Origin of the sequence: Ectothiorhodospira shaposhnikovii, assembly GCF_022227765.1 — a bacterium.
Classification (GTDB): domain Bacteria; phylum Pseudomonadota; class Gammaproteobacteria; order Ectothiorhodospirales; family Ectothiorhodospiraceae; genus Ectothiorhodospira.
Map to the genome: position 1 here is coordinate 112680 of NZ_JAJMLZ010000005.1, position 167768 is coordinate 280447.

Annotated in this window: 145 protein-coding genes (1 of these 145 only partly in view); 81 read left to right on the forward strand and 64 right to left on the reverse strand. The window is 63.6% G+C overall.

Annotated elements, in window-relative coordinates; all coding sequences use genetic code 11:
• Positions 1–276: the end of a sulfite exporter TauE/SafE family protein gene (locus LQD11_RS08300; RefSeq protein WP_008932895.1), read on the forward strand. The gene continues 483 nt to the left of window position 1, outside the view; the window shows 276 of its 759 coding nt (coding positions 484–759); its start codon lies off the left edge, out of view; its stop codon occupies positions 274–276.
• A gap of 57 nt (positions 277–333) precedes the next feature.
• On the opposite strand, the gene phaP is transcribed toward LQD11_RS08300, so the two are convergent.
• Together phaP and LQD11_RS08310 are read right to left on the reverse strand one after the other, a co-directional pair.
• On the reverse strand, positions 334–810 hold the full coding sequence (gene phaP, locus LQD11_RS08305; protein ID WP_238617128.1) for a TIGR01841 family phasin: 477 nt from the start codon (positions 808–810) through the stop codon (positions 334–336).
• Positions 811–1185: 375 nt separating this feature from the next.
• Positions 1186–1347, reverse strand: coding sequence for a hypothetical protein (locus tag LQD11_RS08310; RefSeq protein WP_238617129.1), 162 nt, complete (start codon positions 1345–1347; stop codon positions 1186–1188).
• 295 nt (positions 1348–1642) lie between these two features.
• Here LQD11_RS08310 and iscB point away from each other — a divergent pair, with 295 nt between their 5' ends.
• Entirely contained in the window at positions 1643–2974 is a 1332-nt protein-coding gene (gene iscB, locus LQD11_RS08315) for an RNA-guided endonuclease IscB (protein WP_238617130.1), read from the forward strand.
• Positions 2975–3208: 234 nt separating this feature from the next.
• Here the strand turns inward: iscB and LQD11_RS08320 are convergent, their stop codons facing one another.
• Positions 3209–3670 carry a tetratricopeptide repeat protein gene (locus LQD11_RS08320; protein ID WP_238617131.1) on the reverse strand — a complete coding sequence of 154 codons (462 nt, stop codon included), beginning with the start codon at positions 3668–3670 and terminating at the stop codon, positions 3209–3211.
• Positions 3671–3886: 216 nt separating this feature from the next.
• Between LQD11_RS08320 and LQD11_RS15580 the strand changes: the two genes are divergently transcribed.
• Both LQD11_RS15580 and LQD11_RS08335 read left to right on the forward strand, forming a co-directional pair.
• On the forward strand, positions 3887–4288 hold the full coding sequence (locus tag LQD11_RS15580; RefSeq protein ID WP_276315682.1) for a pilin: 402 nt from the start codon (positions 3887–3889) through the stop codon (positions 4286–4288).
• Between the two features lie 331 nt (positions 4289–4619).
• Entirely contained in the window at positions 4620–4760 is a 141-nt protein-coding gene (locus LQD11_RS08335) for a hypothetical protein (RefSeq protein ID WP_238617132.1), read from the forward strand.
• A gap of 61 nt (positions 4761–4821) precedes the next feature.
• Here LQD11_RS08335 and LQD11_RS08340 read toward each other — a convergent pair whose 3' ends face one another.
• Together LQD11_RS08340 and LQD11_RS08345 are read right to left on the reverse strand one after the other, a co-directional pair.
• Complete coding sequence (locus tag LQD11_RS08340) at positions 4822–5118, reverse strand: circadian clock KaiB family protein (RefSeq protein ID WP_008932114.1); 297 nt, start codon at positions 5116–5118, stop codon at positions 4822–4824.
• Between the two features lie 39 nt (positions 5119–5157).
• A complete protein-coding gene (locus LQD11_RS08345; protein ID WP_238617133.1) occupies positions 5158–5652 on the reverse strand; it encodes an acyl-CoA thioesterase in 495 nt (164 codons plus the stop codon).
• A 130-nt stretch (positions 5653–5782) separates the two neighbouring features.
• Here LQD11_RS08345 and LQD11_RS08350 point away from each other — a divergent pair, with 130 nt between their 5' ends.
• Positions 5783–6469 carry a class I SAM-dependent methyltransferase gene (locus tag LQD11_RS08350; protein ID WP_238617134.1) on the forward strand — a complete coding sequence of 229 codons (687 nt, stop codon included), beginning with the start codon at positions 5783–5785 and terminating at the stop codon, positions 6467–6469.
• On the opposite strand, the gene LQD11_RS08355 is transcribed toward LQD11_RS08350, so the two are convergent.
• From LQD11_RS08355 to rpmH, 6 genes are all read right to left on the reverse strand, one after another.
• A complete protein-coding gene (locus LQD11_RS08355) occupies positions 6448–7698 on the reverse strand; it encodes a GGDEF domain-containing protein (protein WP_238617135.1) in 1251 nt (416 codons plus the stop codon). The genes LQD11_RS08350 and LQD11_RS08355 overlap by 22 nt on opposite strands.
• A gap of 19 nt (positions 7699–7717) precedes the next feature.
• Complete coding sequence (gene mnmE / locus LQD11_RS08360; protein ID WP_238617136.1) at positions 7718–9058, reverse strand: tRNA uridine-5-carboxymethylaminomethyl(34) synthesis GTPase MnmE; 1341 nt, start codon at positions 9056–9058, stop codon at positions 7718–7720.
• Positions 9059–9188: 130 nt separating this feature from the next.
• On the reverse strand, positions 9189–10871 hold the full coding sequence (gene yidC / locus LQD11_RS08365; protein WP_008932109.1) for a membrane protein insertase YidC: 1683 nt from the start codon (positions 10869–10871) through the stop codon (positions 9189–9191).
• Positions 10864–11115: a membrane protein insertion efficiency factor YidD gene (yidD, locus tag LQD11_RS08370; RefSeq protein ID WP_008932108.1), complete on the reverse strand. Its 252-nt coding sequence runs from the start codon at positions 11113–11115 to the stop codon at positions 10864–10866. The genes yidC and yidD overlap by 8 nt, the downstream gene beginning before the upstream one ends.
• Positions 11091–11534 (reverse strand): ribonuclease P protein component, encoded by a 444-nt coding sequence (gene rnpA, locus LQD11_RS08375; RefSeq protein WP_238617137.1) that lies wholly within the window; start codon positions 11532–11534, stop codon positions 11091–11093. Before rnpA ends, yidD begins: the two co-directional genes overlap by 25 nt.
• The gene (gene rpmH / locus LQD11_RS08380; protein ID WP_083838800.1) at positions 11473–11607 is read right to left on the reverse strand and encodes a 50S ribosomal protein L34; all 135 of its coding nucleotides are present in this window, start codon (positions 11605–11607) and stop codon (positions 11473–11475) included. Before rpmH ends, rnpA begins: the two co-directional genes overlap by 62 nt.
• 202 nt (positions 11608–11809) lie before the next feature.
• On the opposite strand from rpmH, the gene dnaA reads away from it, so the two are divergent.
• The 13 genes from dnaA to LQD11_RS08445 all read left to right on the forward strand — a co-directional run bounded on the left by dnaA (position 11810) and on the right by LQD11_RS08445 (position 29799).
• Positions 11810–13198: a chromosomal replication initiator protein DnaA gene (gene dnaA / locus LQD11_RS08385; RefSeq protein ID WP_238617138.1), complete on the forward strand. Its 1389-nt coding sequence runs from the start codon at positions 11810–11812 to the stop codon at positions 13196–13198.
• A gap of 241 nt (positions 13199–13439) precedes the next feature.
• Entirely contained in the window at positions 13440–14540 is a 1101-nt protein-coding gene (gene dnaN, locus LQD11_RS08390; RefSeq protein ID WP_238617139.1) for a DNA polymerase III subunit beta, read from the forward strand.
• A 78-nt stretch (positions 14541–14618) separates the two neighbouring features.
• Positions 14619–15695, forward strand: a complete 1077-nt coding sequence (recF, locus tag LQD11_RS08395; protein WP_238617140.1) for a DNA replication/repair protein RecF — start codon at positions 14619–14621, stop codon at positions 15693–15695.
• Positions 15696–15942: 247 nt separating this feature from the next.
• Complete coding sequence (gene gyrB / locus LQD11_RS08400; protein ID WP_238617141.1) at positions 15943–18366, forward strand: DNA topoisomerase (ATP-hydrolyzing) subunit B; 2424 nt, start codon at positions 15943–15945, stop codon at positions 18364–18366.
• 118 nt (positions 18367–18484) lie between these two features.
• Positions 18485–19057, forward strand: a complete 573-nt coding sequence (locus LQD11_RS08405; RefSeq protein WP_238617142.1) for a LemA family protein — start codon at positions 18485–18487, stop codon at positions 19055–19057.
• A 25-nt stretch (positions 19058–19082) separates the two neighbouring features.
• On the forward strand, positions 19083–20003 hold the full coding sequence (locus tag LQD11_RS08410) for a GIDE domain-containing protein (RefSeq protein ID WP_238617143.1): 921 nt from the start codon (positions 19083–19085) through the stop codon (positions 20001–20003).
• 98 nt (positions 20004–20101) lie between these two features.
• Positions 20102–22150 carry an oligopeptidase A gene (prlC, locus tag LQD11_RS08415; protein WP_238617144.1) on the forward strand — a complete coding sequence of 683 codons (2049 nt, stop codon included), beginning with the start codon at positions 20102–20104 and terminating at the stop codon, positions 22148–22150.
• Positions 22147–22914, forward strand: coding sequence for an exodeoxyribonuclease III (xth, locus tag LQD11_RS08420; RefSeq protein WP_238617145.1), 768 nt, complete (start codon positions 22147–22149; stop codon positions 22912–22914). Before prlC ends, xth begins: the two co-directional genes overlap by 4 nt.
• A 55-nt stretch (positions 22915–22969) precedes the next feature.
• A complete protein-coding gene (gene ubiD, locus LQD11_RS08425; RefSeq protein WP_238617146.1) occupies positions 22970–24442 on the forward strand; it encodes a 4-hydroxy-3-polyprenylbenzoate decarboxylase in 1473 nt (490 codons plus the stop codon).
• A gap of 97 nt (positions 24443–24539) precedes the next feature.
• Positions 24540–26204 carry a methyl-accepting chemotaxis protein gene (locus LQD11_RS08430; protein WP_238617147.1) on the forward strand — a complete coding sequence of 555 codons (1665 nt, stop codon included), beginning with the start codon at positions 24540–24542 and terminating at the stop codon, positions 26202–26204.
• 65 nt (positions 26205–26269) lie between these two features.
• Positions 26270–27733 (forward strand): sensor histidine kinase, encoded by a 1464-nt coding sequence (locus LQD11_RS08435; protein WP_238617148.1) that lies wholly within the window; start codon positions 26270–26272, stop codon positions 27731–27733.
• Positions 27723–29153 (forward strand): sigma-54-dependent transcriptional regulator, encoded by a 1431-nt coding sequence (locus LQD11_RS08440; RefSeq protein ID WP_238617149.1) that lies wholly within the window; start codon positions 27723–27725, stop codon positions 29151–29153. The genes LQD11_RS08435 and LQD11_RS08440 overlap by 11 nt, the downstream gene beginning before the upstream one ends.
• A gap of 241 nt (positions 29154–29394) precedes the next feature.
• Positions 29395–29799, forward strand: a complete 405-nt coding sequence (locus LQD11_RS08445; protein ID WP_238617150.1) for a DUF4168 domain-containing protein — start codon at positions 29395–29397, stop codon at positions 29797–29799.
• A 57-nt stretch (positions 29800–29856) separates the two neighbouring features.
• Here LQD11_RS08445 and LQD11_RS08450 read toward each other — a convergent pair whose 3' ends face one another.
• The 9 genes from LQD11_RS08450 to LQD11_RS08490 all read right to left on the reverse strand — a co-directional run bounded on the left by LQD11_RS08450 (position 29857) and on the right by LQD11_RS08490 (position 39025).
• Positions 29857–30621, reverse strand: coding sequence for a sirohydrochlorin cobaltochelatase (locus LQD11_RS08450; protein WP_238617151.1), 765 nt, complete (start codon positions 30619–30621; stop codon positions 29857–29859).
• A gap of 14 nt (positions 30622–30635) precedes the next feature.
• Positions 30636–31196 carry a gamma carbonic anhydrase family protein gene (locus LQD11_RS08455; protein WP_238617152.1) on the reverse strand — a complete coding sequence of 187 codons (561 nt, stop codon included), beginning with the start codon at positions 31194–31196 and terminating at the stop codon, positions 30636–30638.
• Positions 31197–31269: 73 nt separating this feature from the next.
• Positions 31270–32208: an SDR family oxidoreductase gene (locus LQD11_RS08460; protein ID WP_008932089.1), complete on the reverse strand. Its 939-nt coding sequence runs from the start codon at positions 32206–32208 to the stop codon at positions 31270–31272.
• A gap of 197 nt (positions 32209–32405) precedes the next feature.
• Positions 32406–33698, reverse strand: coding sequence for a heme biosynthesis protein HemY (locus LQD11_RS08465; protein ID WP_238617153.1), 1293 nt, complete (start codon positions 33696–33698; stop codon positions 32406–32408).
• A 3-nt stretch (positions 33699–33701) separates the two neighbouring features.
• A complete protein-coding gene (locus LQD11_RS15510) occupies positions 33702–34940 on the reverse strand; it encodes a uroporphyrinogen-III C-methyltransferase (protein ID WP_238617154.1) in 1239 nt (412 codons plus the stop codon).
• Between the two features lie 379 nt (positions 34941–35319).
• Positions 35320–36150, reverse strand: a complete 831-nt coding sequence (locus tag LQD11_RS08475; protein ID WP_238617155.1) for a uroporphyrinogen-III synthase — start codon at positions 36148–36150, stop codon at positions 35320–35322.
• The gene (gene hemC / locus LQD11_RS08480; protein ID WP_238617156.1) at positions 36147–37115 is read right to left on the reverse strand and encodes a hydroxymethylbilane synthase; all 969 of its coding nucleotides are present in this window, start codon (positions 37113–37115) and stop codon (positions 36147–36149) included. The genes LQD11_RS08475 and hemC overlap by 4 nt, the downstream gene beginning before the upstream one ends.
• A 186-nt stretch (positions 37116–37301) precedes the next feature.
• Complete coding sequence (locus LQD11_RS08485; RefSeq protein ID WP_238617157.1) at positions 37302–38039, reverse strand: LytR/AlgR family response regulator transcription factor; 738 nt, start codon at positions 38037–38039, stop codon at positions 37302–37304.
• Positions 38036–39025, reverse strand: coding sequence for a sensor histidine kinase (locus LQD11_RS08490; RefSeq protein ID WP_238617158.1), 990 nt, complete (start codon positions 39023–39025; stop codon positions 38036–38038). The genes LQD11_RS08485 and LQD11_RS08490 overlap by 4 nt, the downstream gene beginning before the upstream one ends.
• 231 nt (positions 39026–39256) lie before the next feature.
• Between LQD11_RS08490 and argH the strand changes: the two genes are divergently transcribed.
• The 5 genes from argH (at position 39257) to LQD11_RS08515 (ending at position 46407) form a co-directional block, all read left to right on the forward strand.
• Complete coding sequence (argH, locus tag LQD11_RS08495; protein WP_238617159.1) at positions 39257–40654, forward strand: argininosuccinate lyase; 1398 nt, start codon at positions 39257–39259, stop codon at positions 40652–40654.
• Positions 40655–40831: 177 nt separating this feature from the next.
• Entirely contained in the window at positions 40832–41212 is a 381-nt protein-coding gene (locus LQD11_RS08500) for a response regulator transcription factor (protein ID WP_008932081.1), read from the forward strand.
• A gap of 11 nt (positions 41213–41223) precedes the next feature.
• Positions 41224–43365 carry an exonuclease domain-containing protein gene (locus LQD11_RS08505; RefSeq protein ID WP_238617160.1) on the forward strand — a complete coding sequence of 714 codons (2142 nt, stop codon included), beginning with the start codon at positions 41224–41226 and terminating at the stop codon, positions 43363–43365.
• A gap of 4 nt (positions 43366–43369) precedes the next feature.
• On the forward strand, positions 43370–43669 hold the full coding sequence (locus LQD11_RS08510; RefSeq protein ID WP_238617161.1) for a hypothetical protein: 300 nt from the start codon (positions 43370–43372) through the stop codon (positions 43667–43669).
• Between the two features lie 2 nt (positions 43670–43671).
• Complete coding sequence (locus LQD11_RS08515) at positions 43672–46407, forward strand: ATP-binding protein (protein WP_238617248.1); 2736 nt, start codon at positions 43672–43674, stop codon at positions 46405–46407.
• Positions 46408–46413: 6 nt separating this feature from the next.
• Here LQD11_RS08515 and LQD11_RS08520 read toward each other — a convergent pair whose 3' ends face one another.
• Positions 46414–47076, reverse strand: a complete 663-nt coding sequence (locus LQD11_RS08520) for an alpha/beta hydrolase (RefSeq protein ID WP_238617162.1) — start codon at positions 47074–47076, stop codon at positions 46414–46416.
• Positions 47077–47216: 140 nt separating this feature from the next.
• Between LQD11_RS08520 and hemB the strand changes: the two genes are divergently transcribed.
• The 3 genes from hemB to LQD11_RS08535 all read left to right on the forward strand — a co-directional run bounded on the left by hemB (position 47217) and on the right by LQD11_RS08535 (position 49816).
• Entirely contained in the window at positions 47217–48218 is a 1002-nt protein-coding gene (gene hemB, locus LQD11_RS08525) for a porphobilinogen synthase (RefSeq protein WP_008932076.1), read from the forward strand.
• 23 nt (positions 48219–48241) lie between these two features.
• Positions 48242–49057, forward strand: coding sequence for a shikimate dehydrogenase (aroE, locus tag LQD11_RS08530; RefSeq protein WP_238617163.1), 816 nt, complete (start codon positions 48242–48244; stop codon positions 49055–49057).
• 99 nt (positions 49058–49156) lie between these two features.
• On the forward strand, positions 49157–49816 hold the full coding sequence (locus LQD11_RS08535; protein WP_238617164.1) for a YiaD family glycine zipper/OmpA-like lipoprotein: 660 nt from the start codon (positions 49157–49159) through the stop codon (positions 49814–49816).
• 95 nt (positions 49817–49911) lie between these two features.
• On the opposite strand, the gene LQD11_RS08540 is transcribed toward LQD11_RS08535, so the two are convergent.
• Genes LQD11_RS08540 through LQD11_RS08550 form a run of 3 tightly spaced genes read right to left on the reverse strand, consistent with a single transcriptional unit; the run spans position 49912 to position 51885 of the window.
• A complete protein-coding gene (locus LQD11_RS08540) occupies positions 49912–50442 on the reverse strand; it encodes a gamma carbonic anhydrase family protein (RefSeq protein WP_238617165.1) in 531 nt (176 codons plus the stop codon).
• A gap of 5 nt (positions 50443–50447) precedes the next feature.
• A complete protein-coding gene (gene bioB / locus LQD11_RS08545; RefSeq protein ID WP_238617166.1) occupies positions 50448–51434 on the reverse strand; it encodes a biotin synthase BioB in 987 nt (328 codons plus the stop codon).
• The gene (locus LQD11_RS08550) at positions 51427–51885 is read right to left on the reverse strand and encodes a hypothetical protein (RefSeq protein ID WP_008932071.1); all 459 of its coding nucleotides are present in this window, start codon (positions 51883–51885) and stop codon (positions 51427–51429) included. Before LQD11_RS08550 ends, bioB begins: the two co-directional genes overlap by 8 nt.
• A gap of 123 nt (positions 51886–52008) precedes the next feature.
• Between LQD11_RS08550 and LQD11_RS08555 the strand changes: the two genes are divergently transcribed.
• Positions 52009–52716 (forward strand): ComF family protein, encoded by a 708-nt coding sequence (locus LQD11_RS08555; RefSeq protein WP_008932070.1) that lies wholly within the window; start codon positions 52009–52011, stop codon positions 52714–52716.
• On the opposite strand, the gene ubiA is transcribed toward LQD11_RS08555, so the two are convergent.
• Positions 52717–53619, reverse strand: a complete 903-nt coding sequence (gene ubiA / locus LQD11_RS08560; protein ID WP_238617167.1) for a 4-hydroxybenzoate octaprenyltransferase — start codon at positions 53617–53619, stop codon at positions 52717–52719.
• A 68-nt stretch (positions 53620–53687) separates the two neighbouring features.
• Here ubiA and gorA point away from each other — a divergent pair, with 68 nt between their 5' ends.
• The 7 genes from gorA (at position 53688) to LQD11_RS08595 (ending at position 61812) form a co-directional block, all read left to right on the forward strand.
• On the forward strand, positions 53688–55034 hold the full coding sequence (gorA, locus tag LQD11_RS08565; RefSeq protein WP_238617168.1) for a glutathione-disulfide reductase: 1347 nt from the start codon (positions 53688–53690) through the stop codon (positions 55032–55034).
• Positions 55035–55048: 14 nt separating this feature from the next.
• Positions 55049–56221 carry an 8-amino-7-oxononanoate synthase gene (gene bioF, locus LQD11_RS08570; RefSeq protein WP_238617169.1) on the forward strand — a complete coding sequence of 391 codons (1173 nt, stop codon included), beginning with the start codon at positions 55049–55051 and terminating at the stop codon, positions 56219–56221.
• A gap of 88 nt (positions 56222–56309) precedes the next feature.
• Positions 56310–57377, forward strand: a complete 1068-nt coding sequence (locus LQD11_RS08575) for an alkene reductase (RefSeq protein ID WP_238617170.1) — start codon at positions 56310–56312, stop codon at positions 57375–57377.
• A gap of 274 nt (positions 57378–57651) precedes the next feature.
• Positions 57652–58773: a DUF2726 domain-containing protein gene (locus tag LQD11_RS15585; RefSeq protein ID WP_276315684.1), complete on the forward strand. Its 1122-nt coding sequence runs from the start codon at positions 57652–57654 to the stop codon at positions 58771–58773.
• Positions 58774–59010: 237 nt separating this feature from the next.
• On the forward strand, positions 59011–60303 hold the full coding sequence (locus LQD11_RS08585; RefSeq protein WP_238617171.1) for an META domain-containing protein: 1293 nt from the start codon (positions 59011–59013) through the stop codon (positions 60301–60303).
• Between the two features lie 71 nt (positions 60304–60374).
• Positions 60375–61322 carry an SPFH domain-containing protein gene (locus LQD11_RS08590; RefSeq protein WP_040405439.1) on the forward strand — a complete coding sequence of 316 codons (948 nt, stop codon included), beginning with the start codon at positions 60375–60377 and terminating at the stop codon, positions 61320–61322.
• A gap of 13 nt (positions 61323–61335) precedes the next feature.
• Complete coding sequence (locus LQD11_RS08595) at positions 61336–61812, forward strand: NfeD family protein (protein WP_008932062.1); 477 nt, start codon at positions 61336–61338, stop codon at positions 61810–61812.
• Between the two features lie 31 nt (positions 61813–61843).
• On the opposite strand, the gene LQD11_RS08600 is transcribed toward LQD11_RS08595, so the two are convergent.
• The 3 genes from LQD11_RS08600 to LQD11_RS08610 form a co-directional block, all read right to left on the reverse strand.
• Complete coding sequence (locus LQD11_RS08600) at positions 61844–62785, reverse strand: sodium-dependent bicarbonate transport family permease (RefSeq protein WP_238617172.1); 942 nt, start codon at positions 62783–62785, stop codon at positions 61844–61846.
• 108 nt (positions 62786–62893) lie between these two features.
• On the reverse strand, positions 62894–63121 hold the full coding sequence (locus LQD11_RS08605; protein ID WP_238617173.1) for an SMR family transporter: 228 nt from the start codon (positions 63119–63121) through the stop codon (positions 62894–62896).
• A gap of 46 nt (positions 63122–63167) precedes the next feature.
• The gene (locus LQD11_RS08610) at positions 63168–63509 is read right to left on the reverse strand and encodes an SMR family transporter (RefSeq protein ID WP_040405425.1); all 342 of its coding nucleotides are present in this window, start codon (positions 63507–63509) and stop codon (positions 63168–63170) included.
• Between the two features lie 121 nt (positions 63510–63630).
• On the opposite strand from LQD11_RS08610, the gene LQD11_RS08615 reads away from it, so the two are divergent.
• Complete coding sequence (locus tag LQD11_RS08615; RefSeq protein WP_238617174.1) at positions 63631–64518, forward strand: LysR family transcriptional regulator; 888 nt, start codon at positions 63631–63633, stop codon at positions 64516–64518.
• 3 nt (positions 64519–64521) lie between these two features.
• On the opposite strand, the gene LQD11_RS08620 is transcribed toward LQD11_RS08615, so the two are convergent.
• A complete protein-coding gene (locus LQD11_RS08620) occupies positions 64522–65847 on the reverse strand; it encodes a serine hydrolase domain-containing protein (protein WP_238617175.1) in 1326 nt (441 codons plus the stop codon).
• 226 nt (positions 65848–66073) lie between these two features.
• Here LQD11_RS08620 and LQD11_RS08625 point away from each other — a divergent pair, with 226 nt between their 5' ends.
• A complete protein-coding gene (locus tag LQD11_RS08625) occupies positions 66074–66538 on the forward strand; it encodes a YbjN domain-containing protein (protein WP_238617176.1) in 465 nt (154 codons plus the stop codon).
• Between the two features lie 25 nt (positions 66539–66563).
• On the opposite strand, the gene LQD11_RS08630 is transcribed toward LQD11_RS08625, so the two are convergent.
• From LQD11_RS08630 to LQD11_RS08650, 5 genes are all read right to left on the reverse strand, one after another.
• On the reverse strand, positions 66564–67643 hold the full coding sequence (locus LQD11_RS08630; protein ID WP_238617177.1) for an NAD(P)-dependent alcohol dehydrogenase: 1080 nt from the start codon (positions 67641–67643) through the stop codon (positions 66564–66566).
• 72 nt (positions 67644–67715) lie between these two features.
• Complete coding sequence (locus tag LQD11_RS08635) at positions 67716–68642, reverse strand: AEC family transporter (protein WP_238617178.1); 927 nt, start codon at positions 68640–68642, stop codon at positions 67716–67718.
• A gap of 64 nt (positions 68643–68706) precedes the next feature.
• Positions 68707–70152, reverse strand: coding sequence for a dihydrolipoyl dehydrogenase (lpdA, locus tag LQD11_RS08640; RefSeq protein WP_238617179.1), 1446 nt, complete (start codon positions 70150–70152; stop codon positions 68707–68709).
• A gap of 86 nt (positions 70153–70238) precedes the next feature.
• Positions 70239–71540, reverse strand: a complete 1302-nt coding sequence (gene odhB / locus LQD11_RS08645) for a 2-oxoglutarate dehydrogenase complex dihydrolipoyllysine-residue succinyltransferase (RefSeq protein WP_238617180.1) — start codon at positions 71538–71540, stop codon at positions 70239–70241.
• Between the two features lie 93 nt (positions 71541–71633).
• Entirely contained in the window at positions 71634–74465 is a 2832-nt protein-coding gene (locus LQD11_RS08650; protein ID WP_238617181.1) for a 2-oxoglutarate dehydrogenase E1 component, read from the reverse strand.
• A 138-nt stretch (positions 74466–74603) separates the two neighbouring features.
• On the opposite strand from LQD11_RS08650, the gene uvrD reads away from it, so the two are divergent.
• The 7 genes from uvrD to LQD11_RS08685 all read left to right on the forward strand — a co-directional run bounded on the left by uvrD (position 74604) and on the right by LQD11_RS08685 (position 85946).
• Positions 74604–76790, forward strand: coding sequence for a DNA helicase II (gene uvrD / locus LQD11_RS08655; protein ID WP_238617182.1), 2187 nt, complete (start codon positions 74604–74606; stop codon positions 76788–76790).
• 28 nt (positions 76791–76818) lie between these two features.
• The gene (locus tag LQD11_RS08660) at positions 76819–77901 is read left to right on the forward strand and encodes a TRAP transporter substrate-binding protein (RefSeq protein ID WP_238617183.1); all 1083 of its coding nucleotides are present in this window, start codon (positions 76819–76821) and stop codon (positions 77899–77901) included.
• A complete protein-coding gene (locus LQD11_RS08665; RefSeq protein ID WP_238617184.1) occupies positions 77898–78128 on the forward strand; it encodes a hypothetical protein in 231 nt (76 codons plus the stop codon). Before LQD11_RS08660 ends, LQD11_RS08665 begins: the two co-directional genes overlap by 4 nt.
• 1 nt (position 78129) lies before the next feature.
• Complete coding sequence (locus tag LQD11_RS08670) at positions 78130–80208, forward strand: RecQ family ATP-dependent DNA helicase (protein ID WP_238617185.1); 2079 nt, start codon at positions 78130–78132, stop codon at positions 80206–80208.
• Positions 80205–81614 (forward strand): DNA-processing protein DprA, encoded by a 1410-nt coding sequence (locus LQD11_RS08675; protein WP_238617186.1) that lies wholly within the window; start codon positions 80205–80207, stop codon positions 81612–81614. Before LQD11_RS08670 ends, LQD11_RS08675 begins: the two co-directional genes overlap by 4 nt.
• A gap of 215 nt (positions 81615–81829) precedes the next feature.
• Positions 81830–84676, forward strand: a complete 2847-nt coding sequence (locus LQD11_RS08680) for a TrlF family AAA-like ATPase (RefSeq protein ID WP_238617187.1) — start codon at positions 81830–81832, stop codon at positions 84674–84676.
• A 1-nt stretch (position 84677) separates the two neighbouring features.
• Positions 84678–85946, forward strand: coding sequence for an ATP-binding protein (locus LQD11_RS08685; RefSeq protein WP_238617188.1), 1269 nt, complete (start codon positions 84678–84680; stop codon positions 85944–85946).
• Positions 85947–86096: 150 nt separating this feature from the next.
• Here LQD11_RS08685 and LQD11_RS08690 read toward each other — a convergent pair whose 3' ends face one another.
• The gene (locus LQD11_RS08690) at positions 86097–86447 is read right to left on the reverse strand and encodes a DUF2782 domain-containing protein (protein WP_238617189.1); all 351 of its coding nucleotides are present in this window, start codon (positions 86445–86447) and stop codon (positions 86097–86099) included.
• On the reverse strand, positions 86444–87169 hold the full coding sequence (locus LQD11_RS08695; protein ID WP_008932970.1) for an LOG family protein: 726 nt from the start codon (positions 87167–87169) through the stop codon (positions 86444–86446). Before LQD11_RS08695 ends, LQD11_RS08690 begins: the two co-directional genes overlap by 4 nt.
• A 135-nt stretch (positions 87170–87304) precedes the next feature.
• Here LQD11_RS08695 and polA point away from each other — a divergent pair, with 135 nt between their 5' ends.
• Entirely contained in the window at positions 87305–90007 is a 2703-nt protein-coding gene (polA, locus tag LQD11_RS08700; protein WP_238617190.1) for a DNA polymerase I, read from the forward strand.
• A 610-nt stretch (positions 90008–90617) separates the two neighbouring features.
• Here the strand turns inward: polA and yihA are convergent.
• Positions 90618–91247: a ribosome biogenesis GTP-binding protein YihA/YsxC gene (gene yihA / locus LQD11_RS08705; RefSeq protein WP_238617249.1), complete on the reverse strand. Its 630-nt coding sequence runs from the start codon at positions 91245–91247 to the stop codon at positions 90618–90620.
• Positions 91248–91419: 172 nt separating this feature from the next.
• Here yihA and LQD11_RS08710 point away from each other — a divergent pair, with 172 nt between their 5' ends.
• The 5 genes from LQD11_RS08710 to LQD11_RS08730 all read left to right on the forward strand — a co-directional run bounded on the left by LQD11_RS08710 (position 91420) and on the right by LQD11_RS08730 (position 97558).
• Positions 91420–92043 (forward strand): c-type cytochrome, encoded by a 624-nt coding sequence (locus LQD11_RS08710; RefSeq protein WP_238617191.1) that lies wholly within the window; start codon positions 91420–91422, stop codon positions 92041–92043.
• 193 nt (positions 92044–92236) lie between these two features.
• Positions 92237–94276 (forward strand): cytochrome c biogenesis protein ResB, encoded by a 2040-nt coding sequence (locus LQD11_RS08715; RefSeq protein ID WP_238617192.1) that lies wholly within the window; start codon positions 92237–92239, stop codon positions 94274–94276.
• Positions 94277–94297: 21 nt separating this feature from the next.
• Entirely contained in the window at positions 94298–95638 is a 1341-nt protein-coding gene (gene ccsB, locus LQD11_RS08720; protein WP_238617193.1) for a c-type cytochrome biogenesis protein CcsB, read from the forward strand.
• Positions 95639–95648: 10 nt separating this feature from the next.
• Positions 95649–96518, forward strand: coding sequence for an endonuclease/exonuclease/phosphatase family protein (locus LQD11_RS08725; protein WP_008932964.1), 870 nt, complete (start codon positions 95649–95651; stop codon positions 96516–96518).
• 170 nt (positions 96519–96688) lie between these two features.
• Entirely contained in the window at positions 96689–97558 is an 870-nt protein-coding gene (locus tag LQD11_RS08730; protein ID WP_238617194.1) for a carbohydrate kinase family protein, read from the forward strand.
• A 126-nt stretch (positions 97559–97684) separates the two neighbouring features.
• Here LQD11_RS08730 and LQD11_RS08735 read toward each other — a convergent pair whose 3' ends face one another.
• From LQD11_RS08735 to LQD11_RS08760, 6 genes are all read right to left on the reverse strand, one after another.
• On the reverse strand, positions 97685–98647 hold the full coding sequence (locus LQD11_RS08735) for a mechanosensitive ion channel family protein (RefSeq protein ID WP_238617195.1): 963 nt from the start codon (positions 98645–98647) through the stop codon (positions 97685–97687).
• A 194-nt stretch (positions 98648–98841) separates the two neighbouring features.
• The gene (gene asnB / locus LQD11_RS08740; protein ID WP_238617196.1) at positions 98842–100854 is read right to left on the reverse strand and encodes an asparagine synthase (glutamine-hydrolyzing); all 2013 of its coding nucleotides are present in this window, start codon (positions 100852–100854) and stop codon (positions 98842–98844) included.
• A gap of 106 nt (positions 100855–100960) precedes the next feature.
• A complete protein-coding gene (locus LQD11_RS08745; RefSeq protein ID WP_238617197.1) occupies positions 100961–102028 on the reverse strand; it encodes an aspartate/ornithine carbamoyltransferase family protein in 1068 nt (355 codons plus the stop codon).
• Between the two features lie 69 nt (positions 102029–102097).
• Positions 102098–102838, reverse strand: coding sequence for a cysteine hydrolase family protein (locus LQD11_RS08750; RefSeq protein ID WP_238617198.1), 741 nt, complete (start codon positions 102836–102838; stop codon positions 102098–102100).
• Positions 102835–104091 (reverse strand): Zn-dependent hydrolase, encoded by a 1257-nt coding sequence (locus LQD11_RS08755; protein ID WP_238617199.1) that lies wholly within the window; start codon positions 104089–104091, stop codon positions 102835–102837. The genes LQD11_RS08750 and LQD11_RS08755 overlap by 4 nt, the downstream gene beginning before the upstream one ends.
• 28 nt (positions 104092–104119) lie before the next feature.
• Entirely contained in the window at positions 104120–104626 is a 507-nt protein-coding gene (locus tag LQD11_RS08760; protein WP_008932958.1) for a MarR family winged helix-turn-helix transcriptional regulator, read from the reverse strand.
• An 83-nt stretch (positions 104627–104709) separates the two neighbouring features.
• Here LQD11_RS08760 and LQD11_RS08765 point away from each other — a divergent pair, with 83 nt between their 5' ends.
• Positions 104710–107094 (forward strand): sucrose synthase, encoded by a 2385-nt coding sequence (locus LQD11_RS08765; protein WP_238617200.1) that lies wholly within the window; start codon positions 104710–104712, stop codon positions 107092–107094.
• A gap of 9 nt (positions 107095–107103) precedes the next feature.
• On the opposite strand, the gene LQD11_RS08770 is transcribed toward LQD11_RS08765, so the two are convergent.
• From LQD11_RS08770 to LQD11_RS08790, 5 genes are all read right to left on the reverse strand, one after another.
• Complete coding sequence (locus tag LQD11_RS08770; protein WP_238617201.1) at positions 107104–107505, reverse strand: barstar family protein; 402 nt, start codon at positions 107503–107505, stop codon at positions 107104–107106.
• A complete protein-coding gene (locus LQD11_RS08775) occupies positions 107505–107927 on the reverse strand; it encodes a guanyl-specific ribonuclease (RefSeq protein WP_008932955.1) in 423 nt (140 codons plus the stop codon). The genes LQD11_RS08770 and LQD11_RS08775 overlap by 1 nt, the downstream gene beginning before the upstream one ends.
• A 145-nt stretch (positions 107928–108072) precedes the next feature.
• Entirely contained in the window at positions 108073–108372 is a 300-nt protein-coding gene (locus LQD11_RS08780; protein ID WP_238617202.1) for a DUF2845 domain-containing protein, read from the reverse strand.
• An 89-nt stretch (positions 108373–108461) separates the two neighbouring features.
• A complete protein-coding gene (locus tag LQD11_RS08785) occupies positions 108462–111893 on the reverse strand; it encodes a hypothetical protein (RefSeq protein WP_238617203.1) in 3432 nt (1143 codons plus the stop codon).
• A 156-nt stretch (positions 111894–112049) separates the two neighbouring features.
• A complete protein-coding gene (locus tag LQD11_RS08790) occupies positions 112050–112802 on the reverse strand; it encodes an MBL fold metallo-hydrolase (RefSeq protein ID WP_238617204.1) in 753 nt (250 codons plus the stop codon).
• Positions 112803–113009: 207 nt separating this feature from the next.
• Between LQD11_RS08790 and LQD11_RS08795 the strand changes: the two genes are divergently transcribed.
• The 3 genes from LQD11_RS08795 to LQD11_RS08805 are packed head-to-tail and all read left to right on the forward strand — an operon-like array spanning position 113010 to position 120516.
• Positions 113010–114824, forward strand: a complete 1815-nt coding sequence (locus LQD11_RS08795) for an NHL repeat-containing protein (RefSeq protein WP_238617205.1) — start codon at positions 113010–113012, stop codon at positions 114822–114824.
• Positions 114825–114838: 14 nt separating this feature from the next.
• Positions 114839–116149, forward strand: a complete 1311-nt coding sequence (locus LQD11_RS08800) for a hypothetical protein (protein ID WP_238617206.1) — start codon at positions 114839–114841, stop codon at positions 116147–116149.
• Between the two features lie 8 nt (positions 116150–116157).
• Entirely contained in the window at positions 116158–120516 is a 4359-nt protein-coding gene (locus LQD11_RS08805; protein WP_238617207.1) for a hypothetical protein, read from the forward strand.
• Between the two features lie 53 nt (positions 120517–120569).
• Here LQD11_RS08805 and LQD11_RS08810 read toward each other — a convergent pair whose 3' ends face one another.
• The 3 genes from LQD11_RS08810 to LQD11_RS08820 all read right to left on the reverse strand — a co-directional run bounded on the left by LQD11_RS08810 (position 120570) and on the right by LQD11_RS08820 (position 123384).
• Positions 120570–121886, reverse strand: a complete 1317-nt coding sequence (locus tag LQD11_RS08810; protein WP_238617208.1) for an MFS transporter — start codon at positions 121884–121886, stop codon at positions 120570–120572.
• Between the two features lie 234 nt (positions 121887–122120).
• Positions 122121–122771 carry a DUF938 domain-containing protein gene (locus LQD11_RS08815; protein ID WP_238617209.1) on the reverse strand — a complete coding sequence of 217 codons (651 nt, stop codon included), beginning with the start codon at positions 122769–122771 and terminating at the stop codon, positions 122121–122123.
• Positions 122772–122781: 10 nt separating this feature from the next.
• The gene (locus tag LQD11_RS08820) at positions 122782–123384 is read right to left on the reverse strand and encodes a TlpA family protein disulfide reductase (protein ID WP_238617210.1); all 603 of its coding nucleotides are present in this window, start codon (positions 123382–123384) and stop codon (positions 122782–122784) included.
• 151 nt (positions 123385–123535) lie between these two features.
• On the opposite strand from LQD11_RS08820, the gene coaBC reads away from it, so the two are divergent.
• The 4 genes from coaBC to argB all read left to right on the forward strand — a co-directional run bounded on the left by coaBC (position 123536) and on the right by argB (position 127723).
• The gene (coaBC, locus tag LQD11_RS08825) at positions 123536–124801 is read left to right on the forward strand and encodes a bifunctional phosphopantothenoylcysteine decarboxylase/phosphopantothenate--cysteine ligase CoaBC (protein ID WP_238617211.1); all 1266 of its coding nucleotides are present in this window, start codon (positions 123536–123538) and stop codon (positions 124799–124801) included.
• Positions 124773–125228: a dUTP diphosphatase gene (gene dut / locus LQD11_RS08830; RefSeq protein WP_008932326.1), complete on the forward strand. Its 456-nt coding sequence runs from the start codon at positions 124773–124775 to the stop codon at positions 125226–125228. The genes coaBC and dut overlap by 29 nt, the downstream gene beginning before the upstream one ends.
• A gap of 56 nt (positions 125229–125284) precedes the next feature.
• On the forward strand, positions 125285–126670 hold the full coding sequence (locus LQD11_RS08835) for a phosphomannomutase/phosphoglucomutase (protein ID WP_238617212.1): 1386 nt from the start codon (positions 125285–125287) through the stop codon (positions 126668–126670).
• Between the two features lie 147 nt (positions 126671–126817).
• Entirely contained in the window at positions 126818–127723 is a 906-nt protein-coding gene (argB, locus tag LQD11_RS08840) for an acetylglutamate kinase (RefSeq protein ID WP_238617213.1), read from the forward strand.
• A gap of 8 nt (positions 127724–127731) precedes the next feature.
• Here the strand turns inward: argB and LQD11_RS08845 are convergent, their stop codons facing one another.
• Entirely contained in the window at positions 127732–128385 is a 654-nt protein-coding gene (locus LQD11_RS08845) for a DUF4124 domain-containing protein (RefSeq protein WP_238617214.1), read from the reverse strand.
• Positions 128386–128441: 56 nt separating this feature from the next.
• Positions 128442–129083, reverse strand: coding sequence for an orotate phosphoribosyltransferase (pyrE, locus tag LQD11_RS08850; protein ID WP_238617215.1), 642 nt, complete (start codon positions 129081–129083; stop codon positions 128442–128444).
• 120 nt (positions 129084–129203) lie between these two features.
• On the opposite strand from pyrE, the gene LQD11_RS08855 reads away from it, so the two are divergent.
• The 22 genes from LQD11_RS08855 to glmS all read left to right on the forward strand — a co-directional run bounded on the left by LQD11_RS08855 (position 129204) and on the right by glmS (position 152477).
• Positions 129204–129980 (forward strand): exodeoxyribonuclease III, encoded by a 777-nt coding sequence (locus LQD11_RS08855; protein WP_238617216.1) that lies wholly within the window; start codon positions 129204–129206, stop codon positions 129978–129980.
• 220 nt (positions 129981–130200) lie between these two features.
• Complete coding sequence (locus tag LQD11_RS08860) at positions 130201–132189, forward strand: BCCT family transporter (protein WP_238617217.1); 1989 nt, start codon at positions 130201–130203, stop codon at positions 132187–132189.
• A gap of 190 nt (positions 132190–132379) precedes the next feature.
• The gene (locus tag LQD11_RS08865) at positions 132380–133558 is read left to right on the forward strand and encodes a quaternary amine ABC transporter ATP-binding protein (RefSeq protein WP_238617251.1); all 1179 of its coding nucleotides are present in this window, start codon (positions 132380–132382) and stop codon (positions 133556–133558) included.
• A complete protein-coding gene (locus LQD11_RS08870) occupies positions 133555–134403 on the forward strand; it encodes an ABC transporter permease (RefSeq protein ID WP_238617218.1) in 849 nt (282 codons plus the stop codon). Before LQD11_RS08865 ends, LQD11_RS08870 begins: the two co-directional genes overlap by 4 nt.
• A gap of 278 nt (positions 134404–134681) precedes the next feature.
• Positions 134682–135536: a glycine betaine ABC transporter substrate-binding protein gene (locus LQD11_RS08875; protein WP_238617219.1), complete on the forward strand. Its 855-nt coding sequence runs from the start codon at positions 134682–134684 to the stop codon at positions 135534–135536.
• A gap of 95 nt (positions 135537–135631) precedes the next feature.
• Positions 135632–136636, forward strand: coding sequence for a porin (locus LQD11_RS08880; protein ID WP_238617220.1), 1005 nt, complete (start codon positions 135632–135634; stop codon positions 136634–136636).
• Between the two features lie 147 nt (positions 136637–136783).
• Positions 136784–137677, forward strand: coding sequence for a PfkB family carbohydrate kinase (locus LQD11_RS08885; RefSeq protein ID WP_238617221.1), 894 nt, complete (start codon positions 136784–136786; stop codon positions 137675–137677).
• Between the two features lie 50 nt (positions 137678–137727).
• Positions 137728–139620 carry a tRNA uridine-5-carboxymethylaminomethyl(34) synthesis enzyme MnmG gene (gene mnmG / locus LQD11_RS08890; protein ID WP_238617222.1) on the forward strand — a complete coding sequence of 631 codons (1893 nt, stop codon included), beginning with the start codon at positions 137728–137730 and terminating at the stop codon, positions 139618–139620.
• 31 nt (positions 139621–139651) lie between these two features.
• A complete protein-coding gene (gene rsmG, locus LQD11_RS08895; RefSeq protein WP_420828260.1) occupies positions 139652–140275 on the forward strand; it encodes a 16S rRNA (guanine(527)-N(7))-methyltransferase RsmG in 624 nt (207 codons plus the stop codon).
• A gap of 5 nt (positions 140276–140280) precedes the next feature.
• Entirely contained in the window at positions 140281–141099 is an 819-nt protein-coding gene (locus LQD11_RS08900; RefSeq protein ID WP_238617224.1) for a ParA family protein, read from the forward strand.
• Between the two features lie 3 nt (positions 141100–141102).
• A complete protein-coding gene (locus LQD11_RS08905) occupies positions 141103–141981 on the forward strand; it encodes a ParB/RepB/Spo0J family partition protein (RefSeq protein WP_238617225.1) in 879 nt (292 codons plus the stop codon).
• A 209-nt stretch (positions 141982–142190) separates the two neighbouring features.
• Positions 142191–142523: an ATP synthase subunit I gene (locus LQD11_RS08910; protein ID WP_238617226.1), complete on the forward strand. Its 333-nt coding sequence runs from the start codon at positions 142191–142193 to the stop codon at positions 142521–142523.
• A gap of 15 nt (positions 142524–142538) precedes the next feature.
• Complete coding sequence (gene atpB, locus LQD11_RS08915) at positions 142539–143312, forward strand: F0F1 ATP synthase subunit A (protein ID WP_238617227.1); 774 nt, start codon at positions 142539–142541, stop codon at positions 143310–143312.
• Positions 143313–143408: 96 nt separating this feature from the next.
• Positions 143409–143684, forward strand: a complete 276-nt coding sequence (gene atpE, locus LQD11_RS08920; RefSeq protein ID WP_008932344.1) for a F0F1 ATP synthase subunit C — start codon at positions 143409–143411, stop codon at positions 143682–143684.
• 59 nt (positions 143685–143743) lie between these two features.
• Positions 143744–144214 carry a F0F1 ATP synthase subunit B gene (locus LQD11_RS08925; protein ID WP_238617228.1) on the forward strand — a complete coding sequence of 157 codons (471 nt, stop codon included), beginning with the start codon at positions 143744–143746 and terminating at the stop codon, positions 144212–144214.
• Positions 144215–144224: 10 nt separating this feature from the next.
• The gene (locus LQD11_RS08930) at positions 144225–144761 is read left to right on the forward strand and encodes a F0F1 ATP synthase subunit delta (protein WP_238617229.1); all 537 of its coding nucleotides are present in this window, start codon (positions 144225–144227) and stop codon (positions 144759–144761) included.
• A 13-nt stretch (positions 144762–144774) separates the two neighbouring features.
• Positions 144775–146316 carry a F0F1 ATP synthase subunit alpha gene (gene atpA / locus LQD11_RS08935; RefSeq protein ID WP_238617230.1) on the forward strand — a complete coding sequence of 514 codons (1542 nt, stop codon included), beginning with the start codon at positions 144775–144777 and terminating at the stop codon, positions 146314–146316.
• Positions 146317–146330: 14 nt separating this feature from the next.
• Positions 146331–147191 (forward strand): F0F1 ATP synthase subunit gamma, encoded by an 861-nt coding sequence (gene atpG / locus LQD11_RS08940; RefSeq protein ID WP_008932348.1) that lies wholly within the window; start codon positions 146331–146333, stop codon positions 147189–147191.
• A gap of 44 nt (positions 147192–147235) precedes the next feature.
• Complete coding sequence (gene atpD, locus LQD11_RS08945) at positions 147236–148618, forward strand: F0F1 ATP synthase subunit beta (RefSeq protein ID WP_200171727.1); 1383 nt, start codon at positions 147236–147238, stop codon at positions 148616–148618.
• 12 nt (positions 148619–148630) lie between these two features.
• The gene (locus LQD11_RS08950; protein ID WP_040405602.1) at positions 148631–149059 is read left to right on the forward strand and encodes a F0F1 ATP synthase subunit epsilon; all 429 of its coding nucleotides are present in this window, start codon (positions 148631–148633) and stop codon (positions 149057–149059) included.
• A gap of 87 nt (positions 149060–149146) precedes the next feature.
• Positions 149147–150511: a bifunctional UDP-N-acetylglucosamine diphosphorylase/glucosamine-1-phosphate N-acetyltransferase GlmU gene (gene glmU, locus LQD11_RS08955; protein WP_238617252.1), complete on the forward strand. Its 1365-nt coding sequence runs from the start codon at positions 149147–149149 to the stop codon at positions 150509–150511.
• A gap of 133 nt (positions 150512–150644) precedes the next feature.
• Positions 150645–152477: a glutamine--fructose-6-phosphate transaminase (isomerizing) gene (gene glmS, locus LQD11_RS08960; RefSeq protein ID WP_238617231.1), complete on the forward strand. Its 1833-nt coding sequence runs from the start codon at positions 150645–150647 to the stop codon at positions 152475–152477.
• Positions 152478–152537: 60 nt separating this feature from the next.
• Here glmS and LQD11_RS08965 read toward each other — a convergent pair whose 3' ends face one another.
• The 3 genes from LQD11_RS08965 to LQD11_RS08975 form a co-directional block, all read right to left on the reverse strand.
• Complete coding sequence (locus tag LQD11_RS08965; RefSeq protein ID WP_238617232.1) at positions 152538–153053, reverse strand: hypothetical protein; 516 nt, start codon at positions 153051–153053, stop codon at positions 152538–152540.
• A 13-nt stretch (positions 153054–153066) separates the two neighbouring features.
• Positions 153067–155208, reverse strand: coding sequence for a TonB-dependent receptor plug domain-containing protein (locus LQD11_RS08970; protein ID WP_238617233.1), 2142 nt, complete (start codon positions 155206–155208; stop codon positions 153067–153069).
• A 192-nt stretch (positions 155209–155400) separates the two neighbouring features.
• Positions 155401–156828: a carotenoid oxygenase family protein gene (locus LQD11_RS08975; protein WP_238617234.1), complete on the reverse strand. Its 1428-nt coding sequence runs from the start codon at positions 156826–156828 to the stop codon at positions 155401–155403.
• 188 nt (positions 156829–157016) lie between these two features.
• Between LQD11_RS08975 and LQD11_RS08980 the strand changes: the two genes are divergently transcribed.
• A complete protein-coding gene (locus tag LQD11_RS08980; protein ID WP_238617235.1) occupies positions 157017–157373 on the forward strand; it encodes a thiol-disulfide oxidoreductase DCC family protein in 357 nt (118 codons plus the stop codon).
• A gap of 27 nt (positions 157374–157400) precedes the next feature.
• Positions 157401–158114 carry a hypothetical protein gene (locus tag LQD11_RS08985; RefSeq protein ID WP_238617236.1) on the forward strand — a complete coding sequence of 238 codons (714 nt, stop codon included), beginning with the start codon at positions 157401–157403 and terminating at the stop codon, positions 158112–158114.
• A gap of 13 nt (positions 158115–158127) precedes the next feature.
• On the opposite strand, the gene LQD11_RS08990 is transcribed toward LQD11_RS08985, so the two are convergent.
• The 8 genes from LQD11_RS08990 to ltrA form a co-directional block, all read right to left on the reverse strand.
• Positions 158128–160023, reverse strand: a complete 1896-nt coding sequence (locus LQD11_RS08990; protein ID WP_238617237.1) for an SLC13 family permease — start codon at positions 160021–160023, stop codon at positions 158128–158130.
• A gap of 145 nt (positions 160024–160168) precedes the next feature.
• Positions 160169–161800, reverse strand: a complete 1632-nt coding sequence (locus LQD11_RS08995; protein ID WP_276315685.1) for a methyl-accepting chemotaxis protein — start codon at positions 161798–161800, stop codon at positions 160169–160171.
• A gap of 236 nt (positions 161801–162036) precedes the next feature.
• A complete protein-coding gene (locus LQD11_RS09000) occupies positions 162037–162651 on the reverse strand; it encodes a hypothetical protein (protein ID WP_238617238.1) in 615 nt (204 codons plus the stop codon).
• A 162-nt stretch (positions 162652–162813) separates the two neighbouring features.
• The gene (locus tag LQD11_RS09005; RefSeq protein ID WP_338081480.1) at positions 162814–163560 is read right to left on the reverse strand and encodes an SAM-dependent methyltransferase; all 747 of its coding nucleotides are present in this window, start codon (positions 163558–163560) and stop codon (positions 162814–162816) included.
• A 271-nt stretch (positions 163561–163831) separates the two neighbouring features.
• Complete coding sequence (locus LQD11_RS09010; protein WP_238617240.1) at positions 163832–164125, reverse strand: HigA family addiction module antitoxin; 294 nt, start codon at positions 164123–164125, stop codon at positions 163832–163834.
• Positions 164126–164494: 369 nt separating this feature from the next.
• A complete protein-coding gene (locus LQD11_RS09015) occupies positions 164495–165112 on the reverse strand; it encodes a hypothetical protein (RefSeq protein ID WP_238617241.1) in 618 nt (205 codons plus the stop codon).
• The gene (locus LQD11_RS09020) at positions 165109–166134 is read right to left on the reverse strand and encodes a hypothetical protein (protein ID WP_238617242.1); all 1026 of its coding nucleotides are present in this window, start codon (positions 166132–166134) and stop codon (positions 165109–165111) included. The genes LQD11_RS09015 and LQD11_RS09020 overlap by 4 nt, the downstream gene beginning before the upstream one ends.
• Before the next feature lie 138 nt (positions 166135–166272).
• Positions 166273–167619 (reverse strand): group II intron reverse transcriptase/maturase, encoded by a 1347-nt coding sequence (gene ltrA, locus LQD11_RS09025; protein ID WP_420828261.1) that lies wholly within the window; start codon positions 167617–167619, stop codon positions 166273–166275.
• Positions 167620–167768: the final 149 nt, after the last annotated feature.

Genomic DNA, 167768 nt, shown 5'->3' on the forward strand with positions numbered 1-167768 from the left:
CTGCGACTGGCCCCCGTGGTCCTCGTCCAGGCCATCAACCTGTGCTTCCTGCTGGGCAAGGGGACCCAGGCCATCACCTTTGCCTTCCTCGGCATGCTGGGACTGGACCTGCTGCTGATTTCCCTGCCCCTGGGCATCGCCGCCCTGATCGGACTGCGCGGGGGTATGTGGATCCGGGAGCGGGTGGCCGCGGACACCTATCGGGGCTGGCTCAAGGGTCTGCTGTGGATCCTGTGCATCCTGCTGGTGGTGCAGTTCTTCCGTGAACTGGGATGACGGCGGGACGGTCCCGGAAGCGACAGGCAACCCGCTCCGGGACCATCGTGACGCGGATCAGGCCTTTTCCTGATCCTTTTTGGCGGACATATCCTTGAGTTCCTGCAGCAATTCCCGGAAACGCTGATCCAGTCGCTCCATGGCCGCTTCCTGGGCCAGTCGCATGGATTCAAAGGTCTCCCGGGTATGGCTGCTCATGCGATCGTAGACCTTGCCCACCATTTCCACCTGTCTGGCCGGCAACTCGTCCTGTTTTGCCTCCCCCATGGCACGGGTCATCTCCGTGGCCTCATTCATTGCCTGGCTCAGCACCTCCGTCTGACGCTTCATCAGGGCCTCGCTGCTTTCCATCATCGCCCGGTTGGCGGCCATCATGGCCTCCACGTTCTTCTTTTGTACTTCCATCAATGCGGACATATCCATGTGCGGGATCTTGAACTGCTTCATGAACTCGTTCATCTGATCCATGTAGCGCTGAGGATCCATCAGTTTCATCAGTTCGGACATGTCGAACGGATTTTTCTCTTGCGGCATGGCTGCGATCTCCTTCTCTGGTTACAGGGGAATACGGGATTGATCCTCCAGTGGTAGAGCTTAGTCCAATGGACAGGACTCGCCTGCGCACGGGCCCCCATTTTCAAGGAAATACAGGCTATCATCAGCCCGTGACAACCCTGTGGATAAACTGTTTCGAAACCGTGGGTAAGATTTTCCCACAGATTTATCCACAATCCTCGCACAATTTCCCGTTAGGTTACCCGCAGATTTCCTCACATGTTGAAATGTGAATAACGTGTTGAAATTAAAAATTTTTAAAATTCTTTTCCCCAGGCGAGGCGTCCCCTTATTACAGTCATTAAAAAGATTTTAAAAAGATAGTCATCATACAGAAACCGCGTCATCCACAGCTCAGGTGCCGTTTTGGGTAATGCGATTCGCCTGCAGGCGGATGGTTTCCGCTTCAATCCGGACCTCGCGCCCCTGGATCACCAGATCACCGTTGGCATCGATCAAAATGCAGGCCCTGTCGTCACCGATACGTATCCCCCCGGCCGTGGTTTTCCACAACATGTCCCCCGCGACGTCAACTACCCCCGCCTGAAGGCCGGAGCTTGTGAAAGCAGGCTGGGTTGACCAGGGAAAGCGGTGAAAACCCGCTACGTTTGCAACAGGTCGTCAAGACCCACCGGCGGATGCTTCCTCAGTCCGCCGCTCTGGAAGGTTGGGATCATGCTGGTGAAAGGTAAAGCGCCGAAGGTTCCAGCCGCCGCGAAAGCGGGAGCCGGTTGCAGACATTCCCGAGGGGAGATGGGGCGCAAGCCCTACGTCACCGGACCCGTAAGGGTTCTGTTTTGGGAGGTTTGAAATGGCGGTTTTGGTACTGGACAAGAGGAAAAAGCCCCTGATGCCCTGCCCGGAGAAACGGGCACGGTTGCTATTGGAGCGGGGCCGGGCCGTGGTCCACCGGATGCGCCCGTTCACCATCCGGCTCAAGGATCGTGCGGTGGAAGAATCCGTGCTGCAACCGATCCAGATCAAGATTGACCCCGGCAGCAAGACCACCGGAGTCACGGTGATCCGCGAGGACGTCGCCAATCCGGAGCAGCAGCAGGTACTGATGCTGATGGAGATCGAGCATCGCGGCCAACAGATCCGTGAAAATTTGACCCAGCGCCGGGCCTTTCGTCGGCGGCGCCGGAATCAGTTACGCCACCGGGCGCCCCGGTTCGACAACCGGACCCCACCCCAAGGCCAGCTGGCCCCCAGTCTGCAACATCGAGTGGACACCACGATGGCCTGGGTGAACCGATTGTGCCGGCTGGCCCCGGTGACGGGGATCACCATGGAGCGGGTTCGGTTCGATATGCAGATTATGGAAAATCCAGAAATCAGCGGCGTTGAATACCAGCAGGGCACCTTACAGGGCTATGAAGTGCGGGAATACCTGTTGGAGAAGTGGCAACGCTGCTGCGCCTACTGTGGTGCGACACAGGTGCCCCTGGAAATTGATCACATTCACCCCAAAAGCCGGGGCGGTTCGGATCGGGTCAGCAATCTGACCCTGGCCTGTCGTGATTGCAATCAGGCCAAGGGGAATCAGCCCGTGGAAATTTTTCTGGCCGATGATCCCAAGCGCCTGCAACGGATCGAGGCCCAGGCCAAGGCACCCCTCAAGGATGCCGCCGCCGTCAACAGTACCCGCTGGGCACTGTTCCGACAGCTTCAGGCCACGGGCCTGCCCGTGATCACCAGTAGTGGTGGCCGCACCAAATACAACCGACAGCGGTTGGGTGTCCCCAAGACCCACGCCCTGGACGCGGCCTGTGTCGGGCCAGTCACCGCCATCACCCACTGGAATGTGCCCACATTGACGGTGCGGGCCACGGGCCGGGGCAGTTATCAGCGCACCCGGCTCAACCGTTTCGGCTTCCCCCGTGGCTACCTGATGCGCCAAAAGCAGGTGAAAGGCTTTCAGACCGGGGATCTGGTTCAGGCCAACGTACCGACCGGTAAAAAGGCCGGCACCTATCAGGGCCGGGTGGCCATTCGCGCCACCGGTAGTTTCAATATCCAGACCCGAGAGGGTGTGGTTCAGGGCATTTCACACCGCCATTGCCGCCTGCTTCAAAGAGCCGATGGCTATGGCTATACCTTTCAACCCAAACCGATACAGGAGGACGCGACCAGGGCCGCGTGATCGTGCTGTGCACGATGCGCTATCCCTCCCCGCCCTGAAGTTATGGGGTCTCTCGCGAAATGAGCGGAAAGTGAGTCGTTGAGTCGGTGGAGAAGCCGTGTAGGTCACGGACTCCGCCTCTGAGAGGCTCGTAGCGAAGCGTTCTCGCCCCGTCGCCACCCGCCCTTACGGGAATGGTCCTGAATCACCAGCACGGGCTTCTCAGGCCCTGCTCGAAGCAAGTGACGCGCTCCTTCACGGATCTGGATCTCCATCCATCGCCCTCACCTGCGCCTGGCTGATGACGTGCCCGTGTTCAGCGGCGCGGCGTATCCAGGCCATGCCTTCCTGCTCGTCCTTGTCCACGCCTTGCCCGGAGACGTAGCACCGACCCAGCCAGTGCATGGCGTCGGGGTACTCCTGCCGGGCCGCCAAGCGCAGCCAGTGGATGGCCAGGTCGTAGCGGTCGGCGTCCATCAGGATCAGGGCCACGTCGTTCTGGGCCTCGGCCTCGCCCTGGTCGGCACGGATGATCACCTCGTCATCCTCCGGCTGAAGAGCGGCGGGGATGTCGGCCCGCACGGCCGCCAGGGGGATGCAGCCCCGATCCACGGCGTCACTGCGCTCCTGGCGGGGCATTTCAGTGGCCAGCCTGCGACGCAGGGATCGGCGGCTCAGGCCGGTGAGTCTTTCGGCGGTATCCAGGGAAATTTCCATCCATCCCTCCGTTTCTACGGCCGACTGTTTTTGTCGGCCATTCATTTCACGGCCGACCATTTTTGTCGGCCATTTCTGGCGACGGCTCACAGACCGCCTATCCGGCGCAGGATACCATTTACGCTACGGCGGGCCGCTGTTGGATGTTGGCACGGCCCGTGCATTATCCAGACTGCCCAGGCCAGCACAGGCCACACACTGACGAGGGATTTGACGATGAAGAAGCAAGCAGGTTTTACCCTGATCGAACTGATGATCGTGGTGGCGATCATTGGTATCTTGGCGGCGATTGCGTTGCCGGCGTATCAGAACTATACGGTTCGGGCTCAGGTAACTGAGGGTATCAATATCGCCGCTTCTGCCAGGGCTACCGTGGCTGAAAACATCATGACCGGTCGCACTGATCTTTGTGAGGGTATTGACGAAACTGATGCCAGTACACCCAACGCCGCGCTCACTTGCGATGCTGGCGTTATTACCGTGGAGATGTCAAATCTGGGTGGCGGAGTAAGTGATTTCGAAATCACCTTTACACCTGACGCCGCCGGTCGTTCTTGGACTTGTGCGGTGGACGATGCAGATAATAATCCTTACGTTCCTGCAAACTGCCGAATCTAAGTCGAAGCTGCATTAGTCAGCACCCCAAGGGGCGCCTCCGGGCGCCCCTTCTCGTTGTGCGCCCAGCATGAGCGCACACCTGTGGGTGTAAGTCCCGCCGTAAGTTGATCATAGCGAACGAAGTGAAGCGCAACCGCATGAGGGTGACCGATCGTGGGGAGGAAGCGTGGAGCGTAAGCTGCGAACCGATGGACAAGAATCGGATAGAAGGCGCTGCCGGGCAGGGCGAGCAGGCAAGAGGCCGCAAAGCTCTCGTGATCAAGGCGAAGTGGCGTAAATCCGGCGGTTGTGCAGCGAAGGAGTGCGTTCTTACCTGGGGAGATCTCGCCTTATGCCTGAAAAGGCGACGGTGCTGAACCGGAGCAAGAAGTCAGCAGACGAACCGCTTCTGGCCGAGCCGGTTGTCGGGGTGAACGTGGCCGCCTGCGGTCACGGTGAAAAACAGCACACAGATGATGGCCCCAACCGCTGATTGTTGCCTTGGGGCGTCTGGTCTTGGCCGGAACCTTGAGGTCTTCCCGCCGGAACCGAATTCAGTCTCCTGGCGCCTCGCCGGGCAGTTCCATTGCACAGAATACCCGGGCTTTCACCGAAAGATCCCCCACCACGCGCAATTCCGGCTCCGGGCGCTTCCTGATGAGAACCGGCGTGACCAGGATGCGCTCGGTCTCGGCCACCTGCAGATCTTCGAGAATGTCCACCACCTCCATGCTCACGGGGATGCCCCGCGCTTCCAGCAACCGGACATAGTCGTGCAGATGATCCATGGCCCTTCGCGCGGTATGTGTCTGGCCGGCGATGAACAGCCTGAAATGGTATTCAGGGTGCATCGACCGCTCGCATGGGTGGGCAAGGTGACAGGCAGAGGATCATGAGCGGAAGATATCCAGCACCCGGCGCTCGTCATCGATCACCGTGAAGGCGTTGCGGAAGGCCTCCGGCACCGGTCTGGGTCGGCCTGTCCCGGCATCCACATAAACCCACTCGGTTTTGGCCCGGACCACGGGACGATGATCATCGGCGCGCAGAAACAGGTAATGGCGTGGCGAGCCGCGGTGAGAAAATCCTCCGATCCAGGTCAGTAGCCGCAAGTCATCCCCCGCATGGGCGGGACGCAGGTATTCGATGAGGTGGGAGCGCACCACCCAGCTACTGCCTTCCTGTTGATAGCGATCCCAGTGCCAGCCGCGGGCTGCGGAGTGGGCCAGGGCAATCTCCTGCATCCATTTCAGGTATTCCAGATTGTTGACATGGCCATTGATGTCGATGGCTGACTCGGGCACCGTGAAACGACGGGAAAAGATCCCTTGCTGATCCATCGTTTCATGGGATGCCGTCCGGGAATCGGGCTGTGTGTCGGACATGCTGAAAACCATTGGGAGCCGTTGAATTCAGGTCATGATGACGGTGTGAAGCGGTCATCCGAGCATCGGCATTCTACTGTTCCGCGCGGTGTCATGCGAACATTACCGTTTGCTCCCACGAATGCCTGCCATGCCCTTGTATCGCTGCCCCCTGTGCCGGGGCCTGGAGACACCGCTTTTTCATCGTGAAGACCGACCCCGGGTGCACTTCCGCGACTATCATCGCTGCCTGCAATGCGATCTGACCTTCGTGCCTCCCCCCTATCATCTCTGCGCCACGCAGGAGAGGGCCTATTACGATCTGCATCAGAATCAGGGCACGGATGAAGGTTACCAGCGGTTTCTGGGGCGCATGCTCACACCCCTGCTGGCGCGGGTGAACCCCGGTGCCGCGGGGCTGGACTTTGGTTGCGGCGCCGGCCAGGTCCTGGTGGGGATGTGTCGCCGGGCCGGGCTGTCCTGCGTGGGCTATGATCTCCATTATCACCCGGACCCCGCACCGCTGGCGCAGCAGTATGACTTCATCGTCAGTACGGAGGTCTTCGAGCACCTGGCCGACCCCGCCGGGGTGCTCGAACACTTGCTGACCCTGCTCAAGCCCGGCGGCTGGCTGGGCATCATGACCAAGCGGGCCCTGGACCGGCAGCGTTTTGCCCGCTGGCACTATACCCTGGACCCCACCCATGTCTGCTTTTTCAGCGAGCAGACCTTCCGCTGGATCGCCGCGCGGAGGGGCATGACCCTGGAGGTGGTGGGTAATGATGTGGTGATGTTGAGAAAGCCCGACTTGGCCCCCTACTCCGCCAAGCAGACCTGATTGCGTCCGGCCTGCTTGGCGGCATACAGCGCCTGGTCCGCTGCCTTGATGACGCTCTGAGGGTCAGGATGATCCACGCTGCGTTCGGCCACCCCCATGCTGATGGTGACGGATACGGTTCTTTCCTTGCCCGGCCCGCGTCTGGCTCTACCCTCCCGCTTGTTACTGGGCCGCGATGCTTCGTTGCGAATGGCGATCTCATAAGCCTCGATGGCTTCCCTGACGGCTTCCAGATGGGGGACGCATTGTTCCGCCGTCTTGCCGGGAAAGACGATGGTGAATTCCTCCCCGCCATAGCGATAGGCCTTGCCGCCGCCCCTGACCTTGCGCAGTTGGGCCGCCACGACTCGCAGTACCTGGTCTCCCAGGTCGTGGCCATGGGTGTCGTTGAATTTCTTGAAATGGTCCACGTCGGTCATGGCGATGGCGTAGCAACGCCCCAGGCGTTGCAGCCGTTCATTGAGGGCGCGACGGCCGGGTAGACCAGTAAGATCGTCGCGAAAGGCCATCTGAAAGGACTCATGCACCACGGCGATGGCGAGAATCAGCAGCAGGGTGGCGGTGAACAGGGGCACCGCATAGGCGTGGAAGAGTTGCGGCAGCATCCAGCCGATGCCGGCCAGGGTGATCCACTGTCCGGCCCACTGGGGCGTCGGACGGCGCACCACGAAAAATCCCATCACGGCAAGGCACAGGATCAGGCTCCAGAAGGAAAGCTGGGGCATGCCGTAGCCGTCCCAGTGCAGGGCGGGCAAGTGAGTCGTCAGCAACAGGTCGGCCATGCCTTCCGGAAACTGCGTGGCGAAGAGAACGGCGAATCCCGCCAGGCTTCCAAATACCGACAGCCTGAGCAATAGATCCATCATCAGGTGGTAACGTTCGGACCAGAAGGCGTTGACCAGGAACACCAGGGGGACCATCAGGGTCATGAGGGCGTAGCCCAGGGCGGGCAGTAGATCCGCTTCCGTCGTCATGGCCATGGGCCGGATCTGAAACATGCTGCCCAGATAGACCATCAGCACCAGGATCACACAGATCAGCGTGCGGGTGCGGCCGTAGAGAAAGGCCAGTACCCCCGCCAGCACTCCCGTCAGCCAGGGGATCACTTCCACCAAACCCTGGGGCAACTCCGGTAGCCAGGCCCCTTGAATGGCCGCGCCCATGCCCAGGGCCAGCATTACGGGCGGGAGCAGGATGAAGATCAGGGTTTTGAGGTGTTCCTGGGTCATGGTTGGTTTGGGCAGTGTGTCACTTTCCGATGCAGAAGGAAGAAAAAATCTCCCCCAGCAGATCATCCGCGCTCACCCGTCCGGTGATCTCTCCCAGTGCTTCCTGGGCCAGGCGCAGTTCCTCGGCCACCAGTTCCGTGGCGCGGGTGATGATGAGCTGATCGTTGGCGGCCTGAACATGGTCGCGGGTGCGAGCCAGGGCGTCCAGGTGGCGGCGACGGGCGGTGAACAGGCCCTCCGGGTGACCGCTGTAGTGGAGCTGGGCCTTGAGGGCCTCGCGCAGGGTGCTGATGCCTTCGCCGGTGCGGGCCGAAATGAACAGCACGTCACTGGCATCCGCCGGCAGTTCGGTGAGCCGGTCCAGTTTGTTATAGACGGTGATGACCGGTAGCCGGGGCGGCAGGCGGCGACGGATCTCCCCTTCTTCTTCGCCCTCCCCCTGGGTGGCGTCCACCACCAGCAATACCAGGTCGGCCCGCTCGATCTCGGCCCAGGCCCGGCGGATGCCTTCCTGCTCCACCGGATCATCGGATTCCCGCAGGCCGGCGGTATCCACCAGGTGCAGGGGCAGACCGTCCAGGCTCAGGTGTTCCCGCAGCACGTCCCGGGTGGTGCCGGGAATGGCGGTGACGATAGCGGCTTCCCGGTCCACCAGGCGATTGAGCAGGCTGGATTTGCCCGCATTGGGGCGCCCGGCGATCACCAGGTGGGCGCCTTCCCGCAGCAGATTGCCCTGCCGGGCCTGTTCGGTCAGGGTGGCCAGTTGATCCAGCAGGGACTCGATCCGGTACTGGATATCCCCTTCCGCCAGCAGATCCAGTTCCTCTTCGGAGAAATCCAGATCCGCTTCCACGAACACTCTCAGTTCGGTCAGGGCCGACAGGATCAGGTCCACCTGGCGGGAAAATCCGCCTTCCAGTGATCGGCGGGCACTGCGCACGGCGGCGGCGGAACCGGCATCGATCAGATCGGCCACGGCCTCGGCCTGGGCCAGGTCCATACGGTCGTTCAGGAAGGCGCGCTCGGTGAATTCCCCGGCCCGGGCCATGCGGCAACCCATCTCCAGACAGGCCCCCAGCAACAGGTCCATGACTACCGGGCCGCCATGGCCCTGCAGTTCCAGGACATCCTCGCCGGTATAGGAATGGGGGCCGGGAAAATACAGGGCGATGCCATCGTCGATGACCTCTCCCCGGGCATCTAGGAAGGGGCCGTAGAGCGCCTGTCTGGGGCTGGGCAGTCTGCCCAGGCAGCGCCGCGCCACCTCGGCGGCATGAGGGCCGGAAACCCGCACGATACCCACGCCTCCCCGTCCTGGCGCGGTGGCAATGGCGGCGATGGTATCGAAGCTGCGGTGCATGGCGGTGAGTCCCACGAAAAATAGCCCGGATGGAGAAAACCGGCGGTTTCCGAAATCCCCACCGTGGTGGTTTTTTCGAAGACCGCCGGCCGTCCCCAGCCGGGCCATGGATGGCCAGCAGGAAGTGGAGTTACTTCTTGCCGCCGCCCTTGCCGTTGGCCGTCTTTTCGATCTGGCGCGTGATGTAGTACTGCTGGGCAATGGACAGCAGGTTGTTGACCAGCCAGTACAGCACCAGGCCCGCCGGGAAGAAGGCGAAGAACACGGTGAAGACGATGGGCAGGGCCATCATGATCTTCTGCTGTACCGGGTCCATGGGGGCCGGGTTCAGCTTGTACTGGGCGATCATGCTGGCACCCATGAGCAGCGGCAGCACGAAGAAGGGATCACGGATGGACAGATCCTGAATCCAGAAGATCCACGGCGCCTGGCGCAGTTCCACACTCTCCAGCAGCACCCAGTAGAGGGCGATGAAGACGGGGATCTGAATCAGGATGGGCAGACAGCCGCCCAGCGGATTGATCTTCTCCTTCTTGTAAAGCTCCATCAGAGCCTGGTTCATGCGCTGCTTGTCGTCGCCGAAACGTTCCTTGAGAGCCATCATCTTCGGCTGCACGGCGCGCATCTTGGCCATGGAGCGGTAGCTGGTCTCGGACAGCTTGTAGAACACCAGCTTGATCATCAGGGTCAGGATGATGATGGCCCAACCCCAGTTGCCCACGACGTCATGGATCACTCGCAGCAGCCAGAACAAGGGCTTGGCCAGCACCGTGAAGATGCCGTAGTCCACCGTCAGTTCCAGGCCATCGGCAATCTTGGACAGGGGTTGCTGTTTCTTGGGGCCGATCCAGATGCGGGATTGCAGGACGTCATAGGCGCCGGGGGCGATGCTCACCGGCTCGGAGCGCAGGCCGATGATGTACTGGGGCCGATCCGGTGTGCCGATGGCACGGCTGTAGAGCAGGTTCACCTCATCGGCATACGGAACCCAGGCGGTGAGGAAGTAATGCTGGATGATGGAGATCCAGCCGGCGGAAATATTGCGGTCCTGGACGTTCCTGCCCAGGTCTTCCAGGGATTCCTTGATGTACTTGCCGTCATAGAGGGCGGCACCGGTGAAGGTGTACAGGAACCAGGAATCACGGGCCGGGGTGGGGCCATGACGCAGCTGCCGGTACTGGCGACCGGTCCAGGTGACGTCACTGTTGTTCTCCACCCGATGACTGACATCCACCAGGAAGTCGCCACGGCGGAAGGTGTAGGTCTTGGTCACGCGGATGCCATCCTCGCTTTCCCAGGTCAGGGGGACCACGAGTTCATCCTGCCAGTCCTCCATGCGGTATTCGGTGCGCTCGGCACGGAACACGGCGTGGTGGGATGGAGCACGGTCGGCGTGCTCGACGCCGGGTACACGGTCATGGATCAGGCCGGACTGGGCCACATAATCGCGCAAGCGCTCGTCCAGGATGCGTACCGGATTGTCCGGCTCCTTCAGGCTCACCGGATAGGTGGGCAGGTCGGCGCGTACCAGATCCCCGCCACGGGTGTCGATGAGCAGGTCCAGGGTATCGGTGACCACGCGGATGCGCTGGCGATCAGCGGCCATCACCGGGTCCATGCCCACGGGGGCATCCATGGCCTCGGAAGCAGGGGCATCGGGGACGTCGTCGCGGAATTCCTGGCCATTGAGGGTGGCTTCCGCGCGTTGGGGATCGAACTGGGGCTGGGGACCATAGTCCACACGCCAGGCCTGCCAGATCAGGAACAGCAGGAAAACCAGTGACAGGTACAGGATCGGTCGGAGATTATCCATGATTTCGCGGCTGTTTGTGATGGCCTGGAGCGGGGTCTGGTACAGGATCGTACCCGCCTTCGCAGAAGGGGTGACAACGCGCCAGTCGCCGGACGGTGAGCCACAGGCCGCGCAGGGCGCCGTGTCTCTCGATGGCCTCCATTCCATAACAGGAACAGGAGGGGGTGAACCGGCAATGCTGCCCGATGAAGGGGCTCAGGGTATAGCGGTAGACCTGGATCAGGAAGATAAGGACTTTTCGCATTGGCTACTCATCCGTTTCCAGAGTCTTTCCAGGGCCTGATGCAGATCGGCGTTATTGAAGCGCTGGGCGCCCGGCTTGCACATGATGACCATGTCCATGGGGGCCATGCCGGACCGATGCCGGCGAAATGACTCCCGAATCAGGCGCTTGATTCGATTGCGCTGGGTGGCCTGGCGGACATTCTTCTTTGCCACGGCCATGCCCAGGCGCGGTCCTTCGGTCGGGCTCGGCACCCAGAGCCCGGTGAAGGGCGGCTGGGATACCCGATGTGCATCCTTGAAGACCCGTTGGTAATCGCTCGCCTGTACCAGTCGGACGTGGCGAGGAAACCCCTGGTCATTCAGCCCGATCAGAGGATCAGGGGCAAAGACGGGCACGGCCCCGGGCGCGGCGAGCGGCCAGCACCTTGCGGCCACCACGGGTAGCCATGCGGGCACGGAAGCCATGGGTGCGCTTGCGGTGCAGGTTACTGGGCTGGAATGTTCTTTTCATGACGGCAGACCGTGGCTGAGTTCTATTTACGGGCGATAGAGAGCGCCCAATCTAAGGCGCGTAAAAGTACCTGCGATTGACATGGGTGTCAATCCGCGTCAACCAAGGTCTGGGGACAAGGATGTGGAAAAAGGTGTGGATAAGTTTGCGGGCCTGCGGGTAGACTTACGCATCCCTCAACCCCCTACCACTGGAGATACCCTTGGTTGGCAACTCCTTGTGGCAGCAATGCGTGTCGCGTCTGGAGAGTGAACTCTCCGAACAGCAACTCAATACCTGGATTCGTCCCCTGCATGCAGTGGAGGAACAGGGCGTATTACGGCTGCTCGCTCCCAATCGATTCGTGCTGGACTGGGTCAAGGACCATTTCTTCCAGCGTATCGCCCAGGTCGTCACCGAGGTCCTGGGCAATGACTCCATGCGTGTGCTGCTGGAAGTGGGCAGCAGCCGCCCGCCGACACCGGTGGCGCGCCCTGCCCCGCCGACGCCGGTGACACCGGTGACCACGGCCGCGGATGCGGCCCAGGCCCGCGGTCCGGCTCCGGCTCCGGCGGCCAGTTCACCCCAGTTCACCAACAACCTGAATCCCAACTTCACCTTCGACAACTTCGTCGAGGGCAAGTCGAACCAACTTGCCCGCGCCGCCAGCTTGCAGGTGGCCGCCAATGTGGGCAAGGCCTATAACCCTCTGTTCCTCTACGGCAGCACCGGCCTGGGGAAGACCCACCTGATGCATGCCATCGGCAACACCATCCTCAAAGAGCGACCGGATGCCAAGGTGGTGTACCTGCATTCAGAGCGATTCGTGGCCGACATGATCAAGGCGCTGCAGCACAACTCCATCGACGAGTTCAAGCGCTACTACCGGTCGGTGGATGCCCTGTTGATTGACGACATTCAGTTCTTTGCGGGCAAGGAGCGTTCCCAGGAGGAGTTTTTCCATACCTTCAATGCCCTGCTGGAGAGTCAGCAGCAGGTGATCCTGACCTGTGACCGCTACCCCAAGGAAGTGGACGGCCTAGAAGACCGGCTCAAGTCCCGATTCGGTTGGGGACTCACCGTGGCCATCGAGCCGGCGGAGCTGGAAACCCGGGTCGCGATCCTCAAGCGCAAGGCGGAAGAAGCCGGCGTCAATCTGCCCAGCGAGGTGGCCTTTTTCGTCGCCAAGCGCATCCGCTCCAATATCCGCGAGCTGGAAGGGGCCCTGCGTCGGGTCATCGCCAATGCCCATTTCACCGGCCGTCCCATCACCCTGGAGTTCGCCAAGGAAGCACTCCATGACCTTTTGGCCCTGCAGGACAAGCTGGTCACCATCGACAACATCCAGAAGACCGTGGCGGAGTATTACAAGATCCGGGTGTCCGACTTGCTGTCCACCCGGCGCAGCCGGTCCATCACCCGACCCCGCCAGGTGGCCATGGCCCTGGCCAAGGAGCTGACCAATCACAGCCTGCCGGAGATCGGCAAGGCCTTTGGGGGACGGGACCACACCACCGTGCTGCATGCCTGCCGCAAGGTAGTGGAGCTGCGCGAGTCCGATGCGCGGATCAATGAGGATTTCATCAACCTGCTGCGGACATTGACCACCTGAAAACAGCCAACCCTGTGGAAAAGGTGTGCACCCACACTGAGGAAAGCCCGAGCCCGGATTTATCCACAACTCGTCAACACGTGCCAGGTTCGCTTATACGGCGATCATTTCACAGGGTTTTTTCTGGTTAAATTATTGAATTGATTGAATATTTAAGAAGTTATCCAGAGCTTGGCGGGTGACTTATTACAATCATTAAAAAGATATTCTTTAAATAATAGTTAAAGACGGACGGTTCCAGATGAAACTGAGTATTCAACGGGAAGTGCTGCTGAAACCGCTGCAGCAGGTGATCGGGGCTGTGGAAAAACGCCATACCATGCAGATCCTGGGCAATGTGCTGCTTCGGTGTGACGGTACGCACCTAAGAATGACCGCCACTGACCTGGAAGTGGAGTTGGTTGCAGAGCTGGAATACGCCTCTGAAGAAACCGGTGAAGTCACGTTGCCTGCGCGCAAGCTTCTGGACATCTGCCGTGCCCTGCCGGACGAGGCCGAAATCCGGATTCAGGTCAGTGGGGAGCGGGCCGTGTTGTCGTCCGGGCGATCCCGCTTTGTACTCACGACCCTGCCGGCGGGGGATTTCCCCAACCTGGATGAAATCGAGAGCCGGATCGAGTTTTCCCTCACCGAGAGGGAACTGCTCACCCTCATCGGTCGCACATCCTTCGCCATGGCCAATCAGGATGCCCGGTATTACCTCAATGGATTGATGCTGGAAGTGGAAAAGGGCACGATCCGGACGGTGGCCACCGATGGTCACCGCCTGTCCCTGTGTACGCTCAAGTCCATTGTGGAAACGGAAGAGACCCAGCAGGTCATCATTCCACGCAAGGGCGTGCTGGAATTATCCCGCCTGCTGGAGCACAGTGATGACCCCGTCCGGATCCAGATCGCGGCGAATCATCTCAGGGTGCGTGTGGCGGGTCTTTGTTTCACCACCAAGCTGATCGATGGGCGTTTTCCGGACTACAAGCGGGTCATTCCGCGGGATGGTGAGCAGGTGCTGAAGGTGGATCGTGAACTCCTGCGACAAGCGCTGGGACGCACGGCGATCCTCTCCAATGAAAAGTACCGGGGGGTCCGGTTTGAGCTGTCTCCTGGTACTCTGAAGATCCAGTCCCATAACCCGGAGCAGGAAGAAGCGGAGGAAGAACTGGAAGTGGATTACAGTGGCGAGTCGCTGGAGATCGGCTTTAACGTCACCTACTTGATGGACGTGGTCGCCAATCTGCAGGGAGAAGTCCTCGAAGCCACGTTCAAGGATCCCGGCTCTTCCGTCCTGATTCGGGACCTGGGTTTTCAGGATGCCCTCTATGTGGTCATGCCCATGCGTCTGTAATTCCTGCTGCCATCTTCGGGGGCCTGGATGCCCAGGCCCCTTTCCCATCTTTTCCCCATCAGTCCCGTCTCCCCTCTCATGAGTCTGACACGACTCGATATCTTCAATCTCCGCCTGTTTGAAAAAACCCGGCTGGAGCCCTGTTCCGGATTGAATCTGGTGATGGGCGAAAATGCTTCGGGCAAGACCAGCCTGCTGGAGGCGGTTCATGTGCTGGCCACCGGTCGCTCCTTCAGGACACAGCGGATGGAATCCGTCATTCGCCATGGGGCCCGGGATCTGATGGTGACCGGGCGTCTGCGGCTCGATGATCGACAGGTGTCGCTGGGCATTCGCAAGGGCGGCGGCAGGACGGTGGCGAGGATCAACGGTAAAACCGTGCGCAGTCAGTCCGAACTGGCCCAGGCCTTGCCCCTTCAGGTCATTCATCCGGACAGTCATGAGTTGCTGTCAGGAAGCCCCGCTGAACGACGCGGTTTTCTCGACTGGGGGATCTTCTACCAGTCGCCCGAATCCATGGCGCATTGGCAGAACTATCGACGGGCGCTGATTCAGCGCAACGAGGCCCTGCGTCGCGGCCTGAATGACAAGGCCCTGGATGTCTGGGAAGTACTGCTTGCCCAATCCGGTGAAGCCATGGATCGTGCGCGGTTGTCCTATCTGGATACACTGTTGCGTCATGTCCGCGAGTTGGAAACGCTGCTTCCAGGCAATGAGGGGGTGGATATTGCCTATCGTCGTGGTTGGCGCGAAGGCGTGGATCTCAAGACCCTTTTGCAGACGGCCCGACCCCGGGAGCGAGAGATGGGCTATACCCTTTCCGGTCCTCATCGGGCTGACGTGGTGTTTCGTCGCGGTGATGTACTCCTGGCTGATGGGGCATCCAGGGGGCAGCAAAAGTCGGCCGTGCTGCTTTTGCGTCTGGCTCAAGTGGCTGCCTTCAGGAGTGTGAGTGGACGGTCAGCGGTAGTGATGGTGGATGATTTGCCGTCAGAGCTGGACGAAGTTCACCGGGATGCCGTGCTTGCCCTGCTCCAGGGGCTGGATTGCCAGATCTTTGTCACTGCCATCGATCCTCGCCAGATTGATGCCCGCGGCTGGTTGCGTTTCAGAATGTTCCACGTGGAACATGGTCGGTTGAAGGAGGTTCGCTGAATCCTGGTATATGTTCCACGTGGAACATCCGTTGGGGCATTGATAAAAAATTGGCGGGAGTGACAAAAGAGAATTCGTGAGGGTGACAGTCAAAATGATGAGAGCGTGGCCGGATTGACAAGCAAGACAAAGGGGTGAGGTTGGGCGACCGGTAGAGCGTTGGCGGGAATGCCGTAAAAGAGCGAGACGGCGGGACCCTGCCGGCAAGTGATATAATGCCTCTCTTTCGATGTTAGGCAGGCACCGCATGACCGATCAGACGCCCCCGACCTACGATTCATCCAATATCAAGGTCCTCAAAGGCCTCGACGCCGTTCGCAAGCGACCCGGCATGTATATCGGTGATACCGATGACGGTACGGGGCTGCACCACATGGTTTTCGAGGTGGTGGATAACGCCATCGACGAAGCCCTGGCGGGCTACTGCAAGGAAATCAATGTCACCATCCATAGCGATGGTTCGGTCAGTGTGAGTGACGATGGCCGAGGCATTCCGGTGGACATTCACCCCGAGGAAGGCCGCTCCGCCGCGGAAGTCATCATGACGGTGCTCCATGCGGGGGGGAAATTCGACGACAACTCCTACAAGGTGTCCGGCGGATTGCACGGGGTGGGTGTTTCCGTGGTCAACGCCCTGTCCGAATGGCTGGAAATGACCATCTACCGAGACGGCAGAACCCATCGCCAGACCTATCGTCTGGGAGTGCCCGATGCCCCCCTGAAGGCCGTCAGCGAGACCCAGCGCACCGGGACGACGATCCATTTCAAGCCCAGCCCCGAGATCTTCACCGATATCGAATACCATTACGACATCCTGTCGCGGCGTTTGCGGGAACTGTCGTTCCTGAATTCCGGTGTCCGCATCCAGCTCCAGGACGAACGGGACGGCGGCAAGCGGGACGTGTTCGAGTATCAGGGTGGTATCCGCGCCTTCGTGGAACATCTCAATCGCAACAAGACACCGTTGCACCCCACCGTGATCTACCTGAACGCGGAAAAGGAAGGGGTTGTGGTGGAGGTCGCCCTGCAATGGAACGACTCCTACCAGGAAAACATCTTCTGCTTCACCAACAACATCCCCCAGCGGGATGGTGGTACCCATCTGGCCGGTTTCCGCTCCGCCCTCACCCGGACACTGAATCAGTACATGGAGGCGGAGGGTGTCCTCAAGCGGCAGAAGGTCAGTACCAGCGGTGACGATGCCCGCGAAGGCCTGACCGCCGTTCTGTCGGTGAAAGTCCCCGATCCCAAGTTCTCCTCCCAGACCAAGGATAAGCTGGTGTCCTCCGAGGTAAAGCCGGTGGTGGAATCGGTGATGAGCGATACCCTGCAGGCCTTCCTGCTGGAAAACCCCGGCGAGTCCAGAAGCATCACCGGCAAGATCATCGATGCTGCCCGCGCCCGCGAGGCGGCCCGCAAGGCCCGCGAGATGACCCGTCGCAAGGGCGCCCTGGACGTGGCCGGCCTGCCCGGTAAACTGGCGGACTGCCAGGAGAAGGACCCGGCTCTGTCGGAACTGTTCATCGTGGAGGGTGACTCGGCGGGCGGTTCCGCCAAGCAGGGACGGGATCGGCGTACCCAGGCGGTGCTCCCCCTCAAGGGCAAGATCCTGAACGTGGAGAAGGCCCGGTTCGACAAGATGCTCTCCTCCGCCGAAGTGGGCACCCTGATCACCGCCCTGGGTTGCGGTATCGGCAAGGATGAGTTCAATCCCGACAAGCTGCGCTATCACCGCATCATCATCATGACCGACGCGGATGTGGACGGCTCTCACATTCGCACCCTGCTGCTGACCTTCTTCTACCGTCAGATGCCCGAACTGGTGGCCCGGGGGCACATCTACATTGCCCAGCCTCCCCTTTACAAGGTGAAGCGCGGTAAGCAGGAAAGCTACGTCAAGGATGAGCTGGAGATGAGCAATCTCCTGCTCAGTCTGGCCCTGGATGATGCCAAGCTGGTGGTCAATCCGGAGGCACCGCCGGTGAGCGGCCAGGCCCTGGAAGACCTGGCCCGTCGTTACAACAGCGTCATGGCCGCCGTCGAGCGTCTGGGACGGCGCTATGACCGGCAGTTACTGGAACGGATGGTGTTCGCCTCGCCGCTCAATGACGGCGACCGGGAGGACCAGGGCCGGCTTGAAACCTGGTTCAAGCGGTTGCTGGAAGGGTTGCAGAGTGATGCCGCCGGTGCCACCCGTTACGAGATGCGCATTCTTGCCGATGAGCGGGGGGGATATCAGGCCCGGGTGACCCGATTGATGCATGGGGCGCGCACCGAGGAGACCTATGGCGCGGATTTCTTCGAGTCCGCCGAATTCAGGGTCATGCGCGAGCTGGCCGAACGCCTGGACGGGTTGCTGGATACGGGGGCCTACATCCAGAGGGGTGAGCGGCGCCAACCGGTCGGCAATTTCCGCGAGGTGATGAACTGGTTGCTGGCGGAGGCCCGGCGTGGTCTGTCCATCCAGCGCTACAAGGGTCTGGGCGAGATGAATCCCGAACAGCTCTGGGAAACCACCCTGAATGCGGAAACCCGGCGCCTGCTGCAGGTGCAGGTGGAGGATGCGGTGCGGGCCGACGAGGTCTTCACCACCCTGATGGGCGATCACGTGGAACCGCGCCGGGAATTCATCGAGGCCAATGCGCTGACGGTATCCAATCTGGACATCTGATGAAAACGCGGGATCGGACCGGTGGCATGGTTTGCCGGTCCGGGAAGGGCATACTTTACGGGGGGAATGGGGCAGAATAGCTCCCATCGAAGTCTTCAAAGACCACGAGGCGAGGACCATGGATATCGGCGGCTATGTCATGCTTGGCATCTTCATCCTGATCGCCCTCTATGCGGTGATCATCTACAACAATCTGGTCAGCCTCAAGCATGGGGTGTCCAAGGCCTGGTCCAACATCGATATTCTGCTCAAGCAGCGCTTCGACGAGCTGCCCAAGCTGGTGGAGGTCTGCCGCCAGTACATGTCCTATGAGCAGGACACCCTGGAAAAGGTCATGCGTGCCCGCAGTCAGGTGGCCGCCGCGCAGCAGAACCAGGACATGAAATCCCTGGGGCAGGCGGAAGATATGCTGAGAGTGGGCCTTGGCAATCTCTTTGCCGTGGCCGAAGCCTACCCGGAACTGAAGGCAGACCAGACCTTTCGCCATCTGCAGTCAAGGATCACCGGTCTGGAAAACGCCATTGCCGATCGGCGCGAGTATTACAACGAATGCGTCAATCGCAACAATGTCCGCATCGAACAGTTTCCGGACGTGGTGATTGCCCACCTGTTCCGTTTCGGCCCCTTCGAACTACTGGAGTTTTCCCGGCGGGAACTGCAGGACGTGGATGTCCGTGCCCTGTTCAGCTAGGCGCTGAAGCACGATGCTGGAGGGCATGGCCACCTCGGTCCGGCTCATGGATGCCGGGGAGTATGCCTTCCTTGTTGCGGTTCTGGTCCTGCTCCTGCTGGGATCGCTCTGGGGATTCATGCGCGGCAGTTACCGCAAGCGCCTCATCGCGGATACCCCGACCTCCCGCATCCGGTCTGCGGCCCAGGGGTACCTGGAACTGGTGGGTCAGGCCCGGCTGATGCCGGGACCTCCCATCATCGCACCCCTGACGGGCACTCATTGTGCCTGGTATACCTATCAAATCGAGCGGCGTGATAGCGCTGGTCGCAATCAGACCTGGCGTCGTGTTGAACAGGGCCGCAGTGACAACCTGTTCCTGTTGCAGGATGACACGGGAGAATGCCTGATCGACCCGGAAGGCGCACAGGTGGTCTGTGTGCACCGGGATATCTGGCATGGCAGCGCGCCCAGACCCCTGATCGGCCCCGCGGGAGGGGGCAGCCTGCTGGGAATGGGCCAGTATCGTTACACGGAACGCCGTCTGCACCTGGATGAGGATCTCTATGCCATCGGCTACTTCCGTACCCAGGGGACCAGCGATGACAGTCCGCTGAACCTGGAGGTGGCAGAGATTCTCGGTCGCTGGAAGAAGGACGCGTCCATCATGAAGCGCTTCGACACCAATCAGGATGGCGAGATCGACATGGAGGAATGGGAACGTGCCCGGCAGGCAGCCATTCAGAAGGCCCTGCTCCGTCGCGCTGAACGCGCCGATGCCCCGGCGGTCCATATCATGAGCCGGGGCCCCGACCGCCGCCGCCCTTATATCCTCTCCGCCATTTCCGAGGATCGCCTGGTGCGACGCTATCGATGGCTTGCCCGGTTCAGCGGTCTCTCGTTTCTGCTGACCGCCGGCGCCCTGGCATGGGTGGTGCTGACCCGCATTGCCCCGTCAGGCTTGTGATACATTACCTGTATATAACAGTCAGACATCGAGGCATCGGTCTGCTACACCCTACCCTGCCCCGGATGTTGGAAACTCAATCTGATGCCGGAACTGCAATGAACAACCCATTACTCCAGATGCAGGGCCTTCCCCCCTTTGCCGAGATTCGTCCGGAACACGTGGAACCCGCCGTGGATCAGGTGCTGGCCGACAACCGGACCGCCATCCAGGCCCTGTTGAACCAACCCGGTCCCTTCACCTGGGAGACCCTGGTCCATCCCCTGTCCCTGCTGGAAGACCGCCTCAACCGGATCTGGTCACCGGTGCGGCACATGAACTCCGTGGTCAACAGCGATGAACTGCGCCAGGCCTACAATGCCTGCCTGCCCAAGTTGTCCGACTATGCCACGGAAATGGGTCAGAATCTGGCCTTGTTCCAGGCCTTTCGCAGCATTGCCGATGGTCCCGGATTCGCCGAACTGGCCCCAGCCCAGCAACGGGTGATCAACAATGCCCTGCGAGACTTTCACCTCTCCGGCGTCGATCTGCCCGAAGACAGGAAGGCCCGCTACAAGGCCATTGCCCAGGAACTGTCCCAGCTCACCTCCCGTTTCGAGGAAAACGTCCTGGATGTCACCCAGGCCTGGAAACGGATCGTTGCCGATGGGAAAGATCTCAGGGGGTTGCCTGAATCCGCCCTGGAGATGCTGTTGCAGAATGCCCGCCAGCACAAGGAAGACGGTTATCTGATCAACCTGGAATTCCCGTCCTACTACGCCGTCATGACCTATGCCGACGATCGTGACCTGCGCCGCGAGGTCTATACGGCCTATGTCACCCGGGCCTCCGACCAGGGCCCCCATGACCGCCGCTTCGACAACTCTCAGGTGATGGAACAGATCCTGGCCCTGCGTCATGAACAGGCCCGGTTACTGGGGTATCCCAGCTATGCCCATCTGTCCCTGGCCACCAAAATGGCCGAATCGCCGGAACAGGTGGTCGGATTTCTGTCCGAAATGGCCCAGCGGGCCTGTCCTGCCGCCCGCAAGGAACTGGAGACCCTGCAGGCCTTCGCCACGGACCACCTGGGGCTTGAAGACCTACAGGCCTGGGATCTGGCCTATGCCTCGGAAAAGCTGCGCAAGCATGCCTATGATCTCTCTCAGGAGGATCTCAAGCCCTACTTCCCGGTGGATCGGGTGTTGCAGGGGCTGTTCCAGTTGGTGGAGCGCCTGTATCAGGTGCGGATCACTCGGGTGGCGGATGCTCCGGTCTGGCACGATGACGTCCGCTTTTACGAGATTCAGGACCCGGACGGCACGCCCCGAGCCCGGTTCTATCTGGATCTCTATGCCCGTGCCCGCAAGCGCGGCGGTGCCTGGATGGACGAATGTTTGAACCGTCTGCGCGACGGCGAGCACCTGCAGTTGCCGGTGGCCTACATGACCTGCAATTCCACTCCACCGGTGGGCGGCAAGCCCGCCCTCTTCACCCATGACGAGGTGCTGACCCTGTTCCATGAGTTCGGCCACGGGCTGCACCACATGCTCACCCGGGTGGACTATCCGGACGTGGCGGGCATCAACGGTGTGGAATGGGATGCGGTGGAACTGCCCAGCCAGTTCATGGAGAACTGGTGCTGGGAGCGGGAAGCCCTGGATCTCATCGCCGGTCATCATGAAACCGGCGAGCCGCTGCCCGGTGTCCTGTTCGACAAGCTGCAGGCCACCCGTCATTTCCAGGCCGCCATGCAGATGGTGCGCCAGCTGGAGTTTTCCCTCTTCGACATGCGTCTGCACGCGGAATACGACCCGACCCGGGGGGGGCGCATTCAGGATACCCTGGACGCGGTGCGCCGCCAGGTGGCGGTGCTGATTCCCCCCGCCTTCAACCGCTTTCAGCACAGCTTTTCCCACATCTTCGCCGGTGGCTATGCGGCCGGTTATTACAGCTACAAGTGGGCTGAGGTCCTGTCGGCCGATGCCTTCGCCCGGTTCGAGGAGGAAGGTCTGTTCAATCCGGAGGTGGGTACCGCTTTTCTGCGGGAAATCCTGGAACAGGGTGGCGCCCGCCCTGCCCTGGAGCTGTTCCGGGCCTTCCGCGGTCGTGATCCGCAGATCGAGGCCCTGCTGCGACATTCGGGGTTGGTGGACGCGGCGGCATGAAGATCGCCACCTGGAACGTCAATTCCCTGAAGGTGCGCCTGCCCCATGTGCTGGACTGGTTGGCAGGGCAGCAGCCGGATGTGCTGGCGCTGCAGGAAACCAAGACGGTGGATGAGGCCTTCCCGCTGGAGGCATTGCGGGCGGCGGGGTATCACTGCCTGTATGCAGGGCAGAAGACCTATAACGGGGTGGCCCTGCTGACCCGCGTGCCGGCAGAGGATCCGGTGACCGATCCGCCCGGTGTCGATGACCCCGAGCGACGTATCCTGGCCGCGACGGTGAACGGGGTCCGGGTAATCAACCTGTATGTGGTGAACGGCTCGGAGGTGGGTTCGGACAAGTACGCCCGCAAACTGGACTGGCTGGTCCGGGTGACGGCGTTCGTGAAAGCGGAGCTGGACCGTCATGGCCAAGTGGTGGTGCTGGGGGATTTCAATATCGCCCCGGAAGATCGGGATGTCCATGACCCGGCGGCCTGGCATGAACGGATTCTCTGTTCCACCCCGGAGCGGGCGGCCTTGCGTGCCATGCTGGAGCTGGGCCTGGAAGACGTTTTCCGCCGGTTCGAGCAGCCGGAGGGTGCATTCAGCTGGTGGGATTATCGGGCGGCGGCATTTCGGCGCAACCGGGGCCTGCGGATCGATCTGATCCTGGCCAGCCAGGCCCTGGCGGAGCGGTGTCTGGGATCGGAGATCGATCCCGCACCCCGCCGTCTGGAGCGGCCGTCGGATCATGCACCGGTACTGGCCTGTTTTGATCTGTGATCTAATGGCCGGGGGCGTGCCCTGCCATCGTTATCCGTGAATATATGGAAAACCCATGAAATACCGCGACCTGCGTGACTTCATCTCCGGCCTGGAGGCCCAGGGAGAACTCAAGCGTATCCAGATTCCCGTGGATCCGAATCTGGAAATGACCGAGATCTGCGACCGTACCCTGCGGGCCGGCGGCCCTGCCCTGCTGTTCGAGCGTCCCACCGGGTATGACATGCCGGTGTTGGGCAATCTCTTCGGCACCCCCAGGCGGGTGGCCATGGGCATGGGGGAGGACTCGGTGGAGGCCCTGCGGGAAGTGGGCAAGCTACTGGCCTTCCTCAAGGAGCCGGACCCGCCCAAGGGCCTCAAGGAAGCCTGGAAGACGCTCCCCATCTTTAAGAAGGTGCTGGACATGGCGCCCAAGAAGGTGCGGGGCGGCGAATGTCAGGCGGTGGTGCTGGAAGGCGACGACGTGGACCTGGGCAACCTGCCGGTGCAGACCTGCTGGCCCGGCGACGCCGGCCCCCTGATCACCTGGGGGTTGGTGGTGACCAAGGGACCGCGGCGGGAACGGCAGAACATGGGTATCTACCGCCAGCAGGTGATCGGACGCAACCGGGTGATCATGCGCTGGCTCTCCCACCGTGGCGGTGCCCTGGATTTTCGTGACTGGCAGATCGATCACCCCGGCGAGCCCTTCCCCGTCTCCGTGGTGCTGGGCTGCGATCCGGCCACCATCCTGGGCGCGGTGACCCCGGTGCCCGATACCCTGTCGGAACATGCCTTTGCCGGACTGCTGCGCGGGGATCGCACCGAATTGACCTGTTGCATCGGTAACGAGCTGTTGGTGCCGGCCACCGCCGAGATCATCCTGGAAGGGGTGATTCATCCCGATGACATGGCGCCGGAAGGGCCGTTCGGAGACCACACCGGGTATTACAACGAGGTGGACAACTTCCCGGTGTTCACCGTGGAGCGCATCACCCACCGCAAGAACCCCATCTATCACAGCACCTATACCGGACGGCCACCGGATGAACCCGCCATCCTGGGGGTGGCCCTGAACGAGGTGTTCGTGCCCATCCTGCAGAAGCAGTTTCCCGAGATCACGGATTTCTATCTGCCGCCGGAGGGCTGTTCCTATCGCCTGGCGGTGGTCAGTATCCGCAAGCAGTATGCCGGGCACGCCAAGCGGGTGATGCTGGGGGTGTGGTCCTTCCTGCGCCAGTTCATGTACACCAAGTTTGTCATCGTGGTGGACGATGACATCAATGCCCGTGACTGGAAGGATGTGATCTGGGCCATGACCACCCGCATGGACCCGGGTCGGGATACGGTCACCATCGACAATACCCCTATTGATTATCTGGATTTTGCCTCCCCGGTATCGGGGCTGGGGTCCAAGATGGGTTTTGACGCCACCAACAAATGGCCTGGTGAAACCACCCGGGAATGGGGGACCCCCATCGTCATGAGCGAGGCGGTGAAACGGCGGGTGGACGAGATCTGGAAGGATCTGGGCCTGGACGGAGACTGACGGGCATCCGGCATCAAGTCCTCGCGGTCGGTGCCGCCATTGTGATATGGCAATATGCTATTTTTTCCGGCACGAGGCTTGAGGGGACTGCAAAAGGATGGACCGATCCATATTGATTCGCCTGACATGGGCGGCGGCTGTCTGCGGGGGGGCGGTTGTGTTCGCCCTGCTGATGCACTGGTTGATGGGCCCCGGCCTGCCGGCGGTCATGGTCGGTGCCGTTGCGGCCGTGGCAATCACCTTCCTGCTGCTGGAGCGCCGCTGGTTTGCCCCCCGTGAGCGTGACCTTCAGGCCCTGTACGGGCAGCTTCAGGGTGGCCCCATGCCCGACGGGGTCGATCCCAGGATCGAGGCCGTGTCCAGGCAGCTGAACCGTTACCGGAATCTGACCGACAAGCTGGCGGAAACCGGATCGCTCATCGCCGTGTCGGCGGCCGAAGTGGCCTTTTCCTGCAATGCCCTCAAGCAACGGGTCCACGCACAGGTCACCAGCGTCAACGGCATTGCCGATTCCTCCACCCGGATCTCGGCCACGGTCCAGGCCGCCGCGCAAAGCTCCGGCGAGGCCGTGGCAAGTTCCAGGCGTACCAATCAGGCCAGTCATGAGGGGCATGAGTGTGTCGCCGATGCCTTGCGACACATGGAACAGATGAAGGAGCGCATGCAGCAGGCCTCCGCGCTCATGACCAGTCTTGAGAGCCGGGCTGGGGAGATCCAGCGCATCACCGAAGTCATCACGGGGATTGCCGAGCAAACCAATCTGCTGGCCTTGAACGCGGCCATCGAGGCGGCCCGGGCCGGAGAGCAGGGCCGCGGGTTTGCCGTGGTGGCGGACGAGGTGCGAGGCCTGGCCACGCGCACCTCGTCCGCCACCAGTGAGATTGCGCAGATGGTCCATGAGATCCATACCGAGACCTCCCATGCCGTCGCCACGATTCATCAATTGGTGGAGGCCGTCGAGGAGAGCGCGCGACGCACGGCCACGGTGGATGAGAAGCTGACGGCCATTCTGGAACACTCCGCTTCGGCGGACCGCAGCATCCAGACGGTGGTCAGTGGCAGCGAGGAAAACCATACCCATCTGGATCAGGTCACGGGTTCCATCCAGACGGTCAGCGCCCACCTGAGCGAGACGGAGCAGGATGTGACCACCCTCTCCACCGAAGCGGACAGGCTCTCGGAACGGGCGGAGTTGATCTACGAACTGCTGGGGGACATGGGGCTGGGCGGCATCCATGACCGGATGCGCCGGGAAGCGGAGCAGGCCGCCACCGCCGTGGGACGTGCCTTTGCCGAGGCCTGCGACAAGGGCCGCATCCGCCTGGATGATCTGTTTGACCGCAACTACAAACCGATTCCCGGCACGGATCCGGTGAAGTACAAGACGCGCTTCGATGATTTCACCGACCAGGTGCTGCCCGCCATTCAGGAACCGATCCTGGAGCGCGACGACCATGTATCCTATGCCGGCGCGGTGGATGATCGGGGGTATTTCCCCACCCACAACCGTCGCTACACTCAGCCCCTGACCGGGGACTATCAGCGCGATCTGATCAACAACCGCACCAAGCGCATCTTCAAGGACCGGACCGGTTCCCGTTGCGGCAGCCACCAGAAACCTTATCTGTTGCAGACCTACAAGCGTGATACGGGAGAGGTGATGCACGACCTGTCGGTGCCGATCTATGTGAAGGGACGGCACTGGGGAGGATTCCGTATCGGGTATCGCAGTGAAGGAAACGGCCGGACCGGCAAGCGCTGAGCCGGACATGGGGCACGGGTGTGTTAGAGTGACTCACCCTGAGTCCTGGTTTTTAGGGTGGCCCCATGGTGTTTCCCGCCTCCCCCTACAGTCTGCGCACCGCCCTGCTCGGTTTTGTCCTGTTCCCCCTGTTGCTGGTGGTCATGCTGGCCGGCTGGTCCGGCCTGCGCAGCCTGGAATCCCAGGTGGAAATGCGCATGCAGCAGGATATCGAACTGGTGGCGCGGGCGATCCAGCTTCCCCTGAGCGACGCCCTGGCCCGTGACCGCCGGGGCCAAATCCAGCAGGCCCTGGATTCGGCCTTTCGCATCGACCAGGTGTACGGCGCCTATGTCTATGATGATTCCGGTGAACTGATTGCCGCTAGCGGCCCCCGCAGTCCTTCCATGGAACGGCGACGGGATGCGCGTCTGGCGACGGTGACGGGTACCCACGGGGCCTATGACGACCGCGGCGGAGACGAGGTGTATTCCTTTTTCATGCCCCTGACCGATGCCGGCGGACGCATCAACGGTTTGTTGCAGGTGACGCGCCACGGCAGTGACTTTCGCGATGACCTGGCCCAGGTCCGCTCCCGTGCCCTGCTCGCCCTGGCGGCCCTGAGCCTGCTGCTGCCGGCCGTCGTGTTCTGGGGTCATCAGCGGGCCGTGGGCAGGCATGTGGATCGTCTGGTGACGGTCATGGCCCGGGTCGGTCAGGGCGACCGCCTTGCCCGGGTAAGGCCCGCCGGTCCCCATGAGCTGCGAATGCTGGCGCAGGCCATGAACCGGATGCTGGAAGGTATCCAGCGCTCGGAGACGGAACTGGAGCGTCAGCGCCGGCGACAGGCTGCCCTGGAGGAACGTTTGCGGCAATCGGAAAAGCTGGCGGCCATCGGTCGGTTGGCGGCCGGCGTGGCCCATGAACTGGGGACCCCGCTGGGGGTGATCAATGGCCAGGCCCAGCGTGCCCTGCGTCATGCTCCGGCGGACGGCGGCACCGGCAAGGCGCTGATGAAGATTCGTCGCGAGGTGCAGCGGATGGACCGGATCGTGCGACAGTTGCTGGATTTCGGACGCCGCAATCCCAGTTGCACCCGTCCGGAGCCGGTAGGGCGTCTGGTCAAGTCTGCCCTGATTCAGGTGGCCGAGGAAGCCCGGGGCACGGATGTGAGCCTTCGAGTGGTCACTCCGGGTGTCGGCCCTACCCTGCCCATGGACCGCCCCCGTCTGGAGCAGGCCCTCACCAATCTGCTGAGAAACGCCCTGCATGCCGCAATGGGACAGGTTCAGGTGTCCTGGGGCATCGTCGGTGGCTGGTTGGAATTGCGAGTGGATGATGACGGTCAGGGCATCGATCCGGCCCATCGCAGTCGACTGTTTGAACCCTTTTTCACCACCAAGTCGGTAGGTAGTGGTACCGGCCTTGGACTGTCCGTTGCCCATGGCGCGGTGACGGAACACCAGGGAGAGATTCAGGTGGAGGACAGCCCCCTGGGGGGCGCCAGGCTGGTGATCCGTCTGCCGCTGGAGCGTATCGATGCGGCATGATGTCCCCAAGTCCCCGCCCGGTCTGGTGCTGGTGGTGGAAGATGATCCGGCCCATCGGGAACTGGTGCTGGATGAACTGGAAGATGCCGGGCTGGCGACCCGAGGGGTGGAGGATGTGACCTCGGCGCAAGGGATCCTGTCAACCCGTCCCGTGGATCTGGTGCTCAGTGACCTGCGCCTGCCCGGTGAGGATGGCCTCGCCCTGCTTGCCTACTGCCGGCGCCTGCCCTTGCCTCCGGCCTTCATCATGCTGACCGCCTTCGGCACGATCCCCCAGGCCGTGGAAGCCCTCAAGCTGGGCGCCGATGATTTTCTCACCAAGCCGGTGGACCTGGATCATCTGGTCATCCGGGTGCGCCGGGCCTTGCGCAACCGCCACCTGCAGGCGGAAGTGCAGCGCTATCAGGCCTTGCTGCGGGCCGATGATTTTCACGGCCTGATCGGCAGCAGTCCGCCCATGCAGGCCCTCTATGAGCAGGTGCGCCGGATTGCCCGGGCCTCCGGGCCGGTGCTGGTCACGGGGGAATCCGGGACCGGCAAGGAGCTGGTGGCCCGGGCCATCCACGCGGAAAGCGACCGGTCCGGGGGCGCCTTTGTGGCCATCAACTGCGCCGGCATTCCCGGCGAACTGATGGAGAGCGAGCTGTTCGGTCATGCGGCGGGTGCCTTCAGTGGTGCCAGGGAAGCCCGACGGGGGTTGTTTGCCGAGGCCCATGGCGGCACCCTGCTGCTGGACGAGATCGGCGAGATGCCCCTGGCCATGCAGGCCAAGTTGCTGCGAGTGCTGCAGGATGGTCGGGTACGTCCCGTGGGCGGCAATCAGGAAATCGATGCCGATGTGCGGGTGGTGGCCGCTACTCACCGGGATCTGGAACCCATGATCCGGGCGCGGCAATTTCGTGAGGACCTGTTTTACCGCCTGGAAACCTTTCGCCTGCAGGTCCCTCCCCTGCGGGAGCGGGGGGAGGATATCGACCGTCTGGCGGCGCGTCTGCTGGCCCGCTTCAGCACCGCCATGGACCGTGATATCCGGGGTATCTCGCCCGAGGCCATGCGTCGTCTGCGGCTTCATGGTTTCCCCGGCAATGTGCGGGAGCTGACCAACCTGATGGAGCGGGCGGTGACCTTCTGCCGCGGTGACACCATCGAGGTGCGTGATCTGCCGGAGCGCCTGGATCCGGCCCGGGAGGATGCCGGCAAGGCCGGCGTGTTGTCGGCGGTGTGGTCCGATGATGAACCCATGCCGACCCTGGCGGAGGTGGAATCCCGGTATATCCATTGGGTGCTGCGGCGACTGGACGGCAACAAGCGCCAGGCGGCCCGGGTGCTCGGCATCGGTCGCCGGACCCTGTATCGACGTCTGGGCGAAACGGAAGAGGCACCCATGGGCAAGGAGATATCCGACGACCAGGATCACTGATGCCAACGTCTCATGGTCACCGGCCGGCGAACAGTCGAATGGCGTTGTGTCCCTGGCGCACGTAGCAGACTGGCCCATGTGTCATCATGACTCACCTGGACAAGCCATGGGCCTCACCGGCTATCCGATTTTTAATCAAATTAAATCAAATGGTTATGATCTTCATGGTGCATGTCTCCATGGTTGGCACGATGTCTGCAAAAGTCACCGTGACATTCAACGAACCAAAAGGAGACGCCCCATGAAGCGCACTTTCCTTCACAGCCTGCCCATCGCACTGACCACCGCCCTGCTTATCGGCGCCGGTTCCCATGCCATGGCCCAGCAGCAGGAAGGCAATTTCGGCGCCCAGCCGCCGGCGGGCATGGAACAGCAGGGTGCCACGGTGGATCCGCATACCCTGGACCGTTTCGTGGATGCCTTTGTGGCAGTGCAGCATATCCGGGATGATTTTGCCCGCAAGCTCGAAGACGTGAGTGACGAAGCCGAGGCCCAGGCCCTGCAGCAGGAAGCCCAGGAAGAAATGATCACCGCCGTGCAGGATGAAGGCATGAGCGTGGAAGAGTACAACCAGGTGGCCATGAGCCTGCAGAGCGATCCGGCCATGTTGCAGCAGGTCCAGGAGATGGCGGCTGAACGGATGTAAGCCTTCCTGGGTCCCTATCCTTTCCTTGGCCCCCTCTTCCCTCGGGAAGAGGGGTTTTCAGTTTTTCAGGGCCTGTCCGGCGATCCAGGCAGCGATTCCGGAGTATTCCCCCAATCCCTTGAAGACGGGGGTGCAGGTCATGCCCACGGCCTCCAGCCGGGATTGCCAGCTGTTCGGGTCCGGACCCGCCATGTCGCGGCGTGCGTGGCTGGCGGTGGACATCATGAGTGGCAGCAGAAAGGCCCGTCGATACCCTTGTGAGAGTAGCCGGGACTTCAGACCGGTAAAGGACAGACCACCGCCCAGGCAGGCCAGATGCACATCGGGGTCCACCTGGTTCAGTCCGTGGGCCAGCGCCTGGTAATGCAGGTCGCAACGTCCCGCGCGGTGTCCATGCCCCACGAAAATGACGGCTTCCCCGGGCATCCTTTCGGTAGGCAATCCTTCCAGCAGGGCCTTGACCACCACTTCCAGCGAGGCACAAGTGGACAGCAGTGCAGGACTGACCCGAACCTGGATCCCGGGGACCGCCTCGCAGGCGGCCCGGAGGGTGCGTCGCATGACGTGATATTCATGGCCGGGGACAACGAAAAGCCCCGTCACCCCGATGGATGCGTGACCCTCCATGGCCAGGTCCGACAGGACCCGGGCCAGGGCCTCCCGAGCATCAACCCCCTGCCCCGCCGGGAGAGAGAAACGGAGCAGCTGCGGGGGATGGTCGCCCGCCTGTTGCAGGATGGCCGACTCGATCCCTCCGAGAGAGGCCTCGACCCCGGTCCCTCCCCTGGAAATCAGCAGTACGACACTTGCAGGCGGGGACACGGGCATTGGGTGGCTCACAACTCGTTCTGAATCTGCTTGTAGCCCTGAACCAGTCGGACATTGGTCTGGGCCACATCTTCGGAGAAGCTGGAGGCGTCCGGCGTCACCGGTTGGATCTGGGCCAGATCGGTCTCGGAGTGGATGTTACTGGTGGAAGGGATGTAGAAGGACGGTGGGACTTCGCAGTCTTCCACCACCGAGTTGTGCCGGATCACTGAGCCCTCCCCCACCTTGCAGTTGAACAGCACGGTGTTGAAGCCGATGAAGACCCGGTTGGCAATGTGACAGGGGCCGTGGATGATGGAACGATGGGCAATGGAGGAGTTTTCGCCGATGGTGACGGCGGCACCGGATTTTGAATGGATCACCACCCCGTCCTGGATGTTGGAGTTGTCACCGATGATGATGGGCTCCATGTCGCCTTCGGCATTGAGTTCATCGGCACGGATCACCGCATAGGGTCCGATGAAGACATTTTCGCCGATGACCACCTTGCCGCAGATGATGGCGGTGGGATCGACAAAGGCGGATTCGGCCACCCTGGGGAGATGTCCGCTGGGGTTTTTCCTGATCACGGCAATTTCTCTTGTTGTCTGGATTCGAAGGTCCCGGATGCTGCCATCATCCGGAAGTCGAGGCAATGCGTGGTTAGTGTCCCAGCGACTTGCGGCTCATGCGATACGGATGTACCGCCGTGCCGGCGGCCTCCGCCGTCTGTTCGGCTTCCAGGGATGCCTTGATGCCCGCTTCCATGCGTGGATACAGCAGATCCACGCCCAATTCCACCGGCGCGCGGCCGCACAGGACGACCCGGGATTCCCGCAGGTAGGACATCATGCCCGGAGGGATCAGTTGCTCGGCTTCGGCGAAAGTCACACAGGGTGGGCGTTCCAGGCCGGCGGCATCGGCAGTGGCATGGACGAAATCCGTCATGGAGCGGTGGTCGCCGTCACCCACGTTATAGACCTTGCCGGCTGCGCCATGATCCAGCGCGGCCACGCACAGGGTGGCCAGATCATCCGCATGGATGCGGTTGCCCGGGCTGGCCTCTTCCGGACAGATGACCGGTTCACCTTTGAGGATGCGGTCGATCGGCAGGCGACCGGGGCCGTAGATGCCGGGCGCGCGCAGGATCACCACCGAAATCCCGGTTTCCTGCATCAGTGCCGTTAGCCGCCGCTCTGCATCCAGACGCCGTTGGCCCCGATCCGTCTGAGGGGTGGGCTCGGTCAGTTCGTCCACCTGCCCGCCCGCCTGGTCGCCGTAGACACCGGTGGTGCTGATGTAGACGATGTTGTCCGGCGGCAGGCGTCGGCACAGCTCCACGAAAGTGCCCGTGCGGGGGTCCTCGGTGCCTTCATTGGGCGGTGGGACGCTGTGTAGAACCAGTGCGCCCGCCAGTGGCAGCGCCTCAAGACCCTCGCCGGTATCCAGATCCGCCAGCAGAGCCTCGATCCCCTGTGATCGGAGATACTCCGCGCGATCCGGGTTTCTCACCACCGCGGTGACCCGGCGACCTGAGTGGTTGAGCCGGTGGGCAACCCGCTCGCCCACGTACCCGCAGCCCATGATCAGTACTGGTTTCATCAGTTCGTTCCTGTCGGCAGATGGGGCTATTGACTAGTAAATAGCAATCGATCCCGGAAATCCATGTTTGTAGGCCTGTCGACGGACATGCCGGCAAAAGAAAAGGGCCGCCGGGAAGATCCCGGCGGCCCTTTGAGACTGCCTGAACCGGAGCCCGCCTCTTCTTCAGGGGCGGGTTACCGGGGATGCCTGATGTCTCAGGCGGTGCCGGAGCTCAGGCTCGGCAGGGCGGCGGTACCACCCTTGGCGGCCTTCTTGCCCTTCTTGGCGGGCTGGGCGACCGCCACCGGAGCGGCATCCGCTTCGGCGCCGTCCACGGCCAGCTGCAGGCCTTTGCGATAGGCGTCCTGAGCCAGCTTTTCTTCACCCACCTGATCCAGCAGTTCGCCCAGTTCCCGATAGGCTTCCGGGCTGGCCTTGGCGCTGATGCTGGACTCCAGGTAGCCCCGGGCCTTGCCCCACACCTTGGCCTGCTTGCACAGACGACCCAGGGTGAGCAGCAGCACGGCATCACGACGGTGGTCACGCAGCCAGCCTTCGGCATAACCGATGGCGCGGCTGACGTCGTTCACTGCCAGCTTGCCGTACAGGCGAACCAGGTTCTCGTCCCAGTGCTGCTTGATGGCGGCACGCAGGACGGCCTCGGCGCGGTCGGCTTCATTCATATCCGACAGGGCCTGGGCATAGGCGGCGACCATGCCGGGGTTGTTGCGGGAGACCTTGGGCAGGTTCACCCAGATGCCTTCCAGCTTGCCCAGCTCGTTGGCGGCGGCGATTTCCTGGGTCTGAGCGCCGAAGGCATCGGCTTCCAGCTTGTCCAGGGTCGGGTTGTCGAAGGCGCGAGCCTTGCGCAGATCGGGCATCAGCGCCATCAGGGACTCGCTGTCGTTCACTTCCTGATACAGACGGGCCTTCAGGCGCAGCAGCTGCGGATTGCCGGGGGCCACATCGTTCAGGTGACGCAGGGTGCTGATGGCCTGAGCGTGCTCGCCGTGGGCGATCTGCAGTTCGGCCTGGGTCAGACCCACGGCCACTTCGGTGTTGCTGCCGGACTGGGAAGCCTGACGCAGGTACTCGTCACGACGGTCGTAAGCCCCTTGCATCTGGGCCGCGCGGGCGGCGGACAGATAGTTCAGCATGGGGGAGTCACCGCGTTTGGCGGACTGTACCAGCAGCTTTTCAGCCTTGGCGTAGCGACCTTCGGTCATCTCGGCCAGGCCCAGGGCCAGACCGCGCTGACAGGCCACGGCCTTCTTCTGCTGCCGCTTTTCGCTCATGCGACCGGGCAGGCCGAACACGCCCACCAGGAAGCGGATCAGGCCATAAACCACGGCCAGGATGACCACCAGGGCGATGATGAAGAAGGCCATGGTGGTCTGCACGCTCATGTCAGCGTAGGCGAACAGGACATAACCCGGCTCCTCCATGAACATGAGGGTGGCCACGGCGGATACGATCAGAACCAGAAAAATGACGATCAGAGATTTCATTGATTACCCCTCCAGCCCGCTGAGCTTCTCAAGAGAGCCACTGATATCGGGCCGTTCGGCGCGCAGTTCCCGCTGTTCCAGGTCCTGCAGACGCTTCAGCAAGGGTGCGACCGGCTCGGAGGCGAAGTACTCCACCAGCAGTTCCTGGGCACCCTTCAGGTTGGCGCGGTAGTCCTCGGCATCCAGACGCAGGGCGGCCAGACGGGCGGACTCGATGCGCAGGGCCAGTACCTGACGCATGAACAGTTCAGCGTCGGCATCCGGCATGGAGCGAACGGGCTGAGCGTGACGGCGCACGGTGACGTGCTGGTTCAGTTCGTTCATGACCTGGAAGTAGGCACGCTCCCACCAGGCGGCGTCTTCGGCGGGCTCGCCGTTGACCATCAGCAGGCGGGCGGCGCCGTTTTCGGCCTCGGGCATCTTCAACGGCATGGGCTTGAGCTCGGCGGTGATCTGCTCCAGCTCGGCGACCAGCTGGCTCACCTGGGTACCGTCATAGTTTTCCAGGGCCTGCTTCTCGAGGGCGATGGCGTCGCGCACTTCACCGAAACGCGGATCGCCGATGGCCTTGAGCATTTCGTCAGCGGCATTCAGCGCGGCCAGGGCACCCTGTGCATCATCCATCAGGCTCAGGCGGTGATCGGCGATGCGCATCAGGTAACGCACTTCGGCCACCTGCCATTCACGATGGGGACGCGCGGAGTCGTCCTGCAGGGCGGTCAGACCTTCCTCCAGGGTTTCCAGGCGGCGGGCCTGGCGCTGCTCGATACCGGCCACATCGTTGCGGGCCTTTTCCAGGGCCTGGGCCAGCTCATCACGCACTTCCCGTTCCAGGCGGCTGATGGTGTCGGGCAGGGCCTGGGTGCGTTCCTGCAGCTGATTGAGTTCGCGCAGGGCGGTGCTCAGGCGGTCATTGGTGGCATTGACCATGTCCTGGGCCTTGTTGGCGTTGGACGCGGCGTTCATGCCGATACCCAGGGCCAGCACCAGGGCCACGCCACCGACGATCAGCGGCATCTTGCTGCTGCGGCCGCCGCCGTTGCCACCGGAAGCCGGCGGGGTGGGCGGGACGCGGCCACCACCAGTGGAACCAGGGCCGGTCGCCGGCTTGGCGGCGGCGGGCGCGGAAGCACCGGTCTTCGGCGGTTCGGTCTTGGCGGCACCGGTGGTCTTTACCGGCTCGGATTTTTCAGACCCGGCTTTTGGCGAGTCGGTCTTCGGAGTTTCTGGTTTGTTGTCCACGGGTTTTGATGCCTCGGGCTTTGGGGTTTGGGATTGGTCGGCCCCGGCCTTGGGTGCATCGGACGTACTGCCCCCGGCCGCGGCTGTCTCGGGTGCGGGAGATTCGGGCTTGCCTGAATCGGGCTGGTTAGACCCGGAGGCGCCGGCCGCTCCCGCCGGTTGCTCAGAAGTGGATACGCTGCGGACGCTGCCTTCGATCGGATCGCGATCCTTGGCGTCGGCGTTGAATGCAGCATTGTCGTTGCCGGAGGCAGCGCTCACAACGGTACCGGTCAGTGGCCGCCCCCTGCTGGAAGATGTTTCCTTCAACTCGTCCGGTGCACCGGCACCGGTTGCCTGTGGCTTGTTCTTGCCTCTGGCCCTGTCTTTGGATCTAGATCTACTCATGAGTTTGCTTCCTCTTTTCAGCCCATTTCTGCACGGCCACCAGCATGGATTCATCGCTGGGATCGTCGGCCACCACTGGGGATTCCGTGAAGCCCATCTCCCGGGCCGTGTCCAGCATGCGTTCGCAGCCCACCACCAGGGGGGTGTTGCGAAGCCAGAGCCGCCCTGCCTGACCGACCATCTCGTACAGGTTGCGCAGCCCCTCGGCGCTGGTAATCGTAATCACGTGGATGTCTCCCCGGGACCACTGACGCAGGAGCTGACCGGTATCCGCATCCGGCATGCCCCGTCGGTAGGTCTCGGCAAAGGTCACCCTCGCGCCCCGAGCAGTGAGTGTAGCACCTAGCAATTCACGGCCCCCGTCGCCGCGAAAGATCACGACATTCTTGCCCTGGACATCCTGCAGTTCCGGTTCTTCCAGCAGGGCTTCGCTGTCAAACCGACTGGGCGGGCAGATATGCACCCGGTGCCCAAAGCGTTCCAGCGCCTTGGCCGACTTGATCCCTACCGTGGCCAGCTTCAAGCCTTCGGGCAGGGTTCGCCGCGCATGGATCAGGTTCATGGTCCGGGCGACGGCGTTCGGGCTGACAAACACCGCCACATGGAATTCGTCCAGTCGATCGATCAGGGCATTCAGTGCGCCCGCGTCACCGGGGTCCAGAATGGCGAGCACCGGAAAGCGCAGTGCCCGCCCTCCGGCGGCTTCCACCATGCGACAGAACGGTTCCGCCTGGTGGGCGGGCCGGGTCACCATGACGGTGACGCCCCGCAGGGGCATGTCCGGTGCCGCAGGGGCCATGTCCGCGGACGCCGTGAATGTCATGACCGGTCGTCTTGGGTCGGCGGCGGTGCCTCGGGTGCCAGCCCCAGGTCGTTCAGGATCCTGTCGGCGCCCTCGCGCAGCAACTGTTCCGCCAACGCAATGCCCAGGGCCTCGGCCTGATCATGGGGGCCATTGAGGGCGCCACTATAGACCATGGAACCGTCCGGCTCACCCACCAGACCCCGCATGTGGATCAGGCCGTCATCCCCCAGCACGGCATAGCCGCCGATGGGTACCTGACAGCCGCCGTTGAGGCGGCGGTTGAAGGCCCGTTCCGTGATCACCCGCAGGTGGGTGTCCGGGTCGTTCAGTGGGGCGATCAGTTCCATGACCTCGGGATCATTGCTGCGGCATTCGATGCCGATGGCGCCCTGGCCGATGGCCGGCAGGCTCTCTTCCGGGGTGAGGATGGCGGTAATGCGGTCCTCGAAGCCCAGACGCTTGAGGCCGGCGGCGGCGAGGATGATCGCGTCATAGTCACCGGCATCCAGCTTGGCCAGGCGGGAGTTCACGTTGCCGCGCAGGTCCAGCACCTTGAAACTGGGGAAGCGGGCGCGGATCTGGCATTGGCGCCGGAGACTGGAGGTGCCGACGCGGGCACCTTCGGGCAGTTCTTCCAGCGACTTGTACTTGTTGGAGACGAAGGCGTCGCAGGGGTCTTCCCGGTCCATGATCACGGGCAGCTCCAGGCCCTCGGGCAGTTCCATGGGAACATCCTTCATGGAATGCACGGCGATGTCCGCCTCGCCCTGCAGCATGGCGGTCTCGAGTTCCTTGACGAAGAGCCCCTTGCCGCCCACCTTCGCCAGCGGGGTATCCAGGATGCGGTCGCCCTGGGTGGACAGCTTCACAAGGGTCACCTTGACCTCGGGAAACAGTTTCGTGACCCGGGCAGCCACTTCCTCGGCCTGCCAGAGGGCGAGAGGGCTTTTCCGGGTGGCGATCTTGAGTTCGGTTTTTGGCATCTTCGGGTTTAAAGCTCGTGAAAATGTGGCCGTTCAAATGGTTCGCGGTATCGTACAACGCAACCATACATTATGTCTGCCTTTCAACACACACGGCAGAGGTGCCTGTGTCAACTTTCATTGACCCGAGCCGCTATTCTTTGCAGTCGTGCACGTCGAAACCAGGTCCCGGCGGACCCCGCACCGTTACAGCGACTTCAGAAAACGGCGTACTTCGGCCACGTGACGACGACTGACCTCCAGTCGTTCCCGTGACCCCTTGAGAACCACCTCGAAGCCGCCCTGACTGTTCTTCTCCATGCCGCAGAAGCGGGCCTTGGCAACCAGGGCATTACGGTGGATGCGCAGAAAGCTGCCGGCAAACTCCTCTTCCAGGGCCTTGAGGGGTTCTTCGATCAGCACCTCGCCGCCGTCATGGCGGACGGTGACGTATTTCTGGTCCGCCTGAAAATAGTGCACCGAGTCCACGGGAATCAATTCCAGGTTGCCCCGCACGCGGGCGCAGATATGACTGCGGGCCGCGCCGGACTGGGTGGCGGGTTCGTGGAGCGCGCCGAGCTGGGCCCGGTTGGGCCGGCCGGCCTGCTCCAGGGCCTCCTGCAGGCGCTCCCGGCGTACCGGCTTGAGCAGATAGCCCACGGCGTGGGTTTCAAAGGCCTCAAAGGCATGTTCCTCATAGGCGGTGACGAAGATCACCGCCGGGGGGGTGTCCATGCCGGCGATATGCCGCGCGGCCTCCAGGCCATCCATGCCCGGCATGCGGATGTCCATGAGGATGATGTCCGGTTCCAGTTCCTGGGCCAGTCGCACCGCCTGCACGCCGTTGGATGCGGCGGCAACCACCTGATATTCATCCATGTCTTCCAGCAGTGAATGCAGCCGTTCCCGTGCCGGCAGCTCGTCATCCACGATCATGATCTTCACGGCAATCTCCTTGGCAACGAGAGATCCACTCGATAATGGTCCCGGGCCTGGAGAGTCTCCATGCGCGCCTTGCCCTGGTAGGCCAGGTCCAGGCGTTGGCGAATGCTTTCCTGGGCAAACCGGTTCCCGGGTCGCCGGCGCCGCTCCTGTTCCGAAGGCATGGGATTTTCGATGGTGATGTCCAGCCGTTCTCCCTGTTGCCGGATGTCCACGCGCACGCAGCCGCCTTCGGTCAGCGGCTCGATGCCGTGGTAAATGGCATTTTCCAGCAGGGGTTGCAGACTCAGACTGGGAACGGGATAGTCCATGGCCACCGAGGGTGCCACATGCCAGTCCACCTGGAGGCGGTCTCCCAGGCGCAGGGCCTCGATGCGCAGGTAGTTCTGAGAGAGCTTCACTTCATCCTGGAGGCTGACCATGTCCTTGCTGGACAAGGTGGCCCGGAACAGGTCGGCCAGGTCCATCACAGTGGCTTCGGCCACTTCGGGGCGTGTCCGGGTGAGGCTGGCGATGGTGTTCATGCTGTTGAACAGGAAATGAGGGCGAATCCGTGCCTGCAGAGCCTGTACCCGGGAGCGGGCCTCGGCTTCGACGTTGGTTTTCCACTGCTTCTGTACGTAGAGGTAGCGCAGCGCCACGGCGCTGACGATGGCGCTGATGGCCAGGGTACGGGTCAGGAATTCACTGGCGGCAAGGCCCGAGTTGAGCAGGTTCCAGTCCAGGTGGCGACCGATCCATAGGGACAGCAGGGACAGCACCAGGGTGATGCTCAGGGTGGTCAGCCAGGCCGCTGCCGCGGCTTGCAACGCACTGAGGCGTTCCAGCAGGGTACGGGTTGCGCACAGGACCAGTACCGTTCCCAGGGCGACCCACTGCACGAACAGGGAAATCAGTGCCAGATTGACCCAGAATCCATGTCGGCTACTACCGGATGAGAGGGTCAGCAGAAAGGCCAGCAGCTGTCCCATGAGCACGACCACGAACACGGTCCGGCTTTCGCAGAAATTGGGCAGGAATCCGGATGCGGTTCCCGACTCCTCCCCTGCAGGGGTTGATGAATGCCTGGGCCTCATGATGATCGCGGTCTGCTGCCGTGCATGGGGGATTGGATGAAAAAGGGTTCCCTGGCCCCGGGTCCACCGCGCGAGGGCCATTGCATCCCCTACAGTATCTCAATGGTATACTCCTTGCCAGTTATCCGGAGATCTGCACCTTCTATGAACGCCAAGGCATCACAAGACAAACTTTGGGGCGGCCGTTTCTCGGAGCCCACCGACAGCTTCGTGGAGGCGTTCACGGCCTCGGTGGAGTTCGATCGCCGCCTCTACCGGCATGACATCCAGGGATCCTGCGCCCATGCCCGCATGCTGGCCAGGGTCGGGGTGCTGACGGAGGATGAATGCGGGCGCATCGTCGCCGGCCTGGAGGACATCCTGGCTCAGGTGGAGCGTGGGGAGTTCGAATGGTCCGTGAGCCTGGAGGACGTCCACATGAATGTGGAGGCCCGGCTCATCGAGCGTATCGGTGACGTGGGCAAGAAGCTGCACACGGGCCGTTCCCGCAATGACCAGGTGGCCACGGACATCCGCCTCTACCTGCGCGAGGCCATTGATCATCTGCTGACGGAAATCCGGCGTCTGCAGCGTGGGTTGCTGGATCTGGCGGAGCGCGAGGCCGAGACGGTCATGCCCGGCTTCACCCATTTGCAGACCGCCCAGCCGGTGACCTTCGGCCATCACATGATGGCCTGGTTCGAGATGCTGGAGCGGGATCATGACCGCCTGGTGGATTGCCGCCGCCGGGTCAATGTCCTGCCCCTGGGTTCCGCCGCCCTGGCCGGCACCCCCTACCCCCTGGATCGCCACTACACCGCCGAACTGCTGGGTTTCGACCGGGTGACGGACAACTCCCTGGATGCGGTCAGCGATCGGGATTTCGCCATCGAGTTCTGTGCCGCCGGCGCCCTGATCATGACCCACCTGTCCCGCTTCTCCGAGGAGCTGATCCTCTGGGCCAGCGCCCAGTTCGGCTTCGTCGATCTGCCGGACCGGTTCTGCACCGGCTCTTCCATCATGCCGCAGAAGAAGAATCCCGACGTACCTGAATTGGTGCGGGGCAAGAGCGGCAGGGTGAACGGCAACCTCATCGCCCTGCTGACCCTGATGAAGGCCCAGCCGCTGGCCTACAACAAGGACAATCAGGAGGACAAGGAACCCCTGTTCGACACCATCGACACCCTGGCCGGCAGCCTGCGGGCCTTTGCCGACATGGTGCCTCATATCCAGGTGCGGGCCGATGTCATGCGCGCCGCCACTCGCCGCGGGTTTGCCACCGCCACCGATCTTGCCGATTATCTGGTCCGCAAGGGCATGCCGTTCCGTGACGCCCATGAGGTGGTGGGCCGGGCCGTGCGCCTGGGTGTTGAGACCGGCCGCGATCTGGCCGACATGTCCGTGGATGAGCTCAAGGGCTTTTCCGATATCATCGAGGCCGATGTGCACGATGTGCTGACTCTGGAGGGTTCCCTGGCGGCCCGGGATCTGCATGGTGGTACCGCCCCCCGTCAGGTCCGGCTGCGTATCGCCGCGGCCCGGGAGCGTCTGACCGAGGCCTGATCTCCCCGGCGATATTCCCTGTCCGGTTTTCGTCATGCCCCCGTCAAGGGGGCATGACGCGCTTGCGTCATGACGCTATCGGTTGCCTGTGCTATTTTGAGCTTATAGCCATAGGTTAAAAAGGTATTGAAGCAGGCCGTCCGTGCCGGTTTCAAGAAGGATAATTAGGAGGATGAGATGGCGCCCCAATCCGTACTGGTGGTGGACGATGAACCCAATATCGTCCTCTCATTGGAATTCCTGATGAAGGAAGCCGGTTTCGACGTGCGCGTCGCCCGTGACGGCGAAAGCGCGCTGGAAGCCGTGCGCCAGGCCCCCCCCCATGTGATCCTGCTGGACGTCATGCTGCCCAAGCGGGACGGTTATGATGTCTGCCAGACCATCCGCGCCAATCCGGCGTGGAAGGATGTCCGTATCCTGATGCTCACCGCCAAGGGGCGGCAGATCGAGAAGGAAAAGGGCCTGGCCATGGGGGCGGACGACTACATCACCAAGCCCTTTTCCACCCGTGAGGTGGTGGAGCGGGTGCGTGCCTACATGCCGGACGCCGAAAGCTAGGCCGCCTTTCCGTGGACAAGCGCACACTGGTTGCTTTGCTCCTCTGGTCCCAGGTCTTCTTTGCCTACCTGGGCATGGTGGTGGTGGCCAATTTCGATGCCCTGAGTCGGGGTGAGTTGCCGACCCAACTGTTCGGTGTGCCGCTGCTGGCGGCGCTGGCCTTTGCCTTCCCTGTCTACCTGACCTGGTTTGCCCTGCGACGTCTGGTGTTCCGTCCGGCGCGGGTGCTGAGCCGGGATGTCCGCGCCCTGCTGGAATCCCGTTCCGCCGATGCCGAGATCAGCCTGCCTGCCCGTCATGCCATGGGCAGCCTGCCGGACAGCGTGGGCGCCATGGCGGTGGCCCTGCGTGCCTCCCGCCGCGAGATCCGCAGCGCCATGGCCTCCGCCACGGCACAGATCAATGAGCAGAAGACCTGGCTGGAGGTCATTCTTCAGGGCCTCACGGAAGGGGTACTGGTGTGCAACCGCAATCACCAGATGCTGCTCTACAACCAGTCCGCCGTCACCATTCTCAACGAACCTGAGCGAGTCGGCCTGGGACGGCCCCTGTTCGATGTGATTTCGAAGGCACCGGTGATGCATACCCTGGACCGCCTGGAATGGCGTCGCTGCACCCGGGGCGAGTCCCAGGCGGAGCTGTCCGAATCCTTCGTCTGCACCAATGCCGAGTCCACCCGCATCCTGCAGGGGCGCATGGCCCTGATCCTGGATCCGCGGGGGGAGACCAGCGCCTATCTGATCACCCTGGTGGACATCTCCGCCGACGTGGAGACCCTGACCCACGTGGATGCCATCCGCCGTGCCCTGACCATGGAGCTGCGTGGTGCCGTGGGCAACCTGCGGGCGGCGGCCGAGACCGTCGATGCCCATCCGGAGATGGCCACCGAGGTCCGGCGCCGGTTCGAGCATGTGATGCGCACCGAAAGCGAGCAACTCAGCCGGCGCCTGGAAGAGCTGGCCGCCATCTTCCGGGGCCATGCCCTGGGCCGCTGGCCCATGTCCGACATCTTCAGTTCCGACCTGATCAGCTGCGTGGCCCGACGTCTGGAGGATCTGCCGAATCTGCGCCTGGTGCCCGTGGGCCAGCCCCTGTGGGTGCAGGGTGACAGTCTTTCCCTGGTGCGGGTGCTGGAGTGCCTGCTGCGGGAATTGCACGCCTTTTCCGGTGCCGATACCTTCCATGTGGAAACCCTGCTCGGGGATCGACGCATCTATCTGGATCTTTCCTGGAAAGGACAGGTGGTGCCGGCCAAGCAGCTGGACCAGTGGCTGGACATCTCCTGCGGCGAGGAGCTGGGCCACCGTACCGTGCGCGACGTACTGGACCGTCACGGCATCGAATTGTGGAGCCAGCAGGCGGGGCTGCCCGGCGAGGCCCTGCTGCGACTGCCCCTGATCGTGCCCAAGCGGCCTCAGTTCCTGCCCGAGGGCGAGCGCCTGCCGCCACGGCCCGAATTCTACGATTTCGGCATCATGCGCGAGCACGAAGGCACCCCGGAGCTGGCCGATGTCCTGCTGGAGGATCTGACCTTCGTGGTCTTCGACTGCGAGATGACCGGTCTGGACCCGGTGGGAGGCGATGAGATCATTTCCATCGCCGGCGTGCGCGTGGTCAAGGGTCGGGTGCTCACCGGCGAGACCTTCGAGCGCCTGATCAACCCAGGCTTTTCCATTCCGGCCGCATCCATCCGCTTCCACGGCATCACCGATGACCAGGTGCGGGACAAGCCGCCCGTCACCGAAGTACTGCCCCTGTTCAAGGCCTTCGTGGGCGATGCGGTGATGGTGGCCCACAATGCGGCCTTCGACATGAAGTTCATCAGCATGAAGGAAACCCAGTGCGGGATCAGCTTCCCCAATCCAGTGCTGGATACCCTGCTGCTGTCGGTGATGGTGGAGGACGAGGAGGAAGATCACTCCCTGGATGCCCTGCTGGAGCGCTACGGCATCCAGATCTCGGGGCGTCATACCGCCCTGGGGGATGCCGTCGCCACCGCGGAGCTGCTGGTGCGTCTGATCGAGCGTCTGCAGGCACAGGGATTCAAGACCTTCGGCGAGGTCATGCGCTCTTCCAACATGGCGGCCCAGTTGCGTCAGCGTGAACATACCCTGACCCATCAGGGCGGGAACGGGTCGGCCGTGGGGGCGTGACGCCATGAAGCCGTCGCTCCCACCGGAGGATACCCAGGGTGACCGGGGCCTGCGGATGGCCCCGCCCAGCGGCGCCCGGGAGCGATACGTGGCAGCTTTCCTGCTGGGGCTGGCCCTGTTCTTTCCCCCCTTGCTGGCGGTGTTCGATGTGCCCGCCACCTTGCTGGGTATCCCGTTACTGTTCCTGTATCTCTACCTGGCCTGGCTGACCGTGATCCTGGTGGTGTTGCTGATCGTGGTCCGCAACCCCGGCGGGGACGGGCCGGATGACCCGGTCACGGGACGGGAGGAGGAGCACCGGTGAACATGGGCCTGGTCATCGGCGTCTCCCTGGGCTATCTGCTGATCCTGTTCGGCATTGCCTACTGGGGGGACCGCCGGGCGGACCAGGGCCGCAGCGTCATCAACAACCCCTATGTCTACGCCCTGTCCATCGCGGTGTACTGCACCTCATGGACCTTCTACGGCAGCGTGGGCCTGGCGGCCCAGGGGGGCATCCACTATCTGCCCATCTATCTGGGGCCCACCCTCATGGCGGCGGTCTGGTGGATCGTGCTGCGCAAGATGGTGCGTATCTCCAAGGTCAATCGCATCACGTCCATCGCGGATTTCGTGGCCTCCCGCTACGGCAAGAGCCCCCTGTTGGGTGGGCTGGTCACCGTCATCGCCCTGGTGGGGCTGATTCCCTACATCGCCTTGCAACTCAAGGCGGTTTCCGACACCTTCACCGTGATGGTCATGTATCCCGAGGTGACGGCCCAGGATCTGATGCACAGTGTGCCGTTCTACATGGATACCGCCTTCTATGTGGCGCTGATCCTGGCCCTGTTCGCCATCCTCTTCGGTACCCGTCACATCGATACCGCCGAACATCACCAGGGCATGGTGGCGGCCATCGCGTTCGAGTCCATCGTCAAGCTGGTGGCCTTCCTGGCCGCCGGCCTCATGATCACCTTCGTGATCTTCGGGGGGCCGGCGGACCTGTTCGACCAGGCGGCCCGGCACCCGGATCTGGCCGAGCTGTTCCGGGTCGGGGAACTGGCGGACTACGGTAATTGGGTGGCCCTGATCCTCCTGTCCATGGTAGTGATCCTGGTCCTGCCGCGGCAGTTCCAGGTGGCGGTGGTGGAGAACGTGGACGAGCGTCACGTGAGCAAGGCCGCCTGGCTGTTCCCCCTGTATCTGTTCCTGATCAACCTGTTCGTGCTGCCCATCGCCTTTGCCGGGGTGCTGATGTTCGGCCATGGGGAGATCCACCCGGACAGTTTCGTTCTGGCCCTGCCCCTGTCCCAGGACCTGCAGTGGCTGGCGCTGATGGTCTTTCTGGGCGGGCTGTCCGCCGCCACGGCCATGATCATCGTCGAAACCGTGGCCTTGGCCACCATGCTCTGCAACGATCTGGTGATGCCGGTATTGCTGCGCATCCGCTGGCTGCGGTTGCAGCAGCGCAAGGACCTCACCCGCCTGCTGCTGCACCTGCGGCGCTGGGGCATCCTGCTGGGCTACGGCTATGTCAGGATCACCGGAGACATGGTGGCCCTGGTGGGGATGGGGCTGGTGTCCTTCTGCGCCGTGGCCCAGTTCGCACCGGCCCTCATCGGCGGAATCTTCTGGAAGGGTGCCACCCAGAAGGGGGCGTTGGCAGGTCTGGCGGCGGGATTTGCCGTCTGGCTCTATACCCTGTTGCTGCCGGCCTTTGCCCAGTCGGGCTGGCTGTCCATGGGTTTTGTCGAACAGGGGCTGATGGGGATCGCCCTGTTCAAGCCCTATGCCCTGTTCGGGCTGGAGGGGCTGGACCCGATCACCCATTCCCTGATCTGGTCCATGCTGGTGAACGTGGGGGCTTATGTGACCGTCTCCCTGCTCACCCGTCAGAGCACCATGGAACGTATCCAGGCCAACCTGTTCGTGGATGTGTTCCGGCTCTCCGCCGATCGCTACGGCAGCTCCCGATTCTGGCGCGGTACCGCCACCGTGCGCGATCTGCTGGACCTGCTCAAGCGGTTCGTCGGGGAGGAGCGGGCAGTACGGGCTTTTCATCAGTATGCCCGTGCCCGTGGACTGGACTTTCGCCGCATGCGCGAGGCGGACGGCGAGCTGATCCTCATGTGCGAGCGCCTGTTGGCCGGTTCCATCGGCACCGCCTCGGCCCGGGTCATGGTTTCCAATGTGGCCAAGGGGGACGTGGTCAGCCTGGAGGAAGTGATGGAAATCCTCGACGAGGCCAGCCAGGTGATCACCTACAGCCAGCAACTGGAGGCCAAGTCCCGGGAGCTGGAGGCGGCCACCGCCGAACTGCGGGCCGCCAATGCCCAGTTGCAGCAGCTGGACCGCATGAAGGATGACTTCATCTCCACCGTCACCCACGAACTGCGTACCCCGCTGACCTCCATCCGCTCCTTCACCGAGATCCTGCATGATCATCCGGATCTGGAGACGGCAAAGCGCCAGGAGTTTCTGGGCATCATCATCAGCGAAAGCGAGCGTCTGACCCGGCTGATCAACCAGGTGCTGGACCTGGCCAAGCTGGAGTCCGGAGCCATGCGCTGGTACATCCGCCGGCTGGATCTGGTGGAGATCCTGACCGAAGCCGCCACCACCACGGGCCAGCTGTTCCGGGACAAGGGGGTGGACCTGGCCCTGGAACTGCCGGAACAGCCGGTCTGGCTGCCCACGGATCGGGACCGGCTGATGCAGGTGGTCATCAACCTGCTCTCCAATGCGGTGAAATTCACGCCACCGCAAACCGGACGGGTGGTGCTGCGCCTGCGCCCGGCCCGGGACGGGGGGGTGCGGGTGGAGGTGGAGGACAATGGCCCGGGGATCCCGGCGGAGGCCCTGCCCACCCTGTTCGAGAAGTTCCGTCAGGTGGGCGATGCCCTCACCGACAAGCCGGAGGGCACCGGCCTGGGTCTGGCCATCTGCAAGAACATCGTGCAGCGACTGGGGGGGCGGATCTGGGTGGAGACCGAGCCCGATCAGGGCAGCCGTTTCATTTTTACCCTGCCGGTGCCCCGGTCCCCCGAGGCGAACGATGACTGAGGCGGCTTATGCCAGCAGCGTGCCGAACCAGCCGCTCAGATCCCGGATCTCGTCGGCGCAGACACTGTGGGGCATGGGGTATTCATGCCATTGCACCACGGCTCCGAGGCTGCCGAGCAGTTTGGAGGTATGGCGACCGAAATCCACCGGGATCACCGGGTCAAGGCTGCCATGGCCCATGAACACGGGCATCCCCCGGGCGCGCCGGGACAGACCCACCCCGGCCTGATCCGCATCGGGCATGTAGGTGGACAGGGCAAAGATGCCGTCCACCGCCGGGCCTTCCGACAGTCCCGCCAGCAGGGCCACGGCGCCGCCCTGGGAAAAGCCACCCAGCAGTACCCGGTCGTGGTCCTTGCGGGCCGACTCCACCATGGCCTGGATCAGGGAGACCGCTTCGGCCACCTGGGCATGATCCTCGCCCCGGCCCGGATCCAGGCTGAGAAAGTCATACCAGGCCCGCATGGGCATGTGATTGTTGATGGTCACCCGCCGCACCGGGGCATGGGGGAAGAGGAAGCGCACCGGCGCATCCGGCGGCAGGGCAAGCTCCGGCACGATGGGTTCGAAGTCGTGGCCGTCGGCCCCCAGGCCATGCAGCCAGATGACGCAGGAACGGGGCGAGGCACCGGTATCGATGACGACGGTATCAAGGGATGTGTTTTTCATGACCCATAGCATAGCCACTTTGTCTTGCCCGCACTACGGGCCCGGCAGGTGCCCGCGGGGCCGTGCCCGGCGGGGATGAATCCGCTATCCTGTGTGCGGTTAATTCATCCAGCCTCCGATCACAGCGTGGAGCGATCTCAATGTCCCAGTTCAAAGGTTACTATCCCCTGGTTCGTCCCCGTCGCATGCGGCGCGACGACTTCTCCCGCCGCCTCATGCGCGAGAACCGGCTGACCCCGGATGACTTCATCTATCCGGTCTTCGTGCTCGAAGGCAAGGGTGAGCGGGAGGCGGTACCCTCCATGCCCGGGGTGGAGCGTCTGTCCATCGACCTGCTGGTGGAGGAGGCCCGTGTCTGTGCCCGGATGGGCATTCCCGCCATGGCCCTGTTCCCCGTGGTCCCCATGGAGAAGAAGAGCGAGGACGCGGCCGAGGCCTACAATCCCAATGGCCTGGCCCAGAATGCCGTGCGCGCCATCAAGGATGCCGTGCCGGAAATGGGCGTGATCACCGACGTGGCCCTGGATCCCTTCACCACCCACGGCCAGGATGGACTCATCGACGAAACCGGCTACGTGCTCAATGACGAAACCGTGGACGTGCTGACCCAGCAGGCCCTGTCCCATGCCGAGGCCGGCGCCGACGTGGTGGCCCCTTCCGACATGATGGACGGCCGAATCGGCGCCATCCGCGAAGTGCTGGAGGAAGGCGGTCACATTCATACCCGCATCCTGGCCTATTCCGCCAAGTACGCCTCCAGCTTCTACGGTCCCTTCCGTGATGCCGTGGGCTCGGCCGCCAACCTGGGTGCCGGCAACAAGTACACCTACCAGATGGACCCCCACAACTCCGACGAGGCCCTGCATGAAGTGGCCATGGATCTGGAGGAAGGGGCCGACATGGTGATGATCAAGCCCGGCATGCCCTATCTGGACATCGTGCGCCGGGTGAAGGAAACCTTTGGCGTGCCCACCTTCGCCTATCACGTGAGCGGTGAATACGCCATGCTCAAGGCGGCGGGTCAGAACGGCTGGATCAACGAGAAGGCCTGCGTACTGGAGGCCCTGGTCTGCATGAAGCGGGCCGGCGCCGACGGCATCCTCACCTACTACGCCCGCCAGGCGGTGGAGTGGATGGACTGATCGTTCCGGAGAGAGCCCCTGTCATGGATCATTATGCCGTCATCGGCAACCCCATCGGGCACAGCAAGTCGCCCCAGATCCACAGCCTGTTCGCCCGGCAGACGGGCCAGGATCTCGTCTACGAGGCCATCCTGGCGCCGCCGGACGATTTTGCCGGCACCGTGCGACGTCTGGTGGCCCAGGGCTACCGGGGCTTCAGCATCACCGTGCCGTTCAAGCACGAGGCCTTCGACCTGGCGGACCGGCTCAGTGAGCGTGCCCGCCGGGCCGGGGCCGTCAACACGCTGAAGGTGGAGCCGGAGGGACTGTACGGCGACAACACCGACGGCGTGGGCTTGGTGAATGCCCTGAGGGCCGTCCCCGGCGCGACCCTGGCGGGCGCCAGGATCCTGCTGCTGGGGGCCGGCGGCGCCGTGCGCGGCGTGCTGGCCCCGCTGCTGGCGGAGCATCCCGAGAGCCTGCACATCGCCAACCGCACCGCGGAAAAGGCGGCGGCCCTGGCGCGGGATTTCGCCGACCTGGGTCCGGTGTCCGGTGGTGGCCTGGAGGGGCTGGCGGGACGTCATTTCGATCTGGTGATCAACGGCACGGCAGCGGGCCTGAACGATCAGGTGCCCGATCTGCCCGACGGCCTGCTCACCCCCGGGGGCGGTTGCTGCGACATGATGTATGGCGACACCCCCACCGCCTTCCTGCGTTGGGGACAGTCCCAGGGGGCCGGCTGGACCCGGGATGGCCTGGGCATGCTGGTGGAACAGGCGGCGGAGGCCTTCGCCCTGTGGCGTGACTGCCGCCCCGATACCGGGCCGGTGATGACGGCCCTGCGCCCGGATTCATGAACCGTTCATCCATCGGCTGCTAAAACCGGTTCATGGACCGATGGATGTCCCGCATCTGCGCAAGCGACACAGTGACAGTCATTCAAAAAGAGGCTCGACATGCATAAAACATTGCTGATCCTGACCCTGGCCGCCGCCATGGCGCTGGCGGGCTGCACCACCCTGGATCCCTATACCGGCGAACAGAAGGTCAGTTCCGCCACCAAGGGGGCCGCCATCGGCGCCGCCGCGGGTGCCCTGATCGGCAACGTCACCACCCGACGCGACCGCACCAAGCGCGCCATGGTCGGCGCCGGAATCGGCGCCCTGGCCGGGGCCGCCGTGGGTAATTACATGGACCGTCAGGAACTGGAACTGCGTCAGCGTCTGGAAGGGAGCGGGGTGAGCGTCACCCGGGTGGGGGACAACCTGGTCCTCAACATGCCGGGCAACATCACCTTCGACGTCAATCGTGCGGAAGTGAAGCCGGATTTCTATGAGGTGCTCAACTCCGTGGCCCTGGTGGCCAAAAAGTATGATCAGACCGCCATCGAGGTGGCCGGCCATACGGACAGTACCGGCAGCGTGGAGTACAACATGGATCTGTCCCAGCGTCGGGCCGACAGCGTGGCCCGTTATCTGGCGGGCCAGGGCGTTTCCCGGGTCCGGCTGGACACCATCGGCTTCGGTCCCCATCGCCCGGTGGCGGACAACAGCACCACCCATGGTCGTTCCCTGAACCGTCGCGTGGAACTGACCCTGATCCCCCTGACCCTGTAACCGCGCGTGCCTTCCGGATCTTTCCGGCAGGTTGAATCCAGCGCGTCCCTCCCTTCTCCCCCAGGGGGAGAAGGGCATAAGGGGCGCCGGTGAGGCTACCCGCCCCCGGCGTGCCGGTTCTTCACCCGCACGTAATGTTCCGCCGAATAGCGCAGGTGGGCCTTTTCCTCCTCAGTGAGCGGTCGCACCCGCCGGGCCGGGCTACCCCGCCACAGATGACCGCTTTCCAGCAGTTTTCCCGGGGGCACCACGCTGCCGGCCGCCAGCAGCACGTCCGACTCGATCACCGCGCCGTCCATGACGATGCTCCCCATGCCTACCATGACCCGGTCATGGATGGTGCAGGCGTGCAGGATCACCTTGTGTCCCACCGTCACCGCGTCACCCACCACTAGGTCCCGGCCGCCGGGGGTATAGGGACCGTCATGGGTCATATGCAGCACGCTGCCGTCCTGGATGTTGGTGCAGGCCCCGATGCGGATACGGTTCACATCCCCCCGCAGCACGCACAGGGGCCAGATGGAGCTGTCCTCGCCCAGGGTCACATCCCCGATCACCACCGCCGTCTCATCCACCCAGGCACCGGCGGCGATCCGGGGCCGATGATTTTCAAAGGCCCGGATCATGGTCGTCAGGCCGCGTGGACACTGCTGTGGGCGTGCTTTTCCTCCACCACCCGAGAGGTCAGTCCCAGGCGCCGGAACAGGGCCTCGTCGTGGCTTTCAGAGGCATTGGGGGTGGTGAGCAGCTTGTCGCCGTGGAAGATGGAGTTGGCGCCGGCAAAGAAGCACAGGGCCTGCATCTCGTCGCTCATCTCGCTGCGGCCCGCGGACAGGCGCACATGGGAATGGGGCATGATGATCCGGGCCACGGCCACGGTACGCACGAACTCGAAGGGGTCGAGGGGTTCCACACCATGCAGCGGCGTGCCTTCCACCTGTACCAGGTTGTTGATGGGCACCGACTCCGGATGCCGGGGCAGGTTGGCCAGTTGCTGCAGCAGGCTGGCCCGGTCGCGGCGGGATTCGCCCATGCCCAGAATGCCACCGGAGCAGACATTGATGCCGGCCTCGCGCACATGGGCCAGGGTGTCCAGGCGGTCCTGATAGGTCCGGGTTGTGATCACCTCGCCGTAGTACTCCGGGGAGGTGTCCAGGTTGTGATTGTAGTAGTCCAGGCCCGATTCCTTCAGGCGCCGGGCCTGCATCTCGGTGAGCATGCCCAGGGTCATGCAGGTTTCCAGCTCCAGCGCCCGCACGCCCTTGACCATCTCGATGATCTGTTCCAGGTTGCGGTCGTTGAGATTGCGCCAGGCGGCGCCCATGCAGAACCGCGTGGCGCCTTCATCCTTGGCCTTGCGCGCCTCGGCCAGTACCTCGGCCACGGGCATGAGTTGCTCCTTTTCCACCGCGGTGTCGTGGTGGGCGCTCTGGGAGCAGTAGCCGCAGTTCTCGGAACAGGAGCCGGTCTTGATGGACAGCAGGCGGCTCACCTGGATCTGGTTGGGATTGAAGCGGGCACGATGAACGGTGTGGGCCTCGAACAGGAGGTCATTGAAAGGGCGTTCCAGGAGGGCGAGGATCTCGTCCACCTCCCAGTCGTGGCGTGTATCAGCCATGGTCAGGTTCCTCGGGGATTGCAACGTCGTGCCATTGTTCGCGGTTGATCCGGATGATGTCCCGGATCGACCAGGGGATGAGTATCGCGGCGGCCACCAGCCAGTAGAGCCGGTAATAGAGTATCTCCGGCGGGAAGAAGGTGCCGATGACGATGAGTGAGCCCATCAGGGCGTAATAGCGATAGGCCGCCTGCTGGGTGTAGTGTCCCACCCGGGGTTCCGGATGATGACGGTTGAGGGCGTAGACCAGCATGGAGCCGCCGAACCACAGTACCAGGGGGACGATGCCCATGATGGCAGCGATGATGGTGGCCATGCCCACGTCGCCGGTGACCAGGAACAGGGGCACGCCGGCGACGGTCACGGCAATGATGTTGCCGTAATTGAACAGCTTGGCCGATCCGGCGCAGGCGCGGGCTGAGACGATGCGGGGGGCGGCGGTATGGGGCATGGGAAGGGTCCGTGCCTGAAGGGGCTTTTGCGCTGTGTCCGGCGGGTATCGTGCATACCCTGATCTGGTAGGATATCGGGCCAATATACCGTATCAATCCACAAGGTGACAGGGATCGTGACCATGATTGCATCCTGGCTCGGGGGGCTGCGCGGCGCCCTGCTGGAAACCGCCTATCCGTCCACCTGCCTGCTGTGCGCGGCCCCGGGCCATGCCGGGCTGGACCTGTGTGCCGCCTGTCGGGCGGAATTGCCGGTGTCCGATCATGCCTGCACCCGCTGTGGCCTTCCCCTGGAGTACCCTGCCCCCTTCTGCGGGCACTGTCTGCGCCGACCTCCCCCCTTTGATGCCGCCTGGTCCGCCCTGCTCTATGCCCCGCCGGTGGACGACCTGATCGCTGATTTCAAGTTTCGCGCCCGCCTGCCCCAGGGGCGTCTGTTGGCGCGGTTGATGGCCGATGCCCTGGCATCCCGGGTGCCCCCGCCCGACTGCGTGATCCCGGTCCCGCTGCACCCATGCCGGCTGAGGGAGCGGGGCTTCAATCAGGCCCTGGAGCTGGTCCGGCCCCTGGCACGGACACTGGCGTGTCCCATCACCCATGGGGCGGTGACGCGGATACGGGCCACGCCGCCCCAGCAGAGTCTGGCGGCCACCGCGCGGCATGGCAATCTGCGGGGTGCCTTCCGGGTGGCGCCGGGTTTGGAGGCCGGGCATGTGGCCCTGGTGGACGATGTGATGACCACCGGTTCCACCTTGCGGGAGATCGCCGCCGCCCTCAAGGCCCACGGCGTCGGCCGGGTGGATGTGTGGGTGCTGGCGCGGGCGGCCTGATCAGCCGGCGCTGAAGAGATAGGAGGCAATGATCCCCGCGAAGACGGCCAGGCCGAACCAGTTGTTGTTCAAGAAGGCCTGGAAGCAGCCCTTGGGATTCCGGTCATGGATCAGGTACTGCTGATAGAGGGCCAGCAGGGCCGCGATCCCGAGTCCCAGGTAGAAGAACCCGCCCAGGCCGGCCTGCATGCCCACCAGTGCCAGGGCCACCAGGGTTAGGCCCTGCAGGATGCCGATGATCAGACGGTCGGCCTCACCGAACAGGATGGCGCTGGATTTGACCCCGATCTTCAGGTCATCCGGTCGGTCCACCATGGCATACATGGTGTCGTAGGCCGTGGTCCATAGGATGGTGGCCACGAACAGCAGCCAGGCCAGCGGCGGCGGGAACTCCCCGGTCTGGGCGGCAAAGGCCATGGGCACGGCCCAGCCGAAGGCAGCGCCCAGGTGCACCTGGGGAAGATGATGGAATCGCTTCATGAAGGGGTAGCTGACCGCCAGTACCAGGGCCACCACGGACAGGGCGATGGTCAGGGGGTTCATCAGCAGCACCAGGGCAAAGGCCGTCAGGGCGAGGGCCACGGTCACGCCCACCGCCTCCCGGGCGCTGATGCGCCGGTTGGCCAGGGGGCGGTCCCGGGTCCGGCTGACATGGCCATCGATGTCCCGGTCGGCAAAGTCATTGATGGCGCAGCCGGCGGACCGCATCAGGGCCACGCCGGCCACGAACACGAACAGGACCAGCAGGTCGGGCATGCCCTCGGCCGCGATCCACAGCGCCCAGAGGGTCGGCCAGAGGAGCAGGAGGATGCCGATGGGCCGGTGCAGCCGGGTCAGCAGGGCGTACTGGACGAGCCTGTCACGCAGACTCAGCGGGGCGGTGTCTGGGGTCACGGGTTTCAAAGCGGGCTTGGTCCGGTATCTGCCAGGGGCTAAAGTGTAGCAAAGCAGAACGGAGCAGGAGAGCACGCATGCAAGATCATTACGACCTCATCGCCATCGGTGCCGGCAGTGGCGGCCTGTCCGTGGTGGAACGGGCGGCCCGTCACGGTGCCCGCTGCGCCGTGGTGGAGAAAGGTCCCCTGGGGGGCACCTGTGTCAACGTGGGCTGCGTGCCGAAGAAGGTGATGTGGTATGCCGCCGAGACCGCCCATCGGCTGGAGGATGCCCCCGGTTACGGCTTCAGACTGGCCCGGGAGGGGTTTGACTGGACCGCGCTGGTGACCAAAAGGGATGCCTACATCGCCGATATCAACGCCTGGTATCGGACCTATCTGGGGGATTCCGGTGTCGACCTGATCCAGGGCACCGCCCGATTCGTGGCCGAGCGCACCCTGGAAGTGGACGGGCGGCGGGTGACGGCGGATCACGTGGTGATCGCGGTGGGGGGGCGGCCCACGGTACCGGATCTGCCCGGCGCGGAGCTGGGTATCACCTCGGACGGCTTTTTTGCCCTCCAGGCTCAGCCCCGGCGGGTCGCCGTGGTGGGCGCGGGCTATATCGCCGTCGAACTGGCGGGGATGTTGCAGGCCCTGGGATCGGAAGTCTCCATGTACCTGCGTGGCGAGACCCTGTTGCGTTCCTTCGATGCCATGCTGCGGGATACGCTGATGGAGCAGATGCTGGCGGCGGGCGTGAACCTGTTCCCCCGCACCCGGGTATCCCGGCTCATCGCCCATCCGGATAGCGTGGAGCTGCGCTGTGACCAGGGGGAATGCCGGGGGGTGTTCGATCAGGTGATCTGGGCCATCGGCCGGACCCCGGTCACCGCCGGGCTGGATCTGGCGGTGGCCGGGGTGAGTCAGGATGAACAGGGCTTCATTCCCACCGATGCCTTTCAGAACACCAACGTGGCGGGGGTCTACGCCATCGGTGACGTCACCGGTCGTGCCGCCCTGACACCGGTGGCCATCGCGGCCGGCCGGCGTCTGGCGGACCGTCTGTTCGGCGGCCTGTCTGATCGGCATCTGTCCTATGAGAACATCCCCTCGGTGGTGTTCAGCCATCCTCCCATCGGCACCGTGGGCCTGACGGAGGACGAGGCCCGCGCCACCCACGGCAGTGCGGTGAAGGTGTATGCCACCCGCTTCACCTCCATGTACCACGCCATGACCGATCACAAGGTGCCCACGGCCATGAAGCTGGTGACGGTGGGAGCCCGGGAAAAGGTGGTGGGCGTGCATATCATCGGGCCGGGAGCGGACGAGATGCTGCAGGGATTTGCGGTGGCGGTGCGCATGGGCGCCACCAAGCAGGACCTGGATGATACGGTGGCCCTGCATCCCACCAGTGCGGAGGAGCTGGTCACCCTGCGGTGACCGGGAGCGCCCCCATGAAAGATCTTGCCCCCCTGCTCCAGCAACGCCGGGCCGAGCATCGTTACCGGCAGCGGCGGCTGCTGGACGGCCCCCAGCAGCCGGAGCAGATCATCGACGGTCGGCCGGTACTGGCCTTCTGCAGCAACGACTATCTGGGCCTGGCCAGCCACCCGGCGGTGATTGCCGCCTTCAAGGCCGGTGCCGACCGCTACGGCGTGGGGGCCGGGGCCGCCCATCTGGTCAATGGCCATACCCGTGCCCACCACCAGCTGGAAGAGGCGCTGGCCGCCTTCACCGGCCGTGATCGCGCCCTGCTCTTCTCCACCGGCTACATGGCCAACCTGGGGGTGGCCCAGGCCCTGCTCCATCGGGGTGACCGGGTGTTGCAGGACCGTCTCAATCACGCCTCCCTGATCGATGCCGCCCGCATCAGCGAGGCCCGGTTGCAGCGCTATCGCCACGCCGACCCGGACGACCTGGCCCGTCTGCTGGACCGGGACCCGGAGCGGGAAACCCTGGTGAGCACCGACGGCGTGTTTTCCATGGATGGCGATGTCGCTCCCCTGCCCGCCCTGGCCGACCTGTGCGCCCGGGCCGGGGCCTGGTTCATGGTGGATGATGCCCACGGCCTGGGCGTGCTGGGTGCCACCGGGGCCGGCACACTGGAACACCAGGGACTGGATCAGGCCAGGGTCCCCATCCTCATGGGCACCCTGGGCAAGGGGCTGGGCACCGCCGGGGCCTTCGTGGCCGGTGGTGAAGACCTGATCGAGACCCTGATCCAGGCCGCCCGGACCTATGTTTACACCACTGCCATGCCCGCCGCCGTGGCGACGGCCACGCTGGCTGCCCTGCAAGTGGTACGCACGGAGCCGGAGCGCCGCGAGCATCTGCGGATGCTGGTGCGACAATTCCGGGCCGGCGCAACGGAACTGGGACTGACGCTGATGGACAGCGACACCCCCATCCAGCCCTTGCTGGTGGGCGACGCGGCCGCCGCCATGGCCCTGAGCGAAGGCCTGCTGGCCCGGGGCCTGCTGGTGCCCGCCATCCGCCCACCCACGGTGCCGGCAGGCACGGCCCGTCTGCGGGTGACCCTGAGCGCGGCCCATACCCCTGCCCATGTGGACCGGTTGCTGGAAGGCCTGCGGGCGCTTTGCGTATCGCCGGCGTCAGGGATGGGCTGATCGCTCCCTTCTCCCGTCGCCCTTGGTACACTTCACCCCATCAAAACAGTCCGTCATTGCGTCCAGAACCCAGGAGAGAAGACGTCCCATGCCCAACAAAGAGATCGACCTGTTCTCCACCCTCTATGCCGGTGCCCTGCACCTGAAAAACCGCATCGTCATGGCGCCCATGACCCGGTCCCGGGCAGACGATCAGGGGGTACCCGGTGAGCATGCGGCGACCTACTACGCCCAGCGGGCCTCCGCCGGCATGATCATCAGCGAGGGCACCTATCCCTGCCCCATGGGCAAAGGCTATCTGCGCACCCCGGGCATGTTCACCGAGGAACACGTGGATGCCTGGGCGCGGGTGACGGACGCGGTCCATGCCGCCGGCGGCAGCATGGTGCTGCAGGTCATGCATGCGGGCCGCATCTCCGATCCTTCTTTCCTTCCCGGCGGTGCCACCCCCGTCTCCGCTTCCGCGGTGCGCCCGGAGGGTCAGTCCTTCACCCAGGACGGCATGAAGCCCCACGTCACCCCCCGCGCCCTGGAAGTCAGCGAGATCCAGGATGTCATCGAGGACTTTCGCGTTGCCACCTCACTGGCCTTCGAGGCCGGCTTCGATGGTGTCGAACTGCACGCCGCCTCCGGCTACCTGCCCGAGCAGTTCCTCTGCTCCGGCACCAATCAGCGTACCGACCAGTACGGCGGCAGCGTGGAAAACCGTGCCCGCTTCATTCTGGAGATCCTGGAGGCCATGACCTCCGTGCGCAGCGGTGATTACATCGGCATCAAGCTGGCGCCGGAGATGGGTTTCAACGACATCCGCGACGACAATCCCCAGGAAACCTACGGTTATCTGGTGGAACAGCTGGGCTACTACCGCCTGGCCTATCTGCACGTGGCCCTGTTCGGTACCGAAGTGGACTACCACGGCCTGTTGCGGCCCAAGTTCAAGGGTGATGCCTACCTGGCCGGCGGTGGCCTGACCCGGGAGACGGGCGAGGCGTTGGTCAGGTCGGGCAAGGCGGATGCCGCCGTTTACGGCACCCCCTTCATCGCCAACCCGGATCTGGTGGAGCGTTTCCGCCGCAACGCACCCCTGGCCGAGGCGAACCGGGACACCTTCTACACCCCCGGCCCCGAAGGCTACATCGACTACCCCACGCTCTGACGGCCCGTTGCCCGTCCGCAGGCCCGATCCGGCCCGCCGTTCCGGCCGGGTCGGGTCATGCAATCCCGAAACCAGGTCAAATGTTGCGGGTTTCATGACCAAAAACCCCATTCATGCCCTTGTAATAGGGCGGCACACCGCTCCACAATCAGGCCATCAGGCATTGACATCCAGTCGAACAGTTGTACCGGGAAGGCGGTATCACTGCGTCATTGAGTAACCTGCCGTCCGTATCCCGGAACAGATCGTCCAATCCGATGGAGGGGTATCAGCGATGGTGGAGTTTTCCCTGATTGTCTTGTTTCTGATTGCCGCGTTGCTGTTCTATCAGCAATACAACGCGCGTGTTTCCCTGCCCGCCCCTCGGCCGGACTGTTACGGCAAGTCCGAGTCCGTGCTCAAGCCTGAGGAAAAGGCCCTGTTCAAGGCCCTGGAAGACGGTTTGGGTGTCGATCACTACGTCTTCCCCAAGGTCATGGCGGCCAGTGTGCTGGAGCTGAAGCCCAATCCCGATCAGCCCCTGAAGCAGGCTTCCCGCCAGCGTATCGCCCATGAGTACTTCGATTTCGTGATCTGCCGGAAGTCCGATCAGGCGATGACCTGCGCCCTGCGCATGGAAGCCGCCGGCAAGGGTCTGACGGCGTTGCATGATTCCAATGTGTTTCTGGGCTCGGTCTGCCGCCACGTGGAGTTGCCTTACGCGGTGATTCCCACCGAATCCGAGTACCAGGCCGATCGTGTCAGGGCGCAGGTTGACGAGGCCATCGCCGCCACCAAGGCCCAGATCAAGGCCAAGGCCAAAGCCAAGGCGGAGGCCAAGGCCAGGGCGGAAGCCAAAGCCAAGGCCAAGATGGAAGCCAAGGCGAAGGCGGAAGCCAAAGCCAGGGCGGAAGCCGAGGCCAGGGCAGCGCAGAAGGCGGCGGCACAGAAGGCAGCAGCACAGAAACCCAAGCCGCCCGCTCCGGAGCCGACCCCGGCTGTCTCCGCTTCCGTCGCCGCCAAACCCGAGGTCAAGACCGCTCCCGCACCCAAGCCGGCCGCCCAGCCTGAACCGGCCGCCAAGTCCGAGCCCATGCCTGAAGTGAAATCCGCGCCCGGGAGCCAGGCCCCGGCAGCGACGCCGGCCCCTTCGCCCCAACAGCCGGCCGAGGCGGAAACCAAGGGCAAGGATGAGCCGCCGCCGCCCAGTGCGTCGGCTTCGCGCGGCACCAGCGGTGCGACGGTCGATGTGGTGAGTGCCCCTGCAAGAAAGGCGGTCCCGCCCCGCAGGTCCCGTGCCACGGCCGCCAAGACCGGTGTGGCTGCCGCCAAGGCCAAGCGCACCACCGCCACCCAGTCCGCCGCGGCAAGGGCCCGTGGCACCACCCGGCGAGGGCCGGTAACGAAGAAGGACTGAGTGAAGAAGGGGCAGGAAGGTACTGAGCAAGCATCTTCCTGTCACTCTACTTTGGACTTCCGGCCGTCACTCCCGCGCACGCGGGAATGACGAGACACAGAGCGCGGGAATGCCGTGTTCAGAATATCCCCCTGACCTGCCGGCCAGGCAAGGCCTGGTGGATGACTCTCGGGCTGTGTACTCCTGAGTGGGTAACGGTTACGCTGGTTCAATCGCACCTGCTCAGGAGTCCATGCCATGCGTCTTCCCGTGTCCCTGGTGATCTTGCTGTTGGCCGTGCTCGTGAGCCTGCCCGGCTGTCGTGATGCCCGGACGGTCGCCCCGGATGGTGACGGCACCGTTACCATTCAAGGTGAACTGACCTATCCGGAGCGCATTGCCCTGCCGCCTCAGGCCGTGGCTGTCATCGAGGTGCGTGCCTTTGACGCAACCGGCGAGCAGATCCTGATCGAGCAGCGCCTTGACCTGGAGGGCCGGCAGGTCCCCATTCCCTTCCGTCTTGAACTGCCTTCCGCCGCCTTGGGCGGGACGGCCATCCACGAACTGCGGGGCGCCGTGGAACTGGAGGGGCAGTGGTTGCGAGTGACGGAACCGCTGATGCTGTCCCTGACCGGGAACACGCTGGATACCGGACCGCTGCGTCTGATTCCGTTCACCGCGGCGCGCTTTGGCACCCATTTCACCTGCGGTCCCGAACAGGTCGTGCTGGACGCATCGCCACGCCTCATCGTGTCGGGCACCGCCCACGATCTGGTGCCGGTGCCGGCGGCATCCGGCGTTCGCCTTGAAGGCGTGGAGGACCCCGACACCTGGATTCATGAAAAGGGCGGCGAGGCCCTGATCAGTGTGGCGGGGCGGGAACTGCCGCCCTGCCGGATCACACCGCCCCCTTCCCTGCCCTTCCGCGCTTATGGTCAGGAGCCGGGCTGGCACGTGGATATCGAGCAGGATCGGATCACCCTGGTCACCGGCTATGGTGCGCAAACCCTGACCCTGCCCCTGCTGCACACGGGACAGGACGGACCCCGGACCCGTTTCCGGGCCGCCGATGCCGGGCATCGTCTGGTGGTCGCTGTCGCCCCCGATATCTGTCGCGACAGCATGAGCGGCATGCCTCACCCCTACACCGTGATCCTGCAGTGGGACGACGAGACCCTGAACGGCTGCGGAGGGGAGCCGCTGTCCCTGCTCACGGACCGGGAGTGGGTCATTGAAGACCTGGACGGTCAGGGCATCGTGGATCAATCCCGCATCACCCTGCAGTTTTTTGCCCAGGACGGCCGGGTGGCCGGTACTGCCTCCTGCAACCGTTACCACGGAGGTTTCACGCTCACCGGCGAGAATCTGACCTTCCAGCACCCCGCTTCCACCCTGATGGCCTGCCCCGAGGCACTGATGCATCAGGAGCAGACCTTCTTCCGCATCCTGGCCGCGGTCACCGGGTTTGATATCGACGCCACCGGTGCCCTGGTCCTGTCCGGGCCGGAGGGGACGATGAAGGGTCATGCCGAGCCGATGGCCTCCCCGTGAGCATGGGTGTGTTTTGAGCCTTGATCCGCGATACTGACCCGTATCCGGCATATACAACCTGGGGGATGACCATGGAAGCCTTTGGAATCTTTGCCACCACCATCGTGGTGGTCACCATCATCTTCATTGCCAAGGCGGTCAAGGCGGTGCCGCAGGGTGAAAAATGGACCGTGGAGCGGTTCGGGCGCTACACCCGCACCCTGGAATCGGGCCTCAATATCATCGTGCCGTTCATCGACAGCATCGGTCGCAAGCTGACGGTGATGGAACAGGTGCTGGACGTGCCGGCGCAGACGGTGATCACCAAGGACAATGCCGCCGTGGTGGCCGACGGCGTGGTCTTTTTCCGCATCGATGATGCCGCCTCCGCCGCCTACCAGGTGCGCAACCTGGAAGAGGCCATCGTCAATCTCACCACCACCAACCTGCGCTCGGTGATCGGCTCCATGGATCTGGACGATACCCTGTCCAATCGCAGCAAGATCAACGATGTTCTCATGGGCATCGTCGACGATGCCACCAATCCCTGGGGCGTCAAGATCGTCCGCATCGAGATCCGCGACCTGAAAATGGAGCCGGAGTTGCAGAAGGCGATGAACATGCAGATGACCGCCGAGCGCAAGCGCCGGGCCCAGGTCCTGGAGGCCACCGGCAAGCGGGAGGCGGAGATCCTGCAGGCGGAAGGCGAAAAGCAGGCCGCCATCCTGCGCGCCGAAGGGGAGCGTCAGGCGGCCTTCCTGGAGGCCGAGGCCCGCGAGCGTGAGGCCAAGGCCGAGGCCGAGGCAACCCGCGTGGTGTCCGAGGCCATCGCCTCCGGGAACATTCAGGCGGTGCAGTACTTCCTGGGCATCAAGTACGTGGAGGCCCTGCAGCAGATCGGCAAGGCCGATAATTCCAAGCTGGTCCTGATGCCCCTGGAGGCCTCGGGGATCACCGGTGCCGTGGCCGGCGTGACCGAACTGGTGCAGCAGATGGGGGCGGACAACAAGGCCCTGACCTCCGGCTCATCCGTTAAATAGGGCAGGGCAGGCGATGTTGCAGACGCTGCTGACCAATCCCTGGTTCTGGCTGATCGCGGGGATGATCCTGATGGGGCTGGAGATCCTGATCCCCGGGGTGTTCCTGCTCTGGATCGGGCTGGGCGCCCTGATCTCCGCCATGTTCGTGGCCCTGTTGCCGGATCTGGCTTTTGCCTGGCATCTCATGGGTTTTTCCGTAACCATGCTCGGTGCCTGCGGCCTGGGGTTCTGGTTGCAGCGGCGGGGCAGGGCGGCCCAGGGTGACGCCCCGGTGATGAATCGGGAAATGGATGCCCTGCTCAACCGGGAATACATCGCCGCCACGGACTTCGTGGCGGGTCGGGGCCGGGTAAGGGTGGGGGATACCACCTATGCCGCCCAGGGGCCTGATGACGTGAAGGCCGGGGACCGGGTGCTGGCCTTTTCCCGCGACGGCATCCAGCTCCGGGTCAGGCCGCTGCACTCCGATGGTGGTGTCACGACCGGCTGAAGGTCTTGACACGTCCCTTCGGGGAGGCGCATCACGCCCCCAGCCACTGCAGGATCTGGTGGTACAGGGGAATCCCCACGATCACGTTCACCGGGAAGGTGAGGCCCAGGGCGGCGAGCATGGCCAGACCGATGTTGGCATCGGGAATAGCGGCGCGAATGGCTGCCGGCGCCGCGATGTAGGAGGCGCTGGCGGTCAGTGCGGTGAGAATCAGCACGGAACCGGCGGGCAGATCCAGCAGCAGGCCCGTGACCATTCCGATGGCGCCCAGCAGGAACGGGACGATCACGGCAAAGCACAGCAGACGCCAGTGCTGCCAGGGGATGGGGCGCAGGGTTTCGGCGGCCGTCAGCCCCATCTCCAGCAGGAACAGGGCCAGTACGACCTTGAAGGCGTTGGTGAGCAGATCCGTCACCGCAGCGCCTTCCTGAGGGCCGTAGAGCAGCCCGATGATCACCCCGCCCACCAGCAGGATCACCCCCCGGTTGGTCAGGGTTTCATGCCACAGTCCCCGCATGCTGGCGGCCGCCTGGGCGCCGCGGTAGCGGCGGTAGAGGATGATGGCCACCACGATGGCCGGCAGCTCCATCATCACCAGATACAGGGTCACTTCGGGGCTGATGGTCAGTTGCAACCCTTCCGCGAAGGCCAGGGCCACCGCAAAGGTCCCCGCGCTCACCGAGCCGTAATGGGCGGCCATGCTGGCGCTGTCGGCCACTGACAGCCGGATCACCCGCATCAGCAGCGGCATGAGTATCAGCGGAATCAACGCCCCCAGCACCGCCACCGCCAGCAGATCCTGAATCACCGACACACTGACATTGCCATGGAGTGCCATACCCCCCTTCAGACCGATGGTGAGCATCAGCAGCAGGCTGAGGGTGTCGTAGGCGGCCTTGGGAATGGTCAGGTCGGACTTCACCAGACCGGCCACCAGGCCGAGCAGGAAGAACATCACCACAATATCGGGCATGGGCGTCGTCAGGTTGCTTGGTCTGGGGCGGAATTCTGAAGCCAACGGCCGCTGGATGCCAGTGCCGGGGCCGCAATCAGCCCGTCTTGATGACCACGATGGCTACCACTACCAGCAGGATGCCCGCCCAGCCGACGGCATTGAGCCGCTGGCCAGGTCCATGTAGCGGATTGCCTGGGCCAGAAGCGTGAACGCTCCCAGCACCAGCAGGATGGCCAGTATGCCCCAGAGTTTTTTGCGGAAGCCGTTGGACAGGGTCAGCAGCAGGTTGGCCGCCACGTCCAGGGCCGCGGCAAGGGCCACCAGGGTGAAGGGCAGCAGGTGTGTGGCCGACATGGAAGGATGCCTCTCTCTTGGTTTGTGTCAGTCGGTTTTTGGTCAGTCAGGCTGACGCTTCAGGATGCTTTTCACCGGCATTGATCATGATGATCCCCACCACGGCCAGGCCCAGTCCGATCAGCTCCTGAGTGGACAGGGTGCTGCCGAACACCAGCAGGGACAGGGCCGTGATGAGGGTGATGCCCAACCCCTCCCACATCGCGAAGGCCACTCCCACAGGGATCTTTTTCACCGCAAAGCCCAGGAAAATGTAGGAAAAAATGATGCATACATACATGATCAGGTAGCCGGTGATGCCGACTCCCGAACTCAGAAAGTTCATGGTGCTGACACCGGATACCTCGGTCACGATGGCCAGCATCAGGAACATCCATGCCAATCTCATGGTCGATCTCCAAAAGGGTGTGTGACCGGAGATGCTATTCGGTGACTGGGGATCTGGCATAATCGCTGAGCGTCGTAAAATCTGACGCATAAGTGTCCGTTCTTCTGCCCGTGGACCGCCCATGACCCTGGCCCAGATCCATGAGTTCGTTCTCGTTTGCCGCCACGGTTCCATTGCCGCCGCTGCCCGTGCCCTGGGCAAAAGCCGGGGGGCGGTGAGCATGGGGATTTCTGCACTGGAAGACCACCTTGGGGTGACGCTGTTCGAACGCAGCGGCAATCAGGTAAAGCCGACCCCTGTCGGCGCAGACCTGCTGGACGATTGTCAGCGCATCGTCTCCCTGTCCCAGTCCCTGGAGCAGCGCTGCAGGCACCATCTTCAGGGGGAGGAGCGGATGCTCCGCATCGCCCGGGATGACGCTTTGCCCGAGGCCTTCTGGCGGGAAATCGTCATTCGTCTGTCGCGACGCTTCCCCAACCTGGATCTGTGCTTCGGGCTGTCCACCATGGCGGAGCTGGACGCCATGATCGCCAGCGGCGAGGTGGACCTGGGAATCGGCCTGCGGCGGGTATCCTCCAAGCCGTCGGCGTCGGAGACCGTGGTACTCAGTCCGGTGCGGGTGATGATGGTGGTTGCCGCCGGACATCCGTTGTCCCTGCTGCAACAGGTTTCGGAACAGGATCTCAGGGACTATCCATGCATCGGCCAGGCGCATTTCACGCCCCAGGGGCTTCGGGTAACGGAGGCGGCGTCTGCCAGGCAGGTGGGTGTGAGCCACTTCGAGCTCATGCGCGACATGGCGGCGGAAGGCATCGGCTGGACCTGGCTGCCCCAGCCCCTGGCCGCCGACGACCTGGAAACGGGGCGGTTGGTGATCCTGAGGCATGTTGCCGCCGTCCGGATGGATGAATACGTGGCCCTCAAGTCCCGGTATTACCGGGAAGGCCAGGTCACCGACTGGCTGCTGGCGCAGGTACGGGAGTATCTGCGCCGATGCGAGTCCGCCTGATGATCAATGTCTCATCAGATACTCGGCCACGGCCTGATAGGCGGGCAGTGAGTTAGGGTCGATCTTGGTATTGCTTGCCGTGGGGAAAGATGAAAAACGCACGATCACCATCCCGGCGGTCGGGTCCACATAGATGGTCTGCCCATGGACGCCGCGTGCCGCGAAGGCACCATGGGGATTGTGAAAAATCCACCACATGCCACGGTAGCTACCGCCGTCAAGGGTGGCATACCCCGCCCTTGCAAAGGCTTCCCTGTCGCCACCGGCGCGGATGTTTGCCACGACCTCTTCGGGAAACAGCCGTTGTCCGTTGATCTCGCCGCCGTTCAGCATCAGCAGGCCGATTCGCCCCAGATCACGCAGGCCGGCGCTCAACCCTCCACCCGCAAATGGTATGCCCTTGCCGTCGATGGTCATGTAGGCATCCTGCTCTGCGCCCATTCTGCTCCAGATACGTTCTGACAGCAGCTCCGCGATATTCCTGCCCGTCACCCGCGATATGATCCAGCCGAGGGTATCCGTGTTGATGGTCCGGTAGCCGAAACTCTGCCCATGAACCCCATCCTGTCCGACGGTTTGAAGGTATTCAAAATACCCGTTTGGACCTTCATACCCCTCGGGTTTCGGCAACGGACTCGCCGCGGCGGAATAGGCCCATATGTCGGCCTCGGGGTCGGCATAGTCTTCGCTGTAATCGAGTGCCGTTGTCATATCCATGACCTGGCGCACGGTGGCCTCGCCAAACCCACTGTGGGAGAGTTCCGGGACAAGGGTGGCCACTTTGGCGGTATCATCAAGCGTTCCCTCCGCCACCAGGATCTCGGCCAGCAGCCCCGTCAGAGACTTTGTCATGGACATCGCCGCGTGCTGGCTCATTTCGTCGAGACAGCCGAAGTACCGTTCGTAAACCACCCGGTCCTTATGGATGATGAGTATGCCGTCGGTGTAATTGGCCGAGAGCGACGCCTTCCATGTCATGGGTTCATCGCCATCCAGTGGCGTGAAACGCACGGCATCAATGCCGTCATCGAGGGCGTACGTCAGTGGCACCGGCGCGCCGATGCCGCGGCCGACCTGCTTGGTCGGCAGTAGCTCGCGTATGTGGCACACCGTCCAGCGCAGCTTGGGGAAGCTGAAGTAATCGGACTCGGGGTGTGTGATCAGTTTTTCAGGGGGCGGCGGAAAACCCGTCATCCACCCCAGTCTTACCGGGTCCGAGTGCTCGGCGTCCAATGGTGGGTCGGATTGTGCCATCACCGGTCTGATGTCGACGGAAAAGGCCAGGACGAGCGTTAATGCCACAAGTGCGTTGCAAATTGGAGCGGACATGACGCGTCCCCCGTACGGCGTTGATCAGGCGTGGCGTTGGAGTGGTTGCTTGGGTTGGTTCGGTTCGGGTTCTCAAACCCGGGGCCCCGGGTGATGACCGGGATGGATAAGCCGGTGAGTGGTTGAATGATTCTGACACGGGAGTGTATATCATCTGATTGGAACCTTTTGTCCGTGGGATGCCACTCCCGGTAAGTCCCTGATAGCCCTTTGAAGGAAATCCACCATGCTCAAACCAGTGTTGATGAGTGCGGTCTTGCTGGCCGCGACCGGTACCCTGTCGGCAGCCGAGATCGTGGATGCGAAGGATCCGGAAAAGATCCGGCAGCTTGCCCAGGGATATGGTTCAGCGACCCTGACCACCGACAGTGTGGGTGACCCCATGATCCGCGGGCGCATCGACGGCACGGGCTACACCATCATGTTCTATGGGTGTTCGCAGAATCTCAATTGCAAGAACATTCAGTTCACCAGTGCCTGGCAGACCAATGGCCAGTACACGCTGGAAGACATGAACCAGTGGAACAGGGTTGCCCGTTTCGGCAAGGCCTATCTGGATGACGAGGGAGATCCCGTGCTGGAGATGAACGTTAATCTGGATTTCGGCGTCACCGCGCGCAACCTGGACGACACCCTGGACTGGTGGCGCGTGGCGTTGCTCAAGTTCCGCAGCGAGGTGCTGACGAAGTAATCGCCGTTCCTTGCCGTGCACTGGGTCAATGGGTACTGATCGCCACCTTGAGCACGCCGTCACGCTGATGGGAAAACAGGTCGTAGGCTTCCACGATCCGGTCCAGGTGATAGCGGTGGGTGACCATCGGTCCAAGATCCAGGCGGCCATTGGCGATGATCTGCATCAGCCGGCGCATGCGCTCCTTGCCGCCCGGGCAGAGGGAAGTCACGATCTTGTGGTCACCCAGGCCGGCACAAAAGGCATCCATGGGAATGGTCAGATCGCTGGAATAGACCCCCAGGCTGGACAGGGTGCCGCCCGGCTTGAGCACCCGCAAGGCCGCTTCGAAGGTGGACTGCAGGCCCAGCGCCTCGATGGAAGCATCCACGCCGCGTCCACCGGTCAGTTTCAGGATTTCCGACACCACATCCACCTTGCGAAAGTCCAGTGTCACGTCGGCTCCCATCTGCCGTGACATCCGCAGGCGCTCATCGACGCCATCCACGGCAATGATCATGCCCGCACCCCGCAGGCGGGCACCGGCGGTGGCACACAGCCCGATGGGACCCTGGGCAAAGACGGCGACGATATCACCGATGCGGATATCCGCCGATTCGGCCCCCGCAAATCCGGTGGACATGATGTCCGGACACATGAGCACCTGCTCGTCGGTCAGTCCATCCGGCACCGGACTCAGGTTGGCCTGGGCATCGGGCACCAGCAGGTACTCCGCCTGGGCGCCATCAATGGTGTTGCCGAAGCGCCAGCCACCCATGGGTTTGTAGCCATGGGCATGGTGTCCACCATCCTGGGCACAGCAATGGTCCTGGCAGGCGTAGGAGGTGAAACTGGGGCAGATGGCGCCGGCAATGACACGCTGTCCCTCGGTATATCCCTGCACGTTTGCCCCCAGCTTCTCGATGATCCCCACCGGTTCATGGCCTATGGTCAGGCCGGCGGCAACCGGGTACTCACCCTTGAGGATGTGCACGTCGGTACCGCAAATGGTGGTCGTGGTGATGCGTATCAGGGCATCGTTGGGTCCCACGGCGGGGATCGGTTTGTCCGTGATTTCAATACGGCCGGGTTCCACGAACACCGCGGCTTTCATCATGCTGGCCATGGCCCCATCTCCACGTCTGGACTCTTATGAGTTAAGCAGAAAACGAGGGCGGTGGGGGCGACAGAACGGCCTCTATCCCCCCGGCATCAGCCACGTCACCATCACCGGGATGAATCCCAATGCAAAGATCGTGCTGAGCAGGGTGGTGCCGGCGGCCTGTCTGGGGTGGGTGTCCAGGAGGGTGGCGATGACCACGGTGTTGGCGGCGATGGGGGTGATGGAGAGCAGGAATATGGCCTGATGAACGGCCAGGTCATGGATGCCCAGCCAGTGGGTGTCCACCCAGGCAAAGGCCAGGGCCAGCAGGGGCCAGCTGATGAACTTGCCGGCAAAGGCCAGGAGGGTGAAGCGGGGGTTGCCCGCCAGGCCCCGGAAACTGAGGATGCTCATGCCGATGATCATCATGCCCAGGATGCTGTAGGCCCCCCGCAGGTTGTCGAACAGGGGTTGCAGCACCTCCGCGATACCGACGCCGTTCAGGTTCAGGGCCGCGCCCAGCAGGAAGGCATAGAGGGAGGGCAGGCGGGATACCTTGACCAGGCAGTCACGGATGCTGAAGCGCCCCCGCGCCGCCAGATAGAAACCCACGGAATGCTCGAACAGGGTGGTGCCCAGCATGCACAGGATGTACAGGCTCACGCCTTCCGCGCCGAACAGCAGGAGGGCCACGGGAATGCCGAAATAGCCGCTGTTGCCGGTGCCCACCGACAGGGGAATGAGGGCGGCGGTGTTGTCCCCCAGCCAGCGCCGGGCCAGATACAGGTGAGTCAGGGCGATCAGGGTGCAGAAGCCGAAGATCATCACCGGCAGCAGCAGGACGCTGGGGCTCAGGGGGGCGTGCATCACTCCGGCAAAGATCACCGACGGGGTGATGATGTAGAGCATGATCCCGGCGATATGGCCGCCGCTGGCGTTGAGATAGCGCCCGGCCAGCCAGCCCAGCACGATGGTGATGTACAGGGGGAGCAGTTGGGTGAGCAGGGAGAAGGTGGCGGTCATGCGGGCAGGATAAGGCCCCGCCCCCCGGAGGGGGAGCGGGGCCGTCGGGAGGGAAGGTTCGGATTTAGCCCTTCTTGCCGGGCGGGATGTGCAGCGGATGGCCCAGGGTGGCCAGGGCGGCTTCGTGCACGGCCTCGGAGAGGGTGGGGTGGGCAAAGACGGTGCGGCCCAAATCCTCGCTGGAGGCCCCGAATTCCAGGGCGATGACACACTCGGCGATCAGCTCGGAGGCGCGGGAGCTGATCACATGGGCGCCCAGCAGACGGTCGGTGTCGGCGTGGGCCAGCAGTTTGACGAAACCGGTGGTGTCCTCCATGGCCCGGGCCCGACCGGAGGCGGCAAACGGGAACACGCCCACGGAGTAGGGGATGCCCTTGTTCTTGAGTTCCTGCTCGGTTTTGCCCACCCAGGCGATCTCCGGGAGGGTGTAGATCACGCTGGGGATGGTTTCGTAGTTGAGGGTGGTGCCCATGCCGGCGATGCGCTCGGCCACCATGACCCCTTCCTCGGAACCCTTGTGGGCCAGCATGGGGCCGCGCACCGCGTCGCCCACCGCATAGACGTTGGGCAGAGTGGTCTTGCAGTGGTCGTCCACATGGATGGCCCCCCGCTCGTCGATGAGCAGTTCCACCGGGCCGCTTACCAGGCCGTCGGTGGAGGGGCGGCGACCGACGCAGACCACCAAGCGGTCGAAGCGCTCCTCGTGACGGCCCTGTTCGTCCTCGTACATGACGGTGACGGTGCCCTTGTCCTCGTCCACCTGGGTGTCGGTGACGCGGGCCGAGAGGCGGATGTCCAGTCCCTGCTTGCCGAAGATCTTCAGGGCCTCCTGGGAGACCTGGTCGTCGCAGAAGGAGAGGAAGCGGTCCTGGGCCTCCAGCACCACCACTTCGGACCCCAGGCGGCGCCAGACGCTGCCCAGCTCCAGGCCGATGACGCCGCCGCCGATCACGCCCAGGCGCTTGGGTACCTCGTCGAAGGCGAGGGCGCCGGTGGAATCGACGATGTACTTGCCGTCATAGGGGGCGCACTTGAGTTCCACCGAGTGGGAGCCCGGCGCCAGGATGATGTGTTCCGGCTCCAGGATCTCTTCCTTGCCGTCGTGGGAAGTGAAGCAGACCTTGCGCTCCCCCTGAAGCTGGCCCTGGCCCTTGAGCCAGGTGACCTTGTTGGCCTTGAACAGGCCCTGGATACCCTGGGTGAGGTTGCCGATGAGACGGTCCTTGCGGGCCATCATGCCGGCCAGATCCAGTTCCACGTCGCCCACATGCACGCCGTGGGTGTTCAGGTGCTTGCGGGTGTGTTCGTACAGCTCCGAGGATTCCAGCAGGGCCTTGGAGGGGATGCAGCCCACGTTCAGGCAGGTGCCCCCCAGGCGCTCCTTGCCCGCGTCATCCCGCCAGCGGTCGATACAGGCGGTCTTGAGTCCTAGCTGGGCGCAACGGATGGCGGCCACATAGCCTGCCGGGCCGGCGCCGATCACTACTACGTCATAGTCCTGCTGTGCCATGGTCTGGCTCCCGATCTTATTGTCTTGTGTTCATGTGGCCCGTGTCGCGGCCTCAACCGCCACACGGGCATGGTTCAGGATGATCCCTACACTTCCAGCAGCAGTCGGGCCGGGTCTTCCAGCATGTCCTTGATGGTCACCAGGAACTGCACGGCCTCGCGACCGTCGATGATGCGGTGATCGTAGGACAGGGCCAAGTACATCATGGGCCGGATCACCACCTGGCCGTTCTCGGCCATGGGGCGCTCCTGGATGCGGTGCATGCCCAGGATGGCGCTCTGGGGCGGGTTGATGATGGGGGTGGACAGCAGGGAGCCGAAGACACCGCCGTTGGAGATGGTGAAGGTGCCGCCGGTGAGGTCCTCCATGCCCAGACTGCCCGCCTCGGCCTTCTTGCCGAAGTCGTTGATGGTGCGCTCGACCTCCGACATGGTGAGGGTGTCCGTGTCCCGCAGGATGGGCACCACCAGCCCCCGGGGCGCGGAGACGGCGATGCCGATGTCGAAATAGCCGTGGTAGACGATGTCCTTGCCGTCGATGGAGGCGTTCACTTCGGGGAAGCGCTTGAGGGCCTCGGTGGCGGCCTTGACGAAGAAGGACATGAAGCCCAGGCGTACGCCGTGGCGTTTCTCGAAGCGGTCCTTGTACTGGGCCCGCAGGTCCATCACCGGCTTCATGTTCACCTCGTTGAAGGTGGTGAGCATGGCGGCGTTCTGCTGGGCCTCCACCAGGCGCTCGGCGATGCGTGCCCGCAGGCGGGTCATGGGGACACGCTTTTCCGGGCGGGCACCGCTGGGGCCGGTGGACGGGGCCGGCGGCGGGGCGCTGGGTGCCGGGGCCGCCTTGGCTTCCGGGGCGGTGGCAGGCGCTGCCGGTGCCTGGGCGGCCTCTGCCTCCAGGGTTTCCAGGTACTTGAGCACGTCTTCCTTGAGCAGGCGGCCGCCCTTGCCGGTGCCTTCGATCTCGGCCGGGTCCAGGCCGTGTTCGTTGACCAGGCGGCGTACCGCCGGACTCAGGGCCGGGTCATCCCCATCATCGGCGGCATCCCGCCCGGCGGTGGCGGTATCCGGTTGCTTCGCGGTTTTCCCCGCGTCCTTGCCGCCGTCATTACTGGCAGCCTTTTTCTTGCCGCCGCTCTTGCCGCCCTTGCCGGCTTTTTCCAGGCGGGCGATCACTTGCCCCGCGGTGACGATGGCACCCTCCTGCTCAATGATCTCCCCCATCACCCCGTCCTCGGGGGCGGGAACTTCCAGCACCACCTTGTCGGTTTCGATGTCGACCAGTATCTCGTCCCGCTTGACCTCGTCTCCGGGTTGCTTGTGCCAGCTGACGATGGTGGCATCCGAGACGGACTCGGGGAGTTGCGGGATTTTGACCTCTGTACTCATGGCGTGTGTGTCCTTATGGTTCCGGCCTTGGGACGCGGATGCGATGCACATCCGTTGGCCCCCTGTGTGTCTCTCGCCCTGGTGGTGGCCAGGTCAGTTCTGGCGCAGGGCCCGTTCGATCAGGGCTTCCTGCTGTTTCACGTGAACGTCCAGGTGGCCCACCGAGGGTGAGGCGGAGGCGGGCCGTGTGACATGCTGCAGGTAGCGGTCTTCGCCCAGCAGGGCGCGGATATGATGCTGGCTGGAGTACCAGGCACCCTGGTTGAGGGGCTCTTCCTGGACCCAGTAGAACTCGGTGGCGTTGGGGTATTGTGCCAGGATCCGGCTCAGTTCCTCTTCCGGGAAGGGATAGAGTTGCTCCAGGCGCAGGATGGCGATGCCGTGTTTCTCCTCGGCGCGGCGACGCTCCAGCAGGTCGTAGTAGACCTTGCCGGCACAGAGCACGATCCGGGTGACGCCCTGGGGATCCAGCGGATCGATCTCGTCGATGACGTTCTCGAAGCGGCCTTCGGTGAGGGATTCCAGGGTGCTCACCGCCAGCTTGTGGCGTAGCAGGCTCTTGGGTGTCATCACGATCAGCGGCTTGCGGTAAGGGCGGATCATCTGGCGTCGCAGCAGGTGGAAGATCTGTGCCGGGGTGGAGGGGACACAGACCTGCATGTTGTGCTGGGCGCACAGTTGCAGATAGCGTTCCAGGCGGGCGGATGAATGTTCCGGGCCCTGGCCTTCATAGCCGTGGGGCAGCAGCATCACCAGGCCGCACAGACGTGCCCATTTCTGTTCGCCGGAGCTGATGAACTGGTCGATCACCACCTGGGCACCGTTGGCAAAGTCGCCGAACTGGGCTTCCCACAGGGTCAGGGTGTTGGGGGCCGCGGTGGCATAGCCGAACTCGAAGGCCAGTACCGCCTCTTCCGACAGCAGGGAGTCGATGACCAGGAACTCCTCCTGGTTCTCGGCCAGATTGCGCAGCGGTATCCAGCGGTTGCCGTCGCGCTGGTTGAACAGCACGGCGTGACGATGGAAGAAGGTGCCGCGGCCGCTGTCCTGCCCCGTCAGACGCACCGGGTAGCCTTCGGTGACCAGACTGGCGTAGGCGGAAATTTCGGCAAAACCCCAGTCCAGAGGCAATGAGCCGGCGGCCATCTTGCGACGGTCGTCCATGATCTTGGCCACCCGGGGGTGCAGCTCGAAGCCCTCGGGCAGGTCCACCATGCGTCGCCACAGCCCGCGCAGGGTATCCAGGCCGACCCGGGTCTCGGCGGGCTCCCGCCAGTCCCGGTCGAGGAAGGGCTTCCAGTCCACGGCCTTGTCGTAGGGGGATTCGGACTTGTCGATGACAAAGGGCATCAGACTGGTGCCGGCGTCCAGACGGGTGCGACAGGAGGCTTCCATGGCCCGGGCCTCTTCCCCGTCGAGGATGCCTTGCTGTTCCAGTCGCTCCGCGTAGCGGGCACGGGTGGTGGGCATGGACTTGATGCGCTGGTACATCACGGGCTGGGTGGCGGAGGGCTCATCGGCCTCGTTGTGGCCATGCCGTCGATAGCAGATCAGGTCGATGACCACGTCCTTCTTGAAGGTCATCCGGTAGTCGAGGGCGATCCGGGTGGCAAACAGCACCATCTCCGGGTCGTCGCCGTTCACGTGCAGGATGGGGGCGTTCACCATCTTGGCCACGTCGGTGCAGTAGGGGGTGGAGCGGGCATCCTTGAGGGTGCTGGTGGTGAAACCGATCTGGTTGTTGATGACGATGTGCACCGTGCCCTTGGTGGAGAAGCCCCGGGTCTGGGACATGTTCAGGGTTTCCATCACCACGCCCTGACCGGCAAAGGCGGCATCGCCGTGGATCACCACCGGCAGCACCTCGTCTCCGTCCCGGTCGTCACGGCGGGTCTGCCGGGCACGCACCGAGCCTTCCACCACCGGTCCCACGATTTCCAGGTGGGAGGGGTTGAAGGCCAGGGCCAGGTGCATGGGGCCGCCGGGGGTCTGGATGTCGGAGGAGAAGCCCATGTGGTATTTCACGTCGCCGGTGCCGGGGTGCCGGCGGCCGGTGCCCTCGAATTCCTGGAACAGCTCCGCCGGGGATTTGCCCAGGATGTTCACCAGCACGTTCAGGCGGCCCCGGTGGGCCATGCCCATGACCATCTCCCGAACCCCCTGCTCACCACCGCGCCGGATCAACTCGTCCAGCATGGGAATCAGGCTCTCGCCCCCTTCCAGGGAGAAGCGTTTCTGGCCCACATAGCGGTTGTGGAGGTAGCGCTCCAGGCCTTCGGCGGCGGTGAGGCGGTCGAGGATGTAGCGCTTGCGATCGGCGGTGAAGCCGGGTTCGCCGCGCACCGGCTCCAGGCGTTCCTGCAGCCAGCGTTTTTCGGTGGTCTCGGTGATGTGCATGTATTCGGCACCCAGGGTCTTGCAATAGGTGCTCTTGAGAATGCGGCCGATCTCCCGCAGGGAGGCCTCTTTCGGGCCGAACAGGGAACCGGTGTTGAAGACGGTGTCCAGGTCGCCTTCCGAGAGCTCGTGGTGTTCCAGGGTCAGTTCCGGCAGGGCGCTGGCGGGTTCATACAGGCCCAGCGGGTCCAGGTCCGCCTGCAGGTGGCCCAGGAAGCGATGGGCATTGATGTACTGAAGTACCCGGACCTGCTTGCGTTCATGTTCCAGGCTGCCCATGGGCAGGCCGCGCTGGGTGCCGGCCTCGGCCATCTGGCGGAATTCATCGCGGATCCGGCTGTGGATGACCTGGGGCTCCCGGCCGGCTCGGGTCATATCCTCGAAATAGGTTCGCCAGGCTTGTGACACCTGCTGGGGGTCTTCCAGGTAGGTCTCGTAGAGCTGGTCCAGGTAGGCGGCATTCCCGGCATCCAGATGGGAGGTGTTCCATTGGGCCTGCATGTCGCGGGTTTGGGTCGCTTTGGTCATCGGCGCGTCCGCTGGTGGCGTGAATAGCGTGAGTTTATGGTTTCGGGGGTCCCTATATATGTAGACCTTTCCGGCGTTCTATCCAAGAGGAATCACCCCCGGATTCACCCGGCCACGGGTTTTGATAGACTCCCCCGGATGGATGCTGCTCCCCTGCTTGAATCACTCAACGAAGCCCAGCGCGAAGCGGTGGGCAGTCCCTGCGGTCCTCTGCTGGTGCTGGCCGGTGCCGGCAGCGGCAAGACCCGCGTCCTGGTCCATCGGGTGGCCTGGCTGATCCAGGTGGAGGGACTCTCGCCCCACAGTATCCTCGCCGTGACCTTCACCAACAAGGCCGCCGGTGAGATGCGCGGGCGGCTGGAGAGCCTGCTGGGCATCCCGCCCCGGGGACTGTGGGTGGGGACCTTCCACGGTCTGGCCCATCGCCTGCTGCGTACCCACTGGCGCGAGGCCGGCCTGCCGCAAGCCTTTCAGATCCTCGATTCGGAGGATCAGTTCCGCCTGGTGAAGCGGGTACTCAAATCCCTGGAGCTGGACGAGGCCCGCTGGGTGCCCCGGCAGATGCAGTGGTACATCAACAGCCGCAAGGATGAAGGGGTACGGCCCGAACACATGCAGGACACCGGCGATCCGGTGAACCGGCAGATGATTCGCATCTACAGCGCCTACGAGGCCGCCTGCCGTCGCGCCGGGGTGGTGGATTTCGCCGAATTGCTGCTGCGCAGCTTGGAGCTGTTGCGGGACAACCCCGACCTGCTGGAACACTATCGCCATCGCTTCCGCCATATCCTGGTGGACGAGTTCCAGGATACCAATGCGATCCAGTATGCCTGGTTGCGACTGCTGGCGGGTGAGCGCACGCCGGTGTTTGCCGTCGGCGACGACGATCAGTCCATCTACGGCTGGCGCGGTGCCCGCATCGAGCACATCCAGAAATTCTGCCGTGACTTTCCGGGTGCCCGCACCGTGCGCCTGGAGCAGAATTACCGCTCCACCGGGACCATCCTCCAGGCCGCCAATGCCCTGATCCGCAACAACGGTGAGCGTCTGGGCAAGGAGCTGTGGACCGAGGATACCGCCGGTGCTCCGGTCACCCTCTATGCGGCCTACAACGAGCATGACGAGGCCCGCTTCGTGCTGGACCAGATCCGTGCCTGGCGGGCGGCGGGTGGCGCCTGCCGCGACGTGGCCATTCTCTACCGGTCCAATGCCCAGTCCCGGGTGTTCGAGGAGGTGCTGATCCAGGCCGCCGTGCCCTACCGCGTCTATGGCGGGCTGCGCTTTTTCGAACGGGCGGAAATCAAGGACGCCCTGGGGTATCTGCGCCTGGTGGAAAACCGGGCGGATGACACCGCCCTGGAGCGGGTCATCAACCAGCCGGCCCGGGGGTTGGGAGAGCGGACCCTGGCCCTGATCCGGGAGCAGGCCCGTGAACAGGGCAGCAGCCTGTGGGCGGCCGCCGACCGTCTGTTGTCGCAGGGGACCCTGACCGCCCGCGCCGGCAATGCCCTGCGCGGCTTCATGCAACGGATCGATGCCATGCAGCAGGCCTGTCAGGGCATTGAACTCCACGAACAGGTGGAACATGTGGTGGCCCATTCCGGTCTGAGGGAACACTATGCCCAGGAGAAGGGTGAAAAGGCCCAGACCCGGCTGGACAACCTGGACGAACTGGTCAGTGCCGCCAGGGGCTTCGTGCCCGATGGCGAGGCCCAGGGAGACATGTCGCCCCTGACCGCCTTTCTCTCCCATGCCGCCCTGGAGGCGGGGGAAGGGGAGGCGGACCCCTGGGAGGACTGCATCCAGCTCATGACCCTGCATTCCGCCAAGGGGCTGGAGTTTCCGCTCGTGTTCCTGGTGGGCATGGAGGAGGGGCTGTTTCCCCATCGCATGTCCCTGGACGAACCCGGGCGCCTGGAAGAGGAGCGGCGACTGGCCTACGTGGGCATCACCCGCGCCTGTCGCCGGTTGGTGATGAGCTATGCGGAGACCCGTCGGCTGCATGGCCGGGAGACCTATAACGCCCCCTCCCGCTTTGTTGGGGAGCTGCCTGCCGAACTGTTGGAGGATGTCCGGCCCCGGGCCATGATCCGGCGCCCGATGCCCGAGAGTCCGGCCCGGCCCCCGGCGCGACCGTCTCCGTTCCGGGCACCGCCGCAGGAGGGTGGGCTGTCCATGGGCGCCCGGGTGCGTCATCCCAAGTTCGGGGAGGGCGTGATCACCGACCTGGAAGGGCAGGGCAAGTCGGCCCGGGTCCAGGTAAGATTTGCCGGCCAGGGCAGCAAGTGGCTGGTGGTGGGCTTTGCCAAGCTTGAGCCCATCTGACTGAGAGCACACAGAACCGAGGTCATCCATGCATCGACGGGATTTCCTGGGCAAGGCCGCCCTTACCGCCCTCGCGGCCGGCGGCGCCCTGACCGGTTGCGGTATTCCCCAGGGGAGTGAAACTTCGGCGCCGGACACCGGCCGTCGCTTCCACTGGCGCATGATCACGGCCTGGCCCCATGAGTCTCCCGGCCTGGGGGGCGGTGCGCAGCTACTGGCGCGAACCCTTCACGAGCTGTCCGACGGTCGCATTCAGGTCCGGATCTTCGCGGCGGATGATCTGGTGTCGCCCTTCGATATCTTCGGGGCGGTCTCCCGCGGTGCCGCCGAGATCGGTCACGGTGCCGCCCATTACTGGCAGGGCCTGAGCGGTGCCGCGCAGTTCTTCACCGCGGTGCCGTTCGGCATGGGCGCCCTGGAGACCCAGGCCTGGCTGCATGCGGGTGGCGGTCTGGAGCTCTGGCGGGACCTGTACCGTCCCTTTGACGTGATCCCCTTTCCCTGCGGCAACACCGGAGCCCAGATGGGGGGCTGGTTCCGGCGCGAGATCCGGACCATCGAAGACTTCCGGGGGCTGCGCATCCGTGCCGTGGGGCTGGGGGGCGAGGTCCTGCGGCGCGCCGGTGCCGAGGTGATCCGGCTGCCCGGTGACGATCTGCCGGAGGCCATGCAGTCGGGGCTGCTGGAGGCGGCCGAGTGGATGGGGCCTTACGAGGACATGGCGCTGGGCCTGCATCGCCAGGCGCCCTATTACTACCACCCGGGCTGGCAGGCCCCCGGTTCCCAGGTGGAGGCCCTGATCAATCGGGACGCCTACGAGGCCCTGCCCCAGCATCTTCAGATTGCCGTGGCCCAGGCCTGCCGCCTGGCCGGCGAGCAGATGATCCATGAATTCCTGGCCCGCAATCAGCAGACCCTGGATCGACTGGTGAGTGAGCAAGGGGTTCAGCTGCGGCGTTTCCCGGATGCCGTGCTGGATGATCTGCGCCGGCTGAGCCGGGACATGCTGCTGGAGATGACGGCGGACGACCCCTTCATCCGCCGGGTTCATGCCTCCTACATGGGGTTCGAGTCGGAGATGGTCCGCTGGAAGGAAATTCACTCGATTTGACCGTGCTGGATCCTTCCACACTGGGAGATTCGCCCGACCGTTGCCAGCTCTGCGGTCGGGCCGAAGTGCTTACCCGGCATCATCTGATTCCCAAAACCCGACACCGCAACCGGCGCGCTTATGAATTCAGGCTCTGGCTGAAAGATCACCTGGCGCTTTATGGCGTCAAGAAGGCTGTGTTGGCACCGGGTTACCGCTCGCCCGACCAAAACAATGGAGAGCAATAACGTGATCTACGATCCAAGACGCGCGATGGAACTGCTACGGATCGGCTCCCGACACGCCGATGCCACTTTCCGCGAAGGCCAAGAGGACGCTATTCGTCACATCGTCGAAGGCAAAGGCCGCTTGCTGGTCGTGCAGAAGACCGGATGGGGTAAGAGCTTTGTCTACTTCATAGCGACCAAGTTGCTGCGGGAAGCTGGGGCTGGTCCTGCGTTATTGATCTCGCCGCTACTGGCGCTGATGCGAAATCAGATTGCTGCCGCAGAGCGGATGGGGGTTCGCGCCGCCACCATCAACTCCAACAACATGGACGACTGGACGGGAGTCGAGGGCAAGCTGGTCAAGGGGGAGATCGACATTCTCCTGATCTCGCCGGAGCGCCTGGCGAACGAGCGCTTTCGGACGCAGGTTCTGGCCAGCATCGCTGAACAGATTTCGTTGCTGGTCATCGACGAGGCCCATTGCATTTCCGACTGGGGGCACGACTTCCGACCTCACTATCGCCTGTTGGAGAGGATCGTCAAGATACTACCGCCAAACCTGCGACTGCTTGCCACCACGGCAACAGCGAATAACCGCGTGATGGACGACCTTACAGCCGTGCTTGGCCCGAAGCTGGACGTCTCACGTGGCGACTTGAACCGGACCTCGCTTTCCCTGCAAACGATCCGCTTACCCAGTCAGGCTGAGCGCCTTGCCTGGCTGGCAGAGCAACTGACCACGCTGCAGGGCCACGGCATCATCTACACGCTGACGGTTCGTGATGCCAATCAAGTGGCGCAATGGTTGAAGACCCAAGGCTTCAATGTGGAAGCCTACACTGGTGAGACTGGAAATCGCCGAGAACAGCTTGAGCAGGCGCTGCTCAACAACCAAGTCAAAGCGCTGGTTGCCACAACGGCACTTGGCATGGGTTACGACAAGCCGGATCTGGCATTTGTCATCCACTACCAAATGCCGGGATCGGTCGTCGCCTACTACCAGCAGGTTGGTCGCGCGGGACGCGCACTGGACTCCGCCTATGGAGTACTCCTCAGCGGTCAGGAAGAGTCTGACATCACTGACTGGTTTATCCGGACTGCCTTCCCGACCCGACAGGAAGTTGCCGATGTCCTGGGAGCGCTTGAAGACGAGCCCAACGGGTTATCAGTCCCCGAACTGCTGAGCCGAGTCAATCTGAGCAAAGGACGTATCGACAAGACGATTGCACTTCTATCCCTCGAAGCGCCGGCACCCATCGCCAAGCAAGGCAGCAAGTGGCAGCTCACGGCGGCAAGGCTAAGTGAAGTGTTCTGGGAGCGAGCGGAACGCCTCACTGCGCTACGGCGAGACGAGCACCAGCAGATGCAGGACTACGTCAGCCTGCCGTTTGGTGAGCACATGGGCTTCTTGATTGGCGCGCTCGACGGCGATCCAAGTGTTGTCACAGAACCTGCCTTACCGCCATTGTCTACAACCGTGGATACCGAGCTGGTCAAAGCTGCCGTCGAATTTCTCCGTCGAACCAGCTTGCCCATCGATCCGCGCAAAAAATGGCCTGATGGTGGAATGCCCCAGTACGGCGTCAAGGGATTCATCGCTCCTGCCCATCAGGCTGAGTCCGGCAAGGCCCTCTGCGTCTGGGGCGATGCCGGCTGGGGTGGTTTGGTTCGACAGGGCAAATACCACGATGGCCACTTTTCTGATGACCTCGTTGCTGCGTGCGTGAAGATGATCCATGAGTGGAATCCGCAGCCGAGCCCGACTTGGGTGACATGTGTTCCTTCACTTCGGCATCCCGAATTGGTACCGAATTTTGCGCAACGCTTGGCTGCTGCGCTGTGTCTGCCGTTTCGTATGGTCATCGCGAAAACAGACGCAAGGCCCGAACAGAAAACGATGGCAAACAGTACACAACAGGCGCGCAACATTGACGGTTCACTCGCACTCAATGGCCAGCCCATTACTCCCGGCCCGGTCCTCCTGGTGGATGACATGGTCGACTCGCGCTGGACGCTGACGGTGTCTGCATGGCTGCTGCGCAAAGGCGGTAGTGGCGCCGTTTGGCCTATGGTCCTTGCTCAGACGGGGCACGACGAATGACGCCAGTCCTTTCACCCAATACCCAGGCGATCCTGCTGCTGACTGCGCCACTCATTGCCGGACGAGGCGCTGTGTCATCGGATTTGCTCACGCCTGGTGAATACAAACGTCTCGCACGTCATTTGCGCGAGATCCAGCGTCAGCCTGCGGATCTCCTCTCGCCGGATGCGCCTGAGATCCTGCGTGCGTGCCAATCGGTGATTGACGAGAACCGCCTGCAGAAATTGCTGGGACGCGGATTCCTTCTGAGCCAAGTGATTGAGCGCTGGCAAGCACGCGCCATCTGGGTAGTCAGTCGCGCCGATGCAGAGTACCCCCGCCGCCTGAAGGCCCGCCTGCGCGAAGACGCCCCGGCAGTGCTCTACGGCTGTGGCGACATGGCTTTGCTCGAAACCGGCGGGCTTGCCGTCGTGGGATCGCGCCATGTGGACGACGCCCTCATCGATTACACCATGGCAGTTGGCCGGCTCGCTGCTCGGGCAGGCAGAACACTTGTCTCCGGTGGCGCCAAGGGCATCGATCAGGCCGCCATGTGTGGTGCGCTCGAGGGGGGAGGGAAAGTTTGTGGTGTGCTGGCGAACAGTCTGGAAAAAACCACCATGAACCGCGAGCACCGTAACCTGCTGCTCAATGGGGAGCTGGTGCTGATTTCGCCCTACGACCCGAGTGCCGGGTTCAACGTCGGCAACGCCATGCAGCGGAACAAGCTGATTTATGCATTGGCAGACACCTCACTGGTGGTCAGTTCCGATCTCAACAAAGGTGGCACTTGGTCGGGTGCTGTCGAGCAGCTTGACAAACTCAAGTTCATCCCGGTCTTCATTCGATCGACGGGCGAGTCTTCCGCAGGATTGAATGGTTTGCGAAAGAAGGGTGCTCTTCCCTGGCCGAATCCGCAAGACGTGGATTCGTTCGAGGATGTTTTCAACGTGGAGATGCCAACGCCGCCGGCATCCCCACAGGTTGGTTTTGCGCTGTTCTCGAACGAAGAGTCATCGTTGGCTGACGCCAAGCCAACGGCTCCAGTGCCACGCAATACGGCTCCGGTGCCCCAGAACGAGATTAAGCCATTTGCGATGGTCGATGTTGTTTCCGATACGCAGCCACCCGCTCCACCATTGGAAAAAGCGCCGTCGGCCACGCCAGAGACAGTAGCGCTACTAGACGGTGCCGAGAAACCTCGGCAGCCGGAATCTACCCCAGCAGAAATGCTCTTCGCTGCCGTTCGTGAAGCAATTGAGCAGCTATTGAGTACGCCGATGAAAGACGCAGAAGTGGCTGTAGCGCTGGACGTGTCAAAAACTCAGGCCAAGGCGTGGCTGCAGCGCCTGGTCGACGAAGGCGTACTGGAAAAGCAGAAGAGGCCTGCGGGTTACATCGTCAAGCAAAAGCGGCTATTCGAGTAATCGATAAAACGGTTACGCCCCTGTCATAGCCAGATCCATCGGGTAGGACCACTCAGCCGTAGATCACCTGCGCGTCAACTGCAAGGACATTGAGGCGTGTCTCACCTGCGATCTGGACGAGTTCGACGACAGCCCGTTCAGGGATGAGGTGCAGGCGTTCATGCCGGTGCCGAGAACCAAGGCGGAGGAATGATGGCCGCAATCAGGAGAAGAGCATGAGCCAACCCTGGTCCTATCCCGGCGCACGCTGGTGGAAGTTCGATTTCCATACTCACACCCCGGCTTCCAAAGATACGAATGCCTGGCAAGCCGCCATCGGCACGTCCGATGAACTGACGCCGCAAACCTGGCTGCTCAAGTACATGGCCGCCGAGATTGACTGCGTGGCGGTCACCGACCATAACACGGGTGAGTGGATCGACAAGCTCAAGACTGATTATGCAGACATGAAGCGCCAGGCCGACGCTGGAACTCCGCCTGTCGGTTTCCGTGAATTGCACCTGTTCCCTGGCGTGGAAATCTCGGTGCAGGGCGGCTTTCATATATTGGCGATCTTCGACCCGTCGGCTACCAGCCAGACCGTCAGCGACCTGCTGGCGAGGGTGGACTACCAAGGCACGCGCGGCGACAGCGATGGCGTCACTCGAATCGGTGCCGCCCAGGTGGTGGAGCGCATTCTGGCGGAGGGCGGTCTTGCCATTCCGGCACATGTAGAGGGTGACAAGGGACTGCTGCAGGTCGAGCCCGGCACGCGCAAATGCCTGCTGGATACCATCACGGTCAAGCAGGTTTTGCAGGAACCCGGCATCCTGGCCCTGGAGTGGGCAGCATCTTCCAGTCCTACGCCGATGGTGCTGGACGAACTGAAGCTGCGCTTTGCCAGCGTGGTCGGCAGCGATTGCCACAGCTTCCAGGGTGCGGCTGTTCCAGGGTCGCGCTACACCTGGATCAAGATGGCCAAGCCCAGCCTGGAAGGCTTGCGCCTTGCGCTGCTGGATGGGCAAGAGATTTCCGTTCGGCGCAGTGATGAAAGCAGCGGTTTTACGCCGTTCAACACGCCCGAGCATTTCATCGAGTCGATTGAAATCCGCGAGGCGCGCTATATGGGGCGCGGCAGCTTGCCCGCCAGCTTGCCCCTCAACCCCTACTTCAATGCCCTGATCGGCGGACGCGGTACTGGCAAATCAACCATTGTGCATGCCCTGCGTTTGGCCTATCGGCGGGAGCGGGAGCTGTCACCCGCCTCGGAAGCGGGGCAGACCTTCAACCGCTTCAACAAAATCGCAAAGACCCGCAACGACGAAGGCGGTTTGCGCGCGGAAACCGCCATTCACGTGCAAGTGCATCGTGATGGCACGTCCTATCGCCTGATCTGGCGGCAGGATGGCCACGGGCATGCGGTGGAAGAATGGGACGTCGTCACAGCTGGTTTCAAACCCTCGGTCAGCCAAACCATCACCGAACAACGCTTCCCGCTGCGCTTGTTCAGTCAGGGGCAGATTGCGGCCTTGGCCGGCGACAGCCAGCAGGCATTGCTGAAGGTGATCGACGATGCGGCTGGCACGCAGTCGCAGCAGGCTGCCTTCGAAGAGGCCAAGCGTGCTTTCCTGGCCGCTCGGGCACAGATGCGCGAGCTGGAAGGCAAGCTGCAAGGGCGCGAGTCGTTGACGCTTTCCCTGCAAGACATTCAGTGCAAGCTTGCCCGCTTCGAGGGTGCTGACCATGCGGCGGTATTGAAGAACTACCAGCGCACCAGCCGACAAAGCCGCGAGCTGGAACGTCAGTTTGAAGCTTCCGCCGAACTGGCTGCCCGCTTGAAGGACGTTGCTGCAGACTTGCTGGCGGAAGACTTGCCGGAGAGGTTGTTCGATGCCGCCGAAGACGGTCCAGCACTGAGTCTCGTCCAGGCGCTACACGCGGCCATCGACAAAGCGAGGCAGGAGGTCGAAAGCGCGGCTGCCGCGCTGCGGGAGCGCGGGCAAGTCCTGCGCGGAGAACTGGACGCATCGCTCTGGTTTGCGCGGATCGGTGTGGCCGAGGCGGCTTACGCTCAGCTCAAGGCCGATTTGCAGCAACAGGGGGTCAGCGACCCCAGCGAGTACGGCCGTCTGGTGCAGGAAAAACAGCGGCTGGAAACTGAGTTGAGGCGGTTGGAGGCCTTGCAGAAGCAGCACGCGAATCTGCGCGAAAAAGCCAAAGCGTTACTGGAGCAGGTGCAGTCCGCCCGCCGCGCCATCAGCGCGCAGCGCAGCGCGTTTCTACAGGCAACGCTGCACGGCAATCCCTTTGTGCGGATTGAACTGATCCCTTACAGCCGGGATGCGCAAGGCATCGAGCACTCATTGCGGGAGGTGCTCGGCGCTGCTGACGGCAAATACGTGGACGACCTGTATCAGGCGCAAGATGGTGAGTCCCCCAAGGGGCTTGTAGCGGACCTGCTGGGCACGGTTGATCTTATCGAGCAGCCGGGAGCATGGGACACAACGGCCTTTGAGCAGGCGTTGCTGGCGCAAAAGAAGCGCCTGTTGCAGGCATGTGGTGGTAGCGCGGAGTTTGGCGGGTGGTTCAATAGATTCCTGAAAGCTGAGGCCGACAAGCGCCCTGAGTTCGTCGATCACATCCTCTGCTGGTTCCCCGAAGACGGTTTGCAAGTAGAGTACAGCCGCAAAGGCGATGGTCGGGACTTTCAATCCATCGGCCAAGCTTCCGCCGGACAGCGCGCAGCCGCCATGCTGGCCTTCCTGCTGGCGCACGGCAACGAGCCGCTGGTGCTCGACCAGCCCGAGGATGATCTGGACAATCACCTGATCTACGGCCTGGTGGTCCAGCAAATTCGCAGCAACAAACTGCGCCGTCAGCTCATCATCGTGACCCACAACCCCAACATCGTTGTCAATGGTGACGCGGAGCTGATTCATGTGCTGGACTTCAACCACCAGTGCCATGTGAAGCAAACCGGCTCCTTGCAGGACAAGACCATGCGCCGGGAAGTCTGCCAAGTGATGGAGGGTGGCGAAGAGGCGTTCGAACGGCGTTATCAGCGCCTGGGAAGGGAGGTTTGACGTGTTCGATAACATTGCCGACTTGATTGACAAGATTCGCCTGGGGGAGGACTCCTATCTGGAACTGAAGGAAGTGCGCTTTACCGGTCCAAAGGTATCGGCACCCCATAAAGATTCCCTGGCCGATGAACTGGCGGCCTTTGCCAACAGCCGTGGCGGTGTATGCGTGCTGGGCGTTGATGATACCCGGGAGGTGCTTGGCATTCCCCTTGAGCGTCTGGACTTGGTGGAGGATTTCGTCCGGCAAATTTGCCTGGACAGCATCACCCCACCGCTGACGCCAGTGATCGAGCGCCTGACCCTGCCCAGTACCTCTGGCGAACAACTGCCGGTTTTGAAAGTCGATGTCACGGGCAGCCTGTTCGTGCATAAAAGCCCTGGTGGTTATTTGCACCGCGTTGGCAGCGCCAAGCGCGAGATGGCACCGGATTATCTGGCACGATTGTTCCAGCAACGCAGCCAAGTCCGCATTATCCGCTTCGACGAGCAGCCGGTGCCCGGCGCCACACTCGACGATCTTGCCGACGACCTGTGGCAGCGTTTTGCCAGCCCCCGCGTGCAGGACTCGCGCGAGGTGCTGCTGGACAAGCTCGCCATGGCGCGTTCCGATGCCGACGGAGCACTTCGCCCTACGATTACCGGCGTGCTGATGGCGAGTACAGACCCCCGCCGCTGGTTGCCGAATGCCTTCATTCAGGCCGTGGCGTATCGTGGCACCGAGGTGCTGCCGCAGGGTGACACGGCCTATCAGCTCGATGCCCAGGACATCACAGGGCCGCTCAACGTCCAGGTGCTGGCGGCCTGTCACTTCGTCCGCAAGAACATGCAGGTCTACGCCATTAAGGATGAGGGCCGGCGTGATTTGCCGCAATACGACATGACGGCCGTCTTCGAGGCGTTGGTCAATGCCGTTGCCCACCGGGATTACTCCATCCACGGCGCCAAAATCCGTCTGCGGATGTTTGCGGATCGGCTTGAGCTGTATTCTCCCGGCGCCATCCCCAATACCATGACGGTGGACAGCCTTCCCTACCGTCAGGCCGCCCGCAACGAAGCCATCACCAGCCTGCTGGCCAAGTGCCAAGTGCCCGCGGCTGACAAAGCCATAACAGGTCGCGGCGCCATGATGGATAAGCGTGGCGAGGGTGTTCAGATCATCCTGGATCAGAGCGAACGATTGTCCGGCAGGCGCCCGGTGTACCGGTTGATTGGTGATTCCGAGCTGTTGTTGGTCATCCCGGCAGCCGTACCGCCCGAAGCGGATGAATAAGATGAACGGGATGATCGAACGCGGCGAGCCCGTGTCGGTGCGAGGTCGCCGCCGCCCCATCGCGCTGGGAAGCGCACCGGGAGGGCAGTCGGATCGCGACCTTCAGCATTCAGGTCAAGCCATGCTTTCCCCATCTGCGAGACATACCGACTAGAACCGGAAGATCACCCAGGCCGGCACCAGGATCTTGGCATCCAGCTCCGTCATGCGGGTCTCCAGCTGGCCGTCTCCGTCCGTGTCCACCAGGTAATAGGGGGGCGCGTTGGCCGGTGTGACCCGGATCATGTAAAGCTCCCCATGGAGCCGGTATTCCTCGATCCGTTCCCCCTCCCGCTCGATGATGGTCACTGTGGGCTCCAATAGCTCCCGGGTGGCCATGTCGCTGTCGTCCAGCAGCGGCGGCGGGGGAGGCGCCGCCTGCTCCTGGGCCGACAGGGGGAGGGCGGCCGGCCAGAACAGGAGGGCGGCAAGAACAACGGGCAGGGTGCGATAGCTGTTCACAGGTCCATCAGCCTCTCTCTCTCTTCGGAGGTCGGTTCCAGGCCGCCGAATTCGTAGAAATTGAAGATCGCGTCCACCACGGACTTGGCGTCATCCACGAGAGTATAGAGGTCCAGGTCTTCCTCGCTGATGGTGCCTTCCGTCACCAGGGTGGTTTCAAACCATTCCAGCAGCCCCCGCCAGAAGCTGCTGCCCACCAGGATGATGGGGATGCGCCGGGTCTTGTTGGTCTGCACCAGGGTGAGGATCTCCGCCAGTTCGTCCAGGGTGCCGAAGCCTCCGGGCAGCACCACATAGGCGGAGGCATATTTCACGAACATCACCTTGCGGGAGAAGAAATGCCGGAAATCCAGCGAGACATCCTGATAGGGGTTGGCCGTCTGCTCGTGGGGAAGCTGGATGTTCAGGCCGATGCTGGGGGACTTGCCGGCAAAGGCGCCCTTGTTGGCCGCCTCCATGATGCCGGGACCGCCACCGCTGACCACGGCAAAACCCGCGTCGGAGAGCTGACGGGCGATGTCCTCCGCCAGTGCATAGGTGGGGTGTCCGGGGGGGATGCGGGCGGAGCCGAAGATGCTCACCGACGGCTTGATGCGGGCAAGGCGCTCGAATCCTTCCACGAACTCCCCCATGATCTGGAATATCTTCCAGCTCTCGCGGGTGAGCATGGTGTCGTCCATGGGTTGCAGTCCCGGATGGCTGGCGCGTTCGTGGCTCTTCATGTCGGCCCCTTTTTCATTGTTGTGTACTCCGGCAAGGTTAGCCCTCCGGGCGGCCAGTGGCTAGTGGCTGGCCTGATCCCTTGCGCCCGGGTACCCTGTGGTCCCGGTCCTTGAACACTGCTGAGAACCCGCCTGGTGAACACTTCATCTCCCCTGATCCTGGTGGACGGATCTTCCTACCTCTACCGCGCCTTCCATGCCCTGCCTCCCCTGACCAATTCCCGCGGCGAGCCCACCGGGGCGATCTATGGTGTGGCCGGCATGTTGCGTAAGCTGATCGGTGAGTATCAGCCCAGCCACATGGCCGTGATCTTCGATGCCAAGGGCCGGACCTTCCGCGATGATCTCTATGCCGAGTACAAGGCCCATCGCCCACCCATGCCGGAGGAGCTGTCGGCCCAGGTGGCGCCCCTGCACGCGCTGGTACAGGCCATGGGCATTCCCATGCTGGTGGTGGCCGGCGTGGAGGCCGACGACGTCATCGGCACTCTGACCCGGCAGGCCCGCCGGGCGGGCATGGAGGTGATCATTTCCACCGGCGACAAGGACCTGGCCCAGCTGGTGGAGCCGGGGGTGACCTTGGTCAACACCATGAACGGCACCGTGATGGACGAGGCCGGGGTGGAGGAGAAGTTCGGTGTCCCCCCGGCGCGCATCGTGGATTACCTGACCCTGGTGGGAGATGCCGTGGACAATGTCCCCGGTGTGGACAAGGTGGGTCCGAAGACGGCGGTGAAATGGCTCAAGGCCCATGGCAGTCTGGACGAGATCATGGCCCGGGCCGACGAGATCAAGGGCAAGGTGGGGGAAAACCTGCGCACCGCCCTGGCCTGGTTGCCCCTGTCCCGGGAGCTGGTCACGGTGCGCTGTGACGTGGCACTGGACCGGGAGCCTTTGGACCTTCAGTTGCAGGGGGCCGACACGTCGCAATTGCGGGAGTTGTTGGCTCGTCTGGAGTTCCGCCAATGGCAGGCCGAGCTGGAAGGGGGCGAACCGGTCCCCGAGCCGGACCCTGACGCGGCGCCCGAGGTCCGTTATGAAACCATCCTGGAAGCGGAGCAGCTGGAGCGCTGGATGACGCGACTGGCCGAGGCGCCGCTGTTCGCCTTCGACACCGAAACCACCAGCCTGGACTACATGCAGGCCCGGGTGGTGGGACTGTCCTTCAGCGTGACCCCCCATGAGGCGGCCTATCTGCCCCTGGCCCACGACTATGGGGATGTACCGGACCAACTGCCCCTGGACGAGACCCTGGAGAAGCTGCGCCCCCTGCTGGAAGATCCGGACCGACCCAAGCTGGGGCATCATCTGAAATACGATCGCAATGTCCTGCTCAACCACGGCATCGAGCTGCGGGGCATCACCCATGACACCATGCTGGCCTCCTACGTGCTCAACAGTACCGCCGGGCGCCATGACATGGACAGTCTGGCCCAGCGCTGCCTGGGGCTGAAGACCATCCACTACGAAGACGTGGCCGGCAAGGGGGCGAAGCAGATCCCGTTCTCCCAGGTGCGGCTGGACGAGGCCGCCCCCTATGCGGCCGAGGATGCGGACATCACCTTGCGGCTGCACCGGCATTTCTGGCCCCGGCTCAAGGACCTGGAGGGGCAGCGGCGGATCTACGAAACCCTCGAAATCCCCCTGGTCCCGGTACTCTCCCGGATGGAGCGAACCGGGGTGCTGGTGGACCCGGAACTGCTGTTCACCCAGAGTCATGAACTGGCCGACCGCATGGGCCAGATCGAGCGGGAGGCCTACGATCTGGCCGGCGCCGCCTTCAACCTGAGCTCACCCAAGCAGATTCAGGAGATCCTGTTCGAGCGCCAGCAGTTGCCTGTGATCCGCAAGACCCCCAAGGGCCAGCCCTCCACCGCCGAGGATGTCCTGGAACAGCTGGCCCTGGACTACCCTCTGCCGCGCCTGATCCTGGCGCATCGTGGGCTGTCCAAGCTCAAGTCCACCTACACCGACAGGCTGCCGGAGCGCATTGACCGGGATACGGGGCGGGTCCACACCTCCTATCATCAGGCGGTGGCCTCCACCGGGCGGCTGTCTTCCTCGGAGCCCAATCTGCAGAACATTCCCATCCGCACCCCGGAGGGCCGCCGCATCCGGCAGGCCTTCGTTGCGCCCGAGGGGCGCCGGATCCTGGCGGCGGACTATTCCCAGATCGAACTGCGCATCATGGCCCATCTGTCCGGTGACCGGGGGCTATTGCAGGCCTTTGCCGACGGGCAGGATATCCACCGGGCCACCGCCGGCGAGGTCTTCGGCGTGGGGGTGGAGGCTGTGACCACGGAGCAGCGGCGGGCGGCCAAGGCCATCAATTTCGGTCTGATCTACGGCATGTCCGCCTTCGGGCTGGCCCGGCAGCTGGGGATCGACCGGGGTTCGGCCCAGGACTATGTGGACCGTTATTTTGCCCGCTATCCGGGGGTGAAGGCCTACATGGACGGCACCCGTGAGCAGGCCCGGGAGCAGGGGTACGTGGAAACCCTGTTCGGGCGTCGTCTCCATCTGCCGGATATCCGTGCCCGCAATGCCCAGGTGCGCGCCCAGGCGGAGCGGGTGGCCATCAATGCGCCCATGCAGGGCACCGCCGCGGACATCATCAAGCGGGCGATGCTGGCGGTGGACGGATGGATTCAGGCGGAATCCCCCGGTGTCACCATGATCATGCAGGTGCATGACGAGCTGGTGTTCGAGGTGGATGCGGCCGAGGTGGCCTCGGCCCGGGAGCGGATCACCGCGCTGATGTGCGGCGCGGCCGAATTGGATGTCCCGCTACTGGTGGAAGTGGGGGTGGGGGACAACTGGGACGCCGCCCATGCCTAGGGAAGCGCCGCACGATCCCTCGGTCATCGCTTCCGGCATGCCGTCGCTGGATTCCCGCTTTCGCAGGAATGACGCATTCAGGGCGGCCCTGCCCCTGGGTGGAGGGGCGGCGATGGCGGAGGTGTCCCGGCCAGGGCGTTCCCGGTGGCGGAGGTGCCTGTCCCGGTCCTGATGTTCCTGTCGGAATCCGCTGAAAACGGCGCTGAATCCGCCCTGATAGGCCCCTTTTTTGAGAGATCTTTCACAGATCCGAAAAGTCCCGCCGGCATCAAGAACTTCCCGGCGGGCAGATAGTCTTTAATCAGTGAGCACCATTTCCATGGGTGCTCCCCGCTTAACCCCCTAGGCGGGAAGCTCTGACTCCCCCAAGTCGAGCCCAACCTGACCCCGGACCACGTAAGTGCTCCGGGGTTTTTTTTCGGTACGCGGAAAATTTCTTCTTTACCCGACCTATTTGGTGAACCATGTGCGAAACGGGGAGTCATATCACACAAGCGCTGCAGCCCGGCGCTTCCCGCTTACCTCCCTGAGCGGGATGGCTCGAACTCCCCCAAGTCGAGCCGGATTCTGCCCCGGTCCACGCCAACCCCCAATGGCAGCCGGGGCTTTTTTATGCCTCTTCCATGGGGCATGCAGGGTTTTCTTCAGGGAACAGCCACCCGTCCAGTACGGAATGGGCATCATCCACCCCCTGTTTCTTCAGAGAAGAAAACGGCTGCACCGTTGCCTCCACTCCCTCGCCGCCGAGGGTCCGGGCCACTTGACGCACCGTATCCATCACCGGCCCCCGCTTGAGCTTGTCGGACTTGGTCAGCAGCACGTGCAGGGGAAGTCGGCGGGCATGGGCCCAGCCGATCATCTGCCAGTCATGGTCCGTCAGGGGATGACGGATATCCATGACCAGCACCAGCCCTTGCAGACAGGTGCGACGGGTCAGATAATCCTCCATCAATTTCCCCCAGCGACGCCGCATCGCTTCCGGCACCTTGGCATAGCCGTAGCCGGGCAGGTCCACCAGTCGACGTTCACCATCCAGGGCAAAAAAATTGATCAACTGGGTTCTACCGGGTGTCTTACTGGTGCGCGCCAGGGCGCGTTGCTGGCACAATGTGTTGATGGCGCTGGACTTGCCCGAATTGGACCGACCGGCAAAGGCCACTTCACGGCCCTGCTCCGGTGGCAGGCCCTTGAGGCTGGCGGCGCTGGTGAGGAATTCCGCCTGGTGATAGGCCGGGTTCATGGATGATCTGACTCGCTGTGTTGTCATGTCGGGTTGACCGTCGTCGACTTTTGCGACGGTGGAGTTAGTATGATATACATTGCGACTATTTTTGAGGCTGCGCCCGGCGCGCGAGTCAGTGTCAGGTTACCAACGAAGCGCTTATTGTTTCAGGTTCAGGAGTCAACCCACGATGAAAAAACTTGTCCTTATCGCCGTCGCCACACTGGGTATGAGCATGTCGGCGTCGCTGCTGGCCGAGCCCGGTGACCCGGTGCGCGGCAAGGAACTCTCCAGCCCCTGCGTGGCCTGCCACCAGGCCGACGGCAACAGCGTGGTCCCGGCGTGGCCGAAGATCGCCGGCAAGGACGAGGCCTACCTGCTCAAGCAGCTGCGCGACTACAAGGCCGGTCGTCGTAGCCACGCCCTGATGAACCCCCAGGTCGCCGTGCTGGATGAGGAAGACCTGCCTCACCTGGCCGCCTACTTCGCCAGCCAGACCCCCGCACCGGGCCGTACCGCCGCCAGTGCGGAAAAGCTGGCTCTGGGCAAGCAGATCTACTTCGGCGGCAATACCGCCACGGGTGTGGCCGCCTGCGTGGCCTGCCATGGCCCCAACGGCAAGGGCAACCCCGCCGCCGTGTTCCCCAGCGTGTCCGCCCAGCACGGCGTGTACACCCTGGACCAGCTCAAGCAGTTCCGTGATGGTCTGCGTGCCAATGATCCCGGCCGCATGATGCGTAACGTGGCCGGCCGCATGACCGACGAGGAAATGTCCGCCGTGGCAGAGTACATCGCCACTCTGCCGGCCAAGTAAGACCGGATCGGCAAGACCTTTGAAAGGGTGGCCCGGCGGCCACCCTTTTTTGATTCCATCCGGCAGGTCCCGAGTCCCGGGGGTATTTGATCCAGGACAACAAGACCTGCTGATCACGTGGTTTTTGTGCCCGGTGGCAGAACTTGTCTGCCCTTGAGGGTCAAACAGGCAACCACTTTCCGACCCGAGAATCATGAGCAGCACGCCCACCGACCCGACGCCGCCAGGCCGGCGTTCCACCTTTGCCGTTCTGATGGCCTTCCTCGGGTCCATGGGCCTGGCCATCACGTTGCTGGTTGCGCTGGCCGTGGCCTCGGTGGTGGGTACCGTCCTGCAGCAGAACCAGTCCTACGAAACCTACCTGCTGGACTACGGCCCCTTCTGGCACGAACTGTTCCGTACTTTGGGCATCTATCACGTCTACTCCGCCGGCTGGTATCTGCTCATTCTCGTCTTTCTGGTGATCTCCACCAGCGTGTGTGTCTATCGCAGCACGCCGGCCATGATCCGTGACATGAGCCGGTTCCGGCTCGGGGTGAAGGACAAGTCCCTGCGCAGCTTTCAGCACAACGTGCAGCGGGATGCCCATCCCGAGGCGCCGGCGGTGCTCATGTCCCGGGCCGAGGCCGTGTTCCGGGCCCGGGGTTATCGTGTGCGGCAGGCGGATCAGGGTGATCACCGGGTGCTGTCGGCCATGCGCGGCAGTGCCGGCCGTCTGGGCTATTTCTTCACCCATGTGGCCATCGTGGTCATCTGTATCGGTGGTCTGGTGGACGGGCGTCTGCCCTTGATGCTGGCCGAACTCACCGGCCGACTGGAGATCGAAACCCGTCAGGTTCCCGTCTCGGAGATTCCCGAGCAGAGCCGTGTCTCCGTTTCCAACCCCTCATTCCGTGGCTCGGTGGAGATCCCGGAAGGGCAGCGGGTGGACGTGGCCTTCGTGACCATGCGGGACGGCTATGTGGTTCAGGAACTGCCGTTTCACATCGAGGTGAAGGCATTTCGGGTGGAGCGCCACGCCACCGGCCAGGAGCGTTCCTTTGAAACCGATCTGGTTATCCATGATGAATTGCTGGATGAACCCCTGGCGCATACCATCAGCGTGAACCATCCGCTGGTGCACCGGGGCTATACCATCTATCAGGCCAGTTTCAGGGACGGAGGGTCCCGCCTGAACCTGGACATGCATCCCCTGGGGCGGGGCGCCGACCGTCCCATGCCGCTTAATGCCCGCGTTTTCGGCACCTACTCCCAGACCGGTGAAGATGGCACCCGCCTGCGGGTGGAGTTCACCGATTTCAACGACACCAATCCGACTCTGATCGAGGAAGACGGCGTGCGCGAGCGCATGGACATGGGGCCGAGCTTCGAGTACGTGGTCCGGGACAGCAGCGGTGCCGGCTGGTTTCATCGCAACTTCCAGCAACCCATTGAACGGGATGGCCGCCGGTATCTGCTCAGTGGTGTGCGGCAGAATCCGGCGGAACCCTTCAGCTTCCTCTATATCCCCCTGGACCCCCAGGGGGATGGCGTGGATCGCTTCATGCGCTTTCTGGCTCGGCTGACCGATCCCGCCGTGGTGGCCGATGTGGTGGACGAGGCCACCCGGACCGCCGCCGGACAATTCGAGGGGGTGGATGAAGGAATCCGTGCCCAGGTGGCCGAGACCATGCGCGGTCTGCTGGAAACCTTTACCGTCGGCGGCTATGAAGAGGTGATCGCTCAGGTACAGGAACAGGCACCCGAGGGACAATGGGACCGGATGGCGGATATTTTCCTCCGGATCCTCAACTCCGGGCTGGATGCCATCTATCTGCGGGTGCTGGCGGAAGAAGGGATCGAGGTGGTCAGCGACGAGGATGAACGGTTTCTGGAAGATGCCCTGCGGGCCATCAATGCCCTGCCGTTCTACGGCTCGCCGTTCTTCCTGCGCCTGAACGATTTCGAGCATATCCAGGCCTCCGGCCTGATGATCACCCGGGCCCCCGGGCAGGCGGTGGTCTATGCCGGCAGCGTGATGCTGATCCTGGGCATCTTCCTGCTCCTGTATGTGAGCCATCGCCGTTGCTGGCTCTGGGTACAGCCCCGTCCCGAGGGTTCGGGGCTGGTGCTGGCGGGGACCAGCAACCGCAACACAACGGATTTCAACAGGGAATTCGATGAAATATCCCGGGCCGTTCTGGGTGAGTCACGGCCCATGCCGGCGGATCAGGATGCCCGCGCCCGACCATGATTTCGAATGCGAGGTAAGCACATGTCCGTCACCCAAGACACCGTAAGCGCCGAATATCCCGGTTATTTCCGTCGCCTGTCTCCGGCTGACTGGCTTTGGGCCGCCGGCGTGGTCGTGGCCACGATCTTCATCCTGGCCGTTTACGGCCACCGGATGGATATCTACCAGTCCGGAACCCTGGTGGTCACCGCTGCCTCCGGTCTGTGGCTGGGCTGGTTCTGGAAATCGTTCAAGGGCTATGCCCTGGCGGTGACCGGCATGAGCCTGCTGGGGGTGTTCAGCTACGGCGACACCCTGGCCAGTGCCCAGACCAATTTCTTCCTCAAGTACCTGGTCTCGGGCGAGGCCGCGGTCATGTGGATGTGTGCCTTGCTGTACATGTCCACCACCGCCTATCTGGCATCGTTGTTCCGGCGCGAGGCCGGCCGCGGCGTGATGCCGGCCCTGGTTACCGCCGCGGTGACCGGTGCCGTGGGCCTGCTGGGGCTGTGGATGGGGCGCAGTGGTCTGGTCCCGGGATTGGAATGGGCCAGCCCCCTGGTCCTGCTGGTGGCGGTGGGTGCCCTGCTGGGTCCCATTGCCAGCACCGATTTCGCCGCCCGAGTGGGCAGTGCACTGGCCTGGTGCGCCGCCGCCTTCGGCCTGGCCGGATTGCTGGTGCGCTGGCGTGAAACCTACCTGCACGACCCCACCTGGGGTTACATCCCGGTGAGCAACCTGTGGGAGGTCTTCGTCCTTTTCTGTGTCATCACGGTGCTGATGTACCTCTATTACCAGGGTCGTACCCGCAACCTGGGCATGGGCGGCTTCGTCATGATGGTGGTCAGCGCCGCCGTCGCCTTCCTGCTCTGGTACACCCTGGACCGGGAGGCCCATGTGGTACAGCCGCTGGTACCGGCCCTGCAGAGTTGGTGGATGAAGGTCCATGTCCCCACCAACTTCGTGGGCTACGGCGGCTTTGCCATTGCCGCCATGCTGGGCGTGGCCTATCTGATGCGGGTCCGTGGCGAGCGCCGCCGTCCCGACGGCCTGCTGGCCCGGCGGCTGCCCAGCCGCGAGGTGCTGGATGATGTGATGTACAAGTCCATCGCCATCGGCTTTGCCTTCTTCACCATTGCCACGGTGCTGGGCGCCATGTGGGCGGCGGAGGCCTGGGGTGCCTACTGGTCATGGGATCCGAAGGAGACCTGGGCCCTGATCGTGTGGCTGAACTATGCCGCCTGGCTGCACCTGCGCTTCACCAAGGGCTGGCGCGGTGTCCCCATGGCCTGGTGGGCCATCCTGGGCCTGCTCATCACCACGTTTGCCTTTGTCGGAGTGAACATGTTCCTGGGCGGGTTGCATTCCTATGGCAGTCTCTGAGTCCGGATACATGCAAGGCAACAACGGATATGATCATGCTGCCCTGGCGGACACCCTGTCCATCGGACCCAGCACCCCGCCGGTGGCGGGGGGGCAGCGGCTGCGGATTCTCAGCTACAACGTCCAGGTGGGCATCGCCTCGGGGCGCTTCCACCATTACCTGACCAACAGCTGGAAGCATGTGCTGCCCTACGAGGGGCGCATGGGTAACCTGAACAGCATCGCTCGCTTCATTTCCGGGTTCGATCTGGTGGGGTTGCAGGAACTGGACGCCGGCAGTCTGCGCAGCAACTTCATCAACCTGGCCGAATACCTGGCCCATCGGGGGGAATTCCCCTACTGGTACAGCCAGACCAACCGCAACCTGGGCAAGCTGGCCAAGCATAGCCTGGGGCTGCTATCCCGCTTCCGGCCCCACTCGGTGGTGGAGCATCGCCTGCCCGGTCGCATCCCCGGGCGGGGTGCCCTGGAGGCCCATTTCGGTGCCCATCATGGGGAGGACTCCCTGGTCATCATGCTGGTGCACCTGTCCCTGGGCCGCAAGGCCCGCATGTTGCAGATGCAGTACATCGCCGAGGTGCTGCGCGACCATGAGCACGTGGTGGTGATGGGCGACATGAACACCCCGGCCCATTCCCAGGAAGTGCAGCGTCTGGTCAGTCATACCCGGCTGCAGGAGCCCCTGGCCAGTGCCAAGACCTATCCCAGCTGGCGGCCCATGCATGCCTTCGACCACATCCTGGTGACCCCGGGGCTGGGGCTGGAGCAGGTCCATGTCTATAACCTGAACTATTCCGATCACCTGCCGGTGGGCGTGGAGCTGGTGATTCCCGAAACCGTGCGGATGGCCCATACCCGCATCGAACAGTTCTGCCAGTAATGCCTCCCAAGGCCGCTGTGGGAGCGGCCCTGGCCGCGAACAGCGTGGCCCATCAGTATCTCGCCCGAAACCTGCATCGGGTTGCACACTGGCATCCCCCCGCCTAAGCTGAAAGGCCACTCACCGACGGCGGGAGGCCTCCTGTGACCCGGACACCTCGGAACCAGCCCGTGATCTTCGGCGAAGTCCTGTTCGACTGCTTCGAGGATCGCTCCATCCTGGGCGGCGCGCCCTTCAACGTCGCCTGGAATCTCAGGGGACTGGGGGCGGATCCGCTCTTTGTCGGCGCCGTGGGGGATGATGAACTGGGCCGTCGTGTCATGCAGGCCCTGAATCACTGGGACATGCGTCCGGAGGGATTGCAAATGGACCCCGGTCATCCCACCGGCCAGGTCAGGGTGACCCTCAAGGGTGGCGAGCCTCGCTATGACATCCTCCCCGACCAGGCCTACGACCACATCGACACCGCTTTGGCCCTGGCGGCAGCTCCCGCCCGGGCCGGGGTGCTCTACCACGGCAGTCTGGCTCTGCGCGATCCCGTCTCCCGACAGGCCCTGGAAGCGCTGCGCGAGCAGCTGTCGGTCCCGGTGTTCATGGACGTGAACCTGCGCGCTCCCTGGTGGGATCGTGACACCGTGCAGGGGTGGATGGCCCATGCCCACTGGGTCAAGCTCAACCAGGATGAACTGACGGCGCTGTCCCCGGCGCCCGATGAGCCGGATCTGGTGGTTCAGGCCCGTCTTACCCTGGAACGGTACGGGTTGTCGGCGGTGATCGTCACCCGGGCGTCGGAGGGCGCGATGGTGCTCACCCGCGAGGGTGAGCTTCACCAAAGATCGGCGCCGCCGGTGACGGGGTTGGTGGATACCGTGGGGGCCGGAGACGCCTTCAGTGCCGTCACCCTGACCGGCATTCTGCGGGGCTGGGACTGGGAAACCATCCTGACCCGCGCGGCGGATTTTGCCGCCAAGGTCTGCACCCTGCACGGGGCCACCACGGAGGATCGGGGGTTCTATCAGTCGTCCCGGCAGGACTGGTGATCGAATCCCGGTTCAGATTCCCGAACCAGAACCTCTGGACTCCCGCTTTCGCGGGAGTGACGGCAAGGTTGAGATCGTCATTCCCGCGCAGGCGGGAATCCAGGCAGGGAGCGGGGCAGGTCTGGTTCATCTTTCCCCGGCGTGTGAGTTTTCCCGCTGGAGGGGGGGTGCCGGGGGAACGGGGGCCGCCTCGGCGCGGTTGAGCATCTGCGCCAGCACCGGCGGGCTGGCGGCACCGAAGTACAAGGTCCGATGGGGGAAGGGGATCTCCACGCCCTCGGCATCAAAGGTCTGCTTCACCCGTCGCAGGAACTCCCGTCCCACCTCCCACTGCTTGATGGGCAGGGTCTTGATGCGTCCCTTGATGATCACCCCGGAGTCATCGAACTTGTCCACCCCGAATACGTCCACGTCTTCCAGCATGCTGCGCCGGAGTCTGGGATCGGCCCGCATTTCGGCGCCCACCCGCTGGATCAGTGTCACCACCCGATCGGTATCCTCCTTGTAGGCCACCGGGATGTCGAACACATAGGCCGACCAGCCGTGGGTCACGTTGGTCATGAAGGTGATGGTGCCATTGGGGATGATGTGCAGCTTGCCCTCCAGGTCCCGCAGCTGCAGGGTACGGAAGTTGATGGCCTCCACCAGTCCGCCGGTACCGTTGATCACCGCCACGTCCCCCACCCGGACCTGGTTTTCCAGGATGATGAAGAACCCGCTGATCACGTCACGGACCAGGTTCTGGGCCCCGAAGCCCACCGCCAGGCCGACCACGCCGGCGGAGGCCAGGATGGGGGCGATGGAAATGCCCATCTCGTTGAGGATCACCAGCAGGGACATGATCCAGATGAGGATGACGATGGCTTGGCGCAGCAGTCGGACCAGGGTCTCGGCCCGCTTGTGGGCCTCGGAGGGGACGTCGCCCTGTTTCTTGCCCCGTTCCACCAGGCGTTTTTCCATGCGTCCCAGCCCGGCCCGGATGAGGGACATCACCACCCAGGCCATGGTGAGGATGAGCAGGATGCGCAGTGAAGCGAAGATCAGGTGTTGCCATTCCACCTGGGTGAAGTAGTCAAGGACATGTTCCATGGGTGTCTCCTTGTCGTATGGGTTTTCCTTGTCGTATGGGTGTTTCCTTATCGGGTCGATGCCCTCTTATCTGGTCATTCCCGCGCAGGCGGGAATCCAGTTACGGCTCGAAACTTCCGGACTCCCGCTTTCGCGGGAGTGACGGCAGTGGCTTTCCCTCATCCCCGCGCTCTCTCCGGGGAGAGAAGCCCGGATCAGACCCTCCAGCCCAGCGCCTCGGCCCGGCGTCGGGCCAGGGCGGGGATGTCCTGGGCCACGAAGTGGCTGTGCAGCACCTGAACCCCGATCATGTGATTGATCACCGCATCCAGCTGCACCTGGGTGGAGGCGGAGGTCTCCGGCGCCTCGTGCAGCGCGAACAGGGCCTTCACCCCGGCGGGGTCCAGCAGGCCCGCGTCCTGGATGGCCTGATCCGACAGGTACTGGTCCGCCAGGGCCTTCATCGCCGCCCACTTCTTCGGGTCCGTGTGGGCCGGCGGGGCCATGAAGGCGAACTTTTCGCGCTCATACAGCACCTTGGGCAGCAGTCCCTTCATGGCCTCCCGCAGCACGTACTTCTCGGTCCGGCCCTTGATGCGCATGGACGGCGGCAGGTGTACCGCCAGATCCGCCAGATGGTGGTCCAGGAACGGCGGTCTGGCTTCCATGGAATTGGCCATGTCCACCCGGTCACCGCCCCAGGTGAGGATCTGACCTTCCAGCATGGTCTTGATCCAGACGTACTGGGCCTTGTCCAGGGGATGGCGGCCTTCGATCATGTCGCCGTCCAGGGCCTCGGCAATGGCGCGGCCCGGCTCGTAGCCCCGGACCGCATCCCGATGATGGACGGCCATCAGGCCCGGGGCATGGGCGGCGCTGGCCAGCCAGGGCTGCAGGCAGGAAGGGGTGAAGCCCACCAGGGCATCCAGGGCCGGGTCATGCAGTTCGTTTTCCGCCAACATGGCTCCCTTGAAGAGCTGGTTGCTCTCCGCCAGCAGCTGTTCCCAGCTGGCCCGCTCCGCCGGAGACAGGGTGTCCAGGCCATGCAGGAACATGTCCCGACGGAAGGAGGGGTAGCCGGCAAACAGCTCGTCGGAACCCTCCCCGGTGACCACCACCCGGTAGCCGGCCCGGTTCACATGGCGGCTCATCAGGAGCTTGGCCACCCCCAGGGTGTTGTAGATGGTGCGTTCCGCGTGCCAGAGGGTTTCCACCAGGTTGTCGTAAAGATGGCTGGCATCCAGGCGCATGATGTCCTGGTCCGCCCCCACACTGCGGGCCATCTCCTGGGCAATGGCGGTCTCGTCGTAGTCGGCGTTGTCGAAGCCGATGGTGAAGGCTTTGACCGCCGACTGCTGGTGAGCGGCCGACAGGCCCAGGGTGATGCAGGAGTCGATGCCGCCGGAGAGATAGCAGGCCACCGGCACGTCGGCCTCCAGGCGTAACTGCACCGCCTCCATGAGCTTTTCCCGGATGCCTTCGATGTAGAACGCCTCGTCCTTTTCCTCGCCCCGCTCCGACAGCAGGGGAAAGTCCATGTCCCAGTAGCGGTCGTCGCGGATCTGGAACTTGCCGTGACGACGCTCGATGGTGACCACGTGTCCTGGCTTGACCTGATGGATGCCCTCGAAGGCGGTGCTGCCGGGGACCATGGTCTGCATCAGCTGGTGATACAGGCCCCGGGACTCGAACCGGCGCGGCACGTCCGGATGGGCGAACAGCACTTTCAGTTCGGAACCGAACACCACGCTGCCGTTGACCTCGGTCCAGTACAGGGGTTTGACGCCGAACCGGTCGCGGATCAGCATCAGGCGATCCCGCTGGCGATCATAGAGGGCGATGGCGAACTCACCCCGCAGGTGGGGCAGCATGTCCTCCAGGCCCTGGCGCCGGTACAGGTGCAGCACCATCTCGGAATCGCTTTTAGTGCGGAATCTTGCGCCCCGGGAGGTGAGGTCGGTGCGGATGCGCTTGTAGTCGTAGAGTTCACCGTTGACCGCCAGCATCAGGCTGCCGTCCTCGGACAGGAAGGGCTGGCGGCCCCGGTTCTCGTCCAGGTCGATGATGGTCAGGCGGGCATGGGAAAAGCCCACCCCGCGGTCGTCCTGTACCTTGTAACCGAAGCCGTCGGGGCCGCGATGGTGCTGGATGGCGGCCATGGCCACCAGGTTTATGGGGTCAACGGGTTTTTGCGGGTCGGCATGAATGACGCCGGCGATACCACACATAGGGCACTCCTTGAGGCTGTGAATTCGATATCTGCGCGGGAGCCGGCCCGTGGATCCAATGGGCACGGCAGTTCGCCGGCAAGGCCGGCTCCCGCAAGGCGAGGGATCAGGGGGTGTCCATCACTTCGCTGATGCGACGGACGATGCAGGTGAGCAGGGCCATGCGGATGAAGACCGCCCCCCGGGCCTGGGCGAAGTACCAGTTGTGGGGGGTGCCGTCCAGATCCGTGGACAGCTCCTCCCCCCGCGCCAGGGGATGCAGGATGATGGCCCCCTGCTTGAGGGGAGAGGCGGTGGACAGCTTGAGGTCTGCACCCATTTCCTCGTAGCCGTCACCCACCCAGGCAATGGCGTTGATATACACCACGTCCAGCCCGGGCAGTTCGGTGTTCAGGTCCTGGGCCACGCGCACCGACAGGCCCTGTTCGGCCAGTTCTTCCTGCTGACCCGGGTCGAAGGGCTCGGTTTCGTCGGTGAGGATCACGACCTCGCTGAAGGCGCTGGAGAAACGGGCCAGCAGCAGCAGCAGGCTGCGCACGGTCCGCATGCGGTTGGGGACGCCGATGATGCCCACCCGAACCCGCCGGTTCGCCGGCAGCTCCGGGTCCAGCAGTTCCGGTCGCCATTTGAAGATGGTGTACAGGTCCGCCATGGCCTGGGTGGGATGCTCGTCGATGCCGTTGCCGGCATTGACGATGGGGATGCGCAGGGTGTCGAGCATCTCGTAGATGGCCCGGTCCTGATTGCTGCGCAGGACGATCACGTCACCATAGTTGTTGAACATCTCGGCGATGTCCGCCAGGGATTCTCCCTTGGCCATGCCCGTGCTCTTGGGGTCGGTGATGGACATGATGTCGCCGCCCAGCCGGTGCCAGGCGCTCTCGAAGGAGAGGCGGGTACGGGTGCTGGGCTCGTAGAAGGCACTGATCAGGATCTTGCCCTGCAGGGGCAGGTGCATCAGTGCCGGGGTGCTCTCGTACTGGGCCGCCAGGCGGAACAGCTGGGTGAGGGTGTCCCGGTCGAACTGGCGCGACGACACCACGTGGCGGCTGGACAGGGCCACCAGGTGCCGGGGGTCTTCGGCGATGCTTTCCATGAGTGCCTTGGGGCGCTCGATGCCGGCGGTGCCGTCCTTGGGCCTGAGCGGCTTTTGCAGCTGGGCGTCGACTACCATCGTTGCGTGTCTCCTGATGCGTCTTGAAAGCCCCTCTCCCACGGGGTGAGGGGGGAGGGAATATCCATCTCAGGCGGCCCCTTCCACCTTGGAAATCTCCGCCAGGGCCTGCTGCGTGCTCATCACCCGGGCATAGCGGTCCTTCATGGTGAGGATCGTGGCTCGCTCCAGTTCCGGGGTCACGGTGGCCACGGCATCCTCGATGAGGGTGACGTAGAAGCCCAGGTCGCAGGCATCGCGGATGGCGGTGGAGACGCACTCGTTGCTGTAGACCCCGACGATGAACAGTGCCGTCACTTCCAGATTGCGCAGCACGTACTCCAGGTTGGTGGAGGTGAACACCCCGCTGGCGGTCTTGTTGATGATGATCTCGTCCCCCTGGGGTGCCACCACCTCCAGAAACTCCGCTTCCTTGGAGCCGGGCGCCGCGTGCAGACCCAGGCGCTTGTGTCCCGGCCCGCGGTCACGTCCGTCCCGGGTCAGAGACTGGATGCGGGTATGGATCACCTCCAGGCCCAGGGATCGGAAACCATCCTGCAGCCGGCGCACATTGGGCAGTACCAGCCGGTCCAGGCGGTCGAAGTAGTAATCCTGGGCTTCCGGCGGCAGGCCGGAGCGCTCGGCGTCGGCAAACACCCCCCAGCCCCGGGCCGCGTCCAGGTACTGCAGGTCAACGCACAGCAGTGCCGCGTGATGGGAGACCAGGGCCCGGTTCAGGGCCCGGTTGGTGATCAGGGTTTCCCGGTACTGCTCCCGCAGTGGGTCGATGTTGTCGTAGGCCGGATCACGGCCGGAGGTCTTGTCGTTCATCGCAGTGTCTCCGTGTCCCGGGCCGCCAGCGACAGCACCGCCTGCAGCATGAGGTTGGCGCCCCGTTCAATATCTTCCCAGTTGGTCCACTCGGCGGGGGAATGGCTGCGTCCTTCCAGGCTGGGCACGAACACCATGCCGGTGCGGGCGATGCAGGACATGATCTGGGCATCGTGAGCGGCGCCGCTGGGCATGCGCAGATGGGCAAAGCCGAGGGCGTCCGCCTTGTCCGACAGCAACTGCACCAGACCCGGATCGCAGCGCTGGGGCGGCAGCTCCGAGAGCACCTCGAATTCAAACATCAGCCCCCGGCGACGGGCCATGGTGGACAGGGTGCGGCGGAAGGCGTCGGACAGCCCCTTGAGGGTGTCCGGGTCCGTGTCCCGCACATCCAGGGAAAAGGTGGTATGGCCGGGTACCGTGTTGGCGGCGCCGGGACGCAATTCCACCCGGCCGATGGTGGCCCGGCTGTGGGGGCTGCCGTGCTCCTCCAGAATGCGGTCGATCTCGCCGGCAAACTCGGCCAGGCCCTGGAAGGTGTCGTTGCGCATGTCCATGGGGGTGGTGCCCGCGTGGTTGGTCTGGCCCTTGAGCTGGACCTCCCACTTGAACAGGCCGGTGATGGCCTCCACCACGCCGACGCTGATATCGCCCCGATCCAGCACCGGTCCCTGCTCGATGTGCATTTCCAGATAGGCGTGAATGGATTCCTTGGAACGGCGGGCGAACAGGGCGGCATTGGCATCCAGGCCCCAGGCCGCCATGGCCTCGGTGAGGCTGATGCCGTCCAGATCCCGGGCGTTGTGGACCTGGGCCGGACTGAGCTGCCCCGCCATGGCCTGGGAGCCGAACAGACCGCCGAATCGCCCCTCCTCGTCGGTGAAGTTCACCACTTCCAGGGGGTGACGCAGGGTGATGCCGGATTCCTTGACCGTGCGCAACACCTCCAGCCCCACCAGCACCCCGAGGGCGCCGTCCAGGGGGCCGCCCCCGGGCACCGTGTCCAGATGGGAGCCCATCATCACGCTGGGGCGGCTGCCGTCCCAGTCCAGGCGACCGTGCAGATTGGCGGCGCCGTCCTCATAAAAATCCAGATCGGCGGCCAGGATACGTTCCTTGAACCAGCGTCGCCCGGCCAGATCCCCCTCGCTGAAGGCCATGCGATGGATGCCCCGGTCGGCATCCCGGCCGATGGCGGAAAGATCCTGGATATCCTGCTGCAGACGCTGGAAATCAATGCGGGCGTGGGTCATGGGCGCTCCCGGAAGGGGGTCGAGGGAATCAGTCGTCGGCGATGGGCCGCAGGGCGGCCTGCTCGTCGCGGGCCTCCATGGTGTCCAGCAGCAGGCCCAGGCCGGTTTCCAGTCGGGCCAGTTCCATCGGCGGCATGGCGCGCAGGGCCCGGTTCAGGGCGCCCTGGGCCGGGGCAGGCGCATTGTCCAGCAGCGCCTGACCGGCGGCGGTCAGATAAAGACTGACCACCCGCTGATCCCTGTCCGCCCGGCGCCGCTCCATCAACCCCCTGGATTCCAGCTTGTCCAGCATGTTGGACGCGGTGGAGGCATGGATGGACAGGCGCTGGGACAGGTCACTCACGTTCAGGCCCGGTTCCAGGTGCATTTCCCACAGGGCCCAGAGCTGGGCGGCACTCACTCCGCAGTCGGTGCTGATCCGCCGGGAATGGGCCTGCAGGGAACGAAACAGCACTCGTAAGTGCTGAATCACCAGCTGCACCCGGTCATCGTTGCCGGCCGGAGAAATGGCGGTGGGGGAGTCGGTTTGCACCATGGATAGGGGCGATCTTTTTGCACAAAGTGTTTTTGTACAATAACATCAGTCCGGTGAATGACACAAATCAAAAGGGGGCACACATGCTGGAATCCCTGTGCAACGACATCACCACTCACCGGGAATTTTCCTATCTGCTGTTGCGGCGGTTTCAGGGCATGGGACGCGCCTTCGTGCTGCGTTCCGACCTGCAGGATGAATACCAGGCACTGGCCGCGGAGCATCCCGAGCCGCCGCCGGAACACAGTCCACTGGTGCAACTGGTGGAGGATGTCCAGGAGGCCGTCATCGCCGCGCCCTGGGTGTGTCTGTCCGTGCGCCCGCGGGTGGGTCGCTGGTGGTACCTGCGCATTCATGCCGACGAACTGGCCGTGGAGCCGCTGACCGTGGGCGAGTTCCTCGCCTTCAAGGAGCATCTGGTCAGTCCCCGTCGGCTCCATGACAAGCCCCTGGAGTTCGATATCGGCGCCTTCCAGCGCAACTTCCCCAGCATGCGCGAATCCCGCTCCATCGGCCGCGGTCTGGAATTCCTCAATCGCAAGCTCTCCAGCCAGCTCTTCGACCGGGATGGGGTGGGGCTGCACAAGCTGTTCCTGTTCCTGCGCGAGCACCGCAGCAACGGCCGGCAACTGATGATCAACGACCGCCTGAGGGACGTGGACACCCTGCGCTCCGCCATTCGCGCCGCCGAAAAACGGCTGCGGACGCATAGCCACGACACCCCCTGGGCGGACGTGGCCCACGCCCTGCAGGATCTGGGCCTGGAGCCCGGCTGGGGCAAGGACGTGGGGCGGGTGTTGGAGAGCCTTCGGCTGCTGTCGGATCTGCTGGAAGCGCCTTCGCCGGAGACCCTGGAGCGGTTCCTGGCCCGCATCCCCATGATCTTCAGCATGCTGATCCTGTCGCCCCACGGTTTCTTCGGCCAGGCCAACGTGCTGGGATTGCCGGACACCGGGGGGCAGGTGGTTTACATCCTCGACCAGGTGCGTGCCCTGGAGCGGGAGATGCACCGCCGCCTGGAGGAACAGGGGCTGGACATCCAGCCCCGCATCCTGGTGATGACCCGGCTGATTCCGGAGGCCCGGGGCACCACTTGCGATCAGCCGGAGGAGGCCATCTCCGGCACCCAGAATGCCAAAATCCTGCGGGTGCCCTTTCGCAACCGGGACGGCGAGGTGGTGTCCCAGTGGATCTCCCGCTTTGAGATCTGGCCCTATCTGGAGCGCTATGCCGATGATGTGGAGACCCGGGTCAAGGCGGAACTGGGGGGGCGTCCCGACCTGATCGTGGGCAACTACTCCGACGGCAACCTGGTGGCCACCCTGCTGTCCGCGCGCATGCAGGTCACCCAGTGCAACATCGCCCACGCCCTGGAAAAGACCAAGTACCTCTACTCGGACCTGTACTGGAAGGACAACGAGGACCAGTATCACTTCTCCTGCCAGTTCACCGCAGACCTGATCGCCATGAACGCGGCGGACTTCATCATCACCAGCACTTATCAGGAGATCGCTGGTACCGACCACGCCATCGGCCAGTACGAGAGTTACGACGCCTTCACCCTGCCGGACCTGTACCGGGTGGTGAAGGGGGTGGATGTCTTCGACCCTCGGTTCAATATCGTCTCGCCGGGGGCGGACGCGGAGGTCTACTTCTCCTATCAGGACACCGAGCGACGCATCCGGGGCCTGCATGAGGAGCTGGAGGAGATGCTCTTCGGCGGTCCTCATCCGGAAGGGCGCGGGGTGTTGGCGGACCCGGACAAGCCGGTGATTTTCACCATGGCCCGACTGGATCGCATCAAGAACATCACCGGGCTGGTGTCCTGGTACGCCAACAGCCCCGAGCTGCGGGAGCAGGCCAACCTGGTGGTGATCGCCGGCTATGTGGACGGCTCCCGCTCATCGGACCGGGAAGAGCAGGAACAGATCGGTCACATGCATCACCTGTTCGACGAACACGGCCTGGATGGGCAGGTGCGCTGGCTGGGGGTGCGTCTGGACAAGGTGCTGTCCGGTGAGTTGTACCGCTTCATTGCCGACCGCAAGGGGGTGTTCGTGCAACCGGCCCTGTTCGAGGCCTTCGGCCTGACGGTGATCGAGGCCATGGTGTCCGGTCTGCCCACCTTCGCCACCCTCTACGGCGGTCCCCTGGAGATCATCGAGCACGGCCGTTCCGGCTACCACATCGATCCCAACCACGGCGACGAGGCGGCCCGGACCCTGATGGCGTTCTTCCAGCGCTGCGCCGAAGACCCCAACCACTGGGCGCGGATCTCCGAGTCCGGCATGCGCCGGGTGGAGGCCCGCTATACCTGGCAACGCTACGCCGAGCGCATGATGACCCTGTCGCGGATCTACGGCTTCTGGAAATACGTCACCAACCTGGAGCGGGCGGAGACCCGGCGCTACCTGGAGATGTTCCACGCCCTCCAGTACCGGCCCCTGGCGGCCCGGCTGGAGGGGTGAGCTTGCCGGTCAGTTCAGCAGCAATGCCTGCCTGACCCAGCCGTGGGGCAGGTCGGTGGCTTCCGTCAGAATGTCCAGGAAGGTGTCGCAGGTGTCGGGGCTTCTCTGCCGGAGAAGGGAGAAGTGCCCGAATACCAGGACCACCGACTTTGCCTCATGGATCTCGTCATCGCCGAGGGTATCGGCCAGGGCATCCCAGTTGAAACCGAACCAGGCGGGCAGGCCGCAGCTCTGATAGAGGGCGTGCAGCAGGGTGTCCTTGTCGAACACCGGCGCCCGGTCCACCCGCACCACCCGGAGGCCGCGGGCCTGAAGGGTCTCCATCAGGGCCTCCAGCTCTCCCTCCAGGGGGGCTTCGATGATGGGTTTTGTGCCGTGCAGGACGGCCTCCACGATGGCTTCGGGCAGCATCAGCGTATCCTTGTAAACGTCCGGTAATGGTCCGCCGTATAGTAGACCTCCCCTTCCTGGCCGATCACCAGGCGCTGGGGTCCCGCATGCCGGATACCGGGGGTTCTCACCACATATTCCCGGTAATAGCCCCTTTCCCTGGCCGGCAGCCTGCCTTCCCGGTTCTGGAACACGCTGCCGTCATTGCGATGGGGGTCGCGCTCGCCGCGCTCGATGCGGGCCAGCTCCGGCGCCAGATCCACATCCCCCTGAAACGCCAGGCGGCCATCCAGGTCATGGACCCGGACATCCTTCACGATCAGGGAAGTGTCCGCCCCGGCCCGGCTGCCCGGGTCGGAGTCCGACGCCGAGAAGCATCCGGTGAGTCCCGTCATCAGGACGATGAGCAGGGTGAAAAGGAGTGTCAGTGATCGTTTCATCATTTTATGCGGTACACCTTGGTTTCAATGGATCGGTTTCGGACGCCCTGAACACGTCATTCCCGTACCAGCGGGAATCCATTCACAGCCTGGATCCCGGACTCCCGCTTTCGCGGGAGTGACGGCGGGGGGCCTTGGCGTCACGGTATCAGAACCGGCTCCACTCGATCTTGAGGATCTGTCCGCCGCTGACGGTGATGGTGTAGTTGAGGTCATTGTGGCGATAGAACCAGGTCTCCGAGACCCGCCATTCCAGGCAGCCGCGCCGATCCCGCCGCACACAGGTTTCCTGGCTGCTGCGGTAGCGGGGCTCGCCCATGTGTTCCAGCAGCAGCCAGGCGGGGCTGCCTTCGCGGATGAGCACGCCGTCGAAACGCAGGCTGGAGGCCTGGGATGTGGTCGCTACCAGGAGTAGTGGCAGGAGGAGCCATGTCCAGTGTTTGATCATGTGTGCACAGGCCTCGCCGGGAGGATTCTGCCGACATGATAGCAGCGGTCCCGCCGCAGCCTCACCGCCCACGGCGACCGCCGCCGAGGTCATTGCACCACGATGGGGTGTCGCTGCCGGACCTCATAGCCTCCCGCGGGCCAGTCATGGTAGATCCTCAGTTCATACTGACCCGGCGGCAATGGATTGAAGACGGCTGTTCCGGCGGTTTGGCCCTGGGTATAAAACCACTGTCCATAACGGTTATCCGGCAGGCTGCTTTCAACCAGGGTGAGCCAGTCCTGCGGATGACCGGGCAGCGTGTCGTAGTCAAGGGTGATCGGTTCACCCGCGGTGAAATACCGCGCTTCACCATCGGTTTCCGTGCGGGGAGGAAGGTGTTCGAGCTGGTGGTTCAGCTCCAGGATCGGCGGGTATTCCGGATAGGCCCGGCGCAGCCGCTGGACGATGGCCCGGGCTTCATCCTCCCGCCGGCTTGTCAGCAGACGTGAGGCTTCGGCCAGGTCGCGGTCAACGGTGTCCCGCAGATAGCTGAGTCGTTGCAGGTGGCGACCGGCCTCGGTGTGGGCCGGATCAATGGCCAGTGCGTTCTGGACGGACCTCAGGGCGGAATCCAGTCGTCCCGCGCGGGCGTGGTCCCGCATGCTGTCCAGGTGGGCCTGGATCTGCCGGGCTCGTTCGTCGTCATCATCCGGCGGGGTATTTGACAGGACGTTGAGGGTGCGCCGGGTACTGCCCAGCATTCTTCCTTCCGCATCGTGCACGGAGAGTTCGATGGCATAGGTCCCCGGGGCATGGGCTGAAAACCGCGTATCCCGCCCGCCGGGGCTGAACAGTCGGGCGCCCGAGGGGCTGACCTGCCAGCGGTAGCGGACCTGATCCGCTGTTCCGGGCACTATGTGGGCGCTAAGGTAAACCTCCTCATGGGTGACAATGGCACCCTCGGGGACCGGGGTCAGGCCACCTCTGGCCGCGTCCCAGACCTGGGCCGGTGGGCCGGGCCGGCGTGGATCGGAGATGGACACCCGATAACCACTGCCGGTGTAATTACTGCGAACCGTTGCCAAGGCGTCCCCGTGGTGTGGGACCTGGACATGGACTTCCAGCGCCACGGGCTTTTCATCCTGAATCACGAAGGCGATCTCGGCGGCGTGGCTGCCGTATTCCCGGCGATGGTCGGCACGGGGTTCCATCCAGCGATGATCCACCAGTGCGTCCGCGACGGCGGGGCGGCTGATGACCCGTGCATGCACGGTGTCGCCGATCCTGGCCTGGCCGTCCGGTCGCGAAAACTGCAGGGCAAACTCGGGTGCGGCCACATCCACCGCCACGGGCTGGGACTCGGCGTGCAGGCGCCAGGTATTGCCTTCGCGAGCGAGTACCTGCACCCAGACCAGGACGCGACCCATGCGATTGTAGGTCACGGTGGTGCGGGGGCTTTCCGTGGTGGGCTGGTCGAAATGAAGGTCGGGGCTGCCGTGCCACACGTAACGATAGGATGCCGGCTGGCGGCCGGTAGGCCGGGATGACTGTGTTCCTGCATCGATTCCCCCGATCCGGATATCGGCGCAGTAGCGGAACGGGTTGCCCGATTCGTCGGCAACCGCAAAGGGTGACTCTGGTCCGGGTTCCACGCATTCCACCGGCTCGGGCGGCGGGGGTTCGGGGACGCTGACGGTCAGGGTGGCCTGGCTGCCGTAAAGCACCCGTCCCTGCAGGCCCTGCAGGGAGGCGGTCAGGATCGCGGTACGCTGGGCCGAGGTGCCTGCACCCGCACTTGCGCCGCCCCGGTCGGAGGCGGACGGCAACCCGGGTGAGGGCGCGGTCGGTGCCGCCACGGTATCGTCCGGGGTTGTGGCGGCGGCCGGTTGCGGGCTTGCGGGCCGGGAGTCCGGTTGAGATGCCGACGGTGGCTGGTCCTCGGGGGGACGGTCGGGTTCCAGACGGATTGGCAGTGCGCTCAGCGTGCCATAGGCCTCCACGTGATTGCGTTCGAAGGGCTTGTGATCCTTGGCGGTTGCGTGAAGGGTAAAAGGCGTGCGCCGGGTCACGACGGCAGAGAAGCGACAGCCGGATCGCGTGCATTCCAGGGGCTGGGTCTGGCCATCGATGCGCACCACCACATCGGCAAGCGGCACATCATGTGCGGTTGAAGTCACCTGTCCCGGTATCACGATCTGGTGCTGATGGGCTTCCACCCATTGGCTGATCAGGGACCGGAAGGACTGACTGAAGAAGTTCAGGGCCGCAAATTCGTCCCGCCGACCGCTGCGCAGCAGATAGCTGGTGCCGTCCTGGGCGGTCAACCGCTGGCCGTCGGTCTTGCCGGTCCTTTCCAGGACTTTCTGGAATTCATCGCTGCCGGGTCCGTCAACGATCTCGAAATACCGGCTGAAGGTCTGGTGCTGCTGGGTGATGGGCCGGGTCATCGCCATGGCGATGCTCACCAGGCGTTCGGGCGTGACCATGTTGCGGTGTCGCTCTTCGGTGCTGCCTTGCAGGGCCCGGTAATAGGAATAAAGGATGGCGAAGCTGCCGCCATCCACCAGGGCGTGCATGCGCTCGTCCAGATAGATGAAGTGGCTGTTGTCTTCCACCCCCTGCCAGACCCGGATCGGACTCAGCCCCGGGTACTGATCGTCCTCGGCCAGAAAGGCGGCGCAATTGCAACTGCCGCCGCAGCTTGCCTCGAAGGCACGCTGTACGGCCTTGTCCCTGCCCATCTGACCGCACAGCGCACCCTGGCGGGCCTGGGCGATCTGTGCATCGAGCCGGGTAAGTGCGTCGATGAAGGCATCGGTTGCCTCCACGTAAAAATTAATCATGGCGTTGAGGGCCGGGACCTTGTCGGTGAATTTTTCCATGGAAGTCAGCACGTTCCGGATCCGGCGCAGGCTTTCGGTGGGGACTTCCGGGTTGGAGCTGGTGGGGTCGAACAGCTTGACGAATTCCACCATGCCGCCGGCCGTCTTCAGGTGGGCTTCGCCCCGGTCCAGGTGGGCCTTGGCTGTGCGCAGGTGTCTGACCGCGTCGCTGTTCCGGTAGGTGCGTTCCAGTTCGCTCAGCCGGTACATGTGACCGAAGGCCTCGGAGCGGTTGCCGCGAAACCAGGAGAGCAGGTCCACCTGGTCGGAAATCCTGAACCCGAGGGTGTCCTGAAACTGGCTCAGGGCCTTGAAACCTTCCTCCCCAAGTCCCAGTGCCAGAAGCTTGTTCATGGCATCCTGGTTGAGCTCCTGAAGCAGGTCTTCCACGCCCTGGATGTTCTTGTCCTGGGCTTCCCGCGTGGTGGCCCGCCGCCAACCGTCGATGGCCTGCTGGAACCGCTCCATCTGGGTGGCCACGTAATCCACCCGGGATTTGACCTCATCAAAAGTCGCCTTGACGTCCTGGTAGGACTGCTCGTAGATCCGTTTTTCGATGTCGTTGGAGGCTGTTGCCATGGTTGGCAGGAGCAGGAGCACCAGCAGTGCCAGGGTCCCGACGAGGTTTCGGGCAAGGATCAGGGGCAGGACGGGCATCGGATCATGTCTCCCGGGCGGCGCGCGACGTGGCGGCAAGGACGGAGCGGTCAGCGGCCAGTGTAGGCAAATCCCGCCTCGCCGGCTGTCGTCCGCGTGTCATCCGTCGCCGCCTTGCCTGCCTGAAACCATCTGGCAGCCCCGCCCTCTACTCTGTTACCCCTGCCGGCTTGCCTCGCACAGGGCGCGCATCTGTTCCGGCACATTGTCCGGGCAGGCGCCGCACTGTTCGTTGCCGGGCAGCGCGAAATCGATCTTGCGGGGGTAGGGCAGGTCCATTTCGTGCATGATCTTCACGAACTCCGCCTCCGTGCGGCCCTTGCCCAGCCGCGGGTTGCGCAGCTTTTCCTGGGCGATGGTGGTGATGCGCCGGTCTTCGTAGTCGTGGGCGGGATAGACCAGGGTCTCGTCGGGCAGGCTGAAGAACTTGTCGTGGATGCTGCGATACAGCACATGAGCATCACCGGACTGGAAATCGGTGCGTCCGCAGCTCTCGATCAGCAGGGCATCTCCCGAGAACAGGAGCTTGAGGCCGTGATGATCCAGCAGATAGGCGTGATGGGTGTCGGTATGTCCGGGGGTGAACAGGGGGTTGAGGGTGATGCCGCCCACCTGGAAGGGTTCCCCTTCCCGCAGTCCCAGATCCCGGCAGGGCAGCGCGTCCAGGGCCGGGCCCGCGATCCGGCAGCCGGTGAGTTGCTTGAGTCGCCGCGCCCCGGTGATGTGATCGGCGTGGATGTGGGTTTCCACCGCGTAATCCAGGGTCAGCCCCATGGACTGCAGGACCTCCAGGTCCCGGTCCACCGTTTCCAGCACCGGGTCGATGAGGGCCGTGACACCGGTGTCGGGACAGGCCAGCAGGTAGGTGAAAGTGGAAGAATCCGGTTCGAATAGCTGCCGAAAATGCATTGGGTTTTCCTCTTCCAGTCGTGAGCCCGTTGCGTCGGTTTCAGTATAGTCGCTCAGGTGCTCTCCCCTGGCGGGATAAGGGGGCCGTCATTCCGCGCGGACCAAAAGACGACAGAGAGTCGACTTTCGCACGTTGCCCGGGCGGGGCAGTATGGTCTCGAACCTTATCATGACGATTTTCCGACCCTGGGAGCGTCCCGTTTGCACATGGTCTTTCCAACCGCTTCGGTGCTCTTCCGGTATCCGGTCGCCATCCCGCGCCTGGCGATGCTGTCCATGCTTCTCTTCTGTGCCGGTACCGTTCAGGCGCAGCCGGTACTGAGCATCCTGCCGGAGTCCACGGGCTGCATGGCAGTGCTGACCAGCCAGGCCGGCGGCTTGTATCGGGGTTGCGGACCGCACTGGCGGTTCCGGCGCGTCGCCGGTGCGCCCGAGGCACTGCCGGTTGCCCTGACCGAGAGCCACCGTTCGCTGATCCTCGGCACACGCACCGGCCTCTACCAGCGTCCATCCGACCAGACCGGGTGGCAACGACTCAGCGATCAGCCCACCGGCGCGCTGGCCTGTCACGGCGCCCACTGCGTGGTCCGATTCTTCGGCCAGGGGCCTCGGCGGTTATCGGATGGCCGGCTCTCCCCGCCGCAGGTCCGGGGCCTTCCGGATCAGCCCCTGCAACAGTTCGTCATCGCCGGAGACGGTGCCCTGTATGGCGCCGGTATGGGCGCGGGTGTCCTGTGGCTCAAGCCCGGCAGTGATACTTGGCAGCCCGTCGGGTCCGGTCTGGGCAATGGCAACGTGCTGACCCTGGCGCGGGCGGATGATGGCACCCTCCACGCCGGAACCTATGGTGGCGGCCTTTACCGACTGCGCCCCGGTGAGACTCGCTGGCAGCGCCTGTCGGGTCTGCCGGCCGTGAAGGTGACGGCCCTGGCTGTGTCCGCCGATGGTCGCCGGGTGCTGGCCAGTGTCGGCGATGGGGTGCGGGAATCGCGGGATGGCGGCGACAACTGGCGGGAGGTGCCTGCGTTGGCGGGTATCCCCGTGCTCAGTCTGGCCTTCGACGGGGCAGGACGGGCCTGGGCCGGGACCCGGGAGGGGCGGCTGTACCGTCAACAGGACTCGGACTGGATGCGGGTCCGTTTCGGGGCTGATCTGATCGTCCACCAAGTGGCGTCGGTGGGGCAGGGCGGGCTATTCGTTCTCATGGGGGATCGGTTGTACCGGCGCCCGTACCCCGGCGCGGAGTGGCAGCGGATCGAGACGCCGTTTCCCATGACTGATGGGTCGGCGGCCCTTGCCATGGACGCGGCGGGTCGCCTTTATCTGGGCAGTACACGGCAGCCGCCCCGGCGTCTGGACAGCCGGACCGGGGAATGGCGGATGTCGGCATCGGGATGGCCGGAGCCGGGAGGGGTACGTGCCCTGCGCACCGGCCCGGAGGGTGTCGTGTACGGGATACATGCCGACACGGGTCAGCTCCACCGCCTGGATCCGGAGCAGGATCGCTGGACGCCGGTCGAGGTCGGTGAGGCCCGTCCGGGCCACCCGCTTTGGGATCTGCGGCGGCTGCCGGGAGACCATGGGGTGGCCTGGGGTCCCAATGATCTGGTGTGGCAGCGGCCCGGCGAACCCTGGGGGCACAGCCGGTTTGCCCAGCTTGAGCGCGGGGCGCCCGGACTGGACGCCGACGGGGTGTTGTGGACGCGTCGACAGGTCACGGTGTTTTCGCTGGCACCCGGTGAGAACCGCTGGCGTGACAACGCCATCCGACATCCGCTGTATGTGGAGGCCGTGGCCCTGATCGACGGCACGGAACTGGCGCTGACCGAAGACAACCGTCTGGTACGCCTGCGGCGTCGGGAGGATGGCACCTGGGTGGAACGCAATGCCTACCAACCGCCGGGGCCGCCGCCTTACGCACTGACCGCCACGGGGGACAGAGTCTATCTGGGCACCGTGGACGGCCTTCATGAACTGGACCCGGTGCATGGCACCTGGCGGGACATCACCCCTACACACTGAGGCCGGCCATCGACATGTTGCCCGTGTTTCGCAGTCTGACCGTTGCCGTGCTTCTGGCTATGGGCGTCACGCTCTGGTGGTATCCCGCCGCCACCCTGGTGATGGTGGAACCGGTTGCCTGGGGACAATTGCACGAGCAGCAATATGCTCCCCGGCAGCGGGCGTCGCCATTTCTGTCTTCCGCCGTGATCGAGCAGTCCCGGCAGTCGCGTCCCTTCATGCCGATGGCGGAGTTCATCCAGAACCAGGTCGGCGGGGCGATGCTGGAGGTCGAGGCCGGTGAGTGGAGTCGGGACCTGCCGGGTTCCGATGGCGACCGGGCCTGGCTGGCACCGGACCGGGTGCCCGTCACCGATCCTCCGCGCGGCTGGGTGCATCTGGCCCTGCGGGACGGGGAGGCGCTGGATTTCTACCGCCTGCAATGGGTGGATCCGCTGCAGCATCTGGGTGACATACCCCCGGCGCAGGCCCATCCTTTCCGGGGTTTTCCGCTGCTCTGGGCGTGCATGGGCATCGTCCTGGTGGTGATGCTCGCGCTGCCGGTTCGTGAATCGCCTGCCCAGGCCAGCAATTTGGCCAGGGGCATGCGGGCGGGACTGGGCCTGCTGTTTTTTTTCCTGCCGCCGACCCTGGTAAGCCTGTGGCTATCGCAGCGTTCGGCGCCGGACGCGGTCTACGCCCTGATCGTGATCGGGGGCATGCTGGCATTGACCGGTCTTGTCACGGCCCTGATCTTCGGTCGGCAGTACGCCTGGCTCAGGCGACTCATGGCCGGTGAGGGTTTGCTGGCCCATTGGCGACTGGCACCCGAGCACTGGCGGGATTTCGTGCAGCGGGACATGCGGCGCAGCCGGGGGGAGAAGCTGGCCAGGTTGGTGATGGTGGCGGTGATGGCCGTGGTGGTGGGCCTGGGGTTTGTGCTGTTTGCGCCGGACCGGGGAGCGGGTCTGGTGGTGGCGGGGGTGCTGACGGGCATGGTGCTGCTGCTTGCACTGATCGTGTTGCTCATGCCCCTGTGGACCCGTCGACGCCTGTTACAGGCGTTACCGCAGGTCTGGCTGGGGCTGGAGGGTGTCTGCATCGGCCATCAGGCCCACCATTGGTCGGGGCTGGGATCACGGCTTGAGTCGGCGCGATTGCAGAGGGGCAAGCAGGGCCGTCCTGCCCGGATCGAGCTGACGTATTCCGGATTGCGCGGGGTGAGCAGTGGTCGAGGGGTGTATGTCTATCGTGACCAGCAGAACGTGGTGGTACCGGTCCCCCCCGGAAAGGAAGCGGAGGCGGAAGGGGTCATTGCCCGGCTGCGAGCCGGCAAGGGGAAATGAGGATGGGTATGAACACCCTGTTGCTGTCCCGGCGCCGCGGAATATCACGGCTTGTTGTCGGCATGATGGGTGTCTGCACCCTGTCCCTGCTCCTGGACTGCACTGCGCCCGCAAGGGCCGACACACCGGCTCTGGCCCCGGAACTGCAGACGCTGGCGGCCCAGGGCAAGCTGACCGTGCGCGCCCTGCGGGCCTGGGGGCTGCTATCGGACGCCCATCAGGGTTTGGTGATGGCGCTGCATGGCCGTTCGCTGGACCTGCTCGCGGCGGATCAGGCGCAGATTGATCGCTGGGTTGAGGATGCCGATAGAGGGCGCCTGTCCTTGTCGGCGGATCAACTGGGCCATCTCCGGGATCTGCAGGCTCTGATGGGTCGTATCACGGCCCTGAGCATGGAAGCATCCGGCGCCGACTCCGCGCTGGCGGGTGCGCTGGATATCGAGCAGACCTGGACCCTGGAAGACTGGGAGTCTCTCGAAAAGGCCCCGGCCTTGATGTCAGGCGGGGCGTTCGGCGCCGTTCTGTTCGCCCAGGACCCCGCGGAGGCGGCAATGATGGCGCGTCTGGAACGTCCGGAGGGTTTTGATCCTCCGCTGCGTCTGGATGCCCGGGCCACCCGCGAGTTGCTGTTCCCACCGGAGAAGGACATACCCGATGCCGCTGCCTCGCCACCCCCCACCCCGCCCGCCTTGACTGCGGGGTTGATCCGCGCCGAATTGGCCCAGGGCGTCAATATCCTGGGGGATACCTACTGGGCAGGGCAGGTGATCTTTGCCATGCAGGGCATGCGCATGCTGTATGGCGTCCTGTCGGAAGCCGACGAGGCGGCCTTCAGCCGTCTCTGGGCGCCCTTGTTCGAGCATCCCAGTGAGGCCGTGCTGGCCTGGCTGCAGGCCCTCAACCCCTTGTTGATGGAGTTTCTGGCCGCCCAGCAGGAAATGGCGGCGCTGCTGGAGGGCCTGGACGAGGCGGATTTTGCCGTGGAACTGGCCATCGCCTACGGCGAGGACGAAGACATCGCCGCAGCCATGCATCGGGTGGGACTGCTCAATGCCCGTATCGGTGACATGAAGCGGCACATGGAACAGCTGGTGGCGGCCATTGATGTCCTGGGCGATCCACCCGACGTGCGTCTGGAACAGGCGCGCGCCCGGGCCAGAACCCGCCAGGCCGTCGAGTTGGTGAAATCACTGGCCCCGCCCGCCGGGATCCATCACGTCCCCCGTCCCGGCTGGTCGGCGGAGACGGCCTGTGAGTTTGCCGGCGGCTGCCCCCGTCACGAGGATTTCGGTGAATTGAGCAAGGTGTTCCACTACGCCTTTGAACATCGCTATTTGCGGCCGGATGGTTCCATTTCCCGGGATCAGATCACCGCGCCGCTGATGCTGGCCTTCGTGATCCACGATCCCGTGCCGGCGGAGGCCATTGTGCAGGGACGCTGGGCCGGATGGCAGTGGATCGATGAATGGATGATTCCCCATTTCATGAGTCCGGACGCCGGTGACTGGGTCCGGACCCACCGGATGCAGGGAAGGTATGACGATGCCATGACCGGGCTGACGCAGACCACGGTGGATGGCCGTCCCGCCCTGCGCTGGCCCTACCCGTGGCTGTACGGCATTGAGCTGGTGAACTATCTGATCCAGCCGGGGGGGGATGAAGGTCCACGCATCCTCGTGATTCAGGTGCCGAACTGGGCCGTGATCGGCAATGCAGGGGGATTGCGGGATCATATCCAGCGCCATCAGGGGTTTGAACTGGAGGCGATGGTGGGGCATCTGCGCCTGGGTCCCGCCGGGGACCGGGAGGACGCCGAGCCGGGCTTTCCGGATATCGCTTTGGAATATACTGAATATCGGCGGCAGACCCTGGAATGGCTCGCGGAGCGGGTGGAGGCGCAGCGAGGACTGGTGGAAGGCGCGCGCGGCCATGATGCGAGGCGAATCACGCAGAGTCTCCTGCACGAGTTGCAAGACCTGATGGAGATCCTGCGGGACGGGCGATATCGCTGGACGCCCGCCCCCCTGTACGAGCGCTGGGCCGGGCATGGCTACGGCAGTCACGGTGAGTACGCTCTGCGAGATGCCCGTCTGGAGCAGGCCCCGGCATCCTGGCTGCCCACGGCAAGGGTCGTGCTGGAGCCCGGCGCGCCTCTGGATCTGCTGCCCCAGCCCATCGAGGAAGTGGGGGAGTTGGCGCCCTGTGTCGACTGCCGCGTGCTCATGCCGGAAGTGATACCGGGTTTTCCCCTGAACAACGAGAACGAATATCTCACGGTGCGTGAACTGGTGGCGGCGGGCCGCCTGCGCTTGTTACCAACGGATCACAGCCTGCCGGTGGGCAATCTCTTCGGCGTGGGTGATCTGGATGTGGCGCGCATCCACATTCCGGCGGCGTCGGAGGGATCATCGGCCCCGGCGGAGGATGATCCGCTGCAGGCCCGGGTGCGCTTCCACGAGAACAACATCGGCTGGCTGCAAGGCGACATCCAGCGCCTGGAACAGGCCATGCGCGGCAGCGGCAACGAGGATGAACGCCGGTTTCTGGCCCATCAACTCACCATCAAGCGGGCCGATCTGCAGGGAGAGCGGGATGCCATCACCACCCTGCGGACGGGCAATTTCGTCCGCACCCCCACCGCCTGGGACCAACTGGTCAAGGAGCAGATGCTGGCGCAGGGGCGGGAGATGGCAGCCCGGGTGGAGCGGTCACGGCGCAACCTGGACCGCATCGAACACATGATGGATACCCTGCCGCCGGAAGAGCGCCGCGACCTGAGGGACTGGGTGGATCGCCAGTTGCGGGATGCCGGGATGGATCTGGAACGGCAGGTGCAGGTGGGGCATGTGGTGGCCAGGAACCTGCAAGCGCGGGCGGAACAGCAGCGTGCCGCCGCCCAGGAGGATGAGGCCTGGGCTCAACTGGCGGTGGACATCCTGGAGAATTATCAGCAGGCGGCCACCTACGCCATGTATGCCACCCCCTTCGTCAGCGGGGGCGGCGTGCTGTCGGTGGCCTACGGCATCACCAGCGGCGGCATCGCCGGTTATGCGGAGCAGGGTGATATTCACGGCGCCATCCGGGGCGCGGCGCTCACCTCCCTGCGTTACTGGTCGCCCAAGGCGGACTATGCCCTGACCGCCTATGAAGGCTACCAGGCCGGTGGCGTCGAGGGCGCCGCCCGGCGCGTGGCCTCCACCTATGTGCAACGCAAGGTGGTCCAGACCGCCACCCAGGCCGCCCTGAACGTACAGGGGCAGATCCAGGCTTCCCATCGGCAGGCCCGCCGGGAGGCCTGGCGCGAGGCCCAGCGCAAGGTGAATTTCCGCGAGGAGCGGGCCGCGGGCCGCGCCCTGGCGGAGCAGCACCAGGCCCAGTTCGCGCAAGTCCGTCGCCTTGAACGGAGCATGCGGCAGCAGGGTTATATCGAAGTGGATGGCGTGCGCTACAGCGGTGACCTGATGTGGAGAACCCGCACCTGGACCGACGCCAACCGGGCGCTAATGGACACCACCGCCGCCATCAAGCACTCCCCCCATGCCAAGCTCTGGATGAAGCGGGGCGCCGATCCGCTGGCCCAAAGGGACTACAACTTCACCGACCGGTTGCACACCCGCCAGGTGGTCAGGGATCTGCGTGCCGATCTGCAGGCCCAGGGGATTGCCCCCGATGCCCTGCAGTTTCGGCCCATCCGCAACGCGGGCAACCACTCGCCGGGCATGGACCTGGACCTGGCGATGCGTTTCACGGGCGATGCCGGCCATCTGTGGCGGGTCGATCCCGCCACCGGGCAGGCGCAGCAACTGAGCCTGGCCGAGGCCAACGCCTTCGTACAGGGACGCTTCAATCGGGTCTATGCCCGCAATGCCGGAGGGAGAACCGCGCAGGGTTCCTGGCAGATGGTCACCAGCAGTGCCCATGCCGAGGCCTACCAGGACACGGCATGGCTGCATGTGCGTGACATCGTGCGTTCCGGGGTGGACCCGAATTCGGTCATCAACCCACGGCATGCGACCCAGGCAGGTGGTGTGACCGTCCACAAGGCACACGAGATGCGCCGTTTCACCGGCATGGGGACGGACAACCAGAACTTCGAGATCTACCGCGGCACCGCCAAGGATATCGATTCCAAGGTGATCCCGTTGCTGCAGTCACGGGCGCGGCAAGCGCCCGATGCGGGGCAACGGCGGGCCGCCCAGGAGTCGCTGGATTTTTACCGGGGTTTGTCTCGGGCGATGAACCGGGCGGTGATGGATCCCATCGCCGCCGACAAGGAGGTACGACAGATGACCGGCATGGATACGCTGGGCGCGGTGGAATTGGTGGGTGGGGCCATACAGGCCCTGGGGCAGGGGCTTCGGCACTGACGGAAGGTGGCCCGTGCGGTATTTCCATGGACACCGGAACGTCGACCTCCGGATCAGGCACGTGGCGCGGCCACGGTCACGTTCCGGCAGCCGGTTTCCACCAGCCGCCAGGAGGCGATGGCGGCCAGGGCCGCAAAGCCGGTGAGCAGCCACAGTCCGCGTTGGTAATCGGCCGCCGTGTACACGGGGACACCGCCGCTCATGAGACCTTCCCAGCCCAGGTCCATGGCCCAGCCGAACAGGGGCTGGAACAGGGCGGCTCCCAGGAACAGGCCGGTATTGACCAGGGCGATGGCCATGCCCGAGAGGGCCGGGTCCGCCACTTCCTTGGCATGGGCGTAGGCCACCACGAAACAGCCGGCACTCAGGCCCATGAGGGTGAACAGGGTCAGTCCGGAGGCTCCCGGACCCCAGGGCAGGAACAGCAGCCCCAGGCAGACGCTCAGGTAGACCAGGGCACCGGCCTGCAGCACGGGACGGCGCCGCCCCAGACGGTCGGAAAAGCTGCCCGCCAGCAGGCAGCCGACGGCAAAGGCCACCGTGGCCACGGTGGTGTAAACCGAGGCATCTCCCCGGCTCAGGCCGTGCACGTCCCGCAACAGGGGGATGGCCCAGAGTCCCAGCATGCCGAACAGGCTGCCGGTGATGCCGAAGTCATAGACAAACCCCGGCCACAGCCGGCGGTTGGCCAGCACGGCCCGCAGATCCTTGATCCAGTGCTGTTTTCTGGGGGCATGGGGCGGCAAGCCTTCCATCTCCCGCACCGAGGGAAAGCCCAGTTGTTCGGGACGGTCCCTGACCAGCCACCAGGAGAGCAGGGCGAGGACAATGGCGACGATCCCCAGGGCCACGAACAGGCTGCGCCATTCCACGTAGAGCAGCATCAGGGCCAGGGGGCCGGTGGCGGCAATGGCGCCCAGATTGCCCAGCAGCAGGGTGAGTCCGCTGATGCTGCCGTACTTGCGCTCGCTGAACCAGACGGTGTTGCTTTTCATGAGACCGACGAAGACCACCGAGACCCCCAGGCCCACCAGGAAACGGCCCACGCTGGCGGTGGCCAGGGTATCCGCCAGCCCGAAGACGATGGAACCGCTGCCGGCCACCAGGTTGCCCAGGGTGACGGCATAGCGGGATCCCAGGGTGTCCGCCAGCACCCCGGCGGGGATCTGCATGGCGGTATAGATGTAGAAATACATGGCCGACAGCGAGCCCAGGGCCGCCGCCGTCACGCCGAACGCGGCACTCAGTTCGCTGGAGACCATCGCCGGTGCGAAGCGGTGGAAGAACACCAGCATGTAGGCGGCGATGAGGACGCTGTAGATGGTCCAGCGGATCCGTTCGAAACGGGCCGGATCGTAATGGGGGGGCATGCTGACTGTTCCTGTGCACTTGGGCAAAGTAAGCGAGAGCTAAGGTATGCACGATTGCCACCGGATGTTCAACCACGCCGGGTAGTGTGCAGGGCGGCGACCCTATGGCACGTTGATCAGGCCGGCCCCCGCAATGAGTGTCTCCAGGAGGTCGACGATGCCGGTGAGCTGCTTATAGTCATTCCCGCGCAAGCGGGAATCCATGGCCGTGTTGAGGGAGCCGAGAGAGGGATTTTACGGTCCTGCTCCGTCAGGTACGCGCTTCAGGATGATGGAGACATTGTTCACCGGCATGTCGATCACGGATTGCAGGGAAAGCCCCTGTTCCCGTCCCGCAGTTTCGATGCTGGCGATGTCCCGCACCCCCCAGGCCGGGTTTTGGGCCCGCAGATACTGGTCAAACCGCTGGTTGCTGGGCGCGGTATGCCTCCCATCGCGGGAGTAGGGGCCATAGAGATAGAGCAGGCCGCCCGGCAACAAATACTTGCCGGCATTCCTGAGCAGGCCCGCCGTGGTGGCCCATGGGGAGATGTGCGCCACGTTGATACACACCATGACTACAAAGCCATCGCCGGGTGGCCGATTGGATTGTCCCAGTTCCCAGTCAGTCTGACTCGCATCCAGCCGCACCGGTGCGTTCAGGTTGGGCAGGGAGACATACTGCCGCCAGGCCTCGATGCTTTTCAGGTGATGCGGGTCAATATCGGTGGGCCACCAGGTGATCCCGGGGAATTCGCGCGCAAAGTCAACCACATGCTGACCGGTCCCGCTACCGACTTCCAGGGCGTGGCCTTCCAGATCCTGGAAGGCATCCCGCAGTACCGCCAGAATGGGCGTGATGTTTTCGTGGTAGGAAGCTGAATCCAGGCGGGTGTCGGGGGGCATCGGGTCGCGCTCATCTTGGCGGTATGAACGGAAACCGCTCGCTGGTGGCGAAGTCATGGATGATGGTCTGCATCTCCGTGGCTTGCAGATAACCGATGTAACGGTACCAGGTCCGCCCATCGGGACCGATCAGCAGGTGTTGTGGCAGGGTGCGGATGCTGTGCCCTTCCGCCAGTACCCGTTCGGGGGGAAGGCCAAAGCGGCCGGCCCAACGGTGGGCCTCAGCGACCCCCGCCGGCTGAAACGGTTCATCGGCACTGGTGAGCACGGTGTAGACCTGCAGTGAAGGCCCGGCCGACCGGAGCAGTTCACGAATGGCGGCAGCCTGGGTCTGGCTAGCCCCGCACCAGGCTGCCGCATAGGTCACCCAGATCCAGCCCTCCTCCACCTTGTCGCACACATCTACCCGGCGCCCCGTTCCATCCACACGCTCGTCGGCTACCAATTGAACAGCGGCACAGCCACCGGCACGATCCCAGTCGGTATAGAACTCACCGGTCTGATCCCTGGAAGAACCACAGGACAGCAGGGGCAAGGCCATCAGGCAGCCGAGCAGCCCGGCATGACGGCGTAGACGCTCAAAAAGTCGGGGCGGAACGGACGGATGGTGCATCTTCCCGGCTCACGGAAGTGACGAGGCATTTCCTATCCGTATAGCACGGATCAGGATGGGCTGTTCGGTGGATATGAGGCCGGGTACTCTCGTGCGCCGGCAAAACGGCAAAATGCTTCTGGATTCTCCGGTTTTTCCGTAGACTCTTCCCATGTCACTGACAGGCAAACATATCCTTCTGGGCGTTTCCGGCGGCATTGCCGCCTACAAGGCCTGCGAGCTCACCCGGCGGCTGATGGATGCCGGTGCCGAGGTCCGGGTGGTGATGACCCCTCACGCCACCGAGTTCGTGGCTCCGCTCACCTTCCAGGCCCTGTCCGGCCATCCCGTGCGCACGGCCCTGTTCGACGCCGAGGCCGAGGCGGGCATGGATCACATCAGCCTGGCCCGCTGGGCCGATGCCGTGCTCATTGCCCCGGCCACCGCCAATGTGATGGCCCGACTGGCCCAGGGCATGGCCGACGACCTGTTGACCACCCTCTGCCTGGCCGCGGAGGCGCCCGTCTGCCTGGCCCCGGCCATGAACCGGGTCATGTGGGCCAACGCCGCGACTCAGGCCAACGTGCGCACCCTGACGGCGCGGGGCGTCCGTCTGTTCGGTCCCGGTGCTGGTTATCAGGCCTGCGGCGAGGTGGGGGAGGGGCGCATGCTGGAGCCGGGGCAGATCGTCACGGCGGTGGAAGGCCTGTTTGCCGGTGGTCCATTGGCGGGGGTACGGGTGATGGTGACCGCCGGTCCGACCCGGGAGCCTCTGGATCCGGTGCGTTATCTCACTAACCGAAGCTCCGGGCGCATGGGGTTTGCGGTGGCGGCGGCGGCGGCCGAGGCCGGGGCGCAGGTTTGTCTGGTGAGTGGCCCGGTACACCTGGATACCCCTCGCGGTGTGACCCGGGTGGATGTGGAAACGGCCTTGCAGATGTACGAGGCCGTCATGGCCAGGGCCGCCGGGACGGATCTGTTCATTGCCACGGCGGCGGTGGCGGATTACCGCATGGCCCAGCCGGCGGAACGCAAGATCAAGAAGCAGGCGGACGAGTTGCCACTGACCCTGGTGAAGAACCCGGACATCCTGGCGGCGGTGGCGGCCCTGCCGGATGGGCCGTTCACGGTGGGATTCGCGGCGGAAACCGATGATCTGGAAACCTATGCCCAGGGCAAGCTCGAAGCCAAGGGGCTGGACATGATTGCCGCCAATGATGTTTCCGGCGGGCGCGGGTTCGATGTGTCGGACAATGCCCTGACGGTGTTCTGGCGGGGCGGTTCCTTGTCCCTGCCGCGGCAGTCCAAGTCGCAACTGGCCCGTGAGCTGGTGGCGCTGATTGCCCGGCATCATGGGGGCTGTTTCCCCTCCCATTCCTGTTCCCATCCGACGATCGATCATCAACATCATGCATGCCATCCAGATCAAGATTCTTGACCCCCGTGTCGGCACGGACTTCCCCTTGCCGGAGCCGGCCACACCGGGTTCCGCCGGCATGGATCTGCGGGCCTGCCTGGACGCGCCCCTGACCCTGCAGCCCGGGGAGACCCATCTCATCCCCACCGGCATCGCCATGCATCTGGCGGACCCCGGCCTGGCGGCCATGATCCTTCCCCGATCCGGGCTGGGCCATAAACACGGCATCGTCCTGGGGAATCTCGTCGGCCTCATCGATTCCGACTACCAGGGGCCGCTCATGGTCTCCTGCTGGAATCGGGGGGCGGAGCCGTTCGTCGTCCAGCCCGGCGAGCGCATTGCCCAGTTGGTGGTGGTGCCGGTGGTGCAGGCCCGTTTCCAGGTGGTGGATGATTTCGAGGCGACCCACCGGGGCACCGGCGGGTTCGGGTCCTCGGGTAGGGGTTAGCCCGGGGCAGACATGGGCAGATACCGGGAGCACCGTCACATGCAGGGGAGCAGATCATGAGCATGAGTGTGGACCCCGGCATCTTCCGGGCCTATGACATCCGCGGCGTGGTGGGCGAACGCCTCAATCCGGATACCGCCCGGGCCATCGGCCGGGCCTACGGTGCCGAGGCCCGCGAGCTGGAGGTGACCCGGGTAGTGGTCGGGCGTGACGGCCGCCTGTCGAGCCCCGAGCTGGAGTCCGCCCTCATCGAGGGGCTGCTGGCGTCGGGATTGCGGGTGATCCGGCTGGGCTGCCTGCCCACGCCGGTGACCTATTACGCCGCGCTCAGGGAAGCCGACGGCAACGGCATCATGGTCACCGGCAGTCACAATCCCCCGGCCTACAACGGCTTCAAGCTCATGCTGGCGGGGCGCACCCTGCATCAGGAGACGGTGCAGCGTCTGCGGCGCCGGATTGACGAGGGGCGCCTGCCCGTTGCGCCCGGGGGTACCCTGGAGACTGCGGAAGTCTGCAGTCGTTACCTGAACGAACTCTGTGCCGACATTCACCTGGATCGCCCCCTGCGGGTGGCGGTGGATTGCGGCAACGGCGCCGCCGCGGTGGTGGCACCGGAGATTTTCCGGCGTCTGGGCTGCGAGGTGGTCCCTCTCTACTGCGAGGTGGATGGACATTTTCCCCACCATCATCCCGATCCGTCGCGTCCCGAGAACCTGGAAGATCTGCGGCGCGCCGTGGAGTCCGGCGGTCTGGACCTGGGGCTGGCCTTCGACGGCGACGGGGATCGCCTCGGCGTCGTCGACGGCCGGGGGCGTATCCAGTGGCCGGACCGCCTGATGATGTGTTTTGCCGCCGATGTGCTGGCCCATCATCCCGGCAGCACGGTGGTATTCGATGTGAAATGTTCTCATCACCTGGCCGAGCGGGTGCGGGCGCTGGGGGGCGTGCCGGACATGTGGCGTACCGGCCACTCCCTGCTCAAGGCGCGCATGGAAGAGACCGGGGCCCTGTTGGCGGGAGAGATGAGTGGTCATGTCTTTTTCCGGGATCGCTGGCTCGGGGTGGATGATGCGATCTACGCCGGGGCGAGGTTGTTGGAGTCTCTTGCCCGGGACTCCCGGTCGCCGGCGCGGATATTCGACGAGTTGCCCCAGGGTTGTCATACCCCGGAGCTGCTGGTGACGCCGGGCGGGGAAGAGGGGCACGGTGCCTTCATGGCGCGCTTCCTGTCCGAGCCGGATCCCGAAGGTGGCCGGGTGAATCGCATCGACGGCCTGAGGGTGGATTTCGATGATGGCTGGGGGCTGGTGCGGGCTTCCAACACCACGCCTTGTCTGACCCTGCGCTTCGAGGGGAGCTGCCCCGAGGCCCTGGCACGGATCCAGACGCTGTTCCGTGAGCGTCTGCTGGCGGTGGATCCGGAGCTGGAACTGCCGTTCTAGCGCTCTCCCGTCGCCGTCATTCCCGCGCAGGCGGGAATCCAGTAGCATATTGAAAACCCTGGACTCCCGCCTGCGCGGGAATGACGGCAAGGGGTTGTTTCAGAATTTCTTCAACACCTGCCCGGTCTGAAACCGGAGACTTCCCGAATGTCCGAACACACCGCCATGGACCACACCAGTCCCCAGACCATCGCCCGGGTCCTGACCGAGGCGTTGCCCTATATCCAGCGCTTTTCCGGCAAGACACTGGTCATCAAGTACGGCGGCAACGCCATGGTGGACGAGGAACTCAAGCGCGGCTTTGCGCGGGATATCGTGCTGCTCAAGCAGGTGGGCCTGAATCCGGTGGTGGTCCACGGTGGTGGCCCCCAGATCGGCAGGATGCTCAGCCAGCTGGGCAAGGAATCCCGTTTCGTGGATGGTTTGCGGGTGACGGACCGGGAGACCATGGACGTGGTGCAGATGGTGCTGGGTGGTCTGGTCAACAAGGAGATCGTCAATCTCATCAACCAGTTCGGTGGCCGCGCGGTGGGCCTGACCGGCAAGGACGGCGGGCTGATCCGGGCCCGGCGCCTGAGTCATCGCCGTGCCGGCGAAGACCCCGAGGCCTCGGAGATCATCGACCTGGGGCACGTGGGTGAGGTGGCTTCCATCGATCCCGCCGTGGTGCACATGCTGGATTCGGGGGCCTTCATTCCCGTGATCGCGCCGGTAGGCGTGGGCGAGGATGGCGCGGCCTACAACATCAATGCCGACCTGGTGGCCGGCAAGATGGCCACGGTGCTGGGGGCGGAGAAGCTGATCCTGCTCACCAACACCACCGGGGTCCTGGACGGAGAAGGCAACCTGCTCACCGGTCTGACGGCCCGTCAGGTGGACGAGCTGATTGCCACCGGGGTGATCCACGGCGGCATGATTCCCAAGATCCAGTGCGCCCTGGACGCGGTGAAGTCCGGCGTCAAGACGGCCCATATCATTGACGGACGGGTGCCCCATGCGGTGATGCTGGAGCTGCTGACCGACAAGGGGGTGGGAACCCTGATCCGGGGCTGACGGGCCTTTCAGCGCCGGGGCTGGGTGTCGGCCTGTTGCCGACGCAGCTCCCGGAACCGCTCCAGATCCCGGGCAAACCGGGCCAGCACGGCATCCCGTTCCTGTCGGCGTTCTTCCAGGTACGCTTCCTGTACCCGGATCTGGCGTTGCAGGGAGTCGGCCTGTTCCCGCAGGCCTTCCGGTACCGGCCTGCCGCCGGCCTCAAGGCCGGCGATGCGTGTATTGGCCTGTGTCAGCTGATCACGCAGATTGCCCAGTTTGTCCCGGGTGAGGTTCATGTTGGCCTCGATCAGGGCCACGCGGTCATCCCGTGCGTGCAGCAGTTCGCGCTCGGAGCCGAAGGATTGCAGCAGAACCCGGTCGACCCGCTCCTGTTCCGCCCGTTGCTGTTCCAGGGCCTCCCGACGTTCCCGTTCCGCCTGTTCGGCGGCCAGCTCCTGTGGCGTTCTCGCCCGGTCCAGGCGCTGGATCACCAGTCCCCTGTGATCAAGGACCTCGCGGTCATACCGGGTCGTGTCCGGGGGCGGGGTGTCGCTCATGTGAGTCTGACCGGACTCGTCCACCCAGCGGTAGACCTGTGCGGAGGCCGTGCCGATGAGCCCGGCGGCCAGCATGGCCGCCAGTATCGGTGTGGTTCCTGCTGTTGGAAAAATCCTGGGCATGCCTCATTCCCGCCACGGGTTCAGGGGTGCCGTCGCCCGCGTATTCGCGGGGCAGGCTAGATGCCGAATTCTTCCCGATAGGCCTGCACGGCGGCACGATGCTGCGCCATGTCCGGCAGGTCCTCCAGAAAGACGATCAGGTCCGATAGGGACGCAATGGCATGGACCTGCAGACCGTAATCCCGTTCCACTTCTTGAATGGCGGACAGCTCGCCGCGCCCCCGTTCCTGTCGATCCAGTGCGATCAGCACGCCGGCCGGTTCCGCGCCGGCGGCCTTGATGATCTCCACGGATTCACGGATGGCGGTGCCCGCGGTGATCACATCGTCCACGATCATGACCCGCCCGGACAGGGGGGCGCCCACCAGGGTGCCGCCTTCGCCGTGGTCCTTGGCTTCCTTGCGATTGAAGCAGAAGGGGTAGTCGCGGTCGTGCTCCTGGGCCAGGGCCACCGCGGTGGCGGCCACCAGGGGGATGCCCTTGTAGGCGGGGCCGAAGAGCATGTCCACCCGGGCGTTCGATTCCACCAGGGTACGGGCATAGAAGGCACCCAGGCGGGCCAGGTCCCGGCCGGTGTTGAACAGGCCGGCATTGAAGAAATAGGGGCTGGTACGGCCGGATTTGAGGGTGAAGGAACCAAAGCGCAGGACGCCGCGTTCCAGACAAAACTGAAGGAATTGGGTGCGATAGGTATTCATGATTGAGAAATTACAATGTCCTGTGGGAGGGCACAAGCCGGGCTGGACGCCCCCTGTCGGTGGGCTGTGTTAAGTTGTCGGATTGTACCCGGACCCCGTGAACACTGCCCTGTCGATCCGATGCGAATCATCACGCTCAACGCCAACGGCATTCGTGCCGCCGCCCGTAAGGGCTTTTATGCATGGCTCAAGGCCCAGGACGCGGACGTGGTCTGCCTTCAGGAGACCAAGGCCCAGATCCATCAACTGACCGACGAGGCCTTTCATCCCGCCGGCTATTTCACCTGTTACCTGGATGCCCGGAAAAAGGGTTACAGCGGGGTGGCCCTGTATGCCCGGCGCAAGCCCGATGAAGTCGTCATGGGGATGAATTCCGAGGAGTTCGACCCCGAAGGCCGCTATATCGAGGCGCGTTTCGGTGATTTGTGTGTTGCGTCCGTGTATGTGCCCTCCGGGTCTTCCGGCGAACTTCGCCAGGCGGCCAAGTACCGTTTCATGGACACCTTCATGGCGCAGTTGCGGCAGAAACAGGCCAATGATCGCGAATACATCCTGTGCGGGGACTGGAACATCGCCCACAAGCCCATCGACCTGCGCAACTGGAGGAGCAACCAGAAGCACTCCGGTTTCCTGCCCGAGGAGCGGGCCTGGCTGGATGTGCTATTTAATGAAGTGGGCTGGGTGGATACCTTCCGACGGTTGAATCAGGCGCCGGAACAGTACACCTGGTGGGCCAACCGGGGGCAGGCCTGGGCGAAGAACGTGGGGTGGCGTCTGGATTACCAGATTGCCACGCCGGGCGTGGCGGCGACGGCTCGTGGGGTGAGCATCTACAAGGATGAACGGTTCTCGGATCATGCCCCGGTCATCACCGACTACGACTGGCCGTTCCCATAGGGATATCCCGGGCAGGTCATTCCCGCGCAGACGGGAATCCAGGCAAGGGCCGGCATTCTGGGCTTCCGCATCCCAGGTGAACGCGGTGCCAAGGCCGGTCTTGCTGGCTATTTTTTAACCAGTTCGCATTATGTCAAAGGTTCGTGTTAGCGTAAAAAAAGGCTGCGGAAGGTCTGCTTTCCGCTGAATTCCGGCGATCCAGCCCACGAAGGGAGGTTACATGACCGAACAGAGTGCGTCTCCAGCCCGTGCTCCACGCATCCTGATGAACCCGCCGGTGTTCATCACCTCCGCGGTACTCACCCTGGTCTTCGTGCTGTTTGCCGCCATCTTCACCGAGACGGCGGGCACCGTCTTCAGTGCCGTGCAAGGCTGGATCTCCGATTCCGCCGGCTGGTTCTATGTGCTGGCGGTGGCTGGATTCGTGGTCTTCATGGTCGGAGTAGCGGTGTCCAGTTATGGCAACATCAAGCTGGGTCCGGATCACAGTCAGCCCGACTACAGCTATGCCTCCTGGTTCGCCATGCTGTTCTCCGCCGGCATGGGCATCGGCCTCATGTTCTTCGGCGTGGCCGAGCCGGTCATGCATTACGTCAGTCCGCCGGTGGGCGATCCGGAGACCGTCGAGGCCGCCCGCCAGTCCATGCGCATCACCTTCTTCCACTGGGGGGTTCATGCCTGGGCCATCTATGCCGTGGTGGCCCTGTCCCTGGCCTACTTCGCCTTCCGACACGACCTGCCGCTGACCATCCGCTCCTCCCTGTATCCGTTGATCGGTGACCGCATCCACGGCGGCATCGGCCACACGGTGGATACCTTTGCCGTGCTGGGCACCATCTTCGGCGTCGCCACCTCCCTGGGGTTCGGCGTCATGCAGATCAACTCCGGCCTGAACTACCTGTTCGATATTCCCAATGCCCTCTCGGTGCAGATCATCCTGATCGTGGTCATCACCGCCATCGCCACCCTGTCCGTGGCCCTGGGGCTGGATGGCGGCATCCGCCGGATCTCGGTGCTGAACATGATCCTGGCCGCGGGCCTGCTGGCCTTCGTGCTGGTGGCCGGCCCCACCGTCTATCTGCTGCAGACCCTGGTGCAGAACACGGGGAATTACGTCTCCAACCTGTTCTACATGACTTTCAATCTGTATGCCTACGAGCCCACCTCGTGGATCGGCGGCTGGACCCTGTTCTACTGGGGTTGGTGGATTGCCTGGGCGCCCTTCGTGGGCATGTTCATCGCCCGGGTTTCCCGGGGCCGCACCATCCGTGAATTCACCTTCGGTGTGTTGCTGGTGCCGGTGGGCTTCACCATCATGTGGATGACCTTCTTCGGCAATACCGCCCTGCACATGATCATGGTGCAGGGCATCACCGAGCTGTCGGACGCGGTGGCGGCGGATACCTCGGTGGCCCTGTTCCAGTTCTTCGAGCATCTGCCCCTGTCCTCCATCATGGCCCTGGTGGCGACCCTGCTGGTGGTGACCTTCTTTGTCACTTCATCGGACTCCGGTTCCCTGGTGGTGGACATCCTCACCTCCGGCGGCAAGGAGGAATCCCCCACCTGGCAGCGCATCTTCTGGGCCGTGATCGAGGGCATCGTGGCGGCGGCCTTGCTCATCGCCGGCGGCCTTGCGGCCCTGCAGACCGCCACCATCGCCAGTGCCCTGCCGTTCGCCATCATCATGTGCTTCATGTGTTGGGGGCTGCTCAGGGCCCTGCGCATCGACACCATGAAACGGATCAGCCTGCGCGAGGCGCGGGTGGCCCCCATCGGCCCCCATGCCCCGGTGAGCTGGCAGCATCGCCTGCGGACCATTGTCCATCAGCCCCGGCGTAACGAGGTCCTGCGCTATATCCAGGAGGCCGTGAAGCCGGCACTGGAAGCGGTGGCCGAGGAGCTGCGCAAGCAGAACCTGGATGCCCACACCGGCGTGGGCGAGGACGGCCGCTGCTGGGTGGAAGTCCGTCACGGCGAGGAGATCGATTTCTTCTATTCCGTGCGGCCCCGCGCCTATGAACCGCCCACCTTCGTCATGCGCGACACCCGCAGCCAGCGTGCCGAGGCGCTCAAGTACTTCCATGCGGAAGTGCATCTGAGCGAGGGCGGCCAGGACTACGACGTCATGGGCTGGAGCAAGGACGCCATCATCAATGATGTGCTGGAGCACTACGAGCGTCACATGCACTTCCTGAGTGCCGTACGCTGATCCCTCGATGGACCGGGGGCCGTGGATCAAGCGATCCCCGGCCCCTTTCCTTTTTACCCGTCGTCAGACACTGACACCGACCCGCCCCTTCCGGGGTGAAGACAGGACAGTAGCCTTGCAACAACCGAAAATCGCAGTCAAAAACCTCACCAAGGTCTTCGGCGACCCGCCGGCACCGGCCTTGAAACTCATGGAGGAGGGACATGACCGCAAGGAGATCCAGCAACGTACCGGACTTACCCTGGGTATTGCCGACGTCAGTTTTGATGTGGCGCAAGGGGAGATCCTGGTGGTCATGGGTCTGAGCGGATGCGGCAAATCCACTTTGATCCGCTGTCTCAACCGTCTGATCGAGCCGACGGCCGGGCAGGTGCTGATCGATGGGGAAGACATCACCGGATTGAGCAACAAGGACCTGCTCGCCCTGCGGCGCCGCAAGTTCGGCATGGTGTTCCAGAATTTCGCCCTGTTCCCCCACCGCACCATCCTGCAGAACACGGCCTTCGGGCTGGAGATCTGCGGGATGGGCCAGGACGAGCGGGAGCAGCGGGCGGCCCAGGCTCTGCAATTGGTGGGCCTGGAAGGCTGGGAGCAGGCCTTTCCGTCCCAACTCTCCGGGGGCATGCAGCAGCGGGTGGGTCTGGCCCGGGCGCTGGCCGTGGACCCGGATATCCTGCTCATGGACGAGGCCTTCAGCGCGCTGGACCCGTTGATACGTCGGGACATGCAACAGGAACTGATCAATCTGCAGGCGCGGGTGAAGAAGACCATCGTGTTCATCACCCATGACCTGGACGAGGCCCTCAGGCTCGGTGATCGCATCGTGCTGATGAAGGATGGGCGGGTGGTCCAGATCGGCACGCCGGAAGAGATCCTGAGTTCCCCCGCCAGTCGTTATGTGGAGCGCTTCGTGGAGGATGTGGACAAGACCCAGATCCTCACCGCCGGCGGGATCATGCGCGATGCAAGGGTGCTGGCCCTTCCCTCGGACGGCCCTCGCACCGCCCTGCACAAGATGGAAAAGGAGAGTTTCTACAGCCTGTTCGTGGTGCGGCGGGACGGCACCCTGGAGGGGTATGTGTGGGCGGATGACATGGGCCGGGCGATCGAGCAGGGAGACAGGCAGATTGGCCCCCACATCCAGCGGGACCATCAGACGGTGGCGCCGGACGAGCCGGTCAGCACCCTGATCGCCATGCTCGCGGACAGCCGCATTCCGGTGGCGGTGGTGGACGAGGCCGGGCGCCTGCTGGGCACCATCGTCAAGAGCAACGTGCTGGCGGCCCTGGCGGCCGGTCAGTCGGATCAGGCAGTGACGGCGGCAGACGCCGCAACCGCCGCGGACAAAACCAGTGAAGCATGCTCATGAATCATGATTTTCCTTTCTTCGGCAAATTTCCCCTGTCGGATTACATCGACGACGGCCTGGACTGGCTGACCGATACCTTTTCCGGTCTGACCCGTGCCATCAGTAACGTGCTGGGCGACGGCGTGGACGGCGTGGTGATGTTGCTGAGCTTTCCACCCCCCTGGCTGGTGATCCTGGTCTTTGCCGGCATTGCCTGGCTGGCGGCGGGGCGTCGGGTGGCCATCGGCACCGCGGCCGGTCTGCTGTTTTTGTGGAACTTGCAACTCTGGCAGGCCACCATTGAGACCCTCACCCTGGTGTTGTTCGCCACGGCGGTGGCGGTGGCCATTGCGTTGCCCATCGGCATCCTGGGCGGGCTGTCGGAGCGCTTCCACCGGGCCACCATGCCGGTGCTCGACTTCATGCAGACCATGCCCGCCTTCGTCTATCTGATCCCGGCGATTCCCTTCTTCGGTCTGGGTCAGGTGTCGGCCATGTTTGCCACCGTGATCTTTTCCATGCCGCCGGCCATCCGTCTCACCATCCTGGGCATCCGTCAGGTGCCCCGGGAGCTGGTGGAGGCCGCGGATGCCTTTGGCGCCAGCCGGCGGCAGAAACTGTTCAAGGTCCAGCTGCCGCTGGCGGTGCCCACCATCATGGCGGGCATCAACCAGACCATCATGTTGGCCCTGTCCATGGTGGTGATCGCCGCCATGATCGGCGCCGGAGGCCTGGGGGGCGAGGTCTGGCGGGCGATCCAGCGTCTACAGCCGGGCAACGGTTTCGAGGCCGGCATTGCCATCGTGATCCTGGCGATGATCCTGGACCGGGTGACCCAGCGCATTGGCCGGAAACGCGGATCGTAACCGGGTAGGTCATTCCCGCGAAAGCGGGAATCCGGTGGGGGCTCGGCGCCTGGGCTCCCGCTTTCGCGGGAGTGACGACTTGAGGGTATCGGGAGTGACGACCAAAGGGTGTCGGGAGTGACAATCGGGGGCATCAGCCGTAACGGCTTGGAAGTATTGGGAATGACCACCCCGGGTATCGGGAGTGACGGTTGGGGGTGGTTGGAAGTGACGGCAGGAGGCTTTTTGAGAACTTTCTGAGTATCCATGCAATTCTTCGGAGGAAAATGATGACTTCAATGACAAGGCCGGGAATCCCGGTGATCGCCAGTCTGATCCTGGCGGCAACTCTGGTATTTGCCCCTCTGTCGGCCCTGGCGGGCGACAAGGGACGGATCAACATCCCCTATGTGGAGTGGGCCAGTGAAGTGGCCAGTACCAACGTGATCCGGGTGGTGCTGGAAGAGGCCGGCTACGACGTGCGGCTGACGTCCGTCAGCGCCGCGGCCATGTGGCAGTCCGTCGGCACCGGTGACCAGGATGCCTTCGTGGCCGCCTGGCTGCCCACCACCCATGAGCATTATCTGGAGCGGGTCAGGGACCGGGTGGAAGACCTGGGGCCCAACCTGGTGGGTACCCGTATCGGTCTGATGGTCCCCACCTATGTGGAAATTGACTCCATTGAGGAGCTTAATGACCACGCCCGCCGTTTTGACCGTCGCATCATCGGCATCGACCCCGGTGCGGGCCTGATGAGCAGCACCGAGCGGGTGATCGACGAATACGGCCTGAGACTGCGCCTGATCGAAGGTTCCGATGCCACCATGACCGGCGTGCTGGCCAATGCCGTCCGCAACAATGACTGGGTGGTGGTCACCGGTTGGACGCCTCACTGGAAGGAAAGCCGCTGGGAGCTGAAATATCTGGACGACCCCAAGGGTATCTATGGCGGCGAGGAAGCCATTCACACCATCGTGCGTGCCGGCCTGAAGGACGACATGCCCGAGGCCTACGCCATCCTCGACAACTTCAACTGGACGCCCGCCCACATGGCCGAGTTGATGATGATGAACGAGGAAGGGGGAGATCCCTACGAGAACGCCAGGCGCTGGGTCGAACAGAACCGGGACCTGGTGGACACCTGGTTGCCCTGAGTGTTCCGGGTGGCGGGTTGCCGGGGTGTTTCCGGCTCCCCGCCGCCGGCTCATCAATCGATATCACCGATGTATCTGACTGGAAAAACCGACTTATGAACAGAAAGACCCTGATTGCCTCTTCCGTCGCCGCTGCCCTGGCCGTGCCCGCCATGGCTCAGGCCGGTGAACTCAACTTTGATTTCTACGGCTCCGCCCGAGTGCAGGTGGAGTCCGTGCGTCCCGATAACCGGGAGCATCTGGACTCCTATACCGGCGTGCGGGATGCCTATTCCAACATCGGTTTCAACGCGGACTATCCCCTGATGGAAGGCCTGACCCTGATCGGTCAGCTGGAACTGCCCCTGGATCTGGCCAACAAGGCCGTTCAGGACCCGTGGGACCAGGAGCAGGATGTGCGCGTGGCCCAGATCGGTGTCCAGGGCGAGATGGGGACCTTCCTGTACGGCCAGATGTGGTTGCCCTACTACAATGCCATCGCCGCCCCGGTGGACATGTTCAGCACCTACTACAGCGGGTTTGCCACCTATACGGCATTTCGTCGCGGCGACACCATCAGCTACTACAGCCCGGACATGAATGGCCTGTCCTTCGCCTTCGCCTGGAGTGAGGACAACGGTGCCGACGGGGATAACCGGGTTCAGCTGACCGGTAGCTACAGCTTCGGCGACACCACCCTGTCCATCGGCATGGATGAGCTCAATGGAAATGACAATACTCGAATCATGGGTGTTTCTGCCGCTCATGCCATCGGTAATCTGTATCTGGCAGGCAAGTTCGAGCGTATCAGCAGCGATGATGATGCGACTGACGGGAACAATGCCGTCAATGTCTATGCCGGCTATACCCTGGGCAAGAACACCTTCAAGCTGATGGTGGCCGAGGTGGAAGGGTACGGCGATAGCATCGTTCATGTGGGGATCGACCATCAATTCACTCCCAGCCTGAAGTTCTTCGCCGAGTACTATTTCGAGCAGGAAACCGCCGCGATCACCGAGAAGCGGGGTGGACTGCAGCAGCCTTATGACAGCAGCCAGGATACCCTGGGCGATGTTCGTGGCGGCCAGGTCTTCGCCGCTGGCATGCGTTTCGACTTCTGATTGACCCTTTCGTCGGCGGGCCGGCTCCCAAGGGGGTGGCCCGCCGCTTCCCGGCCGTGCTTTTGCGCTGCAATACCTTTACCCCGCTGCCTCCCTTTCACTATCCTGTGCGCAACACCACCACAGGCCCTCGGGGCACCATCCACCATGGCCCATATTCTCGGCATCGGCGTCGCCACCCTGGACATCATCAACATCGTTGACCACTATCCGGTGGAGGACGAGGAGATCCGCGCCCGGGAACAGCGCGCCTCTCCCGGCGGCAATACCGCCAACAGCCTGTATGTGCTGCAGCAACTGGGGCACCAGTGCGACCTGGCCGCCGTGGTGGCCGATGATCCGGACGGCGAACATCTGCTGTCCCTGCTGGCGGAGCGGGGGATCAACGTGGAAACCTGTCGCCGGCGCACCGGGCGCACCCCCTGTTCCTACATCACCCTCAATGCCGCCAACGGTTCCCGCACCATCGTCCACTACCGCAACCTGCCGGAACTGGACGCCCCTCATGTGGCCAAGCTGAACCTGGACAAGTATCAATGGGTGCACGTGCAGGCCCGGGATACCCACACCACCAGCCGCATGCTCCAGGCCCTGCGCAGCCAGCAGAAATCCCATCAGCCCATCTCCCTGGAGGTGGAAAAGGACCGGGACGGGGTGGACATGCTGTTCGGGCAACCGGATGTGATCATCTTTTCCCGCCCCTTCGTGCTCGGGCGGGGCTACGAGGAGCCGGAACCGTTCCTGCGCAGCGTGCACAAGCGCGTGCCCGGCGCCGTGCTGATCTGCACCTGGGGCGAGGAGGGCTCCTGGGCCTGGGCCAGTCGGGATGGCCTGTTCCATGCCCCGGCCTGGCGCCCACCCCGGGTGGTGGACACCCTGGGGGCCGGGGACGTGTTCAATGCCGGCCTGATCCATGCCCTGGCCACGGGCAGTTCCGTGCCCGATGCCCTGGCCACGGCCACCCGTCTGGCGGGTTACAAGGTGGGACGGCAGGGACTGGACGGGCTGGATGCCGCGCTGGTGGTGCCCGAGGAGGACTGATCCGCGCTACACTATCAGGATTTTCCCCACTTCCGGCCCGGCTCTTGACTATGCAATACCAGGCACAATACGACGTCATCGTCGTGGGCGGCGGCCACGCCGGCACCGAGGCCGCCCTGGCGGCGGCCCGCATGGGCAGCAGGACCCTGCTCCTGACCCATAACATCGACACCATCGGCCAGATGAGCTGCAATCCCGCCATCGGCGGCATCGGCAAGGGCCATCTGGTCAAGGAGATCGACGCCCTGGGCGGCCTCATGGCCCGCGCCGCCGATCTGGGCGGCATCCAGTTCCGCACCCTCAACAGCCGCAAGGGGCCTGCCGTGCGCGCCACCCGCGCCCAGGCGGACCGTGCCCTCTATAAGGCCGCCGTGCGCCGGGCGGTGGAAAACCAGCCGGGCCTGTCGCTGTTCCAGCAGGCGGTGGACGATCTGATCGTGGCGGGGGACCGGGTCACCGGGGTCGTCACCCAGGCCGGTCTGCGCTTTGATGCCCCTTGCGTGGTGCTGACCGTGGGCACCTTCCTGGGTGGTCTCATCCATGTGGGCGAGGCCAACTACGCCGGTGGTCGCGCCGGTGATCCGCCGGCCATCCGCCTGGCCCAGCGGTTGCGGGAGCTGCCCTTGCGGGTCGGACGTCTGAAGACCGGCACGCCGCCCCGCATCGATGCCCGCAGCATCCATTATTCCCGCCTGACCGAGCAGCCCGGGGATACCCCCGTGCCGGTGTTCTCCTTCCTGGGGCAGCCTTCCGATCATCCGCCCCAGGTGAGCTGTCACATCACCTGGACCACCCCCCGCACCCTGGAGGTGATCCGCGCCAACCTGCACCGGTCTCCCATGTACAGCGGCGTGATCGAAGGGGTGGGGCCGCGCTACTGCCCCTCCATCGAGGACAAGGTGGTGCGCTTTGCCGACAAGGAACGCCACCAGATCTTCATCGAGCCGGAAGGGCTCGACACCCATGAGGTGTACCCCAACGGTATCTCCACCAGCCTGCCCTTCGACGTGCAGGTGGATGTGGTGCGTTCCATCGAGGGCTTCGAGCAGGCCCACATCACCCGTCCCGGCTACGCCATCGAATACGACTTCTTCGACCCCCGGGACCTGCGCCCCAGCCTGGAGACCCGACCGCTGCAGGGTCTGTTCTTCGCCGGTCAGATCAACGGTACCACCGGCTATGAGGAGGCCGCGGCCCAGGGGCTGGTGGCAGGCATCAATGCCGCCCTGCGGGTGCGGGAGCGGGAGCCCTGGCATCCGCGCCGGGAAACCTCCTACATGGGTGTGATGATCGATGATCTCATCACCCGGGGCACCCGGGAGCCCTACCGCATGTTCACCAGCCGGGCCGAGTACCGTCTCACCCTGCGGGAAGACAATGCCGATCTGCGCCTCACCCCCGTGGGCCGCGAACTGGGCGTGGTGGATGATGCACGCTGGGCGGCCTTCGAGCGCAAGCGGGAGGCCATCGAGCAGGAGTCTCGGCGATTGGGGGTCACGGTCATGCGCCCGGGGGATGTGTTGCCGGAGGACGGCGAGCGCCTGTTCGGCGGCCCCCTGAGTCGGGAGTATTCCCTGATGGACCTGCTGCGGCGCCCCGGGGTGGCCTATGAGGACCTGATGTCCCTGCCCGGTGCCGGGCCGGCCGTGACGGATGTCCGGGTGGCGGAACAGGTGGAAATTCAGGCCAAGTACGCCGGCTATATCCAGCGCCAGAAGGACGAGGTGGACCGGACCCGGCGCCTGGAAGACACGGCGCTGCCCGATGATCTGGACTACGGCGCCGTCAGCGGCCTGTCCCACGAGGTACGCCAGAAGCTGGCGGATCATCGCCCCCATACCGTGGGTCAGGCCTCCCGCATTCCCGGCGTGACCCCCGCCGCCGTCTCCCTGCTGCTGGTGCACCTGAAGAAGCAGGCCCAGGGCCTGAAGCGCAGTGCCTGATTCCCGGATATCCGACGCCATGTCCCATGCCCTGACGCCCGCCGCGGACGAGTTGCTTCGTCGCGGCCTGAGCGAGCTGTCCCTGTCCCCGACCCTGGTCGATCCCCTGGCGCGCTATCTGCGCCTGATGGAGCGCTGGAACCGGGCCTACAACCTCACCGCGGTGCGGGATTTCGAGGACATGGTCCGACTGCATCTGCTGGACAGTCTGGCGGTCCTGCCCTGGGTGCGGGGGCCGCGCATCGCCGATATCGGCACCGGCCCCGGCCTGCCGGGGATTCCCCTGGCCCTGGCCTGTCCCGACTGGCAGCTGGTGTTGCTGGACTCCGGCGGCAAGAAGGCCCGCTTCCTGCGCCAGGCAGTGATGGAGCTGGGGATTGCCAATGTCGTCGTGGTGCAGGACCGGGTGGAAAACTATCGCCCCGACGGGGGCTTTGATACAGTCATCAGCCGTGCCTTCGCCGCCACCACCACCTTCACCCGTCTGGCCGGGCATCTGTGCGCTCCCACGGGCCGGTTGCTGGCCATGAAGGGCCGGGACGCGGATGATGATTCCGAGGCGTTGCCCGATGGCTGGCGGGTGGTGGCCACCCATTCGCTCCGGGTGCCGGGCCTTGAGGCCGTGCGGCATCTCGTCGAGATCACCAAGGACTAGCACACATGGGCAGAATCATCGCCGTGGCCAACCAGAAGGGGGGGGTGGGCAAGACCACCACCAGCATCAATCTGGCCGCTTCCCTGGCCGCCACCCGGCGCCGCGTACTCCTGATCGACCTGGACCCCCAGGGCAATGCCACCATGGGCAGCGGCGCCGACAAGCACGATCTCGCCCACAGTGCCTGCGACGTGCTGATGAAGCGCGTCAGCGCCGAACAGGCCATCATGCGTCTGGAGCCGGTGGGCTACAGCCTGATGCCCGCCAACGGGGATCTGACGGTGGCGGAGGTGAGCCTGATGACGGCCCTGCGCCGGGAATATCGGCTGCAGGAAGCGCTGGCAACGATCCGGGATCAGTACGATTTCATCTTCATCGACTGCCCCCCCTCCCTGAACATGCTCACGGTGAATGCCCTGGTGGCGGCCCATGGGGTGATTATCCCCATGCAGTGCGAGTATTACGCCCTGGAGGGGTTGTCGGCCCTGGTGCAGACCATCGACAGCATTCGCGAGTCGGTCAACCACGAGTTGCACATCCACGGTCTGCTGCGCACCATGTTCGATCCGCGCAACAACCTGACCACCGAGGTGTCCGAGCAGCTCACCCGTCACTTCGGTGACAAGGTCTATCGCACCGTCATTCCCCGCAACATCCGCCTGGCCGAGGCGCCCAGTCACGGTCTGCCGGTGATTTTGTATGACAAGTCCTCCCGTGGCGCCCTGGCCTACCTGGCGCTGGCGGGAGAGATCCTGCGCCGCGAAGGTCGCGCAGCCGCGCCCGAAGGGGCGGCCGAGGCAGTGTCCGTTTCTGGAGAGCAGTAAGTCATGGCAAAGAGAAAGACAGGGCTGGGGCGTGGTCTGGACGTCCTGCTGTCCAGCGCCGGTGCTACCGGCGCCCGGTCCGAGCCGGAGGCCCACGAAGCGGGCGGTGCCGGTCTGCGCCAGATCCCGGTGGAGCAGGTCAGCCGCGGGCGCTATCAGCCCCGGGTGAGCATGCGTCCCGAGGCCCTGGAGGCGTTGGCCGAGTCCATCCGCGCCCAGGGCGTGGTGCAGCCGGTGGTGGTGCGCCCGGTGGCCGGCGGCTATGAGCTGGTGGCGGGTGAGCGCCGCTGGCGGGCGGCGCAGATGGCCGGTCTGCGGGAGATCCCGGCGGTGGTGCGGGAGGTGCCGGATCAGGCGGCGGCGGCCATGGCCCTGATCGAAAACATCCAGCGGGAGGATCTCAATCCCCTGGAGGAGGCCAATGCCCTGCAGCGGCTGATTCACGAATTCGGCATGACCCACCAGCAGGCCGCCGAGGCGGTGGGGCGTTCCCGGGCCGGCGTCACCAACCTGCTGCGCCTGCTGGAGCTGGAGGGGCCGGTGAAGGCCCTGCTGGACGAGGGGCGCCTGGAGATGGGGCATGCTCGTGCGCTACTGGCCCTGGTCGAGGGCGAGCAGGTGACGGCGGCTCGTCAGGTGGTGGAAAAGGGCTTGTCGGTACGGGAGACGGAGCGGCTGGTGCAGGCGTTGCTGAAGAACGCAAAACAGGAGGCCGCGCCACCGCCGCCACGCAACCCGGATGTGGCGAGGCTGGAGAGCGAATTGTCCGACCGGCTGGGGGCGCGGGTGAACATTCAGTACAACACCAAGGGCAAGGGGCGCCTGGTGATCCAGTACAACAGCCTGGACGAGCTGGACGGGATTCTGGGACACATCCGCTGACATACGCCGCCACATGGGAGCATTAACAGTCACTGATGCGTTGACCCCCCGACCATGGCCTCTTATAATCCGCGGCTGCCGTCGACCGTGGGCGCCTGTCCGGCGCCGGGAAGAATGGGTGAACCTCATTATCATTAACGAGTCAGACAAGCCGTTCGCCCGGGGCGGTCATGATTAATCGGACTGCCGCATGGGTCCTCGGGTTGCAGATGACCGTGGCGATTGCCGGATGGCTGATCGCCTTCGGGCTGGCCGGACCACAGGCCGCCTGGTCTGCGTTGACGGGGGGCATGATCAGTGTTATCTCGACGGCCTATTTTGCCCTGCGCGTCTTTTCCGGCCGGAGAGGGAAGCCGGCAAAGGTCATCGTGAGAAGTTTTTATGTCGGCGAGGCGCAGAAGATCCTCCTGACCGTCATCCTGTTTGTGGTTGCAATCGTGTGGCTGAAAGTGGATTTCCTGCCCATGTTCCTGACTTACATGGCCGGTTTCATGGCTTTCTGGCTGGCGCTGCTGCCGATGCTGTCCGGTGCAAACGAGTAAAAGCGAGCGAACACCATGTCAATGGAATACGAATCTGCTGGGGATTACATCAAGCACCATCTGGGTCACCTGACGCTGGGTAATCCCGAGTCGTTCTGGTCGATCCATGTGGATACCATGCTTTTCTCCCTGCTTGCAGGCGGGGTGTTCCTCTACCTCTTCATGCAGGTGGCCAAGAGCGTCACCACCGGCGTCCCCGGCGGCCTGCAGAACTTTGTCGAAATCATCGTCGGCTTCGTGGACCAGCAGGTGAAGGACACCTTCCACGGTCGTTCCGACCTGATCGCCCCGTTGGCGCTGACCCTGTTCGTGTGGATATTCCTCATGAGCATCGTCAAGCTGCTGCCCTACGACCTGTTCCCCTACATTGCGCATGCCATCGGCATTGAATACCTGCGCATCAACCCCACGTCGGACATCAACGCCACTTTCGGCATGTCCATCGCGGTGTTCTTCCTGATCATTTTCTACAGCATCAAGATCAAGGGCGGTGTCGGCTTCGCCAAGGAGATGATGTTCCATCCCTTCGGCAAGTGGCTGCTGCCCTTCAACCTGGTCCTCAAGGTGGTCGAAGAGGTTGCCAAGCCCGTCTCCCTGTCCCTGCGACTGTTCGGGAACATGTACGCCGGCGGCCTGATCTTCAGCCTGATCGCCCTGTTGCCCTGGTACATCCAGTGGACCCTGGGGCTGTCCTGGTCCCTGTTCAAACTGCTGATCATCACCCTGCAGGCCTTCATCTTCATGGTGCTGACCATCGTCTATCTGAGCATGGCCCACGAAGACCACTGATGAATGACGTCTTCCCGGCCGGTGCATCACCGGCCGGGGTTCATTCAAACCAAGTTGTTCTTGCATTGTTTTGACCTTTCACATTTGGAGGAAGTTATGGAACTCGCACTTGCTGTCGCTAACGTTCAGGGTATGACCGCCATCGCTGTTGGCCTGATCCTGGGTATGGGTGCTCTGGGTACCGCCATCGGCTTCGGTCTGCTGGGTGGTCGTTTCCTGGAAGGCGCAGCCCGTCAGCCGGAAATGGTGCCGATGCTGCAGGTCAAGATGTTCATCGTGGCCGGTCTGCTCGACGCCGTGACCATGATCGGTGTGGGTCTGGCCCTGTTCTTCACCTTTGCAAACCCCTTCCTGGGTGCGGTGACCGGTTAAGGCACGGATCTTTTTCCGCGCATGCCATCCGTTAAACCGTCTCAAGGGGAGGTAGCAACGTGAATATCAATCTCACGCTGCTCGGCCAGATGATCACCTTCGCCATGCTGGTGTGGGTCACCATGAAGTATGTGTGGCCCCCCATCATCAAGGCGATGCAGGAGCGTCAGAAGCAGATTGCCGATGGCCTCGCCGCTGCCGAGCGTGGCAAGCATGAGCAGCAGCTTGCCGAGGAAAGAGCCAAAAAGGTTCTTCAGGAGGCCAAGCAGCAGGCCGCAGACATCGTCGCCATGGCCCAGAAGCGGGCCAACGAGATCGTGGAGTCCTCCAAGGACACCGCGCGTCAGGAAGGCGATCGCATCAAGGCGGCTGCCCAGTCCGAGATCGAGCAGGAAGTCATCCGTGCGCGCGAAGAACTGCGCAAGCAGGTGGGTACCCTGGCCATCTCCGGTGCTGAACGCATCCTGAAGAAGGAAATCGACGCCAAGGCCCACAATCAGGTGATCAAAGACCTGGTGAGCCAGATCTAGGTGAGCCGCCATGTCTGAAAACACGACGGCCGCAAGGCCTTACGCCAAGGCGGTGTTCGAAGTCGCTCGTGATGCCAGCAATCTGGCCGGCTGGTCTGACCAGCTGGCCTTCATGTCGGCAGTTGCGCACGATCCGAACATGCGTGCCTTACTCGACAGCCCCAAACTCACCCGCGAGACGATCGCCAAGGCCTTCATCGAAGTGTGCGAGGGCAAGGTGGATGACGGCGGACGCAACTTCATCCGTCTGCTGGCGGAGAATGGCCGGCTTGCGCTGCTGCCGGAGATCACCGCCCTGTTCGAGGTGATGCGTGCCGACGCCGAGAACAAGGTGGAAGCCACCGTGATCTCCGCCCAGGCGGTGGATGCGGAACAGCAGAAGTCCATCGCCGCAGCCCTGAAGAAGCGGCTCGGCAGGGAAGTGGAGCTGGTCTGCGAAGTGGACGACAGCCTCATCGGCGGCGCCATCATCCGCGCGGGAGATCTGGTCATCGATGGCTCAGTCCGTGGGCGCCTGGCGCGCCTGGCCTCCAATCTGAGCCGCTAAGAGGATTCGAAATATGCAACTCAACCCGTCTGAAATCAGTGAACTGATCAGCCAGCGCATCAAGAGCTACGAGTCCGCGGCGGAAGCACGCACCGAGGGCACCGTGGTCAGCCTGTCCGATGGTATCGTCCGCCTGCACGGTCTGGCCGATGTCATGCAGGGTGAAATGATCGAGTTCCCCGGCAACACCTTCGGCATGGCCCTGAACCTGGAGCGCGACTCCGTGGGCGCCGTGGTGCTGGGTGACTACAAGCACATCAAGGAAGGCGACACCGCCCGCTGCACCGGTCGCATCCTGGAAGTCCCGGTGGGCGAGGCCCTGCTGGGTCGCGTGGTGAACTCCCTGGGCCTGGCCATCGACGGCAAGGGCGCCATCGAGACCAAGCACAGCTCCCCCATCGAAAAGATCGCCCCGGGCGTGATCGACCGCAAGTCCGTGGACCAGCCGGTGCAGACCGGTCTGAAGGCCATCGACGCGATGGTGCCGATCGGCCGCGGTCAGCGTGAGCTGATCATCGGCGACCGCCAGACCGGCAAGACCGCCGTGGCCGTCGACGCGATCATCAACCAGAAGGGTACCGGCATCAAGTGTATCTACGTGGCAGTGGGCCAGAAGGCCTCCTCCATTGCCAACGTGGTGCGCAAGCTGGAAGAGCATGGCGCGATGGATCACACCATCATCGTCGCCGCCACCGCCTCCGACTCCGCCGCCATGCAGTACATCGCCCCCTACGCCGGTTGCGCCATGGGCGAGTACTTCCGTGACCGCGGTGAAGACGCCCTGATCATTTACGACGACCTCACCAAGCAGGCCTGGGCCTACCGTCAGGTCTCCCTGCTGCTGCGCCGTCCGCCGGGCCGTGAAGCCTATCCGGGTGACGTCTTCTACCTGCACTCCCGTCTGCTGGAGCGTGCCTCCCGTGTCAACGCCGAGTACGTGGAAGCCTTCACCAATGGCGAAGTGAAGGGCAAGACCGGCTCCCTGACCGCCCTGCCCATCATCGAAACCCAGGCGGGTGACGTGTCGGCCTTCGTGCCCACCAACGTGATCTCCATCACCGACGGCCAGATCTTCCTGGAAACCGACCTCTTCAACTCGGGTATCCGTCCGGCCATCAACGCCGGTCTGTCCGTGTCCCGTGTGGGTGGTGCGGCCCAGACCAAGATCATCAAGAAGCTGGGTGGTGGTGTGCGTCTGGCCCTGGCCCAGTATCGCGAGCTGGCTGCGTTCTCGCAGTTCGCCTCCGACCTGGACGAGGCCACCCGCAGACAGCTGGAGCGTGGCCAGCGCGTCATGGAACTCATGAAGCAGAAGCAGTATGCCCCGCTCTCCATTGCCGAGATGGCGTTCTCCCTGTATGCCGCCGAACAAGGCTACCTGGACGATGTGGAAGTGAAGAAGGTCGTGGACTTCGAACACGCCCTGCACGACTACCTGCGCTCCAGCCAGGCGGAACTGCTCGCCAAGATCAACGAGAAGGGCGACTACAGCGATGAGATCCAGGCCGGCATGAAGGCTGCCCTGGAAGACTTCAAGGCAAACCACAGCTGGTAACCGGGAGCTGACTTATGGCAGGCGCAAAAGAGATCCGCGGCCAGATCAAGAGTATCAAGAATACTCAGAAGATCACCAAGGCCATGGAGATGGTGGCCGCCAGCAAGATGCGCAAGGCGCAGGACCGCATGCTGGCGACCCGCCCCTATGCCGACAAGATCCGTCAGGTGATGGGGCACGTGGCGATGGCCCATGCCGAATACCGGCACCCCTACCTGGAGGAACGCGAGGTCAAGCGGGTGGGCATCATCGTCGTCTCCACCGATCGCGGCCTGTGCGGCGGCTTGAACATCAACCTGTTCAAGAAGACCGTGCAGACCATGACCGAATGGCGCAACAAGGGCGCGGAGATCGAGTTGTGCCTGATCGGCAACAAGGCGCTCGGATTCTTCCGGCGCCTTGGCGGCGAAGTCGTGGCCAATGTGGGCAACCTGGGCGATCGGCCTCGGTTGAATGACCTCATCGGCACCGTCAAGGTCATGCTGAATCACTACGACGAAGGTCGTATCGATCGGCTGATCCTGATGGAAAACGAGTTCGTCAACACCATGAGCCAGCAGCCCAAGGCCACCACCCTGCTGCCCATCGTGCCGACCGGCGAGCAGGAGCTCAAGCATCACTGGGATTACATCTACGAACCGGACACCGTGCCGGTGCTGGATACGCTGCTGACCCGGTACATCGAGTCGGTGATCTACCAGGCGGTGGTCGAGAACGTTGCCTGTGAGATGGCTGCCCGCATGGTGGCCATGAAGTCCGCCACCGACAACGCAGGGGATCTCATCCATGAGCTGCAGCTGGTCTACAACAAGGCCCGCCAGGCAGCCATCACCCAAGAGATCTCCGAGATCGTCGGCGGCGCCGCAGCGGTCTGAGGCCGACCCCGGTTCAAGATTTGAGAGACTAGAGGATTATCAACATGAGTGCTGGAAACATCGTTGAAATTATCGGCGCGGTGGTGGACGTTGAGTTCCCCCGTGACGCCGTGCCCAAGGTCTACGATGCCCTCATGGTGGAGGAGGTCGGCCTGACCCTGGAAGTGCAGCAGCAGCTGGGTGACGGTATCGTGCGTACCATCGCCATGGGTTCTTCCGACGGCCTGCGCCGCGGCATCAAGGTGACCAACAGCGGCAAGCCCATCTCCGTGCCCGTGGGCAAGGCCACCCTGGGCCGCATCATGGACGTGCTGGGCCAGCCGGTGGACAACGCCGGTGACGTCAAGGCCGATGAGCACTGGTCCATCCACCGCGCAGCCCCCAGCTACGAAGAGCAGGCAGGCTCCACCGAACTGCTGGAAACCGGCATCAAGGTGATCGACCTGCTGTGCCCCTTCGCCAAGGGCGGCAAGGTGGGCCTGTTCGGCGGCGCCGGCGTGGGCAAGACCGTGAACATGATGGAGCTGATCCGCAACATCGCCATCGAGCACTCCGGCTACTCCGTGTTCGCCGGCGTGGGTGAGCGTACCCGTGAAGGAAACGACTTCTACCACGAAATGAAAGACTCCAACGTGCTCGACAAGGTGGCCCTGGTGTACGGCCAGATGAACGAGCCGCCGGGCAACCGTCTGCGGGTGGCCCTGACCGGTCTGACCATGGCCGAATTCTTCCGTGACGAAGGCCGTGACGTGCTGATGTTCATCGACAACATCTACCGTTACACCCTGGCCGGTACCGAGGTGTCCGCACTGCTGGGCCGCATGCCTTCCGCCGTGGGTTACCAGCCGACGCTGGCCGAGGAAATGGGTGTGCTGCAGGAGCGCATCACCTCCACCAAGAAGGGTTCCATCACCTCCATCCAGGCCGTGTACGTGCCTGCGGACGACTTGACCGACCCCTCTCCGGCCACCACCTTTGCTCACCTGGACGCCACCGTGGTGCTGTCCCGTCAGATCGCCGAGCTGGGCATCTACCCGGCCGTGGATCCGCTGGACTCCACCAGCCGTCAGCTGGACCCGCTGGTCATCGGCCAGGAGCACTACGACACCGCCCGTGCCGTGCAGAACACCCTGCAGCGCTACAAGGAGCTCAAGGACATCATCGCCATCCTGGGCATGGACGAACTGTCCGAAGAAGACAAGCTGGTGGTGGCTCGCGCTCGCAAGATTCAGCGCTTCCTGTCCCAGCCCTTCTTCGTCGCGGAAGTGTTCACCGGCGCACCGGGCAAATACGTGTCCCTCAAGGACACCATTCACGGCTTCCAGGCCATCGTCAACGGTGAGTACGATCATCTCCCCGAGCAGGCCTTCTACATGGTGGGCAGCATCGAAGAGGCCGTCGAGAAGGCGGAGAAGCTCAACAAGTAATCGGGGGCACCCATGGCTATGACGTTTCACGTCGACATTGTGAGCGCGGAGGAGTCCATCTACTCCGGTACGGCTCACATGCTGGTGGCGCCGGCAGAACAGGGCGAGGTGGGCATCCTGCCTCGTCACTCCCAGTTCGTGGCATTGCTCAAGCCCGGCGAGATCCGGGTGAAGGTGTCCGAGTCCGGAGAAGAGCATCACATCTTCATCTCCGGTGGTCTGCTGGAAGTGCAGCCCCATGTGGTGACTGTGCTGGCGGACACGGCCATCCGTGCCAAGGACCTGGACGAGGCCGAGGCCCTGGAAGCCAAGCAGCGGGCGGAAGATGCCCTGGCCAACCGCAAGGCCGACTTCGACTATGCCAAGGCACAGTCGGAACTGATCGAGGCCGCGGCGCGCCTGCGCATGATCCAGAAGCTGCGCAAGAGCACCAACCAGTAAGCAGTACCCGGGAACACACGGTCATGCCGTCGGCATGGCCGTGTTTCCGTTTCCGCGCACAACCCAAGGCAGGACCTGCGGGTGACTATGGAAACCACCATCATCATCCTTGCCGCCGGGCAAGGGACACGCATGCGATCGGCACTGCCCAAGGTGCTGCATCCCCTGGGCGGACGCCCACTCCTTTCCCACGTGATCGAAACCGCGCTCTCACTCAGGCCCGAGCGGCTTGCGGTGGTCTATGGCCATGGCGGCGATCAGGTCCGTGAGCGACTGGCCGACGCCCCCGTCACCTGGGTGGAACAGCGGGAGCAGCGGGGTACCGGCCACGCCGTGGCCCAGGCCCTGCCGGTGGCCGGTCCCGATGACCGGGTGCTGATCCTCTACGGCGATGTCCCCCTGGTGGGTGCCGCCAGTCTGCAGGCCTTGCTGGACGGCCTGGACGACCACGCCCTGGCGGTGCAGTCCATGATCCTGCCGGATCCCACCGGCTATGGTCGCATCATCCGCGATGACCGGGGCAGGCCCCTGCGCATCGTCGAGCAGAAGGATGCCGACACCGGCGAGCAGGCCGTGAACGAGGTCAACACCGGTTTCATGGCGGCCCGTCGCGCCGCCCTGACGGGATGGCTGGACCAGCTCTCGCCGGACAACGCCCAGGGTGAGCTGTATCTCACCGACTGCATCGGTCTGGCGGTGGCCGAAGGCGCTCCGGTGACCGTGATCCCGGCCACGGATGCCGATGAGTTCATGGGCATCAACGACCGGGTGCAACTGGCGGCCATGGAACGCCTGTATCAGCGGCGCCAGGCCGAGGCCCTGATGCGCGCCGGCGTCACCGTCATGGATCCCGCCCGGCTGGACATCCGCGGCACCGTCACCGCCGCCCGGGATGTCACCCTGGACGTCAACGTGATTCTGGAAGGTCATGTGGTGCTGGGCGAGGGGGCGCATATTGGTCCTCACTGCGTGTTGACCCATGCCCACGTGGGTCCTGGTGCGGTGATCCGCGCCCACAGCGTGATCGAGGACGCCCGCATCGGCCCCGGTTGCACCATCGGTCCCTTCGCCCGTCTGCGGCCCGGCACCGAACTGGACGACGGGGTGCATGTGGGCAATTTTGTTGAGATCAAGAAGAGCCGGGTGGGGCAGGGCAGCAAGATCAACCACCTGAGCTACGTGGGAGATACCCGGGTGGGCCGCCAGGTCAACATCGGTGCCGGCACCATCACCTGCAACTACGACGGGGTGAACAAGCACCAGACGGTGATCGGCGACCACGCCTTCATCGGTTCCAACACCGCCCTGGTGGCCCCGGTCACCATCGGTGAGGGTGCCACCATCGGCGCCGGCTCCACCATCAACCAGCCGGCCCCGCCGGGCCAGCTCACCCTGACCCGTGCCCCCCAGGAAACCCGCCCGGATTGGCAGCGGCCGGTGAAGAAGCGCTGAGTAGAAAACGCCCTTCTTCCCCGAGTGGACGGTAGCCGTACACAAAAATTCGGCCACCCCGTCAAACCACCCCTCGCTCCGACCCCTCCGGCTCGGAGAGGGACCCGAAGACCAGCAGAGGGATAGACCCACCATGTGCGGAATCATCGGCGCCATCGCCCAGCGTGACGTAGAACCCATCCTGATCGAAGGCCTGCGCCGCCTGGAGTACCGCGGCTACGATTCCGCCGGTCTGGTGGTCCTGAACCCGGATGTCGGCCTGCAGCGGGAACGGGCCGTAGGCAAGGTGGAAGCCCTCGCCCAGCGCCTGGCCGGTGACGGCCTGCGCGGCACCCTGGGCATCGCCCACACCCGCTGGGCCACCCACGGCAGCCCCACCGAATACAACGCCCACCCTCACATGAGCCGTGACCACATTGCCGTGGTCCACAACGGCATCATCGAGAACTACGCCGAGATCCGCGGCGAACTCAAGGCCAAGGGCTACACCTTCACCTCGGACACCGACACCGAAGTGATCGCCCACCAGATCATGGACTACTGCCTCCAGGGGCTGGATCTGCTGGAATCGGTGCAACGGGCGGTGACCCACTTCACCGGCGCCTACGCCCTGGGCGTGATCGCCCGCGACCAGCCCGACCGCCTCATCGCCGTGCGCCAGGGCAGTCCGCTCATCATCGGCGTGGGCATCGGCGAGCACTTCATCGCCTCAGACATCCAGGCCATGCTGCCGGTGACCCAGCGTTTCATCTATCTGGAAAACGGTGATCTGGCGGAGCTGCGCCGGGATCAGGTGCGACTTTTTGATGCCGAACTGCGTCCCGTGGAACGTCCGGTCACCGAAAGCAGCCTTACCGCCGGGGCCGCCGACCGGGGCCGCTATCGGCACTTCATGCTCAAGGAGATCCACGAACAGCCCCGGGCCGTGGCCGAAACCCTGGAGGGTCGCCTGTCCGGTGACGGGGTGCTGGAAGGCATCCTGGGCCCTGACTCCGAGGCCCTGCTCAAGCGGGTGAAGTCGGTCCAGATCCTGGCCTGCGGCACCAGCTACCACGCGGGCATGGTGGCCGCCTACTGGATCGAGGGTCTGCTGGGTCTGCCCTGCCGGGTGGAAGTGGCCAGTGAATTCCGCTATCGCCGCCATGCCGTACTGCCCGACTGCCTGTTGCTGACCATCTCCCAGTCCGGCGAGACCGCCGACTCCCTGGCCGCCCTGCGGCAGGCACGGGAAGATGACTACCTGGGCTCTCTGGCCATCTGCAACGTGCCGGAAAGCTCCCTGGTGCGAGAGTCCGACATGGTCCTCATGACCCATGCCGGGCCGGAGATCGGCGTGGCCTCCACCAAGGCCTTCACCACCCAGCTGGTGGCCTTGTTCCTGCTGGTCCTGGCCCTGGGCCGTCATCACGGCCTCGATGCCGCTCGCATCCGGCATTTCGTGGAACAGCTCCGCGCCCTGCCGGCGGTGATGGAAAAGGTGCTTCATCTGGACGCGCCCATCGAACGCCTGGCCATGAGTCTGGTGGAAAAGCAGCACGCCCTGTTCCTGGGGCGGGGCTGCCACTACCCCATTGCCCTGGAAGGGGCCCTCAAGCTCAAGGAAATCTCCTACATCCACGCCGAGGCCTATCCCGCCGGCGAACTCAAGCATGGCCCCCTGGCCCTGGTGGACGCGGACATGCCCGTGGTGGTGGTCGCCCCCAACAACCCCCTGCTGGAAAAGCTCAAGTCCAACCTGGAAGAAGTCCGGGCCAGGGGTGGGCATCTGCTGGTCTTCACCGACGACGTGGAAGCCCTGGGTCACGACGGCGCCATCCAGAGCCTGGCGGTGCCGCCGGTGGACGACTGGCTTTCCCCCATCATCCACACCATCCCCCTGCAACTGCTGGCCTATCACACCGCCGTGCTCAAGGGCACCGACGTGGACCAGCCCCGTAACCTGGCCAAGTCAGTCACGGTGGAGTAGGGGGCGGCGTCTTCGGTAACAGCCCCCTGACGTCAATCCCATGCCGCGTCCCTTGCCTGTTCAGCCTTCCGACGGTGTCAGCCGGAAGGCTTCGTGGCAGGCGATACAGACTTCCTGGGCGCCGTGCAGGCGCTGCAGGATGCGGGTGCCGTCCGCGCCCTGACGGGCATCTTCCGCGATCTGCATGAACTCCTGACGCATCTGGCGCATCATGCTCCCCCAGTGGGGCGGCATCACCGCCTGCATCCTCTCGGGCCGGGTTCGGCCCGTATGGTCCCGGGTGAGTTCCACATCGTGGGCCTCCGGGTCCCTCATCCTCATGGGCAGGGTCAGGCGGGCCATCTCCACCACCTTGTCCATGTCCTCGTCCAGCACGCCCCGCAGCACGCCGTTGGAGGCCTGCAGAAACTCCCGCATGTGTTCCAGCAGATGATCCCGATCCGCCGGCGGCAGGATGATTTCCTGGCGGGTGTCCGACCAGGCCGTCCCGGCCTGGAGCAGCAGCGCCAGCAAGACGGTGGTCGCCGCGCCCTTCAGGCGAGGGCGCGGGATGCGGGGATGGCGTGTATCCGGCATGTTGTGTGTGTCCTCAGAGGAAATACCGCAGGCCGATCCGGTAATAGCGACCCGGATCGGAGAACAGGCTGGTGTCGTTGCGTCGGTCAAACAGGTTGTCGATGCCGCCGTAAAGCTCCAGCTTGCGCCAGCTGGCGGGATGGAAGCTGGCGTTCAGGTCGGCCACGGTGTAGGCCTCGTCCTTGTCGGTATTGGCGGCATCCAGATAGCGCTCACCCACGTGCCGTACCCGCAGCTGCCACATCTGGGCATCATTCGGGGTCCAGTTCAGCCCGGCGACGGCCACGTTTTCCGGGGTGCCGCTCAGGGTCAGGCCCGTATCCCGGTTTTCCGCATCCAGCCAGGTGGCCGACAGGGCCAGATCCAGCTGCTGGCCCAGGGGCATGCTCAGGCTGGCTTCAATACCCTTGATCCGCGCCTCGCCCACGTTGCGGAAGGTGATGTATTGCACATCGGCGGGCTGTTCCGTCACCCGCTCCACCCGATCCCGGAAATCGGTGTGGAACGCCGTGAGGGTATAACGCCCCGGACCCAGGCGACCCAGCAGGCCGATCTCGAAGGTTTCGCTGCGCTCGGGTTTCAGGTCGTGCCGGGTCTTGCCCACGTCCGCGTTCTCCACATGGGCGCCCAGCATCAGGGTGCCGTTGGGGTTGACCTGTATGACGTCATAACTGCGGGATTCGGCCACCTTGAAGCCCTGGGCATAGTTGAAGCGCAGCCGGGTATCACCGGTCAGGGCCAGTACGCCGCCCACCTTGGCGGAGGTGTTGTCCTCGCCCACGGAGGCCTCGTCGTAGCGAAGGCCATAGACCAGATCCAGGCGTTCGGTGGCCTGCCATTCGTGCTGGGCGAACAGGCCGCCGTCCCAGCGTCCATCCAGGTCCCGATATTCGGCGCCGGCCAGCAGGGTGTGCCGGTCGTCCGGGCGCCAGGTCCCCAGCAGTTCGTTGGTCAGGACCCTGGTGGTGGTATTGCGTTCTGCCGTGTTGGAGTCCCCCCGGCCCGCAAACCCCAGGTCTTCCCAGGGCAGGGCGGTCACCGAGCGGGATTTTTCGTAGCGGCTGTGGTGAATCCGGTAATTGACGTTGAAATGCCTGTCCGGCTGCCAGTTCAGGGCGGCGGCCAGATCGGTGCGCTGGTTGTCGTCGGTCCAGCGGGTGGGCACGTTGAAGGCGGGGAAGATCTGACCGTTGGCGTTGTTGGTGTAGTTGGTATTGGTTCGCCCTGTGTTCACGTAGTCCCGGGTACGGTTTTCCTCCATCCGGCCCAGTTCCAGTTCCGCCTCCAGGGTGTCCGTCAGGCGGCGGTTGAGGATGACGCCCAGGTTGTAGACGTCCGCCTCGTCCAGACGCTGTTCATCGAACCGGTATTGGTCCTGGATGTTGCGCAGCGGGGAATTGGCATTGCCGTGGGTGGAGGGGGGCCCCCGGTTGCCGGTGACCCGTACATCGGCGGTGGTTCCCACCTCGTAGGCATTGCGGGTCGTGGCGTTGGCAAAAAGGCTGAATTGGGTCAGCGCATCGCCCCCGTACAGATTCGCGGCGGCGGTGTAGCGTTCCGCGCCGCCCCCGTCCCGGACACCCGCCTGCACGTCCACGCTGCCGCCGAAGCCCTCGCCCGGCTGATGGGTGATGATGTTGATCACGCCCCCCATGGCATCGGAACCGTACAACACGCTGCCCGGCCCCTTGACGATCTCGATGCGCTCGATCTGGCCGGCGGTGAGGCGGTTGAGCTCGTAGCGACGGCTGGGTTCCCCCAGTACACGGCGGCCGTTGATCAGGAACACCGTGTCCTCCCGCGCCGCGCCGCGGATGGAAAGGCTCAGGCCGTCGGCGCTGACGAACAGGGCGGAATGATTGCGCAGGATGTCGGCCAGCAGGACCGAACCGCTGCGCTGGATGTCTTCCCGGGTGATCACCTCCACGGTGCCGGGACTCCGTTCCAGGCTGCGTTCGGTGCGGGTGCCGGCGGTGACCGTGACGGTCTCCAGGGTCACGATCTCGCCGGTATCCTGGGCCTGCGCCCCGCCGCCGGCCAGCAGCGAGAGGGTGACAGAGGCACCGATCAGGGGCAGCCGACGGGAGGCTTGACGGAAGTGATCCGCCTGGGTGTCGGCGGTACGCTTGCCGTGGCGGGGCGTGCTGTCTTGCATGCAGGATTCTCCAGGCCTGGAACCGGGGTCGGGTTCGGGTAGTGGATGGCCTGGCTGGCTTTGCCGAATGATCGGATGGCTGGCTTGGCGGATGTGTCGCGCCATCCGGATGGCGATTGATAAGCATTCCCGTTCGTGGTGATTGTACCGGATCCGACGATGCTGTCATTGATGGTTGGCAAAACCAGCCACCTACCCGGCGTGATCGGGCAGGAACGCTCCGTGAAAGCCGAAGGGCAGGGGGATGGGCAGGGTGGCCCGCGCCCGTTCCTCCAGGGTGCGGGCATCCAGGATCAGCAGGTGACTGGTGCCGGCGGCGGCGTCCAGGATCACGCTCAGCAGCACGCCATCGTCCTCCTCGGTGGCGCCGGGTCTGGGCACGAACACCGGTTCGCCGGGGTAGCCGTCGGCTTCGCTCCAGGTCAGGTGCGTGCCGCGTCCGACATCCAGCTTCACCAGTTCATCCATCAGCGCCCCGGGGACATGGTTGCCGGTTCCGTAGACGTAACGATAGTCCCGTCCACCGCATCGGGTGGCATGGATGCGGGGTAACTCCAGACCGCGTTCACCGAGCACGGTGCGGGTCGCGTTGCCCCGGTGGACATCCAGCGTGAAGCGCCAGGCCTCGCCGCAGGCCGGCTCCGTCCAGCCCCGGCGCAGGGGTTCCAGGTACAGGCGGCGGATGACGTCGGCATCCGGATAGGCGGCCAGATCCACCTGCAGCCGACCGGCCTGGTCCTCGAAGGCGTTGATGTGATGAAAGGCAAAGCAGGGCTCACCCACGCAGGTGGCCAGGTGGGTGCCGCGCTGCCGGTCGAAGACCTGGAAGCGGGTGCCAAGCTCCGGTAGCCAGCGGAAGTTTTCGATGAACGGCCGGCCCGTGACCAGCATGTCCAGGGGCGTGACCACCAGCGGAAATTCGCTCAAGACCAGGTGGTGACGGGTGAGGGCGAAGCTGTGCATGTAGGCGGGGGTCTTCACCGGTAACCGGGCGATGATCCGGCGCCGACGCGTGCCGGCGGGGATACGGAACAGCAGGTATTCGCTGTTGAGGGCGAACCGTATCCCGAAGCCGTAGAGATCCCCGCTGTGGCTGTCTGCCATGGGGTGGGCCGTGCTCAGGTGCAACTCGGTGGTGTCGGTAAAGGGCAGGGGGCCCCGTGTCTCCAGAGTGTCCGGATCGAAGGCCGTCGGGACGGGGGTTTCGGTCAGGCATACGGCCTGACCGGCCATGAGGGCAATGTTCACATTGGTATTGTCCGTGAGGACGGGATGCGCCAGCCCTCGCAGGCGTTTGAGCAGGGAACGATGGGTGTCGGTGGCGAATCCCGAGCCCTGGATACGTCCGTTGTGCCGGGCCTGTTCCAGGGTGCGAGTGGCCAGATGCCGGTTGCGAAACCCCACGCGCCCGCCCCGCAGGGTGAAGGACTGCAGCATGGCCAGCCCGTCGAACCAGTGACGGCAGTGGTAGTCGCCGGTCTCGAACAGGCCTGGACCGTTGCGCAGCAGCACCCCCTCCAGCCAGTCGGGCAGGTGTCCGCGCAGGGGCAGGGCGTCCTGATCCACCTCCCGGCCCTGGGACGTGACGCCTAGGTGATAGCCAACCCTTGCTGCCATCATCTCAATCTCCCGTTCCGCCAACTATCAACGCGAAAGAACCCGGATTTCATCGCAGATACGCCCCTCTCCCCGAGGGGCCTGGTGTGGCCCTGTTGTCTTCTTAATTAAGGGTACATCGCCATCAGGATGCATGAGGGTTAGAATGGTTCTACACGATTTCCGCAAATGAATGAATCCCGGAGGTGACCGTGTCGTCCGAATCGCAACCTCGCCTTTACTATGACGCCTCCTGTGGGCTGTGCCGGAAGGAAATCAACAAGCTGCGTTCCCGCCTGGAGCCACGGGTCCGGCTGATCGACATCAGTGCCGCCGATTTCCGGCCGCCCGAGGGCTATTCACTGGAAGCCCTGCTGACCCGCATCCATTATTTCGACGGTGAACGGATGCGGGTGGGCTTTGCCGCCACCCTGGGTTACTGGCGCGCGGCGGGCATGGGCAGGACCGCCGCCCTGTTGAGTCTGCCGGGGCTTTTCCATTGCGGTGACTTTGCCTACAACCAGTGGGCCAAATGGCGCCGCAGACACAGCAGTCAGTGTACGATCTGAAGATCATGCCCGCACCCGGTTCCTCCCATGAGTTCAATCCTGAATCCCGCCGTTCCCGCCTGGCTGAACCTGTTTCGCCGCGCCCCCGTCGTCGACGACACCACCCGTGCCTGGATCCGGGACGTTCACGCGTGGGCCATGGCGCAGCAGGATGACCTGCGTCCCCTGGACCAGGCCCACCTGGTCATGCCCATCCGCGAACATTTTCCGGCCCAGGTACAGTCACCCCAGGAGGCCGCCGTGGCCACCTTTGCCGCCATTCGCCGCCATGCCGGGCTTGAAGCGGTGCCGATGCGGCTGGTGCCGGCCGGTGACGGTACACGGTTTCCGGCGATACCCAGCGAGGCGGAGCCGCTGGTGCTTGAGTACGACCCGTTGCTGTGGACGAACCGTCAGGCCCTGGTGGCCCAGTTGGCCCGGGATCTGGCCGGATGGTGGATGTACACGCGCTCCCGACCGGCACCGGCCCAGGAGGGCAACGAGGCCCACGTGGCGGAGCTGGTCGCGGTCTGGATGGGATTCGGGATCTTCCTGGCCAACACCGCCTTCATCAGCCGGGTGGGTGGATGTGGCAAATGCGCCGGTCCGGCCATTGACCGGTCCGCCTCGCTGGGGCGCCCGGAGATCGCCTATGCCCTGGCCTGTTTCTGCCGCGACAGGAAGATTGCGCCCGGCGAGGCCAGATCCTTTCTGGAGCCTCCGTTGAAGGGACTGTTCCGCCAAGCGCTGCGGCTGGCGTAGGGAAGGCGATCCCTCACAGCGGCCACACCACCAGCAGCAGGGGTATCGAGACCGCCACCACGATGATCTCCAGGGGCAGGCCCAGCTTCCAGTAGTCGCTGAAGCGAAAACCGCCCGGACCGAGGATCAGGGTGTTGTTCTGATGGCCGATCGGGGTGAGGAAGGCGCAGGAGGCACCGATGGCCACCGCCATCAGGAAGGCGTCGGGGCTCACGCCCAGCGCGGCGGCGGTGCCGATGGCAATGGGACACATCACGGCGGCGGTGGCGGCATTGTTCATCAGGTCGGACAGGAACATGGTGACCACCAGGATCAGCGCCAGCCCGACAACGGCATGACCCTGCGCCACGTTCTCGATCAGAAGGCGGGCAATCAGGTCCGCCGTGCCGGTGGCCTCCATCGCCCCCGCCACCGGGATCAGGGCACCCAGCAACACGATCACCGGCCAGTCGATGGCATCGTACACCGCTCGCGGCGGCACGGTGCGCAGGGCCATGGAAGCCAGCACCCCGATGGCGAAGGACACTGCCGCCGGCAGCAGCCCGAAGGCGGCACCGCCGACCGCGAACAGCATGATCAGGCTGGCCTCCCAGATCTTGCGCTTGTTGGGGATGCGCAGCTCCCGCTGGGCCAGGGGCACGCAGGCATTGTCGGAGGCAAATTCCGAGATGGACTCGGGCGGACCCTGCATCAGCAGCAGGTCGCCCGACTGGATCGCCATTGAACGCAGCCGCTTCATCGAACGCTTGCCCTCCCGGGACAAGGCCAGCAGGTTCACTCCGTAGCGCGTGCGCAGGAGGATGTCGCTGGCCGAGCGTCCGGACAAGGGCGAGTTGGGCAGTACCGCCAGTTCCATCAGCACGATGTCACCGGATTTCAGCGGGGTTTCGGCGGCCTCGGTGTCATCGCCGTCGCCGTCTTCCCGTTTCCCGGCCGTGTCCGCATCCTTGCCTTTTTTGTCCTTGGCCGCGGCGGCATCGGCCTTTGCATCCGCTTCGGGGATCTCGTCCTTCTCGGGCTTGACCTCCTCTTCCAGCTTCAGGCCGAGGATGGACAGCACATCGGTCAGCGCGTCGGCCTCGGCCTCGATCATCAGGATGTCGCCGGCATGCACCTTGCGCCCTGAATTGGCGGCGATGATGCGCACTTCCCTCTGTACCAGGCCGATGATCTGGGCGTCGATATCGGCCAGCGCATTCTCGATCTCCCGTAGCCGCATGCCCGCGGCCTTGCTGTCTTCCAGGACGCGCACCTCGGTGATATAGGCGCCGGATTCGAAGCCCTCGATGCCCGACTGCTTGCGTGCCGGCACCAGTCGCCAGCCGATCAGGGCGACGAACAGCACACCCGCCAGTGCGACGGCCAGCCCGATCGGCGTGAAGTCGAACATGGCAAAACTGCCCGGCCCGGTTTCGGCGCGAAAACCGGAGACGATGAGATTGGGCGGGGTGCCGATCAGCGTGGTCATGCCGCCGAGAATGGTGCCGAAGGCCAGCGGCATGAGCACCTGTCCGGGGGTGAGTTCGAGCCGCTGGGACAGGTGGATCGCCACCGGCATGAGCAAGGCCATGGCCCCCACATTATTCATGAACCCCGACAGGAAGGCCCCCAGGCCCATCAGCGCCATGAGACTGAGCATGCGTCCGGACTGGGCCGGCAACACGGTGCGCGCCAGCACGTCCACGGCCCCCGAAGTCTGCAGGCCGCGACTGAGCACCAGCACGCAGGCAACCGTGACCACCGCCGGGTGGCCGAACCCGGCGAAGGCCTCGCGGGCGGGCACCAGGCCCACCACCACGCAGGCCAGCAGGGCACCGGCCGCCACCATGTCGTGGCGCCAGCGTCCCCACAGGAACATGGCAACCGTTGCGGTCAGGATGGTCAGAATGAGCCATTGATCCTGTGTCATCGCGCGTCAGGTCCCTGGTGTCCGGGATGAATCAACTCCGCATTGCCGCGGGCGGAGGGCAAAAGTGTGTTGGGGGGCATGCCCCCGCCCGCCCCCGCATGACCAGGGCGGCGCCCTCCTGAAATACCCGCTTCGGCAAGGCGCCTCAGGCCGACAGTTTTGACGACACCTGTCCAAGGCGCCCGGAGAGGGTATGCAGATGCTGGCTGGCCTGCTCGGTACGCTGCACGCTGTCCTGGTTGGTGGTGGCGATGTCGGTGATCTCCACCAGATTGCGAGAGATATCCTCCGCCACCGAGGTCTGCTCCTCGGCCGCCGTGGCGATCTGTCGGTTCATGTCCCGGATGGCTTCCACGGCGGCGGTGATCCGCTCCAGCATCACCCCGGCCGCATGCACCTGCTCCAGTCCCGCGGCGCTGCTGCGTTGGCCTGTCTCGATGGCGCTCACGGCATCCAGAGCGCCGTTCTGCACCGTATCGATGATCTGATGGATCTCGGCGGTGGATTCCGCCGTGCGCCGGGCCAGGGTGCGGACCTCGTCGGCCACCACCGCAAAGCCCCGGCCCTGTTCCCCGGCCCGTGCCGCCTCAATGGCGGCGTTCAAGGCCAACAGGTTGGTCTGTTCAGCGATACCCCGGATCACCTCCAGCACCTTGCCGATGCGGGCGCTGTCCTCCTGCAGGCGGCGGATCACCTCGGCGGTGTTGCCGATCTCCCCGCTCATGGTGGTGATTCGTTCAATGGTGGTCTGCATCACCCGGTGCCCCTCGCCGGCGGCACGGTCGGCCTCATCGGCGGCGTCGGCGGCCTCGGCCGCGTGGCGAGCCACCTCCTGGGCGGTGGCGGACATCTCGTGCATGGCGGTGGCCACCTGATCGGTGCGGTCAAACTGCTCCCGGGTGCCCTGGGCCATGCGGCCGGCAATGGTATTGAGTTCGGAGCTGGCGTTGTCCAGGGCGTTGGTGCTGTCCTTGAGACTCTGGAAGGTTTCGGCCAGGAAATCCCGCAGCAGATTGGCGGCCGTGGCCAGACGCCCGAGTTCGTCCTTGCGCCTGACCTCCACCCGTCGGGCCACCCGCCCATGACTGAGTTCGTCGATATGATCGACGAGGTGATTGATGGGCAGGACGATGGCCCGGTTCACCATCCACAGACTGAAGGCGGCCACCCCGGCAATGCCCGCGATCAGGATGATCCAGCCCAGCATCAGGGTCCGGCCGGCGGCATCGCTGATCCTCCCGGACTCCTGGGTGGCCCGCCGATGCAGGGTCTCCACCAGCGCGGTCATCTGCTCGGAGGCCGCCCGGTCGATACCCCGCACGGCGGCGTCGCCGACGGCGGGATTCGCACCCGCGGCCAGGAAACGCTCATTGCCCTGGCGATACGCCTGCCCCATGCGCTGGTGCTCGGTTCGCAGCGTCTCGATCTGGCGCAGAAGTTCCGTGTCGCCCATCTGCCGGGCGGTGGCCGCCGCCGCTTCCAGGCGCTGCTGCACCTGAGCCTCGTGGCTCTGGAAGCTGCGCCAGTAACGGTCATGGTCGGCGGGATTGGCCCCTCGGATCAGGACATTTTTCCATTCCTGCACCTGAACCTTGAATTCCACATTGGCGGCGTCCACCTGGGTGGCAACCCGAATGGTTTCTTCCACCAGGGACCGGTACTGGCCCAACCCTTGCCCCAAGGCCACGAAGCAGGCGGCGGCCACGATCAGCACCAGCAACAGACCGCCACCCAGGAGGCCGACCAGCTGTGCACGAAGGGAGCGGAGCAAGGGCATGACGATACATCCAAGCTGTGGGTTATATCGGAAGTATAATCACTCTGATCCGGAAACCAGGTTGCCGGCGCATGAATTTTCCTTTGGCTCTGATCAAGGGCATCTTTCAGCCGGCTTCTCCCGGGTCATTCACCCTGGAGAATCACAGGCATACGCTGAAGCATCACAGGCACACGCGTCATTCCCGCGAAAGCGGGAACCCATCCAGTGGCCACGATGTGAAAGGGGCCGCCACCCTAACGCCAGAAATACACCATCACCACCCCCCCGATCATCAGCGCCACATTCACACCGACCCGCGGCAGCGTGCTATGCCGACCGATCCGATAGATGGCAAAGCCATAGGCAATGGCGGCAGCCAGGCCCACCACCCCCGCCAACAGCAGAAACACCATCGAGCCCGCATGGGCCTGGGCCCCGGGGTTGGCTTGAACCAGCGACTTCAGCGTGAGCCCGGCCACCAGCACGAACACCCACTGCGACAGCAACCTGCTCTCAATGTAGTAAAAGCCCTGATCGAAGGGATTTTTGAACCGGCGCACCGGAAAACGATGGAAAAGAAGCGACATGTTCGACGCCTCCCGGATGGGGAAGAAGAACAACGCCAGCCCGGCCGCGATCAGCGCCCCCATCCAGAGATCCCTGATTGCGCCGCTTTGCAGAATCAGGATCTGCAGGATGGCACCGAGCAAAAGGAAGGGTACCGGCGAGTAGTAGCAGGCCAGTTCCGCGTGGCAATGGGTACACTCGAACCGGTTGGCCGCGGAGTGGGGCCACCTGCCCCAGACATGCAATAGCACGGTGGGGAAAAAGATGGTTTTCCTCTTGCAGGCAGGGCAGGTGAAGAGCATGAGGCACCGGATCGGAGGCGTGGGATGAGGCTCGGAAAAGAGATTACCGACAAACATGCTTTCGGGATATCGGCAACCCACTCTCCAGTTGCCGAAAGCACATGGCCATGATCGCCATGTGCTCCCGAGGTTCCTCAAACTATCCGGATTACCGGACCCTCATCACCGCGCCATCAGAGCGAATACCCCCCATCCAAGGTACTCACGTGTGTATGCGACGTGGCGCCTGGGGGCGTCATTCAGCTGGGATCGAATCTCTTGTGCAAAGTCGTCATCGGGATTCGCTTCAAGCCACCGGCGCATGGTGAGCCATTTGGCCGCCTCGTATCGGTCCCAACCTTCCTGATCCGCCAGAACCATTTCCACTACGTCGTAGCCGAGCTCGTCAAAAGACGCAACCAGCTCAGGGAGCCCATGAAGGTCCGAGATAGAATTGGCAAAGCACTTCTTGGCAACCTCTTCCGACGGCGGTAACTGACGCCAATAGGGTTCACCGATGAGGATGATTCCGTTGCTGTTGAGACTCTTTTCCAAAAGCTCAATGGTGCCGGCAACTCCGCCACCAATCCATGTGGCACCGACACATGCAGCCACATCGCACTTGATGTCGGCGACATAGCCGGCAGCATCGCCATGAATGAATTCCACTTTATCGGTGACACCGAGTTCTTCAGCGCGGAGTTTCGCTTGCTGGCTGAACAACTGACTCATATCGACACCGATGCCGGTAATCCCGAAATCCCGTGCCCAGGTGCAGAGCATTTCGCCCGAACCGCTGCCGAGATCGAGCAGGCGAGTTCCGGGTTCAAGGCGCAACACAGCGCCGAGGGTGGCGAACTTTTCTGGCGTGAAAGGATTATGAATGCGGTGAGCACTTTCGGTAATGTTAAAGATACGTGGGATATCCAATGTGGAAAGCCTCTTTAACGAACATGAATGAATGCCGGCATGGATTAACGCCAGCGGGAAGGGGGTACCGAAGGAGTGCTGCAACCTGGATTGGTGTCCCTGCGAGAATCGAGTTGAATGGTAGTCGAACTGAGGTCTTACTGAAAGAGCTGGAATGACCAATGCTCAGTAATGGCTGAGACACGGTGAAGGCCCGAACCTCCGGCAACGAGAAAGACCCGCATGTGGGGTGTTGTGGAGGTCTGGGGAGAAAAACCCCCCGGCTATCCGGTTAAGCTGCTTCAAAGTCCAGAGGGTGAATGTCATCCAGGTTGACCGTTTTGCGGGCCACCCAAAGATCGTACATATTCTGCATCGCGAGCCAACTTTCAGGAGTACGCCCAAGAACCTTGGATAACCGCAGAGACATTTCGGGACTGATACCACTGTCTCCTTTGAGCAGCCTGGACAACGTGGAGGGCGAAACACCCAGACTCGAAGCAAGCTGACGAGAGCTAATACCGAAAGGCTCCAGATACACCTGGCGAATGAACTCACCAGGATGCGGCGGATTATGCATAGTCATTAGTGATGATCCTCATAATCGGGAGTGCGCCTATCAGGACTTTCGTCACCGGCTGCGAAAGCTCACCGGCCGGAGTTGGGGCGTGTCCATGGACTACCGGCTCAAGAGGCTGACTGAATATGTCCGCATCCGCCACTTGCTGGCCCTGGTGAAGGCCCGAACCTCCGGGAACGAGAGAGACCCGCGTGTCTCAACGGCCGTAATGCGCCCGACCGGGTGAAACGACCTTGGCGATTCGTTGGGTAACCAGCGTTGAAGGTCACCATGTTTGCATGGTCCTTTGAGCTCCGGAGGAAACGCCCCGTGCGGACCCGCATGCGGGGTGTTGTGGAGGCCGGGGGAGAAAAACCCCCGGCTATCCGATTAGGTTTATTCATAACCTTCAGCTTTCCACCTGAGAGAGGTCATAACAGAATGATGAATATTGAAGATAAACGACTTCAGCTGCATGACAAGAAAATAATACCCAGTAAACAAAAGCACATAAGACGCTTTTACAACAGCGAACTTTACGTACTCTGGGTATGGAGAATATGCCGCCAACAAAGGAACAAGCCCTCCCTCATGACCAAACATAACAATTAAAAGGCAAAAGATTGAAAAGGCGAGATAATATATAAATACCCGAATAAATACGAAATAATTATGCTTTAAGTATGAGAGCCCGCTGTCAGGATGAGCGATTTCCGCCATTCTTAGGGAGAGGCCAGGCTGAGTAACTGTTGCAAATATAGTAAATCCTGCTAGCAAAAACCCCAGTGTACTAAGCGAGACCGCTAAGCCTGTTTTGGATAGCTCTCGAACCAGCTCTATTGTTTCATCTGCTGGCTGGGTAGAAAGCCAAGAATTGGTCAGTAGCAGCAAAAATACGATTGCCGTAGTAATCGCATTGAACCGGCTAAAAGGGATTCTTTTCGATGCAATATAGATATCCCAAAGCCTCTTCTCTTTCGTTAGGTCTTTGGGATCAAAGCTCGAGGTGCTCATTTAAAAAGCCTTTGGGCGAGAGATTCTACTATAACCTTTGCTTTTTGCGATGTTTCAGGAACTTTCACTAATCCACTTTTCACCAGCCCTACGAAAGACTCATACAGATCGCTCGCAGCATTAGCTGGCTTTGAGCTTAAGTCATCAAGAGGTTTTCTTAGCTGAAAATTGTCATTATTTCCTCTTAAAATATCTCCCTCATTGTCGATCCCAGACAACTTAACAGTCTGATTACCCTGTTCAGTTGCTTCTGCTATTTCACTAATTGCCTCATCCTTATCAAGGCCTTTAGGGTTGTTATGTTTAACTAAAGTCTTCGTGCTCCCTATAGCGTCTTTCTTTTTCTGCATCGCCTCAAAAAATGGATCGTTATCGTTTTCATCATTTCTGTCGGATAACGATATTTCAATCGTTTTCAAAATGCTGTATTTTCGTACAAATTCTTCAATGCCGTCTTCAGAGGTGAGAGGAATCAACTCAAGCGTTGGTTTTGGAGTTGATTCATGCAAATCCTTCTTAGTGATTCGTTCAGCATTGGCGTCTTCTTCTCGCGCAGCATTCAAACGTTTATACTCTTCTTCAATATATTCCTTATGCTTGTCGCGAAGAAATCTCAGGAGGGTAGAACGAAACGACTCTTTTGATGGTGCATCTCTTGTTTCTTTTACATATATGAGGCGATGATTATTCAGAATAAGTAGGAATATTGCAGAAGGGGAAGACCGTATTGAACCGGCATCTTTAACTAGACCCTTCCCTTCCTCAAATATCTGCTCACGCTCCAAAGTTGTATCCTTAATGAATCGCCCTGCTATGCCAACCACGCTCTCAGAGGCTTCATTATTTAGAAGCACCGGGCTGACTTCGTGAAAAAAATAGCTTGTCTTGCTATAATTCCTTGCTAGATTTTCGTCAAAGAAGCATGGCAAAACAATTTCATCTGCCATATCGAGCAGTACTTTATCGCGCCCAAATCGGCATATGAGATTGCTCATTTCCATGCTCAACGATTTTTCTGACATTCTTTAGAATCCCCTATCTATGTTGAAACCGTCGCAGTAGGAACGCCGGTTACCCGACGCCCCCTGCACAGATCCCGGCGTGCGGTTTTCCCGCACCGGGCTCTTCAGTCTTACTCACTCGCGCAGAAGGACGTTCCCTCACGCAAGCCCCCGATTCCGTATCCCCTGCATCGCCTCAACCGGTGTCGGAAACGCGTAGGCCTCCAGCACCCGCCTGAGACCTTCCCAGGTCAAGCTTCGCCTTTCACTGCGACGGTTCAGCCACTTGTAGAGCAACCGGATTGCCGCGGTGTGAAAACACCACAGTGAGCTGAGGTTACCGATGGCACGGAAGTAATTGTAGTGCCCCCGTACTTTGCGTTTCATCGTCGCCAACAGTATCGGCAGACGAAGATACCGGTGTGTCTTCAGCCAGTCCTTGCAGGCCCGGATGCTACTGCGCAGCTTCTTGCGGCTGGTCCGCCGCCATACCCGCGGTGTCCCCTTGCTATCCGCTTCCCAGTAAAATTCAAAACCAAGGAAGGTGAATCGCCGGGTCCGTGTTGGGTGAAAACGGCTGAAGCGGTGAATGCACGTCTTCTCCGAGGCAGCCTGGAGACCAAAGGCCTCCAGTCGCCTCGGCAAGGCTCGATAGAACCGCTGTGCGTCCGCCCGATACTGGAAAGCACACACGAAATCATCCGCAAAGCGGATGATGTACGCCTGTCCGGCACAGCTCCGCTTGATCCGCTTCTCAAACCACACATCCAGCACATAGTGCAGATAGATGTTCGCCAGTATCGGCGAGATCACACCGCCCTGTGGGGTTCCTGTGTGCGGATGGAGTACCGATCCATCTCGCTCCAGGATTCCGGCCTTCAGCCAGCTGGTGATGAGACCAACGAATGGTTTATCGTCAATCCGTTCCGCCAGCATCCGTAGCAGCCAGTCATGGTCAATGTTGTCGAAGAAGCCTTTGATGTCGGCTTCGACAACATAACCGTGGCGTCCAAACTGCAGCTCATAGGTGAGATCCTTGGCCGCCTGCTGTGCAGCCCGCTTCGGCCGGTAGCCATAGCTGGTGGGGAGAAAATCCATTTCGTAGATAGCCTCCAGCAGCAGGCGTGCTGCCGCCTGAAGCAGTCGGTCTTCCACCACCGGAATTCCCAGCGGTCGTTCCTTGCCGTTCCCCTTCGGAATGTACCGGCGCCGGATCAACCGGCTTCGATACTCGTTACGTTTCAGGCGTTCTACCAGTTGTCTGATGTTTTCACTCAGGTTCCTGCCATATTCGGCCATGGTCACCTTGTCCACGCCCGGGGCTCCCCTTTGATTCAGGGTGCGCCATGCATGGTGCAGTAGTGATTCATTCAGAAGGCCATAAAGGTTTTGGAATCGGTGGGCTTTCGCAGTGCCCGCCTTGATGGATATCGCCCGCAGGAAGGTTGGCTCGTCGTTCTCCGGCCCGACAGTGTCCGGCGCGAGTGGCCTTTGCGGACTATGTATGACTGTCACCCCCTTCCCCATGTGATCGGCTCTACCGTCTCGGAGTATTATGAGGTGATCCGACTCCCCTGTGGCCGTCAGGTCACGTTCCCTTTCTCGGGGTCCGCTTTCCTTACCTGGACCGGGCCTTTCAGGCTCCCCCTGACTCC

Excerpts from the sequence above, each read along its gene's own strand:
- LQD11_RS15580 (WP_276315682.1), top strand. The coding sequence starts at position 3,887 with ATGAAGAAGCAAGCAGGTTTTACCCTGATCGAACTGATGATCGTGGTG.
- LQD11_RS08965 (WP_238617232.1), bottom strand. The coding sequence starts at position 153,053 with ATGCCGGATACACGCCATCCCCGCATCCCGCGCCCTCGCCTGAAGGGC.
- hemB (WP_008932076.1), top strand. The coding sequence starts at position 47,217 with ATGTCCCAGTTCAAAGGTTACTATCCCCTGGTTCGTCCCCGTCGCATG.
- LQD11_RS08970 (WP_238617233.1), bottom strand. The coding sequence starts at position 155,208 with ATGCAAGACAGCACGCCCCGCCACGGCAAGCGTACCGCCGACACCCAG.
- LQD11_RS08510 (WP_238617161.1), top strand. The coding sequence starts at position 43,370 with ATGAAGCCGTCGCTCCCACCGGAGGATACCCAGGGTGACCGGGGCCTG.
- LQD11_RS08335 (WP_238617132.1), top strand. The coding sequence starts at position 4,620 with ATGCCTGAAAAGGCGACGGTGCTGAACCGGAGCAAGAAGTCAGCAGAC.
- LQD11_RS08635 (WP_238617178.1), bottom strand. The coding sequence starts at position 68,642 with ATGACCGCCACCTTCTCCCTGCTCACCCAACTGCTCCCCCTGTACATC.
- argB (WP_238617213.1), top strand. The coding sequence starts at position 126,818 with ATGTCCGAACACACCGCCATGGACCACACCAGTCCCCAGACCATCGCC.
- LQD11_RS08715 (WP_238617192.1), top strand. The coding sequence starts at position 92,237 with ATGAGCAGCACGCCCACCGACCCGACGCCGCCAGGCCGGCGTTCCACC.
- LQD11_RS08780 (WP_238617202.1), bottom strand. The coding sequence starts at position 108,372 with ATGATCAAACACTGGACATGGCTCCTCCTGCCACTACTCCTGGTAGCG.
- LQD11_RS08660 (WP_238617183.1), top strand. The coding sequence starts at position 76,819 with ATGCATCGACGGGATTTCCTGGGCAAGGCCGCCCTTACCGCCCTCGCG.
- LQD11_RS08535 (WP_238617164.1), top strand. The coding sequence starts at position 49,157 with ATGCATAAAACATTGCTGATCCTGACCCTGGCCGCCGCCATGGCGCTG.
- LQD11_RS08905 (WP_238617225.1), top strand. The coding sequence starts at position 141,103 with ATGGCAAAGAGAAAGACAGGGCTGGGGCGTGGTCTGGACGTCCTGCTG.
- glmS (WP_238617231.1), top strand. The coding sequence starts at position 150,645 with ATGTGCGGAATCATCGGCGCCATCGCCCAGCGTGACGTAGAACCCATC.
- xth (WP_238617145.1), top strand. The coding sequence starts at position 22,147 with ATGAAGATCGCCACCTGGAACGTCAATTCCCTGAAGGTGCGCCTGCCC.
- LQD11_RS08885 (WP_238617221.1), top strand. The coding sequence starts at position 136,784 with ATGGCCCATATTCTCGGCATCGGCGTCGCCACCCTGGACATCATCAAC.
- glmU (WP_238617252.1), top strand. The coding sequence starts at position 149,147 with ATGGAAACCACCATCATCATCCTTGCCGCCGGGCAAGGGACACGCATG.
- phaP (WP_238617128.1), bottom strand. The coding sequence starts at position 810 with ATGCCGCAAGAGAAAAATCCGTTCGACATGTCCGAACTGATGAAACTG.
- LQD11_RS08350 (WP_238617134.1), top strand. The coding sequence starts at position 5,783 with ATGCCCTTGTATCGCTGCCCCCTGTGCCGGGGCCTGGAGACACCGCTT.
- LQD11_RS08870 (WP_238617218.1), top strand. The coding sequence starts at position 133,555 with ATGAATCATGATTTTCCTTTCTTCGGCAAATTTCCCCTGTCGGATTAC.
- LQD11_RS08765 (WP_238617200.1), top strand. The coding sequence starts at position 104,710 with ATGCTGGAATCCCTGTGCAACGACATCACCACTCACCGGGAATTTTCC.
- odhB (WP_238617180.1), bottom strand. The coding sequence starts at position 71,540 with ATGAGTACAGAGGTCAAAATCCCGCAACTCCCCGAGTCCGTCTCGGAT.
- atpE (WP_008932344.1), top strand. The coding sequence starts at position 143,409 with ATGGAACTCGCACTTGCTGTCGCTAACGTTCAGGGTATGACCGCCATC.
- argH (WP_238617159.1), top strand. The coding sequence starts at position 39,257 with ATGAACGCCAAGGCATCACAAGACAAACTTTGGGGCGGCCGTTTCTCG.
- LQD11_RS08355 (WP_238617135.1), bottom strand. The coding sequence starts at position 7,698 with ATGACCCAGGAACACCTCAAAACCCTGATCTTCATCCTGCTCCCGCCC.
- dut (WP_008932326.1), top strand. The coding sequence starts at position 124,773 with ATGCATGCCATCCAGATCAAGATTCTTGACCCCCGTGTCGGCACGGAC.
- LQD11_RS08865 (WP_238617251.1), top strand. The coding sequence starts at position 132,380 with ATGGAGGAGGGACATGACCGCAAGGAGATCCAGCAACGTACCGGACTT.
- LQD11_RS08590 (WP_040405439.1), top strand. The coding sequence starts at position 60,375 with ATGGAAGCCTTTGGAATCTTTGCCACCACCATCGTGGTGGTCACCATC.
- LQD11_RS08595 (WP_008932062.1), top strand. The coding sequence starts at position 61,336 with ATGTTGCAGACGCTGCTGACCAATCCCTGGTTCTGGCTGATCGCGGGG.
- LQD11_RS08805 (WP_238617207.1), top strand. The coding sequence starts at position 116,158 with ATGAACACCCTGTTGCTGTCCCGGCGCCGCGGAATATCACGGCTTGTT.
- LQD11_RS08675 (WP_238617186.1), top strand. The coding sequence starts at position 80,205 with ATGACGCCAGTCCTTTCACCCAATACCCAGGCGATCCTGCTGCTGACT.
- rpmH (WP_083838800.1), bottom strand. The coding sequence starts at position 11,607 with ATGAAAAGAACATTCCAGCCCAGTAACCTGCACCGCAAGCGCACCCAT.
- LQD11_RS08930 (WP_238617229.1), top strand. The coding sequence starts at position 144,225 with ATGTCTGAAAACACGACGGCCGCAAGGCCTTACGCCAAGGCGGTGTTC.
- LQD11_RS08585 (WP_238617171.1), top strand. The coding sequence starts at position 59,011 with ATGCGTCTTCCCGTGTCCCTGGTGATCTTGCTGTTGGCCGTGCTCGTG.
- LQD11_RS08860 (WP_238617217.1), top strand. The coding sequence starts at position 130,201 with ATGACCGAACAGAGTGCGTCTCCAGCCCGTGCTCCACGCATCCTGATG.
- LQD11_RS09000 (WP_238617238.1), bottom strand. The coding sequence starts at position 162,651 with ATGCTCTTCACCTGCCCTGCCTGCAAGAGGAAAACCATCTTTTTCCCC.
- LQD11_RS08820 (WP_238617210.1), bottom strand. The coding sequence starts at position 123,384 with ATGCACCATCCGTCCGTTCCGCCCCGACTTTTTGAGCGTCTACGCCGT.
- LQD11_RS08785 (WP_238617203.1), bottom strand. The coding sequence starts at position 111,893 with ATGCCCGTCCTGCCCCTGATCCTTGCCCGAAACCTCGTCGGGACCCTG.
- LQD11_RS08800 (WP_238617206.1), top strand. The coding sequence starts at position 114,839 with ATGTTGCCCGTGTTTCGCAGTCTGACCGTTGCCGTGCTTCTGGCTATG.
- LQD11_RS08435 (WP_238617148.1), top strand. The coding sequence starts at position 26,270 with ATGGTGTTTCCCGCCTCCCCCTACAGTCTGCGCACCGCCCTGCTCGGT.
- LQD11_RS08725 (WP_008932964.1), top strand. The coding sequence starts at position 95,649 with ATGCAAGGCAACAACGGATATGATCATGCTGCCCTGGCGGACACCCTG.
- LQD11_RS08985 (WP_238617236.1), top strand. The coding sequence starts at position 157,401 with ATGAGTTCAATCCTGAATCCCGCCGTTCCCGCCTGGCTGAACCTGTTT.
- LQD11_RS08880 (WP_238617220.1), top strand. The coding sequence starts at position 135,632 with ATGAACAGAAAGACCCTGATTGCCTCTTCCGTCGCCGCTGCCCTGGCC.
- LQD11_RS08465 (WP_238617153.1), bottom strand. The coding sequence starts at position 33,698 with ATGAAATCTCTGATCGTCATTTTTCTGGTTCTGATCGTATCCGCCGTG.
- LQD11_RS08790 (WP_238617204.1), bottom strand. The coding sequence starts at position 112,802 with ATGCATTTTCGGCAGCTATTCGAACCGGATTCTTCCACTTTCACCTAC.
- LQD11_RS08770 (WP_238617201.1), bottom strand. The coding sequence starts at position 107,505 with ATGCTGCCCGAAGCCATCGTGGAGGCCGTCCTGCACGGCACAAAACCC.
- LQD11_RS09015 (WP_238617241.1), bottom strand. The coding sequence starts at position 165,112 with ATGAGCACCTCGAGCTTTGATCCCAAAGACCTAACGAAAGAGAAGAGG.
- LQD11_RS08855 (WP_238617216.1), top strand. The coding sequence starts at position 129,204 with ATGCGAATCATCACGCTCAACGCCAACGGCATTCGTGCCGCCGCCCGT.
- LQD11_RS08680 (WP_238617187.1), top strand. The coding sequence starts at position 81,830 with ATGAGCCAACCCTGGTCCTATCCCGGCGCACGCTGGTGGAAGTTCGAT.
- bioF (WP_238617169.1), top strand. The coding sequence starts at position 55,049 with ATGAAAGATCTTGCCCCCCTGCTCCAGCAACGCCGGGCCGAGCATCGT.
- LQD11_RS08815 (WP_238617209.1), bottom strand. The coding sequence starts at position 122,771 with ATGCCCCCCGACACCCGCCTGGATTCAGCTTCCTACCACGAAAACATC.
- LQD11_RS08810 (WP_238617208.1), bottom strand. The coding sequence starts at position 121,886 with ATGCCCCCCCATTACGATCCGGCCCGTTTCGAACGGATCCGCTGGACC.
- LQD11_RS08760 (WP_008932958.1), bottom strand. The coding sequence starts at position 104,626 with ATGGTGCAAACCGACTCCCCCACCGCCATTTCTCCGGCCGGCAACGAT.
- LQD11_RS09010 (WP_238617240.1), bottom strand. The coding sequence starts at position 164,125 with ATGACTATGCATAATCCGCCGCATCCTGGTGAGTTCATTCGCCAGGTG.
- LQD11_RS08625 (WP_238617176.1), top strand. The coding sequence starts at position 66,074 with ATGCTCAAACCAGTGTTGATGAGTGCGGTCTTGCTGGCCGCGACCGGT.
- LQD11_RS08320 (WP_238617131.1), bottom strand. The coding sequence starts at position 3,670 with ATGGAAATTTCCCTGGATACCGCCGAAAGACTCACCGGCCTGAGCCGC.
- LQD11_RS08610 (WP_040405425.1), bottom strand. The coding sequence starts at position 63,509 with ATGAGATTGGCATGGATGTTCCTGATGCTGGCCATCGTGACCGAGGTA.
- LQD11_RS08990 (WP_238617237.1), bottom strand. The coding sequence starts at position 160,023 with ATGACACAGGATCAATGGCTCATTCTGACCATCCTGACCGCAACGGTT.
- uvrD (WP_238617182.1), top strand. The coding sequence starts at position 74,604 with ATGGATGCTGCTCCCCTGCTTGAATCACTCAACGAAGCCCAGCGCGAA.
- LQD11_RS08845 (WP_238617214.1), bottom strand. The coding sequence starts at position 128,385 with ATGCCCAGGATTTTTCCAACAGCAGGAACCACACCGATACTGGCGGCC.
- LQD11_RS08750 (WP_238617198.1), bottom strand. The coding sequence starts at position 102,838 with ATGAACGACAAGACCTCCGGCCGTGATCCGGCCTACGACAACATCGAC.
- LQD11_RS08405 (WP_238617142.1), top strand. The coding sequence starts at position 18,485 with ATGGATATCGGCGGCTATGTCATGCTTGGCATCTTCATCCTGATCGCC.
- LQD11_RS08605 (WP_238617173.1), bottom strand. The coding sequence starts at position 63,121 with ATGTCGGCCACACACCTGCTGCCCTTCACCCTGGTGGCCCTTGCCGCG.
- LQD11_RS08515 (WP_238617248.1), top strand. The coding sequence starts at position 43,672 with ATGGGCCTGGTCATCGGCGTCTCCCTGGGCTATCTGCTGATCCTGTTC.
- hemC (WP_238617156.1), bottom strand. The coding sequence starts at position 37,115 with ATGCCAAAAACCGAACTCAAGATCGCCACCCGGAAAAGCCCTCTCGCC.
- atpG (WP_008932348.1), top strand. The coding sequence starts at position 146,331 with ATGGCAGGCGCAAAAGAGATCCGCGGCCAGATCAAGAGTATCAAGAAT.
- LQD11_RS08795 (WP_238617205.1), top strand. The coding sequence starts at position 113,010 with ATGGTCTTTCCAACCGCTTCGGTGCTCTTCCGGTATCCGGTCGCCATC.
- ubiD (WP_238617146.1), top strand. The coding sequence starts at position 22,970 with ATGAAATACCGCGACCTGCGTGACTTCATCTCCGGCCTGGAGGCCCAG.
- atpD (WP_200171727.1), top strand. The coding sequence starts at position 147,236 with ATGAGTGCTGGAAACATCGTTGAAATTATCGGCGCGGTGGTGGACGTT.
- iscB (WP_238617130.1), top strand. The coding sequence starts at position 1,643 with ATGGCGGTTTTGGTACTGGACAAGAGGAAAAAGCCCCTGATGCCCTGC.
- LQD11_RS08440 (WP_238617149.1), top strand. The coding sequence starts at position 27,723 with ATGCGGCATGATGTCCCCAAGTCCCCGCCCGGTCTGGTGCTGGTGGTG.
- LQD11_RS08520 (WP_238617162.1), bottom strand. The coding sequence starts at position 47,076 with ATGAAAAACACATCCCTTGATACCGTCGTCATCGATACCGGTGCCTCG.
- LQD11_RS08575 (WP_238617170.1), top strand. The coding sequence starts at position 56,310 with ATGCCCAACAAAGAGATCGACCTGTTCTCCACCCTCTATGCCGGTGCC.
- LQD11_RS08650 (WP_238617181.1), bottom strand. The coding sequence starts at position 74,465 with ATGACCAAAGCGACCCAAACCCGCGACATGCAGGCCCAATGGAACACC.
- yihA (WP_238617249.1), bottom strand. The coding sequence starts at position 91,247 with ATGAACCCGGCCTATCACCAGGCGGAATTCCTCACCAGCGCCGCCAGC.
- LQD11_RS08615 (WP_238617174.1), top strand. The coding sequence starts at position 63,631 with ATGACCCTGGCCCAGATCCATGAGTTCGTTCTCGTTTGCCGCCACGGT.
- LQD11_RS08975 (WP_238617234.1), bottom strand. The coding sequence starts at position 156,828 with ATGATGGCAGCAAGGGTTGGCTATCACCTAGGCGTCACGTCCCAGGGC.
- LQD11_RS08995 (WP_276315685.1), bottom strand. The coding sequence starts at position 161,800 with ATGCCCTTGCTCCGCTCCCTTCGTGCACAGCTGGTCGGCCTCCTGGGT.
- mnmG (WP_238617222.1), top strand. The coding sequence starts at position 137,728 with ATGCAATACCAGGCACAATACGACGTCATCGTCGTGGGCGGCGGCCAC.
- LQD11_RS08550 (WP_008932071.1), bottom strand. The coding sequence starts at position 51,885 with ATGCCCCATACCGCCGCCCCCCGCATCGTCTCAGCCCGCGCCTGCGCC.
- LQD11_RS08875 (WP_238617219.1), top strand. The coding sequence starts at position 134,682 with ATGACAAGGCCGGGAATCCCGGTGATCGCCAGTCTGATCCTGGCGGCA.
- LQD11_RS08500 (WP_008932081.1), top strand. The coding sequence starts at position 40,832 with ATGGCGCCCCAATCCGTACTGGTGGTGGACGATGAACCCAATATCGTC.
- prlC (WP_238617144.1), top strand. The coding sequence starts at position 20,102 with ATGAACAACCCATTACTCCAGATGCAGGGCCTTCCCCCCTTTGCCGAG.
- LQD11_RS08620 (WP_238617175.1), bottom strand. The coding sequence starts at position 65,847 with ATGTCCGCTCCAATTTGCAACGCACTTGTGGCATTAACGCTCGTCCTG.
- recF (WP_238617140.1), top strand. The coding sequence starts at position 14,619 with ATGAGTCTGACACGACTCGATATCTTCAATCTCCGCCTGTTTGAAAAA.
- LQD11_RS08755 (WP_238617199.1), bottom strand. The coding sequence starts at position 104,091 with ATGACCCACGCCCGCATTGATTTCCAGCGTCTGCAGCAGGATATCCAG.
- yidD (WP_008932108.1), bottom strand. The coding sequence starts at position 11,115 with ATGCGAAAAGTCCTTATCTTCCTGATCCAGGTCTACCGCTATACCCTG.
- LQD11_RS08710 (WP_238617191.1), top strand. The coding sequence starts at position 91,420 with ATGAAAAAACTTGTCCTTATCGCCGTCGCCACACTGGGTATGAGCATG.
- coaBC (WP_238617211.1), top strand. The coding sequence starts at position 123,536 with ATGTCACTGACAGGCAAACATATCCTTCTGGGCGTTTCCGGCGGCATT.
- LQD11_RS08775 (WP_008932955.1), bottom strand. The coding sequence starts at position 107,927 with ATGATGAAACGATCACTGACACTCCTTTTCACCCTGCTCATCGTCCTG.
- LQD11_RS08950 (WP_040405602.1), top strand. The coding sequence starts at position 148,631 with ATGGCTATGACGTTTCACGTCGACATTGTGAGCGCGGAGGAGTCCATC.
- bioB (WP_238617166.1), bottom strand. The coding sequence starts at position 51,434 with ATGGCTGATACACGCCACGACTGGGAGGTGGACGAGATCCTCGCCCTC.
- LQD11_RS08910 (WP_238617226.1), top strand. The coding sequence starts at position 142,191 with ATGACCGTGGCGATTGCCGGATGGCTGATCGCCTTCGGGCTGGCCGGA.
- LQD11_RS08460 (WP_008932089.1), bottom strand. The coding sequence starts at position 32,208 with ATGAAACCAGTACTGATCATGGGCTGCGGGTACGTGGGCGAGCGGGTT.
- yidC (WP_008932109.1), bottom strand. The coding sequence starts at position 10,871 with ATGGATAATCTCCGACCGATCCTGTACCTGTCACTGGTTTTCCTGCTG.
- LQD11_RS08735 (WP_238617195.1), bottom strand. The coding sequence starts at position 98,647 with ATGGAACATGTCCTTGACTACTTCACCCAGGTGGAATGGCAACACCTG.
- LQD11_RS08340 (WP_008932114.1), bottom strand. The coding sequence starts at position 5,118 with ATGCACCCTGAATACCATTTCAGGCTGTTCATCGCCGGCCAGACACAT.
- LQD11_RS08600 (WP_238617172.1), bottom strand. The coding sequence starts at position 62,785 with ATGCCCGATATTGTGGTGATGTTCTTCCTGCTCGGCCTGGTGGCCGGT.
- LQD11_RS08540 (WP_238617165.1), bottom strand. The coding sequence starts at position 50,442 with ATGATCCGGGCCTTTGAAAATCATCGGCCCCGGATCGCCGCCGGTGCC.
- LQD11_RS08900 (WP_238617224.1), top strand. The coding sequence starts at position 140,281 with ATGGGCAGAATCATCGCCGTGGCCAACCAGAAGGGGGGGGTGGGCAAG.
- LQD11_RS08745 (WP_238617197.1), bottom strand. The coding sequence starts at position 102,028 with ATGGTAGTCGACGCCCAGCTGCAAAAGCCGCTCAGGCCCAAGGACGGC.
- LQD11_RS08835 (WP_238617212.1), top strand. The coding sequence starts at position 125,285 with ATGAGCATGAGTGTGGACCCCGGCATCTTCCGGGCCTATGACATCCGC.
- LQD11_RS08430 (WP_238617147.1), top strand. The coding sequence starts at position 24,540 with ATGGACCGATCCATATTGATTCGCCTGACATGGGCGGCGGCTGTCTGC.
- LQD11_RS08310 (WP_238617129.1), bottom strand. The coding sequence starts at position 1,347 with ATGTTGTGGAAAACCACGGCCGGGGGGATACGTATCGGTGACGACAGG.
- LQD11_RS15585 (WP_276315684.1), top strand. The coding sequence starts at position 57,652 with ATGGTGGAGTTTTCCCTGATTGTCTTGTTTCTGATTGCCGCGTTGCTG.
- lpdA (WP_238617179.1), bottom strand. The coding sequence starts at position 70,152 with ATGGCACAGCAGGACTATGACGTAGTAGTGATCGGCGCCGGCCCGGCA.
- LQD11_RS08475 (WP_238617155.1), bottom strand. The coding sequence starts at position 36,150 with ATGACATTCACGGCGTCCGCGGACATGGCCCCTGCGGCACCGGACATG.
- atpB (WP_238617227.1), top strand. The coding sequence starts at position 142,539 with ATGTCAATGGAATACGAATCTGCTGGGGATTACATCAAGCACCATCTG.
- aroE (WP_238617163.1), top strand. The coding sequence starts at position 48,242 with ATGGATCATTATGCCGTCATCGGCAACCCCATCGGGCACAGCAAGTCG.
- gorA (WP_238617168.1), top strand. The coding sequence starts at position 53,688 with ATGCAAGATCATTACGACCTCATCGCCATCGGTGCCGGCAGTGGCGGC.
- LQD11_RS08630 (WP_238617177.1), bottom strand. The coding sequence starts at position 67,643 with ATGGCCAGCATGATGAAAGCCGCGGTGTTCGTGGAACCCGGCCGTATT.
- LQD11_RS08695 (WP_008932970.1), bottom strand. The coding sequence starts at position 87,169 with ATGAAGAGCCACGAACGCGCCAGCCATCCGGGACTGCAACCCATGGAC.
- pyrE (WP_238617215.1), bottom strand. The coding sequence starts at position 129,083 with ATGAATACCTATCGCACCCAATTCCTTCAGTTTTGTCTGGAACGCGGC.
- LQD11_RS08345 (WP_238617133.1), bottom strand. The coding sequence starts at position 5,652 with ATGTCCGACACACAGCCCGATTCCCGGACGGCATCCCATGAAACGATG.
- atpA (WP_238617230.1), top strand. The coding sequence starts at position 144,775 with ATGCAACTCAACCCGTCTGAAATCAGTGAACTGATCAGCCAGCGCATC.
- LQD11_RS08410 (WP_238617143.1), top strand. The coding sequence starts at position 19,083 with ATGGCCACCTCGGTCCGGCTCATGGATGCCGGGGAGTATGCCTTCCTT.
- LQD11_RS08555 (WP_008932070.1), top strand. The coding sequence starts at position 52,009 with ATGATTGCATCCTGGCTCGGGGGGCTGCGCGGCGCCCTGCTGGAAACC.
- ccsB (WP_238617193.1), top strand. The coding sequence starts at position 94,298 with ATGTCCGTCACCCAAGACACCGTAAGCGCCGAATATCCCGGTTATTTC.
- dnaN (WP_238617139.1), top strand. The coding sequence starts at position 13,440 with ATGAAACTGAGTATTCAACGGGAAGTGCTGCTGAAACCGCTGCAGCAG.
- mnmE (WP_238617136.1), bottom strand. The coding sequence starts at position 9,058 with ATGCACCGCAGCTTCGATACCATCGCCGCCATTGCCACCGCGCCAGGA.
- LQD11_RS08445 (WP_238617150.1), top strand. The coding sequence starts at position 29,395 with ATGAAGCGCACTTTCCTTCACAGCCTGCCCATCGCACTGACCACCGCC.
- asnB (WP_238617196.1), bottom strand. The coding sequence starts at position 100,854 with ATGTGTGGTATCGCCGGCGTCATTCATGCCGACCCGCAAAAACCCGTT.
- LQD11_RS09020 (WP_238617242.1), bottom strand. The coding sequence starts at position 166,134 with ATGTCAGAAAAATCGTTGAGCATGGAAATGAGCAATCTCATATGCCGA.
- gyrB (WP_238617141.1), top strand. The coding sequence starts at position 15,943 with ATGACCGATCAGACGCCCCCGACCTACGATTCATCCAATATCAAGGTC.